The organism is Pleomorphomonas oryzae DSM 16300 (assembly GCF_000422965.1).
GTDB lineage: Bacteria > Pseudomonadota > Alphaproteobacteria > Rhizobiales > Pleomorphomonadaceae > Pleomorphomonas > Pleomorphomonas oryzae.
In genome coordinates this window covers 172,180-393,362 of the sequence record NZ_AUHB01000003.1, presented here as the reverse complement: position 1 = coordinate 393,362, position 221,183 = coordinate 172,180, and the positions used below count along the sequence as shown (strand labels likewise).

The window sequence follows — 221,183 nt, the reverse complement described above, 5'->3', positions numbered from 1 at the left end:
TGGGCCGTATAGACCGGCGTCGCCGCACCGTTGGAGGTTGTAATACCCCACGTGGAGTCGAACAGACCCTCTCCGCCGATCTTTACCGCACCAGCAGCCATGCCAGCGGCATCGGCGGTCGGAGCGGTGCCCGTGGCGGCAGCGGTCGTGCTGGCGTCGTAGAGCTTGATCTGGTCGACGTCGACCTTGATCGTCTCGATGGAGATCGCATCGCCGACACGCGAGAAGGAGGCGACGACCGACTTGTCCTTGTTATAGTTGGCAGCAGACGAGTCCACCGACAGCCAGTTCTCGCTGTTGAACACCGACGACGAAGCGATGGAGTTCATCTGGCCGAGACGGGCCTTGATGTCCTGCTGGATCTGGCCGCGGTTGACGCCCGGGGTCTTGGCGCTGACGAGCAGCTTGCCGATTTCGGTCAGCTGATTGACGGTGGCGTCAAGGGCGGTGTACTGCACGTCCACCGTAGCGGCGCCGAGGCCAAGGCTGTCCTGCACAGCAGACAGCGACTTGTTGTCGGAACGCATGGTGGTGGCAATCGACCAATAAGCGGCACCGTCGGAAGCTGACGAGATGCGCAGACCGGTGGAAATGCGGTGCTGCGTCGTGTCGAGCGACTTGTTGGTGGACGCGAGGGTCTGGAGGGCGGTCATTGCCGCGGCGTTGGTCAGAAGGCTGGCCATTTTCGTATGTCCCTTTTGGATTAGTGAGATGGGACATTCCGGGTTTTCACCGGGATGACAGGAGCGGCATCATGCCCTTGGATCCTCTTGGTTCGCTGAGCGATCCAACCTGCCATGGCCTCACCTTGCTCGATGAGGCTTGCGTGAAGCTGACGCGCGGCGAAATGGCTTTTCTGGGCTTTTTCAGAGGAAACGCCACGTGCCGAAATGCAAAAAAGCCCGCTCCGGCGCTGGAGCGGGCTCTTGAGTGCAAGAAACTGTCGCCGCTAGAAAAATGACCGAACCAGTCCACCAATCAGCATGTTCCAGCCATCGATCAGCACGAAGAACAGCACCTTGAAGGGCAGCGACAATACGGTTGGAGGCAGCATCATCATGCCCATGGACATGGTGAGCGTCGCCACGATCATGTCGATCACCAGAAAGGGCAGGGCGATCAGGAAGCCGATCTCGAAGCCGCGTCGAAGTTCGGAGATCATGAAGGCGGGAATCAGCACTCTGAGCGGCGTCGCACCACTGTCCGCCTTGACGCCGAGATGCTCGACAGCAAGATCTTCGAACAGCTTCAGGTCCTTGTCGCGGACACGCTGCGCCATGAAATCGCGGAAGGGATCGGAGATCTTCTCAAAGGCGACTTCTTCGGAAATCTCGTTCTTGGTCAGTGGCAGCACGCCATCGGTCCAGGCCCGGTCGAAGGTCGGTGCCATGACATAGAAGGTCATGAACAGCGCCAGGCTGATCAGGATGAGGTTGGCCGGTGTCGTCTGCAAACCGATGCCGGAACGAAGGAAGGATAATGCGACGACGATGCGGGTGAAGCTCGTCACCATGATCAGCAGGCCCGGCGCCACCGACAGCACGGTCAAGAGGGCAACAAGCTGGACGATACGGCCCGAGGCCGATCCTTCGCCGGCCGGGATCAGGGAACTGAGGTCAGGTATGCCGGTACCGAGTCCGGGAATCTGAGCAAATGCCGGCGCGCTCATGACGACGAGCAGAGGAGCGGCCAGCAGAGGGGCGGCGAGCAGAAGTTTCTTCACTGGACCACCAGGCTTTCGATGATGAGGTCCTTCACATCGCCGCCCGAACGGATGGCAACGCGATCCTTGAGGTCCTCGCGGAGATGCTGGAGCTGGGTGGCGCCCTCAAGCTGCCCGACTTTCAGCGTCTTGAGAAAAGCCAGGAGATCCTCGGAGATTTTCGCCGCGATGACCTCCGAGTTGGGCATCTCGTCTTCAAAGACGATCGCTGCGTCGAGGCGTAACCAGACGTTGGCGGGATCAGAAAGATTTGTGACGATTGGCTTCAGCCGGTACAGGCGTGAGGTACGGGAATCGGCCTCCCCCGTTGCCGTCGCGTTCTGCTGTTTGCTGGCATCGGCGACCTGTGCATAACGCACGAGGTGGATGCCGAGGCCCAGACCAGCCGCTACGGCCAGAATTGTCAGAAAGAGCGCCGGCTTCAACACTGTGCCGCGCTCGGGCGGCGGTAGCCGGCGCACTTCTGTCTCAGCTTCGGCGGGAGCCGCTTCGCGGGCGGCAGTGAGCGAGAGCTTGGCCATACTGCCTCTCAGAACGGAGCCACGCGGTCGTAGATCTGATGCAGCACACCTGGCTGCTGCACCTCGGTCAATCGGCCACGGCCGCCATAGGAAATGCGCGCCTCGGCGATCTTTTCGTAGGGAACGACGTTGTTGCCGGAGATGTCGCGCTGGCGGACGATGCCCTGGATGTTGACGACCCGCATCTCGAAGTTGACGCGCATTTCCTGCGAGCCTGAGATGATCAGGTTGCCGTTGGGCAGGACGCTGGTGACGACGGCTGCCAAGGTGACCTTGATCGCCTCGGAACGCTCGACGGCACCTTCGCCCTTTGATTTCGAGGTTGAGTTGGCACTGCCATTGAGGCTGGCGTCGGAACCACTGCCATCGACCGAAAAGCCGAAGCCGGCGCCGAAGCCGGCACTGGAAACGCGGGAACGCTCCGACGAATTGTCGAGGGCAGCCTTGTCATTCATCTGGATCAGAACAGTGAGAACGTCGCCGACCTGATGGGCGCGAGAGTCCCGGAACAACCCCTCTCCACCGCGAACGTAGGTGGAGTTGGGATCGCGGAACATGGCCTGTTCGGGCGCCAGCGCGTTGAGCGGCAGTGCAGCGCCGACCCGAGACATCGTCGGTTCCGTATTGAGATCATTGGAGGTATTGCAACCGGCCAGCGTCAGACCGGCAATAAGAAGCAGGGCGCGCTTCAAGGGGTGTCTCCTTTGGCGGACAGTTCGGTCATGCCGGCAAGCGCGCTGGCGAGCTGTGAGGCGCGGGCGGGTTCCATTTCGTTGAGAATGGCGCTGGAGGCGCGCGCGTTGAGCCGGGCAAGCACGGCCGCCGCCATATCGTCGTCGAGGGCAGTCAGCTGGCCAGCCGCGGCTTCCGGCTTCATCTTTGAATAGATGGCGACGATATCGTCGCGGGCAGCGGCCAGAAAATCCTCGCGCTTCTTGAGCCAAGCCTCATACTCGGCTCTCTTGGCCTCGAGGGCGGCGATCCGCTCGGCAACGCGTTTGTCGAGCGCTTCCAGGGTCGATTTCTGCCAGGCGAACCGGGCATCGGCGGCGACATCGCGGATATTGACGCAATATTGGCGCGCCTCTTCGGTCAGCGCCCGCATTTCGAGACCGGAATGACTGGTGGCGTCGGTTTCAACCGGCGATACCGTCTTTGTCTCTGTCGCTTGCGCCATGCCAGGGAAGAGCTGAACCGTCATGGCAGCTGCGAACAGGCGAAACAGAATGCGCCGTCGGATCGACGTCATGTCGATATCCCCTCAGTCCTTGATTTCACGTCAGGAAGGTCGCACCGCAGTCTTGCGCGGGGCTGGCCCCGTTGCAGGCGGCATCACTGCACAACCAGATCCGCCTGAAGCGCGCCGGCCGTCTTCATCGCCTGGACGATGGCTATGACGCCGGTCGGCTTGAGACCGATTTGATTGAGGCCCCGGACCAGCGTTTGCAGATCGGTGCCGCCGATGATGGCAAGCTTGCCGCCGCTCTCGCTGGCGTCGACCATGGTACGCGGCAACACCACCGTCTCACCGTTATCGGAGAACGGCTCCGGCTGCGATGCCACCGGCGTCTCGGTAACGCGGATGCTGAGGTTGCCGTGGGTAATGGCCACTGTCGAAATGCGCACGTCGGCACCCATCACCACCGTACCCGAACGCTCGTCAATGACGACGCGGGCCGGTGTATCGGGTCTTACCGGCAGTCCTTCGATTTCGGCGATAAAGCGCGCCGCCGACATGCCGCGAGGCTTGACGAGAGCGACGGTGCGATAATCGCGTTCTTCGGCGACGGCGGCGCCGTAACGGCGGCGGCTGTAGGCATTGATGGCGTCGGTGATCCGAATGGCCGTGCGAAAATCGGGATTGCGCAATTTGAAGGTCAATGCGCCAAGACCGTCGAGACTGGTCTGAAGTTCGTGCTCGACCAGCGCGCCGTTCGGGATACGGCCGGCAGTCGGCGTGCCCTTTTGCACGCTTTCGGCCATGCCGGCGGCGCTATAGCCGGTGACGGCGATCGGCCCCTGTGCCACGGCATAGACCTCGCCGTCGGCGCCGGCGAGCTGCGTGATCACCAGCGTGCCGCCTTGCAACGAACTGGCGTCGCCGAGCGAGGCGACGTTGACGTCGATGCGCGATCCGGCGCCGGAAAAGGCTGGCAGTTCGGCAGTCACGATCACCGCCGCGACGTTGCGGGTGCGGAGTGCGCTGTCGCGGACGTTGACGCCGAGCCGTTCCAGCATCGACTGCAAGGATTGCTCGGAGAAGGCGGCGTTGCGCAATGTGTCGCCGGTACCTTGCAGACCGACGACGAGACCGTAGCCGACGAGCTGGTTTTCGCGAACGCCTTCGACCGCGGCGATGTCCTTGATGCGGACGTCACCAGGCGCCAAGGCGTGTACGAGTGAATCCGGCGTACTGGGAGCTCTCGGCTCCGGTCCGCTTCGCGGCACGATCGGCGCGATGACGGGCGGCGGCGGCAACGACGGATTGGGCGCCATGTCGGCGGCCAGCACCGTCGGAGCGTCTTTGCCGGCCAAGGGCAGGGGGGTATCGGCGACGCTGACCACCTCGCCGGTCTGCGGATCGAGGGTGATCGGCATCCGGGGAGCGTCCTGGGCGGAGGCCGACTGGAGAGCGATAAAGCCGACGGCGAGGCCGGCGAAAAGAATGCGCATCAGCTCTTTCCTACGACGATGCTGCCATCGGCCTGGACAACGCCGACGATGACAGTGCCGGATTCGGTATTGCGCACGCGGATCACCTCGCCAGCGCTGCCGGACTGCATCGGCTCGGCATAGGTGATGATCGTGAGCCCACCTTCCATGAAGACGAGGCGCACCGGTACGCCGCGCCGCACCAGCTGCGGATTTTCGATGGCGTTGATGGTAATCGGCTGACCTGGCAGCAGTGTACGCCGCGCTACCTTGCCGACCAGCATTTCGCGGCCGGCGACGACCGCTTCGAGGGAAGCCCTCGTCAAGCGGAAGCGGCGCTCGGTCAGCATCTCCTCGGTGATCGGATCGCCGGGATAGATGGTGATGCCGGGCACCGGTAGCGTCGACACCATCTGGGCGCTGGCCGGTCGGAGAGCGACGAAGCCGGCAACGAGGAATGCAAAAGCGGCGAGCAGTAGCAGGCGTTTCATGGAAAGGCCTTTCCGGCGTCAGCGCAACCCGTTCGAGATGGTGCCGGCCATCGAATCGGCCGCCGAGATAACCTTGGAGTTCATCTCGTAGGCGCGCTGGGCGGAGATCAGTTCGGTAATCTCGGAGACGGGATCGACATTGGAGGCCTCGAGATACTTCTGGCGGATCTTGCCAAAGCCTGGATCGGTGGGAACGCCGGCGACCGGCGTTCCTGAGGCGAGAGTTTCTCGATAAAGATTGCCGCCGATCGGTTCGAGGCCGACGTCATTGGTGAAGTTGGCGAGCGACAGCTGACCAAGCGACTGCGGCTTTGCCTGTCCCGGAACGGTGGCGAAGATTTCGCCGGATTCGTTGACCGTGAGATCGGTGGCGTCGGTGGGAACCATGATCGTCGGCTGCACGGTGTAGCCATCGAGCGTGACCAGCTTGCCATCTGCGCTTTTGTTGAAAGCGCCGGCGCGCGTATAGAGGGTTTCGCCGTTTGGCCCATCGATCTGGAACCAGCCGCGGCCATCGATCGCCATGTCGTAGGTATTGCCGGTCGGCGTCATGCCACCTTGCAGGTGCAGGTTGCGGATGGCGGCGGCGCGAACGCCCAGCCCCTGCCGCACACCCTCGGGGATCACCGCCTGGCCGCCCTGATTGGGCACGCCCTGCAAGCGCTGGGTCTGATAGAGCAGGTCGGTGAATTCGGCCCGTGACCGCTTGAAGGCGGTCGTATTGATGTTGGCGATATTGTTGGCAATGACTTCGACATTGAGCTGCTGGGCAGTCATGCCGGTGGCGGCGATGGCGAGCGCTTTCATCTTTGGTTCCTCAGATGGCCATGCGGCCGATTTCCTGATAGGCGGATACGACCTTGTCGCGAACGGCGAGGGCGGTCTGCAGCGACTTCTCGGCGGTCATCACCGCTTCGACGACCTGCTGCATGCTCATTTTCCCTTCCATACCGGCGATCGAAGCCGCCTCGCCGGCGCGGAGATCGGACACGGCCGAGCCCGAGACCTGGGCGAGTACGTCCGTAAAGCTGGCCGGAGCGGCCGCGGCGGACGTGGTGGCGTCGACCGGCGCGGCGGTGGCGCGCGCGGTGGGAGTGACGGTCGGCGGCGACAGCCGGTCAAGGTTGAAATCGAGCGAGGAAATAGGGTTCAGCATCATGAATTCCTCAAGAGATCGATGTTCATCGTCAGCATCGAGCGGGCCTGAGTGATCGCCTCGACGTTGGCCGAATAGGACCGATTGGCCTGGCGGAGGTCGCTGAGCTCGATGAGCACGTTGACGTTCGGCATCTTGACGTTGCCGTTGGCGTCGGCCGCGGGATTGCCGGGGTCGTGGCGCACTTCGAACGGACTGCGGTCGGCGCCGATATCTTTGACGACGACCTCCGGTGTTCCCATGGCGCGGTCCATTTCCTCGGCAAAGGTCACTGTCTTGCGGCGGTAAGGATCGGATCCCGGGGTGCGGCCGGTCGATTGGGCGTTGGCAAGGTTTTCCGAGACGACACGCATACGCGTCGACTGGGCCTGCATGCCGGAACCGGAAATCTTCAGAGCGGCGGTCAGCTGGTCCATCTGGTCAGCCCTTTACGGCGGAGGTCAGCATGCGGCTGAAGGCGGAGACGATGCTGCGGTTGAGGGAGAAGCTGGTGTGAATGTCGCCGGCCTTGATCATCTCCTGTTCGAGACTGACCGAGTTGCCGGAATGGCTGATTTCCCAGCCCTTCTCGCGGCGCACATCCGCCGCAGCGGCATCGAGGCCGGACGGCGCCATATGGCCGGGGTTGGTCGCCGCCAGCTCAAGGCGGGTCTGGGAAAGAACGTCGCTGAACGGTTCGACGTCGACGGCGCCGTATTTCGGCGTATCGGCGTTGGCAACGTTCTGCGCAACGGTCGCCTGACGGACGGATAGCCAGTCGGCTTGCCGGGAGGCGAGAGAGAAGAGATGGATGGGCTGCAAGGCGATCCCTCCGAGTTGTCGGGAGGGATCATGCCGATGAAAACTTGCCCGAGGCTGGCTTCGTGAGCTCAGCCTTGCTGATCAGCGGATGGGAATGAGACGAGCGTCGGCCATGGCGTCGACAAGGCGGCGCGTGTTCTCTTCCGGATCGCCGGATGAGCCGGAAACCGCGAAATAATGAACCTCGACGCCGGCATTGAGCGGTCCGAGGATCAGGCTGAAGAATACCGTTACGCCCTGGTTCTGGAATTCCATGTCGAGCGTCACCGTGGTCGGCCCCGACCAATCGGTGTCGACGGCGGCGCGCCAGCCATAACGGAGCGTATCGGGTTTGAAGTAGAGCTCGACCGAAGACGAGACGAGGTCGTCGAGATTGCCGTGCTTCTCGAGTTGGATGTAGACGACCAGATTGACGATGTCGATCAGGCGCAATTCGGCTGCGACGTCCTTGACGCCTTCGGCGATTGCCTTTTCCCGAGCGAGGGAGCGATGATCGTTTCGTGTATCCGTCATGAGTGGCCGTTGACGATGGCAGGCAGGTGGCTGTCGGACGACCGAACCTGCAGCAGATAAATGATCTCCGCCACAGCCCGGTAGAACTCGACCGGGATCATCTGGTCGAGTTCGACCTTACCGTACATGGCTCTGGTTAGCAATTTATCCTCGACCACCGGGATTCCGTTCTGCTCGGCGATCTCTCGAATTTTGAGAGCAACGAGGTCCTGTCCCTTGGCGAGAACGACCGGCGCGCCGCCCTCCTCATAGACGTAGCGAAGCGCGATCGCATAGTGGGTGGGATTGGCCAGCACCAGCGTTGCGCGTGGCACGTTGGCCATCATGCGGTGGCGAATGCGATCGCGGGCCAGCGAGCGCATCCGCGCTTTGACCAGCGGATCACCCTCGGTATTCTTGAACTCGTCCTTCACTTCCTGCTTGGTCATGCGCAAGTTGCGCCGCCACTGGATGCGAGCCCAGATCAGGTCGGCCGCCACCAGCAACACCGTGGCGATGCAGACGGCGGAGAGCAAGTGGATGGCGATGCCGACGGTGGAGTCGACGAGGGTGCCGGGGTCGGAGAACATGGCGTTCACCATCCGATGCTGTTCGGTTTTGAGGATGATCGAAACCACGAGGGCCGTTGCGCCGAATTTGAACAGCGCCTTGCCGAATTCGACGAAGCTTTGCAGGCCGAAGAGACGTTTCCAGCCTTTGGCGATCGACAGGCGACCGAGTTCGGGCTTGATGCGGTCGAACACCACCTGCGGCACATTTTGAACGAAGGAGCCGGCCAGGCCAGCAACCATGAAGATAATAATGGCTGGCACCAGAAAGCGGCCCATTTCGAGACCGACGGCGTTGAGCAGCAGAACGGCATCCTGTCCCTGTTCAAGGCGGACGTCTCCGGGGTTGTCGAGGAAGCCGCGAAGGGTTGCCGCCAACCGCGCGGAGCCGCTGCCGATCACCCAGATCATGACGATCAGCATGGCACCCAGCGAGAACAGCACGGGCAGCTCGCGCGATGTTGCGATGTTGCCCTTTTCGATAGCGTCCTGAGTTTTCTTTGGGGTGGCTTCCTCGGTTTTACTGTCTTGATCCGGCTCGTCGCTCATGACGCACCTCAGCGCACGTAGGTATCGTCATCCTGATCGGAATTGAGCTCGATCTCGCCGCGCCCGGCCATATCGAGCGCAAGGTCGGCGATGACCCGACGCGCTTCGAGCACGTCGCGCTGCGGCGACGGTTCGCTGGTGGCAAGTTCGTTTTCGACGATGCGGCGGGCACGCGTGGCCAGCGACGCCAGAATGGCATCGCGGAAATCGAGGTCGGTTCCCTTGAGGGCGAGCACCACCCGTTCGGTCGGGATCTGGTCGAAGATGGCCTGCCGGGCACGCGGCGCCAGGTTGATGATATCGTCGAAGGTAAAGAGCAAGCCCTTCAACATCTCCGCCGATTCCGGCTTCACCTTCTTGATGCCCTCGAGCGCATCCTCCATGTCCTGCCGCTCCATCTTGTTCAGGATGTCGGCCATGCGGGCATGCGTATCGGCGCCCATGTTGCGCGAGAAGTTCAGCATGAAGTCCTCGTGCAGCGTGCGCTCGGCGATCGCCACGGTGTCCTCGACGATCGGCTTGAGGTTCAGCATGCGGCGCATCAGTTCATGGCGCAGTGGCGGCTGCAGATGGCTCATGGTACGCGCGGCGAAGCTCGGGCGCACCTTGGACAGGATGAGAGCCGCGGTCTGCGGATGCTCTTTCTGGAGATAGTTGGCGAAGATCGCCTCGGAGACCGAGGATATCCGGTCCCAAATCGAGCGGTTGGCGTAGCCGAGAACGTCCGACATGATGTCGGAGACCTGATCGGGCGGTAGGATCCCGGTCAGCATCTTCTCCACGTCGCTGACCGTTCCCAGCAGGTTGCCGCCTGTAAAGCGGGTGGCAAACTCTTCAACGATCTCGGAGATCTGCTTGGCCGTTACGGCGCCGAGATCGGCAATCGAACGGGTAACCTGCTTGATCTCGCCGGTGTCGAAATGGGAGAGCAGCCGGCCTGACATCGGCTGGCCGAGCGCCAGCAGCAGGACCGCCGCCTTATCGGGACCTTGGAGGGCGCGATTGCCCTGTTTCTTTTTCGCCGTAGCCGAGGCTGCCATGATCTCCCGTCCGCTGTTCAGGCGTTGGAGGCGTTGCCGCCGACGATTTCGGTGAGCGAGATGCCGAAGCGTGAAGTGTCGTCTTCAACCACCACCACCTCGCCGCGGGCGACGGTGCGGCCGTTGACCACGACGTCGACCGGTTCGCCGACGCGATGGTCGAGCGGAATGGCCGAGCCGCGCCGCAGCTTCATCAAGTTGGCAACCGGCATGATCGCCGAACCGAGAACCACCTGAATGGTGACGGGAATGCGCATCACCGCTTCGAGATTGCGCACGGTGCCGAAGCTATCTTCCAGGCTCGGGCCAACTTCTTCCGGGGGCTCATCGCCGGCGTCGAGGGTCGCGGTCGTTTCGACGGCGACCGCTTCCAGAACGTCGCCCGCCGGCGTCGGCGCGGACGAGCCATCCATTTCGGCCATGATCTCATCAATGTCGCGCTGGGTCTTGGTACTGCGGGCCATGATCCTATCCTTTTACTGGAACTTGCTTGCGGGACGGGCTGCGGTCAGCGGCCGGCGGCACGTGCGCCGCTCCTCAGCGGATCGGAGGGGGCGAGGGCGGCCGCCTTCTCCAGATCGTCGAGCACGCTTCGAGCCTTCTCGATTTCGACGATAAGGTTCTGCAGCGTCGTCAGACCCTGCATGTTGATTTCGCGGATGGCGTTGCCGACCGTCATCAGGGCGACCCCGGTCTCGTCGAGCGAGGTCGAATAGCTCGCCTGGTCGGACTTGAGCTGCCGGAGTTCGCGCCGGAAGACGAGCAGCCCGATGATGGTACCGATCAGTGCGACCAGCAGGATGCTTTCAACGAGAAAGGATGTCATTGAGGAACTCCTGATCGGCATCGACGTGTTCGTCGATCTTGATGGTGTAGACACCGTTGCTTTGGCCAAGCTGGCACCAGAACAGCGGCTCGCCGCGGCAGGTCAGTTTGACGCGGCTGCGCGGCGTTGCCTGCAGCTCGATGACCTGTCCGACCTCGAAATTCGACACGTCCGAAAGATCGATCAGTCGCTCTTCCAGGATGGCGTCGACGCGCATCTCGGTGCGCTGCACCTCGCTCTGGATCTGGCGCGCCCAGCGCGGATCGCGCGGTGCCGCCTCGCCGGCCATGGTATTGGCCAGGGTTTCGCGAACGGGGTTGAGGGCCGACTGCGGCAGAATGACGAACATTTCGCCGCCGCGGTTGAGCGCCTGCAGCAGGAACTTGGCGACCAGTGCCTGGCTGTTGCGACGGCCGATGATGGCGAAGTCCATGCGCGTCTCGATGCGCTCGAACTTGAAGACGGTATCGTGCTGGGTGCCGAAAGCGAGCGGCAGCACCTTGGCCATACGCTCAAAGATCGCCTGGGCGATATTGACCTCGATGTTGGAAAACGGACGTTCGACGTCAATCGGCGGTTCGCTGCCGTCGGCACCGAACAGCACTTCGACCATCGAGAAAACGAAGTCCCGGTCGAAACCAACGAGAATGCGCGAGTCCCAGGCCGGCACGTGAAAGACGCCGGCAATGGCGTTGGCTTCGTATTCGTCCAGCACGTCATCGATACGCGATGGCGCGATATTGGAGAGTGAGAAGTAGGCCGGCGAGGCCGACATCTGGCGGAGGCTATCGGCACAGTGCGTCGCCAGACGGTCGAAGGCGACGTGCAGCATGGGGATGCGGTCGACGGAAATGCCGCTCGCATCGAGAAGCTTGTCGGAAACGGGGCGGGTGGCGGTATGCAGGCTGGCCATCAGGCGGCACTCCGCTGGGCGTTTTCACCGGGCTTGGCGGCGGCCTGTACGGGCGAGGAGATGACTTCGTCCTCGACGTCGTCGATGGTTGGCCGCTGATGAGCGGGGATGGTCTTGCGCCCATATTCGAGGGCGATCTGCGGCACGGCGCCGTTCATGGAAGCAATCAGCGTCTGCTTGATCAGAATGTAGGGGGCGAGCTGACGTTCGCGCACTGTTCTGATCTTGCCGGAGATGGGCGCGACCACGCCGTAGGACAGGAAGATGCCGCCGAAGGTGCCGACCAGCGCCGCGCCGATCAGTGCGCCGAGGATTTGCGGCGACTGGTCGATCGCGCCCATCGCCTTGATGACGCCGAGCACGGCGGCAACGATGCCGAGCGCCGGCAGCGCCTCGGCGATCGCCCCCAAGGCGAGGTAGGGCATCAGTCGCTCATGAGCGATGGTCTGAATCTCTTCGTCCATCAATTGCTCGACCTCGTGCGGTCGGGCATTGCCGACGATGATCAGGCGGAAGTAATCGCAGATGAAGGCGCGCATTTCCGGATCTTTGGCGACATAGGGAACCTTCTGAAAGATCTCGGAATTGTCGGGATCCTCGATGTGTTTTTCGACGTCGCTACGCCCCTTGGAGCGCAGTTCCCGCATCAGCGCGTAGAGCACTTCGAGCACACCGAGATAGTGCTGTCGTTTGGGCACGTTGCCTAGCACCGCTTCCACGATGCTGCGGCCGGTGTCTCGCACCGTGCGCATCGTATTGCCGACAATGAAGATCCCGAGGGCGGTGCCGCCGATGATTACAAACTCCCAGGGCTGCCACAGCACGGTGAGATGTCCACCGAGCGCTGCGTAGCCGCCGAGCAAGGAGCCGATCGCGATTATGAAGCCGATCAAACTACCCAAGGCCCTGCTCCTTCTCGTGAATGCCTGACGTCGGGTCTAGGGGGTGAGGCTTGTGCGAGGCTTGGGGCGCGTGCCGCCAGCCACGAGCAAGCTTCGGGCGGCAATCATCGAGCTAAGACAAGGAGAAAGCTCATGCTGTCGACGCCGCTCAGCTATCAGATGATCACGCGCGACATGTCGGCGACGCTGAAGCGCACGGCCGCTCAGCCGGACGTCAAGCGGGCATCCGAATATTACAAAGAGAACATCGGCAAGGTCACAAGCGTCGACGAATTTCTCGGCGATCAGCGGCTCTATGCCTACGCGATGAAGGCTTACGGTCTTGAAGACATGACCTATGCCAAGGCGTTCATGCGCAAGGTACTGGACAGCGACCTCAGCAATGCGGCGAGCTTTGCCAACAAGCTGGTCGACAAGCGCTATCAGGACTTTGCCAAGGCATTCTCGTTTCTGAAGCCTTCGGTGCAGAGCAAGGACGCGCTGACCGATATCGAGAAGAAATACGCGGAAAAGGCTACCGAAGACGGCGACTCGAAGTCGTTCATCAAGCTCGGTACGCTGGCCTACGAAAAGTCGCTGTCGAAGGTGAAGACCGTCGACGACTTTCTCGCCGACGATACGCTGGTCGCCTATGCCACCAGAGCTTTCGGTGTCGATCCGCCAGGCACCGCGGCCAACGAGAAGATCTTCCTCAAGCGCATTCTGACCTCAGATCCTGCCGACTCCAAGAGCTTCGCCGCCCAACAGACCAAAGCGGCCTGGAAGGATTTCGCCACCGCCTTCAACTTCTCGAAAGATGGCAACGTGCGCGTCCAGACGAGTGCTCAGACGACGAGCACCGTTTCGAGCTATCTCCGGCAAACGATCGAGGGACAGGCGGGCAACGAAAATGAGGGCGTGCGTCTGGCGCTCTATTTCGAGCGCAAGGCGCCGACCATCACCTCCGCCTACAGCATTCTCGCCGACCCTGCCTTGCTGAAGGTGGTGCAGACGACGTTCGGTCTGTCGTCGGAGAGCGGCCAGGCGGATATCGACGTTCAGGCCAACTACATCAAAAGCAAACTCGATCTCAAAAGCCTGTCCGATTCGGACAAACTCAAGAAGTTCCTCACCCGCTTCACTGCCATGTGGGAATCTGCCAACCCCAGCAGCACGGCGACGACGTCCGTCGCCACCCTGATTACCGGCAAGAGCAGCGCGGTGATGAGCGCCAATACATTGATGAGCCTGCAAGGGCTGAAGCTTGGAGGCCGTTGAACCGTGCAGAGTTCTCTCTATGTGTCGCTGTCCGCGCAGGTGGCGCTGGCCAACCGTCTGGACACGCTAGCCACCAACGTCGCCAATCTGTCCACGGCCGGCTATCGTGCCGAAGAGGTGAAATTCGACACCTTTCTGTCGCGGGCCGATAGCGATCCCGTCGCCTTTTCGTCGACTGGCGAGAGTTTCATCTCCCGCGACAAAGGCGGGCTGCGCCAGACCGGCAACGACCTTGATGTCGCCGTGGATGGCGAAGGTTGGCTGGCCGTGCAGACACCGACCGGCAACGTCTATACCCGTGATGGCCGTTTGCAGGTCTCGGCGGACGGCGTTCTGCAAACGGTGGCGGGCAATCCCATTCTGGATCCAGGCGGCGCGTCGATCCTCGTCGATGCCGATGCTGGACGCCTCACTATCAGTCGAGACGGCATGATTTCCCAGAACGGCCGGGCGGTCGGTGCCATCGGCCTGTTTTCAATTCCCGATGAGGCCAAGCTGACGCGCGGCACCAATTCCGGTGTCATTCCCGATCGACCCGCTACAGCGGTGGTCGATTTCGTCGGCCAGGGTGTCGCGCAGGGTTATGTCGAGGACGCCAACGTCAATCCCATCCTGGAGATGACCCGTCTGATCGAGGTAACGCGCGCCTTTGAACAGGTTACCGCCGCGTCCTCCAAGTCGGAGCAAACGATGCAGGATACCATCAAGAGGCTCGGGCAGGTCACGTGACAAAATCTTCAAGTCTGGAAGACCTCGCCGACTGCGTTGCCACCGCCGCTCACGAACTCGGATATGTCCGCATTGGCGGCCGGGTGTCTGAAGTGGCGCCCGACGCCTTCCGCTTGCGTGGCCTGTCGCGGCACGTCCGTTTGGGCGATCGCGTGGAGATTGCTGCCGCCGACGGGCAAGGGCTCGCCGAGGTGCTGCGCATCGACGGCGACGGCGTCACCGTTAAACCTTTCGCGCCGCGCCTCGACGTCGGTCTCGGCGCGGCCGTCTATCATGCCGGACCGGTGGCGCTTGCGCCGCATCCATCATGGAAGGGGCGCGTCATTGACGCCATGGCAGCGCCGGTCGATGGGCTGGGGCCATTGATGCCGGGGACCACGCCCGTACCGGTCGACGGCCGCCCGCCCAACGCGCTCCGCCGTGCCCGCGTCAAGAAGCCGATCCGCACCGGCGTGCGGGCCTTCGATCTGTTCACGCCGATCTGCGCCGGCCAACGTATCGGCATCTTTGCCGGCTCCGGCGTCGGCAAGTCGACGACGTTATCGATGATCGCCCGCTCGCGCGCCTTCGACACGGTGGTGATTGCGCTGGTCGGCGAACGCGGTCGCGAAGTGCGGGAGTTCCTCGACGACTCCCTTGGCGACAACCGTGCCCGTTCGGTGACGGTGGTGGCGACCGGCGACGAGAGCCCGATGATGCGGCGCCTGGCGCCGCGTACCGCCATGGCCGTGGCCGAATATTTCCGCGACCGCGGCGAGGAAGTGCTGCTGATCGTCGATTCAGTGACCCGCTACGCCCACGCTGCCCGCGACGTGGCGCTGGCCGCCGGCGAGCCAGCGGTGGCGCGCGGTTATGCGCCGAGCGTCTTCACCACTCTGCCTGAACTCCTCGAACGGGCCGGTCCCGGCGAGGAAGGCGGTGGCTCGATCACCGGCATATTCGCCGTCCTCGTCGACGGTGACGATCATAACGATCCCGTCGCCGACAATATCCGCGGCACGCTCGACGGCCATATCGTGCTCGACAGGGCGATTGCCGACCAGGGGCGCTATCCGGCCGTCAATGTGCTGGCCTCGATTTCCCGCCTCGCTCAGCACGTCTGGAGCCGCGAGGAACGCGACCTCGTCTTGCGGCTCAGGAGCCTGATCGCCCGCTTTGAGGACACACGCGATCTGCGCCTGATGGGCGGCTATCAGGCCGGACAGGATCCCGAGCTCGATCAGGCGGTGTCACTGGTGCCGCGCATCTATGACGGGCTTCGTCAGAACCCGGCGGATCCGCTCAGCCAGGATGCTTTTCGCGAACTCGCCGAGAAGATGCAGCCGCCGGCGACGACCGGCTGACGGGTCAGGCCATATCCATAGCGAAAAGGCGGCCTCCGCGAAGGAGAGCCGCCTTTTTAATGGTCGCCTGCTGGCGGACGGTGTTCACTGCTTCATGGCATCACGCGAGAAATAGCTGATCTGGTCGACCAGAACCTCCTGGACAATGTCGCTCTTGAGGCGAACGTTGACCTTCTGGCGGATGCCGTCGGCAAAAGCCTTGAGATCGTAGCGCTGGATATGATCGAGATCGACGCTGTCGTCACCGTAGATCGTCCGGAAGGCCTCGTCGGTGACGAACAGTTGCGGCGGCACCGGCGCTTCCTTGAGGCGGGTGCTGTCGGCAGTGAACACCAGGTTCAAGACGCTATAGCCCATCAGCTTGCCATTGCGGATCATCGGCACGTTGATCGGTTCGGTCTTGACGTATTGCAGGCCTTCCCAGGTCGGTTCGTCGGTTGGTTTTGCCAGGCTGCCGTTCACAAGCCACCAGGCGGCGCCATAGGCCGATAGAAGCGTGACGACGCAGACCCAAAGGCCGGTGAGGAGAATGCGGCTCATTGCGGCAGCGTCCACAGGCGCTGCGGCGGCGCATAGGTACCGTCGGACTCGGCATCGCGAATGGCAGCGGTCAGGATTGCCGAGATTTCACGCGTCGCGTCGAGATGGGTCTTGAGCAGCAGCCGGTTGCGTTCGAGTTGGTCCCGGAAGCTTTCGAGCCGGTCGCGAAGGTCGTTGCCGATACTCGTGGGGTCGACGAGGCGCATGGCGCGCGTCAGCTCCAGGAGGCCGTGGCTCTTGCGGTAGTTGAGGTCTTCGAAGGCCGGTGTCTCACCGGCCCGAAGCGATTGGGTTTCCTGGTCGACCACTTGCTCGAGACGGGCGAGGGCTTTGAGGAGCGCCATGACCTCGATCGGCGTGCTGCCGTCCGGATTGTTCCAGAGGTCGAAGGTGACGGGCAGGGCCGTCGGGGCGGCAACTTCAGTTGAGGGGGCGACTGCGAGGAGCGGTTCGTCCATCAGAAAACTCCGAAATAAGGTCGGACGTCAGATACGTGGGACGGTTGAGAGAAGCGCTGCAAGGCGCAGCGGGGAGGGGGACGGACTGGTCGTGCCGGCGTCCAGGTTGGGAATGTGGCCAGCCATCAGATGATCGGCGATACCGATGCCGCCTGCCTTGGCCATCTGCTTGCCAAGCTGGTCGGATAGCATGGACTTCCAGATGTCGCCGGCAGTGCCGGAACCGTAGACGTCTTCGGCGCCCTCCGGCAGCATCGAGCCGATGAAGGTGCTGAGCACCATCGCCTCGAAGCCTTCCAGTGCCTTGGATCGGTGATCGCCGGATGTTGCGGCTGTGGCATCCATGCGGTTCGCCGTCGCGGTTTCGGTCTGCAGACGCAGGCGGGCACGATGAAGATCGAAGGGTGCGGATGGCGCCGGGTCGTTGACGGGTGCGGTGTCGGCCAGAGCCGTCAGAGCGTTGCCAGCCTCGGAAACGGCGGGCATCAGCTCGGCAAAGGCGGTGCCGGCGGTGTCGGCCAGTCGGTCGAGTTTGGCAGTTGCCACCTTGAGCCGCTCGGGATCGGCGGCTCGGGCGACGTCGAGAATGATATCAGACGGGGGAGAGATGGCCATCAGCGTCCTCCGGAAACGTTGCGAAACAGATTAGCCGGCCGAGCTTAAGCGAGGCTGGCGTGATGGTGCCGAGCAAGCGCGCCTTCGATGAGGCCTTCGAGCTGGTGTTTCTCCTCCGCCACCGCCGCACCGGCTTCGAGCTTGTCGATCACCTTTTCCGCAAAGCGCGTGTGGCGCGCCTCGGTCATTACGGCGGCGATCTGTTGTGCCTTGAGCGGTTCGAGCAGGGTCTTGCGCTCTGTGAGGCGTTTGAGGCGGTTCGCCATGTGGCCGGCAAACAAGCCATGCAGGGGCGTGTCGTCGTTCAGCGTGGCGATCAAGGCAACGCATTTTTCGTCGATGTCGGCCTCCTCTCGCATCACACGGGCAAGGCGCAACTCCTCGACCTGTTTGAGCTGACGGCGGAGGTCGGCGATGCGACGCATGGCGTCGAGGCGCTTTTTGTCGGGCGTGGTCATTGGGAGGCCAGCCAATCGGAAAAGCCGAGCACGAACAGCTGCTGGAACTCGACGGCGGTAAAATAGAACAGCATCAATCCGCCAAACAGCACGAAGGGCATCGAGATGAAGTAGACCGGAATGGACGGCGTCATCTTGTTGACGAGGCCGAGGGTGAAGTTGATCACCAAGCCGTAGATCATGAAGGGACTGGCGAGACGCAACGCCAACCAGAAGGCTGCCGAGAGCGTATCGGTCACCTCGATGAGGCTGCCCTGGGGGTCGAAGGCACCGGCGACCGGCAGCACCTTGTAAGAGGACACGACCGCTTCCAGGACCTTGGCGTGCTGATCGGTCAGGAAGAACATCACCGTTGCCGTCAGCATGACCAGAGCCGTCATGGCGGGCAGGGCCTCCTGATCTTCCAGTGCTGTGTCGGGCATCGAGAAACCGACGGCCATCGCCATGGCGTGCGACAGCATCTGCAGTGCGAGGAAGAACAGGCGGCCAAGGAAGCCGATGAACAGACCGGTGAACGTCTCGGAGGCAATGAGGCGGAGCAATGTCACGGGCGCATCGTCGGTGATGGCGGCAGCAGCCTCATCCACGAGCATGGGAGCCACCGCGAGCGTCAAACCGAAGGCGAGGAACAGGCGAACCTGCATCGGTACACGCGCGCTGGAGACGCCGACCATCAGCATGAGGGCACCGCCGATACGGCAGAACAGCAGGCAAACGGCGAGAATGGTGGTCGAGCCGACGCCGGTCATGAAATGGTTCCGAGCGCTTCCACTTCGACACCGCGGGCGATCTCGACGTGGCTCAGCACCGGCAGTGATGGGAACAGCCGCTCGACGATCAGGCGCACGTAGGGGCGAGCTTCGGGAGCCGTGACCACCGCAAAGCTATGACCCTGCGACAGGCGATTACGGACGGTCTCCGATACCTCAGTGCCGAACTGTTCGACCAGGCGCGGATCAATATCGAATTCGATGACGTCGCCCTTGCCATCGCGCTTCAGTCCCTGATGGAAGGTCAGATCCCAGCGGTTGCCGAGGCGCAGCACCTTGAGCGTGCCGCCATCGGCGAGGTCGCCACAGATCTGCTGGGCGATACGCATGCGGACGTGCTCGGCGATCTGCTCGGCGCGGCGGACATGCGGGGCGATTTCTGCCACGGCTTCAAGAATGAGGTGGAGGTTGCGGATCGACACGCGCTCGGCAAGCAAGAGCTTGAGCACCGCCTGCAGGCCGGAGAAGGAGATTTGTGACGGGCAGATATCATCGACCAAGCGCCTGTATTCTGGGTCGAGCCGGTCGATCAGGACGCGCATGTCTTTATAGGAGAGGAGCTGCGGCAGGTTGTTGCGGAGCACTTCCGAGAGGTGGGTGAGCATCACCGACATGCTGTCGATCGGCGAATAGCCCTCACGCGTCACCTCATTCACATAGTCCTGCGACACCCACATCGCCTTCATGCCGAAGGCCGGCTCGCGGGTCTCATCGCCAGGAACGTCTGGCCCCGTGGTATTGCCAGTGATCACCATGACCTCGCCGAGCCTCAGTTCCTGGGCGGCGATGACCGTGCCGTGGATCTTGATGCGGTATTCCTTCTGCGGCATGGCGACGCTGTCGCCGAGCTTGATGTCGGGAACCACGAAGCCATACTGCTGGGCGAACTTGCGGCGCATCTTGCCGACGCGGTGCGCCAGTTCGCCGTGATTGTTCATCATGCGCGCGGCAATCTGCTTGCCGAGGCAGAGTTCGATCTCATTGGTGCGAAGCTGTTCCTTCACAGAGTCCTTGGTTTCGGACTTGGCCGCTTGCTCGACCCTGGTCTTCTCGGCGGCCTCGGCGGCGGCGCGTTCGGCGCGGCGCTTGGGGATCGCCCGGGCGACGAAGCCCATCAGGGCTGCCGGAATGAGGAACGGCAATAGCGGCAAGCCGGGCACCAGTGACAAGCCGGCCAGGAGACAGGCCGCTACCAGGAGGGCGCGCGGATAGCCGCCAAGCTGCCCCATCACCGCCTGCTCGGCCGAACCACGGGTACCGCCCTTGGAAACCAAGAGGCCGGCAGCCAGTGAGACGATCAGCGCCGGGATCTGGGTGACGAGGCCATCGCCGACCGCGAGCTTGACGAAGGCGTCGGCCGCGTCCGACAGCGACAGACCGTGGCGAGTGGTGCCGATGACGATACCGCCGAACACATTGACGGCGGTGATGATGATGCCGGCGATGGCATCGCCACGCACGAATTTGGAGGCGCCATCCATCGAGCCGAAGAAGGTGCTTTCCTCTTCGAGCTCGCGCCGCCGCAGCTGCGCCTCCTTGTCGGTGATCAGGCCGGCCGACAGGTCAGCGTCGATGGCCATCTGCTTGCCGGGGATGGCGTCGAGGGTGAAGCGGGCACCGACCTCGGCGATACGGGTGGCGCCCTTGGTGATCACCACGAAGTTGACGATGATCAGGATTGCGAAGATCACCAAGCCGATGACGAAGTCGCCGCTCATCACCAGGCGCGAGAAGCCCTGGATGATGTGACCGGCCGCGCCATCGCCAGCATGACCACCCGACAGGATCTGGCGCGTCGTCGCCACGTTGAGGGCGAGGCGCAACAGGGTGGCGATCAGCAGGACGGTGGGGAAGGAGGAGAAGTCGAGCGGCCGCTGGATCCACAGCGAGACCATCAGGATCAGCACCGACAGGGCGATCGACAGGGCAAGACCGGTGTCGATCAGGATCGGCGGGATCGGCAGGAACAGCACGGCCAGAATGGCGACGATGCCGATGGCGAAGCCGATGTCGCGCGAGCCTGTGGCGCTCTTGGCGCCGGCGGGGGGCGACAGGCTGAGGTTCGACATGCGGTGCGCTCCTGAATACGGTCGGGACAGAAATAATCCCGGTAACTGGAGCGGGGCTTTCGCCCCATCCTCCAAGCTAGTGGAGCGAATTTGACATTTGAGTCCCGCCCGACATAGAGAGCCCGCTCAAATGTCAAATTCAAAAGCTCCACTAGAACCAATGGATTGCTAGTGGTTCCTATGACCGAGACATTTGCTCCGAGGCTTGTATAAGGCGGATGCAAATGTCTCGGTCGAACCACTAGAAGCCGCTCTCGATGCGGCCGTAGACGATTTCCGTGAAGGCGTAGATCTGGGCGCCGATGAACGGACCGGTCGCCACGATGGTCAGCAGGATAGCGACGATCTTCGGAATGAAGGTCAGCGTGATTTCCTGCACCTGGGTCAACGCCTGCAGGAGCGCGATGACGATGCCGACCGTCATGGCGGCGAGGACGGCCGGTCCGGAGCCGATGATGATGGTCCAGATCGCGTCGCGGACCAGATCGAGAGCGTCGAACTCGTTCATCAGGTCACGACCACACCCGGGCCGAGCACCACCGACTTGCCGGAGTCCAAATCGGCGAGCGCGCCGCCATTGACGATGCGCACCGCGGTGACCTTGCCGGAAATGCTGCCATCTTCGGAAGTCAACGTCCGACCGATGACGCCGTTGGCCTGGGACAGGGCAAGCGATGACAGCATGCTGTCGAGTTTGGTGTTGCTCTGCATCGACTGTTCGACCTGCGAGAAGGTCGCGAACTGAGCGATGTATTCCGTGGAACTGCTCGGGGCCGTCGGGTCCTGGTTCTTCATCTCGGCCATGAACAGCTTCAGAAACGAATTATAGTCGAGAGAACTGCCGGAGCCGGACGATTTCGGCGTCGATGATGAACCTGAATTCTGGTTGGTTGCGGTGTTGACCTGCATGGCATTTCCTCTTGGTCAGGCGGCGATGAGCCCGCCCAGCACGCCGGCCTCGACCGGAAACAGCGAGCGGATGGTTTTGAGGGCATCGAACGGCCGTTCGGCGGCGAGCTGCGCCTCCACCGTCCGAAGGCCGGTGCGGATATCGGCGTTGATCAACGTTCCGTGGAGAGAGTGGATCAGTCCGGCGGCAATCGAGCGGGCGCTGCGATTGTCGGCGTCGTCGATCATCATCATCTGAACGGCGAAATAGAGCTGCCGGAGCGGCGTTGTCGTCTCTTCGGGCTGCATCACGTGAGCTTCCAGCAGGAAGCTGACGTCGTTGAGCAGCTCGATGGACACTTTGCGATCGACGCGGATGACCGCGCCGTTGATGTAGAGGCGCTCACGGGCGCGGAGACCGAGGTGCATCGAACGACTGCTCATACGAGACCCGCCCGGATAATGCCGTTGATTTCGATCAGCCCGTCGAAATTCTCGGACTCGTTGCGGCGGATCTGCTCGGCTTCCTTGATGATCCAGAGGCCGATGGAAATGAGGTCGGCGCGCAGTTTGTCCGGCAGGTCGTTGTCGGGGCTGGCGAGATCTTCGATGAGGTAGCTCCACAGACGGCGGAGATAGAGGATGGCGTCGGTCGCTTCCCGCGAGCGGCTGCCCTTGGCCTTGGCCCGCTGGAGAAGCTCGACGGCATGATCCATGGCCTCCGCCTCGTGCTGGCGTGCCAGATTGACGGCATCTTCGACGATCTCAGCATAGGAAAACTGATGCATGAAACACCCTGCGAGTTGAGATGAAACGGACCGTCCGTCGAACCGGGAGCGATCAGAGATAGTTGAGCAAGCTGAGCTTCTGCGCCCGGCTGGTCAGCGAAAAGGCCATGTCGAGCTGGGTCTCCAACGCAGAAATGCGCGTCTGGGTCTCGACCGGATCGACCTGCTCGAAGTCGTTGATATTGCGGTTCAAGATGTCCATCTGCGCGTCGATCCGGCCGTTGGCGTTGCTCAGCCGCTCCTGTGCCGTGCCGAGACGAGCCTTGACCACGGTCAGGTCGACAGTGGCTTCGCCCATGATCTGAGTGCTCTTGTCGATCAGGGTCTGGTAGGTCTTCTCCGACAGGCCCTTGTTGGCGAGCTCGCTCACCATCGTGTAGGCCATGGCGAGCTTGCGGAAGGCCGGATCGTTGGCATTGGCCGAGGTCTCGATCAGTTCGGATGTCGAGATCCGGCTCTTGACGTTCTGGTTGGACGCCGATGACCAGCCGGTCGTGGGATCCGACCAGTTCGTGGCGTTGAACATGGTGGTGAGATTGGTATCGATGAATGTGCTGAGGTCACTGGCCGAGAGATCGGCGGGGCTGGCCGCACCAACACTTGTGCAGTAGTTGGCGAGTTCGGTGTCGAAGGCCGTCTTGGTGGCCGACGTCGGCGTCGAATAATAATCGGTGACCGGCCGGACATCGGTGTTGATGCCGGCGAATAGGTATTCGCCGTTGATCGACGAGTTGAGCGAGGCGATCAACGACTGCAGGTTATTCTTGGCATCGTCGGAAATTACTTCGGCGCCGACGTTGCCGGAGCGGACCGCAATGAGCGAGGCCGAGAAATCCTGGGCGTTTTTCAGGACGCCGTCGAGCGCCGCCTGGCTGGTATCAAGGCGCGAGGCTACAAGGCCATTGGTGTCCTTGATCGCATCGAGGCGCTGATAATCCTGACGCAGCGAAATGGTGCGACCGGTCTTGTTCCCGAGTTCCAGACCGACGTCCGCCCAGCGGCCGGAGCTCAGCTCCTTGGTGTTCTTGGCGAGTTCGGTCTGCATTTTCAAGATCGATAGGCGGGATGCAGTGGATGCCGCCTGGGTCGAGATATAGGTGGTTTTCATGTCTCACTCCTCTCTCAGACGGCGTTGAGCAGGTCCTGAAGCATCTGGTCGACCGCCGTGATGAGTTTGGCGGACGCCGAATACGTGCGCTCGATCTCGAGCTGCTTGGACAGCTCGTCATCGAGGTTGACGCCGGTGGTGTTGGACAGCGCCTCTGAAGCGCGCTGCAGCATGGTCGACTGATAGGTCGAAGACGTGTCGACCTGCTGCCGGTTGAATTCGAGCCAGCTGGCCGACGACGTGGCGTAATCAGCGAGAGTATTGGTGGGGTCCGCACCGGAATCCGGATCGAAGACCCGCGCCTCGCCCAGCTTGGTCACGAGCGTATTCAGTCGTTCGGCGAAGCCGGCTTCATTGCCGGTGTTATAGTCGTAGGTGATGCCATCGCGGATGTGATCGAGGTTGCCGCCGGCTGTGGGGTCGATGGCCGAATTGACGGTGATGACGCCGGCAAGCCCGGTCTCGATCGTGGCCGAGGGCGGTATGGTGCCCGTCGGCCAGGTGAACAGTCCCGGCACGTCCGGCCCGGTACCGGCGGGATCACTTTCGGCGAAAGCTTCGATCAGGCCGCGAGCGACTTCGTCGAGCTGGCTCTGATAGGTAACGCATGCCTCATCGCGCAGCGTGGCGAGTCCGGCAAGGCGGCCGGAGGTGGTGGGCATCGATGACGAGCCGCCGACCACGGCAACGCCGTCGACGTAGACGGCATTGCCGACGGTCGACGCGTTGAACACGTTGGTCGCTTGAAAGCTGACTTCGCGCGGATGCGTCTCGAACAGCGCCACGCCGCCGTCGGTGTAGATGGCGACGTCGTTATTGTCGCGCGCCACGACGGAGATACCAATTTCCTCAGAGAGCTGAGAGATCAGGCCGTCACGGCTATCCATGCTGTCGGTGACGTCGGCGCCGGTGACCGTGCCGTGGACAATCGTCGTGTTGAGGGTATCGATCTTGGCTAGCAGATCGTTGATCCGCTGTACCGAGGCACCCATGTCCGCGTCGGCGAGCGCGCGGGTGGACTGAACCATCGTCGTTGCCTGATTCAGATTGGACGCCAAGGAGCTAGCCGAACTCTGCACCGCCTGGGCGAGGATGGTGTTGCTCGGGTTGGCGGCGTATTGCTGCAGCTTGTTGTTGAGGTCTCCCAGCTTGGCGGCCGGGCTCTGGTTGAGCTCGGGATCGCCAATCGTTTGAGACAGCTTGGTCATACCGTCCAGCAGCGCATCCTGCTTGGCCGACGCAGCGGTGGCCTTCAACATGGTCTTGTAAAGGGCGGCGTCGGTGGCACGTTGAATGGACACCACTTGGACGGTGCCGCCCGTGCCGGTGATCACCGTTGCCGACTTGCGGGAGTAGGAAGACTCCGCGCCGCCGGCGATGTTGCGCGACGTCGTCGCCGTCTGCACACCGGAGGTCTGCAGCGAGGATTTGGCGACGTTGAGGGCCATCGAGAGAGACATTGGAGTATTCCACTAGGGTTGGAAGTCAGCGCTTCAGATTGACGAGAACGTCGAGCAGGTCGGAGCCGGTTTGGAAGACCTTGGAATTGGCGGTGTAGCCGCGCTGCGCTTCGATCATCGCCGTCAGCTCATTGGCCATGTCGGCGTTGGACTGTTCCAGTGAGCTGGACTTGATAATGCCGAAACTCGACGAGCCGGCGAAACCAAGGTTGGGATCGCCCGAGTCCATTGAAACGGAATAGGCATTGCCGGCCACCGGCGTCAGATTGTCCGGGCTCGGCACATTGGCGAGCGGGATCTGGAAGGTGGCCTTGCGGGTACCGTCGCCGAAGATGGCGTACACAATGCCCTTGTCGCTGATCTCGACGCTGTCGACCGCCTGGGCGGCATTGCCATCGGTATCGCCCTTGGGAGAAAACTCGGTGGTTCCCAGCTGAGTCATGCTCGACAGATCGAGCGTCATGGTCTGCGACGAGCCGTTATTCGGCACGGAGAAGGAAGCAAGGGCCGGTGCCGTCAGCTTGCCGTTGGTCGGATCGAAGTTGAGGGTGCCCGTGCTGAGGACCGGGCCGACGGCCGGTGTTCCGGTGGCCGTATAGGGGAACCCGCCACCCGTGGCCCCTGCACGGTCGAACACGGCATACTCCCACTGATTGGAGCCGGTCTTGGTGAAGTAGACGTCGAGCATCACCGAGTTGCCGAGGTTGTCGTAGGTCGTCAGCGAGGTCTTGTTGGTATAGGCGGAAGCGGCGACGTTACTGCCGGCCGAGGTTGCCGCGGGGGTAACGGCCGCATTGGAATTGAGCGTTGCGGTGATATAGCCCTTGGTCGTCGGCGATGCCGTCATGCCCAGTGCCTTGACGTTCACTGGGGCAAGGCCGTTCAGGCTATTGGCCGAAGGGGTCGGCGCGCCGTTGGCCAGGTCGTAGCCCAACAACGTGAAGCCGCCCGTATTTTTCAGCGTACCGTCCGTCTGTTCGACGAACGAACCAGCGCGGGTCAGATAGGGCGTGCCGCCGGCATTCTGAACTACAAAGAAACCAGAGCCAGTCACCGCCAGGTCGAGGTTACTGGTGGTCGAAAGGTAGGAGCCGGCTTCGCCAATTGCATAGCGAGTCTGGGTGTTGACACCAGCCGGCTGGTAGTTGCCTGAACGACCGCTACCAATGACCATCGACGAGAATTCGGTCGAGGCGCGCTTGTAGCCGGGAGTATTGGCATTGGCGATGTTGTCGGAGGTGGTAGCCAACTTGCTACCCTGGGCGTTCATTCCCGAAACACCGCTGCGCAAGACGCCATAAAGACTCATCGCTGATCTCCTGAAGCACTGTCATTGCTTGCAGGAAACACCGCCACCCTTGCGCGAGGCTTGTCTTTTGATAGCTAAAATTGGAAGTAAAACTCGATCGAAACAAATATTATTTGGGCTTCTTCTGCCAGCATAGATGGCGTTAACACGGTATTCATGAGCTGTGCTGTGACTGACAGAAATACCTAGGGTCTTGAGGGCGCATTTACGATATTGCGGCCGAACACCTCGTTATCGACGAACTGGGGGTGCCGACTTTGAAAAGATGTGCCGAATTGGAACACAAGGGTTTCCCGCCGAAGGCTGGTCATCATTGCAACCTGGAATTGTTATTCCTGGCGCCAAGAAAAGCCATCCCGTCAGTGCTGATCGTAATTTGACAGCAGCGCTGAAATCGCTTGCCGCGCCCGCTTCGGCTCAACGATGAGTGGTGTGGCGTCGGTGAGCTGATCGATCGAGCCGACCACCGGCAGGCCACAAAGAAGCGGATCGACAATGTCTGCGGCCAAAGCAGCACTGATTTCTTCGGCGTTGATCGTCAGGAACGGGCGGCTGAAGTAGGGGCCTATCCTGGGCGTGACCGAAAGCGGGAAGCCGGCCGGCGCGTGCATTTCCGCCGCTGCGAGGCAGGCTTGTGCAAGGTGGGTCTGGCGTCGCTCCCACGTGTCGGCCGCCAGTACCGTGGCCAGCAGCGGCGATAGTGATTTGGCGACGGCGAGCCGAGCGAAGGCAGAACCGAACCATTTGGCATAGGGTGGGTAGCTGCCTTCCAGCAGGAAACCTATCCGCATGATATCGCGCGCAAGCCGCGAGGCGACGATGCGGGAGCCAAGATCGTCGCCGACATAACCCGCCCGACCGACAAAGGCTTGCTCGTCGGCAATGCGACGCCATTGGGCGGCGAGCTTGTAAAGAACAACGTCGCGCGGACAACGACTGAAAGTTTGTTTCAGGCGTCCAAGTTCTCCGAGCCCATGGTGGAAAATCTCGCCCATCGCCAGCTCGATCAGCCGTTGTTCGGGAAGCGATAGCCACGTCAGCGCATCAAGGGGCTGCTGCGGGGCGAGTGCCAGCCTCGTTCTCAGAATTCCAGCGGTCGTGAACACTTCAACGCCGTGATTGACACGCCCGAGTGCATCATCGGCGACAATCGGCGGGTGAGGGCGGGAACGATAACCAATGGGCTCGCCGAGGAAGGTCGCCGGCTTGACCACGTCGAACCCGTCGACAAGTGCCGCCGCGTGCGCCGCGAAGTCGGATCCCGTTACCACGATTTGGACACGTGGCCCCCAGTTGTGATCGCGCGACATCTCGTCGTCGAAGCCGAGGAGCTCGGAGCCATAACCGAAAATGCCTGCATCGTGCGCCAACTGCGGAAAGGTCTTGTCCAGCCAGGGACGAACGACGTCACGGTAGAACAGCCTCGAAAGCTCCACGCCTTGCATCACCGCCTCCGGCTTAGTGAACAATGTGCGTTTCGTTCACAACATTAGCGAACAGCTGGGTCAGCACCGCGCTGACATCGCCGGATGGCGCGACCTCCGCATAAAGACCGTCGGAGGCGCAAGTCTTCATATTTGTTGGAATTTTCGCTTGGAATGGGGCGATCCAGTCGTTGTACCAGCTGTTGCTAGGGATCTTTTGGTATGTTGTGTAGAGGCTGGCAAGCTTTACGGAATTGTTTTTGATGGAGGCGCACGGCGTGGTGTCGATGGGCTCCTGACACCGGCTGCCGGTCAGCTTTTCGTTGCAGTTGGTCGGCCGTTGGGCATCCTCGACACCGTCGCTGATCAGGAACAATGCTTTGATCGGGTCCGTCGCCGACAGCCCGCTGCCGCTTGTGCCCATAATCGTCTTGAGGCTGTTGAGCGCGGTCAGAAGGTCGGTCTGCGTGTCGCTGTTGTAATTCTGATAGGGGATGGTCATCAGATCGACATTGGCGGCAGCCGTGGCGACCGAGGAAAGCGATGATGACAAAGCGGCAACCTGGGTCAGCTTGGCCACCTGCGCATCGGCGCCCAGCGAGTAGACGGCCATCTTGTACTGGCCGGACACCAATTGGCTGGTTTCGGCCTGGGTGATCATCGATTGCACTGCCCGCGATACCACCTGGTAACGCAGCGTAATACCATGCTGTTTGGCAAGGGCATATGTATCGTAGGTCGCGCCGGTGATGTGGCAGGCGAGAGCGCAGCCGCCATTCACGGCCTCAAGGGCGGAGATGTCGGCCTCCGTGGCGCCAAGGCCCATGGACGGACTATTGTCGATCAGAACGTAGAAATTATAGTAGTAAACCGGCTTGTTTTGGGCGCTGGAGGTGGCGGAAACCGTAACACTGTTCACGCCGAACAAACGTACGAAATAGGTCGGCACATCCGAGGTCAGCGTAACACTGGAATTGAATGTGTTGCCGACATATTGCACCGAAATCTGCGACGACGTGATGTCCGAAAATTTAGAGCCAGCGAAGTTTGCCTGGGCGATCTTGAGGGCATCACTCTCGGCCACCTTGATCTCACCCGACGCACCGTTCTGAATGACCTGTTTCACGGCGCTGGAACTCATGGAAATCGAACCGACCGCGGCGGCGTCGGCCGACGCTTGCAACAGTTCCTTGGTGCGCGCCGCGATGGCGTAATCGACCGCCGCTCCGACGGCTATCATCAGCGGCAGGATCATGAGCGCGAAAATGACACTGACGGCGCCGGACTTGTTTGCCCCGAGTGGTCGCAGAACGCATCGCAACCATCTGCCCTTTAGGGCGACTTGCATCGCGTAAAACACCGATCACCCCCGTTTTCGGCGAGGCGCCTTCTGGCGGCTCTTGACGGCGGCGTCCCGGATTCCAGTCCGACAACACGCCTATCGGAACGATCAATGCATGTGGAGGTGAAATATTCGCTAAGGGTACATTCAGTCGTTTGCTTGGGGAGGCGCTGGCTAGACAATCAGAATGGCGCGGAAGTCGTTGACGTTGGTCAGAGTCGGTCCCGTCACGACGGCATCACCCAGTGCGCCGAAAAAGCCGTGACCGTCATTATTGTCGAGAGCAGTCTGCGGATTGAGGCCAAGCGCCCAAGCACGGGCCAGGCTGTCGGGTGTCAGGACGGCGCCGGCGATGTCCTCAAGGCCATCGACGCCATCGGTGTCACCGGCCAGAGCCCAGATGTTTTCGCTCCGATTCAAATGCAGACCGAGGGACAGCAGGAACTCGACGTTGCGGCCACCCCGCCCCTTACCCCGCACAGTAACTGTGGTCTCACCACCCGACAGCAAGACGCAAGGAGGTTTGAAGGGCTGGCTGCGCAAAGCGATCTGTCTGGTAATGCCGGCGAGCGCGGCGCCGACATCACGCGCCTCGCCTTCCAAGGCATCACCGAGGATATGGACGTGGAGTCCAGCCTGACGCGCCACGGCAGCGGCCGCTTCCAGCGAAGCCTGAGGCGCAGCGACGACATGTGTTTCGTTGCCCGAAAGACGAGGATCGTCCGGCTTGATGGTCTCGCCACCGCCATTTTCAAGCAATGCCTGGGCGGCAGGCGGCAGGGAAATGCGATAGCGGCGGGCGATGGCGAGCGCGTCGGTCGACGTCGTGGGATCGCCGACCGTGGGGCCGGAGGCGATGTCGACAGGATTATCGCCGGGTACATCGGAAATCAGCAGCGTTACGACCTTGGCCGGGTGGGCGAGGGCGGCGAGGCGGCCACCTTTTACGGCCGACAGGTGGCGGCGGACGCAGTTGATGTCGGAGATCGGTGCGCCGGAGGCGAGCAGCGCCCGGTTGATCGCTTGCTTGTCGTCAAGGCTGATGCCCTCCAGAGGCCGGGCAAGCAGTGCCGAACCTCCGCCCGAAATGAGGCAAAGAACGGTGTCGTCCGGCCCGGCACTTGCCGCCATATCACAGATGCGCTTCGCGGCCAGAATCCCGGCCGCGTCCGGCACGGGATGCGCTGCCTCGATGATCTCGACGCGTTCGGTCGGTACGGCATAGCCGTAACGCGTCACCGCCAGGCCTTCGATCGGGCCATCCCAATGACGCTCGACTGCCCGCGCCATGGCGGCCGAGGCCTTGCCGGCGCCGAGCACGATCAGCCTGCCCTTTGGGCGGGGCGGCAGAAAGGGGGGGACGCAACGATCCGGCTGAGCTGCCGCGACCGCTGCGTCGAACATGGAGCGGAGGAGGGCACGTGGGTCGGCGGACATGACCTCACCTCAGCCTAGCGAGCGGATGGCTGTCTTGTAGCTGTCGACGATACCGGCAAAGTCGGCATCGGCGGCGACCAGTTTTGACGGATGGCCATCCCAGGCGTTGGGACCGAAAATGTGGCCATCCAGCTTCTGAATGGTCTGGCCGATGGCAATGCCTTCGGTGACCACGCGCACCGGCCCAGAATGGAGGCTGAACAGGTGCGGTGCCACCAAGTAGGCAGCGGCCGCTACGTCGTGCAGACAACAACCATCCACCTGATTGCGCCGCTGGTAGAGCGCCTCGTAGCCGCGCGAGATGTCCCAGAGAAACCGTCCTGCACCGCCGCTTTCGGCCAGTTCGGCAGCGTCTTCATGGCTTGCCACGCAATGGCTGGTGACGTCGAGGCCAATGGCCGTCACCGGCCAAGCGGCCGTAAACACCCTGTCGGCCGCATGTGGGTCGTTATGGACGTTGGCCTCGGCGACCGGCGTGGCGTTGCCGCGCCTACCGCCCCAGGCGAAGGCGCCGCCCATGATGACGACATCCTTCACCAATGTCGCGATGCTGGGATCGCGCTGCAGGGCAAGGGCGAGATTGGTCAATGGCGCAACGGCGAGAAGGGTTACCTTGCCGGGATTGGCTCTGACGATGTCGACAATCCGGTCGGCGGCGTGACCCTCGGCTGGTTCGGCGGAGAAGCCGGTAACCAGATCGGCATCGCCCAGGCCATCGTTGCCATGGATGAAGGTTGGTGCCGGTCGACGGGCAATCGTCAGAGGTTGGGAGGCGCCGGCATAGACCGGCGCATCAATGCCGAAGCGGCGCGTGAGATAGAGGGCGTTGCGGGTGGTGATGTCGACCTCGGCATTGCCGAAAACCGTGGTGACGGCGGCAAGCTTCAGGCTCGGCTGAGCTTTCAGGAACAGGAGCGCCATGGCGTCGTCGATTCCCGGATCGGTATCGAAGATGACGAGGTTTTTCTCGATCTCAGCCATTACCATTCCTTTTAGCGCCACCTTTTCGAAAACCGCTGCTCGCGGCTTCGCTGTCTTGACTGGTCATGCTCAGATCGCTTTCTCAGCCGATGCCGAGCAGCCGACGATTGGTAGCGGCATCGATACCGCTCTGGGCGAAGTCATCGAAGGCATGTTCGGTGACGCGGATGATGTGACTGGCAATGAACGGCGCGCCCTCGGCAGCGCCATCCTCCGGGTGCTTCAATGCACATTCCCATTCGAGCACCGCCCAGCCGGGATAGTCATATTGCGCCATCTTGGAAAAGATCGCCGAGAAATCCACCTGACCGTCGCCGAGTGAGCGGAAGCGGCCGGGCCGGTCGACCCAGGACTGATAGCCGCCATAGACGCCGGAGCGGCCGGACGGATTGAGCTCGGCATCCTTGACGTGGAAGGCGCGGATGCGCTCGTGGTAGATGTCGAGGAAGGCAAGATAGTCGAGCGCCTGCAGCACGAAGTGCGAGGGGTCGTAGAGGATATTGGCGCGGGGATGGTTTCCCACCGCCTCAAGGAAGCGTTCGAAGGTGACGCCGTCGTGCAGGTCCTCACCGGGATGCAGCTCGAAGCAGGCATCGATACCCGCGTCCTCGAAGGCGTTGAGAATCGGTTTCCAGCGGCGAGCCAGCTCGGCGAAGGCTTCCTCGACGAGGCCGGTCGGCCGCTGCGGCCAGGGATAAACATAGGGCCAGGCAAGCGCGCCGGAGAAAGTCGCGTGGGCCGTAAGACCGAGCCGCCGCGACGCCTCGGCGGAGAGCTTCAGCTCGCGGACCGCCCACTCGGTGCGCGCGGTTGGATTGCCGCGCACGGCTTCCGGCGCGAAGCCGTCGAACAGTTCATTGTAGGCCGGGTGCACCGCGACGAGCTGCCCCTGAAGATGGGTCGAAAGCTCGGTGATCTCGACGCCGGCCTCGTTGAGCCGGCCTTTCAATTCGTCCGCGTAAGTCTGCGACGTTGCAGCTTTTTCCAGATCAAACAGACCCGCTGTGGTCGGGAGCTGCAGTCCGACATAACCGAGGTCGGCCGCCCAGCGCGCCAGTCCGTCGAGGTTGTCGAAGGGCGGCGTGGTGCCGACGAATTGCGCCAGGAAAATGCCCGGTCCCTTGATGGTCTTCATGGCGGTCCCCTTGTCTCCCAGACGGCGTCGATCCGCCTGATCGGCGGTCTGCGCATCAGCTTACATATCGTTTCAAGAGGAGGTAAGTCCCCAGAACGGGATCCACACCATTCCCTGGGGAGCAGCCCCTTTCCCATCGGCAGCGCCCTCTCGTCGGGAGAATCCCGAGAGATGGCATCCATGCTGCATGGGGCGAGGCAGGGGTGTCTCTCCGTGAGAGGGGTAGGCTAAACCCTCAATGAAATCAGTAACATCACTTATCTTGACGGCCTAAAGTCGTCCGGTTTTCCGGACGGTCGATAAGGGCTCGCATCCGGAAACCCGGAAAGCTCTCCTGATCCGCCGAGAAATTAAATCGATAAAACAATCGATTAGCCGGCGGTCCGAGTTGGCACGCCTGATGCCATTCCATTGGCATGCGACGGCCGCCTTCCGAGGAGGGAACGAGGACGGAGGGTCGGGGCATGGTCGGTCGATGACGTCAGGCCCTATGGCCTCCAACTGTCAGACCGAAGCCATCTCGGCGCCGGGAATACCGGACGGCCGGACAGTCCAGGAGAGAGGCCCGCCGCGGGATGATGCGTGCCGGGCAGGAGGAATGAACATGACGGACATCACTCGGAATGACGCGATTGCGACGGAGACAGGCGGCAGCCTCTACTCACGCATCGTCTCCTACAAGGTCGGCCCGGTGCCGCTCCCGCTCTATCTCGCCATCGCCGCCGTCGTCTTCGGTGCGTCGGTGGTCGGCAAGCTGCCGGCTGACATGATCGGTGGCTTTGCGGCCATCATGGTGCTGGGCTTCCTGCTCGGCGAGATCGGCGGTCGCATTCCTTATCTGAAGAGCATCGGCGGCTCGGCCATTCTCTGCTTGTTCGTACCCTCGGCCATGCTCGGCTATCAGGTCATGAACCCGGCGACGTCCGAGGCCATCAAGGCGGTGATGAAGACGTCGAACTTCCTCTATCTCTATATCGCCTGCCTGGTGACCGGTTCGATGCTCGGCATGAACCGCAAGGTGCTGATCCAGGGTTTCCTCAAGATGTTCGTGCCGCTCGCCGTCGGGACAGTCGCTGCTGTTTTAGCTGGCGGTCTCGTGGGCATGGCCTTCGGCTATGAGTTCAAGCACACCTTCTTCTTCATCGTCATGCCGATCGTCGCCGGCGGCATCGGCGAAGGCATTCTGCCGCTGTCGCTCGCCTATTCCGACATTCTCGGCACGGCGCAGCCGGCCCTGATCGCCTCGCTGATCCCGGCCGCCCTGATCGGCAATGTGGTCGCCATCGTCTCCTCGGGCGTCCTGAAGCGCATCGGCGAGAAGAAGACCAAATACTCCGGCAACGGCCTTCTGGTTCGTACCGGCGACGACAACGAGCTCCTGAAGGAAATGGCTGCCGAGAAGAAGATCGAGCTGCCGTTGATGGGGGCCGGCCTCTTGATGGCCTGCACCATGTTCATCCTCGGCGCATTCCTGTCGCCGTTCACCGGCATTCCCGGCCCGATCCTGATGATCATCAGCGCGGCTCTGCTCAAGGTGTCGAAGCTCATTCCCGAGCGGATGGAGACCGGCGCCCACCAGATGTACAAGTTCATGACCACCAACATGACCTTCCCGCTGCTGGTCGGTCTCGGCACTCTCTACGTTCCCTGGAACGATCTGATCGCCGCCTTCACGCCCGCCTATTTCGCCATCTGCGCCGCTACCGTGCTGGCCATGGTGTCGTCGGGCTGGTTCGTCGGCAAACTGCTTGGCATGTATGAGGTCGAGGCGGCCATCGTCACCTGCTGCCATTCCGGTCTCGGCGGCACGGGCGACGTTGCCATCCTCTCGGCGTCGAACCACATGGGCCTGATGCCCTTCGCCCAGATCTCTACCCGCATCGGTGGCGCGGGCATGGTGGTGCTGGCCGTGTTCCTGCTAAAGGCGCTCGGCTGATCTACATACCCCCTAGAACATGCGTCGGCCGTCTGGCTTTCCCGCCGGACGGCCTTGCGCTATCGATGGGTCAGTGAGAGCCGGCGGGAGGAGCCGTATTGGCCGAGGAAGCCCAGAGCACCGCGCCGAAACGCCGCCGGTTCCGTCTCGCGGCCATCATGCCGTTGGCGGGCGCCCTTTCCATAGCGGCTGTCGTTGCCTTCGTCGCCTATCGCGTTGCTTTCGAATTGTCGCTGTCCACCACCCGCGCCAGCGCCGGCCACCGGCTCGACCTCTACGCGGCGAGCTTTGAACGCGAGATCGGCAAATACGCGAGCTATCCCTATGTGATGGGGCTCGACGGTACCGTTCTCGCTCTGCTCAATAGCCCGGCGGATTCAATGCTGCGCTACCGTGCCGACAGTTATCTCGAGGCGCTGAACGACCGTATCGGCACGCTCGACGTGTTCCTGCTCGACAAGACCGGTCGTGTGATCGCCTCCAGCAACTGGAACAGGTGGGACAGTTTCGTCGGCCGCGATCTCTCTTACCGTCCCTACTACCAGGACGCCGGCGTCGGCCGGGTAAGCCGCTTCTACGGCATCGGCACCACCAATCGTCAGCCTGGTTATTTCCTGGCGACGGCGATCGCCCGCGGCCACGACACGCTGGGCATCGGCGTGGTGAAGGTCAGCCTCGATCAGCTCGAACGTTCTTGGGCTTCGGCGGAATCGCCGGCCATCCTGAGCGACGAGCACGGCGTTGTGGTGCTGTCCTCGGTGCCGGCCTGGAAATACGGAACGCTGGTGGCGCTCGACGAAAAGGCCCGGCGAGAGATTGCCGAGGCCCAGCAGTATAACGACCGTTCGCTCGCGCCGATCGGGCTTTCCACCTTACGCAATCTCGACGGGAGCACGCGCATCGTCCGCCTGCCGGGTGCCGGCGGGGCGGATGGCAGTTTTTCAACGCAGGGACTTTTTCTCGCCGAAAGCCGGGCTATGCCCGAAACGCCGTGGACGCTCACCGTGTTCACGGACCTCTCCGAAATGGACGATCTCTCGCGCCTTTGGGCGGCGCTTGCTGGCCTTGGGAGCTTGCTCTGTCTGGGTCTTCTGGCGGTTTACCGCCAGCGGCGCCAACATCTCCGGGAAATTCTGGCGGCACGCGCCGCGCTGCAGCGAGCCCACGATCATCTTGAAAGCGAAGTGGTCGACAGAACGGCGGCGCTATCGTCCACCAACGAACGGTTACGGCGCGAAGTGGAAGAGCGCGAGCGCGCTGAGCGCACCTTGCGCGATGCTCAGTCGGGACTCATACAGGCCGGCAAGCTCGCCAGCCTCGGTCAGCTTTCGGCCGGTATCGCCCACGAACTCAATCAGCCGCTCGCAGCGCTCGTCACTCTGTCCGGCAATGCCGTGAAGTTCTTGGAACGCGGCGAGCTCGATACCGTTCGTAGCAATCTTGAGCGTATCCGGCCGCTGGTTCAGCGCATGGGGCATCTGACCGGTGAGCTTAAGACGTTCGCCCGCAAATCATCTGGCGAGCCGCAGCGTGTTGGGCTGCGCAAGGTGATTGACGATGTATTGTTCCTGCTCGACCATCGTCTTGTACGCGGACCGGTGACGGTGACGATCAGCATCGGGGGCGGCGATATCGATCTCTGGTGCGATCCCAACCGCTTCGAGCAGGTCCTGCTGAACCTGATTGGTAATGCTATCGACGCCATGGAGGGGAGAAACGACCAGCGCATTGTCCTCTCTGCCAAGCGCGAGGGGGATTGTGCCCGTATCGATATTCGGGACAACGGACCGGGCCTGCCGCCGGAGCGGCTGGATCACATGTTCGAGCCGTTCTTCACCACCAAGGCACCGGGCGTCGGTCTCGGACTGGGCTTGACGATCTCCGCCGGTATCATCCGTGATTTCGGCGGCGAGCTCGTCGCCAGCAACGCCGAAGATGGTGGTGCCGTGTTCTCGATGACCGTTCCCACAGACGCCGGAGAGGCGACATGACGAAGGCCACCACTGACGATCTGCGGGTGATGATCGTCGAGGACGATCCCGATGTGCTGCTCGGCTGCGAGCAGGCGCTTCAGCTCGAGGGCATGCAGACGCTCGGCGTGGGCTCGGTGGAAGAGGCGCTGCGACGGATTGCCGAGGCAAAGCCGGGGGTCATCGTCTCCGACGTGCGCCTGCCCGGGCGGGATGGCGTTTCGTTGCTCAGGGAGATGCAGGCGGCCGATGCCGACCTGCCGGTCATTCTGATCACCGGCCATGGCGACGTTTCGCTGGCCGTCCAGGCGATGCGTTCGGGCGCCTATGACTTCATTGAAAAGCCATTTGCACCGGAGCATCTGGTCGAGGTGGTCCGCCGGGCGCGCGAGAAGCGGGCCCTGACGCTGGAGATCGTTCGCCTCCGCCACAAGTTGTCCGATGGCGGTCGTCTGGAGGGACGCATCATCGGTCGCTCGCCGGCCATCGTGAAGCTTCGCCGCGTCATCGCCGACATTGCCGGCACCAATGCCTCGGTGTTGATAAGCGGCGACACCGGCACCGGCAAGGAGTTGGTGGCTCGCTGCCTGCATGACGAAAGTCCCCGTCGTAAGGGTCATTTCGTGGCGATTAACTGCGGCGGTCTGCCGGAGCATCTCGTCGAAAGCGAATTGTTCGGCCACGAAGCCGGTGCCTTCACCGGCGCCACCAAGCGCCGCATCGGCAAGATCGAACATGCGAGCGGCGGCACGCTGTTCCTCGACGAGGTCGAGACGACGCCGGTCAGCGTGCAGATCAAGTTGCTGCGCGTCTTGCAGGAGCGAACGCTGGAGCGGCTCGGCTCCAACACGTCGGTTCCCGTCGACTGCCGGATCGTTGCGGCCGTCAAAGGCGACCTCGGCAAGATGGCAGCCGAGGGCCGCTTTCGGTCTGATCTCTACTATCGCCTTGCCGTGGCATCGCTGATGTTGCCTGCGTTGCGCGACAGGCGCGAGGATATTCCGTTGTTGTTCGCCCATTTCGCCGAGCAGGCGAGTGTCGTGCATGGCCGGCCGGCGCCGACGCTTGATGACACCCGCCTTCGCACGCTGATGGCCTACGACTGGCCGGGCAACGTGCGCGAGCTCAGGAACGTCGCCGATCGCTGCGTTCTTGGCATCGAGGCGGGTTTCCCGCCCTTCGCCGAGGCGGCGGCAGTCGAGCCGCTGTCGCTCACCGAGGCAGTCGTGGCCTTCGAGCGGGCGATGATCGTCGACGCGCTCAGCCGCAGCGGCGGCAGTCTCGGCCCTACGGCGCAGATGCTGCGGATTCCGAAGTCCACCCTCTACGACAAGATGACGCGTCTCGGTCTCGCCGAGGGACAGCGCGAGCCTTAGGGAACAGTTAGGTAAAGTCGGGCAGACGTGGCGTGCTTTCGAGCAGACGTTGCGTATATGGATGTTTTGGCGCCGAGAGGATATTCCGCGCCGATCCCTGCTCGACGATGCGGCCCTTCTCCAGGATGACGAGATCCTGGCAGAGGAGGGCCACGAACCCGATGTCGTGCGAGACGAGCACCAGCGTCGTTCTTTCCGACAAGGATTTCAGAAGATCGACAATGCGGATGCGCGTCGTCAGATCGAGCGCACTGACCACCTCGTCGGCCAGGACCAGCTCTGGCTGCGACACGATGGCGCGGGCGATGGCGATACGCTGGCGCTGGCCGCCGGAGAACTCATGCGGATAGCGGCCCGCCGCGCCGGAAGGAAGATCGACCGAAGCCAGCGCTTCTGCAACGGCGGCATCAATGTCCGTGTCGACGTTCAGCGATCGCAGGGGCTCGGCAATGATGTCGGCTACCTTCTGGCGCGGATCGAGCGAGGAATAGGGATCCTGAAACACGGCCTGGACCGATCGGCGGAACCCGCGCATGAACAGCCGGTCGCGCGGATCGAGCGGTTCACCCCGAAAGGCGATCCTGCCGGATGTTGGTCGGGCAAGGCCGAGCAACAGGCGCAGGATGGTGGTCTTGCCGGAGCCGCTTTCGCCGACGATGCCGAGATTGCGGCCCGCCTCAATCCGAAGATCGATATCGTGGAGCACTTTGCGGCTGCGGCCGTAGGCAAAGGAGACGGCGGCGAGATCGATGAGGCTCATAGTGCCGCTCCGATGGCATGATCGAAGGCGCGGGCCGCCTCGACGAGCCCTTGGGTATAGGGGTGGCGCGGCCGGCCGAACACCTCAGCAATCTGCCCTTCTTCCACCAGTTCGCCGGCCCGCAGCACCAGCACGCGGTCGACGGCAGCACCAACCACCGGCAGGTCGTGGCTGATGAACAACAGCCCCATGTTCTCCTCGCGCACCAGCGTTTCGAGAAGCTTCAGCACTTCCGCTTGCGTGGTGACATCCAGCGCCGTCGTTGGCTCGTCGGCGATGAGCAGGCTCGGCCGGCTGGCGAGAGCCATGGCGATGGCCGCCCGTTGACGCTGACCGCCGGACATCTCATGCGGATAGGCGCGAGCAAGGCGGGTGGGATCGGGCAGGGCAACGCGGGCCATCAGGGCCAATACTTCATTGGCTACGTCAGCTCGGGACACCGATCGTCCATCGCGGCGGGCGCGGCGGCGCAGCACTTCGGCGATCTGATCCCCGATGCGCATCAGCGGATCGAGCGCGGTCAGTGGCTCCTGGAAGATGGTGGCGACGGCGGTGCCCCTGAAACCGACGATATCGCGTTCGGCGGCACCAATCACTTGCTGGCCGGCGAGCAGAACGGAGCCGGATGCTGTCATTCCCTCTGGCAGGAGACCGATGGCGGCGAGTGCCGTCAGCGATTTGCCGGAACCGCTCTCGCCGATCAGCCCTACACGTTCGCCAGCCGCGAGGCTGAGGGACACGCCGGAGACCAGCGGCTGTCTGGCGTGATGGATGGTCAGGTTTTCGATGTTGAGAAGATCGGCCATCAACGCCTCCGCCGGGTCGGGTCCGCGACGTCACGGAGACCGTCGGCGAAGAGGTTGAGGCCGATGACCAGCGATACCAGAGCAATGCCCGGCGCAACGGCGCCGAAGGGTGCTGTGTAGACGGTGGCCTGTGCTTCCTGAAGAAGCCTCCCCCAGGAGGCGTTGGGTGGCGGGGCGCCCAGGCCGAGATAGGACAGCGATGCCTCCGCGATGACCGCGAGACCGAATTGCAGCGCGAGGTTGACGATCAGTGTCGGCCAGATGTTGGGCAGCACGTGGATGCGGACGATACCGAGCCAGCCGGTTCCCGATACACGGGCGGCGGTGATGTAGTCCATGGCGAGCACGCGCCGCGCCAGAATGCGGGTGAGGCGGGCGACAATGGACGAGGCGGCGATGCCGATGGCCAGAATGGCCGTGCCGAGGCTGGCACCATCGCTTGCCGCGACGATCAGCATGGCAAGCAGCAGTGTCGGAAAGGCAATGAGGATGTCGAGCGTCGCCGCCAGCACATCGTCGACGGTACGGGAGGCGAAAGCAGCCAACAGGCCGATGGTAACACCAATGGTCGCGGCGATCGCCACGGCTCCGATACCAACTGCCAGCGCAATCCGGGCGCCAACCATGATCTCGGTGAACAGGTCGCGGCCGAGCCGGTCAGTGCCGGCCCAGTGGGCCAGCGATGGCGGCGCCAGGCGGCCGCCGGTCATCGCCGTCGGATCGTAAGGCGCCCAGAAAAGGGTGATGAGGCCGACGATGACGTGAAGGCCGACGAGCGTTGCGCCAATGACGAAGGCAGGTGTCAGGCGTGGGGAAGATGGCGGGGAAAGGGCGGGCGTTGCGTCGGTCATGACCGGCCTCCGCTCGGCCCACGCAGGCGCGGATCGACGAGGCGCTGGATGAGGTCGGCAGCAAAGCCGACGAGGAGGACCATCAACGTCGAGATGAACAGCACGCCTTGCACGCTCGGATAGTCGCGCTGCTCGATGCCACTGAGAAGCATCGATCCGAGACCGGGCAGCGAGAAGACGCGCTCCACCACCACGGCACCGAGCAGTGTCGAGGCGAGTTCGATGCCGAGAATGGAGATCACCGGTACCGCGCCATTGCGGATGCCGTGGCGGACAAGCGCCTCGCCATAGCCGGCGCCGAGTGCCCGGGCGGTGCGGAGATAGTCGGAGCCGATGACGTCGAGCGTTGCCGAGCGGACGTAGCGGATCAGCGAGGCCGACATGACTAGGGCGATGGTGAGAATGGGCAGCACCAGTTGGTGCAGGGCGGCCAGCGGATCACGCCAGCCGGAGGGCGGGAAGCCACTCGACGGAAACAGGCGCAGTTTCACGGCAAAAGCGGTCACCAGCAGGATGCCGATCCAGAACACCGGCACGGCGACACCGAGCTGCGAGACGACGGAAATGAGGCCGCCATACCAACGGTCGCGCTTGACGGCGGCAAGAATGCCGAGCGGCAGGGCGAGCAGGATAGCACTGACGAAGGCGAGGGCGGTCAGCGGCAGCGTTACAGTCAGGCGACGGCCGATCTCCTCGAGGACGGATACGCCGGATACGAAAGATGTGCCGAGGTCCAGGCTGCCGAGCTGGCCGAGATAACGGACGAACTGCGCGGAGATCGGCAAGTCGGAGCCAACCTGCCGGCGGGCAGCCTCGATCTGCTGTGCGTCAGCGCCTACCGACACGAGCGCGTTGGCGGGATCGCCCGGCAACAGGCGCAACAGCAGGAAAAGAACAGCGGCGGCGATCAGCACCGAAACGAGGAGGATCGCCGTCCGGCGGACGACATAGGCGAGTATGGCGGCACCTTTGAAAAAGCGGCAAACGCCGCCCGAGCTTAGGTTGGGCGGCGTTGCGTGTCGAGCAGGCGAGCGAAACCGCGTGAGCGGATTCTGCCGGCGACCGAGGCAGAAATCACTCCGCCTTCTTGATGCCGTAGGCGAAGAACTGCGAGTTGAGGCCGTTGAGCGGGTAGCCGGAGACCGACTTCTTGGAGACTACGATCTGCGGATAGAGGTAGAGCCAATTGCTGGCAGCGTCCTCGGCGATCTGGATATTGGCTTCCTTCAGCTTCTCGGTCTGCTCGTCGACGGTCTTCGCCTCTTCGGAAGCCTTGATCAGGTCGGTGACCTTGGGATTGTTGTAGCCCCAATAGAAGTCGGGATTGCCGTAGAACACGATGTCGCGGTGGTTGACGTGCTCCTGCAAGGTCGCCTGAAAGTCATGCGCTTTGTAGACCTTGGTGTACCACTCGTTGGCCGTGATGACGTTGATGTTCACCTTGACGCCGACCTTGGCCAGCTCGCCTTGCAGGAACTGCGCGGCGAGCGGATGCGGGTCATAATTGGGTGTGTCGATAGTGAAGGTGAAACCGTTGGGATAGCCGGCTTCGGTCAGCAGCGCCTTGGCGCTTTCCGGATCATAGGCGTCGGTCTTGGTGAGATCGACATACCAGGGATCGGTCGGCGGCACGAAGGAGCCGATCAGCGTGCCATAATCTCCCCAGACAGCCTCGAGCAGCTTCTTGTCGTCGACGGCGCGGGCCAGCGCCTTGCGCACCTTGACGTTATCGAAGGGAGCGACACGGTCGTTGTAGGCCAGGATCAGCTTGGTGGTCGACTTGCCCTCGGCAACGGTAAAGTCCGGATTGTCCTTGAACTGCGCAAGGGAATCCGGGCTCTGCACCGAGGTGATGACGTCGACCGCGCCGGTCAGCAGCGCGTTATTGAGGGCAGTTGCCTCGGTGAAATACTTGAAGACGACTTCGCCGTTCTCGGGCTTCGGACCCCAGTATTTGTCGAAGCGCTTGACGGCAAGCTGCGCGCCACGCTGCCAGCCCTCGAGGGCGTAGGGACCGGTGCCGTCCTCGGTGGACTGCAGGTCCTTGGCCTTGTCGTTGATCACCCAGACGTAGGAGAGATTGTAGGGCAGCGAGATCGACCGCGACGACAGCTTGACGATGACGGTGGCGTCATCTGGTGTCTCGATGGAAGCGATCGGCTTCAGCGAGTTCTTGCGCGAGCTCTTGCTGTCCGGCGAGGTGACGCGCTCGATCGACCATTTGACGTCCGCCGACGTCAGCGGATCTCCGGAGTGGAAGGTGACGCCCGGCTGCAGCACGAAGGTGTAGGTGAGGCCATCGTCGGAGACCTTGAAGTCCTTGACGAGACTTGGCGAAACCGAGCCGTCGTCATTGAGGCGAAACATGGCCTCGTAGACGTTGCCATTGAAGGCCTCGTTGATACCCTGGCCAGCACCCGCCGTGTTGTCGAGATTCTGCGGCTCATAGAGCGAACCGATATTGATGGTGGCGTCAGTGCCGCCTTCGGCGGCCAGAACCGGCCCGAGGCCCATCACGAGCAGCGCCGCAGCCGTCGTGGCTTTCAGAACCGAAAGGGGCGCCCGGCTGGCGCGGATGGGCAATGCGGTCATGTTTCTCTCCTCGGATGACGGCCGACTGGGCGACCTGTTGCGGCCAGTCTAGCCGAGGCATGGGAAATGAGAATGTCGGCGCCGCCTCAAATGCTTGGCGGGCTGGAAACAGGTTTGCGCTGAACGCCTGATAACTAGATTATTTTACTGGTCTAGGCATCCATAGACAAGGTTCAACCCATTGTAGAAAATTACAAGAGCGGCTCGCCGTCGATGATGTCGATCGCCGCGTGATAACTGTTGCCAATCGTGCAAACCTTATGGGCTTCCTCGATCAGCGACCGTCGCTCGGCGTCATTGAAATCGCCCTCGATGGCGAAGCGGCAGGTCTGGCGAGCGATGCGGGAGGGGGGCTCGGCTGCCTTGGCGCCGATCACCTCCACCGAGACCGAGCCAAGCCGATCGTTGAGGCCGAGATTGCGCGCGGCGATGCGGACACTGAGCGCCAGGCAGCCGGCCAATGAGGCGTCGAGCAACTCCAGCGGGTTGAAGCCTTCCATCGACGGCGAGCCGGCCAGCGTCAGGCTGGCTCCCGAGCGGGCGACCACGCCGCCGTGACCGGTGCGATCGAGACTGGCGGTAGCCCCCATTGGGCGGACCCTGACCTGCGACATGACTATCTCTCCAGACATTGGCTTGGCAGGCAAGATAATCACATTGCGGGACTGTGGCGAGAAACGAATGCCTTCAAAAGGAAGCGGCGGCGTTCCCGTCGGTACGCCGCCGCCAGTCTGCCGGAGGGAGGAGCTCAGATATCGAACTGAGCCGGCAGGATCACCAGGTCGCGAACGATAACGTTGCGCGGCCGCGTCAGCATGAACATGACGGCGTCGGCGACTTCTTCGGGCTCGATCAGGCCACCGGCCGCCTTGAGGGCGGCAAGCCGCTCGGGCACCCAGTCCTTGAGGAGAGCCGTGATCACCGGGCCCGGCTGCACCGCGCCAACGCGCACGTCGTACTTGGCAACCTGACGGCGGACGGTGTGCGTGAATGCCTGCACGGCGTGCTTGGACGCGGTGTAGATCGGCTCGACCATCACCGGCACCACGCCGGCCACCGAGCTGGTCATCAGAATATCGCCGTGCTTGCGCTCGATCATGTAGGGCAGAACGGCATGCACGGTGCGGAAGGCGGCGTTGATGTTGAGGTTCAGCATGCGGTCCCAGGCGTCGGGATCGCCGGTGGCAGCGTCGCCGCCGATATAGGCGCCGGCGTTGGCGTGCAGGATATCGAGCTTGCCGGCCTTCTCCAGGATCTTCGGCAGCATGGTGGCGACGCTCTTGGGGTCGAGCAGGTCGATGCGAACCGGGAAGGCCTTGGGGCCGATCTCGGCGCAGGCCTTGGCGAGACCTTCGTCGTCGCGGTCGACGATGGCGACACGGGCGCCGGCGTCGGCCATGGCCTTGGCGCAAGCCAAGCCGATACCGGAGGCACCACCGGTGATGGCGGCAACCTGACCTTCAATACTCACAGCCATTTCAGTCTCCTTTCGTCCGTCTCCGACGGACATTCACTTTGTTTGTTGGGCGTTTCCTCTGGTGTTTTTTCATGCCGCCTGCAGCAGGCCGCCGAGACGCATCTGCTCGATCATCCAGCGCCGAGCCGTGGCGATCTCCACCACCGGCTCGTCGGATTTCTCGGTCCACATCTCCATCAGGAAGGGACCGCGATAGCCGAGGTCGGCGAGCGTGGCGAAACAGGACTTGAAGTCGACGCAGCCGTCACCGAACGGTACGTCGCGGAACTGGCCGGGAAAGTCGCCGGTGACCTTGCGCGTATCTTTCAGGTGAATGGCAACGATGCGATCGATGCCCGCCCTGAGCTCGGCGTCGACGTCGTTGCCCCAAGCCGTGAGATTGCCGAGGTCGGGGTAGACGCAGAAGTAGGGCGAGTGGATGATCTGGTCGTATTCGCGCCAGCGGGTGATCGAGTTGATGAAGGCGGTGTCCATGATCTCGACCGCCAGCATCACCTGCGCCTTGGCCGCTTCGCGTACCGACCATTGCAGCCCCTCGATAAACCGCTCCTTGGTGCCGACGTCGGCTTCCTCGTAGTAGACGTCGTAGCCAGCCACCTGGATGGTGCGGATGCCGAGATCGACGGAGAGATCGATGGCCCGGCGCATGATGTCGCGCGCCTTGACGCGCGTCGACGCTTCCCGGCTGCCGAACGGGAAGCGCCGATGGGCCGACAGGCAGACACTCGGCACGGAAACGCCGAATTCACTCACGTTGGCGCAGAAGGAGGCGCGCTCGGCCTTGGTCCAACTGAGGCGCGTCATGCGCTCGTCGGTCTCGTCGATCGACATTTCGACGAAGTCGAAGTCCAGTGCCTTGGCAAGCGCCAGCCGCGCCGGCCAGTCGAGGTCTTTCGGCAGTGCCTTCTCGTAGATGCCCAGCGGGTTGGGCAGCGCCTCTCGGGTCACGTCGTCCTCCAGATCTTGATGGCTCTTTCAGCGTCCGGCCGGCAGGGCGGACAGCGTTTCGGCCAGGCGGCGGAAGGCCGCGTATTTTTCGCGATAGGCAGAGAAGCTCTTGGCATCCGGCTCGATCAGCGCGCCGGACGGGCACATCGCCGCCATGGCCTCCTTGAAGCCCTTGTGGACGCCGGAACCGACGGCGGCGGCGATGGCCGCGCCGAGGCAGCCGGACTGCTCGACGTGCATGACCTCGACCGGCATCTCCGAGATGTCGGCGACCATCTGCATCCAGGGCTTGGAGCGGGTCGGACCGCCGGTCAGGCGCAAGGTCTTGTCGCGGCCGGACAGCTTGACGATCCGCTCGAGATGGACGTGCTGGGAGAAGCAGATCCCCTCGTAAACCGCCTGTAGCACCTGACCGAGGCCATGGGCATTGGCGAGGCCATGCAGGCCAGCCGACAGGTCGTCGCCGAGGTTGGAGGCGAAGAGATAGGGCAGGAACTGAATGCCGGTGCCCGCCTTCGGCAAGGCAGAGATCATCAGGTCGGCCTGACGGTAGCAGTCGGGCATGCCGCCGAGGAACGTGCGGACGAACCATTCGAGATTGCCGGCCGAAGTGGGGCTGCCCTCGTGGACGAAGTAGCGGTCCGGCATGCAGTAGCGGCCCCAGATATAGGGCCAGGCGTCACCAGTCGGCTTCAGGATGCGATCGGTTGTCCAGGTGACGATGGTCCAGGTGCCCATCACCACATTGACGAAGCTCGGATCGGCAAGACCGGCGCAGACGGCCGCCGACACCACGTCAAAGAAGCCACCGAATACCGGCGTGCCGACCTTGAGGCCGGTTTCCTCGGCGGCCTTGGCGCTCAGGCCGGCGACGCATTCCTCAGACCCGACGACCGGCGGCAGGCAGCCCTCCATCTCGTCGATGCCGAACATCTTGAAGAGGGCGGGGTCGTAGGCGCCTTTCTCGACGTTGTAGAGGTTGCTGCCGGAGATGTTGGTGACCTCGGCGGCAAAGACGCCGGTCAGCTTGTAACGGATGAAGTCATGGGCCATCAGCACATGGCGCGTCCGGCTGTAGTTGTCCGGCTCGTTGGCCTTCATCCAGGCGAGCAGCGATACCGGATGGCCGGTCCAGAGCTGCTGATAGCCATACGGATAGCTCGCCGCGTCGAGCCCCTTGGCCTTCCAGTCCTTGACGATGGACAGCGAACGATTGTCGGAGGAGATGATGCCGTTGCGGATCGGTTCGCCATCGGCATCGAGGGCATAGAGTCCCTTGCCGTGGGCGGAGAAGCTGACACCGGCGATTTCGTCGGCCGAAACGCCCGCTTCGGATACGACGCGGCGAATGGTGCCGGCGACGATCCGCCACATGGCGTTCATGTCGCGCTCGGACCAGCCGACGTGGGCGGCGACGCCGTTGTCGACCTCGGAAGCCACGGCCTTTTCGTGCCCTTCGGCGTCGTAGAGGCCGCTCTTGATGACGGTTCCGCCGATGTCGATTCCGAGAAAGTAGGTCACGGCTCTGGTCCTCTGGAAAAACGCGGGACTGGTTCGGCCTTGCGCCGACAAAGAGGGTCCGGTCGCCGGACACAGGGTCTGGCGGCTAGCGGGTGTTTGGTTGGGTGGTCCGGGTCTTATCCGAGGCGCCTCGCATGGATCGAGGCGCCTCGATGTTATTTCAGCGTGAATTCCGCTTGCGGAGATAACCGATGAGGACGGCGATCAGCAGAATGACACCCTTGACGACGCGCTGGCTGTAGGGCGACAGGCCGATCATGTTCAGGCTGTTGTTGAGCACGCCGAGCAGCAGGGCGCCGATCAAGGTGCCGACGATGTGCCCGCGTCCACCGGTGATCGCCGTGCCGCCCAGCACGACCGCTGCGATGGCATCGAGTTCCACGCCGATGGCCGAGTTGGGCTGTCCGGACAGGAGACGCGACGTCTGGATCATGCCGGCGATGGCGGCGGTGAAGCCGGAGACGGCGTAGACCATCAGCTTGATGCGAGCGGTGCGGATACCCGACAGGATGGCTGCGTCTTCGTTGCCGCCGACAGCGTAGACGTAGCGACCGATCGGCAGGCGGTTCAGCACGAAGTAGGCCGCCGCGAAGACGATCAGCATGATCAGCGTCGGGATCGGCAGGCCCAACACGTATTCACGGCCGATGAAACCGAATTCCCGATCGATCGGCAGCGGATAGCCATTGGTGTAGATGAGGCCGAGACCGCGCGGGATCTCCATCATCGCCAGCGTGACGATGATCGGGGGCAGGGCGAAGCGGGCAATGAAGAAGCCCGACACGGCACCAGTACATGCTCCACCGAGAATGGCCACCAGGGACGCCAGCCAGAAGGGGAAGCCCATGTTGGCGATCATGCCGGCCATCAACGTCGAGGCGAGCGCCACGATGGCGCCGACGGAAAGGTCGATGCCGCCCGTCAGGATGACGAAAGTCATGCCGACGGCGATGATGCCGGTGGTGGAGACCTGACGCGTGATGTTGAGCAGATTGTCGACCGTGAAGAAGTTCTCATTCATGAACGAGGTGAGAACCATCAGGACGATCAGCGCCACGAAGGAAACGAACTCCGGCCGGGCCACGGTAGCCTTGGCAAGGCCGACCAGTCCGGTGGGTTCCTCGTGCGACGTCGCGCCGCTGGCAGCAGCTTCACCCATTTTCACCTCCCGAGGCGTAAAGCATTATTTTTTCTGAGTTGATGTCGGCGCCGGTCAGCGTGGCGCGGATCGAGCCGTAGCGCATGACCAGAACACGGTCGCAGAGACCGATTACTTCCGGCAGGTCGGATGAAATCACAATGACGCCAAGGCCTTGTGCTGCCAGCTCCTGCAGCATGACGTAGATTTCCGCCTTGGCGCCTACGTCGATGCCACGGGTCGGTTCGTCGAAAATCAACAGCTTGCAATTGCTGGCCAGCCAACGGGCGATGATCACCTTCTGCTGGTTACCGCCCGACAGTTCCGACACCGTCTTGAGGTCGGAGGTGGTGCGGATGCGCATGCGCTGGATGAAGCGATCGCTGAGTGTTTTCTCTTCGCGCGGTAAGACCATGCCGAGCTTGTTGGTCAACCTGGCCACCGTGCTGATCACGATATTGGAGCGGATCGAGAACGGCAGGAACAGGCCGGTCCGCTTGCGGTCCTCGGGCAGATAGCCGATGCCGTGGGTCAGGGCCTCATGCGGTGAGCGCAGCTCGATCGGCTTGCCCTGGAACAGCACTTCCTTTTCGATCGAAGGATCGCGGCCGATCAATGCCAGGAAGCTCTCGGTCCGCTTGGCGCCGACCAGTCCCGCAACGCCTAGAATTTCGCCGCGGCGGACTTCGAACGAGATCTCATCCGAACCGGGGAAGCGCAGTTTGCGCACCTCCATAATCGGTGCGTCAGCTTCCTCGGCCACGCCGCGCTTCGGCGGGAAGGCCTGCGTCACTTCGCGGCCGACCATTTTGGAGATCAGCTCGTCCTGAGTGCAGTCGTTGACCTGGCCGGTGTAGACGTGGCAGCCGTCGCGCAGCACCGACACGGTGTCGGCAATCTCGAAGATCTCTTCGAGATGATGGGAAATGAAGAAGCATCCGACGCCCAGCGCCTTAAGGCGCTCGATCACTTCGAACAGCTTCTTGACCTCGCGCGGCGTCAACGTCGCCGTGGGCTCGTCGAGCACCAGAAAATTGCACTTGAAGATGGTTGCCTTGACGATTTCGACCGACTGCTGCTCGGCCACCGTCAAGTCTGCGACGGGACAGTCGAGCGGGAAATGCATGTCGAGCCGGTCGAGAGCCTCACGCGCCATGCGGCGCATGGCACGGCTATCGAGCGTGCCAAGCTTGGTGCGGATCTCCCGGCCGAGAAAGATGTTCTCATAGGCGTTGAGATCGGGAACCAGGCTGAATTCCTGGAAAATGATGTTGATACCGAGCTTCTCCGACTCGCGTGTCCGCGTCGGGTGAACTTCTTTCCCATCAATCAGCAGTTCGCCTTCATCGGCCTGGTAGACGCCGGAGAGGATTTTCATCAGCGTCGACTTGCCGGCGCCGTTTTCACCGACGAGCGCATGAACCTCGCCGCGTTTCAGCGAGAGGGAGACATCGTTGAGGGCGACGATGCCGGGGAACCTCTTGGTGATATGTTTCATTTCGAGCATGGCGGAACCCTCGGAGCGCGCCGTTTCAAACGGCAATGCTGATCGGACTGTCCGGAAAGCGAGTTTCGCCGCGGGGAGAGGCGTCGGCCTAACTCCCCGCGGCGGTCGATTACCAGGCGAAGGTCGCCGCGTTGGACTTGTCGACGAGCTGAACGTCGATCGGGATCACAGCCGGAACATGAGCGCCCATGTACTTGGCCAGAGCGATGGCAAGGCCGATGCGCATCTGGTCACGCGGGAACTGGGCGGCGGTGGCCTTGAAGGCCGAGCCGGCAGCGATCGCCTTGGTGGCTTCGGGAGCGCCGTCGACCGAGGTCAGGACGATGTCCTTGCCCGAGCCTTCGATGGCGGCGAGGGCGCCCATCGCACCACCGTCGTTGACCGAGAAGACACCCTTCAGGTTCGGGTGCGACTGGATCATGTTCTCGACGACGTCAACGGCGATGTCGCGCTCCTGGCGGCCGTTCTGAGTGTCGACCAGCTTGACGTCCGGCGCCTTGGCCAGGGCGTCCTTACAACCACGCACGCGCTCCAGGATCGGAACGACGGCGATACCGTCGAGGATGGCAACCTCACCCTTGCCACCAATGTCCTTGACCAGGGCATCGCAAGCGAGCACGCCGGCGTCGTAGTTCTTGGAACCGACGAAAGCGTCGACGCCAGCGGCCTGCGCGTCGACGGACACCACCGTCACGCCCTTGGCCTTGGCGGCTTCAACGGCGGCGCGCACACCCTCGGAGTCCGTCGGGTTCACGACCAGGATATTGACACCCTTGGAAACCATGTCCTCGATGTCGCTGAGCTGCTTGGAAACGTCATGACGAGCGTCAGCGACGTAAACTTCGGTATTCGTTCCGATCAGCTTGGCGAACGCCGTGACTTCCTCGTTCATAACGATGAAGTATGGGTTGTTCATTTCCTGAAAGGAAACACCGATCTTGGGAGCGTCCTTGGCGAAAGCTGCGCCTGCCGATAGGACAAGCGTCGCCGAAGCGGCGAGTAACGCCGATTTTGCATGGATATTCATAACGTCTCCTCCGTAATTATTGCCTTTCGGCGAATTCGTTCTAGCCGACCGGCGCTACACCCCCTAGACGGTTTTCCTGATTTCTCTTGTACTTTTTCCACCCATCCCTTGAGTTACCTATGGAATTGGCCCGCCGCTTAGTCTTTGGTCTGAGTGGCCATTGCGGGGCGGCTTGGTTGTCTTGACAGGGATGTCGCCGCCTCCCGATCATGTCGGGTAGTTCTGTCGCGACTGTCCAATGAACGAGGACCGACTGACCATGCCGGAGATGAAGCCATCGCTCGTGGTGAACGATAACAGCCTCGGAAATTCCTTCCGCTTCGAGCGCTGCGGATGGCCAAACGACAGCGACAAATGGCACTTTCATCCGGAGTACGAACTGCACCAAATCGTCAGGACTAGCGGCAAGCTGTTCATCGGCGACAACGTGCTGAACTTCCGACCCGGCAGCCTGTTTCTCATCGGCCCCTACACACCGCATAACTTCGTCAGCGACGCCCGTAGCGGAACAATGGTTCCCGAGCGCGATCTCATTCTCCAATTTCGCAAGGAGTGGATCGAAGCCAGTGCCAACGTACTCATGGAGCTGCGCCTTTTGCGTCCTGCCTTCGACGAGGCAGTGTTCGGCGTCGAGTACGGCGGTGAGACGCAGCGCGCAGTCTATGGCTTGATGAACACCATCGACAGTCAGGACCCGCTGGAACGACTCATCTCGTTCATGCGAATTATCGACCAGCTGAAGCAGTGCCGCCGCAAGACGGTGCTCGGAACGTCGCGTTATTTCATTGATATGCGCACCGCGTCGCTCCGGCGGTTCAACAAAGTGGTCGACTATATCCACGAGCACATTGAGGAAGACGTCTCGATGGAGGCGGCCGCCGATCTTGTTGGCATGAGTTACAAGATGTTCTCGCGATGGTTCATCGAATGTACCGGTATCGGTTTTCGCCGTTACGTCATCAAGACAAGGATCAACAAGTCCTGTGAATATCTGTTCTCTACGTCACGCTCCATCCAGGAGATCTGCTATCTGGTCGGATTCAATAACGTATCTAACTATAACAGATTGTTCCGGCAGGTGATTGGCGTCACGCCCAGTGAATTCCGCCGCAAGTCGCAGGAGGCCCAGGAATATGAATTCCCGCTGGAGGGTTTCGCCGCCGCTTGAAGCGGGTCGTCATGTCTCGGTGGCCGTCGGGAAATAGGACTTCATGTGCTCGTAGAGCCGTTTGAAGTTCTCAAAGGTGCGCTCGTAGACGGCGCTGGCGGCAGCATCCGGGGTCAATACTTTGGCGGGTTGAACGCTCAGCCAGTCGCTCATCTGCTCCCGGTCTATCATTCCGATGCCGTAGGCGGCGATCACCGCCGCGCCGTAGGCCGCCTTGCCGCTGTTGGGCAGCACCCGCACCGGCCGACCGGTGACGTTGGTGATGATCTCCACCCAGAGATCGGATTTCGAGACGTCGCCAACGACGGTGAGCTGCTCTTCCAGCCCCTGGAAGGCGGCACTGCCATAGTCGATGTTGTTCTTGAGCGCGTAGGCGACACTTTCCAGAATGGCCCGATAAAGGTGGGACTTGGTATGGTTGAGCGTGAGGCCAGTGATCGTGCCGCGCGCGTCGACGTCCCAGATCGGGCTGCGCTCACCCATGAAATAGGGCAATACCATCAGGCCATTGGAGCCCGGCTGGATGGTCGAGGCATGTTCGTCGAGAAGATCGAACGCAGAGATGCGCCGTTTGCCACCACTGGTCAGAGATTCCACCAAGCGTTCGTTATCGGCGAAATTGTCGCGGAACCACTGAACAACCGAGCCGGAGGTCGCAGAGCCGCCGTAGGAATAGGTCAGCGTTTCGCTGTCGACCACATAGGGCATCGAGACAAGGCCGGGAAAGCGATCGGCGCTGGCGTGGATGAACCCCCAGCAGGTTGACGAACTCAGCATGGCAGCATGCTGGCCCTCATGCACCACACCGGCCCGAAGCGTGGCGACCGCCGCGTCAACGCCGCCGGCGCACACCGGCAATCCCTCCGTCAGTCCCAGCATACGGGCGCCTGCCTTATGCAAACGCCCGACGATCTCCTGGGAGCCAACCAGCCGCTCCGGAAAGAAATAAGGAGGAATGTCGAGGATATCGGCCATTTCCTCCGACCAGGCCCGCTTGCCGAGGTCATAAACGCCGCCGATGTTGCAGGCCTGCGAATGATCGACGGCGATTTCGCCGGTCAGCCGGTAGATGATGTCGGCATTGGGCGGCAGGAAATAGTTGATGCGCGACCACACCTCCGGCTCATGGTTCTTGATCCAGAGGATCTTGGTGAACCCGAAATAGGAGTCCGCGCCGTTGCCTGTGATCGCGTAGAGATCCTCCTCGCTGATCATCTGGCGAACGCGCTCGCTTTCGGTCTTGGCGCGGCGGTCGAGCCAGAGCAGGCAAGGGCGGATCGGCTGCATGCCGACGTCGACCGGAATGCCAGTACCGCCGCCAATGGCCGATACCGCCATTCCCTTGACATTCTGGGCCGTGACACCCGAGCGTAGCAGGGTTTCCCGCACGGCCTCGGTAAAGGCATGCAACCACACCTCGGATGATTGCTCGGCCCACAGACTGTGCAGACTGACGAAACCGTATTCCGCTCGCCCTTGCCCAACAATGTGGCCGTCCCGGTCCACCAAAACGGCTTTCACCGATGAGGTACCCAGGTCCACACCCAATACGCAATCGGCCCCGGTCATTGGCACCAGGCCTCCTCTTCCGTCTCATCCCTTTGGCGACAGGATTCTAGCGCCCGTCTGCTCAGACCGGTCATAGTAGTCTATTCCCGCGTGCGGGAGCAATTAAGGAATTCAACCGCTTGGGCGGATGGAAATGATGGTTTTACATATCGGGGCTCGATTTGCCGGCCAATTCAATAGAATGCAAACCAACGTCGACATTTTGGATCAATGCTTTCTCGCTACTTTATTTTGTGCGCTTCATGAAATACACTAATTCGTAGTGTGGCTCTCCCGGCCAGCTCCCTAAGCTACCTTGATCGTTACGACGCTCGTCGACCATCGCCAAGCTGGAGACTCCAATGACCGTCAAGTCGCCCAACCCAATCGATGTCCACGTTGGTTCACGCGTTCGGATGCGCCGATTTCTCGTTGGTATGAGTCAAGGCAAGCTGGCGGAACAGTTGGGCGTTACTTTTCAGCAAGTGCAGAAATATGAAAAGGGAACGAGCCGTATCAGTGCGTCCCGTCTCCAGACGATCGCCAGGGTCTTCGAGGTGCCGATAGGTTTCTTTTTCGAGAACATCGCCAATCATTCCCATGTCGAGGATGATCTGTTTTTGGATGCTGCCGATGCCTCTGTGCTGACGCAGGACGGTGTGGCTCTCAACAAGGCTTTTGTCCGCATCAAGAGCGCCAAGGTCAGGCGCTCCATCATCGATTTGGTGAAAATGCTTGCCGATGACGACCGGACGTCCATGACCGACTTTTCCATCGACGCAGATCTTCGGGGGCTTCGATCCAACTGAGCTCGGATGGCTTGCAAGGGGGATGGCGTGGCCTTCGGACTGAAGACCTTTGGCGAAACGCGATTGATCGGACCCGGCGGTCAGGCCGCTGCGTTTCCGGATAAGGGACTTCTTGCCATCGCCTTTCTCGGATTTCGTCCATCCGGACGGGTTTCGCGAACCGAGCTAGCCTCTTTCCTGTGGGGAGAAGGCGATGACGGGGGCACCAAGGCGCTTGGCAATCTGCGGCAGCTGCTGTCGCGCATCAGGCAACGTCAGCGCGAGCTCGAGGTCAGTTTTCTCGACATCGAGTCAACCGACATTGCCCTGTGTCGGGACACCATCGGATTCGATTTCGAAGACCTGCAGCCGGCCCGTTCCGAGGACGCCATTGCGCGTTTAGACGCGTTTCTGAGGATCATGTCGGGACAGTTTCTAGCCGACATGGATTCGTCGTCAGAGACGGGGCAGCTCTGGCTCCTGGAAAGGCGCGATTTCTGGTTGGCCGAGTTTGCCTCCGCCTTGGACGACGCCGCGGCTCTTCTTTCACACCCGAACAGCGCGTCGATCAAGGACGCGGCCGCCCGGCTCATTGAGCTGGATCCCTATAGCGACGTTGCTCATCAGATCCTGATGCGGGTCTACGCCAAGGAGCGAAGGCTGTCGCAAGCGCGCCTCATCTACGATCGTTACAAGCAGCAGCTCTGGTCAGAGCTCAATACCCGGCCGTCCGAAGACATGCTTCGCTTTGCCCGTCTGCTCTTCAACGACGAGGGGCGGGTGACTAGTGTCGGTCAGGAACTCACGCCCGAGTTGGCCGGATCCGGCACTCCGGAGCCGGCCCTGTCCGCTCGCCCTCAGTTACCGCGCCTCTTGTTGCTGCCACCGAAGCGCGCCGAAGAGCCACATGGCTGGGCACCCATTTCCGGTTTGATCGAAGACATTACGATCGGTCTCAGTCGCATCAAGACGATGGCGATTGTCGCTCCCCACACTGCGCGGCGGATTGCCGGAATGGCCATTGATGAGGCCGATCGCTTGAAGCAGTTCGATGTTTCCTATGTTTTGGAAACGCGGCTTCATGAACGTAACAATGAAACAGCTCTCTATGCCACGCTCGTCCATGTTGCTAGCGACGAAGTTCTTTGGTCCGAAAGGTTTCGTGGCCACCCTGATGATTTTCCGGACACCTACAGCGAGCTCATCGCCCGGATCGTGTTGGAGACAGCCGGCTCGATAGTAAGAAAAGAGCTGTCGAAAATCCGCACAGTCTCGAACCCGACCGCTTATCAGAACTTTCTGCTTGGTCAGCATAGTCTCTCAGTGGCCGATCTTCCTGGTATCCGACGGGCCAGAAAATTCTTCCGCGCCGCTCTTCACGATGTCTCGGACTACGCCTCGGCAATGGCCGGGCTGGCGCGAACCGAGCACCTTGAATGGCTGCTGACGGCGCGAGGTGATGAAGAGTTGCTTCGTTTGGCGGAAACCCATGCCCGCGATGCGATCCGGATTGGCGCTGACGACGCCGGGGGGTATCATCAGCTCGGTGTTGCAAAGCTTTATCAGGGACATTTTTTCGAAAGCATGGAGGCCTTCCTCGAAGCGGAAAGCCGGGCTCCATCGCATGCCGATCTGATCGCCGATCACGCGGATACGCTTGTGCATGCGGCCGACCCGATCCTCGCCCTCGACAAGATCAAGCGGGCGATCGAACTCAACCCGCTATGCCCCGACCTTTACTGGTGGACAGCAGCGGGGGCGAATTATTGCCTCGAGGAATATGGCGAGGCTATCGCTTGCATCGGCCGCATGGCCGATCAGGCCAATGCCGGGAGGCTGGCAGCGGCGGCCTATGCCATGCTTGGCGATCAACGGAGCGCCAGAAGGGAAATGCGCCGGACACTTGCAATCTATCCCGATTTCACCGTCGATGATTGGCTGATGAAAGTGCCGATCCGTGAAAAGTGGAAACGGGACATGTTGCGAGACGGTATGCGGAAAGCGGGCTTCAAATGAAGAGCCGTGAGTGAGGAGAGAGAAAATGGCTAAGATGGCAGTTCTGGGTATGACCGATGAACCTGGATATTGGCTCGTCGATTTCGAGAACGGCACGGTGTCCCCGCTGCCGGAAGGTACGAAAGAGCCGTTCGATTTTTCGAAGACGGCTCGCGACAAGGGAGCGAAGCTGGTCGCCGGTGTCGATCTCGCCGTGGCGCTCGATAGCGGCGATGAAGTGATCGCCGGTAAGGGCGAGGCTTCCTACGGCCACCTGAGCGCCTATTCCGGTCGTTTCAGCAGTTAAAAAAGTCACGTTCGGTCCGGACAAGTGGTATCAAGCGAACACACCTATTCGGACCGCATGTGCCGTCCTGAAGATACCTTGGCGCGCGTCGCACCGGCGCTCGCTAAGTATGGGGTCACGCGTCTTGCCAAAGTGACCGGACTGGATGCTATCGGCATTCCGGTATGGAATGCGATACGCCCGAATGCCCGCACCCTCGCGGTTTTCCAGGGTAAGGGCCTAACTGATATGGATGCCAAAGCGTCGGCCGTGATGGAGGCGCTAGAGCGCGCCTGTGCCGAACGGCCAAGCCTTTTGGTTCGGACGGCATCGGCGGAGGATATTGCCGGCGGCGGGGAGCTTTGCGATCCTCTCGACGATCTCATTGCTATTGGCCGTCGGCCGTTGGATCGCACCTCGCGGCTGGAATGGGTCGAAGGGCATGACCTCGTCAGCGATAGGTCCGTCTGGGTTCCTTACGAGGCGGTTCTCCTCGATTTCACTCGTCCCTCGCATTTCTGGCAGTCGTCCGACGGGCTAGCCTCCGGCAATACCGACAAGGAGGCGACTTTCCACGGATTGCTGGAACGGATCGAGCGTGACGCCGATACGCTGTGGTCGCTCGAGCGCATTGAGCGCCAGGCGGCGACGTGCATCTCAAGCGCGGATCTGGGCGATCCTGTCGTTCTTTCCCTGGTCGGGCGAATTGAGCGAGCCGGCTTCAGGCTGCAGCTTTTCGACATGACCAGCGATCTCGGCATACCAACCGTCTCGGCGTTGCTCTCACCAGCCGATGCCTTGGCGCTTCGGTCCCTTCGCTACATCGACGTGACGATGGGAAGCGGCACCCATCCACTGGCATACCGTGCGGCGCTCAGAGCCATCACCGAAGCCGTGCAGTCGCGCTTGACGCTGATTACCGGGACACGCGACGATGTGGGAAACGACGTCTATGCGAGCCGGGTCTCCGAGCCTCTTTTGCGCAAGCTGCGCCTGCAGCCCCAGGCCATGATTTCCGCAGATTTGACGGAACCTGGGGAGAGCGTGGAAGCGATGCTGGCGCGAGTTCTCCAAAGGCTTCAAGACCACGGAATTGATCGGGTCGTCGCCGTTCGAATGAACCCCGGCGAAGATCGATTTTCGGTGATGAAGATGATCGTGCCCGGCCTCGAACATCCCGAAGGCCGGCGGCAGCGACGGTTCGGCGCCAGGGCCCTCTCACGTCTCATGGTGTTTCGATGAAGCTGATCTTCGTCGGTCCATCGCTCTATGGAGCCGAGGCGCAAGCCCCAGCCGGCCTAACATTGCGTCCGCCTGCGGCGAAGGGGGACGTTTTCGCGGCGGTAGAGCAGGGCGCAGACGTCATCGGCCTGATCGACGGCTACTTCGAAGCGACGGCCGCGGTCTGGCACAAGGAGATCCTTCACGCCCTGTCGAGCGGTGTACGGGTGTTTGGCGCTGCAAGTATTGGCGCGTTACGAGCCGCGGAATGCGCCGCATTCGGCATGATCGGTATTGGGGCGATTTATCAAGCCTACGCTGCTGGCCGCCTGGAGGACGATGCCGAAGTGGCGCTTCTGCACGCGCCGCAAGAACTTGGCTATGCTCCATTATCCGAGCCCTTGGTTAACGTGAGGGCCACTCTCGACCGTCTGCGCGAAACGGACGTCATAACCGAGAAACAACTTCAGGTACTTGTCGAAACGGCCGCGTCGATCTTCTACAAGGAGCGAACCTGGCGGAAGATAATTGAAGCAGCGGCGCTATCCCCCGAAGAACGCTCGCAGATCGGCGAGATGGTGTGGACATGCCACGTTGATCAGAAAATGCTCGATGCGGTTGCGCTTCTAAAGGTGGTGGACATGGAAAGTGGCTCTCGACCGAGGGAACGCCCGGACTGGGAGTTCTCGCATACGTCCTACTTTCGAGCGCTTGCTACCTAGCGGTAGTCTCCTGTATCGGGTTTGTAACGCCGCTGTCACGGCCGAGTTGGTTATGTCCCCTCTCAGTTACTTGTGCTTCGTAGGCTAGGAAGGGAATTGAGATGCTGGATAGAACCATCGACAAGGCCGTGGTGGCCGATTCGGAAGAGTTCGCCGCCCTCGCGCGATTGATCATTTATGCGCGTCAGACGTCCAAGACGCTGAACGCCGAGTTCACCTCCTATTGCCTCGACCTCGCGCTGGCCGCCGTGATCGACGAAATGGAAAAGGCTGGTCTCGACACGTCCATCATGGCCCCGAATGCTGAGGCGCTGATCGGCGAGCTTCACTGACGCTATTGCTTCGGCCCGGAGCTGAAGCCTTTCGTTTTGAGCGCCGGAAACCAAGGTTTCCGGCGCTCATGCATATGTGCGGAGCGATGTTCTACATCGCCGCCGTTGCCGAGGTATGGGTCAGCCGTTGACCACTGTCGGCATCGAAAAGGTGTCCCTGTCCTTCTTCAAAGACGACAGACATCGCGTCGCCGGCTGTAATCGAGATGCGGTGGCGGATCAGGGCGACCAGTTTTTCTCCGGCCATATCGATGACCACGTGCGTTTCCGACCCCGTCGGTTCGACGACCTCGACCCGGGCCTCAAGACCATTCCCGTCGGCTACCTGGATATGTTCCGGCCGAATGCCGAACTCCACCTGACGCCCCGCGAATTCCGCCGGATAGGGACCGATGGGGATGACCGCGCCGGAGGCGACCTTCAACCCCGCCTGACCGGCCTGGAGGGTGCCGGCGACGAAGTTCATGGCCGGCGAGCCGATAAAGCCGGCAACGAAGCGGTTGACCGGTCGGTCGTAGAGCTCAAGCGGCGTGCCGATTTGTTCGACGCGGCCGGCGTTGAGCACCACGATCCTGTCGGCCATGGTCATGGCCTCGATCTGGTCGTGGGTAACGTAGACGATGGTCGTTCCGAGCCTTTGATGCAGGCTCTTGATTTCGGCGCGCATGGCAACGCGCAACTTGGCGTCGAGGTTGCTGAGCGGTTCGTCGAACAGGAATACCTTCGGGTTGCGAACGATGGCTCGACCCATGGCGACACGCTGGCGCTGGCCGCCGGAAAGCTGGGCCGGCTTGCGGTCCAGCAGCGGTTCCAGGCCCAGAATGGCGGCGGCGGCATCGACCTTCTGGCGGATCGTCGCCTTGTCGACCTTGGCCAGTTCCAGTGCGAAGCTCATGTTCTGGGCGACGGTCATTTGCGGGTAGAGCGCGTAGTTCTGGAACACCATGGCGATGTCCCTGTCCTTGGGCTCCAGATGGTTCACCACCTTGTCGTCAATGGCGATGGTCCCGTCGGAGATATTCTCCAGACCGGCGATCATGCGCAGAAGCGTCGACTTGCCGCAGCCGGACGGGCCGACGAGCACGACGAACTCGCCATGATGGATGTCGATATCCACGCCATGGATGACGGGGACGGCGCCGTAGTTCTTGCGAACATTGCTGATCGTAACGCTGGCCACCTTGTGTCCTCCTCAACGGCGCCGACGAACGCGAATGGCGAGATGCGGTTTGCCAGGTAGTTCGACCGCGAACACGGCATCCGGACGTCGCGACCGCGTCTGCGCGCCATGACGGGTCGGATGGTTGGCGGGCGCGTCGACGAGCTTGGCCGGGCTGACCGTCATGTTCCACGTGTCGATGACGTCTACGTCGTAGTCACCCGGTTCGGTCGGCAGACCAGGCGCCCAGATCACCGGTTGATGTTCGCCGAGATAGATGTAGACCACGTCGCCATCGCCGGCGCCGGAAACGCGGCTCCAAGGCCAGTTGTCGGACGGCGCCAACGGCGTGAGGCCTTTCTTGACGTCCTGTTCCAGGAGGTCGCGCAGAAAGCCGATCCGCTTCCACGCCTCGCCACGCAGCACGCCGCCCTTGGCCCACCATAGGATGTCCTGCGGGTGCATGAAGGTCTCGCCGTGGCCGGCATAGCCGCCACGCAGCAGCGTGATCCAGTAGCGATGCACGAGTTCCTCGGCCGAGATGTTGCCCCACGAGAGCATGATGTTGCCCTCGTATTCCGGCTCGTCGTTGACTACAGGCTTGCCATAGGCATCGCGCCATTCCTGAGTGCGTTTGACGTCCCAGTTCTGGATGCAGACGTGGCTGACCCAGGGCTTGCGATGATCGTAGTTAGCTTTGACGTCGCCGTTGTGGATCGACTTGAGATGCCGGTAGGGATCGTTTTCCTCGATGATCTGGAAATAGCGGTCCCACTGCGCCATCGGCTTGGAATTGAGCAGGAAGTCATATTCGTTGGCCAGCGACCACCAGACATTCCGGTAGGCGGCGAGACGCGCTGCCAGATAGGCGACGAAGCGATAGTCCTGCGCCGCCGACATGTCGCAGTAACCCCAGCGGTCGTAGGGGTGGAAGATGATGATATCCGCTTCGATGCCCAGATCGCGGAGGGCGGCCACCTGGGTCTCAAGATGCCGGAAAGCGGCGGGGTTCGGTCGGTCGAAATCAAGTTCGCCCTCTTCATCCCGCTCGAAAATGTCGAACAGCGGCTCGTTGACGTTGAAGGGATAGTCCTTCGGGAACACGGCCATGCGGATCTTGTTGAAGCGAGCGCCCGACAGCGTCTTCAGCGTTTCAGCCTGCAATTCCAGCGGCTGGTGCGTCCAGGCATAGCTTGTGGTGCCAAAGGGCAGATAGGGCGTGCCGTCGGCGTAGGCGAAGTGGAACTGATTGGCGACGTGGACCGGGCCGTGACTTCCCGCAGCTGGCGCCTTGACGCTGAAGGCCCCGGTCTGTCCATCGAGACCGCCGTCGTTGGAAATCGTCGTGTAAGTCCACTCACCCTCATTGTCGGGCATGAAGCGGACCTTGTAGACACCGGCGCCATCATAGAAACCGGGCACGCGGACGACGCGACTGTTTTGCTTGAAGAACGCCTCGAAGCTGACGTCGAAATAAGGGTTGCCGGTTTCTGGGCCGGTAAAGCTGGCCTCAAAGAGATCCCACTTGGATACGCTCTGCTTGGACATAGTGTGATTATCCTGGTTGAGGCTTCAGCCCTTGACGGCGCCGGACGTCAGGCCGGACACGAAGTAGCGCTGGAAGATCAGGTAGACGATGATGGCGGGCAGCACGGTCATGACGATCGCGGCGTTCAGCTGGCCGTAATCGCGTGAGAACTGCCCCTGAAAGGCGGACAGGCCGAGCGGCAGCGTCCACATTTCCCGGTCCTGCAACAGGACCAGCGCCATGGCGAACTCGTTCCAGGTGGCGACGAAGTCGAGAATGAACAGTGCCGCCAGCACCGGCAAAGATACCGGTAGGAACACGCGCCGGAAGGTGGTGAAATGCGAGGCGCCATCGATGCGCGCCGCCTCGCTGAGTTCGTGCGGAATGTTCCGGAAGAAGCCGTACAGGATGAACACCTGATAGGGGATGCCAAAGGCGAGGTAGGGCAGAATGACCCCTGGATAGGTGTCGATCAGACCGAAGCCGTTCACCAGCGTGAAGATCGGTGCCAGCATCACCTGGAACGGGATCATGGTTCCGAACAGGATCAGCACCAGGATCAGCTTGCCAAAACGCATCGGTATCTTGGCCAGCGCATAGGCGGCCATGGCCGACAGGAAGAGACCCAGCGGCACCTTGACGGCGGTGATGATCACCGAGTTGACGACGGTGGTGCTGAAGCGGCCGCGCGCCCAGGCAGCGGTGAAGTTGGAGAATTGCGGATCGGTCGGCGGCGCGAAGGCGCTCGATGTCATCACCTGCGCCGTCGACTTCAGCGATGTGAAGACGATGAAGACGAAGGGCGCGATCCAGACAGCAGCAACGACGACCAGCGAGATCCATAGGCTGATCAGCACCCAGTCGCGTGGCGGTTTGCCGGCCTGCGCGGCGGCGGTTTCGACGGAAGCGGTCATTCCGCTGTCTCCTCGCGCTTCTGGCTCCAGCGCATGTAGGGGATGACGACGGCAAGCGTCACGGCGAGCAGCACGACGGAGATGGCGCTACCGCGTCCGAAATCGAAGATCTGCATCGATTGGGTGAAAGCCCAGAGCGCCAGCATCTGCGTGGACTGGGCGGGGCCGCCTCCGGTGAGGCCGTAGACGATGTCGAAGGCCTTCAACGAGGAAATGATCGCCAATACGAGAACGATGGTCAGAGTGGTCCGCAGGGCCGGCAGCGTGACGTAACGGAACACCGCCCAGCGGCCTGCGCCATCAATCCGCGCCGCTTCGACGAGCGACTTGTTGACGCCCTGCAAGCCGGCAAGGAACAGCACCATCGAAAAGCCGACCGATTGCCAGACATAGGCGCCAAAGGCTGAATAAAGGGCGATGTCGCGGTTACCGAGCCAGTCCGGCACCCAAGCCTGCAAGCCAAGCGAGGTCAGGATCTGACCGAACAGGCCGAAGAAGGGGTCATACATCCAACGCCACATGGTGGCGACGGCGATGGAAGCGATGATCACCGGCAGGTAATAGATCGCGCGCAGGCTATTGCGGCCGAAAATCGGTTGATTGAGGCCGAGCGCCAGTGCCAGGCCGATCATCGGCGGGATGGCAACGGACAGCGCCGTCCAGATCACCGTGTTCCGGAAGGCCACCCAAAATACCGGGTCCTTGGTGAATACGTCGACATAATTGGCGGTGCCGACGTAGGCCTTGACGGGGTCGAGACCGTTCCACTTGAAGAAGCTCAGCCAGATCACGTCGAGCATCGGAAAGACCGCGAAGACGACGTAGACGACAAGAGCTGGTCCCAGCAGCAATGCGGCCTGGACACGGGTATTGGACAGAATGGCGCGTTCGGCCATGGAACGCCTCCTTGCCTTTGGCGGCGACGGAAAATGTGGCCGGCCTTTCGATAGGTCGGCCACTTCGGATTTCGGGACTGGAGATCAGCCCTTGTTGGTGATGAAGGTCTGCATGGCGGCGGCCGCATCCGCAGGCGCCATGTTGCCGCTCACCACCTCATTGATCACCCGGAAATATTCGGTGGTGATGTCGAGCGGGAAGGCCTGGTCGCCGTTCAGAAAGACCTTGTCGTGGGTATTGAAGAGGTCGAGCCACTTCTTTGTCATCGGGCGCAATTCTCCGTAAGTGACGTTCTTGTTGATGGATGTCGTGCCGGAGACCCCGAGCAATTTCTGCTGAACGGGCGTGGAGAGAAGATAGTCCAGGAATTTCGCCGCGAGATCGGGGTTCTTGCTCTTCGAACTCACGTAGTAGTAGTTGGCAAAGCCATAGAGACGATTGGTGCGTGTCGGGAACGGGAACAGGTCGATATCGTCGATCTTGCCGGCTTCGGCGAGCTGCTGCACCAGCCAGTCGCCCTCCAGCATCATGGCCGCGCGATTGGCCAGGAACAGGTTGAATGCCTGTGAATCGTCGATGCCCATGAACGGCGACAGGATATAGTTCTTGCCCCACTTCTGAAGTTCGCCAAAGGACTGCACGACGCAAGCCTCATCGGTCCACTTCACGGTCATCGCCGTCAGCGCGTCATGCTTTTCGGCGCCACACTTGGCTTCCAGAATGACGTCCATCAGGCGCATGACGTGCCAGTTGACGGTGCCGCCGAAAGCGATCGCCGGGATGCCGGCTGCCTTCAGCTTCTCCGCATCGGCCACCAGCTCGTCGTAGTTGGCAGGGGTCGAGGTGATGCCGGCCTTCGCGAACAGGCTCTTGTTATAATAGAGCGCTTCGCCGGACAGGGACGAAGGCACTCCATGACGACCGCCCGGATACATGCGCGAGAATGAGCCGGCGGCGGGCACCACCTCGTCATCCCATTTGTAGTCCGCGTAATACTTGTCGAGCGGCAGGCTGAGGCCGGCTTTGACATATTCGCCGCCAAGCCCAAGACCAGCCCACATGAAATAGATGTCCGGCCCCTTGTCGGTACCGGCGGCGACACGGATGGCGGTCTTGTGATCGTCGGTGCCACGGGTGACGACTGTCACCTCGGCGCCGGGGTTGGCGGCTTCGAAGTCAGAGACCACTGCAGTGAAGGCTTTGTTCGCGGCCTCGGAACTGAAGTTCAGCGTCCAAAACGTGATGTTCTCGGCCGCCGACAGGCTCGTCGCTACCAGAAGCAGACCGGCGGCGATGGCTGCGCTGGTTACGGTGGCAAACTTGGTCATGGTTTTCCTCCCCGTAGTTTCAAAAGCGGCTTGGTCGCGGGCGGGAGAAGGCGGAGCCTCCTTGCCTTGACGCGATAAGGAAAATGCGGTCGGCCGGGGAAGTCGGTCGACCGCGTTGGGCTGTGGAGGAGAGCGTCAGCCCTTATTATGGATGAACGTCTGCATGGCGGTGGCGGCGTCAGCAGGCATCATATTGCCGCTGGCTACTTCATTGATGACGCGGAAATACTCCGTCGTGACGTCGAGCGGGAAAGCCTGGTCGCCGTTCATGTACACCTTGTCGTAGGTGTTGAAGATGTCGAGCCACTTCTTGTCCATCGGGCGCAGGTTGTCATAGACGACATGCTTGTTGATGGAAGAGGTACTGAATTTGCCGAGCACGCTTTGCTGAACTTCCGTCGAGTTGAAGTAGTCGAGGAACTTCGCAGCAAGATCGGGGTTTTTGCTCTTGGTGCTGATGTAATGGTATTCGGCGAAACCGTAGAGGCGGTTGGTTCCCGTCGGGAATGGGAACAGGTCGTAGCCATTGAGGTCCGTCGCCTCGGCGAGTTGCTGCACCAGCCAGTCGCCTTCCAACATCATCGCTGCACGGCCGGCCACGAACAGGTTGAACGATTGCGCCTGATCGATGCCCATGAACGGCGACAGAATGTAGTTCTTCGCCCATTTGTCGAGCTCGGCGAAGGAGTCCGTTGCGCAGGCTTCCTTGGTCCAATCGACCTTCATGTTCATCAGAGCGTCGTGCTTGTCGGCGCCGCACTTTGACTCGAGGATCACGTCCATCAGGCGCATGACATGCCAATTGACGGTGCCGCCAAAAGTGATGGCCGGGATGCCGGCCGCCTTCAGCTTCTCTGCATCTGCGACCAGTTCGTCATAGTTGGCGGGCGTGCCGGTAATGCCGGCTTTCTCGAACAAGGCCTTGTTATAATAGAGCGCTTCGCCCTTGAAGGTGAACGGCACGCCATGACGGCCGCCCGGATAGATGCGGGAGAAGGAGGCGGCGGCCGGAACCAGCTCATCGTCCCACTTGTATTCCGCGTAATATTTGTCGAGTGGCAGGCTGAGGCCAGCTTTGACGTATTCGCCACCGAGACCAAGCCCCGCCCACATGAAATAGATGTCCGGCCCCTTGTCGGTGCCGGCGGCAACGCGGATGGCGGTCTTGTGGTCGTCGGTGCCACGGGTAACGACTGTTATCTTAACCCCAGGATTGGCCGCTTCGAAGCCTGAGGTGATCTTGGTGAAAGCTTCGTTCGACGCCTCAGAGCTGAAGTTCAGTGTCCAAAGAGTCAAATCCTCGGCCGCGGACAGGCAGGTCCCGGCCAATAGCAGACCGCCGACGAGCGCGGCGCGCGAGGCAGCAGAAGTCAATGTCATGATTTTCCTCCCAGTCGTTTCTAGCGCGACTGAGCATGGAGTATGGCTGCCTTTACCCTCTGTCAAGGATCATTATGTCATTTTCGACGTAATTAGGCCGTCAATCTTCGGGCATTTACGACGAAAAACAGGCATAAATAATTGAATTTGGCCGGTTTCTGTCGATAGTTTAGATTCTCGGGCGCCGATTGCCCCTATTATGTCGTTGACGGCGGAAAGGCGCGACACTACCGTTTTGTCGCAGAGGACGTTAAAACGTCGACGGGTAGTATCTATTAAGTTCGTCGGAGACGAAATTGGCCAACATGATCACTAGCGAGCTTGAAGGCCTGCTTTATGGCCGCGAGCTGGACTCGCCGGTCGTAAAGGTGGTGAGAGCATTAAGTGGCCATGGGGCGGTGAGCACGTCGCAGATTGCCCGCAATACCGGTCTCGCCCGGTCGACCGTTTCCACCATCCTCGCCGACCTGAAGCGATCGAACCTTGTGGTCGAGATGGAGGCGCGTAACCCAGGCCCGGGGCGGCCGGCCATTGCCCATTCGCTCAACCCGGAAGCGGGCACCTGCGTTGGCGCTCTGCTGGATGTCGATGAAATCAGGGTCATCGTTGCCGACGTGGCGCATAACGTGGTGGCCGATCTGGCGATGCCGGTCGAGCGGGAATATTCGCCGACCAAGGCGGCGCGCGTCGTCAAGCACGCCGTGGATACGCTCTACAAGGAGCACAGCCTTGCCCATACCAGTCTGATCGGTATCGGCTTCGCGGTGTCTGCGCCGCTGGCGCCCGACGGACGCGTCATGCGCTCTTCCGCTTTGCCGGGCTGGCAGGGGACCGATTTTCGGGAAGCCTTTGAGCCGGCGCTGCAAAAGCCCATTTTTGCCGACAGCGAAAGCAATTGCGCCGCGCTGGCCGAGATGATGTGGGGCGCCGCGAGCGGCTGCAGCGACTTCGTTCTGTTGAAGCTGAACCAGGCCGTCAGTGGGGCCGTCGTCGTCGATGGCAGGGCGCTTGTCGGCGCATCCGGGTCGGCTGGCGAGATGGGGCACATCGTCATCGATCCACATGGGCCGCTCTGTCGGTGTGGCAATCGAGGATGTCTCGAACTGTATTGTGGGGCCGGTTTCGTCTCAAAAATGGCGGCCGACTGGCTTGGCCGTTCCATACCGGTGGACGAGATTGTGACGCGGGCCGTGCAGGGCGAGACGGGATTCCGTCGTCTTCTTGCTGACGCTGGCGAAGCAGCCGGCCGTGGCCTCAGCATGGTCGGCGCCATGATCAATCCGCCGCTGTTCATTATTTCCGGCGTCCTAGCGAGTGCTGGCGAACTGCTGCTCGCCCCGTTGCGCTCCAGCTATGAGAAGCATTCCTTCGTCAAGCGGGACGATGTCGACGAGGCCCACTATCCCGTTTTCAGGACCGGCAAGTTTCTCGACAACGATAATTGTCTCGGCGCGGCAGGCCTGGTTCTCCGCCATAGCAGCCGCTTGAAGTGAGATAGGCCGCGCAGTTTGCAACGGTCCAGCCGGCTTGCGGAATCTCGGCTGTTGTTCGACAGTCCGGAACCGTATCGTCGCCCCTCATTCTCGAATGCCATCCATGAACATTCTATCCATCCAGTCCCATGTCGCCTACGGCCACGTTGGCAATGCCTCGGCCACCTTTGCCATGCAGCGCCTCGGGCACGAAGTTTGGCCGATCCATACCGTGCAGTTCTCCAACCACACCGGCTACGGGTCGTGGAAGGGGCAGGTGTTTGACAGTTCGTTGATTGACGACTGTGTGGAGGGGATTTCCGAGCGCGGCGTGCTCGGCAGTTGCGATGGCGTTTTGTCCGGCTATGTCGGGGCACCAGCCATTGGGGATTCGATCCTCAAGGCTGTGCAGAGGGTTCGAGACGCTAATCCCAAGGCGGCTTATGCGTGCGATCCGGTGATTGGTGATGTCGGACGCGGCATTTTCGTGCGACCTGGCGTACCGGAGTTCTTCCGCGACCAGGCGGTGCCGGCCGCCGATCTCGTCACCCCCAACCATTTCGAACTCGACTTTCTGGTTGGCCATCCTTCGACTTCCATGGGAGAGGTGAGGGCGTCGATTGCCGGTCTGCACGCGCTTGGCCCCAAGGTCGTTCTCGTCACGTCGCTCATTGTCGACGGTACGCCGGATGATGCGCTCGATATCGTCGCATCCGATGGTCATTCACTCTGGCGTGCCCGATCTCGACGGCTGCCGCTGTCGATCAACGGGGCAGGCGATGCCATAGCGGCGCTGTTCTACGTCCATTGGCTGACGACGCACTCGGTGCCGGAAGCGCTGTCGCGTTCGGTTTCCTCGGTGTTCGGGCTCCTCAACCGAACCGTTGAGGCGGGTAGCCGGGAGATCATACTGATCGCCGCCCAGGATGAGATCGTCCGGCCATCGGTCATCATTCCGGCCGTTCAAGTCTGATAACGCCTGCTGTCAAGCGGTCATCTTGAGGCTGATGCGATCGGCCGAGAAGCGGGTCCGCGAGCATTGAACCGGCCGGCCTTCGAGATCGGTATTGATGGCGCGTGCCTCGAGCACGATGGCGCCGGGCGATAACTGCATCAGTTCGCGCTCGCGGGCGTCGGCGTGACGGGCCGATACTTCCGTGCTGTGCCGAAGATAGTCGGGCAGGCCGCAGGCGGCGAAGGCGCGAGTGATCGAGCCGGTGGCGGCGATATGCCGGGCGATGTCAGGAAAGCGCTCGACTGGAAAGAAATGCTGCGAACAGGAAACGGGGCGGCCATCGACGTAGCCGACTTCCTCCACTTCGGTCACAGGCTGTTCGGGTGCGATTTGCAGCAGGGTCGCCACTTCCAGAGAGGCGGGCAGCTCGCCTGAGCGCAGCAGGCGCGTTGAGACCGACGACGCCTGATCGCCCAGGCCAGCTGAGAAACGCGTGCGCTTCGAGATCGGCAGCGTCAGCTGACGACCGCCGACAATGACCGTGCCATGGCCCTGAATGCTTTCCACCAGCCCCTCTTCCGCCAGAAAGGCGAGGGCGGCTCGCACCGTATGCCGGTTGACCCCGAAGCGTTCGGCGAGATCGAAAGCCGGCGGTAATCTGCCGGTTTCCCGAAACTCGCCGTCGGCAATCGACACGCGAATACGGTCGGCGATCTGCCGCCAAAGAGAGACGCCGGAATGCCGCTCGACCGGTTTCTGTTGGGCCATGTCACCTCGCTGTCACGGAGTTCGGCTAAGACTCTCGTTATTGTGTAGTTGTCTAGATTAATAGACAAATTTGCAAGACGCAAGCCCGCCCTGCCAGAGCGCTATGTGGGCTGAACCGGAGCGAGCCGATGGATGCTGCCGCTGCCCTTGATCCCGAGACGGAACGTCGCCGTCAGCGCATGGGGCTTCTTGCCCGCGCCAGCGCTGCCGAGTTCGATGCTGCCTGGGCGGCCCTTGCCGTTCTGCCGGAGGTGACCGACTTGCGTGGTCCGGAAACCGGGCTCGTCATGTTGACCGGTCGCATCGGCGGCGACGGTGCCCGTTTCAACCTCGGCGAGGCAACGGTGAGCCGGTCCACGGTGCGGCTGGCATCCGGTCATATCGGCTTCGGTCAGTTGCTCGGCAGCGATCAGAACCGCGCCCGTCGCGCCGCCATCTTTGATGCTCTCGCCGGTACAGAGGAAGGCCGCCGGGTGGTCGACCGACTTTGTGCTGATGTTGAAGCGCGCCTTGTCCGCGAGGGGCAACGGCAAGAGGCCGAGACAGCGTCGACCCGCGTCGATTTCTTCACACTGGTGCGGGGAGAGGACTGATGCTCCACGACAATTCGTTCATGCAGGCCTCCCTGGACGGTGGGTTCGGCCAGCCGGTCTTCGAGGCGCAGGAATCTTTCCGCCGGCTGCTCGATGCCATGGCGCGGCCGGGCAGCATTCACCAGGTTACTGCCGACGTAATGGCTCCCGGTCTTGCCGGCCCAGCCCAGGCAGCGCTGGCGCTGACGCTTTGCGACGCCGACACGCCGGTCTGGTGCGCCGCCGCTTCGCCGGCGCATAGCGCTTGGCTCGCCTTTCACACAGGCGCTCCTTTGACGGCGGCTCCGGAGCAAGCGGCCTTCGCTTTCATCGGGGTGGGCGACGCCGTGCCGGACGATCTGTCGCTCGGCACCCAGGACTACCCCGACCGATCGGCAACGCTGGTCATCGAGGTGCAAAGCTTTGGCGAGGGCGAGCGCTTCCGCCTTATCGGCCCCGGCATCGACGGTGCCGGCGACCTTGCCGTCGACGGTTTGCCCAAAAGCTTCGTTGCTTTTCGCGCCGCCAACAGCGCGCTGTTTCCGCGCGGTGTCGATGTAGTGCTGACAGCCGGCCGCGACATCGTTGCCCTGCCGCGCTCCACCACCTTCGTCCATTGGGAAGGCTGAGCCATGTATGTCGCTGTCAAAGGTGGCGAGGCAGCCATCGAAAATGCCCACCGTCTCCTTGCCGATCGCCGCCGTGGTGATCGAGGCCTGCCGGCGATTACCGAGGCCCAGATCACCGAGCAGCTGTCGCTCGCCGTCGACCGGGTGATGGCCGAGGCCTCGCTCTATGATCCGGGCCTCGCGGCGCTCGCCATCCGGCAGGCGCGCGGCGATATGATCGAGGCGATCTTCATCCTGCGCGCCTATCGCACGACGCTACCGCGTTTCGGCACGAGCTTGCCGCTCGATAGCCGCGCCATGCGCATCGAGCGGCGCATTTCCGCCACTTACAAGGATCTGCCGGGCGGCCAGCTTCTCGGCCCCACCTTCGACTATACCCATCGCTTGCTGGATCCCACGCTGTTGGGCGATCCCGATATTCCCGATCCGGCTCATCGCGACGGCGGCCTGGGGGACCTCGCTCGCGTCTCGGACATTCTCGATGGCGAAAGTCTCATCGAGACGGAAGCCGACAACGGTGCTGAACCCGGCGACATCACGCGCACGCCACAGGAGTTTCCGCTATCCCGCGCCGAGCGTCTGCAGTCGCTTGCCCGTGGCGACGAGGGTTTCCTGCTGGCGCTCGCCTATTCCACCCAGCGCGGTTACGGCCGCAGTCATCCCTTCGTGGGCGAGATCCGCATCGGTCTTGCGACGGTGGAAATCGAAATTCCCGAACTCGGATTTTCGGTGGCAATCGGCGACGTGCGCGTGACCGAGTGCCAGATGGTCAACCAGTTCAAGGGATCGACCGAGCGGCCACCGCAGTTCACGCGCGGTTACGGCCTGGTGTTCGGCCAGAGCGAACGCAAGGCGATGGCCATGTCGCTGTGCGACCGGGCCCTTCGCGCCGCCGAATACGGCGAGGAGATAACCGCGCCGGCCCAGGACGAGGAATTCGTCATCTCCCATTGCGACAACGTCGAGGCGACCGGCTTCGTCGAGCATCTGAAGCTGCCGCACTATGTCGACTTCCAGGCTGAGCTCGGCCTCGTTCGCCGGCTGCGCGCCGCATGGCAGGAGCGCGGTGATTTGCCCGAGGCGGAGAGCGTTGAGCCCATCGGGGAGGCTGCACAATGAACGCCGTCACCTACAACTTCGCCTATCTCGATGAGCAGACGAAGCGAATGATCCGGCGCGCCATTTTGAAGGCGATTGCCATCCCCGGCTACCAGGTGCCATTCGCCGCTCGCGAAATGCCCATGCCCTATGGATGGGGAACCGGCGGCGTGCAGGTTACCGCCGCCGTGATTGGCCCCAAAGATGTGCTGAAAGTGATCGACCAAGGCACCGACGACACGACGAACGCCGTATCGATCCGCGCCTTCTTCCGGAAAGTGGCGGGCGTTGCTACCACGACGCACACGGCCGAGGCGACCGTCATTCAGACGCGTCATCGCATTCCCGAGCATCCACTCAAGGAAGGTCAGATCCTCGTCTATCAGGTGCCGATCCCCGAGCCGTTGCGTTTCCTCGAACCGCGCGAAACCGAGACGCGGGTGATGCACGGCCTCGAGGACTATGGCCTCATGCACGTCAAGCTTTACGAAGACATCGCCCATCACGGACGGATCGCTACGGCCTATGCCTATCCGGTGAAAATTGCCGGCCGCTATGTGATGGACCCGTCGCCCATCCCGAAGTTCGATAATCCGAAGATGACGATGAGCCCGGCATTGCAGCTGTTCGGCGCCGGTCGCGAGAAGCGCATCTACGCCGTGCCGCCTTACACGGACGTGAAAAGCCTCGACTTCGAAGACCATCCCTTCGAGGTGCAGACCTTCAGCGAACCCTGCGCCCTCTGCGGCGCCCGCAATGTCTATCTCGACGAGGTGGTGCTCGACGATCGCGGCGGGCGGATGTTCGTCTGTTCCGACACAGATAACTGCGAGAGCCGCCGCGATGAGACGGGAGCCCAATCATGACCGAAGCCCCCATTCTCGAGGTGCGCGATCTTGCCAAGCACTACGGTGCCCGCCTTGGCTGCACTGACATTTCCTTCGACCTCTGGCCGGGCGAAGTGCTGGCCGTGGTTGGCGAGAGCGGTTCGGGCAAGACCACGCTGCTCAACTGTCTGTCGACGCGGCTGACCGCCGACAGCGGCTCGGTCGTCTACGCCATGCGGGACGGCAGCCGGCGTGACCTGACGACCATGATGGAAGCCGAGCGTCGTTTCCTGATGCGCACCGACTGGGGGTTCGTGCATCAGAACCCAGCCGATGGCCTCAGGATGGGCGTTTCGGCCGGCGCCAATGTCGGCGAGCGGCTGATGGCCATCGGCGACCGGCACTACGGACGCATCCGCGACACGGCGCTTGACTGGCTTTCCCGCGTCGAAATCGCGGCCGATCGTATCGATGACGGCCCGCGCGCCTTCTCCGGCGGCATGCGTCAGCGCTTGCAGATCGCCCGCAATCTCGTCACCGCGCCGCGTCTCGTCTTCATGGACGAACCAACTGGCGGCCTCGACGTGTCTGTGCAGGCGCGTCTTCTCGATTTGATGCGCAGCCTTGTCCGCGACCTCGGCCTGTCGGTGATCATCGTGACGCATGATCTCGCCGTCGCCCGTCTGCTCAGCCACCGGATGATGGTGATGAAGGATGGCCGCGTCATCGAGGAAGGACTGACCGATCGTGTCCTCGATGATCCGCGCGAGCCTTACACCCAGCTTCTCGTTTCCTCCATTCCGCAAGCCTGATCGGAGACCGCCATGCTGCCGCTTCGCGTGCGCGACATCGCCAAGACATTCGTCATGCATCTGCGCGGCGGCCTCCGCTTGCCGGTGTTTTCCAATGTCTCCTTCGAGGTCGGCACCGGCGAATGCCTGGTGCTCGGCGGCCCATCGGGCGTTGGCAAAAGTTCTATTCTTAAAATGCTTTACGGTAACTACGGTGTCGACGCCGGCGAGATCCTGGTCGCCCATGCCGGCCGGCCGGTGGACCTTGCAAAAGCGTTGCCGCGCGAGGTTCTCGACGTGCGTCGCCTCACTCTCGGTTACGTCAGTCAGTTCCTGCGAGCCATTCCGCGTGTCCCGGCTCTGGAGGTGGTGGCCGATCCACTGATTGCCCGCGGCACAGACAAAGCCGAGGCGCTGGAGCGTGCCGAGGCGGCGCTGGCCCGGCTCAACCTGCCGAGCGAACTCTGGAGCTTGCCGCCGGCCACCTTTTCAGGCGGCGAACAACAGCGGGTCAACATCGCCCGCGGCTTCATTTCCGACCATCCCATCCTGCTGCTCGACGAACCGACCGCCTCGCTCGATGCTGCCAACCGCGCCGTCGTCGTCGACATGATCGAGGAAAAGAAGGCGGCCGGTACGACACTGGTCGGCATCTTCCACGACGAGGATGTACGCGACCGCGTGGCGAGCCGCATCGTTGATGTGTCTCGCTACTCGGAGCGAAAGGCTCGCCAATGACTCGCCTGTCGGAAACACCGCTCATCCATCCGACCGCCGGTGTCGAGGCGAGCCAGCTTGGGCGCTACACTGAGATCGCCGAGGGCTGCCGCATCAGCGAACTGGAACTTGGCGACTATTCCTATATCGAACGCGACGGCATGGTCTGGTGCGCCACGATCGGCAAGTTCGCCAATATCGCGGCGGCCGTTCGCATCAATGCGACGCGACATCCGATGCAGCGGGCGAGCCTCCACCACTTCACCTATCGGGCCGGCGACTATTGGGATGACGCCCAGCACGAGCAGGACTTCTTCGCCTGGCGGCGCGACAACCGCGTCCACATCGGCCACGATGTCTGGATCGGTCATGGCGCTACCGTTTTACCGGGCATTTCCATTGGCAACGGTGCAGTCGTTGGCGCCGGTGCGGTGGTGAGCCGGGATGTGCCTGCCTACACCATCGTGACCGGCGTACCGGCACGCCCCCTCAAACGGCGCTTTTCAGAAGATATCGCCGGTCGGCTGGAGGCGCTTGCCTGGTGGGATTGGAAGCATGAACAACTTCGGGCTGCGCTCGAAGATTTTCGTGAACTCGACGTCGAGTCTTTCTTGGAAAAATACAAACATTAGACGGTTTAATATTCGGTTGTACACGAAAGTGACATCCGCCAAGCGTAACCTTAAGTCCATACAAAATATAACCAGGCAGGGCGTCCGGAGAAATGTTCGAAATTCGCAATCTATCGCGTCACTTCGGGACCAAGGTCGCCGTCGATGAGGTCAGCGTTTCGATCCCCGAAGGACAGATGGTCGGTGTCATCGGTCGTTCCGGCGCCGGCAAGTCGACGTTGCTCCGGATGATCAATCGGCTCGCCGATCCGACGTCCGGGTCGATCCGCTACGGCGATATCGAGATCGCTTCGCTGAAGGGCGAAGCGTTGCGCCGGTGGCGGCGCGACTGTGCCATGATCTTCCAGCAGTTCAATCTGGTGCCGCGCCTCGACGTGCTGACCAACGTGCTGCTCGGCCGTCTCAATCACCGTTCGACAGCGCTTTCCATCATGAACCTTTTCAGCCGCGACGAGCGCATCATGGCCATCGCGGCGCTGGAGAGGCTTGGTATCGAGCAGACGGCGCTGCAACCCGCGGGCACGCTCAGCGGCGGTCAGCAGCAGCGCGTCGCCATCGCTCGCGCTCTGATGCAGGAGCCGCGCGTCATCCTTGCCGACGAACCGATCGCCTCGCTGGATCCTCTCAACGCCAAGGTGGTGATGGATGCGCTCGCCGATATCAACCGCCGTGACGGCATCACCGTGATTACCAACCTCCATACCCTCGATACGGCGCGTACCTATTGCCAGCGCGTCATCGGTATGGCCGAGGGGAGGGTAGTGTTCGACGGTCCGCCGTCCGACCTGACGGCGGAAACGGTCCGCCGCATCTATGGCGCCGAGGATGACTTCGACGAGCGGATGACGTCAACCTCGCTCGTTCCGCATTGGGTGCCGACGCCGGAGGCGATGGCCGGCCTCACCATGCAAGCCGCTGCCGCCATCTAGGGCAATTTCAGCAAAAGTGGGAACCTGTTCGCGTCCGAAATTGCGATGAAACAAAGAGCTAGAGTGTTTTCTGCGAACCAGAGGTCGTCGGAAACGCCCTGAGGCCAGCCAGTTCCGAGAACCAAGCTTCGAGCGCGTGAGACCGACTACCGGTTTCGCGGAGCGATCCTGCGCGCTCGTCTGCCCGCGCTATTGGCGCAGTACGACCTCCGACCGGCGGGGCCGGCGGAACCAGGAGTGAGACGGATGTTGAAGAAGATTCTGTTTGCCGCAACCGCCCTCGTCGCGCTCGCCGGCGCCGCCGCTGCCGAGGAGATCAAGGATTTCCGCATCGGCATTCTGGGCGGCGAGAACGAGGCGGATCGCCTGCGCAACTTCAAGTGTCTGCAGGATAAGCTGCCGGCCGTCCTTGGCGTCGAAAAGGTGTCGCTGTTCCCGGCCGCCGATTACGACGGCGTCATTCAGGGCTTGCTCGGCGGCACGCTCGACGAGGCCGAACTCGGCGCCTCCGGCTATGCCAAGATCGCCCTGGCCAATCCGGATGTCGTCGCGCCGGTGCTGACCACGGTCCAGACCGACGGATCGACCGGCTACTACTCGATCATGGTCGCCCGCAAGGACAGTGGCATCAAGACGCTCAAGGACCTCAAAGGCAAGAAGCTCGGCTTTGCCGATCCGGATTCCACCTCGGGTTATCTGGTGCCGACGGTCACCTTGCCCGACGCCATCGGCGCGCCGATCAAGGACTACTTTGCCTCGACCGGCTTCGGCGGCGGCCACGAAAACCTCGTGCTCGAAGTGTTGAAGGGCACCTTCGACGCCGGCACCACCTTTGGCTCGGGCGTCGGCGAATTCAAGGACGGCTACACCTCCGGCAATCTGCGCAAGATGGTCGAGAAGGGCATGCTCAACATGGATGACATTGTCGAGCTGTGGAAGTCGCCCCTCATTCCCAACGGTCCGATCGTCGTTCGCAATGCGCTGCCGAACGAAATCAAGACCAAGTTCGTCGCCTTCATGAAGGATCTGCCGAAGACCGACGCGGCCTGCTTCTCGGCCATCGAGGGCGGCGACTTCAAGGCTTTCACCGACGTGACGCCGGACTTCTATAAGACCATCGTCGCCGCCCGCAAGGCGGCCATCGGCGGCTGATCGCTGTTCGTTCCGGACCGGCCGGAATCCTCCGGCCGGCCCTATCCCAAACCGGATCAGCCATGCCGATGAGACTTTCCGACCGCGCCACACTCATGGAACGCCACTGGCAGGCCCAGGCGCGTATGCGGCGACTTTACTCCGTCCTCGGCATTGGCGGGCTGATCGTCACGGTCGCGCTGTCGCTGTGGTTCGCCAACGAGGCCAACGCTGGCAAGTTTTTCGACCGGTTGCCGCATTTTCTGGATTTCACCGGCGACCTGGTGCCGCGCGACTGGCTTGAAGTGGGGCGCGCCATGTTCGACCTGCCATCGCCCTATGACGATGGTAGCCTCAAGTACAACTATCCGGAAGGGCGGACCTATCTCACGTCGGCCTTCTACATTCCCGAATACATCGACCAGATGGCAATCACGCTCAACATCGCGCTGCTGTCGACGGTGATCGGAACCCTCTTCGGTAGCGTGCTGTCATTTTGCGCTGCCAGCAACATGATGTCGAACCGGCTGGTCCGCTGGCCAGCCCGTCGGTTCATGGAAATCCTGCGCGCCTTTCCCGACGTGGTGGTCGCCGGCTTCTTCCTGTCCTTTTTGACGGTCGGGCCGATACCAGCCATCGCGGCGGTATCGATCCACAGCATAGGCGCGCTCGGCAAGCTGTTCTTCGAGGTGGTGGAAAACGCCGACATGAAGCCCGACGAGGGCCTTAGAGCCGTCGGCGGGAACTGGATCGAGCGTGTCCGCTTCGCCATGCTGCCGCAGGTGCTTCCCAATTTTGCCAGCTACTTCCTTCTCCGCCTTGAGATCAACGTGCGTGCCTCGACCATTATCGGCGCCGTCGGCGGTGGTGGCATCGGTGAGCTTCTGCGCCTGTCGATCAGTCAGAACCACGGCGCCAAGACCATCGCCATCGTCATCCTGCTGTTTGGCACCATCGTCGCTGTCGACCAGTTCTCCGCCTGGCTGCGTCGAGGCTTGGTCGGCCGCGATGCCTTCCTGCCGGCGACCTGAGGAGGCCCACCAATGCTGACCCTCACTGCCGACCAATATGTCTCCATCGCCGCTCGCCATCCCCATGTGGTTCAACCGCGCTTTTGGACGGTATGGCGCATGCCGGCGCTGGCCGCCGCCACTGCGGTTTATCTCCTGTTCTGCTGGTGGGTGTTCGGCATCGGCCAAGTGCTCGCCAACACCAACTGGCAGATTGCCGGCTCCTACCTCATTCAATGGGTGACCTACGAATATCGGCCAACCATCTCGATCGACCGAGATGGTGCCATGGCCGTGACCTTTCCGCGCTTCGACCCGATCGGCCCCAACCCGAAACCGGACTGGATGACCGTCGAGCACACCACGATGGAGCGTCGCATTGCCGCGCCGACGCCGGCTGGCGCGACGACGGGCGGCTTCATGCCCGGCGGCAGTTTCATGGCGCCGGGGACTGCACCGGTTGCTCCCGCCACGGAACCTACTGTCCGTGTTGAAGAGGTGGTAAAGCGCGCCGAAGTACGCTTCTCGGCCGATGCCCGCCTCGTTGCCACCCCCGACCGGATCGTCGTTGAGAGGAAGGGCGAGATGCTGGTCGTGCCGCTCGGCACGGGTGACAACGTACGGCCGGCCGGGCCGTTGCCGGCTTGGGCGGAGCAAAAGCGGGCAGGGGATCGCATCATCGTCGCCTTCGGTCTTGCCGGCTGGGCGCAGATCGATGGCGGCTCGGTGGTCATTCATCGGCGCTTTCCCGGTTGGGCCAACTTCATTTTCGATACCAATTCGGCTTTCTTCGGCAAATCATCGAGCGAGGTTCTGCATCTGCTCATCTCTGGCGATCGTCTCGATCCCACCCGCAGCAACTTCGCTGTCGCGATCGACGATTTCCTGCACAATCCGTCTTGGCAGCATCTCGATGTGTGGACCAAGCTGCTTGAAACCGTCGTCATGGCCTTCATCGGCACGCTGTTCGCAGCGATCGTAGCGTTTCCGCTCAGTTTCATCGCCGCTCGCAATATCACGCCCAGTTGGCTGGCCAACCAGACGGCGAAGCGCTTCTTCGACTTCCAGCGATCCGTCGATATGCTGATCTGGGCCTTGTTTTTCACCCGCGCTTTCGGCCCCGGTCCGATCTCCGGCATGGCGGCCATCTTCTTCACCGACACCGGCTCGCTCGGCAAACTGTTCTCGGAAGCGCTGGAGAACATCGACGGCAAGCCACGCGATGGGCTGACGTCGGTGGGTGCCACGCCGATCGCCGTGCAGCGCTTCGGCGTCCTGCCGCAGGTGCTGCCGGTCTTCGTCAGTCAGACGCTCTACTTCTGGGAATCCAACACCCGCTCGGCCACCATCATCGGTGCCATGGGGGCTGGCGGTATCGGCCTCAAATTGTGGGAGGCGATGCGCACCCACACAAACTGGCCCAACATTTTCTACATGGTGATCCTGATCATCGGCACCGTGTTCATCTTCGACACCATTTCCAATGCACTGCGCAGCCGGCTGACCGGCGGGGCGCAGCTCTGATGAGAAGAAGACCTGATATGACCGACGCTTGCGATTTTGAGATTTGCAATGCCAACCTCGTCTTGGAGGATCGCGTCGTCACCGGTGGCGTGATTGTCCGCAATGGTCGGATCGCCGAGGTGACGGAGGGGCCGGCGCGGAGTGGCATCGATTTCGGCGGCGACTATCTCATTCCAGGTCTTGTCGAACTGCACACCGACCATCTGGAAGTGCATTACGCGCCGCGGCCTGGTGTGCGCTGGGACACGATTGCCGCCATCCAGGCACACGACGGCCAGGTAGCGACGGCTGGCATCACCACGGTGTTCGATTGCCTGCGCATGGGCTCCGACGAGGACGGTGGCTTTGCGCCGGGCGAGATGCGGGCACTCGCCGATGCGCTCCACGAGGGGCGCGATCAGGGGCGCTTTCGTGCCGACCATCTCATCCATTTGCGCTGCGAAGTGTCGGCTCCGGATATGCTCGCCGACTACGAAGCCTTCCATAACGACCCCCTGGTCCATCTCGCCTCGGTAATGGATCATTCGCCCGGCCAGCGTCAGTTCCAAAACCTCGATCAGTACACGCTCTACTATCAGAAAAAACGCGGCCTCTCCGATGAGGCCTTCGCCGCCTTTGTCGCCAAAAGGCAGGAAGCTTCCGCGCGCCATTCCGGTCCCAACCGGGAGGCTGTGGCCGCCGATTGCCGGGTGCGTGGCATCGCGCTGGCCAGCCACGACGATGCGACCATCGACCACGTCGCTGAATCGGCCAGCCATGGTATCCGCATCGCCGAGTTTCCGACCACCATGGAGGCCGCCCGCGCCTCGCATGTCGCAGGCATCTCCGTGCTGATGGGCGCGCCCAACATCGTGCGTGGCAAATCCCATTCGGGCAATATTGCCGCTGGCGATCTTGCCGAGGCCGGCGTGCTCGACGTTCTGTCGTCTGATTACGTGCCGATCAGTCTGATCCACGCGCCCTTCGTTCTCGCCGACAACGGGATCGATCTTTCGCGCGCCATTGCCATGGTCACGGCCACGCCGGCCCGAAGCGTCGGGCTTGCCGATCGCGGCCGCATAGCGGCCGAGCTGCGCGCAGACCTGGTCCGCGTCCATCGTCAGGAAGGTGTGCCGGTGGTGCGAGCGGTCTGGCGCGAGGGGCGGCGGGTGGCGTGATGGACGGACCCGATACCGCGCCGAGCGGGTGCATGATCGTCGTCGTCGGTCCATCTGGGGCCGGCAAGGACAGTCTGATGGAGCTGGCAGCCACCTGTCTTGCCCGGCGGTCCGATATCGTCTTCGTGCGGCGGATGGTAACGCGGGCTGGCGATGCCGGCGGCGAGGCGCACCAACCGATAAGCCACGATGAGTTCGAGGCAACGGCCGCCGCGGGCGGATTCGCCGTATCCTGGCGCGCGCACGGTCACGGTTATGGCATTCCCGCACCGACGATCGAGGCGATACGTGCCGGCCGCTGCCTTGTCGCCAACGGTAGTCGTACCGCGCTCGCCGATTTCGCCGCCATCTATCCCACGCTTGCGGTGATCCAGGTTACCGCCGACCGCGAGTGCCTCATTGCCAGGCTCACGGCGCGCGGGCGCGAAACGGCGGCTGAGATCCGCGCTCGTGTCGACCGCCCGAAACCATCGTTGCCGGTCGGACTAACTGTTTATACCGTCGACAACAGCGGTGATCTCTCGGAGGCTGGGCGACGCTTTGCCGAACTGGTCGAAGCGATCGCCGACCGTCACGCCCGAGGATGACCATGCAGCACCATGCTCGCTACGCGCTTTACTACGCTCCGTCGGTCGATCATCCGCTGACGCGCACCGCAGTACGCTGGCTCGGTCGCGACGCTTTTGGCGGCCGGGTGCCGGCGCGAACCTTGCCTCCGGCCTGGGAGCCGCTGGTCACCGATCCGCGCCGCTATGGCTTCCATGCGACGCTGAAACCACCGATGCGCCTCAAGCCGGACCTCCATTCGTGGGATCTGCAGGCCGCCGCCAGTGATTTCGCCCGGCGGCAGCCGCCGCTCGACATTGGGCGTCTCAAGGTGGCGCGCATCGGCAGCTTCTTCGCGCTGGTTCCCGAGGAGGCGCCCGCCGCGCTGGGAGTGCTCGCCGATGCCGTGGTATCTGAGTTCGACCGTTTTCGGGCACCGATGGGATCTGAGGAATTCGCTCGTCGCAACAAGCCCAACCTCGACGCTCTTGAGGTCGAGAACCTCAAGACGTGGGGCTATCCCTATGTCTTCGAGCGATTCCGCTTCCATATGTCACTGACCGGTCCGGTGCCGGAAGAGCTGCGAGCAGTGGTTGGCGATCACCTGACCGAGCTATTCGCCGACAGCCTGCGTCAGCCGGTCGTTATCGACGCGCTCACCTTATTCATGGAAGAAGTGCCGGAGGCTGAGTTCGTTGCACTGTCGCGCGCCGAGTTCGGCGGTTAGGTTTGATTGTCGACACCGGAGAGTGGTATCGACCGTCGGAAGAATCTCGACCCTGTTGAAAAGATCGACGGCTTCTCAAGATCGTTCGTGCCGCCTGATCGCCCGTGGTGTCGGTCCTCGCCTGATGTCATGGTCTCACGCGTTGATGCCGGCTGGAATTTTCAAGCTTGGCATAATCGGCCTCGTAAAGTGCGAAGGTGCTCTCATGGCTCGGTTTCCTCTCGTCGTGGCAAGGGTATACGACCCCCTGGAATCGATGATCGGAGCACGCCTGCTGGTGGATAGGCTCTGGCCTAGAGGAATATCAAAGGAGCGTCTTCGCCCCGACGATTGGCCCAAAGAGGTGACGCCCAGCACCGCTTTGCGCAAATGGTTCCACGCCGGCTCCGGCGGCTGGGCGGAATTCCGCGAGCGTTATGAGGCCGAGCTTGCTACCCATCCGACTGAGGTCGAACAATGTGTCGACTGGTGCCGCAAGGGACCGGTCACCTTGCTGACGGCCGCTCAGGATCCCGAACAAAGCCACGCAGCAGTCCTCCGCGACTGGATGGACGCGAGGCTCAAATCGTAAGTTCCAGCTTCCTATCCAGTGTTGGCTGGGGCGGTCGGTCTACTCGCTGACGGCACAAGCCCGCCCGTCGGCGTCGAAGCCATGAGACGTGTTTGCCCGCGGGGCAAGACCGATGGTCTCTCCACCAACGAACGCAGCATCCCCGATCGCCCGGACCGTCAGGCGACCGGTCCCTGGCACGTCCACGTAGAGATAGGTGTCGCTGCCGAGCCTTTCGCTGAACTGTACCCTACCGGTCCAATGGGCGCCGGAGGTGACAATGTCGATATGCTCGGGCCGGACGCCGAAGGTGGATACCTGGCGGTGGGTGGCATAATCGCCGGTGATGAAATTCATCTTCGGCGAGCCGATGAAACCGGCAACAAACAGCGTTTTGGGTTGGTTGTAGAGCTCGAGCGGGCTGCCGACCTGCTCGATACGCCCTTTGTTCAGCACGACGATCTGGTCGGCGAGCGTCATGGCCTCGACCTGGTCGTGGGTGACATAGACCATGGTGGCGCCCAGCCGCTTGTGCAGCTCGGCAAGCTCTACTCTCATCTGCGTCCTGAGTGCGGCATCGAGGTTGGAGAGCGGCTCGTCGAACAGGAATACCTTGGGCTCGCGTACGATGGCGCGGCCGATGGCAACCCGTTGGCGCTGTCCTCCAGACAGTTCGCCCGGTTTACGGTCGAGCAACGTGTCGAGCTGCAGCGTCGCCGCTGCCTCATGTACCTTGCGCGCGATCTCCGCCTTCGGCTTGCCTGCCATCTTGAGACCGAAGCCGATGTTCTGCGCCACGTTCATATGGGGATAGAGCGCGTAGGACTGGAAAACCATCGCGATACCGCGCTCGGTCGGCCGAGCGAAGGTGACGTCCTTGCCATCGATTTCCAGAGTTCCATCGCTAATATCTTCAAGACCGGCAGCGAGCCGCAGCAGGGTCGATTTGCCGCAGCCCGACGGGCCGACGAAGACGGTGAACGAACCGTGGGGGATGAAGAGCGAGACGTCCGGAATCACCTCCACGGCGCCGAAGGTCTTGTTCACATGTTTGAATTCGAGCGTTGCCACGGTCGGTTCCTTACGCGTCGAGATCGCGGTAGCGGAAGTAGGCGAAGTCGGCTGGCATGGCCTGGCCGCTCATGTCGTTGGCGGACATGCCGACGAACGCCCCGGTAAAGTTGGCGTGCTCGCCGGCCCCGCATTCGTCCGACAGGATCGAGGCATCGAGGATGCCTCCGACCTGCTTCCAATCGTCCGACCCGGTTGCGTAGAAGAAGATCAGCGTCGTCGTCCGCACCTCTACCTTGAGGCGCACCGGCTTGCCGGCCGGTACGGGGACCGGTTCGGCGAGCCCGATTGTGGTCTGTCCACCGCCCTGCGTGCCGTTGCAGGAGATGACCTGCAGGCAGGTACCGACCTGCTGATCGAAGGTCAGCGCCAGATAGTGGTAGGCGAAGCGGTTGTAGTAGGCCACGAGGCCGGCAAGCTGCATGTGGATCTGTGGGTCGGCATGGACCTCGGTTTCCGCATCATAGGCAAAAGCGGTCTGACGACGGGCGACCAGCGCCTGCTCGTACCACGAACCAATCGCTTCGCGCCCGAAGAGGCGCAGAAAGCCGGGCCGATCGGCAAGGGAGAAGAGACGCTCTCCGTAGGGGGTGCGCAGCCACTGGAAATCCTTCGGCAGACCGGCATCCGGCAAGAAGCGGGACTCTTCCGGTGCAGCAGGGAAGGGGTGGGCCGGCACGTCGGGCGCCTCGACCTTCAGCTTTGGCGTCAGCTTGCCGCCGGCAATCCGTGGCCAGCCGTCGGCGCCCCATTCGATCTTCTGGATCGCCGTTTCGCGGCCAAGCGGGCAGCGGCGCAATCCGGCGATCGGCCGGCCGGTGAGATGGACGAGATAGGTTTCGCCGGCGGGTGTGTCCACGAGGTCGGCGTGGCCGGCTCGCTGCAGCGGAGCCGTCGGATTGCCGCGTGCCGTGACGACATAGGTATCCGGATGGAGCTCATAGGGGCCTTCGAGGGTACGCGATCGCCCCATCGTTGCGACGTGGTTATATCCGGTACCCCCCTCGGCAACCATGATGTAATACCAGCCATCCCGGCGATAGAGATGCGGACCTTCGGTCAACCCTGCCGGGGTTCCCTTGAAGATGTTGGTGATCGGTCCCTTCAGTTTCCTTTCCGCGACGTCGTATTCCTGGCAGGCAATGCCGGCAAAACTGTTGTCTCCGGGAAAGCGCGGCGGGCGACCACGATAGTCCCACCACACATTGACGATCCACTTGCGACCGTCATCGTCGTGGAAGAGCGACGGATCGAAGCCAGACGAATTGAGGTAGATGGGGTCCGACCACGGCCCCTCGATCGAGGGCGCCGTGACGAGGTAATTGTGCACGTCCTTGACCGAGCCATCGCGACGCTTCATGTCGCTGAAAACAAGCCAGAACAGGCCGTCGGCGTAGGTCAGGCAGGGTGCCCAGACGCCGCAGCTGTCCATCTCGCCACGCATGTCGAGTTGGCTCGGCCGGTTCAGCGGCCGACAGACCAGATCCCAGTGTATGAGATCGCGCGAATGGTGGATCTGCACGCCGGGAAACCACTCGAAGGTTGAGGTGGCGATGTAGTAGTCGTCGCCGGCGCGGCAGATCGACGGATCGGGGTTGAAACCTTTGAGGATGGGATTGGTGATAACAGGACGGGACATTTCTCAACCCTTGACCGAGCCGCGCGTAAGGCCGGCCACGATGTATTTCTGAGTGAAGGTGAAGAAGACGAGCGCTGGCAGAATGGTCAGCGACACGAAGGCAAGGATGCGGTTCCATTCGACGATGAACTCACCGCGGAACTGCATGATGCCGAGCGGCCAGGTGAACAGCGATTGCTCGTTGAGCACCACCAGCGGCAGTAGGTAGTTGTTCCAACTCTGGACGAAGACGAAGGTGCCGACGGTGGCGAGAATCGGCGTCGACAATGGCAACGTGAAGCGGAAGAAGAAGCCCACATAGCCGCAGCCATCGACGTAGGCTGCTTCGAACAGCTCCTTGGGCAACTGCTGGAAGAAGCTCCTGAGCAGGATGACCGCGAAAGCCATGGAGAAGGCGGTCTGCGGCAGGATGATGCCGAGTGGATTGTCGAGCAGACCGAAGCGGTTGATCTGAAAGAACAGCGGCACGATGGCGGTCGCGAAGGGGAACATCATCCCCAGGAGCATGTAGGACTGCAGGTAACGCGAGCCGAAGAAGCGGATTTGCGCGAAGACATAGGCCGCCATGGAGGCGCACAACAGCGTCAGCACCACCGCCGACAGCGAGATCACCAGCGAGTTGCGCAGATAGGTCCAGAACACCGGACCGGTCAGAATGTCGATGAAGACATCGAAACTCCAGTGTGAGGGGAAGCCGAAGGGGGCTGCCCTGAGCTCACCCAGCGTCTTGAATCCACCGAGGAAGGTTGCAAGCAGCGGCAGGATGACGAGCGCGGCGATGAAGGTGAGGAAAGCTGCGCGCAAAAGCTGCGAGAGGAGGCTGCTGCGCTTCATAGCTGGCCTCCCTTGTCGATCGCCAGGCGCTTGTAGCTGAAGGCCGTGCCGACGCAGAGGATGAACAGCACCACGCCGACGGCGGCCCCGAAGCCGACGTTCATGCGGGCGAGGCCGAAGGTGTAGAGGAAGCTGACGATCGAATGGGTGGAGTTCGATGGCCCCCCATTGGTGAGCGGGATGATGATGTCGAACACCTGCAATGCGCCGGTGATGGCGAAGAGCACGCTGAGCTTGATGGCGTGCAGGATCATCGGCAGCTTGACGTACCAGATGGTCTTGAGCGGACTGGCGCCATCAATCTCCGCCGCCTCGATCAGGTCGGTCGGAACCGCCTGCAGCGCGGCGATGAATATCATCATGTGGTAGCCGAAATACTTCCACACGACGACGGTAATGATGGTCCAGAACGCCCATTGCTTGTCGGCGAGGATATAGAAGGGTTCGCTGCCGAGCTTGTCGGCCACCATTGCCGAGACGCCGTAGTCGCCGTCGAAGATGAAGCTCCAGATCAGGCCGGTGGCGATTTCGGCCAGAATATAGGGGGCAAAGAAGATAAGGCGAAAGGCGGTATTGGCCGACGTCTTGCGGTAGAGCAGCAGCGCCAAGACGAGAGCCAGCGGAATCTGCAGAAAAATCGAAGCCAGCAGCAGCTTGAACGAATTGAACAGCGACTGATGAAAGATCGAGTTCTTCAGGAGGATGCCGTAATTATCGAAGCCGACGAAGTTGGTGACATCGCCGTAGCCGTTCCATTTGTAGAAGCTGAGGTCGACCGCGGTGAAGATCGGCCAAATCACGAACAGACTGAAAAGAAGAACGGCCGGCGGCAGGAACAGCATCAGCGCAGTCAAACTACCGTCTGAACGCATGCGTGAAAAGCCGCTCGGTCGCCGCCGTGCGCCAGAAGGCGCCGCGGGATGGGTGGAGGTCATGGACAAGTCTTTTCGTAATCGGTCGGCGAGCGACATGAAGAGCGCCGGCAGGAACGGGCTCTAGACCGAACCCGGAGGCAGTCGCACCCGGAGGAACAACCTTGGCGGTTCCCCCGGATGCACTTGCCGGTGAGCGTGGATCAGTGCATCTGGTGCGCTTCCTCGACCATCTGCGCCGCCTCGTCCGGTGAGATGTCGCCAGTCGCAAGTTCGGCAGAGGCGTCATTCATCGCCGCTCCAACGTTGGCGCCGAGCTCCTGGTCGAGATAGAGCTGATGGTGTGGGGCAGCCGCGAGAAGGTTGGCAATGGCCTTGACGTTGGCGTTCCTGATGCCCGCGTCGGCGCCTTTCACGATCGGCAGCCAGAGATCCATGCCCGCGCTGACGGTCTGATTGTCGAGGTTCATCAGGCTGGCGAGGAACTTGGAAGCGGCCGGCGTGGCGTTCTTGGACACCAGCCAACCGTTGATGCCGCCAAATGTATCCGCCGGATCTCCCTTGCCGCCTGTGATCACCGGGAAGGGGATGAACCCAAGCTTGTCGTCGCTGATGCCCTGACCGGACGTGGAATTGCGCTTCTGCGCCCCGATCATGTAGTTGCCGGCCAGAATGAAGGCGCCGCGACCGTCGCCGAACAGGCCGCCGGCCTTGGAGTTGTCCGTGTCCATGAACCCGGGCTGGAAGGGCTGGAGATCGGCGAGCTTCTTGAACTCTTCGCCGGCCTTCACGAAGTCCGGTCCGGCAAGGCCATCGTTCTCACCGGCCTTGGCGGCCGCGATACCGTCGACGCCGGCGATGCGGGTGGCGAGATAGCCATAGTAGTGTTGAAGCGGCCATTTGGACTTGCCGCCGACGACGATGGGCGTAATCCCCGCGTCCTTGATGGTCTTCACCGCCGCAAGGAAATCGTCCCACGTCTTGATGGTCGTGGGATCGACGCCGGCCTTCTGGGTCAGCTCCTTGTTGTAGAACAGGACGACGACGCCAGCATACATCGGAAGGCCATAGAGCTTGTCATTGTAGGTGAGCGCCTTGATGCCGCCGGGGGCGAAGGTGTCGAGCGTCTTCTTGTCGACCTCGCCGGAGATGTCCTTGAGCACGCCGGCATCGGCCTGCTCATGAAAGACGCCGCCGGTCCAGGTGTAGAAGATGTCCGGTCGGGCCGAGGACTGCAGCAGCGTGGGCAATTTGGATTTGAATGACGTGTCGTCGAGATAGTCGAATTGAATCTTGATGTCGGGGTTGGCTTTTTCGAATTTTTCGATCGCCGAAGCGTAAAAATCACGCCCCTCTTTCACATTTGGCTCGATCGAAAGAACTTTGACAGTCTCAGCGAGGACAGGAGCCGAAGCGAACATCCCCACTGCAAGCACAGCAAGTACTGCATACCTTTTCATTTTTCTTCCTCCCTTTCGACGCGCGCCCCAGCCAAACGAAAATACGATCGTTTACGAAGCTTCCCTCTCGGCGCGAACCGGATAGGGCGGACGTTAATGGAGGCGGTTTGCAAATCGGGATTATGTTTTTTTATAATCCAGTCCAGACCGGCAATTTTTTCAGACGAGGTAGACCATTTGCTCAGTGCGGGGAGGGCGTACAGGAGCCACGTTGAACACAATGGCGGCTTAATCGGGAAGGGTCACAAGCACGATGGCGGCGGGAGTGAATTCGTTTCGCGTGGCATTGATGCTGAAGGCGAAGGGAGCCTACGGCCGAAGCGTGGTCGCCGGCGTCAGCGATTATGTTCAGTCGACACGGGTAATGTGGGATTTCCTGCTGTTCGAGGATTTCCGTGGGGCGATCAGCAGCATTGGCGACTGGTCGGGCGACGGCATCATCGCCGACTTCGACGATCCTGAGTTCGAACGCCTGTTCAGCCAGAGCCGGTTGCCGGTCGTGGCGGTCGGCGGATCCTACGAACGAACGGCCGACTATCCGAACAACGTTCCCTATGTCGCCACCGACAATTTCGCCCTTGTCTCGGCAGCCTACGACCATCTGGTCGAGATGGGGCTGCCCCACTTTGCCTTCTACAGCCAACCGCCGGCTCCAACCAATCGTTGGGCGCAGCAACGGGAGGCAGCTTTCTGTCGGATATGCCGCCGGGACGGCCTCGATCCACTGCTATTCGAAGGGCACTTCAACGATGGTCTCGACTGGGACAGCATTCTCGGTGAGCTCATCGATTGGCTCACTGGCCTACCGAAACCGGTTGGCGTGATCGCGGTGACCGACGCTCGGGCACGACAAGTCCTGCAGGCCTGCATCATGGCCGGAATCGCCGTACCCGAGGAGGTGGCGCTGGTTGGCATAGATGACGATCAGCTCCTGAGGATGCTGGCCCGCATACCGATCAGTTCCGTCCGTCAAGGCACGCGCGAAATGGGCCGGATCGCAGCGGAGATGCTGCATCGTCGACTGATCGGTGACCGACTGGAGCAGACACGCATTCTCGTGCCGCCAAAGGGCCTCAACGCGTTGGCTTCGTCTCGCCACCAGCCAACTTACGACCCCTACATCATGCGAGCGCGCCACTACATTCGCCAGTTCGCCGCCCAAGGGGCGAAGGTAGCGCAGGTGGCGGCCTATGTCGGCGTATCGCGAGCGACGCTCGACATGCATTTCCGCAAAGCCTTCGGCTGGACCGTGCACGACGACATGCTCGCCTTTCGGCTCGAGCGCGCCCAGCAAATGCTGGCCGATCGCCGGCTGTCATTGGCCGAGGTGGCCGCTCGCGGCGGCTTCACGTCGCTGCCTTACATGTATGCCGTGTTCCGGCGCGAACTCAACTGCACGCCAACCGAGTTCCAGGCAACGCTACCTGTCCCCACCTTCGCCGAGACGACAGGATCCGGGCTTTGAAAGCCATGCACTCGGAAGATCAAAGATAGAAAGTGGCGGAGCCGGAGGGATTCGAACCCTCGGTACGGGTTTAAGCCCGTACGCCGGTTTAGCAAACCAGTGCCTTCAGCCTCTCGGCCACAGCTCCGTTGCGAAGTTGTCTAGAGATTCTGCGGCACTGGGTCAAGCCCCGGCGGCATCCGTTCCGCACATGCTTTTCGCAAGCCGGTCTGTTTCGGGCAACAATTGCGACAGCTCCAAGACCTGAAGGCAAACGGCGGAAATCGCTAGGATTTCCGCCGAAAGCAATGGAGTTGCCTGGGATCGTTTACCAGCGCTGGTGGACGTGCGGAGCAACGAGACGGGCGTAGATTTCGCGCGTTGCTGCCATCACGTCGGCCGGGATGGCCGGAAGGTCCGAGGCGGCGGCATTGCCGCGTGCCTGTTCGGCGTTGCGGGCGCCCGGAATGACGACGCTGACGGCATCGGCCATCAGGATCCAGCGCAGCGCAAAGGCGGCCATGCTCTGGCCGACCGGCACCAGCTGGCGAATCTCCTCGACGGCCTGAAGGCCCACCTCGAAGGGCACGCCGCCGAACGTCTCACCGACGTCGAACGCCTCGCCATGACGGTTGAACAGACGGTGATCGTCGGCGGCGAATTTCGTCTGCGCAGTGATCTTGCCCGAGAGCAGGCCGGAGGCCAGCGGCACGCGAACAATGACGGCGACTCCGCGCCTCTTGGCTTCCTCGAAGAACAGCCTGTCAGGCCGCTGGCGGAAGATGTTGTAGATGATCTGGATCGAGACGACGCCGGGATATTCGATCGCCTTCAACGCCTCCTCGACCTTTTCGACGGAGACGCCGTAGTTGCGGATCTTGCCCTTGGCCTTGATCGCCTCAAGTCCCTGGAACAGGGCAGGGGTATAGAGCACTTCGGTCGGCGGGCAATGAAGCTGCACGAGGTCGAGCGTTTCGACGTCGAGGTTGGCAAGGCTGCGGTCGATAAAGGCTTCGATATTCTCCGGCGTATAGCCGGCGGCAACGTGCGGGTTGAGGCGCCGGCCGGCCTTGGTGGCAACATAAGGGCGCTTGCCCTTCCACTCCTTCAACACCGAGGCAATGATTTTCTCTGAACGGCCGTCGCCGTAGACATCGGCGGTGTCGATGAAGGTGACGCCCGCCTCGAGCGCCGCTTCGAGGGCAGCCCTGCCGTCGGCCTCGGTGACCTCGCCCCAGGCCCCACCGATCTGCCAGGCGCCGAAGCCAATGTCGGACACGTCGACCGGCAGGCGGCCGAATTTGCGATACTGCATGACTTTTCTCCCCGAATAATTGGCCTTTGGGCTTTGATTTCGAGGAGCGATTAATGCCGTTCGGGCTCTTTGGCGCAAATGGTTTCTGACGATGGCCGGCATCGCTTCCGGAGATCACCGGCCGAACCGTGCACACAAACAAAAGGGCCGGCTTTCGCCGGCCCAGTTCCGCTTGCTTGGGAGGAGCGGTCGTCTCAGACCTCGACGTACTGGATGCCGACGAGTTCGCAATAGGCCTTCCACTTGGCGCGGGTATCGCCGAGGTGCAGGACCTGATGGTGCGTGCCGCCGTTCTTCAGCCAGCCATTGAGGCATTCCCTCACGCCGGTGACCGGCTTGAAGAAGAAGTAAGGCATCTCGACGGTGGGCAGTTCCTCGGTGTCGAGGATTTCGCCCTGTGACACGACGAGGCGATACTTGTCAGCGCCGAGCGAGACGAGGCTGACCAGCGTGGCCGGGCCGGGTTCGCCCTGGAACAGGACGGTCGGCGGATTGTCGAGACCACCGATGCCGAGCGGACGATCGATCAGGCGCGGCTTCTTGTCCTTGCGGGCGATCTTCCAGTTGCCTTCGCCCATGTGGCTCTGCAGAGCCGCATCGAGCTCGAAGTCCATGGCGTACATTTCGGTGAACTGAGGATCGGCCTGTAGCGCGCGGGCGGCGACCATCAGCGAGGCGCAGTTGGTGTCGCCCTCGGCGGCGTAGCCGTAGCCATCGGCCATTAGGTTCGAGGCGGCCATCATGTGGGTCTGCTTGAAGCGACCGTCGAGGCCGATCTCGTTGAAATAGAGCGAGAAGGCGTCGTATTCACCGGCCTCGAGCACCTTGGTGAGGGCGACCTGGATCTTGGCGGCCTCCTCAAGCTGCGGCTGGGTCAGCTTCGGATCCATGTCGAAGTTGGCCTTGCAGTAGGCGATGACGGCCTGGATCTCCTGGGTGTTGACCTTGTCCATCTCGGCTGCCACCGGGCCCATGCCGATATGGTCGACCTGCGGGCCGATGACGCGCATGAAGGTGTGCGGGTCGGTCAGGATGTCGCCCATGCCCGGCATGCGGCCGAACACGGCGACCTTGGTCTTCTTCATGACGGCGACGGCATGGGCCGACGAGGCGAACACGTCGAAAGCCTTGACGAACTCGGCATCCTTCCAGTCGCCCGACCAGACAGAGAACTGCTTGCCGAGGTGGATCAGCGAGTTGGCCGTATCCTGAACGCCGTGGACGCCCTGGTTATAGGTGAGGTCGGCCATGTCCCACGACTTGGTGACGCGGGGTTCCGGCTGAATGTTGGCCAGGAACAGCGGCGTCGACACATCGCGGAAGGCATTGACGAGGCGCAGACCCGGACCGTAGGTCAGGTTGACGATCATGATGCCGTCGACTTCCTCGGCGGCGAAGATCTTGAGCACTTCCTCGATGTCTTCACGGCAACGAGCCGCCTTGGGGAACAGCACGTCGGCAACGCCGGTCAGGCGGGCCGAAACCTCACGGGCATAGCCTTCCTGCCGCTTGGTGATGCCCGGCAGCGTGTTGTCGTAGAGTTCCTGCATGATGCCGAGGAAACCGATCTTCGGCTTCCGCGTGATGTCCTTGAGCGACATTTCCTTGCCTCCTAGAAAATTGTTGTCCTTGCCTTATTCGCCTTCATGAATACGAGGCGACGATCAGGCCTTCTTCTGGCCGTACCAGGCCCCAGGGCCGTGCTTGCGCTGGTAGTGGTATTCCGAGACATATTCCTCGACCGGGCCGGCGTTGGGCGCGAGCATCACGGTGGTGGTGGCGATGCGGGCGATCTCTTCGAGGAAGACGGCGTTGAGCACCGAGTCCGGAGCGTTCTTGCCCCAGGTGAACGGGCCGTGCCCGGCAACCAGCACCATCGGCTTGGCAAGTGGATTTTCATTGCCCAGACGCCGGACAATGGCCTCGCCGGTATTGCCTTCGTAGTCCGACGCGACTTCCTCGGCGGTAAGCGGCGCCGTCATCGGCACTGGCCCGTGGCAATAGTCGGCGTGCGTGGTGCCGAAGCAAGGGATTTCCTTGCGGGCCTGCGCCCAGGCGACGGCGTAGGCCGAGTGCGTGTGGGTGACGCCGCCGATGGTCGGGAAGGCCCGGTAGAGCACCAGATGAGTCTTGGTGTCGGTGGAGGGGTTGAGGTCGCCCTCGAGTACCTTGCCGTCGGCAAGGTTGACAACCACCAGCTTGTCGGGGGTCAGCTTATCATAGGAGACGCCCGACGGCTTGATGACGATGTAGCCCTTTTCGCGATCGATACCCGAGACGTTACCCCAGGTGTGAACGACGATCTTGCGACGGTCGAGCTCGAGATTGGCCTCGCAGACCTGTTCGCGGAGTTCCTTGAGTTTCATAGGTTGCTGCCTCCAGCATGAGTCTTTCCACAGGCCGCGAGTCATGACACGGCCAGCAGGCTAGATAGCTCAACGATGAGCGTCGGTCTCGGTATAAGCGCCGAGTTGCGGGCGACGCTTACGTACTCCTCACTTGATGACTACGGATCCCAGCCAGCTTCACGGGGTGGCGGCGCACCCGATGGCGCTCCAACAACATGCCACGTGATTTCGCTTAAGCGTTAGCCGCGATGCGGACGAATTTCGCTTCTCATGCGAAATGTCCAGCCTCTTCCTCCTTGTCGGCGAGGGAAACCAAGCCGCTGTTATTGCTCATTTTGATTGCGAGGATTATAGTGCGCGCCATCTGCTTCCCAAAGGGCTAATCCAGCTTTTTACATGGACGATACTGCCACACCCCTTTCCGCTCCGGCCCAGGTCGAAAGCGTCATTCGCCGTTTGTCTCTCTTGCAGACTGAGGGTCAGACGTCGGCTGACCCCTTTGTGGCGCCGCTGTTCCCCGGCTTCCATTTTGACACCCGACTTGTCGCGGGCATTACGCCGATCGAGCGGGGTGGTCCTCTGGACTTTCGCATTGAACGCCCCGAGGGCATGCGCGGCTGGATCGTCAACCTAACCGTCAAAGGCAGCGGCGAGGTTTTCGATGGCGAGAACCGCTTCACGGTTGAGCCGGGTGATCTTGTGCTGTTCCCCCCGGGGGCGATCCACGATTACGGTCGGGCACCCGGAGCGTCGGAGTGGTGGCACCGGTGGATTTATTTCCAGCCACGCGCCTTCTGGAGCGGCTGGTTGTCTTGGCGTGGAGTGCACGGGGCGTTCTTCGTGCAGCGGGTCGAAGACAAGTCGCTGGTGGCGACGCTGGAGACATTGTTCGGTGAAGTGGCGAGTTGGTCGGCCAATACCGACCTTCTTTCCATGGAACTCGCCATGAATCTCTTGGAAAGGGTCATTCTGCTTTGCGCCAAGAATGACCGGGCCACGGCGCCGCCGGGCCACTTCGACCAGCGCCTGCTGATGGCTTGCAAGTTCGTCACTGACAATCTGCATCGCCCACTTTCCGTGGCGGAAATCGCGCAGGCGGTCTGCCTGTCGCCGTCGCGCCTTGCTCATCTGTTCACTCAGACGCTGGGACGATCGATCCTGAAATGGCGCGAAGAACAGGTGATCCAGTTCGCCTGCCATCTTCTCCTGGTCACGCCGAGCCCGGTAAAGCAGATTGCCGCTCAAGTCGGCTATGAGGACCCGCTCTATTTCAGCCGGGTGTTTCGCCGCTATACCGGATGCAGTCCGAAGGCGTTCCGAGCCGAGCACGGACGGATACAAGGGTTGCCCTAAGGTAAATTCGATCGGTCGCGAGGCCAGCTCCGCTGCCGTCGAGGCTGCGGAAATCCGCTGTCATACGCAAAGGCGCGCAAGCACCCGGAGCTTGCCGGGTTGTTTTATGCTGTTTATAAGAAGACGTCGCCTCGCTGCGTGAGCCCGAAGCGGCGCGATTGCACCAGCGCATTCATCCATGTCGGCAGCCGTTTCGGAGGGGGCGCCGGCCATGACCTTCGGGAGGCGGGAAGCCAACATGTTCAGCGTCGATGAGCTCAAAGCGAGATTCAAGGATATTTACGGCAGTGAGCCGTTTTTCATCAGGGCGCCGGGACGCGTCAATCTGATCGGCGAACACACCGACTATAACGACGGCTTCATCATGCCGGCAGCGCTTGAATATGAAACACGCGCTGCCGTAGCGCCGCGCGCGGACAGAATCCTCCGTGTCCATTCGGGCAAGATTGGCGAGACTCGTGAGTTCGATCTGGACGATCCTGCTCCCCAGCCGAAGCACGACTGGACCGATTACGTGTTCGGCGTGGCGGTCGCTCTGGCCAGTGCCGGCAAGAGACTCAAGGGCGCGGACATTCTGGTCGCTTCGTCGGTGCCGGTGGGGTCGGGCCTGTCGTCATCGGCGGCGCTTGAAGTGTCGATCGGCTATAGTCTGCTGACCGTCGCCGGATTGCCCATCGACAAGGTGGAACTGGCCAAGCTCTGCCAAAAGGCCGAAAATGAGTTCGTCGGCATGCGCTGCGGCATCATGGACCAGTTCATTTCCTGCAATGGCCAGCACGACCATGCGCTGATGATCGATTGCCGCAGCCTCGAGAAGCGGCCGGTCCCGATCGATCCGCGTGCCAGCATCGTCGTCGCCAATTCGATGGTCCATCACGAGCTGGCATCCGGCGAGTATAACAAGCGTCGCGCCTCCTGCGAGGAAGCCGTTCGCCTGCTTTCGCCGGTGCTCGGCCCCATCAAGGCGCTTCGCGACGTGACGCCGGCCGGCCTGGAAGCCAATAAGGCGCTGCTTTCGGACGTTACTTACCGCCGCGCCCGCCATATCGTCAGCGAAAACGAGCGAGTGGTCGAGGCGGCCGACGCGTTGGCAGCCGGCGACCTGGTCAGGTGCGGCGCACTGATGAATCAGTCGCATACGTCGATGCGCGACGATTATGAAATCTCCTGCGAGGAGGTCGACGTGCTGGTCGATATCGCTCAGAAACAGCCGGGCGTGTTCGGCTCGCGGATGACCGGCGGCGGCTTTGGCGGCTGCACGGTCAGTCTCGTCGAAGCCGGCGCAGCCGATGCCTTCATGGAAAACGTGAAGACGGCCTATGAAAAGTCCACGGGTCTCAAGTCCACTATCTTCGCCTGTTCGCCGCAGCAAGGCGTTGGTCCGCTCGCGGGGTGAGTGACAACGGCGGGCGGAAGCCGGCATTGCCGCTCCGCCCCATTTCCTGGGACGCTCTGGCGTTCCGACCGGTCGCCGACCGGCCCATCGGCCAGGATGGAACAATCATGAACGCATTCGCCGATCATCCCCACCGCCGGTTCAACCCACTCACGGGCGACTGGGTGCTGGTGTCGCCCCACCGGGCCAAGCGTCCCTGGCAGGGGCAGGTGGAAAAGCTGCCGCCGGTTGCCGGTGTCGCGCATGATCCCAAGTGCAATCTCTGCACCGGCAATCTGCGCATGAACGGCGAGCGCAACCCGGACTACAAGCACACCTTCGTCTTCACCAATGACTTCGCGGCGCTGACGCCCGACGCACCGGCGGATTATCTCGACGACGACGGGCTGATGATTGCCGAAGGCGAGTCCGGCATCTGCCGGGTGCTGTGCTTCTCGCCGCGCCACGACCAAACACTGTCGCGCATGTCGGTCGAGGAGATCACCTATATCGTCGATGCCTGGGTCGAGCAGTTCGTCGATCTCGGATCGAAGCCGGATATCGGCTCGGTGCTGATCTTCGAAAACCGCGGCGAAGTAATGGGTTGTTCGCAGCCGCATCCGCACGGACAGATCTGGTCGAGCCGGCACATGCCGAACGAGACCGCCAAGGAGACCGATCGCCAGCTCGCCTATTTCAAGGATAAGGGCAGGGCGATGCTCCTGGACTATGTCGAGAAAGAGCTAAAGCTGGGCGAGCGCATCATTCATGAGAACGACCATTTCGCTGTGCTGGTGCCCTATTGGGCGATCTGGCCGTTCGAGACCATGGTCCTGCCCAAGCGCCGTATCGGCGGTTTCGACGAGTTCACGACCGGCGAGCGCGCTTCGTTGGCCGATGCGTTGTCGAACATCGCCGTCCGCTATGACAACCTGTTCGAGACGTCATTCCCTTATTCGATGGGCTTCCACCAGAAGCCGACCGATGGTCAAATGCATGAGGAGTGGATGTTTCATGCCCACTTCTATCCGCCGCTCCTTCGCTCGGCGACGGTGAAGAAATTCATGGTGGGCTTCGAGATGCTCGGTTCGCCGCAACGCGATCTGACGCCGGAGACGGCCGCGCAGCGGCTGCGCGACCTGCCAACCGTGCATTATCTCGATCGATAATCGGCCTTTATCCTCGAGCGGTCAAAAGAAACCGCCGCCGGATCGCTCCGGCGGCGGTTTCGCTTTCCAAAAGGGATCGGCGCCGTCAGGCACTGCTCGGCTGGGCGGCCGAAGCATGGCGCATGTTGCGGGCGCTGCGCTCGGACATCCACATCAGGCCGCGCTGGAGAGCGATGAACCCGAACAGCAGGAGACCGATGACGATCTTCGTCCACCAGCTCGACAGTGTACCGTCGAACACGATGTAGGTCTGGATCAGACCCTGGATGCAGATACCCAGGAAGGTGCCGGCGACAAAGCCATAGCCGCCTGTGAGCAAGGTACCGCCGATCACCACGGCGGCGATAGCATCGAGCTCGACGCCAACGGCCGCCAGCGAGTAACCGGCCGAGGTGTAGAGCGAGAAGACGATGCCCGACAGGCCGGCGAGGAAGCCCGAGAGGGCGTAGATGCCGATCGTCGTCTTGGCCACCGGTACACCCATCAGCTGGGCGGAGGTGAGGTTGCCGCCGAGCGCGTAGACGTAGGTGCCGAAGCGGGTACGCTGGGCAAGCACGATACCGACGGCGAACACCACCAGCATGATGATGGCGATCAGCGTCAGCCGGCCGCCGCCGGGCATCAGGAAGTAGATGTCCTGCAGCGTCGAATAGAACGGATGGGTAATGGGGACCGACTCGGTCGTCAGCAGGTAGGAGATGCCACGGGCGAGAAACATGCCGGCCAGCGTTACGATGAAGGGCGGCATATCCAGGAAGAAGATGATGCCGCCCATCGCCGCACCGAAGGCCGTCGTCAATACCAGCACGATGGCAAAGGCGGCCAGGGGGTGGATCGACGTGTCCCTCAAAATGACCGACAGAAACACGCCGGTGAAGGCGATGACCGAGCCGACGGACAGGTCAATACCGCCCGACAGGATCACGAACGTCATGCCGACAGCGGTGATGCCCAGAAAGGCATTGTCGGTGAGCAAGTTGCCGGCGACCCGGGTCGACAGCATATTCGGGAACACCGAAATGCAGATGATGTAAGCCAGTACGAAGACCACGAAGGTGGCCATCAGCGGCAGGTACTTGGAATTTTTCATCGCGCCGCGTGCTCCCTGTTTTCGGTCTTGACCGCCACGGTATGCCGGTTGGTCCGGAAGCCGGCCATGGCCGCCTGGCTGGCTGGCGACTGGACGATCAGAATGATCAGAATGATCACCGCCTTGATGATGAGGTTGAACTCTGGCGGGAAGCCCGCAAGAAGAATACCGGTGTTGAGCGACTGGATGATCATGGCGCCCATCAGCGAACCGACGAGCGAGAAGCGTCCTCCGAGCAACGATGTGCCACCAATGACGACCGCCAGGATGGCGTCCATTTCCAGCCAGAGACCGGCATTGTTGGCATCGGCGCCCTTGATATCGGCGGCGGCGATGACGCCAGCGACGGCTGCGCAGAGCCCCGATACCGCATAGACGGCCAGCAGGATGACTCGAGAGTTGACGCCGGACAGGGTGGAAGCGCGCCGGTTGACGCCGATCGCCTCGATCAGAAGGCCGAGGGCCGAGCGACGAACCACCAAGATGGCCAGAATGGCAACGACCACCCAGATGATCACCGGCATGGGCAGGCTCAGGAATGAGCCGGAGCCGACGAAGATAAGCTCGGGCTTGTCGTTGAATGTCAGAATGACACCTTCGGTGATCAGCTGAGCTATGCCTCGACCAGCCACCATCAGGATCAGCGTGGCGATGATCGGCTGGATGTCGAGAAGCGCAACCAGGGCGCCATTCCAGAGACCGCAGGCAAGGCCCACGAACAGCGAACCGGCCAGCGTCGCCGGCAGCGAGTAACCGGACGTGATCAACGACGCCGCGACGGCACCTACGATGGCCATCACAGCGCCGACCGACAGGTCGATACCCTTGGTGGCGATCACCAGCGTCATGCCGATGGCCAAAAGCGTCACCGGCGCGCCGCGATTGAGTACGTCGATCAGCGAGCCATAGAGACGGTCGTTCTGAATCTCGATCGAGAAAAAGCCAGGCGAGATGATTGCGTTGAGCGCGAGGATCACCACAAGAACGATCAATTGAGGTGTCCGTTCACGGACGATGGTAGGAACGGCCATTACGCTGCCTCCCCAGTCGCGTCATGCGACGCGATGGCCTTCATGATGTGGTCGGTGGAAATTTCGTCGCCTGTCAACTCGCTGACCATCTTGCGGTCTCTCAAGACAATGATGCGAGAGGAGTATCCGACAAGCTCACCGAGTTCGGACGAAATCACCAAAAGGGCCATGCCGCGCTCGCACAGATCGATGATCAGACGGATGATTTCGGCGTGAGCGCCGACGTCGATGCCGCGGGTCGGCTCATCGAGGATCAGGAAGCGCGGATTGGTGGCGAGCCAGCGGGCCAGGAGCACCTTCTGCTGGTTGCCACCGGACAGGAACTTGATCGGCTTTTCGCGATCGGAAGTACGAATGTCGAGCGCGGCGATATAGCGATCGGCAAGCGCCTCCTGCTCGGAGCGGGAGAGGGGCCGCATCCAACCGCGCTGGGCCTGAAGGGCGAAGATGATATTCTCGCGCACCGACAGGTCGCCGACGATACCGTCGGTCTTGCGATCTTCGGGACAGAAGGCAAAGCCCTGGGCGATGGCCTTGCGGGGCGAGGACATGTTGACCGGCGTGCCGGCGACACTGATGGTGCCGCTGTCGGCGCGCTCGATGCCGAACACGAGTTGGGCGGTCTCGGTGCGGCCGGAGCCCAGCAGACCAGCGATGCCGACCACTTCGCCCTGGCGGATATCGAGATCGAGCGGATCGATGTTGCCACGCTTGCCAAGGCCGCGCAGCGATACCAGCGGTTCGGACTGCGCCGTGTTGGGATCGATCGTGCGCTTGATATCGGCCTCGAGCTGGCGGCCGAGCATCATGGAAACCAGCTTCAGGCGGTCGAGTCCGGCGACGGGCACAGTATCGATCAGCCGGCCATTGCGCAGCACGGTGATGCTGTCGGCGATCTCGTAGACCTGATCGAGGAAATGGCTGATGAAGATGATGCCCATGCCACGGGCCCGGAGCTGCCGGACCACGGCGAACAGCATCTCCACCTCGTGCGCGTCAAGGCTGGCGGTCGGTTCGTCGAGCACCAGCACCTTGCCTGAAATGTCCACGGCGCGGGCGATGGCGACGACCTGCTGGATGGCAACCGAGAAATTGGCAAGCGGCGCCGTAACGTCGATGTCGAGGCCATAAGTATCGAGGATCGCTTTCGACCGGCGGTTCATCTCGCGGACGTCAGTCAGACCGAAGCGCTTGGGTTGGCGCCCGAGGAACAGGTTCTCGGCTACCGTCAAGTTCGTCAGGAGGTTGACCTCCTGATACACCGTGCCGATGCCAAGCTTCTGGGCATCGACGACGTCACGCGGATGGATGGGCGTTCCTTCAAGCAGGACTTCGCCCTCGTCTCGACGGTATGCGCCAGTGATAATCTTGATAAGGGTCGATTTGCCTGCGCCGTTCTCGCCGAGAAGGGCGTGCACTTCACCGGCCTGCAGCGTGAAATCGACATTCTCGAGTGCCGACACTCCGAGAAAGGCCTTGCTGACTCCGCGCACGGATAGCAGCGGTTGAGCGTTCGCCATGATAGCTGGTCCAACTATTGCCGATCAAAGAAACGGGCCGCCCTCCGATGCGGCGGCCTCACCCCGAGGGACAAGCCCGCCGGCAGCCGGAAAGCGGCCCGGCAATGAAGGAAACGCCGCCCCTTCTGGGCAGGGCGGCGTTCCGGAGCGGTATCAGTAACCGAGGCCCTTCTTCTCGTCGTAGACCTTCTGCGGGTCATCAGCCGGCGTGTAGAGCTTGGACTCGGTCTGGATCCACTTGGCGGGCTCCTTCTTGTCCTTGAGATAGGCATCAAGGGCATCGAAGGCCGGGCCGGCCATGTTCGGGGTCAGTTCGACGGTGGCGTTGGCTTCACCGGCGATGAACGCCTGGAAGATATCCGGAACGGCGTCAACCGACACGACGAGGATATCCTTGCCCGGCTTCAGACCGGCTTCCTTGATCGCCTGGATGGCGCCAACGGCCATGTCGTCATTGTGGGCATAGAGGGCGCAGATGTTCTTGCCGCCGCCTTCAGCCTTGATGAAGCTCTCCATGACTTCCTTGCCCTTGGTGCGGGTGAAGTCGCCGGTCTGGCTGCGGATGATCTTCAGATTGGCATGGCTAGCGATGGCGTCGTCAAAGCCCTTCTTGCGGTTGATGGCCGGCGAGGAACCCGTCGTGCCCTGAAGCTCGACGATGTTGCACGGCTTGTCGCCAACGTTCTTGACGAGCCATTCACCGGCGACCTTGCCCTCATACACCGTGTCGGACGTGACGGCGGTGAGGTAGAGGTCCTTCGGGGCGTCAATCGTACGGTCGAGCAGGATGACCGGAATCTTGGCTTCCTTGGCTTCCTTCAGAACGGCATCCCAGCCGGTCGCAACCACCGGAGCGATGAAAATGGCATCGACGCCCTGAGCGATGAACGAGCGAACGGCCTTGATCTGGTTTTCCTGCTTCTGCTGGGCATCAGCGAACTTCAGGTCGATGCCGCGCTTCTGAGCTTCAAGCTTGGTGACGCTCGTCTCGGCAGCGCGCCAGCCCGACTCCGAGCCGATCTGCGAGAAGCCAACGGTCAGCGCGAAAGCGGATGAAATAGACAGAGCCGTCGCAAAGGCGGTCGCGGCGAGCAAATTAAGCGTGCGCATACTCTCCTCCAAATCTGTTCCAGGAGCGGGCCGGAAGACCGAATTCACTCCCTAGGCGCCGGCCTCCACACCGGCTAGACGCAAGTTAACTCAGTGAGCATTTCTGCAAAAGAGACAAATCAGTCTCCTTCATGGAATATTCTGCTGATCCGTGTGAATTCGAGACCTATACTAAGGTATTATATCCGGGTTACTAAACGGATTTTTGGTGGCTCTTCTGCCCAAAAGTCCGCCGCGCCAAGCTTCGGCTCATTGATGAACGGCTTCGTCCGGTTTTAAATCTTAGATCCTGAATCGATTTCTTTAGTATGACAATTGAACTCGCGATGGGCAAATTGCTTTGAAATTTCTGGCGCATTCGGCCCGGGGCGGCGGCAATCGTCAAGATTGATTTTCAATGACCGGGATTCCGGCAGCGGAAAAACCTAATATGCATTTCGCATATGATGCTGCATCTCGGAAACGTGTACTTTCGATGGATTTGGTTCCCGTCGCCGCAGCCTTACGCTCGGGAGCCAAGGCTTCCGTCCATGTCCCGCCGCAGATTGAACCCCATGGTCGGCAGGTCAGCCTGACGACACGGTGCAAGGCCCGAATACCTCGATGAAGCTTGCCTTGAGGGCGCCATCGGCATCTTCCATGGCGACCGGCAATCCCAGGTCTACCAGGCTGGTAACCCCGTGCCCGCGAATACCGCAAGGCACTATACCGGCGAAATGGCTCAGGTCGGGTTCAACGTTGAGACTGATGCCATGAAAAGTCACCCAGCGGCGAACGCGGATGCCGATAGCGGCAATCTTGTCCTCTGCGCCGTCTCCTTTGTCGGGTCGCCGCACCCAGACGCCGACGCGGTCTTCGCGACGCTCACCGCGAACATTGAAAGCGGCGAGTGCCCCGATGAGCCAACGCTCGAGCGCTGCAACAAAGGCTCTGATGTCTTTGCCTCGGCGTTCGAGGTCAAGCATCACGTAAGCGACCCGCTGACCTGGGCCATGATAGGTATATTGTCCGCCGCGTCCGGTCCGGTAGACCGGAAAGCGGTCGGGCTCGACTAGGTCGCTCTCGTCGGCGCTGGTTCCGGCCGTATAAAGGGGAGGGTGCTCGACCAGCCAGACCAACTCCGGTTGGCGCCCCTCGGCAATCGCAGCGACGCGTTCCTCCATGAAGGCAACGGCGGGCTCATATGCGGTGAGTCCCGGCTCGATACGCCACTCGACCGGCGGCGAACCGGGGATGGCGTACATCTCTGTCCTGATTTCGGATCGTTCGTTAACCATTCGGTAACCTAATGCCGTAAACACTCTACGGACGACGACGCGTGGCTTGCCGCTTCGTGTTCCGGGTGGCGCCGGTGTCGTCAAAGCGCGTCGCCAGCGACACGGAAGATAGGACTGATGGCCACTCTGGAGAAGATCAAAGTCGAGATCTCTGTCGTGCTTGGCGGGCAGACCATGCCGATCCATCAGCTGTTGCGGATGGGACGTGGCGCGGTGATCGAACTCGATCATTCGGCCGATGATGACGTCGACATTCTCGCCAACAATCTGCCGGTCGCGAAGGGGCAAGTGGTGCTGAAGGGCGATCGCGTCACGGTATCGATCACCGAAGTCCTGAATCGTCCGGCCTCCTACCGCCGCCTTGACGACGTCGTGAAGATCTGAGGTTTTTCTTGGATTCCAGCCGTTTTCTCAACGCTGGCAAAATTCTTCTTGCCTGCCTCTTGTGCCCCGGAGAATCTCTTGCTAGATACCCGGCGCCGGCCCGGAAGGGGTGGCATCTACCACGATGCGGTCGTGGCGGAATTGGTAGACGCGCAGCGTTGAGGTCGCTGTGTCGCAAGACGTGGAAGTTCGAGTCTTCTCGACCGCACCATTTCAAAAAACCAGGCTCGTAAGTGCCTGGTTTTTTTATTGTTTTTTTGATGTGAGGGTACGCGGCTTACGATGTGAGGGGATAGGATGTTCATCCCCCGTTCCGTTGAGCTTGGCATGGGCCGAGACGGCCAGCCGGGCGCGGTCGGCCGTCTTGGTGTAGTGGCTAGCCATGGTGCCGCCATGCCAGCCGAGGGCCGCCTCCAGTTCGGCGACCGTAGCGCCGGCATTGGCCATCCGGGTAGCGATGAGCTTGCGCAGGCCATGGGCTGACTTCTTCACGCCGGCCCCGTTGCAGGCCTCGCGGAACATGTTGCCGAAGCTTTCCTTGGTCAGCGGGTTGCCGCGCTCGCCGCAGATGATGGCGAGATCTCCGCATGGGCCGGCGTCGATCGCCGACTCGAGGTCTGGCAGCAGCGGGATCACCACCTCGGTTTGGTAGCGGGATTTCTCCGTCTTCAGGACGAAGGCACGCAGCTCGATGACGTCACCATTTTCCCGCACGACGCGCACCCGGCGAAGATGCTGCCGGCCGAGCTGCACCACGTCGCCGCGGCGCAGGCCCGTGTTGAGGATCGATTCCAGCCAGACGCGTTCGCGCGTGCCGAGCGGCCATTTCTTCTGAAACTTCGCCACGTCGGTCTCGCTCCACGCGGCAAAGCCCTCGCCCATCCGCTTGGGCGGGTTCTTCACGCCGGCGGTCGGGTCGCTGTCGACGATCTCGGCATCGAGTGCCCAGCGGAAAAGGCCGCGCATGGCATCGAGGAAGTTGCGCGCCTGGGACGGCGTATCCCTGCGGCGCTCACGGCCTTCGACGATCGCCTTGCGGGTGATCGCCTTATAGGGCTTGTCGCCGGCCGATTGCTTGACGTGCAGGAAGATGTTTTCTCGCTGGCGGCGCGTCGCCGGCGCCAGCGAACGCCAGGCCGAGCTATCGGAATAGCGCTCGATCAGCCAGGTTAGGGACGCCGATGACGGCTTGGCCGGCTCCGGCGCATCCAGCCCGGCGACGGCGGCGCGATAGGCCGCCATGAACGGATCGCTGCCGTACTCGCCCCGAATGCGGGTGCGCTGGCCATCGCCCTTGCGGACATACCAGATGACCTTTCCACGGGCGGTCTGGCGCTGAAGATATGGAAGGTGAGGGCGCGGCATGCCGTCCATCAAAGCACGATACCCTCATCCTCGGCAACTTCGCCACTTGGCTGACCTGACGGCAGCGGAAAGCCGCCCGGCGGCGGCTGCAGCATAATGAGAATATGGCCATCCGGCCGCACCTCGACCGCCGCGGCGCCGGCCTGCTTGGCGGCGCGAACGCAGCGGGCAACGTCGGACTGACGGAAGTTGGCGAGGCCGCGCGACATGGTCAGCCCCCCGGCATGCCGTTGTGCTCGACGCCGTCGAGCAGCCGGCCGGCGGCGCGCTTGCCGATGCGTTCACGCACAGTTGCCCCGCCAAAAAGGTTGATTTGTCGCGGATAGAAATCGACCTCGATGACGCTCTGGGGCCAGAACTCGGAATGTGGGCCAGCCGAAGCAATGGCATATTTTCCCGGAGTACCAGAGTGGGCGCCCTTGGCCTTTCCCCATTCGCCCCATTGCTTGAACAGGTATGGAATCCCATGCGCCGCGCTGAAATCGCGGGCGACGCGGTGCCATGCCGGGTGCGTTGGCCGCGCCCTCGGACCGCTCTCTCCGCCGGAGATAAGCCACTTCAGAAACTCCCAGCCCTCCCATGCGACGTAACCGAGTGCCGGTTCGTAGCTGGCAAAGGTGTTCCATCCGGCAGCGGCGACGGCCTCGATGTGAGTGCGCCTCTCGTTCGCCGATCGCTGGTTTTCGACGCTGGTGCCCATCCAGACGTTGGGAAGCGGATAGGTGATCGGCTGGGCATCATAGAGCGCGGCGGCCACCGGCCCGTTCGCACCAAGGCGGCTCATGCCTTCGTGCCGCGAGACATACCATTTCCCTGCCGGGATCGCCTCGGGCCACCGGAGCATCCAATCGCCCGCACGGGTGGACAGGTAGTCGCGCATCCGCTCCGGCCGCTTCGTGAGGATCTGAAAGGTATGCCGAGGTGCAAGCGCCATGACGGCGAAGATGCGGTCGATCACTTCGTCGGGCACGGCGTCGTGAAACAGGTCCGACATGGAGTTGACGAAGATCCGGCGTGGCCTCTTCTTCCGGAGAGGCAAGTCCATCAGGTGTTCGCGGATCAGGACAACGCCGGTCCAGCGTGGGGCGCGGGTACCGTCTGGCCAGTCGACCCAGCGGGCGAGGCCTTCGAAACCCGGCAGGCCACGAGCGGCCAAGCGCTCGGCATAACAGTGGCGACAGCCTTCCGAAACCCTGGTGCAGCCTGCGATCGGGTTCCACGTCATATCGGACCATTCGATAGAGGTGCGATCAGCCATGGGCGGACTCCTTCGTGGCGGCTTGTTCTAGTTCAAGCCGGTGCTTGGCCCGGCGGAACTCGTAATCGGCTTCGGTGATCTGGGTATAGCCGTCGGGCGCGGACCAGCTATCCGGCGTGGTGATGTATCCCTTGGCCCGATCAGCGGTGATGGCGGCGGCTGCGTCTGTCGCGTAGAGGACGATCTCGCTCGTCTCGGAGAACCAAAGGGCCTGTGCCCACCTGAAGTCCGCGCCTATATGTCGAGAGCCGCGCGACGTTTCGTCTTCGTATTCAAGGGTGTTGAGGAACCCCTCGGCCTGGGCAATTTCTCGCTCGTTGGGAAAGATGGCCGCCAAGGCTTCGTTTCGTTTCGTGAAGTCGGCTATGGCCTGTTTCTCATCCGTTGAGCGCCCTCGGCGCTTCAGCATGTGAGCACCGTTTTGGCGCCTTTTGTCGGAGAAGGCGGGGTGAACCGGACCATCGAAGCTGGCGCCAAACACAAAACCAGAGAAGCCGATCCAAATGCCCGCTGCGCCGATTTCATGGAGAAGCGCCGTCACGGCGTGGCCATAGGCGATACGGTCGGCCCGATAGGTGTTCCAGACCTCGCGCGGCCTGTCACCGGTGACTTCGAAATAGCCCATCTCATCCATCGTTGCTTTCCTCCGAAACGGCTATGAAAGCTTCCGTGGGGCTGGCGCCGTCCCGGAACCACCACCGCAGCGCGTCCTCGTTGGCCTCGACCCATTCCCGGGCATCGAGGGCGGCGGCTGCTCTGGTGGTGACCTCGGCAAAGTCCAGTCTCGCGGCGCGCACCACGGCGGCGCGCCAGCGGCGCCAGCGCCATGCTACCCAGGCAGCAGCGGCCATGCCGCCTAGATTATGGATCAGCATCGCGCTTGCTCCCTGCTGTTCGATGTCGCGGACAATGGTGGCCATGCGACGCAATCACGGGGCCGCAAAGCGTTTCTCAGCATTTCCATGGTCTCTTTTCCGTAGCCCCAGAGATCGCCCTCACAGACCCATTGCGGCCACGGTCCGAAGTGACCTGCGCCAATGCGTTCGCCAGTTCGAATGTAGTTTGCCAAGCCTTCGACGAGCCCGCGAAGGGTTCCGCCGTGTGAAAAGTGTTTCCATCTTCCCCGATAGGCCACGTAGATGCGCTTATCCGTGTCGTCGTCTCTAAACCAAAGCTTCCCGTCGATGGTTAGTTCAAACTTAGCGACGCGATTGTGGGTTGCGCTATAAAAGAATCGCCGACCGAAGATGGATACCTGTAGGATCAAGTAATTCGCATCCTGAAGTCGTTCGGACTTTGTCTTGTGGCTTATTCGGCCTTCGGCCAGTTCGAGCGCTGGCAATGTCCGATCGCTCATATCCTCACCTCCGTCACGCCAGGGATGAATTTCAGGGTTACGCCGCGCCAGTCGCGGTAGGCGCCTGGCGGGGGGTCGCCGCAGGGGAGGCAGGCCATGGCCGGCTGATCCTTGGCGGCGCGGCGGCCGCGCTTGGGCATGCCGAGGGTGGCGCGGGCGGCGGTGAGCTTGTCCTGGATGCCGGCGCGGCCACGGCCGGGCAGGAGCGGCATCAGGCTGGTGGCCGTGGTGGCCGGGTTGGGCGCCGCCTTCTGGACGATGGCGCGCTCAGCGGCCGTCCATGGCAGCGGCGCCAGCGTTTCCTCGATACCGGCTTCGGAGAGGCGGCGATTGACCGTTTCCACCGAGACGCCGCACATCGATGCGATGCGTCGCTTCTGCAGGCCGCGACGGTAGAGGCTCAACACCTCCTCGGATTCGACTTTCTTGGCCATCAAATCATCCCCAGGGCTTGCATGTAGAGCTCAAGGATGGCTTCGGCCTCCTGCCGCTCGTCGGGGTCCTGCTTGCGCAGCTTGATGACGGCGCGGATGGTCTTCTTGTCGAAGCCGCGCCCCTGCGCCTCGGCCATCACATCCTTGATGTCGTCGGCGAGGCTTGCCTTCTCTTCCTCAAGGTGTTCGACGCGCTCGATGAAACGGCGCAGTTCCTCGGCGTTGGCGCCCATCTCGCTGGCGGAAAAGGCCTCGGCCTGTTTCGCCCGGCGCGACTTCTTGCCTTCTGGCTTGGCTGGGTTGCCGAGATCGGGAAATTCGTAGTCCATGGCTAGCCTCTAGTGGCAGGCGATGAGGGTGCAGATGAAGCCGATCCAGAAGGCGATCAGCGTGCACAGCGACATCTCGACGCGGGCGGCATCGGCCGCCCACTGGCGGTCGAAGGTCGCAGCGAAGCCGGGGCAGACGGTGAGGGTGCGGGCCGGCGTCATGGCGTCGGTTCCTGCGTGGCAGTGGTCGATGCGCCATTGACCGGAACGGCTTCATCGCCTTCAACGAGGCGCAAGGCCCAGGATTTCAGGTGCAGGCCATGGTCGCGTTGCCATTTCCAGATGGTTTCGCGTACGACCTTCTGCAGGTCGGCCGTCGCATCATCGTCGATCTCATGGCATGGGTGCCGGTCGCCGTACTCGTCGCCGCCTTCGTCATTATTGTCCATTGCTTCGGACGCGCGCTCAAGGAACTCTTCGGCGTCGAAGTAATCGGCAAGATTGACTCTGATATTTGCGTACTTACCGATCAAGACGATCCTGGAGCCGTCATCGTTTTCCTTGAAAACCTCCGAGGCGATTGCCTCCTGAATGACCTGCTCGCGGCTATCACATGGGCCGATCGGCAGCAGTTCTTCGTCGCACCCGGCGTACCAGGCAGCAGATTCGGCCGGCAGTGGATGCTTGGTGACGTCGGCGGGTTCAAGGTGTTGGTGATTGGTCATGGCGTCGGCTCCGGCGTGGGCGCGGCCTTGGCGGCGGCGCGGTCTATGCGCTCAACGGCGGCAATGACCAGCGCGCCGGACTTGATCAAGTCCCGACGTCGCGTCGTCGGTTTCCACCAGCTTCGTGCCCAGTGCCAAAGAGATTTGATGATGTCGGTACGAAACCAAATGCGGTTGTCGCTTTCTGCGGATTTCAACGCGCTTTTCGCATCGTAGTGGGTTCGGTGCTTGTCGGAGAGCGACCCCGCCCACGCATAGCAAGCAGCTGCTCGTTCCAGCGATCCGTCTCGATTATGGTCATCGTGCTCAGCCGTCCATCCCTCCACCTCCACCTGCCGCCGGCGCTCAGCAATGATGTCGAGTTCGGCCTGGCTGAGGCCCAGCGTGGCGTCGAGGACGGCGGTGACGATGTCGGCGTGCGTCATGGCGATGCCGTGCGAGCCTTCGCTTTTGGCGAGGACCGCCGCGCCGGCCTTCAGCATGTGGTTGGGATAGGTGGTCATCGCCTTCTCCAGATGATGAGGCAGATGGGAAAGGGGACCCGGCGGCGCTGACAGAGGGGGCTGGGGTGTGCGCCGCCGGGGACCGCGCGGGATGCGCGGAGGTCAATCGGTGGAAATCAGGGCGTCTTCGGAGATCCAGTTTTCGACCTGGCGGCCGTCGGACGTGACGTAGCGCACCAGGTAGCTGTCGCAGGCGTTGACGTATTCGGAGCGGCCGATGACGCTGCCGCGCTCCATGCTGCGGTTGAGCATCACCTCGGCGCCAAGCTCGAAACGGAAGGCTTTCTTCGGGTCCATGTCGGTCTCCTTGGGACACAAGCGTCCGGAGCAACCGCGAGTCCGTCGCGGCTGGTCGGAAGGCTCGGAGGGGAAGAAAAGGCCCGGCGGTACGCAAAACCCGATCCGCCGGGCAAGTGGGCGCCGAGATCAGGGGGCGGCGCCGGGAGGAATGGCAAAGCGGCAGTCACGCGCCAGTTCGACGTGTGGGGTCACCTGGGTGGGCGTCGTCAGCACCAGGCAGCGGCCATGGCGGTTGTCGGTGTAGGCCTCGGCGACCGTCCAGACCATCGATCCGGATTTGACCGTCACCGGGTCGCCGTCAGCAAAAAAGTGGGCTCGATCGTCCATGGCTTGCCTCGTTGCCCTTGCGGGCGAAACTGTTGCCGGTCTCTCAACCGGCGTGGGCCAGATGCTTGCCTTTGGCGCCCCGCTGTTCGCATCTGTGGCATGACCGTTTCCGGGTTTTGCTACTCAATGCCTCTTCGCGGCTCGTTGCCCGTTCGGGCGAATGGTGCCGGGACCGAAGTTTGCCCCACCCGGCTTTGGGCTTGTCCGCCTTCGGTGCGGGCCTTGGGGGTGACGTGCCGACTCCCTTGGCGGAGCTTTTCCCTCGTCTGCCTGCTCGATCGACATGGATTGTGACCCTTCCGTCGTCGCCGTCGTCGTCTTGGCAGCACAGGCACATAGCTCGACATCGATGCCCTTGCGGGCGAAACTGTTGGCCGTCTCTCCGACCTGTCACGGCATACGCCTTCCGTCCTCGGCATCCCCCGAACTGTCCATAACGATGGTGTGTACACCATCCTCTGCGATCATCGTGGGGATCGCGTGCCCCTTGCGGGGGAAATCCTTGCCTTGAAGCTGTTCGCTTTGAGATCTACTGTCGCGCTGGTGAGGTTTGACGGAGGAGAACATCTTGAGCGAACTGCTGAACGAATTACTTTCCGATGCCGAACAATGGGCTTCACTTGCCGAGAAAGCTGAAAAACTTCCTGCACATGCCTTCGATCAAAGCATGGTGCACGATTACCTCGTCGCCTTGATGCAAGCGCACGTCCGCTTGCTTTCGCAGTTGGCGCAGGTGGTGGAAGACATCGACGCCTGACAGGCCTGGTCGGTGGCCTTGACCATGCGTTCCATGGCGCGCTGGTAGCCCGAACGGCTTCCGGCAATGATCCTGTGCAACCTGTCAGTCTGGCTGGCCATCGTGGCTGTCTCCATCCTACCCGCCTCTTCGTGCCGTGGCAGATTGGCGGATCGTTGGAGGGGATTATTAGCGTCACTTATAATCCGTGTCAACTGGAATATTCGGCAAACTAATACATGAAGCTGAAACGCCACAACCAGCGCGATTTGGTCGCGCTGTGCTGGTAAATTTTGTCAGGTGAATTCCCTAAATAATATGTCTAATGCTAATAAATAGTTGCATTACGATATGTTAGACAAATTCGAATTAGGAGAAGCAGATGGCTCGGGCATGCCTGATGCGGCAGGCGGCAAAGTTGGTGAGAGATTTTAAAGATGTGCCGGTGTCGCATGTGTTTGAAATTATTAATCGTTCGTTTCGAGAAGCGCTCGCGCAAGCTGAAACGCCTTTTCCACCACCTCAGGAGAATGCGCTTTCGACATGCGAACAATCTGACGAACAAGATCTATTTGGTCATCTTTGAGACCAGTCGGATCTAAAGAAATCAAATCAGCCGGACTACAATCAAGTATTACGCCCAGCTCCTCTAGTCGCTTCTGACTATATGCGATGGTTCCGGATTCCAATTGAGCGATCCAGCCTTGCGACATGCCAATAGCTGCCGCCAACTGTTCCTGAGTTTTGCCGCGACGCTCCCGCCACTGCTTTATATAGTGGCCTATCCCCTCATCATTGCGAGAACGGCTCTCTGACATGGCATCATCCGGTTGGTTAACGGCGTCGGGATAATAAGCGGCACTCATAAAACGAGCCATGCAGGCAAACTAATAAACCGCTTGCCCGAGAATATTAGTGAGGCTAATATCTCGGGCCATGAGCAAGCTAAAACTGACCTGCCGCGAGAACAGGGGCCTAGTCTCCAAAATCGCTAAGCACTGTGGCGTCACCCAAGGGGCCGTCAGCCAGTGGCTCATGACGCGCGTACCTGCAGAGCGGGTGCGACAAGTCGAAGAAGTCACGCGCGTTCCCTCGCACGAGATACGACCTGATCTCTATCCCCCGCCGGCGCCCTCCCAGGCTGGCGCGGCGCCGTCCGCCTCCTCCTCCCCGGACGGCACGGCCGCCGATGCTGGTGACATCGCATCGGCGGCCACCCCTTCAACCGACGAGGTGATGCCATGAACGTTGTCGTTCGTTGGCTGGTGCGCCTCGGCATTCTCGCCTGCGTGTCCGGCGTTGCCTGGTTATTTGGCTGGGCTGTCGCAAATCTTGCCGTCGCCGGCTGGATGGCCGCCATCATGGCGACGGCAGCCTTTCCCTACGTTCTGATGATCGACCACGACTGACGGCCAGAGGAGGCCTGCCATGGAACTGCTCATTCGCGCGCTTTGCCGGCCCATCCAATACCCAGCGTCCACGGCGCTGGTGCTGTCGCTGACGGTGATCGCCGTCAGCGGGCTCATGCTGGCAGCGGGGTGAGGGCGATGGGCCAGACCTCGACGATTACCGACAGCCAGGGCGCGGCGCTGCTGTGGCTTCGCAAGGTGGGCGGACGTGCATCCACCAACGGGCAAGGCTACGTGGCGACCGGAAAAGAGGTTTGCCCGGTTTTGCTTGCCGCTTTCAGTTATCTCGCCAAGCGCGGATTGGTCATGCTTGAGACGCAGACGGCGGGCGCCATTCCCGTTTACGCGGTGACCATCACCGCCGCCGGGCGAACTCATACCATTACCACGGCATCCGAGCGACGCCTCTATGACCTTCAGAAGAGGTCGTTCGGCCATGCGTGACGCCATCGCCACATCGCCTGAGATCATCGCCGAGGTCGGCCTGCTGTGGCTGCGCGCCAACGGCGGCGAAGCGTTGGTGCAGCGCTCGGGGCGGCTATACGCCGGCCAGGCGACCTGCCCGGTGGCGTTCGTCGCTTTCGAGGTCTTGGAGCGCGACGGGCTGGTGGCCTCGGCGCGGGCCGATGGCGTGCATGCGCAGCTGATCGTGGCGCTGACCGCCGCCGGCAAGCTGGCGACCGTCAGCGACGAGGCAACTGCGCGGTATCGCCGGCTGATGCATGGCCGCTTTGAGGATTGAGACATCGGCATTCCTTTCAGTGGTGAGTCTTGCCGATGGGGAATGCACGGACAACGGGATTTTTCGGGGCTTTGTCCCTTGACGAGGTGAAGCATGGACGACGGGCCGATCCGCGCCGCGGTGCGCAAGCAGATCGATGACATCGGCAGCCTCGACGCCACGGTGGATGCCATCGGCGGCATGGTCAACCGGTCGCAGCTCGACCGCTATGTGAGCCTCAACGCCGACGCGCGCATTCCGCTGACGGTGGCCATGGCGATCGACCTGGCGGCGGGGCGGCCGAACATCCTAGCCGCCGCCGCCCGCAAGCTGGGCTTCCGGCTGGCGCCGCTCGATGCCGCCGAGTCTGTGCCAGACGCGGTGATGCTGTCGGGCTCGGCCGTGGTGAAGGTGGCGACCCTGCACCAGCGGGTGCTGGAAATGGCGCCGGACGGATTCAACCCATTGGAAAAGCACGAGTTGCGCAAGGACGTGGCCGTCGCGGTGGGCGTGCTGCGCGACGTGGAAGCGGCGATCGGGGGTGAGAAATGATTTCCAATGAATGGACGGATCTGGCGCCGGCCTTGGGCGGCACGCAAAAGAGCGACCCCGTCAGCGTGACGATGGTGAAATATTACGGCGGTCGGGCGCGCTGCCGGTTGAACCTTTCGAATGCGATGGTTGCCTCGATCGGCGGCGTGTCCAGCAATGGCTGGGTGAAAGTGCGCCTCGGTTATGGCGAAAATGCCGGCGCGCTGCTGGTGATTGGCGATTCCGCCGGGCCGTTCAATCTCCGCGCTTTGAAAGCGAGGGGCCGCAAGGACGGCAAGTTCACCGGTCGTTTCATGCTGATGCTGCCAGCTGTCGAGGACTTTGTTGACGTCAAGATGGCTCCTCGGCCTGCCCAACATCGGCTGGAGCCGATCGGCCAGATGAAGGCGGTGATCATCGATCTGCCGCGCGCTTTCCTGGCATCACCTCCGGGCGGCGAAAAGCAGCGGAGGACGTGGAAGTGACCAAGCTCAACCTATCCGACGCCGAGCGGCAGCGCCGATCGGACCGCATGCGCCAGATGCGGGCGGACCCAGACATCGCCGCCAAGCGCAAGGCGGGCCATGAGGCCGGCGGCTGGAAGAACGAAGCCGCCAGCGAGCGCAACAAGGCGCTTTGGCAAGATGGCGCCTACCGCGAGCGGATGGAAGCGACGCTGAAGGCGCCAGAGACGCTGCGGAAAGCGGCGGACGCGCGGCGGGCCAAGATTGCCGCCAACCGCGCCGTCGGCAAGCCGGCGCTGCTCACCACGGAAGAAATCCGCGCGGCGATGCGGGCCGGCGGGCGCCAGACCATCGTCGGCAATGCCCAGCGGATGCACGGCGTCGATGTCGCGGTGCCCGATTGGGTGCCAAGCCGGCTCGTCTACGAGTTCGTCGAGACGGCGGCGCTCTACGGCGAGGAACATGCCGCCAGAGTCATCCGAGCCATGAAGCGGGCCGAGCGCGGCGAGGGGGAGGGCGTTCATGCTTGAGAACTTGGACGCCACTGAGATGGCGGAACGGATCGGCGCGACGTGGCGAAAGTTCGCCGTGAAAACAACGCGCGCTACACCAAAGGTCACCGGTTGGGTGCTTGGTGCATGGGGATGCCGCGACGAGGGGGGTGGATGGGGTCTCACCCATCTGCCGACCGGATTGCGCGTGCCATACCAAATCGACGACGAGTGCCAGGCGCTCAAGGCGATGTCGGAGCTGGTCGCGCTGACCAATGACTGGGTGCTATCGTCGACCGAAGTTGCAGACCGATTTGGCGGACGGATCTGCGAGATCATGCAGCAGCATGGCGCGAAAGTTCACCTCACTCCCGTTTTCTCGGCTGTTTCACCAAACCTGAATGGTGAGATGGAGTGTGTCGGACATGCTTGAGTCTCATCCCTTCGCCGACCTATTCCCGATGCTCGATGCGGCCGACGCCGACGCGCTGCGCGACGACATCGCCGAGCATGGCCTGCGCGACCAGATCACGCTGTTTGACGGCCAGATCCTCGATGGGCGCAACCGCTACCGGGCGCTGATGGAAATCGTCAAGCTCGGCCTGGTGTTCAAGGATAGCGTGCTGACCGAGGTGGATATCGCCAAGGACATTCCCTTCGCGGTCGACCTGGGCAGCGGTTCGTTCTTCCGCCGGTTCCGAGGCAGCGAGGCGGACGCGCTGGAATTCGTGCTGTCGAAAAATCTGCATCGGCGTCACCTCACGGAAAGCCAGCGGGCCATGGTGGCGGCCAATCTGGCCACGCTGGCGCCGGGCCGTCCTGACACGAATAATGAGCCAAATTCGGCTCATTTCCGGCTATCGGACGCGGCCAAGCGGCTGCACGTTTCCAAAACGTCGATCAAGGATGCGCGCGTGGTGAAGGATCGCGGCGTCAGCGATCTCACCGACGCGGTGCAGCGCGGCGACCTCAAGGTGTCCGTGGCGGCGCAGCTGGCCCGGCTGACGGCCGAGGAACAGCGCGAGGTGCTGGCGCAGCACGCCGATCGGCGGGCGCTGTCCGGCATCGCCAGGGATCTGCGGGCCATCCGGCAGAAGGAAAAGGCCGAGCGGCGGATCGAGCGCGAGCAGCAGCTGGGCGCCAAGCAATGCGCGCTGCCGGACAAGCGCTATGGCGTGATCATCGCCGATCCGGAATGGAAGTACCTGGCTTGGAGCGCTGAGACTGGCAGCGATCGCTCGCCGGATAATCACTACCCTTGCTCGGATCTCGACGACATCAAGGCGCGGCCGGTGGGCGACATCGCCGCAGACGATTGCGCGCTGTTCCTCTGGGTGACGACGCCATTCCTCGACGCTGGATTCGAGGTGATGAAGGCCTGGGGCTTCGACTACAAGTCGTCGATCGTGTGGGGAAAACTGCGCGAGGGCGACGGGCGGGGGACTGGATACTGGTTCCTTGGCGAGCATGAAACGGTGCTGTTCGGCACGCGCGGCAAAGTGCCGGCGCCGATCCCCGGCCAGCAATTCCCGAGCTTCTTTCTGGCGCCGGTGGGCGAGCATTCCGCCAAGCCAGACAAGGTGCACGAGATTGCCGAGGCCTATTTCCCAAACCTGCCCAAGATCGAGCTCAACGCCCGGCGCAAGCGCGTGGGTTGGGATGGTTGGGGGAATGAGGCGGATGGAGGCGAGGATGAGAAAGGGCAGAATTCAGCGGCGGCCGATCGTCTCAACGGCGACGGCAAAGGGGGCGATGCGGGAGAGTGTGCGCCGCATGTGGCCGCGCCCTGTGAGCATCTGGGTTTTCATGCCGGAGGCGGCATTCATGACGAGCCGGCGACGGCAAGAAATCTTCGCGTCGATGGTGGCGCGCGCGATGGACGGCGAGTGCGTGGCGACGGTGCAGCGCGACGAGACAATTCGCAGGAAGACCAACGTCTATATGCTGGATCAACAGCGCACGTCGGAGTTTCGGGCGAACATGATGTCGCCGGGGCCGCGAATAGCCCCTCTGGGATCGTCTCGCAGGGCCATGGTGCGCTCATTCCGCGAGCTGCGGCCGAGGACGCTCCGCTTGACGATGCGGGACTCATATCTGTTCTGACTGAGGCCTGTGCACGCGAACTCGGCGTGAGCCCGTCGCTCGGCACCGGCAACGGCCGCACCGCCTCGCCCGATGAACGCCGCCTGCGCCGCGCCGTCATCGTCGCCGCGCACGACCAGCACAACATGAGCATCAGCCGCATCGGCGCCGTGCTGGGGATCAAGAAACAGAGCGTGCATGAGCAGATTCAGGCGGCGAAGGACGAGGCGAAGGCCATAGCCGAGGCGGCGCTGCAGAGCATTGGCGAGGCGGCGGAATGACAGTTTATGTCGACGACGTCCGCCATTCCTACGGCCGCATGGTGATGTGTCACATGTGGGCCGATAGCCTCGACGAGCTGCTTTCCATGGCCGATCGGGTCGGCGTGCAGCGCAAGTGGATACAAGGGCATCCGACCCTGTCGATCGGCCAGGCGCGATCGGCGAGTTGGGTGCATTTCGATGTATCGCTGGGCGCCAAGGCGCAGGCAATCGCCGCCGGTGCCGTTCTCACCGACAAGTATGGCCCTGCCGAACATTGCGCGCGTCTGCAGGTCGCCAGCGGCGATCCTGAGAGGGTTGCTTGCGGCGAGCGCCAGCTAGCCACCATCGCAACCTGTCGGGGCAGGAGGGCGGCGGAATGAACGCGCCAACCCGTCCCGTTCTTCGCTGGCATGGCGGCAAGTGGCGCATGGCGCCATGGATCATCAGCCATTTCCCAGCGCACCGGATCTATGTCGAGCCATTCGGCGGCGCTGCGAGCGTGCTCATTCGCAAGCCGCGCTCCCATGGTGAAATTTACAATGATCTCGACGACAGGGTCGTTGGGCTTTTCCGTGTCTTGAGGAACGAAGTATCGGCGCGCCGGCTGAAGGATCTTCTGCGGCTGACGCCCTTTGCTAGGCAGGAATTCCTCGATGCCTACGAACCAGCGGATGATCCGATTGAGTCGGCTCGTCGGCTCGTCGTTCGTTCGTTCATGGGTTTTGGTTCGAACGCACATTCCGCTCCTGAAAAGGGGCGCAACATGACGGGATTCCGTGCGAATGCCAACCGGAACGGCACTACGCCAGCGCAGGATTGGGCAAACTATCCCACTGCCATGGATGCCCTCATAGCGCGTCTGGCCGGGGTGATCATCGAGCACAGGCCTGCCTTGGATGTCATGCATCAGCATGATGGACCATCGACTCTTCACTACGTCGACCCGCCCTATATCCATGCCACGCGGGCACAAGGTGACGCCTATGAATTTGGCCGGCGAATGTATGCCCATGAGATGGCCGACGCTGACCACGTAACGCTGCTTGAGGCCCTTCAAGGGTTGGAGGGCATGGTGGTGCTGTCCGGCTATGCGCACCCGCTCTATGACGACGCCCTGGCCGACTGGCGCCGCCTTGAACTCGAAACCTATGCCGACGGCGCGCGACCGAGGACGGAAGTGCTGTGGCTCAACCAGGCATGCCACAGCGCCCTCCATCATCAACGCGAGCAGCTCGAAATCTTCGCGGGGGCGGCGGAATGATCAATATCATCCACGGCGACATGCTGGACGTCCTTCGAAGCCTGCCAGACGCGAGCGTTGATTGCGTCGCCACCGATCCGCCCTATGGAGAGACATCGCTGGAGTGGGACCGCTGGCCGGCAGGATGGCCCGAGCGGCTGCTACGCGTCTTGAAACCCACCGGCAGCATGTGGGTGTTTGGCTCGCTGCGCATGTTCTTCGACCATCTTCCAGAGTTCGTCGGCTGGCAGATGTCTCACGAGGTGATCTGGGAAAAGCAGAACGGTACCGGGTTTTTCACCGACCGATTCCGCCGCGTGCACGAGATGGCCGTGCATTTCTATCCGAGCGCATCGCGCTGGGCGGACATTTACAAGGCGCCGCAAATGACGCTGGACGCTCGCGCGAGGGTAATCCGCAAGAAGGCTAAGCCGGCCCAATGGCAAGGCGAACGCGGAGCGACGGTCTATCGCTCCGAAGATGGCGGGCCGCGCTTGGTTCGTTCGGTGATCTTCGCCCCCAATGAGCACGGCCGCGCGCTTCATCCGACGCAGAAACCGTCAGTACTGGTGGCACCGTTGCTTCGCTATGCCTGCCCGGTTGGTGGGGTGGTGCTCGATCCGTTTGCCGGCAGTGGAACGACGGGCGTCGTCGCCCGCGAGTGCGGCATGCAGGCCATTCTCATCGAGAAAAACGCCGCATTCGTCGATGTCATCCGGCAACGGCTTGATGACGATGCGCCATTGCTGCGGAGGGCGGCGGAATGACCGATCACATCTGCAAGCCCGCCATGGACCTCACGTTTCTGCGCTCCGGCATCGTCGATGCGCTGGGATTGCGTGGGGATATCGGCCGCGACATGAGTAACGCCGATCTCATCGCCGCTGTGCGAAAGCTGCGGATCGCTTTCGATGCGACCTCACATGCCCTTCTGGAGCCGATCTTGCGCGACGGCAGGGCAGATGTTGCCGAGAAAGCCAAGGAGACCGCGAGATGAGCACCAAGACCGTCTCATGGGCCCTTGAGCAATGGCTGCCGCCGACGATGAAAATCGCCCTGGTGGCCATTGCTGACTGCGTGAACCACATCGCGCAGGATACTGGCGGGTTTCCTTCGCTAGAATACATCGCCGATACGGCTTGCCAGAGCAAAAGCTCTATCCGTCGTCATATCGCCGGACTGGTCGAAATGGGGCTGTTGACCAAGGAATATTGCTATGCAGACGATGGCCGGCAGACCTCGAATTTCTATCGCCTCAACCTCGATGTTATCGTCAGGAAAGGCGGCGACGCACAGGGGGAAGATGAGGGGGAGGGTGTCAATTTGACACCCCAGGGAGGGTGTCACAGCTATGACACCCAGGAGGGTTCCACAGCTGTGACACCCACGAGGGTTCCAACTGTGACACCCCTATTAAAGGGAAGAGGAACCGGAAGAAGGAACCAAGTAGAGAGAGATGCGCGCGCAAATGCTGATGAAGAACAGCCAACGATAGCCGGCGAGGCTGACGAGGCGTTCTCGGCCTTCTTCGAGGCTTGGCCGGATTCGGCTGGCGAGAGCCGACCCAAGGCCTGGGCGGCATGGCAGGGCCTGAGAGAAGGCGAGCGCAAGCAGGCTTTCGAGAAGATTGGCGACTTTATCGAGTTCTGGCTGAAGAAAAAGGGCCGCAAGCACCTTATCGCTCCGGATACCTACCTTCGCGAACGGCGGTTCATGAACGTGCCCAAGGCGGCGGCATCGGCTGCTCCGGTTGGTGTCGAGATCAAGCCTTATTCCAAGGAATGCTCGGCTCTGCTGTTCCGGTATTTCGGCAAGGACGATCCGCAAGAGCGGACGCGGCTGCTGACCGCCATCAAGGCCAATCGCTCCCATTGGGTGCGCCAAGTGGCCGCCCCAACCATTGCCGAAACGGACGCGCTGGTGTTCCAGCCGATCGACTGCGAGCGGGTTCGATTGTGGCGGCAGGCCTTCAACAAGCGTGGCCTCGTGCTGCCCATGCCGACGATGCTGGCAGGCCTGTTTGTGCCGGGCTTCGATCCACCGGAGTTGGCCGAAAAGCGGGGCTTCTCGCCCGATACGGCGGCACTTCTCAAGGGAATTACTGGCAAGGATTACAGCGTGGGAGATGGACAATGAAGGCGACAGCACTTCCGGAACATGCGTTCATTCCCGTCGATGCGGGCAACGTCTCCCCCTGTCAGTCCGACGTGTATGCCTTCGACTGGTATGTGATCCATACCAACCCACGGTGCGAGGGCAGGGCGGCGAATGGGCTGAGGGCACGGGGTTTGCAGGTCTACGCGCCGCAGGAGGTGGTGTGGAAGATGATTCGCAAGGGCAGGGGGAAGACGCGCATTCGGGCAAAGCGGCCGGCCTATCCTCGCTACCTGTTCGTGGGCATGCAGACGCTGTCGTGGGAAATTATCCACACGTGCGACGGCGTGGCCGGGATCGTCTGTATGGACCATGCTCCGGTCCGCATCAGGGCCAAGGAGATCGAAGCCCTGCAGATCGCCGAGGACATGGGTGTGTTCGACCATGCCGTTGAGCCGAAAGCGATAACGGTGGGCGGCAAGGTGATGCTGACCTATGGGCCGTTCGATGGCTACAGCGCTACGGTGAAGGCCATAGATGGACGAAACGATGATGCCAAGCGTTTGACCATCGAAGTGGACATCCTCGGCAAGGCGACACCGATGGAGATCCCGATTGACATGATAAGGCTGTTGGCATAAATCCTGCTTCCCAGGACGCGTGGGGTGATCCTGTAGGCCATCTCGATGGAGATGAGGCCCGGCCCCAATCCAGCCGACGGGGCTTCCGTCTTCGGCACAAAGGTTTTCTATGCGGCGCTCTCCGGCAACGGTGGGCGCCTTTTTCGTGGGGTAGCGCTTGCCGACGATGCCACCGCTGTTCCGTCCGTCCGGCTCGCGAACCAAGGCACAGCGAGACCGCGAGGCAGACCAGCGGCGCGGCTCGGCCCGCGAGCGCGGCTACACCACCAGGTGGGACAAGGCACGCAAGGGCTACCTGCTGTCCCATCCGCTGTGCGCCTACTGCGAGGCCGAAGGCCAAGTGACGCCGGCCACGCTTGTCGATCATCTCTACCCGCAACAGACCTACCCTGAAACCTTCTGGGAAACAGACTGGTGGGTGCCGTGTTGCAAGCCCTGCCATGATGGGCCGAAGCAGCGGGCCGAGCGCGAAGGCAAAGCCGCCATCGACGCCCTGGCCAAGCGCCTCGGCCGACCGCTACTGTGAAACACGTGTTTCACGCCTTGTCCGCCTAAACCGAACACATACGCGTACAAGTGAAACGAGCGGGCAGGGGGGGGGCGTAAAAAGTCTGGCACCTTCCAACTGCGGACCGGCGGGGTAGTCAAATGTGTTTGGGCGCGGGTTTTGGGAGAATTTTTTTATTGGCATGGAGGCGGGTGACTGATGGGACGGCGTGGACCCAAGCCAGAGCCGGCATCGGTTAAGCTCGCCAAGGGTAACTCGGCGCGGCGGCCGATCGGCACCGATCCGGTGACGGAAAACAGGACGGCCGGAACGATCGAACCGCCGGACTGGCTCGACGAGCAGGGCAAAACGGTCTGGGCGCGGCTGGCGCCGCGGCTCGTCGCCATGAAGTTGCTATCGGAAGTCGATGTCGGCGCATTTGCGCGCTACTGCAGCGACTACGCCATGTGGGTTGAGCTGCGCGGCAAGACGAAAACCGATGGCGCGATCTACACCATCGTCACGGCCAGCGGCACGGTGCGCCGGCCAGACCCAACCTTCGTGATGTGCGTGCGCCTCAATCGCGAGCTGATGTCGGCCGAGGATCGCTTCGGCCTCAACCCGGCGGAACGGCAGCGGATCTTCGCGGCGCGTGCCGTTGGTGGCGCCGGGGCCGGCGATGTCGATTTGTTCGGCCATCCGACGGGCCAAAAGGACGGCAAGAAGCCAGCCAGGAAAAGCGATGCGCCGCAGGCAACGCCGGCTCGGCCAACAACCGCAATCGGACTGCTCGGAAACCGACTGAACTGATGGACGCACAAGTTGGAACGGCCAAGTGGGCGCGATCACGGCGCCGGCCTCGCGGTGTTTTGATCAATGCGGTTTGGGATGCGGGCGAACGCGTCTGGCGGATCGGGGATTACTGGTTCGATGAAGCCGCCGCCGAGGCGGCCGTGCGGTTTTTCCCAGAGCATCTGTGCTTCACGGCTGGCGAATGGTCTGGCCAGCCTTTTGAACTCGAAGATTGGCAGGCCGACGACATCATCCGCCCGTTGTTCGGTTGGAAACGCCCGGACGGAACGCGACAGTATCGCCGTTGCTACGTGTGGATCGCTCGCAAGAACGGCAAAACGGAACTGGCGGCAGGTATCGCGTTGTTGATGCTGCTCGGCGACGGTGAGCCGGGCGGCCAGGTCTATGCGATCGCGACGGACGAACCGCAGGCGCGCATCGTTTTCGACAAAACGGTGACCATGGTCGGCAAGTCGCCGACGCTGTCGAACGACCTGACGTGCCTCAAGCCGTCGATCTACTGCCCGGCACTGAACGCGTCGTTCAAACCGCTGTCGGGCCGCCCGACGGGCAAGCACGGGTTCAACGCTTCGGGGCTCGTGGGCGACGAGATCCACGAGTGGCCGAACGGCGACTTGTACACGTTCGTTCATGACAGCGAGTCGGCGCGCCGGCAGCCGCTTGAGTTTCTGATTTCGACGGCCGGTCAGCGCGGCGGCTACGGCGAGGAAATCTGGGACGAGTGCGTGAAGATCCGCGACGGCGTGATCGACGACCCGGAAACGCTGGTGATCATCTACGCCGCCGATCCGGATGACGATTGGACGCTTGAGACAACCTGGCGCAAGGCCAACCCGAACCTTGGCGTTTCCACCAAACTGGACGCCATGGAGTCGGCGGCCCGCCGCGCCAGGCAGCTACCGCGCCTCGAAAACGACTTCAAACGCTACCGGCTGAACATCTGGACCGAGCAGGCGGTGCGCTGGCTGCCGATCGACGCGGTTGACGATGAGGGCAATCGCTTCGGCTGGGATCACTGTATCGGACCGACGTCATGGCGCGAGCTTGAAGAGAAGCTGATCGGCAAGCGCTGCTTCGGCGGCCTCGACCTGTCGGCGGTGATCGACCTGTCATCGCTAGTCTGGTGGTTCCCGGTGCAAGACGGCCTCGATGTTCCGGTGGTGGTGCCTCGCTTCTTTAAGCCGGAAATGCTGATCAAGGAACACGGACGGCGCGACAAACTGCCCTACGAACAGTGGGTGCGCGACGGCGCGCTGATCGCCACGCCGGGCAACGTCGTCGACTATGAGTATGTGCGCAGACAAATCCTGGCCGATGGCGAGAAATTCAAGATCGCTTTCGCCGGTAGCGGCGCCACGGCGGACAATGAAAAGTCGATTGCCATTGACCGGTGGAACGCCATCGAAACGGCAGTGCGACTGACTGACGAAGGACTTGCCGTGGCGCTGTTCGGCCAGGGCTACGCATCGATGTCGGCTCCCTCGAAAGAGCTTGAGCGGCTCGTGATGTCGAACGGCTTCCACCATGGCGGCCATCCGATGCTGCGGCGACATGCCCAGGTGGTAGCCATCGAAAGCGATCCGGCCGGCAACATCAAACCGGCCAAGAACAAGTCAGCCGAGCGCATCGACGGCATTGTGGCTGGCGTCATGGCAATCGGTATCGCGCTCGCGGCGCCGGCCGTCGAAACGAAGTCATTTTGGGAGAGCTGACGAATGGGCCTGTTGGGCAAGCTCCAGTTCTGGAAAAGCGAGCGCAAGGCCACGTCGGAAGATATCTGGCGCGAGCTATATGGCGGACGCCGTTCGAAATCGGGTCAGGCCGTCAACTGGGAAAATGCCCTCAAGGTTACGACTGTTTTGGCGTGTGCCCGCGTTCTTGGTAATGGCGTTGCCCAGATCCCGCTGAAAATCATGCGCGAGTCCGGGGGGCGGCGCGTCGAAGCGACGGACCACCAGCTTTACAAGCTGTTCCGGTTCAAGCCAAATTCCTGGCAAACGCCTTCAGAATTCAAGCGTATGATCGTGTGGCACATGGTGCTTGCCGGCAACGCGTTCGTCTGGATCGGCCGTGTCGGCAATGCTCGCCGCATTGTTGCTTTGGAGCCGATCGAGCCTAGCCGCGTGACTGTGCGGAGGTCAAGCACAGGCACACTCACTTACGAAGTCAGAGCCGACGATGGTTCATATGCCGTCATGTCATCGGCTGAAATCTGGCACCTTCGGGCACCGTCTTGGAATGGCTGGATGGGGCTCGACAGCGTGAAGCTGGCGCGAGAGGCAATTGGCCTGGCGCTTGCGACTGAAGAGGCGCACGCCGAGTTTCACGCGAACGGTGCAAAGGTCAGCGGTGTTTACAGCGTCGATGGCAAGATGGGTAAAGAACAGTACGAACTGATCACCCAGTTTCTTGAAAAACATGCGACTGGCGGAAAAGACGCCGGCAAGCCGCTTGTGCTCGATATGGGCGCAAAGTGGCAGCAGCAGCAAATGACTGGGGTCGATGCCCAGCACCTTGAGACCAGACGCTTTCAGATCGAGGAAAACTGCCGCGCCTTCGGTGTGATGCCGATCATGATTGGTCATGCCGACAAGACGCAGACCTATGCGTCGAGCGAACAGCAGTTTCAGGCCCATGTCGTTCATGCGCTGTCGCCGATCTATGTCTATGTCGAGGAATCGATCAATGCATTCCTGATCGGCGAGGCCGATTTTGACGCGGGCGTCTACGCCAAATTCTTCCCGAATGGACTGCTTCGCGGTGTGGCCAAGGATCGGTCCGAGTTCTACGCCAAGGCGCTTGGCTCCGGCGGCACAAAAGGGTGGATGACACAAAACGAAGTGCGCGACGCGGAAGACATGGACCCGTCCGACGAACCGGAAGCAAACAAACTTCCGCAGCCGACGACTAAACCGGTAACCGGTTCCGCCACCATCGCCGACCCGCAAACGTGAGGGCAATCATGGACCGCATGGAAGTCAAGTTTGCGTCGGACAGCGTCGACGTGGAAACCGGTTCATTCACCGGCTACGGCGCCGTGTTTGGCAATGTCGACAGCTACGGCGACGTGATTGTGCCCGGCGCTTTCAAACAGTCCCTCAAGGATTGGAAGCGTGAGAAGGCATTGCCGCCCATGCTCTCCCAACACGGCGGCTGGATGATGGGCGACATGGACGCCATTCCCGTCGGCGTCTGGACAGACATGCAAGAAGACGATGTCGGGTTGAAGGTTGCCGGCCGCATCATCAATCTCGATACCGAGCGCGGAAAGACCATTCGCGGCGCGATGAAAGAGGGCGCGCTGAATGGCCTCTCCATCGGCTACCGAGCGAAAAAGTTCACGCTCGGTACCAAGCCGGATGAGCCGCGCCGCAAGCTGGAAATGATCGACCTGATCGAAACCTCCGTTGTTACGTTTCCGGCCAACGGTCTCGCCCGCGTCGATCCCGGCTCGGTCAAATCGGCCCACGGCATCAAGACAATTCGAGACTTCGAGGACTTCCTGCGGGATGCAGGCGGCTTCTCGCACGCGGCCGCCAAGCGGATTGCCGCCGGCGGCTTCAAGGGACTGGACCCTCGGGACGAGGACGGGACCGACATCGTCGCGGCGCTGCGCCGCAACCTGAAAATCCTTGGAGCAAACTGACATGCCTGAGATGGATGAGATCAAGTCCCTGATCGAAACGCAGGGCAAGGCCTTCGAGGCCTTTAAGGCGACCCTTGAGGAAGCCAAGAAGCACGACGCGCTCACCGACGAGAAGCTGTCGAAGATCGAAAAGGATCTTGACGCTGCCGTCGAAGCGAAAAGCAAGATCGAAGCAGCGCTGACGGCCGAGCGCAAGGAACGCGAGGACCTGGAGCTGCGCCTTTCCCGCAAGGGCAGCGCATCGGACGACAAGTCGGCGATCGAGCTGAAGCAGCTCAACACCGTGCTGGCCGCCGAAGCTGCCAAGAAAGGCGTCAGCTTCGCCCCACTCAACGCCGCCGAGGGTGATGCCTATCGCAAGGGGTTCTCCACCTATCTGCGCAAGGGCGAAAAGGTGATCGGTGCCGATGAGTCCAAGGCCATGAGCGTCGGCGGCGATCCGGATGGCGGCTATTTCGTGACGCCGGACGTCGGCGGCCGGATCGTGACCAAGGTGTTCGAGTCCTCGCCGATCCGCCAGATCGCCGACGTGATGTCGATCGGGTCCGACAAACTGGAAGGCATGGAAGATCGCGACGAAGCCGACGCTGGCTGGGTGGCCGAAAAGGGCACGCGCGCCGATACTGGTACGCCGCAAGTCGGCAAGTGGTCGATCGAAGCGTTCGAGATGTATGCCCAGCCGAAGGCAACGCAGAAGCTGCTCGACGACGCCAGCGTCGATATCGAAAGTTGGTTGGCCGGCAAGTTGGCCGACAAGTTTGCGCGCACGGAGGCGTCGGCGTTCGTCGTTGGAAATGGCGCCGGCAAGCCGACTGGCTTCACAGCGTATGCGACTGCGGCCGACAGTGGTTCCGGCGTCGATTGGGGAAAGATCGGCTACGTCGTTTCCGGAAAGAATGGCGATTTCGCCGACGCCAACCCGGCCGACAAGTTGTTCGATCTGGTCGGATTGCTGCGTGACCAGTATCTCGGAAATGCGCGGTTCGTGACCCGCCGCGCCGTGATCACCAAGATTCGCAAGTTCAAGGATGGCCAGGGCCAGTACCTGTGGGCGCCCGGTCTCGCCGCCGGCCAGCCAGAGCAGATCCTGAGTTATCCGGTGACTCGCGCGGAAGACATGCCGGCACTCGCAACGGGAAGCTTCTCTTTGTCGTTCGGTGACTTCCGACAGGGTTATCAGATCGTCGACCGGCTGGGCGTTCGCACGCTGCGCGATCCCTACACGGCCAAGCCGTATGTCGTCTTCTACTCAATCAAGCGAGTGGGTGGCGGCGTGATCGACTTCGACGCCATCAAGCATCTTAAGTTCGCGGCCTGATCCCGACTGCTGCGCGTTTCGGCGCGCGGCGTGCGTCCGGCGCCCGGCTTGAGTTGGGCGCCTCACCATCCTCAATCATCAGGAGAGTGCAATGCACCTCATCAGCGACAATCTCGAAGTGCGCTATGTCGGCGCGGCCATTGCTGCCGGCGCGTCGATCGATGGCAATTCGAGCCGTATCGACATGGCCGATTATGAATCGGTGCTGTTCGTTTCGACGATCACCGATAGCGTCGCTACCGGCGTGGCCACTCTGAAGGTCGAAGAAAACGACGATGACAGCGACACCGGCATGGCCGCCGTCACCGATGCGTCGGCGACCAAGACGTGCGCCAGCAATGACGACATCAACGGCACGCTGCTTGCCGTCGAGTATCGCCTGCCGTCCAAGCGCTATGTGCAGGCGGTGCGGACGTCGTCGGCGGCCAACATCGCCTATGGCGAGGTGATCGCCATTCTGACGCCGCGACGCAAGCCAGCGGTGCAGGGGGCAACCGTTTCCGATCTCGCCGCCGTTTCCAACTGATCACATCAACCTGGCGCGCCGGACCATCCGGCGCGGCCTTTTCAGGGGTAAACGATCATGGCAGCGGGTTTTCGCCAGGGCGACCAGGCCCTGCTCATTGATGGCATCGCGGTGACCGCTTCGGCCGCCGAATTGAATACGCTCGATGGCGTGACGGCATCGGCCGCCGAGATCAACAAGCTGGACGGTGCGGGTGCTGTCGTGGCGTCCGGCACGCAGGCATCTGCCATTGCTGCGCCGACCGGCGGCACGACGACCGATGCGGAGGCACGCGCGGCAATCAACTCCATCCGCCTCGCACTCATTGCATTCGGTATCACGGCCTCCTCGTGACGGGAGCTTTCAGCATGATCCACGCGCAACGGCCTCAGCTGGAGGCGGGCCCGACGGCTGTGCCGGTCAGTCTACTCGAAGCCAAGGAACATTTGCGCGTGGATTTCGAGGACGACGATACGCTGATCACTTCGATGATCGCCGCCGTCGTCGGACACCTTGATGGATGGTCCGGCATACTTGGCAGGTGTCTGGTCAATCAGTCGTGGTCGCAAAGCTTTGATGGTTTTCCAGATTGTCGCCGCTTGCCGCTACCGTTCGTTGGCGCGTCATCGGTAATGGTCAGCTATTATCCTTATGGATCGGACGTGCTGCAGACGCTCAATGCGTCGCTCTGGTCGATAAGTCGCGATGCCCTCGGCGATGCGGTGATGCTCAACACCAATGGCACCTGGCCCGCAACCGCCGATCGTATCGACGCGGTAAAGGTGACGGCGACCTACGGTTATGGTCCTACGGTTACAACCATTCCTCCAGCTATCAAGGCGGCGATCCTGCTTATGATTGGCGATCTTTATGCCAACCGTGAGACAATGGTCACCGGAACGATCGCCACTGAAATTCCGATGTCGACCACTGTTCATGCGCTGCTCATGCCGCATCGGCGGGTGGCAACATGATCCCGGCCGGAAAGCTGCGCAATCGCTGCGTTTTTCAGGTGGAAACGCAGGTGCCGGATGGCGGCGGCGGGTATGAATTGGGCTGGGCGGCGGTTACCGGGGGCGCGGTGCGCGGGCGGTATCTGCCGGCGAGCCCACGCGAGGACGTGCGGGCTGGGCGACTTGAAGCGGCCGAGGCTGGGGTGCTGACGGTTCGTTCTTCGTCGGTGACGCGGGCGATCACCAGCGCAAACCGCGTGCTGATCGACGATATCGCCTATGCCATCAAAGGTGGCCCGACCGACTTCGACCAGCGGCGTGAGGCGCTGGACTTCAAGGTTGAGCGCGGAGTGGCATCATGACAAAGACAGTTGGTACTATCGACCTCATTCTAGAGGTTCGATGGTTCGTTCGCCCAGCGTTGAAAGTAGCGGCTGCCTTTTGCATGCTGCTCTATCTTGTGACGCCGGACAGGATGTTCCAGAGATCATATCCAGTGATCATGAAAGCTGTGGCCGCAGCACTCGCCAAGTATGGCACTCGCGTGAAACTGGCCCGTGATCATAAAGCCGCCTTCACGCATTAGCCTTCGATGTCTTCTTTGGCTGGCGGCGGCGCCCACATGGCGCCGATCAGCCGATCGCAGGCGGCATCGACAGTATGCATCACGGCTGCGAGGCCGATCAAAGTGAAGCCGCCGAAGATGCTGACGGCCGCGAGAATCTGGTGAATGGCGCTTTGCGCGAACACCAACGCCAGCATGCCGAATGCTATTCCGACGAGACCGACCGAAAACAAGATGACGCGCATGGCGGGCGTGTTCCTCACGTTGCCGCATCGTCGCGCCTCGCTGCCCGCCTGTCGATAGATAAAAACGCTAGAGAACAGGAAACCCATGGCCGTCGCCGTTTCCATGAAAGTGCGGGGCAAAGACCGTTTGCGCGCCAAGCTGCAGCGCCTGTTGCCGGAAGCCGTGTTTGAAGAGATGACGGCAGCGGCTATCGATAGCGGCAATGAAATGGTGATGACCGCGAAGAACTTCGTTCCGGTCGATACCGGCGGACTGCGCGACAGCATCGCGGCCACTGGACCCGGCGAGACGACGCCGCCCTATTCGCAGCCAGGCGGGTCGATGACGGTGCCGGAGGGTGCGGTGATGGTGACGGCCGGCGACACGCAAAACCGAATTGCTCACCTCGTCGAATACGGCACGGCGCCGCACATCAACCAGGGCCTCTACCCGGGTACGCAACACCCCGGCACGCATCCTCAGCCGTTCTTCTGGCCGGCCTATCGCATCGTGCGGCCTCGGCATCAGCGGCGGGCCAACAAGGCGTTGCGCGACGCCATCAAGAAGGTGGGAAGCACGGGCGATGGCTGATTATTCCTGGCCGCTGCAACAGTCCGTCTACGCGCGGATCACCGGGGCGTCGCCGGCCGTGGCCGGTGGCCGATGCTTCGACCACGTGCCGGATGATGCGGTCTTCCCCTACAATCGGATCGATGGCGCGCAGGCCATGCCGGACACCGGAACCAAAAATGGCGCCAACGGCGACGATGGTACCGTTAGCTATATCGATATCCATAGCTTCTCGCGCTATCGCGGGGGCAAGGAGCTGCTCGACATCTCCAGCCGGCTGCACGACCTGTTCGACGGCCAGGCCTTGACCGTCACCGGGCGGTCTTCGGCGCTCTGCTTCATCGACTCCACGCGAGGTCCGCTGCGGGAAGCGGACGGCCTGACACGCCACCTCATCACCACGCTGAAAATCATCCATCGAAGCTGACAGGAGACAAAGATGACCGCATCGCTTGGACGGGCAATCCTGCTGAAGCGGGATACCTCGGCGACATCGACACCGAGCTATACCACGGTCGGCGGCATCAAAAGCCGGACGATCACCGTCAATCGGGAAACCGTCGATGTTACCAACTCCGACTCCCTCAATCAGTGGCGCGAACTGCTGGCCGATGCGGGCATTCGCTCCATGTCGGTCAGTGGCTCTGGCGTATTTGCCAGTGACGCGGCTGCAAAGGCTGTCGTGGCTGAGGTGGTCAGCGGCACCGCGTTTCGGAAATGGCAGCTGGTGGTGCCGGGCCTCGGCACCTTCGAGGGCCTGTTTGCCGTGACGCAGTGCGAGTTCGCCGGTGAGCACAACGGTGAGGAAACTTACTCGATGTCGCTCGAAAGCGCCGCTGCCCTCACGTTCACGGCGGAGACCTGATCGTGGCGGTGAACGCGGAACGCGGCGAGGTGGAAGTGTCAGTCGGCGGGCGCCGGCTGACGCTTGCCGTCACCATGGATGGCCTGGCGCGGCTGTCGACGGCCATCGGCGCCAGAGGGCTGGACGATATCAACAACCGGCTGTCGCACAATGAGCCATTCGCCGTGCGAGAGGCCGTCGAAATCTTCGGCACTGACAAAGAGGTTGCCCGGAAAGCCGCGGCGGCGATGAAGCCGGTCGAGCTGTTCGACGCCTCCGCGGCTGTCGTGGCGGCGCTACTCATCGCCTTTGAGGTTCCCAAGAACCAGGGAAACGCGGAGGCCGCAGGGGAAAGCGGCTGACGGGGCTGCCCCTGCGGGAATGGCTGGGTTTCACGGTCACCAGCCTTGGCCATTCGCCCGCCGTGTTCTGGTCGATGACGGTGCGTGAGTTTTTTGCCGCCGTCGACCGCTGGAATGAAGAAAACTCCGACCCCAACGACACCGAACCGCTGCTGGGCGACGAACTGGCCCAGCTGATGGAGCGCTATCCCGATGGCTGACGATTTCCAGCGCCTTGCCGTTCTGATCGAAGCAAACACCAAGTCCTATGAACGGGCCATGGTGCGGCTTGAACAGAAGACCGACAAGGCGCTGAAGGGTGTCAAGACATCGCTGGACGGCACAGGCCGCAGCTTCGACGCCTTTTCGGCGAAGATCTCGTCGCAGGCAATGACGACCGGCAAAGCCATTGCAGCCGGTTTGGTGGGTGGGCTGGCTGGTGGATTGGCGATCGGATCGATTGCCGCCCTGCCGCAGCTGGTCAGCCAGGTCACCGGATCGCTCGACGACCTGCAGACTGAAGCGGAAAAGCTGAAGCTGCCGGTTGAAGAGCTGCAACGCTGGCAGTTCGCGGCGGCCGAGACGGACGTCACCAACGAGCAGTTGGAAGGTGCCTTTACCTCGCTGACGCGTAAGATCGGCGATGCGGCGAGGGATGTGGATGGGCCGGCCAACCAGGCCTTCAGCCGGCTGGGCATCAATGTGCTGACGGCCAGTGGCAGCGTCAAATCCATGACGCAGATCGTGATGGAACTATCAGCCGCTATCAGCGCCATGCCAACGCAGGAAGAGCGGTTCGCCGCCATGTTCGCATTGGCCAAGGAAAACGGCGCGGAATTGGTGCGTTTGCTGGAAGGTGGACCGGACGCCATCAAGGAAATGATGCGCCGGGCCGATGACCTCGGTATAGTGATCGATTCCGAATTGGTCCAACGCGGCGCGGATCTCAACCGGCAATTTGAAATCGTCACGGCAACGGTATCAACCAAGCTGAAGGTTGCCATTGTCGAGGCAGCCGCCGCCCTACAGGCATTTCTCAACATGTTCCCGTCGGGCGGGATATCGTTGGGCTTGGGTAGCGGTTCCTCTACGGCTGGCGGCAAGGTAGGCGCGGCGGCCGGTGCGCAGCTCGACGCGCGAGCCAAGGCAGCCAAGGCGCTGGCCGCTGCCTTGACGGCGACCAAGGGCGATCTGCCTGAAATTGGCGACTGGTCCAACGTGCGCGCGTCCGCCTCGGCGGATAATGCCGCGAGCCTTGCCAAGCTGGCGGCCGATCAGAAGGCCGCCGCCGATCGAAAGGCCTATGATGCTTTCGAGAACTATCGGAATGCGGCCGTCCAACAACAGGCGAACAAAGGAACGACGGCGCACGATGCCGAGGTGAAGGCAGCCAAAGCGGCGAGCCGATCCGGCAGCCGTTCGACGGCGCGTGACCCCTATGCCGATGAGGTGAAACACCTCGAGCAAAGCACGCAGGCCATGCAGGCCTATGGTGACATGCTAATTCGCTACAACGGCAACGCCGACCGTGCCCAGGTGGCCACGGATCTGCTGTCGGCCGCGTTCAAGAAGGGGTCGCAGATCACGCCGGAGATGCAAGGGGCGATCGATGCGCTGTCGCTGAAGTATGACGAGGCACGGCAACGGTCGGACGACCTCTACGACAGCAGCCAGCGGATGACCGACCTGTTCAATGAGATGAACGACACAGGCAAGGATCTGCTCGGCGGCTTCATTTCCGATCTGCGGGCTGGAAAATCGGAGACAGAGGCGCTTACCAACGCGCTCGATCGCCTGATCGACAAAGCGATGGATTCAGCTTTGGACGGCCTGTTCAACATGGGCGGCCAGAAGAACGGCGGCTTGTTCGGCACCTTGTTCAATGGTCTGTTTGGCGGCTTGTTGGGTGGATCATCGTCGACACCAGGCGGTATCGGACACCGCGACGGTGGCGGCAGCGTCTATGCCAGCCATCCCTACCAGATCAACGAACGTCGCAACGAGATCTTCGTGCCCGATACATCCGGCAAGATCCGGCGGCCCGGGGATGCCGGTTTTGGCGGGCCGAGCATCACCTATGCGCCGACGATCGACGCGCGCGGCGCTGACGCCAGCGCGGTGGCGCGGCTGGAGCGTGCCATGCAGGCCGACCGCAAGGCTTTTGCCAAGAACGTGCTGGGCGTGCAGAAGGTCGCCAGCATGCGCCGGACGGTGGTGTGATGGCGCGGTTGATTTCCTGGCCGATCGGCCTTGACTGGACGTCGCGCGAGCCGCTTTCCGGGCCGAGGGCCGTCGGTTCCGGCTCGTCGGAAAGCGTCGCTTCGTTCGTCCAGACGTTTTCGTCGCCCTTCGGGCTATGGCGCTGGCAGTTTTCCCTGCCGGCGCTGCGTGGCCAGCTGGCTAGGCGCTATCGCGGCATGGTGACGGCGCTGCACGGCGGCGCCAACGCGGTCCGCGTCGATTTCAAAGACCCGGACGGGCTTTCCTGGGACGATCTCGGCATCAAAATGGACGTCCAGCGCGAGCTGATCGGCGAACCATGGAGCAACGGGCAGCCCTGGCGCCTGGCCGGAGATCCGTTCGGTGGCCAGAACTGGCGCCCGGGCAAGCCATGGGAAACCGTCGCGGCGGCGGCAGCGCGCGGCGATAGCATTGTGACGCTGGGCACAGGAAGTTTCGGCCCGAAACTCGATGCGGGGGATCTGTTCGGCTTTGTTGGCGTCTTTGCCGTGCACGTGGTTACCGAGGTGCTAAGCGGTGGACGTTTCCGCGTCTGGCCGCCGCTGCGCCGCGCCATCACGACGGCCGATTACGCGACGTTGACGCCGGTGATGGCGATGCGCCTTGAGGGCGAAAGCGGCGCCAACCTGCCGCGCGGCGTCACCGTCATGGAAAACCTGGCGATCACCCTCGTTGAAGTGGAACACCGGCATGTCGCTCAGTTTTTCGCCGACTGAGGCAGTAGCGCTGGCAGCGCCACACGTGGCGCGAGCGTGGCTGGTGGAGTTCGATCTGCCGTCGGGCCTGTTGCGGCTGCATTCCGGCGCCGGGGTGGTGACGGTTGGCGGGCGGGAATGGAGCGGCGTCTCCGATCCGACGATTCCCGGGCGGATGGTGAGCGTCGGACAGGTGCAAGAACCGCGGTTCGGCGCGGCGGCGGCCATCACCTTTCAGCTGGGCGGCGTCACGGCTGACTTTCTCAAGTCGCTGCGTAAGGTCGCCGTCGAGGGACGGTCGGCCAAGGTCTATTTCGCGACGTTCGACGGCGAGACGCAACAAGTGATCGGCTCGCCGAGGCTGCTTTTCCCGCGCGGGCGGATGACGGCGCCGGCCAGACGCTGGGAGGGTATCGGCATTCGCACCGTCGAGATCACCGTGGAAAACGTGTTCTCGTCGCTCAACTATGCGCCCGGCGGACGCTGGAACCAGGCCGACCAGCGGCGGCGCTATCCCGGCGACAAGGGTCTTGATTTCATCGGCGTCGACGTGGTGGAGAATTGGCAATGACGCGGATCGAGCGATTGCGTGACTATGTTGGCCAGTTCGTCGGCAAGCCTGTGACATGGGGTACCGACGATTGCTCGGCCATGGTGGCGGCATGGGTGGCGCAGGAGACCGGCGTTGCGGTGCCGCTGCCGGTCTATGCCAGCCGAGGCGAGGCGGGCGCTTTGATCGCCGCAGCGGGGTCGCTGACGGCCATCTGGGATAGACTGGCCGCAGACGTCGGGCTGATGGAAACCGGGCTGCCGGAGATCGGCGACGTCGGAACCATCAAGACGGCACGTTTCGGCGAGGTGGGCGTGATCTTTCTGGCCAATGGCGTGGCCTACTGGCGGGAAGAGAAGGGCGTGACGCTGTTTCCCTATCGGTCGTTCATTCGGGCCTGGCGTATTCCGGAGCTTGGCGCATGACGCGGCTGGTGCATGCCTTTGTGCTGGCGCTTGGACTGCTGGTCGTCGGGGTATCACCGGCCGCAGCCGACCCCGGCACCATCGGTACGCTGTTCGTCGCCGGCATCAACGCCCTGTTCGGCGCCGGCACCATTGCCGGCACGGCGGTGATCGCCGGAAGCCTGACCGTGGCGCAGGCGATCGGCAGCGCCATTCTGCTGGCGGGGTCGCTGGCGCTATCGGCCTTCGCAACCTCTGGGCAGGATGGAAGCGGCTCGTCATCGTCGTCCTCTTCGATCGATCCGGGATCGGCCAAAGCAACATTTTCCGGTGAAGAGTCGGCGGCGCTGCGCGCCGTCGGGCGGGTGCGCATCGGGGGCGCCAAGGTGTTCGGCAATACGGTGGGGGACGATCGCTATCGGCTGATTGGCCACCTCGTTTCCGTCACGGCCGTCGAACAGTATTTCCTGGGTGGACGCGAGGTGGTGGTTGACGACGACGGATTCGTGGCCTCGGTGCCCTGGAGCTATGACGGCGGTAGCTATGCGCTTATTTCCGAGGACAACGGAAACCCCAACAAGGTCGCCTGGCCGGCGCTGATGTCGGCCTTTCCAGAACTATGGACCGCCGATCATCGGATGCGGGGCATTGCCCAGACGCTGATCCGCTACAAGAGCCCAGGCCTCAGTTCGTCCAAATACCTGTCGCTCTATTCCGGAGGCGCGCCAGATCTCGAAAAGGTGGTGCGTGGTGAGGCAATTTACGATCCTCGCACCGGCACGACGGCATGGACCGACAACGGCATTCTGGTGGCCTACCACCTGCATATGGCCCTCGACAGCCGGATGACGCTCGACGATTACGACGTCGATTTCATGAAATCCGAGGCCGATCGGGCCGACGTCATGGTCGCCACGCGGACCGGATTTGAACCGCGAGCCCGGGCCTGGGGCGTTTGGAGCGAGGAAACCAAGCGCTCGGAAACACTGCAAAGCCTGCTCGATTCCATTGGCGCCGAGCAGATCATGATCGGCGAAAAGATCGCTTTCCGGCTGATCGATGATGTACGCGAGGCAGAAGCGTCGATCGACGTCGTCCATGTGCTGTCGGTGTCGGACACGGCTGGGCCGCAGTCCGTCGAACGCCCCAACATCTGCGTCGTCAAATATTACTCGGAAGAACGAAATTTCGAGGTCACCGAAATCGACATGACCGGCATTGCCTGGGCGCGGATCGACGACGAGATCGCCGCAGCCGGCGTGCAGGAAATGACGGTGGAGCTGAAGTTCTGCCCGTCCGCTGCCCAGGCGCAGCGCATCGCGCGGCGGAAATTCGCCTTGGCCAGGGCCAACTCCGGAACCATTCGCACGAACTTCGCGGGACTGGCGGTGTGGGGCGCCCGGGTGGTCAGCCACCCCTCACCGGATGGAGATATCGTTGTATCGGAGATCGATGCGCCGAAGGTCGATGACGACTCGGGCGCGGTCGATATCTCCTACACCGAAGTGCCTGCCTTGACCGCATGGAACCCGGCGACGGATGAGGCACTGGCGCCCGATCTCATCCCGGAAATCGCCATCGACGCGGCGTTGACCACACCGTCGGCGCCGAGCGCGGTTGCCCTCGTGACGCTGATCGACGGCACGAGGGAAGTGCGCGCAACCTATGCGGTGGCAAGTTACACGCCGGAACTGGTAGCCCGCGCCCTCTTCGACCGCACGCGCACCAAGTGGCGGCTGATGGCCAAGGCGACGACGCTGGACGCCGATGACGGCGTTACGGTGCGGCTGACCTGGGCGCGCCAGGCCGGCGCCTATGCCGGCGCTGACAAGGCGTTTGCCAAGGTGCGCGTCTATGATGGGGACGACAGCTCCAACTGGTCGGCTGCCGGCAGTTTCGATGCCGCCGTTCCGCTCATTCCGGCGCTGCCGGTTCTGTCGTCGTCCGGCAGCGGCGCGACGCGCACAGTGAGGGTGCGGGCGCCCTATGACATCGCTTGCGTGGGGCTGGTGATCTGGCAGCTGCAGTCCGGCATCTCGACCAACTCCACCACGGCGGTTTTGCCGGGCGGCGTGATCGATCTCACCGTGCCAGCGGGCACCGTGGTCAATGCCGCCACGCTGGCGAGCCGCGACGGGCCGCAGTCCGAATGGGCCTCTCTGACCGCTTGAGGATCAAAATGACGCTGACGCTGACAAAGACGGCTCCCAACGTATTTGCCCCGACGACCTCAGGCGGCGCGCCGCGTGGCGCTTCCATGGATGAGGTGCGGACCTGGGGCACCGAGATAGAGGGTATTGTCGGCCAGCATCAGGATCTGCTCGACGACATCGCCAACCCGCCGATGCGTTACGATGCGGAAATCGCCGTGACGGCGACCGTCGCCCTGGCGAATGGCGATATCGGCGCGCTGATCAAGATCAATGCCGCGTCGGCGCCGACAGTGACGCTGCCGCCGACGACCTTGGCCGATGCGCTGCTGGTGACCACACTGATCAACCTCGGCAGCACCGCGGCGACGCTGCAGGGCGCCACGGTCAGCAGCACGCAACAGACGATCGCCGGTCTTGAGGACGGTTCGACGGCTGGCAGCTTCACGTTGCTGCCGGGCATGCGGGCGACACTGGTCGTCAATGCCAGCGGCAGCGGATACACCATCGTCGTCATCGGCCGCAAGACGGGAACCGCTGCCGGCGCCGGCGTGGTGGTGGCCAGCGATGGCTATCTGCCGGCCCTCGATGGGCGGCGCCTCATCAATTTGCCGGTGACGACACAAAGCCAGCGGACAGTTCTGAAGCTCGGCTCCGGATACATCAACGGTGGCGGCAAGGCCGGCGCGGTGATCATTGCCTCGGACGGCTGGGCCTATGCGGCCGGCGTCACGCCGATCAACGGCAACAACGTGGCGGCAAGGCCGATCTTCATGCCCTTGCGCCTTACCCCCGGCGAGGTGGCGCCGTCATTGCCATTCGTCAAGGCGGTTCGAACGGCCAATTCGATCTATCTTCTCGATAGTCTTGGCGTCGTCTACTGCTGCGGCGGCAATGCCTCAGGGCAATTGGGGCAAGGCGATACGACGAACCGGCCATCGCTGGTGCGGATGAGCTGGTTTGTCTCCAACGGCATCACCGTGGCCGATATCATTCCCCAGCGCATCGGTTATGCAACCGATGCAGCCGAGACCGTCTATTTCATGGGGTCGGCGAGCGGCATTGACCGGGGCGTGTGGGCCGTCGGCCGCAACGATGGCGGCCAGCTGGGCAATGGCTCGACGATCAACTCGACGCCGCGATCGACGCCGGTGCGGGTCGGCAGCCTGACGACAATCACCAAGGTCCGGGCATGTGGCGCATCAGTCGGCGCTGCCATGGCGCTGACGGCGTCCGGCGACCTTTACATGTGGGGATGTAACGACAGCGGCATCGCGGCCGATGGTACCACCACGGCAAAGGCATCCCCGATCCTCACGCTGACTGGTGTGATGGACTTCGATCTGGGGATGAGTATCTATTCGAGTGCCTGGTACCAATATGCGGTTGCGCTGATTTCGTCCGACAAGACCATGCGCGCCATCGGCTATGGGGCCAATGGCCAGTTCGGCACCGGCAGCACGACTAGCAGCTTGGCCTGGGTGCAGCCGGTTCTCGGCTTTACCAACGCGGCGAGCATCCATGCCCTCAATGGCGGCGTCTTCGCGACCACGGCCATCATCACCGCCGATTCCAAGCTGAAGCTATGCGGCGATAATGATTTCGGTCAGCAGGGCGTCGGTAACACCACGGACCAACTGACATTCCATGAGCCGAGCTTTGCCGGCCAGGGAAAGATCAGCAAGGTTCTCGGCGGTGGAGTGGAAAGTGCCGAGGGCATTTTTGCGCTGGATACCGATGGCGTTCTTTGGGCTGCCGGCTGCGGAACCTATGGCGCTTTGGGGTCTGCCCTTTCATCGGTGCCGGCCACTCAATCGACATTCACGCGAATGCCACTGCCGGCGACGGAAACGGTGGCCGACTTCGAGATCAGTCCGTCGGCGGCGGCAACCGCCGTCTACGGCGTGCTGGCGAAAAGCCAGACAGGGCAGCTCTATGCAACCGGCTACAACGATCTTGGGCAGCTCGGTCTCGGACATACGCAAACTATCGTCGATGGCTTCGAACTGGTGAGGCTCTGACATGCTGCCGGCCAATTATCCTCTGACGCTGCAACGCGGCGATAGCTACGCCATCGATTTCATCGTGAAGGACAATGCCGGCGCGCTGGTCGATCTGACCGGGTCGAACATCACCTTCGAACTGGTGAGCGGGCCGGTGACGATATCGCTCGACAGCGATGCCGATACGCTCACCGTCGACCTGGCGGCGGCGAAGATTTCCGTGCGACTGACGGCGACGCAGACAGACGGCCTGCCGCCGCCCTCGGCCCGCCAGGGTGCCCGCTACGAATTGCGGCGCATCATCACCGGCGGCGATGAACAGACGCTGCTCTATGGCACCGTAACCGTCAAGGACTGCATCGAATGACCGATCAAATCACCGTCGTCGAGGTGTCAGACGCCTCGGAGGGCGTGAAGACCGTCGAGATCAACACGCCCGGTCTGCAAGGGCCTGCCTCGGTATTCTATGCCGCAACCTTCACCGGTGCCGCGGCGCCGGCTGGGCTGACCTTGCGGCCGGTGGCCGAGGGCTCGGACGTATTCGAACTCACCCTTTCCCTGCCGGAGTAAATCATGACCGATGTCAAGGTGGTAATGCGCCAGGCGAAGAGCGACGGCGCGCTGATCGACCCGGCGACCGAGGCGGGGCAGAAACGCCATGAGCTGCACGCGGCGGCGCAGCCGGTGGTGGAGGTGGCAACATCGGTCGGCGCAATCGCCGATTTGCTCACCGCTGCCGGGTTCACCGGCGGCGTTCCCTCCTGGGTGACTGCCTGTCGGCTTTATGTCGGCTCGGCAGGGCGCATCGCCTATTCAACCGATGGAACGGCGCCAGCCTTTTCGGCTGGAAATGTCACCCATGGCGCGGCACTCGATGAGTATTACACCGGCCATCTCATCACCGGCAACGCGAACGTCGCCGCTCTGAAGCTCATAGCTGAGACGGCAGAGACCAAAGTCACCATCGAGCTGATCGGCTGAGGGGGGCGCCATGCTGAAACTTGGCCTCAGGTTGATCGACACGAACACCCCCAAAACGGGGGGGCCCTACGGAATCGTCGTGATCAGCGGCAAACCAGTCACCATCGGAAACAAGTACGTCGTCATCGGGAGATAATAATGGTCGGATCGCGATATGATGCAAAGGTCACAGCCGACCTGCTCGATATCCAGCAAGAGTTTGGTATCACCCCTAGCCTCCGTAGAGATGATATACGTTATCCGCTGATCTCCAGATCAAAGACAATCTGTCCTATTCCCCCGACTCTCAACGTTGCGGGCGGCTGGAAAGCGGCGTTTGGCACTTTGTCGCTTGATAACGACAACGTCCGAGAGGTCGGGCGGCCAACTGTTAAGCTGTCCGTCTCGCAAACGGTGGGGACGGCGTCTTATGCCGAGCTTTATCTTGCTATCCCCAACCAGCTCATCAACGGACCGTTTGAAATTTGGATCAAGATTCCCCGGTCGGCGATTTCAGTAAACGGTTCCACCGGGATCGTGTCGTCTCTCATCAATGGGCAGTTCGTGTATAGCAATCTGCCACAGGGTTCAGACCCTCCGAACGGTCTGCCGTCAGCGTACCGGAAGACCCCATTTTTCTACCCGAACAATGGGCAGTGGGATTGTTTCCGCTTCGATATCTCGCAGACCGTCGACCCCGTTTGGGCGGAAACAGGATCGCCATCGACTAGCTACAGATGTCAATATATCTGCCTCCAGATCAGTTGGCAGGCGAGTACTCCGAACGACGCTCGATACATCAACGTCGATCTTGTTGCCACCGGTGGAAAGGCGACGCCGCTCATCATCCTCGCAAATGACAACTATGTACCGACTGCCATCCTAAAAAAGCTGCCCGTCCTGCAACAAAATGGTCTCGTCGGGACCATCTTCGCCGACGGCAACACTATCACTGGTGAGACAGCCACTGAGTTGCTGACGCTCTATCATGCAGGCTGGTCAGTGGGTCACCAGGGGATGAACCATAAGACCTATACGCTAGGAGGAAACCCTGCGGCGCTTGACGCTGATTGCGCCACAGCAGAGGCAGCCATGGTGGCGGCCGGCTTGCCCCTGACGGGCATTTTCGCGTTTCCCGTCAACGCCGCCGGCCCCGATCAATATGACGTGCTGAGGGCGCGAGGTTACAGGTTTGCCCGTGCGGCAACAGAGCCGAAGATTGCCATCTCGTCCCTTGGTAGGCGGACACTGCTTGGCGTTGGCGCAAAGGATACAGGGCAGCAATCTGCCGCGACGATCGAAGGGTGGATCGATCAGACCATTTCAAATGGGACGGGTCTGGTGCTCCAGACGCACGAAATATCGGCGTCTCCTGCGAATAGCCTGGAAACTCAGGACACCGTCTACGCTGCGGTGGCATCCTACCTTGCGACTAAGCAGCAGGCTGGATTGCTTAGGGTCGTAACTGCTGATCAGGCATGTGATCAGCTTGCCGCCTGACCCCATTCAAATGAATGTACGTGCCAACCCGCCCTGATCGGCGGGCTTTTTTATGGAGATATCAATGTCGAATTTCGTGCTGGGCGTTCGCAGCCGCGACCGCCTTGTCGGCGTGCATCCTTCCCTTGTGATGGTGGTGGAGCGCGCCATTGAGCTAACCGAGCAGGATTTCACTGTGCTCGACGGCGTGCGGTCGCTTGCTCGGCAGAAGGTGCTTAAGGCGCAGGGCAAAAGCAAAACGATGCTCTCGAAGCACCTCCGTCAATCCGACGGCTTCGGCCACGCCGTCGACATCGCCCCGGTCGTCAACGGCTCCGTCGTCTGGTCGTTCGAGAAGATCCGGCCGATCGTGCTGGCAATGCGCCTCGCGTCGATCGAAAAGAAGGTGACGATCACCTGGGGCTCGATCTGGGATCGCAACCTTGCCCAGCTGCCGGATACGCTGCCCGGCATCGCTGATGCCGTGGAGGCCTACAAGGCCCGCCACCCCGGCCCAGACTTCCTCGACGGGCCGCATTACCAGCTCGCATGATCGACCATCCGTGGCGGCTGGTGGGGCTGGTTGCGCTCTGGCTGCTTTACCTGGCGGCGATCATCACCGCCTTTACCGTTCTTCCCACGATGCCCGCCGATTGGCGGGTTTTTTAGTGCCCGCATGCCGGGCGGAAAGGTGACCCATGAAACGCTTTCTTTCCCTGGGCTTTGCGCTGCTCGCCGTCGTGGCGCTCGCGGCCTGCCAGACGACCGTGACCAAGATCGACGATGCGATTGCCAAGAACCTGCCGACCGCCTGCGCGGCGCTCGATACGGCGCATGCAGCCTTCGTCGCCGTTTCGACCACCGGCAAGATCAAGGCATCCATCGTGACCAAGGAAGCGGCGGCCTATGCCGGTGTCGCCGCCATCTGTGCCGATCCATCGTCGGTGTCGACGTCGACGGCGCTGGTCAAGGTGGCCACGGCTTATGCGGCGGTCGTTAACGCGCTGAAGGCAGCGGATGGCAGCTGACCGCCGGCCAAAGTCGGCGCCGACCTCGCCCGCTTTCGAGCGGGTTTTTTCATGCTCGGAAGGGTGGAGACCTCATCATGAACTCAAATCTGTTTCACAACATCGCCAACGTGCTGACGGCGATCCTGGCCGTCCTCGTTGCCGTGCTGCTTTTCACTGGCTGCACGGGCGATTTCACCACGCAGTCGATCGTCGATTGTTCCGGTTCATCGATCGACGCCAAGTGGCTATCGATCGCCATCGCCGTCGTCAGCGCCCTCAAGCTCGGCGTCAACGTGCTGCGCGACGGGATGTCGGGCCTCACCAAGCCTCAGCCGCCGGTCGAGAAATGAGGACGCCCGGCGTCAAGCTGGAACCCGTTGAAGGCGGCCATTTCCTATTCCTGTGCCCCGGGTGCCGTGAGTCGCACATCGTCCGCGTAAGATCGGAGGGTAGTGGCCATGGTTGGACATGGAATGGTGATGTGGTCAAACCGACCTTCAGCCCGTCAATCCTTCTCACTGGCCTCGAAACAGTCAGAGATGAGAAGGGCCGATGGACCGGTGAATGGGTTAAGGACGCGGCTGGCCAGCCAGTCCCTCTCGTCTGCCATTCCTTCATTACCGATGGCCGCATTCAGTTCCTTGGCGACTGCACTCATGCACTGGCCGGCCAGACGGTCGACTTGCCGGATTGGAGTGACGACGAATGAAAGCCTTCTTCGCCCTCGTTGTCGAAAAGCTCCTGGCTGTCCTCGGCACTTTTCTGCGCGGCCTTATCGCCGATCGGCAAGCGAGGGCAGATGCAATGGATCTCGGCGCCTCGCGCGCCGCGACCGCCACCGACACGGTCATCGACGAGATGGAGGCGGAACAAGATGCGGTCGACAAGGCTGATCGCGGCGGCGCTGCTGGCGTGCTTGCCCGCCTGCGCCAACATGGCGACGGGACGTCCGGCGCTGACCGGTGAGGCGCCTCAGATCCGTGAAGGGCTGGCGCGCGCGTGTCCGCGGCCGACGGCAGAAAAGCAGAAGGCGGCAATCCTTGCCGAACTCGAAAGCCTTGACGCGGCCGGCATGATCGCCCGCGTCGACACGCTCGCCGCCGAGTGGGAACGGCTTGACGCCGGTGCCCATGCCTGCCGGGGGACATGATGGCCGATTCCGAAAAGCCGCCCGCCGTTCGCTCGCGTTCGCGCCGACGCCCGGCCCGCCAGGCACTGCCGAAGGACGACATATCGCGGTCGCTGGGTCGCATCGAAGCCGGGCTGCAATACCTTGCCGAGGAGATGCGCGACGAAAAGGAAGCGGCGGCTACGAGCCGGGCCGCCGTGCATCGCCGGCTCGACGAGCAGGCCGCCCTGATCTCGCGCCTAACCACGGATGTGGCGATTGCCGTCAATGTGAGCGCCCAGGCGCGGGAACATGCCAAGGGCATCGAAGCCAGGCTTGACGACGATGTGGCGCCGACGATCGAGGAATGGCGCAAGATCAAAAATATGGGTCTTGGCATGGCGGCCCTGATCGGCCTCGGCGGTGCAACAATCACCTCGGCCGTCTGGGTGGCCATCACCTATTTCGGCGATGCCATCGCGGCCTCCCTTCGGAACATGCTGCGCATTCCCTAGGGATCTTCGTGCTTACCGTCAGGCTTATGGCCGTCTGATCCATGCGGCATGAAAAGGCGAGGGAAGCACGCGAAAAACGCCTTAAAAAAACAAGGCGACCGTTATCCCCTCGCAATTGTGCATGTCGTTGTTTTCGCACTCACATGCAACAATTCTCGACCGCACCATTCAAAAAAGCCAGGCTCGTAAGTGCCTGGTTTTTTTGTGCCTCGTCGCTGGCTCGATAACGCTCCGTGCCTTGATCTGTTCGCAATCCGGCCAGCACCTCCGACACCTCGACGCTTCCATCGGACGATCTAGCCGATGGGACTCGTTGCCGATGCTATCCGCCAGATATTGGCGTCGATTTCGCAAGTGGGAGGGGGAAGGCGGTGGTAGCAAGATATGCGCACGACGGATCTCTACCCGGCTAGACTTTGATGGCTAACCGTTGCGGAGGCTTTAGCTGTCAATATTTACAAGGCCTCGTCGCGGATACCAGGTGGATTCGCGCGCAAACTAACCGACGATGTCTTGTTACAGATCAAGCAGAGGTATCGACCCTTGCTAAATACACCGAGCCAAAACGTAAATCATTAATTAATTCGTTACGTGCACACAAAGTATGCTTGTTGGAATTCAGTTTTTTTGTATCTATTAATTTACATGCGACGCGTTGCGGATCGATAATGCGTGGCGAGAGGTGAGCAAATGCGGCCTTTGAGGGTGGGAAGAGCAACCCGAGACGCGGCGGCCCTCATTTTTGTCGGTATCCTGTTTTTTATCGGCGCCGAATGGCTTGATCTCTATGAGCGATTGGCAGCCTTTCTCGGCAGACACGAGTTCATACAGGCTGACGAGCTGTTCATTGCGCTACTGATCGTGGGAATCCTCGGCTTCGTCTTCGGTTATCGCCGGCTACACGATCTGAAGGTTGAAGTGAATCACCGCAGACGCGCCGAACGTGACGTGTCGTGGATTGCCGCTCACGACCCCCTGACGCGCCTTCCCAATCGCATCGGCCTCAAGCAGCAGGTTGAACGACTGAAGGAAGATGGCAAGGCTGGAAAGCCTCACATGGCCATGGTGATCGACATCCAGGGCTTCAAGCGTATCAACGACGTTCATGGCAACGAAATAGGCGATGAGATATTGGCCGTGGTTGCCGATCGACTGCGGGATATTTTTATCGGTTGTTACCTGTTCCGTCTCGGAGGCGACCAGTTTTACGCGGCTCAGGAAACCCCTCTGACCAAAGATTGGGAGAAGCTGGCGCGTCGGGCCATCAAGCAAATAGCTGAGCCAATTGAGATCGTCAGCCGGTATTACGAGGTTTCCGCCTATGTCGGAATGGCCCGTTATCCGGACGACGCTGCCAATATTAAGTATCTGCTTCGCTGTGCGCTTTCGGCGGTCGCTGCCGCGAAAAGAGAACGATCCAAGGAACCGAAATGGTTCGATACGGCCATTGATGAGGCAACGGCCAAGCATGCCGAACTCGACAAGCAGTTGCGGGCGGCACTCAAATCAGGAGACGTGCGTCCTTATTACCAACCGATGATCGACCTGACTTCCGGCCGAATTATTGGCTTCGAGGCTTTGGCGCGCTGGCGGCGCTCCGATGGTAGCTTTGTCTCACCGACGGAGTTCATTCCGTTGGCGGAAGAAACTGGCATGATCGGTGAACTTTCGCAGATATTGTTCACCCAGGCTTGCCATGATGCCGCGAAATGGCCGCGCGGCATCAGGTTGTCGTTCAACGTATCGCCTGCCCAGTTCAGCAATAGAAATTTTGGCCGGCAGATGCTCGATACGCTGGCTGCGACAGGGCTTTCGCCAAGCCAGCTCGAAGTGGAAATCACCGAGTCAATGTTCGTCAACGATGTACAGCTCGTGGCCGTATTGCTCGACGAGCTCAGAGAGGCGGGCGTTCATATCGCCATTGATGACTTCGGGACTGGCTACTCCAGTCTATCCCAGCTGTCACGGTTGAGATTTGACAAGCTCAAGATCGACCGCAGTTTCGTGTCGTCGTTCCTGGACGATGCCCGCCAGGCCATGATTGTCCGAGCCATGATCGGCCTTGGGCGAGGATTGGGGATGAAAACCATCGCCGAGGGAATTGAAGAAGCGTCTCAAGCCGAGACCCTTCAATTGCTCGGCTGCCATCAAGGACAGGGTTTCCTGTTCAGTCGTGCCGTGCCCGCCGAGCAGGCGATCAGCATGCTGCAAACGACCTGGCCGGTACGGCCGGAAAACAAGACGGCGACAAGCTAGAGTCACCGCTTCTGGACGGAATGCCTGGGGGAACGCTTTGATCGTTTTGGCTGCCCCATCGTAGCGGCTGGAATTTCTTCCTTGCGCCTTCCGGTTTGTCGGACTTAACTCCCGCGCGACGATGCCAACCATCGCCGATTCAACCTGTTTGTCACTCCAAGATCCGCGGGAGACGCGCCATGGCCGAAAACGAGCCCAACGCGCCTAAAACGCTCAGCCGCGGCTTGCCGCCACTCAGGACCGACGACGGCGACCTGGACCCGCTTTTCCTAGAAGCGATCCACTCGGCGATCGAGACGGCTGATGCTGCGACCGTCGAAGCGCTCGCCGCCGATCTGCACGAAGCCGATGTCGGCGATATTATCGAAGCGCTGTCGGCCGATGAGCGGGCTCCCTTCATTCAGCTGCTTGGCGAGCATTTCGATTTCACGGCGCTGACCGAGGTCGACGAGACGGTTCGCGTTCAGCTTATCGAAGAAATGCCTCCCGAAGCGGTGGCGGAAGGCGTTCGCGACCTCGATTCCGATGACGCCGTCTATATTCTCGAAGGCCTCGACGATGAGGATCAGGAAGAGATCCTCGCCAAGCTACCGGCGGTCGACCGGATGGCGCTGCGCCGTAGCCTCGACTTTCCAGAGGAGACGGCGGGTCGGCGGATGCAGACCGATTTCATCGCCGTGCCGCCTTTCTGGACCGCAGGACAGACCATCGACTATCTGAGGGATCACAAGGATCTGCCGGACGAATTCTACGAAGTTTTCGTCATCGATCCCGGGTTCCGATTCCTGGGGGCCGTAGCACTCAATCGCCTCCTCAGGGCCTCGCGTCCGACGCGTATGGCCGACATCATGAACGACGAGCGACAACGGGTTCTCGCCACCGATGATCAGGAGGACGTGGCGCGCATGTTCGAGCGCTACAACCTCGTCTCAGCCGCCGTGGTTGATGACGCAGAGCGGTTGGTCGGCGTCATCACCGTTGACGACGTGGTGGACGTGATCCAGGCCGAGGCCGAAGAGGACATCCGCGCTCTGGCCGGTGTCGGTGACGAGGAGATCTCTGACTCGGTTTTCTACACGCTTCGCACCCGGTGGGTCTGGCTGCTGGTCAACATGCTGACCGCCTTCCTGGCGTCATCGGTGATCGGCATGTTCTCCGATTCGATCTCGAAGATGGTGGCGCTCGCCGTGCTAATGCCAATCGTCGCGTCGATGGGTGGCAACGCCGCGACACAGACCATGACCGTGACAGTGCGCGCTCTGGCCACCCGCGATCTCGATGCAAACAATGTTTGGCGGATTTTCGGTCGAGAATTAAGTGTTGGTTTACTCAACGGGGTCAGTTTTGCAGTGATCGTCGGAGCGACGGCTGCACTCTGGTTCGGGGACATGCTTCTTGGGGGCGTGATCGGCGCGGCGATGATCGTCAACCTGTTATCCGCGGCGATGGCTGGCATCCTGATACCCCTGGCATTCGAACGGTTCGATATCGATCCGGCGGTCGCTTCAGGGGTTTTCGTGACGATGGTGACCGACGTCGTGGGCTTTCTGGCGTTCCTCGGGCTCGCGTCATGGATTTTGCTTGGCTGAAAAAGACGTTTCGGACGAAGCGGCGGTGTGGCGTTCATTCACCCACCGGCACCGGCCGCTGGGTCCGTTTCGCCGCTCGTCTGGTAAATCCAATTGCCCTCGGGTCACTTGCTTTCGGCCTTTCTGCCTGCGCGCTGTTCGATTTCGGCCCGCCCGGCCCCGACGACTATCCGGTGAAGGGCATCGACGTTTCTTATTATCAGGACGACATCAACTGGCGCTCCGTGGTCGCCGACAATACGGCCTTCGCCTGGCTGAAGGCGACCGAAGGAGGCGACTGGTACGACCCGAAGTTCGACGCTAATTGGTATGGCGCCGCCATGGCGGGCCTGCCGCGCGGCGCCTATCACTTCTGGTATTTTTGCCGGCCGGCGACAGAGCAGGTGAATTGGTTCCTGCAGCACGTGCCTTACGATCCTTATGCGTTGCCGCCGGTGCTCGATATCGAATGGGTGAACTCCAAGAACTGTCCTGGTCATCCTTCGCGTGAGGCAATCATTCCTGAGGTCCGGACCTGGCTCGACGCCATCGAGCGCTACTATGGCAAACGGCCGATCATCTATACGTCGATCAGTTTTTATAATGACCGCCTTAGGGGAGCTTTCCCGGGCTATTTTGTTTGGATAGCGTCCTACAAGGGACATCCGATCGTCCGTGATCCAAGCCTGCGCTGGAATTTCTGGCAGCATACACATGCCGGGCGGGTAGCCGGCATCCGAGGGCGGGTTGACCGCAACGTGTTCAACGGCTCGGTTCGGGAATGGCAAGCCTTCCTGCAAGGACAGCTCCGCCCGGAGGGCTGAAGACTCTCACTAAGGCCAAGCCCGATTTCGCAAAAACGATGCTACAAAGCGCGGCGCCTCGCGTTCGCCGGAACGCGCTTGCTTTAGGGGAGATGCGAATGCGGGATCTTGTTGCTCTCTGTTTCATCACGGCGGTCGTCTTTGCCGGACCTCTCCGTGCGGAAGAAAACGATCCCACTGAGCCGACCGACGCCGATCGTAGCGTTATTTCTACCTGCATCGCTAAGGCAGGGGAGGATGGGGCGGACACGCTTCGTTGCATCGGGGCGGTATCCAAACCGTGCCTCGCCGAACCGGATAACGAAAACACGGTTATGATGGCCGCCTGTCTTCAGCGTGAGGCGACGATCTGGGATGAGCGTCTCAACGACGATTACCAAGCCTTGATGGCTGGTCTGGACGGTGATCCGAAAGACAAGCTCAAGGCTGGACAAAAAGCCTGGCTGACGGTGCGCAACACCACTTGCGATGTGGAAGGTTCGTTCTGGGAAGGCGGTACTGGCCTGGGCGGCGCGACGGCGGGCTGCATGCTGAGAGAAACAGCCACACGGGATCTGTCACTTGCTGCCCTGCGTGCTTATCTCGATCAGTGAGTGCGCCGTTCACCCTGTCCGTCCGGTCGGGTTGCCGTCCGCTCCCCTGATGGGATACGAATGGGTTCATCAGGATTTGCGACTCCCGAGGCCCGACCTTTTGTCGCGGCCGCCACCTACGAGAAGGTCCACATGATTTCCAAGGATCAGGAATACGTCCGCCTCGACGACGAGGAAGAGGAGAAGGACGAGAAGGCCAAGGATGCGGCCGCCGCCCCGCAGGTCGATAAGTATCTCTTCAAGTCGCGCACGGTTCTGATCACCGGCCAGGTGAGCCAGGAAATGGCGAAGGATGTGACCGCGCGCCTATTGGCTCTTGCCGAAGCGAGCGCCACCGACCCCATCACCGTCATCGTGTCATCGCCTGGCGGCCACGTTGAGTCCGGCGACATGATCCACGACATGATCGGGTTTGTCCCGGCGCCCGTGAACATCATCGGGACGGGCTGGGTGGCGAGTGCCGGCGCACTGATTTACGTGTCGGTGCCCAAGGAGCGTCGCTTCTGCACGCCGAATACTCGCTTCCTTCTGCATCAACCGTCCGGCGGCACCGGCGGCATGGCCACCGACATCGAGATCCAGGCGCGCGAGATCCTCAAGATGCGTGATCGCCTCAACCGGATTTTTGCCGAGGCGACGGGCCAGCCGGTCGAACGTATCGAAAAGGACACCGACCGCGACTATTGGATGAGTGCCGAGGAAGGCATCGCTTACGGTCTGGTCGGCCGGGTAGTACGAACCGCTTCGGACATTTGATGGCTAGGGGGGCGGCCGAATATGCCGCCCCTCCGTTATGCTTCGTTCGCGGTCCTGCCCTATAAGGATAATCCGTATCCAGCCGTTCGTTCGTGGTACGGGTATCGAAACCATGTTTCAATCAGTTCAGCGAATCGACTAGGTCGATCAACGCATTGACCGCTCCGCATTCCTCGGATCATGTCCATGCCGGAAAGCGATGGCCGCGGGGCGGCCGGGAGGACGAGATTGACCGGCTTTAGAGTGATTGCCCTTTCGATTGGTTTCGGCCTTTCCGCCGGAGCAGCACTGGCCCAGTCGGCCAGTCCTTATGACATGACCTATGCGCTTCGCGACGCAAAGCCGACGCCGCTCTACGCCGACATGAGCGAGAAGGCCGCAAAGAAAGGCACGCTTCCCGCGGATGCCAAGGGCATCGTGTTGCGCTGGTGTCGCGACGAGATTCCCTTTGGGTCATGGCAGTTCGGCAGCCGAAAGTCTCAGCTCGCTCTGCTCGATGCGCGGTGGTGCGAAATTTCCTACAAAGGTTCCGTCGGCAATGTGCCTGGCAAAGTTCTGACGCCGCAATAGTCTGAACTCGATACGCCAGGGAGAAGGAGGGCCGGCAAGGTGTTCTATGTGCTCTCCAAGCTTGGTTTCCTATTCCTGCGCCCATCCAATGCCTTCATTCTGGCGCTGTTGCTCGGTGCGGTATTGCGACTGTTTGGTTGGCGGCGCCGTGGTGCCGAGCTGATTGGCATAGCGCTCGGCGTTCTTGTCATCTGTGCCTGGACTGGCGCTCCGACCATATTGTTGCGTCCGCTCGAACAGCGCTTCTCGGCTCCGGCCGATCCTGATCATCTCAACCCTGCCGGCATCCTGGTGTTGGGGGGGGTGGTTGATACCAGCCTGTCGACCGAGCGCCATTCCGCTGAGCTGATTGACGGTGCCGAACGGCTGATCGTCGCCGCCGAACTCGCGCGGCGATATCCCCAGGCGCGTATTGTGCTGTCGGGTGGGCCCAACGATGTGTTTGCCAATGATGAAATCGCAGAGGCGGACGTCGCTCGCGATTTGCTGATCGAATTTGGCGTGCCGGCTGGCCGTATCACCACTGAGGGCCGCTCTCGCAATACGCATGAAAATGCCGTCTTCAGCTTTTCTGCCGTCGAACCGTCGCCGCGGGAACAATGGCTGCTCGTGACATCCGCCTTCCACATGCCACGAGCCATCGGCACTTTCCGGGCCGCCGGCTGGAATGGTGTGGTCGCCTGGCCGGTTGACTACCGCACGGGCGCCAACACCGACTGGTTCGGTGGTCAGACCGCAGCCGAGGGGTTGATCATGACCGACGTGGCTGCCCGCGAATGGATCGGCCTTATCGCCTACCGTTTCGCCGGCTATACGGACGCGTTGCTGCCGCAGCCTTGATGAGGCTGTTATGCCTCGTCGTCATCTCCCAGCCCGAAATCGTCGTCCAGCAGGTCGTCGTCATCGAGCTTGGGAGCTTCGTAGACAGGCAGAGGTTCGCCTTCAGCCCTGAGGCGAATCCGATAGAGACCGCGGATACTACGGTCAGGATCGGCCGGCTTTCCTTTCCGCAACAGAATGACTTTGCCGTCTTTGGCGAGGCGCACCGCCTCGTCCTTGATCGGCTTCATCAGACGCCGCCATCTCTTCTCATCCTTGCCGGCAATGGCGCGCGCGATGGCGTCCGGCCCGATCGGTTTGCCGGAAGGCGACTCGGCGGCCATCAGCAGCATAACGTCGCGAATCTGTCCGGCCTTAACGCGGTGCGGGTCAACGTCGATCACTCGTATCTCCTCATGGCCTTGACGGCGTTGGAGGTGAACTGGCGGCGGGCAAGCACCACCGCAATGAAGGTAGAGGTGGCAATCAGCGGCAACGGTCCCAGGAAACAACCGAGATAGCCGATCGACATGAAGAAGGCCCGAAGGCCCCGATTGAAGTTGGTGCCGGCCACGACGATGATCGATGCTGCCCGCGCCACGGCCTTGTCCATTTCCGTGGTCTCGGCTTCGGACGGTGGCGGCAGCGCGCCGAGCAGAATCGAACCGAAGTTGAACATGCGATAGGCCCAGCCGAACTTGAAGAAGGCATAGGCGTAAATGCCGAGCAAACCCATCACCTTGAATTCAAAGGCGGTGCGGTTGGTGGCAGTGAGGTCGGACAGGGCCGAGACGACGCCGACGGCATGATCGACCGAGTTCAGCAGAGTGAAACCACCGCCGATAGCCAGGAGCGACGTCGAGGCGAAGAAGGCCGTGCCATTCTGCAATCCGGCGACAATGGCGGTGTCGACCATGCGCAGATCGCGCGTCGCCGCCTGCCGCACCCAGCCATGCCGACCGATATTGATGAAATGGGTGAGCGAGTGCTCGGCCCAGGGACTCTTCTCGGTGAGCCAGGCCTGTCCGAACCACATGGCAAGGAACCAGACGAAGGCGGCGATATCGAAAGGCGTGAAGGCGGTCATCATGACGGATGTCCAGAGAGACAGGGCAGCTCGACGATATAGGCTCGCAAGACAACGCGAAAGCGACCAGGTGGCTATCAGCTCTCAGCCATATCGGCCTCTTCATATTCGGCCGATAGCGTCAGCCATTCCTCCTCGAAGGTGTCCAGGTTGCGAACGGCGTCGGCCCGTTCCTTGGAGAGCTTGGCACCCTTGGCGGGATCGTTCGTGAACAGGGCCGGATCGGCGAGAGCTCCGTCAATGCGGGCGATGAGTTTTCTCGCCTTGTCCATCTCCGCCTCGATGCCCTGAATACGCTTCCGGAGCGGCGCAAGCTGAGCGCGTCGCTCGGCGGCAAGACGGCGACGATCGGCATTGGTGACTCTCTGATCGTCGCTCTTGGTTGCACGATCGGCGTCGCCTGGACCGGACAGGATGAAACGTTTGTAGTCGTCCATATCGCCGTCGAAGGGTGTAATCGTCCCTTTGTCCACCAGCCAGAGACGATCCATGGTGGCCTCGACCAAATGGCGGTCGTGGCTGACCAGAATGACGGCACCTTCGAAATCATTGAGCGCCTGGATGAGGCTCTCGCGGCTGTCGATATCGAGATGGTTGGTCGGCTCGTCGAGGATCAGAAGGTTCGGCCCGTAAAAGGTGGCGAGCCCGAGCAGCAGGCGCGCTTTCTCGCCGCCGGAGAGTTCGCGAGCGGGCGTATCCATCTTGTTGGTATCAAGGCCCATCTGGGCAACGCGCGAGCGCACGCGGGCATCGGGCGCGTCCGGCATCAGACGACGAACATGGGCGACGGCTGTTTCATCCGGGTGCAGTTCATCGAGCTGATGCTGCGCGAAGAAGGCAATCTCCAGCTTGCCGGCCTTGACGATATTGCCGGAGAACGGCTCCAGTCGGTCAGCCAGCGCCTTGGCGAAAGTCGACTTGCCGTTGCCATTCTTGCCGAGGAGGGCGATGCGGTCATCGTCATCGATGCGGAGCGTCAGGCGCTTCAGAACCGGCTTTTCGGGATCGTAGCCGAGATCGACCTTGTCGTAGGTGACGATGGGCGGTGCCAGCTTGGCCTTCGGATTGGGGATGCTGATCTGCTGGACGTGGTCCTCCACCACCGCATCGATAATATCGAGCTTCTCCAGCATCTTGATACGTGACTGGGCCTGCGTCGCCTTGCTGGCCTTGTAGCGGAAGCGGTCAACAAAGGCCTGCAGGTGCTTGCGCCGCGCCTCGATTTTCTCGCGCGCCTTCTCCTGCAACAGCATTTTCTCCTGCCGCTGGCGAGCAAACGAGGTGTAGCCGCCTCTCCAGAGCGTCAGCTTGCCCTCGGACAGGTGACAAATGTGATCGACCGCGCTGTCGAGCAGGTCGCGATCATGGCTGATGAGCACGACCGTGTAGGGATAGCGCTGCACGTAGTTGGTGAGCCAGAGCGTGCCTTCGAGATCGAGATAGTTGGTCGGTTCGTCGAGGAGCAGGAGATCCGGCTCGGTGAAGAGCACGGCAGCGAGTGCCACGCGCATCCGCCAGCCGCCGGAGAAATCGGAACAGGGGCGACGCTGATCCCCGGCGTCGAAGCCGAGGCCGGAAAGGATCGTGGCAGCCCGCGCTTCGGCCGAGTGCGCCTCGATATCGGCGAGCCGCACCTGGATTTCGGCGATACGATGCGGGTCAGTGGCCGTCTCCGCCTCAACCATCAAGGCGGTGCGTTCCGTATCGGCAGCTAGGACGAAGTCGATCAGTGACGTTTCCGAGCCCGGCGCCTCCTGGGCGACCCGGCCCATGCGGGCGCCTCGCTTCAGATCGATCGCACCGCTTTCGGCCGCAAGCTCTCCGGCAATGAGATTGAACAGCGTCGTTTTGCCGGTGCCGTTGCGGCCAACAAGGCCAACCTTGGCGCCGTCGTGAATGGTGACGGAGGCACCCTCGATGAGGGTACGGCCGGCAATGCGATAGGTGAGATCGGAAATGATCAGCATGGTCGGGCGATTTCGCCCGAACCGCCGAGAAAGGCAAGACACAGCGGAGGAAATTTCGCGCACCGCAGCTAGGGGCAGGGCACCTGACGGCTTGGCAGGTCCATAGCCACGGGCGTCGAGCCGCCATGGTGTTAACCCTTACTTGTGGCAAGGGCTCGGCCTGCCCACGTCGGCTCCAGCAAAGAGAAGGTACTGGGGGAAGCGATGCGGAGATCGAAGTTGAAGCTTACAGCAGCCATTTTGGTTGCCGGCATCGTGGGCGTGGCCGCGCTCGGCTACCAGGCTCACCAAATAGCCGGCTCGGTGCCCTATCTCTTCCATCGCAATGCCGAGCTCAAGGCCGAGGGTTACTACATGGCCGAGTTCGAGTTCAGGATGCTCGGCATCGTCAAGAAGCTCTCCGATGGTGACTATCTTGACGCCTACTCGACCTTGCATCGGCTAAGGCGACAAATGGACAGCGGCGACGGCCTGGTCAAAATGCCCGCCGATACGTCGGCGAAAGCGCGCTACGAGTTTCTTCTATCCCGCCAAGATCCGATCACCGGTGCCTTCATGAGCCCGGACTATCCCGCGTTCACCTTTGTCGCGCCGACGCTCAATGTCGTCGAGGCGCTCGACGGGCTGGCCAAGGAAATAGGGGAGCCTTTGCGGCTCCGCTATCCTCTCCGTTTCCTGGACGCCATTGCAACGCCTGAAGCTCTTCGCGCCTATCTCGATGCCCATCTTTACACCGGCCGCTTCTGGGCGGAGCACCTTCCCGGACCGGGCGTCTATGGTCCCGGCATTTCGGAACTGGCCTACGTCGATCTGTTCGAGACGACAGGGACCTATCGCTTTACGCCGGCTTGGCACGCGGCATTCCGTGACTGGCTGGACGCAACGCAGGACCCGGAGTCTGGCATGTGGGGTGCCCGCATGGGCACGCCGAGCGCCTTTGAGACCAAACGCGACGCCAACTCGACCTATCACATCCTTCATTATCTGCTGACCGACGACGGCGCCGACCGCGACCCGGCGCATCCGTTACAACACGCCGATGCCCTGGCTCGGAGCCTGATGCAGGCCGTGACGGCACCCATGCCGGCTGGCGAGGATGAGCAACACGCCTGGAGCCTTGACCAGGCACAAGCAACGCAAATACTGACGCGTCGCCTATGGATGCATCTCGACGATGCGGAGAGGGCGGCCGTCCGCTCGGCGCTCGAAGTGGCGCTGACCGAGCGATATCGCCTGCTTGACGAAGTGAAGGGCGGATTTACCATCTATCTCGGCTCGCCTGCCGACGTCGACGGCACGACCACGGCACTCGGCCTCATCGAGGCAACAGGCAGCCTGCCGGGAACGACTGACCGCGCCCGCCTATGGGGCGAAATCGAAGCACCGGCCGTCGATACCGTCAGCACCGTTTCGCCGGCGGCGATCGAATTGCCCGACAATCCGGCGATCAACTCATTCCGCCTTTACGCCGGTTCGACGCTGACGGTCGCCGATCGGGACCAGCCTATTGCCGTCGTCTATCCGTCCGGCAAAGGGTTGGTGCGCGATGTGATCGATCTCAGGCAGAGCGTTGGCCGCTTCCTGGCCGGGGCTGGCGCCAGCTTCGGTAATTGGTCGACCGCAGACAGCATCCGCAACTCGGCCCTGCATCCCGACGTTACGGTGCCCACCGTTCCCGTGTTGAAGGTCGGCCGCCGACTTGGTGACGCCATCGGCGATATCGGCAAAGACGCGCCGGACCTCCTGCTAATCGGCTACGACGTCTTCCAGCGGCCAGTCTTCGCCCGCCACTGTCGCGTCGGGGGCTAAGGGACACAGGTTATTAGTTTCGCCTTGCCGTCCGTTATCGACCGGCTACTGTCGGTGCGGAGCCGACGGCCGACCCGTCGGCGTGTCGAAAAGCCTCTGCCATGAAAACCGTCTACTCTCCCCGTCACCGTCTTCATGTTGATAATCAGGAACTCAATGCCGGTGTCATCACGCCGGCTTTCGAACTTCCGGCGCGCGTCGATTACATTCTGAAGCGGATCGCCGCGGTCGGCCTTGGGGAAGTGATCGAGGCGCGCGCCGTCGACGCGGCGACAGCCGCAGCCAAGGTGCATGATGCCGGTTATCTTCAGTTCATGGCTGATTTCTGGAAGCTCTGGCTCGCCGAGGGTAGAACCGGGCCGACCATGCCCTATGTCTGGCCGGCGCGCGGCCAGCGCGACATTCGGCCCGAGCATGTCAACGGCCTGATGGGTTATTACTCCTTTGATGGTGGCGGCTCTTTCGTCGAGGGCACGTGGGAGGCGATTCAGTCGGCGGTGTGGTCGGCAGTCGGAGCTGCGGACCTGATCCATGGTGGCGAGAGGGCCGCCTACGCTCTTTGCCGGCCGCCGGGCCATCACGCGGGATCGTCGACCATGGGCGGCTATTGTTTCATCAACAATGCAGCCGTGGCCGCCCAGCGGTTCCTGGATCACGGGGCCCGCCGCGTGACCATCCTCGACGTCGATTACCACCATGGCAATGGCACGCAGGAAATCTTCTACCGGCGCAGTGATGTGCAGACGGTGGACCTGCATGCCGACACGCGCGTTGCCTATCCTTTCTTCTCCGGTCGAGCCGACGAGATTGGCGAAGGGGAGGGGAAGGGCTTTACGCTGAACCTGCCAATGCCTTTTGGCACCGCTTGGGAGACATGGGGCGCCGCGCTCGACGAGGCCTGTCGCGCCATTGAAACCTTCGGGCCGGATGCCATCGTCGTGTCGCTCGGCCTCGACACATTCGAAGGCGACCCGATTTCCAGGTTCAAGCTGAAGCGCGAGGACTATCCGAAGATCGGCGCCCGTATCTCCCGACTCGGCCGGCCAACGCTGTTCGTGCAAGAAGGCGGTTACGCCGTGGAAGATATCGGCCACAACGCTGTGGGCGTATTAACTGGCTTTGAGGGATGACGAATTACGTCAGTAGGCACTCCTGACAGGGACTGGCAGGGCGGCCGGCTATTGTGCCTACCGCTTTCAACAGGAAGATGAAAATGCTGGATCACATGGGCTTTCCGGCCGTCGACTTTGACAAGTCAAAGGCCTTCTACGACAAGGCGCTCGCGCCGCTCGGCATATCCGTGGTGATGTCCGTCTCAGCCGAGGAAACGGGCGGCGACGCGTTTGCTGGCTATGGCAGCGATGGCAAGCCGGATTTCTGGGTGTCGACCGGCCGTCCAGCCGGCGAGATCATGCATTTTCACGTGGCCTTCGTGGCCAAGGATCGGGCTACGGTTGACGCCTTCTATGCCGCCGCAATAGCTGCAGGCGGCCGTGACAACGGCGAGCCCGGACTCCGGCCGCATTATCATCCCAACTATTACGCTGCCTTCGTGCTGGACCCCGATGGCAACAACATCGAAGCGGTCTGCCACAAACCGGAATGAAAGGATGGACGGTCGCGGCAGATCTGCCGTGGCCCGTCCTGAGCCCTCATGTTCGATCATATCGATTGTCCGGTGACGGATATTCAACGATCCGTCGCCTTCTACGACGAACTGCTCGCCCCGCTCGGGATCACCCGACTGATCACTCGCATTTCGCCGGGAGCGGCATCAAATGCCGGCTATGGCCGCGACGGTCATGCCGGATTCTGGCTGTCGGATGCGAGCCGCAAGGGCCAACTCCATATCGGCTTTTCCGCGTCGACGCGCGAGGCCGTGGCTGCCTTCCATACGGCCGGCTTGGCAGCCGGTGGCACGGATAATGGCGGGCCGGGGCTTCGTCCCTACGCGACCAACTATTTTGCCGCCTATGTTATCGATCCCGATGGCCACAACATGGAGGCCGTGTGTCGGGCTGCCGGCTAATTCAGCAAATGGTGCCGAGCTGAGCGTAGCCACGCGCCGGCCGTTCGAAGTGGAGCGTCCGGCCACTCTTCTTTGCCAAACGGGCCATCTCGGCATGGAGGTCGGCGCGGGGCGTGACGTGGAACAAGGACAGCCAACCGTGCAACAGGGTGCGGGCGGGAGTCCCTAGTTCTTCGCAAAAACCGAAATCGACCACCGACAGACGGCCGCCATCCTTCACCAGGGCGAGACCGTGGGCGAGCGCCGTCGCCCAATCGGGGATCATCGACAGCGTATAGGAAAAATAGACACGGTCGAACTGGGCAACACCAAAGTTTGCCTCGGCATCAAAAACACAGGCGTCGCCCTCGGCGAGACAAATCTCAAGACCGGAATGCTCGACGTTGCGGCGAGCCGTCTTCAACATTTCGCCGGAGATGTCGAAACCATAAAGACGCGCACCCGGATGGCGGCGGCCGGCCGCAATGAGATTTCGGCCAGTACCGCAGCCCATCTCCAGCACGGTGCCGCCCGGCGGAACCTCAAGACCGGCGATCATGCGATCGCGGCCGAGAAGGTAGGGTTTGCGCGTCGCATCGTAGATATGCCGGGTCAGCCGGTACATGCGGTCCATGGCCGCCTTCTGGCTGCCGGATGTGGGGTGTGTCGAGGCGGGGGCGCTCACGCCGCCGCCCTCTCATAGAGGTGGAACCCGCCGTAGATCGACGAGCGGTCGCGCGCGACATAACCCGGCACCGTCGAAGGATCGTAGGACCAGCGCGAGCGGATGTCAGCCGGCAGGACAGTCTCGAGCGGGCTGTCGAGGCCGGCGGTGCGGAAGATGACGCGGGCACCGGGACGGGCCGTTCGGGTGATCTCGGTCCAAAGGGCGACCATCTGGGCAGGCGTCATCCAGTCCTGCGCGTCCAGCAATACGTAGCCGTCGAGGCTGTCGACCGGCAGCCCGGCGAGCTGATCGGTCATCGAAGCCTGAACGGCAGTGACGCGATCGGCATTGGCACTGATGGCTTCGTAGGCGTCGCGGGTGAGGTAGGGCGGCACGGCGCGGCGCTCTTCTCGGTCGTACCCGCGGCCGAAGGCCTGCCAAGCGAAATAGTTGTCTTCCATTGGGAAGTCGCAGGCGAGCCGTGACAGGCGCTGGCGTAGAAGACCGGCCAGATCGCCATCGGCGTCAGCAGAAAGATAGGCGAACTGGGCCGGTGGAATGCCGAGGCCGTAGAGCGACACCGGCATGCGGCACAACCAACGAATGAGTTTGGAATCGAAGACAGGCGCCAGGTTTTCCTCAAACAGACGCCGTTGTTCGTCGAGCCCCTTGGCGGTGAGCATCAGACGCGGGTTTTTGCCATAGGCGCGGGCGAGCAGGTGCATCATGCCGATGAACCGGCCGAGCAGACCGTAACGATAGATGTTGCGGGTGAAGATCGATATCTGCCGCCGACCGGTCAGGCCCCGCTTTTCCCAATAGGTGCGGGCATCTTGCGGCAGGTGATCGCGCAGAAAGCGGTCGTAGCGGGCGGTATTTTCGCGTTCATCGGCATGGCCGAAAAAGCGGAAGAAGCTCTCGTGGTTCGGCAGATGGCACGCCGCGGTCAGCTTCAGCTTAAGCAACGCGATGTGGGCCGGGTTGAGATCGACGGCGATGATCTCGGCGGGTGATGCCGTCAGATAGTTCATGACGTTGCAGCCACCAGAGGCGATGGTGATGATGCGCTTGCCCGGCCCCAGTTCCAATGCGGCCATGTCGACGGTCGGATCTTCCCAGATCTGCGGATAGACCAAGCCGGAGAAGGCGAGCGTAAACAGGCGTTCGAGAATGCCCTCCCGGCTAGCGAGCTTGTTGGCATGCACCGCGTCCGCCAGGAGGTTCTTGGTCTTCTGCTTGCTCATGGAAGCGTCCCCATCAGCCGGCAAACGGGATTAGCCCCGTGAGTCGCCTTACGGCCTGCCGTCTGAGCGAAGGCTTCTCCCACAATCGAATGACACTATTCCGACGAAGCCGGCAAAGTTGGAAGCTTCGACCTCCCAAAATGCCGGCAATGGAAAAATCGTCTAGGCCTGCCGACCCTATTTCCGCGCATGTGACGAACGCTTTGCCAGCCGGCGAAGCGTGTAAACGACCGTCTGAATTCTTGACAAATCCGCCCCGCCGTGCGCTTGTCGCGCCCACAGATCCGGCCGCCTTGGGGCGGGAATCCGGAGCCGTTCCCGACGGAATTAACGAGACAGGACGATCATCATGCACGCCTATCGCTCCCACACCTGCGGCCAACTTCGAGCCAGCGACGTTGGGCAGAATGTGCGGCTGTCCGGGTGGGTGCATCGTGTGCGCGACCATGGCGGCCTGCTGTTCATCGATCTCCGCGACCACTATGGCATGACGCAGGTGGTGGTCGATCCCGATAGCGGCTCGTTCAAGCTGGCAGAGACGCTGCGCGCCGAATGGGTGATCCGCGTCGACTGCCTTGTCCGCGCCCGCACGCCGGAAACGGTCAACGCCAACCTTCCCACCGGCGAGATCGAAGTGTTCGCCAACGAAATCGTTGTGCTGGCGCAGGCCAAGGATCTGCCGCTGCCGGTATTCGGCGAACCGGACTATCCCGAGGACGTGCGCCTCAAGTACCGCTTCCTGGACCTACGTCGCGAAACGCTGCATGGCAACATCGTCAAGCGCACGAAGGTCATCCGCTCGATGCGTCGCCGCATGGAAGACGCCGGTTTCACCGAATATTCGACGCCGATCCTGACGGCCTCGTCGCCGGAAGGCGCGCGCGACTTCCTGGTGCCGAGCCGCATCCATGCCGGCAAGTTCTACGCGCTGCCGCAGGCGCCGCAGCAATACAAGCAGCTGCTGATGGTGGCTGGTTTCGACCGCTATTTCCAGATTGCTCCCTGCTTCCGCGACGAGGACCCGCGCGCCGATCGCCTGCCGGGCGAGTTCTACCAGCTCGACCTCGAGATGAGCTTTGTCACGCAGGACGACGTCTTCAACACCATGGAGCCGGTGATCCGTGGCGTGTTCGAGGAGTTCGCCGAGGGCAAGCCGGTCACCCAGCAATTCCGCCGCATCAAGTATGACGACGCCATCCGTCTCTATGGCTCGGATAAGCCGGACCTGCGCAACCCGATCGAAATGCAGGCGGTGACCGAGCACTTCGCCGGTTCGGGCTTCAAGGTGTTCGCCCGCATGATCGAGGCCGATCCCAAGACCGAAGTCTGGGCGATCCCGGCCAAGACCGGCGGCAGCCGTGCCTTCTGCGACCGCATGAACTCCTGGGCGCAAGGGCAGGGCCAGCCCGGCCTCGGCTATATCTTCTGGCGCTCCGAGAATGGTGCGCTGGAAGGAGCCGGTCCGCTTGCCAAGAACATCGGGCCGGAGCGCACCGAAGCGATCCGCGTCCAGCTCGGCCTTGCCGAGGGTGATGCAGTGTTCTTCGTCGCCGGCGACCCCTCGAAGTTCTACAAGTTCGCTGGCGAAGCGCGTAACCGCGTCGGCTTCGATCTGAACCTCGTCGACACCGAACGTTTCGAACTGTGCTGGATCGTCGATTTCCCCTTCTACGAGTGGAACGACGACGAGAAGAAGCTCGACTTCGCCCACAACCCCTTCTCGATGCCGCAGGGCGGCCTTGATGCGCTCAACAATCAGGATCCGCTGACCATCAAGGCTTTCCAGTACGACATGGTCTGCAACGGCTACGAGATGGCTTCGGGTTCGATCCGTAACCAGTCGCCGGAAACAATGGTCAAGGCCTTTGAACTGGTCGGCACCTCCAAGGCCGAGGTCGAGGAGCGCTTCGGTGGCATGTACCGCGCCTTCCAGTATGGCGCGCCGCCGCATGGCGGCATGGCGGCTGGTGTCGATCGTGTGGTGATGCTGCTGTGCGGTGCGCAGAACCTTCGTGAGATCACGCTGTTCCCGATGAACCAGCGCGCGGAAGATCCGCTGATGGGCGCGCCGTCGGAAGCTTCGACCAAGCAGTTGCGCGAACTGCATCTCAAGCTGAACCTGCCGAACTGATCGGCAGGCCTCGTCGAAGAAAATCAAGGCCGGGGAGGATGCCTCCCCGGCCTTTTCATTTGGGCTTTTTGAACTGATGAACGAGGACGGCTACTCGTTGGCGGTCACACCGACATTCAACAGCCGGATGAGGTCGTTTGGCTTATCGGTGTTGACCTTTTGAAGTTCACTGAAGGGCACTGGCTTTTCCGGGGCTACCGTCAGGGTGATCGACTTCGGGTCCTTGATGAAGCTAGAGATCGGCTCCTCGAACTTTGCCTGCAATTTGGGATCCTCGAGGAAGCTCAGCATCAGCGGCAGGGCACCAGCGGTATTCTGCCGGAGTTTTTCTCCATCCTGGCCGTTCTTCTTTGCCTGTGCTTCAAAGGCCTTTTCGACGATACCGCCGTTGCCGTAAGTGAGCGAGGCGGAAACAAGCGTCGCATCGTTCATGCGGGCTTCGATCTCGTCGGGTTTCTCAACCAGCGACAGCGGCAGGCCGGCGAGGTGGAAGTCGCCTGAGATCACCCCCATGTCCGCCGCCTTGAGGGTGAGGTCCTCGAGCCAGACATCGCCCTTCTCTGCGTCGTAGGTCAGGGTCATTCCGCCGGACAGATCGAGGGTCTCGTAGCCCATGGTCGTAAGTTCAGAGACCATATTCTCGTCGGACAGCAGCGCCACCGGCATGGACAGCGAGGTGAAAGTGAAATCCCCGCGTTGGGGCAGGGTACCCAGATAATTGCCACTCGTCAGAGCAAGCGAGTCGAGCCCAACCGAACCGAGCGGGGATTCGATAGACAACGCGCTGAGCTCGACAAATCCGACGGATGTGCCGCCATTGACGATGGCATCATGCAGAGCCTTGCCGGAGGGCGACTTGCCCTCTGAGGCCTGCTTGCCGAGCTCCATCAGCGATGCAAGCGACCCGAAGCGAATGTCCTGAAGCGTCAGCAGCGAAAGGCTGAATTTCGACGAGGCATCCTTGGAGTTCGCCGTGATATCCCGCAGCGTGAAGGCACCGATGCCATTGCCATCGATACCGTTGCCGTCGAAGCGATTGACTGCAAAGTCGAAGGTGTCGCCCGCCTTGATCTCCAGTTTGTTGGCTTGGACGAATGCCACTCCCATGAGCTGTGTGTAGTTGGGCAGGACATTGGCGATAAACGAAATGGGATCGTCTTCGATCCGCTTGGGATCGCCGAGCGCATCAACTACGAGCTTCACCAACGGTTGGCCGGTTTGGCGCATGAACACGTTGTCAGCTTCGATGTTGCCAATGCTGGCGGTCGCGCCATCGAAGACGAGGACAACATTGTTGACGCCATATTGCGAGTAGATGGTCCGCTGCTTACCGTCGCCAACCCCGCCCACATATTTGGACGGATCGAGTGTTTCCAGCGCAGCTCCGAAATCCATGCCAATCATATAGGTGCTGTCGATGGTCATCGACTTGAGTGGCGAGGTCTCATCCTTCGGCTTTTGCTCCGCCGAGTTGATACCAGCTCGTTCAACACGCCCGTCATGCAGACCAGATAGGTAGGCCAGCGAATAGGTGGTGATGGAATCACCCTCGTTCATACCGCTGGTTTCGATCTGGACGTTGTTCATCTCCGCCCAGTCGGCCCTAAGCCTGGTCTGCCAGCCTGCATAGCTGAAGAGCTTTTCATAAAGCGGCCGATCGGCTGGCAATCCCTTGGGCAGAGGAGGGAACACAAGCCGCTCGACGAGCAGAGTTTCGGCGGTAATGGAATAGTCGACAATCGGCGGTTTCGTAGTCTCCGCGTCCGTCTTCGGCTCTTCGGAGGGGGGCGGAGTAGCGCTCTCCGCTTTATTGTTCCCGTGGCTTTCCTGCGCCTTGGCGACGGGCTTCTGCTTCATCGACGGTGGCGTTACCTTGCCGAGTTCCTTGTCGGCGCCGGCTGCCAAACTCGCCAAGCCCGGAAACCATTTATCGACGTCGAAACGAATGTCGAGACTGTAGTTGGTGCCGCGAATGGCGTGGGCCGCAAAGGCATCACCGGGTGCGGTTCGCGGATCCTCGACGGATAGCTGGTCAAAGTGGACAGCAATCAGGTTCTCGTCGAGATCGCCGATGCTGACGTCAGACAGTGTGACCGTCTGTGTCGCCGGATCGAAGCTGCTGGTGCCAATGTCAACCGTCAGCCCGAACGCCGCCGAAGTGAGCCACTGCCGAACCAGGGTTTCCCTTGGCGTTTCGGCGTGGGCGAACGAGGGGCAGGCAAATGCGGCAAACGCGGCGACCACGCCAAGCGAAGCGCTGGTCCTCATCGACGATCCTCCCGGATGTACAGTTTAAAGGCCGGCGGACCGGCTTCTCATATTCCAGACGTTACGGGCAACGCGACACCTAGTGCAGTGACACCGACACTTGATTCACGTTGGTGGCAAGTGACTGATCAAGTGTCGGTGTCGTAAACTGCACTAGAATCAGTATGTTGCTAGTGCACTTTTCGACGCATTCATTCGCTTCGTGTTGTCCATCGCGTGGACCGAATGAATGCGTCAGTGCACTAGTCATTCGGCCAGAAATTGGCCGGCCCGCGCGCGGGCCGGCTCGCCGATCAGTTCGTGTCGGTACCTTCGTCACCTTCGCCGTCTTCCGTTTCCGGCTGATTGGCGAGGACGTCTGCCTTCAGCAGATCCGGAAGCGTCTGCGGAGCGGTCTGCGAGGCCGACATAAGCTCCTTCAGCGCAATCGGCGTTGCCGGCTTGGCGCTGATCGTCAGGTTCTTGGGATCCTTCAGGAAGGTCGTCACGCCTTGGGCCAGCTTGTCCTGGAACGGCTGATTGCCGATCGCCGACAAGAGCAGCGGCAGCGCGCCGGTGATCTGGCTGACGAAAGCAGCCGGTTCCTGGCCCATCTGCTTGGCCTGCAGGGCGATGATGCGGCCGGCCAACGAGGCGTCCCCGTAGTAGACCGAGGCCTGCTTCAGAGTGATGTTGCCCAAGGTTTCCTGCGGCGGAGAGGGCTGCTTCAACTGCTTGATGACATCGGTTGTCAGCCCGCCGAAGGTGCCGGTCAGCGTCACGGTGCCGAGATCGGTTCCGTCGATGGTGATCTCGGAGACCTGAAGATCGCCGGTCGTCTCGTCAAGCGAACCGGAACCATAGAAGCCAAGCGTCAGCTTGTCGTAGCCCATGGCCTTCAACTGAGAGGCAAACTGGCCGCTCGTATCCACGGCCGCCGGATCGATATCGATGCCATCCACCGAAACGTCGATGGCATGCGGCACATCATCGGCGTAGTTGGACAGATCCAGACCGACACTATCGACGGCAACCGGAGCTTTTCCGGGCTGGCTCAGCGAAATACCCTTGGCCGAGACTGCATCGACGCGATTGCCTGTCTCCTTGCCGGTGAAAACGGGGGCAGTCAGCTCCAGGGCAGAAACGGAGACGCTGTCGCCCTTGTTGTTGCCGTTGACGTTTTCCGCGACGATCGAGTCGGCGCTCAGCGTATCGCCGTCGACGGTGGGATTGGCAATGGTGAGCACGTCAATTTTCGTCTCGCCGCCGTCAGACGACTTGATAGAGACGTTGTTATAGACGACTCCCTCGTTCGACTGGGTCGGCGTTCCCAAGGTAAAGGTCGCGCCCTTGTCGGTCGCCAACAGCTTGGTCAGAGCCGCCGTCACCTGTTCCGGCGTCGCCGCCGAAAAGGCCGGCCCGGCGAAGCCTGCGGTCAGCGCCACGACAGCCACGGTAAGCGACCAGCGACTGGAAATCGTCATTTCACACTCCCAATAAGTCTTTATCGGCAAACAGAGATAACCCACGCCTTTCGAGACGGGCATTGTGGCCAAATGACGGTCGACACACAAGCCATGCCTCCGACCAATTTTATCGATGACGCATTCATTTCGTCGATTCCAAAGAAAGACGAGGGCGCGGCGTTTGGGAAACCATTTGTTCATCCAGCCCAAACAAAGATGAATGGTCGGAAACACGGTATTTGTTCCCACAAGCCACGACGTGGGCCAGCGAGCAGCGGACTGAAGACGGAATGGATGTGACGTGAAACTCAGGTGGTTGAAATGGCTTCGGCTCCTTGCCCTGTCGGCGGTTGTCACGACCGTTCCGATCGCTGCCGCCGATTACGTTCTTTCCCAACACGCCATCTCGACCGGACAGGCTGAAGCTGATTCCATGGCGGCGCGCTATCTCACGCGTGCAGAGACGACCGTTGCCGAGGCACTCCGTGTGCTGGCCGACCTCAGAATCAGCGGCCACGTGACGTGCAGTCTTGTCGACCGCACCGCGTTCGGGATGGCCGCCTTCAACTCGGAATTCATCGTTCAGATCGGCCTTACCGACGAAGCCGGTACGCTGATTTGCGGGGAGCCGATGGGTGCGCTCGCCGCGCCCGCCCGTCTGCCGGTCGCCGAGAAGGGCGATCCGTCGGTCATGCTGTCCGTGTTGAGTGACGGAAAGGACAAGCGTCAGGCCGTTGTCACGCTGCGGGTCGACGACCGGTTGCGTCTTGTCGCCCGTCTTGCTTCGCGCGCGTTGGATATCGACGCCGGCGCCTCCTATTTCGAAGACTCCAGCGTCGCGTCGGTTTATCTCGATGATGGATCCGAATGGAGCAAGTTCGCCGGCAAGTGGACCGAAAGCGATCAGTCGGCCGCGCTGGTATCGGTGGCATCTTCCGAGCGTTATCCGGTCAAGGTACGGGTGGCTGTCGACCAGGCGGCCGCTCAGAAATCGATCGCCGGCCTCCGAACCATTACGATCATTCTGTCGACGCTGGCAGGCCTCGGCGTTTTCATCATCGTCATGTGGTCCATGTGGCGCCAGTCGGAGGGAGACAGCTTCTCGCGCGCCGTCGAGAACCACGAGTTTGTTCCCTACTATCAGCCGGTATTCGATCTGATGACCGGCGAAATCCGTGGTTGCGAGGTCTTGGTGCGCTGGCTGCGGCCCGATGGCACGATGGTGTCGCCGGGGCAGTTTCTGCCCTATGCCGAGGCGACCGGCGCCATTCGCGACATAACCCGCCAGCTCATGACGCAGACCGTGGCCGACGTTTCCGACATCTACGACAAGAACCCGGGCCTCAAGCTGGCCATCAATCTCACGGCCATGCATTTCAACGACCTTGAGATCATGGACGACATCAAGCGGATCTACGGCAACTCGAAAATCCGCTACGAGCAGCTCTGTTTCGAGGTCACCGAGCAACATCCGCTCAAGGACCTCGCGCTCTCCCGCGCCATCATCGGCCGCATCCAGGCGCTTGGAGCCTCGGTGGCGCTCGACGACGTCGGCACCGGTCACGGTGGTCTTGCCTATCTGCAAAAGCTTGGCGTCGACATCATCAAGATCGACAAGATGTTCATCGACCACATCGGCACCGACCATTCGTCGCAGACGATCGTCGATACCTTGGTCGAGCTTGGCCATCAGCTCGGCCTTGGCATTGTCGCCGAAGGCGTCGAGCGGCCGGACCAGGTCGAACACCTGAAATCGATCGGCGTCGTCCAGGCCCAAGGCTATATCTACTCGCCGCCCATTCCGGTTAAGGCGTTCCGCGAGTTTGCCTTGAAGTCGCTGGAGCGAAGCAAGTCGGGCCTGGGTACCAGAACCGACAAACCGGTCGAAGTTTCCGACAGCTTTGCTTCGCTGACCGTTTCGGTCGATGGAGATGACGACGGCGAGGCTGACGCCGCCTGATCTTACCTGAGCGGTTTCCGACGCCTAGAAAGATGACGAGGCTGCGTCGTTGCTGATCTCTTCGAAGAGATCAGCGTTGCGGCAGAACTTCGGCGGGTGTACGGCGCCACGGATCGCCGTGATGTCGAGCCAGACCTTGCAGGCTTCGAGCTCGGTGCACTCATGGCAGCGATCGGCGGCCAGCTTGCGCTCAATGCCTTGTAAGAATTGGTCGGAATCGAGCGTCGCTGCCATGCGGCGCATGAGTTCCGGTTCCCGATCACAGCCACAGCCTTCGCCGCCAGTCTTGGAGGACGATTTGTCGATCATTCAAACCTCCACATTCACGCTATCCGAGGCGTCCATGATTAGCCTTTAGGCTAGTCGTGGCGATGACATGGATCAAAACTACGTGGATGTGATTGCCTTTTCGCGATTCGGGCAAGTTGAAGTCCGGTAATTTCATTTCTCGCGAAAGAAAGATTGTTGTCGTCCTTCGTGTTGACACTCAATACCATCTTCATCTCCGCGAAAATACTATACGGAGATTGAACAAGGTTTAGGCATACGGCTGGCCAAAGCACCACGGCCGACTGCTATCCGGCCCGCGTCGTCTCCTGTACTGGAGGGCGCGGGCCGGCATGTCTTCAGGAGGTCAACGTTCTTCTGACGGCGTCGGCCCAGCCGGCGAGTTTCCGTTGCCGCGCATTCTCGTCCATCTGCGGCGTGAATCGGCGGTTACGTTTCCAGCTGGTGGAAAAGCCATGCATATCCGGCCAGACGCCTGCCTTATGGCCAGCAAGCCAGGCGGCACCGAGCGCCGTGGTCTCCAGCACCAACGGTCGATCGACCGGAGCATTCAGAAGATCCGCAAGACGCTGCATGGTCCAATCGCTTGCCACCATGCCGCCATCGACGCGCAGCACCGTTTCCGACGAACCGGTCCAATCGCGACGCATAGCTTCAAGAAGGTCGTGCGTCTGATAGCAAACGGCCTCCAGGGCCGCACGGGCAATCTCGGCCGGGCCGGTATTGCGCGTCATCCCGTAAAGGGCGCCGCGCGCCTCGGCATCCCACCAAGGCGCACCGAGGCCGGTGAAGGCCGGAACGAGATAGACATTCTGATTGGGATCGGCATGGTCGGCCAGCGCGCCGGCTTGGTCCGATCTTTCGAAGAAACGCAGGCCGTCGCGCAGCCACTGCACGGTAGCGCCGGCCATGAAGATCGACCCCTCCAGAGCATAGGTTACCTTGCCGTCGAGGCGGTAGGCGATGGTCGACAGCAGCCGATTGGACGAGCGAACAATCTCGGAGCCGGTGTTGAGCAGCGCAAAGCAGCCGGTCCCGTAGGTCGACTTCAGCATGCCCGGCGAAAAGCAGGACTGGCCGACAGTTGCCGCATGCTGGTCGCCGGCGATGCCGCGAATGGGAATGGCGACGCCGAAGAGATCCGGATCGGTCTCACCGAAGTCAGCCGCGCTGTCGCGCACGTCGGGCAATAGGGCACGCGGTACGCCGAACAGACGCAAAAGGTCATCGTCCCAATCGCCGGCGGCGATATTGTAGAGGAGGGTACGGGAGGCGTTGGTGGCATCGGTCGCGTGCACTCGACCGCCGGTAAGGCGCCAGAGCAGAAAGCTGTCGATGGTGCCGAAAGCAAGGCGGCCGGCTTCGGCGGCGGCCCGGGCGCCTTCGACGTTTTCGAGCAGCCAGGCGATCTTGGTTCCTGAGAAATAAGGGTCGAGCAGCAGGCCGGTCTTCTCGCGCACCATGTCCTCGGCACCATCGGCCCTGAGCGCGGCGCAACGGTCGGAGGTGCGACGATCCTGCCAGACAATGGCGCGGTGGATGGGGTGTCCGGTTTCGCGGTCCCAGATCAGCGTCGTTTCGCGCTGGTTGGTTATGCCGATGGCCGCGATATCCTGCGGCGATACGGCGGCGCGGGCGAGGGCATATTGCATGGTCTCCAGCGTGGTGTGCCAGATATCCTCCGGCTCATGCTCGACCCAGCCGGAATCCGGGAAATGCTGGGGAAACTCCTGTTTGCCCACGCCCTTGACGCGATACTCCTCGTCGAAAACGATGGCCCGCGTCGACGTGGTGCCCTGATCGATCGCGAGTATGAATGCAGCCATGGTCGGTCTCCTCCCGTCCCTTGGTTTTATTTGAGTTTTAGCGGCCTATGGAGGCGGCGCAAGCGTCGTTCCGCTACCTCTCGGTTCAGCGAAGGCTAGCGATAAAGCTGTCGATTTCCGCGACTGCTTCCTTTGGTACGCGGAGTCCCAGCTTGGTGCGCCGCCACAGGATGTCTTCGGCCTTCCTCACCCACTCCTCCCTTAGGAGATAGCGAACTTCTGCCTCGGTCAGGCCGGCACCGAAGTCGCGTCCGAGGTCGGCGGTTATGGCGGCACCGGCCAGGATCGCTTCGGTGCGCGTGCCGTAGGTGCGGACCAATCGCGCTATTAAGGCCGGATCAATGCCAGGACGGGTGGCGACGATGCGCGCCCGATAAGCTTCGAGGTCATCGGCCGGTACATCGCCGCCTGGCAATGTTGCGCCCTTGGTCCACGGCGCGCCACGCCGACCGATGGTCTCTTCGATCAGCTGCAGCGCGCTTTCGGCAAGACGGCGATAGGTGGTGATCTTGCCGCCGAATACGTTGAGCATCTGCGGCTCGTTCTTGTCGCCGGCAAGCTTCAGGACGTAGTCACGCGTTGCCTCCTGTGCCTTCGAGGCCCCGTCGTTGTAAAGGGGACGAACGCCGGAATAGGTCCAGACGACGTCGGCGGCCGTAACCGGGCGCTCGAAATATTCCGAAGCCACCGCTGCAAGGTAGGCCGTCTCCTCGTTGGAGATCCGGATTTCGGCGGGGTCGCCGGAGTAATCGCGATCCGTGGTGCCGATCAGTGTGAAGTCATGCTCGTAGGGAATGGCGAAGATGATGCGGCCATCGCCGTTCTGAAAAATATAGGCGCGGTCGTGGTCGTAAAGCTTGGGAACGACAATGTGGGAGCCCTGAACGAGGCGGACATGGCGTGCCTCAGGGGTTCCGGCCACGGAACGCAGTACGTCGTCGATCCACGGTCCGGCGGCATTGACCACAAGACGCGCGGTAACCGTGCGGACGGCTCCGGTTTCCATATCGGCCAGTGTTACGGTCCAATGGTCGCCAGTGCGCACGGTCTTCGTCACGCGCGTGCGGGTGAGAATGGTGGCGCCGCGAGCTGCTGCGTCGACGGCGTTGAGCGCCACGAGACGGGCATCCTGCACCCAGCAGTCGGAGTATTCAAATCCCTTGCGATATCCGGACTTCAGCGGCCTACCGGCAGCATCGCCGCGGAGGTCAAGCACCCGTGTGACGGGTAAGCGTCGGCGCCCCCCGATATGGTCATAGAGAAAAAGGCCGAGCCGCAGCAACCAGGCCGGCCTCAGCCCCGCATGGTGCGGCAGGACGAAACGCAGCGGCCAGATGATGTGCGGCGCCATGGCCCAGAGAATTTCCCGTTCCGTCAGAGCTTCGCGAACGAGACGAAACTCGTAATGCTCGAGGTAGCGGAGACCACCGTGGATGAGCTTGGTCGAAGCAGAGGACGTTCCGGAGGCGAGATCGCCCATCTCGGCGAGCAGCACTGAGTAACCCCGCCCGACCGCGTCGCGGGCGATGCCGCAGCCGTTGATGCCGCCTCCGATGACCAGAATGTCCACGTCCGCCATCGCAACCCTCCGGTTTCACAGCCGATCCGCCCGATCGGCTTTCAGGTGAAGGCGAGATTAGCAATAATACGAAATCAAATGAATATAAAACGAAAGCGACGGATGAGATTCCGTTTGGGTGGCCGATTGAGCGACATTGCCGTCAACGGACGCGGGGTAGGGCGTGCGCCTCCCGGCTGGCAAGATGCAGTCGAGTCCGAAACCCAGCGGGGCAATGGGATGCTCTTTCGGGGTCAGCCAGAGCTTCCTTCCAGGGATTCGGTCTGAGTTTGTTCGAATGGACCTATGCCCGGATAGGAACTGTCGTGGTCCGCTTGATGGCCTTCAGCGCCACGAAGGAGCGGAGCGAGGCAAACCCGCCTACGGCTGTGATCAGCCGCTCGATAAGGCTGGCCAGTTCTCCGAGATCCTTCACCATGATCTTCAGAAGATAGTCGGCATCGCCGGTTTGCGACCAGCATTCCACCACCTCGTCGGCGGCTTCGATGAAGCCTCGGAAAGCCTTGCCCGTTTCGTCATCGTGGTTGCGCAGGCCGACCAGCGTATGGGCGATGATGTTGATGCCGAGGCGCTCTGGATCCAGGATGGCGACGATGTCGCGAACATAGCCGTCCGTTCGCAGGCGTTGCAGACGCCGAGCACACTGAGTGGGGGAGAGGTGGACGATTTCAGACAGCTCCGCCTGGGTCATGTCTCCCTTCGCCTGGATGGCGGCGAGGAGACGTAGGTCGAAGACATCCAGCTCTTCCAAGGCACGCAACTCCGCAATCGCCGCGCAAGAAACATGCGCAAGCGGGCCACATCATGCTGAAAATCCTCGCCGTGAGCAATTGCCTTTCCGGAAATCGCAGAGAAATTTCCGCAGAACCCCATTAAGGTGAGCTTATTCACCGCCAGCCGGAAGCGCCTCAAATGTTTGACACCCTGCCCGAACAGCCTGCCGATGCTTTGCTTGCCCTCATCGGACTTTATCGCGCCGACCCACGCCCTCAGAAGCTTGACCTCGGTGTTGGCGTCTATCGTGACGATAGCGGCGTCACGCCGATCATGGCGGCGGTCAAGTCGGCAGAGAAGGTGCTCTTGGAAACGCGCACCACCAAGGCTTATCTCGGGCCGGAAGGCGATCCCGTCTACACCAATCTCCTGAAGCCGATCGTGTTCGGCAAAGACCCTGGCGCACGGGTCGCTGGCATTCAGACGCCCGGTGGCACCGGTGCCGTAAGGCTAGCCGCCGATCTGGTGGCTCTGGCCCGTCCTGACGCCAAAATTCTCTACGGCGCGCCGACCTGGCCAAACCATCTGCAGATTCTCACCGCCACCCGTCTCAAGGCGGTGCCGCATCCCTATTTCGACGTGAAGACCCAGAGAGTGAATGTCGCTTCGCTGGTGGCGGCCATCGAGGGCGCATCGGCCGGCGACATCGTGCTGCTGCATGGTTGCTGCCACAACCCGACCGGCGGCGAACTGGAGCCGGCGGACTGGCAGACTGTGTTGAAGGCGCTCCAGGAAACCGGCGTGGTGCCGCTCGTCGATTTCGCCTATCACGGTCTCGGCAAGGGCCTCGAGGGAGATGCCTACGGCGCGCGCTTGTTGATGAACAACCTCGACGAGGTCATGGTCGCCTATTCCTGCGACAAGAATTTCGGTCTCTACCGCGAGCGTGTCGGCGCGCTCTACGTCAAGGCGCGCGACGAAAAGTCGGCATCGGTGGTGATGTCCAACCTCGCGGCCTTCAGCCGGGTCTCCTGGTCAATGCCGCCGGATCACGGAGCGGCCATCGTCCGCACCATCCTGGAAGACGCCGAACTGACGCGCATCTGGCGGGAGGAGATCGACCGCATGGGCGCCCGTGTCCGTGGGGTACGCTCGGCGCTGGCTGCCGCCGGCTCGGGTCTCAAAGCCCATGAAACCCAGACCGGCATGTTCTCGACGCTGGCGCTCAGCCCCGAACAGGTGCTGGCGCTGCGCAAGGATCACGCCGTCTACATGGCCGGCTCGGGCCGCATCAATGTCGCCGGTCTGCATGTCCGCGACATTCCGGCCTTCGTGACGGCCTTGAAGGCTGTTGGATATCCGGTCGACTGACGAAACCGTCCTCTGGGAGGAAATCATGCTGCAAGTCCGTGACGCCGTCTCCGGCGGTCGCGCGATCGTTGACGCGCTCATCGCAAACGGTGTCGATACTGTATTCGGCCTGCCGGGGGCGCAGACCTATCCGCTGTTCGACGCGCTAGCATTATCGACGGAGCGCATCCGCACCTATGGTGCTCGCCACGAGCAGGCCTCGGGCTACATGGCCTTCGGCTATGCCCGCTCCACTGGTCGGCCCGGCGTGTTCTCGGTAGTGCCGGGACCGGGCGTGCTCAATGCCGGTGCCGCCCTGATCACAGCGCTCGGCTGCTGCGCGCCGGTGCTGATGATCACCGGCGGCGTTCCATCGACCTTTGAGGGCAGGGGACGCGGCCACCTGCATGAAATCCCCGACCAGCTTGGACTGCTGCGTCGCATGACCAAATGGTCGGCCCGTATCGAACGGGTGGAAGACGCACCTGCTCTGGTCAACGAAGCGTTCTGGCAGATGCTGACTGGCCGTCCAGGGCCGGTCGCGCTTGAAATGGCTTGGGACAGCATGGCAGCGACAGCGGTTGTCGAGCCGCTTGGCGCCGCCGTCATTCCCTCAGCAACGGAACCCGACGCGGCCGCGGTGGAAGCCGCAGCACGTCTCCTCGTCTCGGCCCGTCGGCCGATGATCATGACCGGTAGCGGCGCTCAGCATGCGGCGGAAGAGGTGAGGGCACTCGCTACTCTGCTTGATGCACCAGTGACGGCGCTGCGCGGTGGGCGAGGTATTGTTGCAGAAGGCGAGCCGCTCGGCCTGTCATCGGCCGTCGCTCACCGGCTTTACCCGAAAACGGATGTCGTGGTGGGGATCGGCACCCGGTTGGAACTGCCGACCATGCGCTGGGCCGGCATGATGACTTATCACGAGCGCCTGCCCGGCGGTCGCAAGCTCGTTCGCATCGATGTCGATCCCGAGGAGATGGTGCGCCTCAAAGCTGACGCGCCGGTGCTGGCCGACGCAAAGGCGGGCGTTCGTGCATTGATCGAGGCTATTGGGAGATTATCCGTCGATGGTCCCAACCGCGATGTCGGCGCCGTCCACATGGAGATTGCCGAAGCCAAGGCGGCGGTGGGGGCAGAGATCGCCAAGGTCCAGCCGGAAGTTGATTATCTCCATGCCATCCGGGCAGCGTTGCCCGACGATGGCTTCTTCCTGACCGAACTTTGTCAGGCTGGTTTCACCTCCTACTTCGCCTGGGAAGCCCGGCAGCCTCGCACCTATGTTAGCGAGGGCTATCAGGGCACGCTCGGTTACGGCTTTCCGACGGCGCTTGGCGTCAAGGTCGCCCATCCCGAACGCAAGGTGGTGGCGGTCTGCGGCGATGGCGGCTTCATGTTCGGCGTGCAGGAACTGGCGACCGCAGCGCAGGAGGGCATCGCCGTGGTCGTCGTGGTATTCGACAACGGCGCCTACGGCAATGTTCGCCGCGATCAGAGAACCCGTTTCGAAGGCCGCTTCATTGCCTCGGAACTCTGCAACCCCGATTTTCTGAAGCTGGCCGAGGCCTTCCGCATCAAGGCCTATTGGGTGACTTCTCCCGGCGAGTTAGCCGCCATATTACCGACGGCGTTTGCTGCGGAAGAGACGGTGCTCGTCCATGTCGCGGTGCCACCCGACAGTGAGGCATCGCCTTGGCCGTTCATTCATCCCGCGCCATAAATGTATCGACTTGCCGGCTGTTGATGGGCTGTTAACACCTCATCTGATTTATTGGCGGCTGCCTCGTTGTGGAGTGGGGCGGTCGCCTCAAAACAGAGCCAAATAATGCACGTCGTTAAAATTTTAACGACGACAAAAACGCTCCCTTCAGCTCCCGCACTTACACTGTCTTCGATGATCCGGATCATCCGCTATCCGGTTCGAAAGGATAGATCATGGATATCGGGAGCGTAAAACCGGTCCTTACCGGTGTGACCTCGCCGGTGCCGAAAACGCCGACCGAGCAGAACCAGTCGACGACAACCGATCTCAAGGCCGAGAAGGCTGTCAAAGTTGCCGAAAAGACCGACGGAAATGCCGTCGATACGGCAACCGACAAGGCGTCGGGGCAGGGCAGTGGGGCAGTATCGGCCAATGCATTGACCAAGGCCAATACCGTCAAGGCTAATTCGCTGGATCAAGCCTCCACCGGCTTCGAGGCGTTCGTTTCGGAGGAAAGCAAGGCGACGGATGAATCCTCCGAGTCGCCTGGCAATGCCGCCGTCAGCCAGGACAACCAGGAGTTCGCGATGCGCATGCAAGCGATGATCGAAGCCTGGGAAGGAACCGGCGGTACACCACGCAGCGCAGTGTTCGATAGAAAGCTCTGAACCGCACCCATGAAATGCGAAATCGGCGCCCTTGAGAGGCGCCGATTTCATTTTGTTTGTCCGAAGGAGAACCTCGGCAGGCTAGGCGCCGACCGAGGCTCGACTTGAAGAACTTACGGCTTCGTGGCGGGCGGCGTCGCCGGAGCGGCCGGAGTCGCAGGCGCCGTGGTCGACGGGGCGGGCGTCGCGGGAGCCGGAGTCGCAGGCGCCGGGGTCGACGGAGCAGGCGTCGCGGGAGCCGGGGTAGCCGGAGCGGCAGGCGCCGAGGTGGTCGCGGGCGGCGGAGTCGTCGTTCCCGTCTTCTTGCCCGAGAAGTAGACAATGGCGCCGATCACGACGATGACGGCAATGATGACCCAAATGATGGAAGATCTCTTCATAGGGTGTTCTCCTATCGCTCGATAAATTCTGAAAGCACCGAAGAACAAAAGTCCGCCAGCGCCGCTTACAACCAACGAAGATTGCGGCTTGTGGTTCCTCTCAGCCGACCGTGGCGCCAGCCGCTATTGTACGGGCGGCGCCGGCATCGCGGGTGTTCTCTGCCTGACCCGTTCACGGTGAGCCGAGTAGAGACCTGAGCCAGCAATCAGCGCAGACCCTATCAGTGTATAATAGCTCGGTAAATCTCCGAAGAACAGATAGGAGAGGATACCAGCCGATATCAACTGCACGTAGGTGATCGGCGCTAAGATCGACAAAGGCGCCAGCTTCAGGCCTGAGATGAATAGCATATGGGCCAGGGTGAAGCTCAACGAACCTCCGATGCCATAAACAAGTTCACGGCCGGTCGGAACATGAAATACCGGCAAGACTAGTAGCGTCGACACACTCAAGCCGATGATTCCCGTCCACATGAAGGTGACCTCGGTCGGCTCATGCTTCATGAGCCGCGTAAACAAGGCGCCCAATGCCCAGGCGGTTGCCGACCCAAGTGGCAGCAGCGCTGCGAGCTGGAAACCGTCGGTGCCAGGACGAACGATCAGCAATACGCCGGCAAATCCTACCGCTGCCGCCAGCCAGCGGCGGATGCCAACTGATTCGCCAAGTACGAAGATCGAAAGCACCATGACGATAATCGGAGAGATGAAGTGGATCGCCGTGTTCGAGGGAACGTCGAGATAGGCTAGGCCCAGGATGAAAAAGCTGGTCGAAGCCACGGCGGCAAGGCCCCGCCCGATTTGCAGCCGATAACTTGCCGGGCGGAAAGCCATGAGTCCTCTTGAGGATAGCGCCCAAGGGACCGCCACGAGAAAGAAGACGAAATAACGGAACCAGGTGGCCAGCTGGGCCGGTGCCGTTTGCTTCATCAGCTTGGCGCCGACGTCACCGCCGGCAAAGAACACCGTCGAACCGACGACCAGCAGTATGGCGAGCAACGCCCTTTCCGAGTTTCGGGGCGGCGCCAAAGGCGCCACATCGGACGCGTCGGGAAGGGTTGGCATATGCGGCTCCGGGAACGGCCGGTGGCTCTTCGTCGGACCGGCTAATCCCTCGCAAGAAGGAAGATAACAGAGCGTGACCAGGGCGGTCCGCCAAGTGGGTGGTTTGTGCAAGGAGTCGTTTACGGGCGCAAGCGAATTCCCGCCTGCGGCAGGTATTCAGAGCGACGAATGCGACTTTTTCTACATATCCACGTGTCGCCACGGATGGCTGGCTTTTCCACGCGTCGTAAAGATTGTCACCGATGACAATTCTAGAGGACGGGCAATGGCCAGTGAGGAAAATAAGGAAGCAGCCGCGCCGCGCCGCGCGGTCGCCGTTCCGTCACTGCGGAAGGCAGTATTGATTCTGGATCTGATCGGACGTCGCGGCAGGTTGCCGTTTTCAACGATCCAGAAGACTCTCGATCTTCCGAAGAGCACGACGCATCAGCTTCTTAAGGCGCTGACGGATATTGGCGCCCTGCAGATGCAAAACGACGGCGGCTTTATGCTCGGGCCGAAGATTTGCGAGCTCGGTATTCTCGGTACGCACCAGCGGAGCATCGATAGCCTTTCGCTCCGGCACCTCGAAATCCTGTCCAGTCGATCCGGCTTTCCCTGCGAAATCGCCACTTTCGAAGGACGAAATGCTGTGGTTCTGGCCAGCGCCACCCCCGATGGCGGCGCCCATAGCGTTGGTTACGACGGAAGGCGTTGGCCACTGAACAGAGTGGCGACAGGCAAAGCCCTATTGGCGTTTCTCGATGAGATGGATCGGAAGCGATTGTTCGCGGATCTGGATTGGACGAAGGCGACGCTACGCTCCATCGCCTCGCCGGATGCCATGCAGCGGGAACTTGATCTGGTCCGCGAGCGTGGCTGGGCGCTCGACGATCGCGAAGTCCTTGACGACACATCCTGCATCGCCGCGCCGGTATTCGACGGCCGTAACCGCATCGTGGCCGCGGTGGCAACCGTTGGACAGGCAGATCTGATCACGCCGGAGCGCTACGAGTCGTTGGCAGCTTTGGTTCGCAACACTGCAAAGGCCGTGTCACAGGAGGTGCGGGAGGCGTGACGTCAGTCGCGCTCGGCGATGCGGGCACGTACCCAGGCGTGGATTTCCGCGTCCACGAAGGCGATGCGGCTTTCGCCGAGGCGGACCGGCTTTGGAAAGGTGCCAGCGGCCATCATGCGCTTGATGGACGATACCGATAGTGTGGTCATCGCCGAGGCCTGCTTCATCGACAGGAGCGTCGGTGCGGCCGACATCGCCGATCGCGGTTTACGGCCGGTCGCCGGAACCACATCGATCTCAGGGGACGCAGGATTGAATGCGGCCTCTGTGGTCGCCTGAAGGGCATGCACAGGGTTGCTCGGGACGGAATTCGTCGGCTCGGGCTTGCGCAACAGGGATGTCAGCCTCTCGAGCTTGTCGAGCGCATTCTTCAATCCCGGATTGTCATCGAACGGAGTCGCTCCGCTGGCAATCTGCCCCATGATTTTGCCCCAGCCCCCAAGTTGCGAAACGGTGGCGAGCACCGTTTATGCCAGCTTTGCCAGTAGCATAAACCGGAAGTGGTTCACAGGAAGTTGCCAATCGGGCAGTCTTTCGTCGTCTTCCTTTGCCGCCTTTGATGCTAGCCGGCAAAATAAGGCGCGAGATTGGAGCGCACCCGCTCGAGCGGCGTTGCGCCGGCGAGATCCGGAATAAACGTCTTGCCGGTAATCGCCTCGAAGGCGTCGATATAAACCTTGGACGTCTCGGCAATCAGGCTTTCGGGAATCTGGGGGATGGGATCCTTATAGGGATCGCAACGCGCGCCCACCCAGGCACGGATAAAATCCTTATCAAAGCTCTTCGGACGCCGGCCCGCAGCGAAATCCTCCTCATAGGACGCGGCGATCCAGTAGCGGCTCGAGTCGGGAGTGTGGATCTCGTCGGCGAGTATGATGGCACCGTCACTATCGAGGCCGAACTCGTATTTGGTGTCAGCCAGGATGAGACCGTGCTCCGCAGCAATCTCTGCGCCGCGCGCATAGAGCTTCAACGCGTAATCCGAAACGGTGGCCCATTGCTCCGGCGTCAGCAGCTTCTTGGCAAGGATCTCCTCGCCACTTAGCGGCTCATCGTGACCGCCGTCGAAAGCCTTGCTGGTTGGCGTGAGGATCGGGGAGGGGAGTTTTTCATTGTCGTAGAGGCCGTCGGGCAGCGTCAGCCCGTACATTCTCCGCTCGCCAGTCCGGTATTTGGTCAGCACGGACGTGCTGGTGGTACCGGCAAGATAGCCACGTACGATGATCTCGACAGGCAAAATGTCGAGCCGCCGGCCGATAACCACGTTGGGGTCCGGATAGGCGATGACATGGTTGGGGCAGATATCCGCCGTCGCATCGAACCAGAAGCGTGCCGTCTGGGTCAGCACCTGTCCTTTGAAGGGAATCGCCGCCAGCACACGATCGAAGGCGCTGATGCGATCGGTTGCGATGATGACGCGACGGCCATCCGGCAGATCGTAGTTCTCGCGCACCTTGCCTTTATAATAGTTGGGCAGCTCGGGAATGAAGGCTTCGAAGAGAATGCGGTCGAGGGCCATCGGTGCCTCCTTGACGGACTGGGCCGGAACGGCCGCCTGCTGGCCGCTCAATAGAACATCGCGGGCAAAACTTTAAGCCGAACTTGCATGACTGAGCCGACCAGACATAGTTTGATTCGATTCATCTCTGAAGCTGTCCTGAGGAGTGAGAGCCGTGCATCGTATTCGCGTCGCCGTCGACATGGACGAAGTCATCGCCGACACTTATGGCGCCATGCTGAATTGGCTGGTCGACCGCCATGGCGCGCGCTGGAGCACCGAGGCTCTGCGAGGCCGGCAAATTTTCGACGTTCTTGAATCGGATGTTGCCGAGATGCTCCGGACCGCCATGCATGACGGTGCGTTCTTCGCCGACCTCCCGGTCATCGCGGGCAGCCAAGCGGCGCTGTCAACGATTGCAGCCCATTGCGAACTTTTCGTCACCTCGGCCGCCATGGAGTTTCCGAACTCATTGGGTCCGAAGTTCCTTTGGCTGCGACGCCATTTTCCGTTCGTCGATCCGCTCAACATCGTTTTCTGCGGCGACAAGAGCATCCTGGCCGCCGATTGCCTGATTGACGATAATGCTCGGCATTTCACGCGGTTCGCCGGGCAGGGTATCGTCTTCTCATCGCCTCACAACGTGGATGTCGCCGGTTATCCGCGCATCCGTCATTGGGACGAAGCGATTACGGTTCTCTCGGAAACGTTTCCCGGCGCGCTCTGAACCCGTGACAATCATGATTTCGTGGACGCGCCATAGAGACCGCCTTCGGCCTGCCAGGCGGAAATGGCTTTGTTGGGAACCAGAAGCTGGACGACGTTGAGCGTCAGATTGTCCCGGATCATCAAACCAGTGAACAGCTCGGCGGCGAGCGCCAAGGCTATACTGGCACGCCAAGGAAGTCGCGCTGCCAAGAAGAAACCGGCCAGCATGGCCAGGGTGTCGCAGAGGGAATTCAGGATGCTGTCGCCGGAATAGCCTTGCGCCAAGGCCTGTTCACGGTAACGCTCGATGACTAGAGGCGAGTTCTCGATGAGCTCCCAGGCAACCTCGATTCCGAGCGCCAGGGCTACAGCCAGGACCGGCGACCACCGTCCGCGAAAAACCAGGCGGCCGAGCGCGAAGAACAACATGCCGTGGATGACATGCGACGGCGTATACCAGTCGGTGAGTTGCTGTGAGTTCTCCGGACTGAGAACAGCTCCCACCCAGAGCCGTACCGTACCGCAGGCGCAGATTGGCGGCTGGCCCATGATGTAGAGCACGGCCGCCTGTACAATCAGAGCGAGGGTACAGACGACAATGAAGGTCCGGGTAGTATGAGCCATAGGTTTCTCCGCAATGCCATTCTTTCTTGCATATCTCAAAGAATCCGAATAATCTATTGAAATAACTGGTTTTTATTGTGAGATCGTCGTGACCTATGGAGATATCCTGTTTCGTCCCATGTCGATCGACGACGCCGCAGATTTCAACCGGCTGGTCGGTGTTGTGGCGCGCGAACGTCGATATCTGCGCTTTATCGACGCGCCTTCCATGGACGGAACGGTGAATTTCCTGCGCGACAGTCTCGCCGCCGGCAATCCACATCTGGCCGCCGTCGTCGATGGCGAGTTGGTCGGCTGGTGTGATGTCTGCCGCCATTCTTTCGAAATCGAGGCTCATGTCGGCAGGCTGGGCATAGGATTGGCGCAGGAGTTCCGTGGCAAGGGGCTTGGCAAGGCCTTGCTCGATATGACGCTTGCCGCTGCCGAGCGACTGAATTTCCAGCGGATCGAACTCACGGCTTTTTCCGACAATCGTCGGGCGATCGCGCTCTATGAAACGCGCGGCTTTGTTCATGAGGGCGTCATGCGAGCGGCTGCGCGTTTCGGCGATGAGTATCGTGACATTGTACTGATGGCTCGCCTTGCTTCGAGCCTTTCAGACAAGGGCACATCGGCGGTCGATTGAGCCAACAGCCGACATTTGCCTGCATAATTAGGTTCCATAATATCTATTATGCGAATCGCGGATATGGGCGTCTGAGGGCCGGAACGACGCGAAGTCTAGCTTATACCCTGCCGACGGCTCAGTGCTGCGGAGATACCCGGCGAAACCACTCGCTCTTCTGAAGCCGACGCAGGGCTTCGAGATCGACGTCGCCCATGAAGAGATCGGACGGTGCGCCACCCATGGCGACGATCCGGCCCAGCGGATCGACGATGACAGAATGGCCGTCGTTCTTGGGTGCCGGATAATTGGCGACCGCGATCGCCATCACGGTTTCAAAGGCCATGGCGCGGATGCCGCACAGCCGCACATCGCCGATTTCAGGATCGTCGTGGAGCCAGCTGCTATTGGGAACAAGGACCACTTCGGCGCCTTGCCGCGCGAGATCGTCCGCTACGTCGGAGTACTCGCGATCCATGCAGATCATCATCCCGACCGAAACCTCACCCGCCTTGGTCGGCAGACGAACCACGGCTGATCGATCGCCGGCGGCACAGGCCTCCTCCGGCGCGTCGAAGAAGCAGATGTGACGTTTGCGCTGGTGAAGAATGACCTCTCCGGACGCAGCGATCAAAAGTGCGCTGTTGAACGGCTTCGGCGTGGCGCGCTCCAGCAGCGTCGCCACCACTGCGACGCTGTGCCGACGGGCGGCGGAACGGAACCGGTCGACGAAGCGACCATCAAGCGGTTCGGCGGTATCGATCCAGGCAGCCCGCGCAGCGAGGTCGGCTGGATCGAAGCGCCGATAACCATTGGAGGCCATTTCAGGGAATACGATGATGTCGGCGCCGTCATCGGCCGCTCGGCCAATGACGGCCTCAAAATCGCTGTCGGCCATTACCTGCGCGAGCGCGATGCGCAATGGGGCGTCAGTCATGCCCTTTCCTCCATCACCGACCTATCCTCAGCCGGCAACGGCGGCGGCGTCAAGCCAGCATGAACGAGCGCATAGAGATCGAACCGAGGTCGATGCCTTCGTTGAAAAAGCTGAGCTCGTCGGCCTTGTCGGCAACGGCCAACGGGTACAAAACCGGGAAGAAATGCTCGAACGTCGGGTGCGACATCTGCGCGATGCGGCCGAGTTTGGGGGCATTGATGACGGATTTATAGTCGCCCTTCCCGATCGACTCGGCCATTCGCGCGTCGAATTCTTCAGCCCAGTCGTAGGCTGGTCCACCGCCCCAAGCAATGGCTCGGAGATTATGGACCAGATTGCCCGAGCCGATGATCATGACGCCGCGTTCGCGCAACGCCTTCAATTCTTCGGCCAGCGCGAAGTGTTCCTCCGGCGAACGGCTGAGGTCGATGGACAATTGGAACACGGGAATGTCGGCTTTCGGGAACATCTGGATCAGCACCGACCAGGCACCATGATCAAGCCCCCAGCGTTCGTCGGGCTCGATATGATGGTTCTTCACGAGATCAATGGTCGCCTCGGCATAGCCGGGCGCCCCCGGTGCCGGATAGCGCTGGGCGAACAGTTCGTCGGGGAAGCCGCCGAAATCATGAATGGTCGTGGGATGATCCTTGACGTGCACCAGCGTGACGCCCCGTGTCATCCAATGCGCCGAAACGACGAGGATCGCTTTGGGAACCGGCAGCCGGGCGCCGAGTTCGCGCCAGCCGCGGCTATAAGGCGTATCCTCGATGGCGTTCATCGGGCTGCCGTGACCGACAAACAGCGCCGGCATGCGCGGCGTCGTGGGAAGATCGGCAAAGTGACGACCAAGACCGGCCATGATTGAGCTATCCCTTCGGGGCGTCCATCTCCTTGTGGAGAGGCAACCTCTGCTCGGCCGCTTCTGGTACGGCCATGTTCGACCCAATGTAGAAAGCCCACTGTCTCGATACAAGCTAAGCCTCCGTGATCATATTGTTCGATATACTTGAACAATATGATCGACGAATAGCCCTGCCCAGACTTCCTCAGGCTTGATCACTCTCCCCAGCGATCCCAGCGCCGGTCCATGCGTCGATGGACGCGGTAATCGATCCGAGCATCCCGGCGAGCCGCCATCCGCGGCGGTAGTCCCGGCCCCACGCCGTAATACGGCTGACCAATGTAATAAGCGTTATGATAGACGACCGGGTCGTAGACGACCACCGGATAGGTGGCGACCGGCCCCAGGTAAGTGGCGATCAGCCACCCTCGATAGCCGGACCAACCGACGTCGCACCAACCCCGACCGGCGGTGCATCCATAGACGGCGACCACTTGTCGAGGTGGAACAGTGGCAATGACCGGATAGGCTACGGCTGGTCCGGTCCGCAAATTGAGAGTCGTGGAGGTAACCGAGGTCTGGGCCTCGGCCCCGGAGGCAAATAGAAAGCTGGCGATACCGGCTGCTACAGGGAAGAGTGCGCGATGCATGGTTTTGGGTCTCCGTTGCTCAACTCATCCGAAGGCGCCGCCAAGCAATTGGTCTATCGGCCCTCGCAGATGTCGCTGTTACGTCCTCACGACGTGCCGACTGACGCCGTTGAGAAAATTTCTTCGCGGAATGGATCTCCACCAGTTTCCGCGTCAGTAACGGATCCCCAAGACGTAACAGGACCGATACCGATCAACCGGAGTATCGATCATGCGGTCATCATTCAGGATTCTCATCGCCGGTGGGCTCGTAGCCTTCTCGGTCCTGGCGCTTGCCGCCGATCGTCTTGCCGATATTGCCTTTACACGCCTTGACGCCAATGGCGACGGGCAGCTTGACGCAGCCGAGCTGAAACAAGCCCGCGCCCAACGGTTCGAACGGCTCGACGTTGATGGTGACGGGGTCGTCACGGCGGCGGAACAGGCCGAAGCGAGCAACCGGATGATCCGCAAAGCCGAGACGCTCGAAGGCGCGATGGCCATCCGATTCGAAGCCCTCGACACCGATGGCGATGGCAAATTGATGCGAGAGGAGTTCGTGAACACTCAAGGCGCAGGGTTGGCAGCCCGCATGGACAAAGACGGCGATGGCAAGGTTTCGAAGGCCGAATTCCTGACCGGAATAGAGGCGGCGCGTGCGATTCGCTGACGGCGCTTTAGCCCGGAGGGTCAGGCTTGGAACAGTCCGACGACGCACTGATACGGGCGGTGGCTGCCGGAGACGAGCGAGCCTTTCGTCGGCTCGTCGACCGCCACGGTCCCAAACTCAGAGCGATCGCCGGGCAATTCCTAGGTGCCGGCGATGCCGACGATGCGGTGCAGGATGCCCTGATCCGGCTTTGGCGACATGCCGACCGCTTCGACCCAGACAAGGCGGCGCTCTCCACGTGGCTTTATCGCGTCGTCGTCAATCGCTGCATCGACATCCGCCGTCAGCGGTTTCGATGGCCATGGCGTCCTATCGATGAGGCCGAAGATCTGCCTTCGACCGAAATTGGCGCCGATCGAATGTTGGTCGGCGCCGAGACGCTTAGGGACGTCGCGGCCATCATCGCCTCCCTGCCGCCGCGCCAGCGCATGGCTTTGATGCTGGCCACCGTCGGCGATCACACAGCCGAGGATATTGCCGCCATTCTCGGCGTCTCGCGTGCTGCGGCTGAACAATTGATTGCTCGCGCCCGACGTAACGTCAGGGACGCCATGAGGAAAGCCAACCATGGATCGGATTGAGTTCGAAAATAAGCTGCTGGTCCGAGGCGGTGATCTCGAACGCTGGCCGGTTGCCGAGGCCGAAGCCGCAAGGCGTCTGCTCGCAGTCGATGCGGAAAGCCGAGCCTTGCTGGCGGAGATACTCACCTCCGACGAGACCGTTCGCACCCAAACGACGGCGCCACTCGACACGGCGTTGATCGGGCGCGTGATGGCGGCGACGCGGAGGCCCCCTGCCCGACGCGGACTGCTGAGCGGTTGGCGGCCGATGATTCCGACCGGTGCTTTGGCGATACTGCTCGTTGCTATCGTCGGGTTCAAATCCGGTTATGACGACGGTTTCGGAATAGCCCAAGACCTTGATCTCGCCGGCGTCATTGCGGGAGATCTGCAGGGCTTGGAGGATACGCCATGATTGCCCGTCGCCATCTTCTCTGGCTGGTGACCGGTCTGCTGGGTCTTTCACTGCTGGGAAATGTCTACGCGGTAAGCCGACTTGCCGGCGATCGTGCCGGCCAAGCGGACTTCGCCGAGCTCACGACACGGCGGTTCGAGCCGGAGTTCGGCCGCTTGGTGCGTCGAGAACTCCTCGGCCACGTCGGCGAACTGAGAGCCGCCGCCGCTGACCTCCGGGCGGCCCGAACCCGCATGTTCGATCTGGCCGCCGCCAACCCGCCTGACCCTGAAGCGCTGGCCCGGGCAACCGCTGACGTGCGCTCGGCGTTCACCAGAGTTCAGACGCTCTTTCATGGCAGCATCGTCGACGCGGCGCGTCAGGCCAACCGGCCGGCCTCTTAACCGGCTTCAGGCGCCACTGCTAAACCAGTTGGCGGCAGGATTGGCGGGTCACCAACGGGCAAGGCACCAGAACCTGCGGCGGGACCGGTCCTTCGGCCTCGCCGTTGATGCGGCTCAGAATGTCGACGGCGGTGCGACCGATCTCGAAATAGGGCAGCGCCACAGAGGTCAGCATCGGCTTCAGCGTCTGGGTAATCACCGTCATGTCGTCAAAACCCATCACCGAGAGATCGTCTGGAACCGACAGGCCGAGCGTGGCTGCCGCGGCATAGATCTGCACCGCGATCTGATCGTTGCCGCAGATAATGGAAGTCGGCCGATCGGGTCGTCGCAACAAACCGAGCGCTGCATCGTAGGCGACGAGATCTTCGCCGCCGTCCGGCCGGGTAATGAAGCCGGGAATTTCCAACGCCGGATCATAGAGAAGACCGCCCTCGGCAAAAGCGGTGCGATACCCGGCACCCCTCAGCACCGTGGCACGCAATACCGGGCTCAAAGATACGATCCCGATGCGCCGATGGCCGAGTTCGATCAGGTGACGGGCTTGCGTATAGCCGCCCCCTTCGTCGTCGGGAACAACAGACGAATGGCTGCGGCGGGCCGAATAGCAGTTGGCCAGTACAATGCCACGCTCGAAATCCGGAGCGCCGAGATCAACGGGGCGATGATACATCGTGGCATAGACCACGCCCGCCACCTTGTGGGCGCGGAACATCCGCCAATATTCTTGCTCCTGCTGCGGGTCGCCGTCCGTATTGGCGATCAACATGGTGCGGGATTGCTCTCTCAAACCCGCCTGAGTCCCGCGCACGATGTCGACCGAATAAGGCGTGGTAGCCACCGCGTCGGTCATCAGGCCGACGACCGACGAATGGGACATGCGCATCATACGGGCTGCGTGATCCGGCACGTAATGCATTCGCCTGACGATTTCAGCCACGGCTTCCCGTGTCTTCACATTGACGGCGGGATCGTCATTGACGACGCGGGACACAGTCTTGGGTGACACTCCCGCCTCGCGAGCAACATCCTTGAGCGTAACCAAGTTCCCCTCCCGACCGACATGACATCGCTGTCAGTTGTAATAGAAAACCAGGTTGTGACACCGATGTCAATGGCAGGCGCTACGACCGGTCGGCGGCCGTTCTTTTGAAATGTCGACCGTCGATCCGATGTGCCTGTCCGTAAGGACAAAAAAGAGCCGTCTTCAACCTGGTCCGAGACAAGCGGAAGACAGGCTGGTCGCAATCAGGCGGCCGGAGTATGAAGGCGAGAGGCTGGGGAGGCCTACCCTGCCCTTCCTTAGTGTCTCGGGAAATTCAGCCCCATCTCACGATAGCGCTCAGGGTCGTCAGCCCAGTTCTCGCGCACCTTGACATAGAGAAAGAGGTGGACCGGCCGCTCCAGAATTTCGGTCAGTTCCTTGCGAGCTGCCATCGAGATGGCTTTGACGGTTTCGCCGCCCTTGCCGAGGACGATCTTCTTCTGGCTGTCGCGTTCGACGAAGATGGTCTGTTCGATGCGGGCCGAGCCGTCCTTCTGATCCTTCCACTGATCGGTCTCGACCGTCGAGGAATAGGGCAACTCGTCATGAAGACGCAGGAACACCTTCTCGCGAGTGATCTCGGCAGCCAGCATGCGCATCGGCAAATCGGACAGTTGGTCCTCGGGATAGAGCCATGGCCCCTCCGGGACGCGCGACGCTAGGTGGCTGAGAAGATCGTCGGTCCCCGAGCCGTTGAGAGCCGACACCATAAAGGTCGCTTCAAAGCCGACGCGGGCATTGAGGTCAGCGGCCAAAGCCAGGAGACTCTCGCGCTTTACCGTGTCGATCTTGTTGAGGATCAACACCTTGGGATGGCGAAGCTCGCCCAGCTTTTCGACGACCTGTGTCACCTCCTCAACCAAGCCGCGCTTGGCATCGATCAGGAGACAAACCACGTCGGCATCGGCCGCCCCCGACCAGGCCGTATCGACCATGGCGCGGTCGAGCCGACGCTTGGGCGCGAAGATGCCTGGCGTATCGACGAAGACAACTTGCGAGGAACCGTGCATGGCAATGCCGCGCATGATGGCGCGGGTCGTCTGCACCTTGTGGCTGACGATCGACACCTTGGCGCCGACCAGACGGTTGAGCAGCGTCGATTTGCCCGCGTTGGGAGCGCCGATCAGTGCGACAAAGCCGGCCCGGGTGGGCATGTCGGCGGATGGGACGGATTCGTCAGTCATCGCGTCTCTCTCCGGAGGCGGAAGGGTGGCCAAGATTATGTCATTCCTTTGGGGCTGAACAGCGGATGTGTGGGCCAGTCTTCACGGCTGGATATGGGAAGGCTGGATCGCAGAGCGTCGTGGTTTTCAATCAGCCTGCCCGACTGGCCAAGGCCTCGGCGGCGGCTGCCTGCTCGGCGTCGCGCTTCGACTTGCCTTGCCCTTCGCCGGCGGTATCGCCGTCGATGGTCACCGCGACCCGAAACGTCGGCGCGTGATCGGGGCCGGAGCGCTCGACGATGGTGTAGACGGGAAGGCCCTGCCCGCGCCCCTGAGCCCATTCCTGGAGCAGCGTCTTGGAATCACGCAAGGGACCGGTCAGGCCCTCCATGCGGGGTTTCCAATTGCGCAGGACAAAGTCTTTCGCCGCGTCAAAGCCACCGTCGAGATAAATGGCGGCGATCACGGCTTCTGCCACGTCGCCGAGGATCGCCTCTTTGCGGCGACCGCCTGACTGACGCTCGCCAGTACCGAGCCGCAGCACCGAGCCGAGGTCCAGATCAAGGGCCACCTCGGCACAGGTTTCCCGCCGGACCAGTTGGTTGAGGCGTCGGGCAAGATCGCCCTCCTCTTCCCGCGGATAAGTGGTGAACAGCATTTCGGCCACCACCAGCGCCAACACGCGGTCACCGAGGAACTCATGACGCTGATAGCTTTCATGCGCCACCTGATCGCCGGGAACGGCGCTACGGTGGGTGAGTGCGCGCAAAAGGCCGGCGCGGTCCTTGAAATGATACTGGAGGCGCCCTTCGAGCGCCTCCAGGATTTGTGCCTGATGGTTGTTCATGGATCAGTTCAGCATGGAGAGCATGCGGTCGACGCGTACCGTCCACGGCCAGGTCCAGAACATCCAGGGCTTGGCGCTTTCGTCGATGGAGAAGAAGATGACCTGCGCCTTGCCGACAAGATGGTCGAACGGCACATAGCCGACGCCGGAGCCGTCGATGCGGCTGTCAGCGGAATTGTCACGGTTGTCGCCCATCATGAAATAATGCCCCGGCGGCACTTCGAACTCGCGCGTGTCATCGCCGGCCGTCGTACCCATGTCGAGCGTGTCGTAGGACACACCATTGGGCAGCGTTTCGCGCCAGATTTGCGCCTTGATGTCGTTGCCGAACGGCCCCTTCTCGACGAATTCACCGGTATGTTCGCGCTTGACCGGCTGCTCATTGATGTAGAGAACCCCGCCCTTCATCTGGACCTTGTCGCCCGGCAGGCCGATGACGCGTTTGATATAGTCCGTCGAATGATCGGCCGGCAGCTTGAAGACGACGATATCGCCAGCCTTGGGCGCGCTCGCCCAGATGCGCCCCTCGAAGGGAGCCAAGCCGAAGGGGAAGGAATACTTGCTATAGCCGTAGGAGTATTTCGAGACGAACAGGTAATCACCGATGAGCAGCGTGTGCATCATCGAACCCGAAGGGATCGAGAAGGGCTGGAACAGAAAGGTGCGCACCACGAGCGCAAGAAGTAATGCCTCGACGATCACCTTGACCGTCTCCCAGATACCGTCCTTGGATTCCGCGCTCTGTTTGGTCGCCGACATGTGGCCGCCCTTCAATCGGAGTCTGGTCCCGAACCCCTGTCGGCCGAACCGGCCGATCCGTGGCAGCCCGGACCTCGGCGCCTTTTATCGGAGCAGCACCGGCGACGCAACGAAAAGCCGAAAAGCGAGCCGAATTGTGGCAGGTCAGCCACCAGCCCCCGGCCAGTCCGGCGGCCAAGCCGAGATTATCACGAAGGCCTGCGCCAGCGGATAGTCGTCGGTAATGGTGACGTCGATACGCGGAACGAGACCCTTCGGCGTCAAGTGTGCTAGGCGGGCGGCCGCCGAGCCTTCGAGATGCATGGTCGGTTGCCCCGTCACAAGATTGACGACGCCCATTTCTCGCCAGTTGACGCCCATGCGAATGCCGGTCCCAAGTGCTTTGGAGCAAGCTTCCTTGGCCGCAAAACGTTTGGCATAGGAGGCGGCGCGGTTGGCTCGCCGATCGGAACGCTCTCGCTCGATGTCGGTGAAAACGCGTTTCACGAAGCGGTCGCCGAAACGCTCCAACGTCTTTTCGACTCGGCGAATATCGATGAGATCGGAACCGATACCGATAATCATGGCCTACCCATTGACCCGATCGACCTTGCCGACGTTGGGCAACACACGGAGCTCATTGAGAATTTGCGTCAGGTGTTTGATATCCCATACTTCGAGATCGACGACGATCTCATGGAAATCAGGCGTGCGGCGCGCCATCCCTATGTTGTCGATGTTGCCGTCGCTGTCCGAAATCGCCTTGGCGATGCGGGCGAGCGAGCCGGGCTCGTTAAAGGACTGGATCGAAATACGAGCGGGGAACCGGATTGGATCCTCGCTGTCGATATCCCAGCGAACGTCGAGCCAGCGATCAGGCTTGTCTTCGAAGGCGATGAGCGCCGGTGACTGGATCGGGTAAATGGTGATGCCAACATCCGGTTCGACAATGCCGACGATCCGGTCGCCTGGTACGGCCCCGCCATCGGGAGCAAAGCGCACCGGTAAATCGGCAGCAACGGTGCGGATGGGCAAACCATGGGCGCGGATCGAATCGGAATCGCCGTGGAACTTGATGCCGGCCTGGGCGGCGAAGGAAAACCAGCCGCCCTCCAATCGCTGAGCCGCCGTCTGCCGCGCTGCCCGCTCCTCGCGGTAGTCGGGGAAGCAGGCTTTGAGCACGTCGGCGGAGGGCACCTCGGCCCGCCCGACGGCGGCGAGCAAATCCGGCACGGTCGGCTGCGACAGACGCGGCAAGGCTTGCTCAAGCAGTGCGTCGGTGAGCTCGCGGCCTTCGCGCGTAAATACGGTCTCGAGAACCTGGCGGCCAAGGGAGGCAAACTGCTTGCGTGTCGCCTCGCGTGTCGCCCGTCGTATGGCAGCACGCGCTTTGCCGGTAACGGCGATCGTCTCCCAGGTCGGCGGTGGCACCTGAGCCTTGGATCGGATGATCTCCACTTCGTCGCCGTTCTTCAGCTCGGTAACCAGCGGCGTGATGCGGCCGTTGATCTTGCAGCCGACGCACGTGTTGCCGATGTTGGTATGGACAGCATAGGCAAAGTCGATCGGCGTGGCGCCGCGCGGCAAAGCGATCAGCAGGCCTTTCGGCGTGAAGCAGAAAACCTGGTCCTGGAAGAGTTCGAGCTTGGTGTTCTCGAGAAATTCCTCGGGGCTGGCACCCTCCGACAGTGCCTCGACCGTCTGACGTAGCCAGGCATAGGCGGCGGTGTCGTCGGCGAGCTGTGGCAGATGGCCGCTTTCGCTGATCTTGTCCTTATAGAGGGCATGCGCGGCGATACCGTATTCGTTGACCTGCTGCATGCCATGCGTACGGAACTGCAACTCGACACGCTGACGATGAGGCCCGACCACGGTGGTATGCAGCGACTTGTAGCCATTCGGCTTGGGGGTCGAGATATAGTCCTTGAACCGTCCAGGCACCGTGCGCCACAGCTGATGAACGACGCCGAGAGCGCGGTAGCAGGTATCGACGTCATCGACGAGCACACGGAATCCATAGATGTCGCTGAGCTGCTCGAAGCCGAGCTGCTTGTCGATCATCTTGCGAAAAATGGAATAAGGCTGCTTACGCCGTCCCTTGACGGTGGCGACGATGCCGCGTGCCTGCAGGTTTTCGCGCAGTTCTTTCTCGATGTCGGCGATAAGGTCCTTCTGAAGGGCCTCCATCTCATCGAGGCGGGCCTGAATGGCGCTGAAGGCGTCGGGATGCAGCGTCTTGAATGCGATGTCTTCAAGTTCATCGCGCATGTCCTGCATGCCCATACGCCCGGCGAGCGGCGCATAGATCTCCATCGTCTCTTCGGCGATGCGGCCACGCTTGCTCTCGGGGGCAAAATGCAGCGTCCGCATGTTGTGGAGACGGTCAGCGAGCTTGACCAGAAGAACGCGCAAATCCTCGGCGATGGCCAGCAGCAGCTTGCGAAGATTTTCCGCCTGGGCGGTGCGTTTGGACACGAGATCAAGCTTTTGAAGCTTGGTGAGCCCTTCGACCAGTTGACCAATCTCAACGCCGAACAGCTGGTCAATTTCCTGCCGCGTGGCGTCGGTGTCTTCGATGGTGTCATGCAGAAGCGCAATGACGATGGTAGCGTCGTCGACCTTGAGGTCGGTGAGGATGGCCGCCACCTCGAGCGGATGCGAGAAGTAGGGATCTCCTGAGTCGCGTTTCTGCGTGCCGTGCTTCTGCATGGCATAGACATAGGCGCGGTTAAGCAGACCCTCGTCGCAATTGGGGTTGTAGCGCTGCACCCTTTCGACGAGTTCGTACTGCCGCATCATCGGGGACGGTCACTCCTCTTTTGCCAGGCGCTCCGAATCCGCTTTCGCGTCGGCGCCTAAAATCAAGCTATAGCAACACCAATTTGGAAAGTAGTTCATTCATGACGGCATTGGCGGAAAAGCGAGATAAGGCTTTTCAATCCGTTGCCGACAATAAAAAACGGGCGAACCGAAACCGGTCCGCCCGCCAAAAGCGTCAGCCGTGATCGGCGATCAGATCTCTTCGACCTTCTCGGGCGGAACCATGCTCTCGAGGCCGCGCAGCAGGTCTTCCTCGGACATCTGGTCGAAGACGATCTCATCGTCATCACCGGTATCGCCCGGACCGCCAAGCAGACCAGCCACCGGCTCCTGCTCGGGCTCGTCAACCTCGACGTATTTCTGCAGCGAGTGGATCAGATCTTCCTTGAGGTCTTGGGGCGAAATCGATGACTCCGCCACTTCGCGCAAAGCAATGACCGGGTTCTTGTCGTTGTCGCGATCGACCGTCAGGGGCGAACCGGACGAGATCATGCGGGCGCGATGGCTGGCCAGCAGCACCAGTTCGAAGCGGTTGTCCACCTTATCGATGCAGTCCTCGACTGTGACGCGTGCCATAGTCCAACTCCAGCTTCAGAAACAGAATTCGCCTGCTCGAACGGCATCCCGTCCGGCAAGCGCTCAGAGAGTGCAATTTTCGCTTTCAGCGGCCTCATCTCACAGAGAGCGAAACAAAGCTGCCGAACTCACGGTGTAGATATGCGGAGGGTAGCCGAAAAGCAAGCGGAGATGCAAGCGAACATCCATTCCACTCGGGCAGGCGATCGTTTCACACGAGCTTCAAGATGCGGTGATTGCCTCATTGCTGCTGCAAAATCGTTGCGCTTATGCATGCACCATTGGTCGAATTAACCCCCTTTTCTGCTATTTTCCGTGGGAATCCAACAAATGAAAGCGTTTTAACTTGGTTGTCCGCGCGAAACTTGCTAACAGGCGGACTAATGTGCGAAATGTTAGCGGGCAGAAACGATGCGCGCTGATATGTATGATCAAAATTTCTTCGAAAGCGTGATCCAAAACTCACCCAAACGAAGCATTGTTAACGACCGCCGGTTGCGAGGTAAGCAAAGAACTGATGTTTGACGAACGCGAAAAAATAGCCCTCTTCATCGATGGTGCAAATCTTTACGCGACTGCCAAGGCTCTTGGGTTTGATATTGACTACCGTAGGTTGCTAAAGGAATTCAGCGCCAAGGGTTACCTTCTAAGAGCGCTGTATTACACTGCACTCGCTGAAGACCAGGAGTACTCCTCCATTCGCCCATTGATCGACTGGCTCGATTACAATGGCTACAAGGTGGTGACCAAGCCGACCAAGGAATTTTTCGATTCCACTGGCCGGCGAAAGGTCAAAGGGTCGATGGATATCGAACTGGCAGTCGATGCCATGGAACTATCCGAACACGTTGACCACGTCGTTCTGTTTTCAGGCGATGGCGACTTCCGTTCGCTGGTTGAGGCCATCCAGCGCAAGGGACGCAAGGTTTCGGTCGTCTCCACGCTGCAGACGCAGCCGGCGATGGTGGCCGATGAGTTGCGCCGTCAGGCCGATCATTTCATCGATCTGGCCAACATTGCCGCGCGCATCAGTCGCGATCCGAACGAGCGACCAGCCCGCCCCGCCGAGAGACCTGGGTCTCCAGACGAGGACTGAAGTACCGAGGCCGGTTGTCTGTACCTCTAGACGCACGCTTTACAGCTCATGCGGCGTGAGCTGGTCTGCAAGTCTGTCTGAAACAGCTTCTTGCCCGCCGGTCCGCGCTGGCCGGCATGAACAGACGAGCTGGCTCTCGAGCCCTATCGTACACTCTCCCGACGGCGAGTAGACGCTGGTGGTGCTTGTTCAACGGCTCAACTTATTCCCACTCAGCATTGTCTTGATTTGGTGGTCGTATCCGCTGGAACGGCTGTGCTTGCCGCAGCCGCTAACGCCATATACATCGGCCGACATCTCGAATGAGCGTGCTGGAGATTCACATGTCAAACCGTGGGACACTTGGCGAATACGTGGGACAGCCGGTCGAGCCAGACCGGGACTGCGGTCTGTGCCCTCGCCTCGTAGCCTTCCGGAACGTCCAGCGCGCCGCCCATCCCGATTGGTTCAATGCGCCGGTCCCGACCTTCGGAACATCGGACGCACGCTTGCTGATCGCCGGGCTTGCCCCCGGCCTCCGGGGCGCAAACCGTACCGGGAGGCCGTTTACTGGCGATTACGCTGGCGATCTTCTCTACGAGACCATGACCGACTTTGGCTTTGCGCGCGGCACCTATCGCGCCGATCCGAACGACGGTTTTGAACTCGTCGATGCAGCCATCAGCAACTCCGTTCGTTGCGTTCCTCCGGAAAACAAGCCAACCACGGAGGAGATCAACACCTGCCGGCGCTTCTTTGCTGCGACCATGGTCGGCTTTCCAAGGCTGTCGGCCATCCTGGCGCTTGGCAAGATCGCCCACGATCAGCTTTTGAAGACGCTGCGGATACCGTTGGCCCGGCACAAATTTGCCCACGGTGCCGTTCATGCGCTCGACTGCCTGCCCGGCGTTCGCCTCTACGACAGCTACCACTGCTCGCGCTACAACACGAACACCGGCGTGCTGACACCCGAGATGTTCCGCGCGGTCTTCGCCGCGGTACGGCGTGACCTCGACAATCGGTGAGCTTTCCAGCCGCCGTCTAGAGCATGTCCGGTGAACTCTGGTTCACCAACATGCTCTGGTTCCTTGGTATCGCATTGTTTTTGCGAAAAACCGGTTTCCACTTTTCCGCACAATGCTCTATCTGCTTAGGCCAGCTCGACATCCACCACACCGTCCACGGCCCGGAGCGCACCGGCGAGCTGCGGCGAAACGCGATAGCCACCTGGCAACTTGACCTCGACCTCGCCCCGCCCGCGGTCACCGAGCACGATCAGCGAGACATCGCCCTCCCCGCCAGGCTTCAGCACATCCCGGAGGGCTGCGAGCGGCTCGGCGCCACGCAGGAAAATCCTGAGGGCGTTCTGCAATTTACCGGCTGCCTGATCGAGCGGCTCCACAGAGTCGATGCGCACCGAGATGCCTTCCGGTTTGTCTTCGGCGTTGACCAGGAGAATGACCGACTGTCCTGGATCGAGCAGGCTGCGGAAGTGAGCCAGCCCTTCCGAGAAGATCACCGCCTCGTACTGGCCGGTCGGATCGGAGACGCCGATGATGCCCATCTTGTTGCCGGTGCGTGTCTTTCGCTCCTGCTTGGCAACGATAGTGCCGGCAAGCCGCCCGGCCGAGGCGCCGCGCTTCACCGAAGCGGAGAACTGAGCCCAGGTCTGCACCCTCAAGCGACCGAGCAGTGCTTCGTAGGCATCAAGCGGATGGGCGGATAGATAGAATCCGATCGCCGAATGCTCGCGCTGCAATTTCTCTTCCGGCAGCCAGTTCGGAACAGCCGCCAAGCGCACCGGCTCCGGTTCGCCTCCCCCACCGAACAGCTCGTTCTGGCCGCTTTGCTGTTGTTCGAGCCGATGGGCGGCGGCGGCCATCACGTTGTCGAGCCCCTGAAACATCCGGTTTCTGTTCGGTTCCAGGCAGTCGAAAGCGCCGGCGGCGGTCAACGCCTCCAAGATGCGCTTGTTCATCGCCTTGGGATTGATGCGGCTGGCGAAGTCGGAGACGGACCGGAACGGCTTATCGCCGCGCTGCTCGACGATATGCTCGACCGCTGCCTGGCCGACACCTTTGACAGCAGCGAGTGCGTAAAGGATATGTTTGCCGTCCACCTCAAACACCACGTCGGACCGGTTGACCGACGGCGGTTCGACGGTGATGCCCAGACGGATCGCTTCGCGCCGGAAGTCGTTGAGCTTATCGGTATTGGTCAGTTCGAGCGTCATCGACGCCGCCATGAACTCAACGGGATGATTGGCCTTGAGATAGGCCGTCTGGTAGGCAACCAGCGCGTAGGCGGCGGCGTGGCTCTTGTTGAAGCCGTAGTCGGCGAACTTGGCCAAGAGGTCGAAAATCGTATCGGCCAGCGCCTTGTCGATGCCGCGCTCGACGGCGCCATCGACAAAGCGAACCCGCTGCTTGTCCATCTCCGCCTTAATCTTCTTGCCCATGGCGCGACGCAGCAGGTCGGCTTCGCCGAGCGAATAGCCCGACAGGATCTGGGCGATCTGCATCACCTGTTCCTGATAGACGATGATGCCGTAAGTCTCCTTCAGCACAGGCTCGATGGAGTCATGCAGATAGTCGGGCTTCTCAAGGCCGAATTTACGCGCGCCGTAGACGGGGATGTTGGCCATCGGGCCGGGACGATAAAGCGCGACGAGAGCGATGATATCCTCGAAGCGGTCCGGCTTGATGTCGGAGATGGCCTTGCGCATGCCCATACTTTCCAGCTGGAACACGCCAACCGTTTCGCCATGCGCAAGCAGCTCATAGGTCTTGGGGTCATCGAGCGGCAACGCCGAAAGATCGATCTTCACGCCCTTGCGCTCGATCAGGTCGACGGCGCGCCTCAGCACGGTCAGCGTCTTGAGGCCAAGAAAGTCGAACTTGATAAGGCCGGTGCTTTCCACCCATTTCATGTTGTACTGGGTGACCGGCATATCCGAGCGCGGATCGCGATAAAGCGGCACCAGTTGATCGAGCGGTCGGTCACCGATGACGATACCGGCGGCATGTGTCGACGCGTGGCGGTAAAGGCCTTCCAGCTTGATCGAAATGTCGATCAGGCGATCGACGACCGGATCTTCGCGCGCCTCCTTGAGCCGTGGCTCATCCTCCAACGCTTGCTCGAGGGTTACCGGGTGGGCCGGGTTCTGCGGCACCAGTTTACAGAGCTTGTCCACCTGACTGTAGGACATCTGCAAGACGCGACCGACGTCGCGCAGCACCGCACGCGCTTGCAGCGAACCGAAGGTGATGATCTGCGCCACCTGGCCGCGACCGTATTTCCCTTGCACGTAGCGGATCACCTCTTCGCGGCGATCCTGACAGAAGTCGATGTCGAAGTCGGGCATCGACACGCGCTCGGGATTGAGGAAGCGCTCGAACAGCAGGGCGAACCTGAGGGGGTCGAGGTCGGTGACGGTGAGCGAGAAGGCGACCAGCGATCCCGCACCCGAGCCACGTCCCGGGCCGACCGGGATACCATGCGCCTTGGCCCATTTGATGAAGTCGGCCACGATCAGGAAGTAACCGGGGAACTTCATGCGAGTGATGATGTCGAGTTCGAACTCCAGACGCTTGTGGTAGTCCTCGAGCGTTAGGCCGGGTGCGAGCCCATGGCTCTCGATGCGCCGAGCGAGCCCTTCCCAGGCTTGGCGAGCCAGCTCGGCGGCCTCCGCCGCCTCGGCTGCCGCGACGTCATCCACATCGGCTCCGGCAAAACGCGGCAACAATGGCTTGCGCTTTGGCGCCCTGACGGTGCAGCGACGGGCGATCTCAATGGTATTTTCCAGCGCTTCCGGCACGTCCGCAAACAACGTCTGCATCTCGGCACGCGACTTGAAATAATGTTCCTCGGTGAGGCGGCGGCGGTCGTCTTCGGCCACCATGCGCCCTTCGGAAATGGCAATCAGCGCGTCGTGGGCCTCGTAGTCGGCGCGGGTCGGGAAATAGCATTCGTTGGTGGCGACGAGCGGTAAGTTACGCGCATAGGCGAGATCTACGAGATGCGGCTCGACCATGATCTCCTCAGGCGTGCCGTGCCGCTGCAATTCAACATACAGACGGTCGCCGAACAGCTCTTCAAGGAGCGAGAGACGGCTTTCGGCTTGAGGCATCAGTCCAGCTGCGATGGCCCTGTCGATCGGACCGCCGGGGCCGCCGGTCAGCGCGATGATGCCGCCGGTCAGCCCTTCGAAACGACCGATGGGCAGATTTGCGGGTGCCCCCGGTTCCGATTCGAGGAAGGATCGGGACATCAGCACCGTCAAATTGGCGAAGCCCTCATCCGTTGCCGCCAACAGGACGATGGAAGGCAACGCTTGGGGCAACCCACCGGGGCGGCGGCGATCGGTGCTATCGTCCCCAAAGTCGACGGCCATCTGGCAGCCGATGATCGGCTGCAATCCCTTTTCGATGGCTTTCTCGGAAAACTCTAGAGCGCAGAAAAGATTGCCCGTGTCGGTAATGGCGAGTGCCGGCTGGTTGTCGGCCAGAGCCAGCTTCAGCGCCTTCACGAGCGGAAGCGCTCCCTCGAGCAGCGAATAGGCGCTGTGAACGCGCAGGTGAATGAAGCCGACGTCGCCGATCATCGCCATGTTCCGGTTTGGAGGCCGACCCGCTATGCGACGGATCGACGCTGACAAGCTATCCCATCCCGCCGGACGATCGGAGTGTTTTCCTGGTAGGGCCGACCTCTTGTGGAAAACCCTCCCCGCCCTTTCAGATTCAGATCAGTATGTCGGCCGAACTCAGCACCAGAACCAGCATGGTACCGAACAGCACCAGGGCTCCGAGGGCGGCAACGTCACGGACGATGGCAGCCGAGGTAATCGCCGAAGCGAGCCGCTGGTGGGATGAGAGCGTGAAATCGCGAACCGTAGGCGTCTCTTCTGCGGAAAATCCGGGTAAAATCCGGCCTGGGCGCGCCAATGATCTCTGTTTGTTCTTTACTTGCACCTTTTCGTTGTAACGAACACCAATGACGCACTCAATTTCCCCAATGGAAAGCTTGGCATTTATGACAGCCATCCCCGCCTCCTCGTTCCGCATTAGGGCCTAATATGTTCTATCTTTGTTCGATCGTCAAGCATGCCCTTAACCTAGATCAAAATACAATAGTTCTTGTAACGTTCCCATCTGTGTGAGAAGGATTCGCGACAGGCGGAAAGGCGGGAATCGCCAGCGTTTGGACAGCGGGCCGGAGGGATTTGCATGCGCATCGCCACTTGGAACATCAACGGTGTTCGTGCCCGGATAGAGACCGCATCGGCTTGGCTGGAGAAAAGCCGCCCCGACATCGTCTGCCTTCAGGAAATCAAGTGCGTCGATGAAGCCTTTCCGGCGGAAGCCTTCGAGCGTCTTGGCTACAATGTCGCTTTGAACGGCCAAAAAGGGTTCAACGGCGTCGCAATCCTATCCTTGTTACCCTTTGATGAAGTCCGGCGTGGCCTGCCGGGAGACGACGCGGACATTCAGGCACGTTATATCGAAGCCGTGGTGTCGGTGCCGAGTGGAAGTCTGCGCGTGGCCTCCATCTACCTTCCGAACGGCAATCCGCCGGATACCGACAAGTACATCTACAAGCTCGCCTGGATGGACCGTCTCAGGCGATACGCCGCCGGTTTTTTGGCGCTTGAGGAAGCCACCCTGCTTTGCGGGGATTACAATATCATCCCCGAGCCGCGCGACTGTCATGATCCGGCCGTCTGGGCCGGCGACGCGCTGTTCCTGCCGCAAAGCCGAGCCGCCTTCCGGTCAATCATCAACCTCGGCTGGACGGATACATTGCGGGCCGTCGACGATCGGTCGGGCCGCTATACGTTCTGGGATTATCAGGCAGGAGCGCGACAAAGGAACTGGGGCATCCGGATCGACCATATCCTGGCATCCCCGCAGGCTGCCGACCGGGTTGCTGGCGTGGAGATCGAGGACGAAGTCCGGGATTGGGAGAAGCCATCCGACCATGTGCCGGTGGTGGCGGAAATCAGAGTCTGACGTCAATACCGCAGGTCAACGCTGCGACGGCGGATAAAAGCTCGGCCCGCCTGCCAGACAACGCCGATCGAACAAGGGCCGGCGCAGATCAATTATCGGGTGGTCGAGGCCTCGACGGCACGCTCCTGCGTGGCATAGGCCTGCGTGAAGGCGGCGTCATTGTCCACCAGCCACTGGTCGGCCAGCGCGATGGCCTTGCGACGCTCGTCCTCGCTGGCGAGCGAGAAGGCTTCTTCGTGCGCGGCGCGGATTTCGGCATCGTCGTGATGGGTGAGTTCAGCCCGCTTGAGGGCAATGGTCAGCCACATCAGGCCGTGCACCGGATTGGGTTCGATCTGATCGCCCTTGACCAGCATCTCGCCGAGCTTGGCCTGAGCATCGATCTGCCCCTTGCGGGCGGCAAGCAGAAACCAGCGGGCGGCCTGTCGGGGATCCTGGTCCACGCCAACGCCATCAAGATACATGGTGCCGAGCTTTAGCTGGGCCAGCGCATCACCAAAATAGGACGCCGCGTAAGTGAAGATCTCGCGAGCACGGTTGACGTTGGGAGAAATCGCCGAGTCGGCGATACCCGTCAGATAATAGGAGCCAACCTCGACGAAGGCGCTGGAGATGAATGGCGCATCCGGAGATGACGGTGAGTCCTCACCATGGGCGGAGATCAACTGACTGAAGAACTCGAAAGCCTTCATGTCGTCCTCTGCCACGCCATCGCCCTTGGCGTACATGCGGCCGAGTTTCCATTGAGCGGCAGGATGACCGCTTTGCGCGGCAGCCAGCAGCCCGGTCACCGCCTCGCGTTTGTCACCCGAATAATAAGCTCGGGTAGCCTCGCGCAGCGTGGACATGGTAGCGGCATCGCAGCACGCATCCTGATTTGTGGCGGCCTGCGGATCGAAGGCTAAGGCCTGCGAGCCGAACATCACCCCCAATGACAGGGCGACGGAGACCTTGCAGACAGTTCTGACACAGACACCCGACATGTTCACTCTCGGCGTTCCGCCCCGCCCGCTTCCGGTCGGCGATGCTCAGAGCACCGCACCATTCCGCGAACCTTCATGGGAAACATCTGGTGCATGGCACGGGCCACGGACAAGCTTTCCCACGCTTGTTTTACAGCAACAAAGTCAGGTTCGTTTATGGCTGAATAGGGGCAATTTATGCCTAATGATTTCTCCTTCCGCGAGTTTGACTGCGCTGTTGCGGAATCATCACAGCCATCAGCGGTCCAAGACAGGGCGCGGAGTGGTGCGGTCTACCAGGGAGCCTCCCTTCGGGAAGTCCGGACGTAAGCGCTTCACCTCATTTGTACCGACGGTTTGTCGCCACAGTACTTCCCCACCCCGGTCATCGATCCCTTTGGCCGTAATTTCAGCCCGGCCGATAGAATCGATCTTTCTCGCGCAGCGGAGGCCGAGGATGAAACAGATGCCGCAATCTCTGGATTTTTTTGAACCCGTAGCGCCAGGATTGGTACCCTAGCCCAACGATCTGGATACTAGAAATTCATGGTTATTTATAATGCGTTATAGCGATCTTCTAATGTTCTTAGTTAGATTCATTGTCAGCCTCCATTTTCACTTTCTTCCTTAGATTATTTACATAACTCACTGTTTTAATTCGATCTTATCGATTAGGCTTCTCACCCCGTCCGTCATTTGACGAAATGGTTGACGTCTTGCAGGTCTCTATCCAGAACTCTACGTAGAAGGCATCTGAGCCGGCCAAGTGTCCGGTAGCCGCCCCACGTTGCCGAGACCGCCATCGACGGTCGGATTCGAGGAGCTGTTCGTGCCGCTCTCCATCGCCTTCGACAATAGCTATTCGCGCCTGCCCAACCGCTTCTACGAGCGCGTGCGCCCTGAAGTGGCGCCGTCGCCGGGGCTGCTTGTACTGAACACAACGCTGGCTGCGGACCTCGGCCTCGACGCCGAAGCCCTTGCTTCACCCGATGGCGTCGCCGCCCTGGCCGGCTCGGAGATACCTGCCGGCGCCGACCCGATCGCACTTGCCTATGCAGGTCACCAGTTCGGTCATTTCGTACCGGCACTCGGCGATGGCCGCGCGATATTGCTCGGCGAGATCGTCGCCCCTGACGGACGGCGCCTCGACCTTCAACTAAAGGGCTCGGGCCGCACCGCCTTTTCACGGCGCGGCGACGGCAAGGCGGCGGTCGGCCCCGTCTTGCGCGAGTATCTCATCAGCGAGGCAATGGCAGCGTTCGGTATTCCGACGACACGATCGCTTGCGGCCGTGGCGACCGGCGAGACGGTTCTGCGTGAGCGCCCCCTTCCCGGCGCGGTCCTGACGCGCGTCGCGTCGAGCCACATCCGAGTCGGGACCTTCCAATATTTTGCGCACCGCTCCGACGAGGATGGCGTCCGCCGCTTGGCCGATTATGCGATCGATCGGCTCTATCCCGATATAGCGGGGGCCGACGCCCCTTACGCCATGCTGTACGAGCGCGTCGTCCAGCGGCAGGCACGGCTCATCGCCCTTTGGCTGTCCGTCGGTTTCATTCACGGCGTGATGAACACCGACAACATGGCAATCTCCGGCGAGACCATCGATTATGGCCCATGTGCCTTCATGGACGCCTATGACCCCGGCATGGTGCTCAGCTCCATCGATCGACAAGGTCGCTACGCCTATGGACGGCAGCCGCAGATCGCCCAATGGAATCTGGCCCGCCTTGGCGAGTGCCTGCTGCCTCTGCTTTCCGACGATCGCGACAAGGCGGTGCAGTTGGTCGTGGATCGGCTGAGCGGTTTTGCCAGCCAATTCGAGACGGCCTATTTCGGGCAATTTCTTGAGAAGCTCGGTATTGCAGAGGAACGACCGGGGGATCGGGATCTCGTGACCGGCCTGTTCTCTATCATGCAGATGGGACGGGCCGATTTTACACTCACCTTTCGCCGCCTCGCCGATCTCGTCGATCCGAAGGCCGATACAGAAGCCTTCCTATCGCTATTTGGTGGCAATGCCGGCGTTGAACCCTGGCTGAAGCTGTGGCGGGAACGGTTAGCTACGGGTAATCGCTCGCCGCGCGAGATCGCAGCGGCGATGCGGGCGATCAATCCGGCGATCATTCCGCGCAACCACCAGGTCGAGAAGGCGCTCGACGCCATCATCGAAGGGAGCGACGGGGCAGCCTATATTCGCTTGCTGCAGGCGGTGACGCGTCCCTTCGAGGATCGGCCGGAAGATGCCGACCTCGCCCAGCCGCCGCGCCTCGAAGAGCGCGTGGCGGCGACCTTCTGCGGCACCTAGCTTATGGCGCCGGGTTGGATGGATCGAAGCTGGCAATGAAGGATTCGTCCGAGAAGCCAATGATCAGCTTGCCGCCGTCAGCCTCGATAATCGGGCGACGGATCATGCTCGGCTTTTCCATCATCAAAGCGATGGCGCTCTCGTTGTTGAGACTGGCCTTCGTCGTTTCCGGCAGGCCGCGAAACGTCAAGCCGCCCTTGTTGACCACGTGTTCCCAGCCGCCGGCCCGCGACACCCAATTTGCCAGCTTGTCGCCGGCAATGCCCGACATCTTATAATCGTGAAAACTGTAGGCGATGTCGTGTTCGTCGAGCCAGGCGAAAGCCTTCTTCATGGTGTCGCAGTTCTTGATTCCAAAGACGGTAACAGGCATCGCTCAACCTCTTGATTGCACCCGGCTCGCCCTCTTAATGCCGGTCCGGACACTTCGGTTCATACGAAGAGACACGTATGCTGCATCTCTGCCGGTAGCCTATCCCATTATTCCGACATGGAAAACCGGACACGTGTAGTCATCACTACGATTTGTGGTCTGGACCCATTCTTAACTGCAGCATAACCTGCATGAGCGTTTGCTAATGTTCGCGAGTCGCGGCACGCGATGCCTTGCCGGCACCTGAGCGTCCGATCGTCAGCGTTGGCTCGCTTTTCGGGGGAGCAGCATGGGTTCGGCGACCGAGACCTTTTATGACGTGATCCGCAGGCAAGGGATCACGCGGCGAAGCTTTGTCAAATTCTGCAATCTGACGGCGGCGAGCCTCGGGCTTGGCCCGGTGGCGGCGACCCAGATTGCCCAAGCGCTTGAAACCAAGCCCCGCATTCCGGTCATCTGGATGCACGGGCTCGAGTGCACCTGCTGCTCGGAAAGCTTCATTCGCTCGGCGCATCCCTTAGTCAAGGACGTCGTCCTGTCCATGGTTTCGCTCGACTATGACGACACGCTCATGGCGGCAGCCGGCCATCAAGCCGACGCGATCCTTCAGGAGACCCGCGAGAAATACAAGGGCGGCTACATCCTGGCCGTCGAGGGCAATCCGCCGCTCAACGAAGACGGCATGTATTGCATCGACGGCGGGCGACCCTTCGTTGAAAAACTCAAGGAAATGGCCGATGGCGCCATGGCGGTGATCGCCTGGGGGGCCTGCGCCTCCTGGGGCTGCGTGCAGGCGGCCAAACCCAATCCGACGCAAGCGGTGCCGATTGACAAGGTGATCCGCGACAAGCCGATCATCAAGGTGCCGGGCTGTCCGCCGATCGCCGAGGTGATGACCGGCGTCATCAGCTACATCCTCACCTTCGGCAAAATGCCTGAGCTCGACCGTCAGGGGCGGCCGAAGATGTTCTATTCGCAGCGCATTCACGACAAATGCTACCGCCGGCCGCACTTCGATGCCGGTCAGTTTGCCGAGAGCTGGGACGACGAAGGCGCGCGCAAGGGCTATTGCCTCTACAAGATGGGCTGCAAGGGACCGACCACCTACAACGCCTGCTCCACGGTGCGGTGGAACGGCGGCGTCTCCTTCCCCATCCAATCAGGCCATGGCTGTATTGGTTGTTCGGAAGAAGGCTTCTGGGACAAGGGGTCGTTCTACGACCGGCTGACGACCATCCGTCAGTTCGGGATCGAGGCGACGGCCGACAAGATCGGCTTGACCGCCGCGGGTGTCGTTGTTGCCGGCGTGGCGGTGCATACGGCGGCAACCGCCGTCAAGCGCCTGACCAGCAAGCACGACCATCACCGCCGTAACGACCATCAGTGACAACCGGCGCGCGGGTGCGCTTGCGCCCCGCCGGCTATTCCAGCAACGGGACAATTCTCCATGGGTATCGAAACCCCCAATGGCTTCAAGCTCGACAATGCCGGCCGCCGCATCGTCGTCGACCCGGTCACCCGCATCGAGGGCCATATGCGCGTCGAAGTGAATGTCGACGCCGACAACGTCATCCGCAATGCCGTTTCGACCGGCACCATGTGGCGCGGTATCGAAGTCATTCTCAAAGGGCGCGACCCGCGTGATGCCTGGGCGTTCACCGAACGCATTTGCGGTGTCTGCACCGGCACGCACGCCCTGACCTCGGTGCGCGCCGTCGAGAACGCGCTCGGCATCAATATTCCTGAGAATGCCAACTCGATCCGCAATATCATGCAGCTGACGCTGCAGGTGCACGACCATCTCGTTCACTTCTACCACCTGCATGCGCTCGACTGGGTGGACGTCGTCTCGGCCCTGTCGGCCGACCCCAAGGCCACCAGCGCGCTGGCCCAATCGATTTCCGACTGGCCGCTCTCCTCGCCTGGCTATTTCCGTGATCTGCAGGGCCGGCTGAAGAAGTTCGTCGAAAGCGGACAGCTCGGTCCGTTCAAGAATGGCTACTGGGGTCACGCAGCCTACAAGCTGCCGCCGGAAGCCAACCTGATGGCGGTCGCCCATTATCTGGAAGCGCTCGATTTCCAGAAGGAGATCGTCAAGATCCACACCGTCTACGGCGGCAAGAACCCGCACCCCAACTGGCTGGTGGGCGGCGTCCCCTCGCCGATCAACGTTGACGGCGTCGGCGCCGTCGGCGCCATCAATATGGAACGCCTCAACCTCGTCTCGTCGATCATCGACCAGGCGATCACCTTCACCGAGCAGGTCTACATACCCGATCTCAGGGCGATCGGCTCCTTCTACAAGGATTGGCTGCACGGCGGCGGCCTGTCGTCCACTTCGGTCATGAGCTATGGCGACATTCCCGAGCATGCTAACGACTATTCGGAAGCCTCGCTGAAGTTGCCGCGCGGCGTCATCCTGAACGGCAAGCTCGATGAGATCCACCCGATCGACCTGACCAATCCCGACGAGGTACAGGAGTTCGTCACTCACTCCTGGTACAAATATCCGGACGAGACCAAGGGGCTGCATCCCTGGGACGGCGTCACCGAGCCGCACTTCGAACTCGGCCCCAATGCCCGTGGCACCAAGACCAACATCGAGGCGCTGGACGAGGCGGCCAAATACTCCTTCATCAAGTCGCCGCGCTGGAAGGGCCATGCCGTCGAGGTGGGGCCGCTCGCCCGCTACGTCATCGGCTACGCCCAGGGCAAGGCCGAGTTCAAGGAGCCAGTCGACAAGCTGCTGACCGATCTCGGTCTGCCGCTCACCGCGCTGTTCTCGACGCTCGGCCGCACGGCGGCGCGAGCGCTCGAATGTCAGTGGGCCGCGCATCAATTGCGTTACTTCCAGGACAAGCTCGTCGCCACCATCAAGGCCGGCGACCTTTCCACGGCCAACACCGACAAGTGGACGCCGGACACCTGGCCGAAGGAAGCCAAGGGCGTCGGCTTCACCGAGGCACCGCGTGGCGCGCTCGGTCACTGGATCAAGATCAAGGACGGCAAGATCGACAACTACCAGGCCGTCGTGCCGACAACCTGGAACGGCTCACCGCGTGATCCCCAGGGCAACATCGGCGCCTTCGAAGCGGCGCTGCTCGACACGCCCATGGCCGATCCGGAGAAGCCGCTCGAAATCCTGCGGACGCTGCATTCCTTCGATCCGTGTCTTGCCTGTTCCACTCACGTGATGAGCGAAGACGGCCAGGACATGGCCACCGTCACCGTCCGCTGAGGGCAAAGCCATGGCACATGACGCGAAGATGCTCACCGGCGTAATGGACGCCACCGATGACGTCATCGTCTCCGGTCCGTCCATCTACGTCTACGAGGCACCGGTGCGCCTCTGGCACTGGGGCAACGCTCTCTGCATTACCATCCTGGCGGTGACCGGCTATTTTATCGGCTCGCCGCCGCCGACCATGTCGGGCGAAGCGTCCGACAGCTTCCTGTTCGGCTACATCCGCTTTTCCCACTTCGCTGCCGGGCAGGTGCTGGCCGTCGCCTTCCTTGCCCGCATCCTCTGGGCCTTCTGGGGCAATAAATACTCGCGCCAGATCTTCTATCTGCCGGTCTGGGAGAAGACTTGGTGGAAGGGCGTCGTCCGCGAAGCGCGCTGGTACCTGTTCCTCGAGAAAGAACCCTACAAATACATCGGCCATAACCCGCTCGCCCATACGGCGATGTTCGCGATGTTCACGCTGTTCAATCTCGGCATGATCATCACCGGTTTTGCCTTGTATTCCGAGGGTGCCGGTCGCGACAGCTGGCAGGCCAAAGCGTTCGGTTGGGTGTTCGATATCTGGCCGAATTCACAGGATGTCCACACCCTGCACCACCTGGGCATGTGGGTGATCGTCATCTTCGCCATCGTCCACATTTACGCGGCGGTGCGTGAGGACATCATGAGCCGCCAGACCATGATATCCACAATGATCTCCGGCGAGCGGCAGTTCCGCGACGAGCGCGAGGGCTGAGCGGCATGACAGCTCTGGTATTGGGGATCGGCAACATTCTCTGGGCCGATGAGGGCTTCGGCGTCCGTGCCGTCGAGGCTTTCCATCGGCTCTATGCCATGGCCGATGGCGTCGATCTGCTCGATGGCGGCACGCAGGGGCTTTACCTCGTCAATCGGGTCGCCGAGGTAGAGCGTCTTCTGGTGTTCGACGCCATCGATTACGGTCTTAAGCCCGGTACGCTGAAGGTGGTGACCGGCGATGAAGTGCCGAAGTTCACCGGTGCCAAGAAGATGAGCCTGCATCAGACCGGGTTTCAGGAGGTTCTGTCTGCGGCTGACTTGATGGGCCATTACCCCAAGGACATCGCCCTCATTGGCTGCCAGCCGCTTGATCTCGAGGATTGGGGAGGTCCGCTGACAGCGCCGGTCGCGACCAGCATCGAGCCGGCGCTTGCGGCAGCCGTCGGCATTCTCGCGGCGTGGGGCGTTGCGCCGATGCGGCGAGCGGCTCCCCTGCCCCCTGAAAGCGGTCTGCTTGCCAACGATATCGATCGTGCCGCTTACGAACGGCCACGTGCCGGTCTGGCCTAAGGAAATAGATTATGTGCCTGGGTCTGCCAATGACCGTCATCGACGGCGACGATTTCTCCGCCCTTTGCGAGTGGCAGGGCGAGAAGCGGCGCGTATCGACGCTGCTGGTTGGTCGACAAACGGTAGGAACCCATTTGTTGGTTCACCTCGATAGCGCCGTGCGCGTCCTTGATACCGCAGAGGCTGAGGCGATCGGTCGGGCACTCGACGGACTAGCCGCTGCCGCCGAAGGGCGAGCCTTTGAGCATCTCTTCCCCGACCTGATCGACCGCGAGCCGGAGCTGCCGGCGCACCTGAGGAAGTAAGGCTGACGGCCTTCGACCCGACGAGGAACACATGTCCGCATTGATCGCCGCCCTCGCCAGTCGTCATGGGCTTCCCACCATCGACGCCGAAACGTTCAACACCTTCCTGGCACCGGCCGCCGGCGAGCCGGAGCACGCACTGCTGTTTTTCACAGGTGATCCCGACCAGCGGACCGACAGCGGCGATGTTGCCGTGGTTCTGCCGGAACTGCTGGCGGCCTTTCCAAGCCAGTTTCGCGCCGGCGTGGTTGCGCGTTCGGCTGAGGCGGCGCTGAAGGCCCGCTGCCAAGTCGAGATTTTTCCGTCCTTAGTCGTGCTGCGCAGAGAAACGGTGCTCGATGTGTTGCCGCGCATCCGTGATTGGAGCGAATATCTCGATCGTCTCGGAGCGACGCTGAGCCCCAATGCGCTGCCGTTTTCAGCGCCGGAACGCGTCGGGATTACCACAAGCAACCGGAGGGCCGACGCGTGACGATCGAATTCCCATCTTCGGGCCGTACGACCGGTACAGGCACCCTCGCCTTCCTCGCCACGACAGACGCTGAGGCGTTGATCGCCCGCTGTCCCGCCGTCGCGCGTCTTTTGCCGGAGATGGTCAGCGCCTTGGGGCGTCAGACCGCGACAGCGCCGGGTCTTCTGTTCGATCTCGCTCCTCTTAGCGACGACGAAAGGCTGCTGCTCAGCGAAATTCTCGGCGAAGGCGAAGTGGCTGCCACGGTGGCGCTTCCCGACGGTGTGGTGGCTGAAATTACCGAGAGTATCTTTGCCGGCCTATGGCGTGTCCGTTTTCTTGGCCCTGACAACAGGATCGTTGCCGACTATGCTGAGGTTTCGGCCGTGCCGCAGGCGATACGCCGCGCCGCGGCGATGACATTGCCGCATCTTGATCTCGACGCCCTGCCCAGCGGCGTGATGAACGCACCGGCCGTGCTGGCCGAGATCGCCAATCGGGCCGAGCGCTATCAGTTTGGTGAGCCCAACCATGTCATCTCGCTTACGCTTCTGCCCATGCTGCCGGAGGATCTCGACATCCTGGTCGATCGGCTCGGCAGCGGCCCGGTGAAAATCATCTCGCGCGGCTATGGCAGTTGCCGGGTTCAGGCGACGGCGATCCACAATGTCTGGTCGGTGCAGTTCCTTAACGCCATGGATGCCATTCTGCTCGACACCCTTGAAATCGGCGATGTACCTGCCGCGGCCCAGGCGGCTGTGGAGGACTTTCGCGACTCGGCCGTTCGTCTCCGCGAGATCGGCGAGGCCTACTTCCAATGAACGAGAGCGTGGCGGCTCGTTGGGAGTGCAGTGTTTGCTGGACGGTGTATGATCCGGCCGAAGGTGACGACGTGGCGCAAATAGCGCCCGGCACGCCCTTTCAAACGCTGCCGGACGATTGGCGTTGCCCTCACTGCGATGGGCCAAAGCTCAAGTTCATGAGGATCGACGATGACCGCTGACGCGTTCCTGTCCAGCCTCGATGACGAGAATCTCGTCGGCCGTCTTGCTGGCTTCTGGCGCGCTGCCGACAGCCGCATGGCCGGTCTTCCGGTTCATAATCCGGCGCTGGCCGTGATGGTGACACCGGTCCGGCGCTTCGGCCGTTTCCGTTTCGCTGCCGTGGTGACGCCCTGGTGCATGACTATCGTCGCCGTAGCCGACACCGGCATCAAACTGCCTCCCGACGGTGTTACGCTACGGCTCGAACTGCCGGCCGGAGATGTCGATTTCGTGGTGGCGTCGATGGATGACGGCAGCCGTTACGGCACAGCATCCCTGTTCTCGCCAATGGACGAATTCGACGACCAAGTGGCGGCTGAGGCCGTCGCCTTCGCGGCGCTTGACGAATTGTTGGGAGATGTCGAATCGTCGGAAATCGAATCCCTCTCCGTCAATCTGGACCGCCGACGTCTCCTTGGCTTCGGACGTGGAACGCCGGAGAACGGCCAATGAGTGGCTTCGATCCCGGCCGCATCACCGTCGAATTCTCCTTGATCAACGGGGCGGTGGCCGATGCGGCGATCCGTTCGGCGCGCCCGCTGTCGCTGGCCTCGCGCTTCGCCGGACGGCCCATCGAACAGGCGGTGGAGGCGGTCGGCCTCGTCAACGCCGTTTGTGGCGTGTCGCACGCTGCCGCGCTGACCTTTGCTGCCGCGGCGGCCGGCGCTCGCACCATAGGCCGGGAAGAGGTGGACCGCTGGCACGTTCGTCTGGCGGCCGAGCGCATCGCCGAGCATCTGCGCGAGCTGGTCCGTCTTGCGCCGGTCGCCGCCTTCCCGATCGTACGCGATGCCCTTGAAGCCGCGCGCAAGGCGGCCCGGACTGGTGTCGCCGGCGACGATATCAGGGCCATTGGAACGGCCTTCGGCCTTGTGCCGGACTGGTTGCCGGCGCTGCCGGAGCATCCCTCTCCGCCGGACGCTCTGACCGCCGCGGACGACACCTCCGTCGTGGCCGCGGTGGAGGCCGAGGCCGAGTTTGCCGCCCAGCCGTTTCTCCCTGGCCGACACCCCGAAACAGGACCGGCAGTCCGTCTTGGTTGGTCAGCCTCGGTGCCGGGCGCCACCGACGCCGCTCGCCTCGTCGAGGCTGAAGAGGCACTCGGTATTCTTCTGAACGGCGCGAGCAATGGACCAGATTTTACCGCCTGGCTTACTGCAAGTCGGACGCAGAACCATACGGGATACGCCTCAGTGGAAAGTCCACGCGGCAGGTTATATTATTTTGCCGTGGTGCAAGGAGATGGACGGCTCCGAGACGCCCGCGTTGTCGCTCCCACGGAATGGAACTTCCATCCCGATGGACCGTTTGCGCGTGCCCTCGCAGGGTTCCGGCCAGCCGGTGACGCTGTGGCGGCAATAGCCCGGTTGGCGGCGCAATTCTCTCCCTGCGTTGCGGTGGATGTCGTTCCGAATGGGGCGACCGATGCATGAGATGTCGCTTTGCGAGGCGGTCGTCGAGATTGCCGTCGAGGAAGCGAGAAAGAACGGCGCCGCGCGGATTCGAGCGGTGATCCTGGAGGTGGGCGTTCTCGGTCATGTCGATCCTGAGGCCTTGGTCTTCTGCTTTTCGGCCGTCAGCCACGGCACCCTTGCGGAGAATGCAAGGCTGATCATCGACCGCGTTCCCGGCAGTGGCTGGTGCCTCGACTGTGCTAAGACGGTGCCTATGACCGAACGCTTTGGTGCCTGCCCTGACTGCGGGCGCCGGCACGTGCAGATGAGCAGCGGTGACGAGCTCAGGCTGCGCGAACTGGAGGTGGAGTGATGTGTAACGAATGCGGCTGCGGCTCGGGTGGCACCGGCTACAAGATCAACGGCAAGACGCCGGCCGAGCTGCATGGTCATGCGCATGATCATCCGCATGACCATGATCACGAGCATAGTCACGATCATCATCACGACCACGATCACCCGCATGATCACGACCACCCACACGATCATTCCCATGATCATGAGCATCATCATCACGTGCACGCCGCGCCGCTTGCTGCCGTGCATCAGCCGAGCGTCGATAGCGAGCGGGTAATCCGCATCGAGCGCGATATTCTCGCCAAGAACAATGATGTCGCGCGACAGAATCGCGCCCGTCTTGCCGCCACCGGTACCTTGGCACTCAACCTGATGTCGTCACCGGGTTCCGGCAAGACGACGCTGCTGGTTCGCACCATCGAGGATCTCAAGGCGAAGTTTCCGATCGCCGTCATCGAGGGCGACCAGCAGACCGACAACGACGCCGAGCGCATCCGGGCAACCGGCGCCCGCGCTGTTCAGATCAATACCGGCAAAGGCTGCCACCTCGAAGCCGGCATGGTGGGTGCCGCGCTCGATGACATCAAGGCGGAACCCGGCGGCCTTCTGTTCATCGAGAATGTCGGCAACCTCGTTTGTCCGGCCGGCTTCGATCTCGGGGAAGCGCACAAGGTGGTGGTGCTCTCGGTCACCGAGGGTGAAGACAAGCCGCTCAAATATCCCGACATGTTCGCCGTCGCCGACTTGCTGCTTCTCAACAAGGCGGACCTGTTGCCGCATCTGAAGTTTGACGTTGGCCGATGCCTCGCAGCGGCGCTCACGGTCAACCCGCACCTGCAGACCCTGGTGGTTTCCGCCGAGACTGGCGAGGGCATGGCGGCCTTCTATGCCTGGATCGAGGCGCGTGCGACACTTTCCCGCGCCGCCGCCGTTCGAGCCTGACCGAACGATGACCGCCGCGCCCGCCCCCGACGCCTTCGCCCCCGTGGTGCGCCTTTTCCTCAAGGTGAACGGCGCCGTGCAGGGGGTGGGAATGCGGCCGTTCGTGCATCGTCTCGCCACGGAGTGCGGTCTTTCGGGCTATGTCCGCAATGGCGCCGATGGCGTCACCATCGAAGTGGAAGGGGCGCGCGTCGAGGAGTTCGTAACGCGCCTCCAGTCGGAAGCCCCGCCGCTTGCCCGCATCGACACGGTCCACCGCGAGGAACGGCCGGTCATCGGCAATAGCGACTTCCTCATCCGCGAGAGCCTCCAAGGCGAGACGATGACACGCATCGTGGCGGATGCTGCCACATGTGACGCCTGCCTCGGCGAGCTGTTCAACCCGGCGAGCCGTTATTTCGCCTATCCCTTCGTCAATTGCACCCATTGTGGCCCGCGCTACACCATCACCCGCCGCCTGCCCTATGATCGGCGACAAACATCGATGGCCTCCTTTCCAATGTGCCCCGATTGCGCGGCGGCCTACACCGATGTGCGGGACCGGCGTTTCCATGCCGAGCCGGCCGCCTGCCCCATCTGTGGACCGAAGCTAAGCCATCTCGTTTCCGAGATTGCCGCAGCAGTCCAGGCTGGCCGCATCGTGGCGCTGAAGGGTATCGGCGGATTCCATCTCGTCTGCGATGGCCGCAATGCCGATGCGGTCGCGGCGCTCCGGGCGCGGAAGGCTCGCGAATTCAAACCCTTCGCGCTGATGGTGGCGAATGCCGCCTCGATCTCCGCGGTCGCCGAAGCATCGCCGGAAGAGCTTAGGCTCTGTTCGTCGGTTGCCCGGCCGATCGTCCTGATGTCGGCCAAGCCTGGTGTGCTGGCACCTTCTGTCTCGCCCGGCCTTGTTCGCGTCGGCGTTATGCTTGCCTACGCACCCGTGCATCATTTGTTGTTCGCCACGCTTGCCGGCCATGATTTCGCTCACCACGATCCGCACGCAGTCAACAATTTCGTGCTGGTCGCGACGTCGGCCAACCCCGGCGGCGAGCCGCTGGTGGTAGACGACGCGGACGCGAACCGCCGCCTGGCCGGCATTGCCGATCTGATCGTTACCCACGATCGCGCCATCGTGGTGCGTGCCGACGATAGCGTGACGCAGGTGATCGCCGGCGCGCCGAGCTTTTTGCGCCGCGCACGCGGCTACGTTCCCGAGCCGATCGCCCTCGCCGAGGATGGACCTGCAACCCTCGCCCTCGGTGCCCACCTCAAATCCACGGTAACGCTGACGCGCGGCCGCGAGGCTTTCGTTTCCCAGCACGTCGGCGATCTCGACACCGCAGAGACGCTGAAATTCTACCGCGAGACGATTGCCCATCTCATCGACATCGTGGGCGTGAAGCCGGAACTGATCGCCTCAGACCTCCATCCTGACTATCGCTCCAGCCAGATGGCCGAGGAGTTCGGCCTGCCGATCGTTCGCGTGCAACACCATGCCGCGCATGTGGCGGCAGTGGCGGCGGAAGCGGGACATGACGGCCCGGCGCTGGGGCTGGCTCTCGACGGTCATGGCCTCGGCGATGATGGCGGGGCCTGGGGCGGCGAACTGCTCGTGGTTGAGGGTGCGCGGCATCGTCGCCTCGGTCATCTGTCGCCGCTACCGTTGCCGGGTGGCGATCGTGCAGCCCGTGAGCCGTGGCGCATGGGTGTCGGTGCGCTAGCCGCTGTCCGCCAAACCGGTCTTGCAACAACCCTCTTCCCTGATCGGCCGCTGGCCGGACCGATCGCTGACCGCATCGCCTCGGGCGCCGACCGGCTTTCCACCACCTCGCTTGGCCGACTGTTCGACGCGGCGGCGGCGCTTCTCGGCGTTCGTGCCGTTCAGGATTACGAGGGACAGGCGGCGATGGAGCTGGAGGCTCTGGTTGACGATCCGGTCGCACTTGCTGGCGGCTTCACGCTCAATGACGGCATTCTGTCCTTCATGCCGCTTCTTGCCCACTTTGCCCTCGCCCGTCCCGATGCACGAGCCGGTGCATCGCTGTTCCATGGCACGTTGATCGAAGGATTCGCCGCGCTCGCCCGCCATGGGGTCAACGCCACAGGCCTTCAGTCGATCGCACTCGGTGGCGGCTGCCTGATGAACCGCGTGCTTGCCGAAGGCCTTTCGGCCGCACTTACCCAATCCAACCTTACCCCCCTCCTCGCCCGGCGCCTGCCGGCCAACGACGGCGGCCTTTCCTTTGGACAGGCCATCCTCGCGCGCCGAGCCTTCTCGGAGATCTGACCCATGTGCCTTGCTGTCCCCGCCCTCGTTACCGAGCTCCTACCCGACAACATGGCCAAGATCAGCCTCGACGGCGTATCGATGACCGTTTCCGTCGCGCTGGTGAAGAATGTCGCCGTCGGCGACTATGTCATCGTTCATGTCGGCTACGCGCTATCCAAGGTCGACCCCGACGAAGCGCGGCGGACGCTCGATCTGCTCGATGAGGCGCGCGGTATGTCGCTCGCCGCCGGAGGGGCCCGATGAAATACGTCGACGAATATCGCGACGGCGACAAGGCGCGCGACCTCGCGGCAGTCATTGCCGCCGAAGTGCACCCCGACCGCTCCTACGCCTTCATGGAGTTCTGTGGTGGTCATACCCACGCGATCTCCCGCTATGGCATCGAGGATCTGCTGCCGAAGAACGTGCGCATGATCCACGGCCCCGGCTGCCCGGTCTGCGTGCTGCCGATCGGCCGCATCGACGACGCCATTCGCCTAGCGAAGCGTTCTGAGGTCACGCTCTGTACCTATGCCGACCTGATGCGCGTGCCGGCCTCCGGCGGCCTCAGCCTGATGAAGGCCAAGGCGGCAGGGTCCGATATCCGCATGGTCTACTCGTCGCTCGATGCCATCCGCATCGCCGAGACCAATCCCGATCGTCAGGTGGTGTTCTTCGCCATCGGCTTCGAGACGACGACACCGCCCACCGCAGTGGCGCTGAAGACCGCCGAAGCCAAAGGACTCAAGAATTTCTCGATCTACTGCAATCATGTGCTGACGCCGGTCGCCATGCGGGCCATCCTCGAAATGCCGCCGACACCGGACGAACCGCCGATTGCCATTGAAGGCTTCGTTGGTCCGTCCCATGTCTCGGCGATCATCGGCATGGATCCCTATCGGGTGTTCGCCCGCGACTACCACAAGCCAGTGGTGATCTCCGGCTTCGAGCCGCTCGACGTGATGTATTCCATCCTGATGCTGGTACGGCAGGTCAACGAGCAGCGGGCGGAAGTGGAGAACCAGTATATCCGCGCGGTGAAAACCGAGGGCAATCGCGTGGCCATCGACCTCTGCGACGAGGTGTTCGAATTGCGCGACAGCTTCGAGTGGCGCGGTCTGGGCGCCGTACCAAAGAGCGCGCTAAAGCTCCGCGATGCCTATGCCTTCTATGACGCAGAAAAGCGTTTCGCCGTCGAGACGCAGCCGGCCGAGGACAATCCTGCCTGCGAATGCGGCGCCATCTTGCGCGGCCAGAAGAAGCCGGCCGACTGCCGTCTGTTCGGTACCGTCTGCACGCCGGAGACGCCGACCGGCGCCTGCATGGTGTCATCAGAGGGCGCTTGCGCCGCCCACTGGACCTATGGCCGATTCCGCACGCGCCAGACCGACGCCGGCCTTCGGAGAAGTGCATGACCAAGACCTTTCGCCGCAAACTCGATCTGAAGGCAGGTCGAGTCGATATGAGCCATGGTGCCGGCGGTCGCGCCATGGCCGAATTGATTTCCTCCATCTTCAAGGATGCCTTCGGCAACGAGTTGCTCGAACAGGGTAACGATCAGGCGAGTTTCCCGACGCCGGTCGGCGGCCGCATGGTGATGACCACCGACGGCTATGTCGTGTCGCCAATCTTCTTCCCCGGTGGCGACATCGGTTCGCTTGCCGTCCACGGCACCGTCAACGACCTCGCCATGGCCGGGGCGAAACCGCTCTATCTCTCCGCCAGCTACATCATCGAGGAAGGTTTTCCGCTCGGCGATCTGAAGCGCATCGCCGATTCCATGGGCGCAGCGGCCAAGGCGGCCGGCGTGATGATCGTCACCGGCGACACCAAGGTAGTGGAGCGTGGCAAGGCGGACGGTGTGTTCATCTCGACGGCTGGCGTCGGCGTAGTGCCGGAGGGCCTTGCGCTGTCCGGCGATCAAGCCCGCCCGGGCGACAAGGTGATCGTTTCCGGCTCGATGGGCGACCACGGCGTCGCCATCATGTCGAGCCGTGAAAACCTCACGTTCGAAACGGAGATCTTGTCCGACAGCGCAGCGCTCAACGGCCTCGTCGAGGCGATGGTGGCAGCTGCCGGGCCTCATCTACGCTTGATGCGCGACCCGACGCGCGGCGGCCTTGCGGCCACGCTCAACGAACTCGCCCATCAATCGGCTGTCGGCTTCCGTATCATTGAAGACCGGATTCCGATCAAGCGACAGGTGGCCGCAGCCTGCGAACTCCTGGGGCTTGACCCGCTCAATGTCGCCAACGAGGGCAAGCTCGTCGCCGTGGTGGCCGCCGAGGCGGCGGAGGCGCTGGTGGAGGCCATGCGATCGCATCCGCTCGGAACGGACGCGGCGATCATTGGCGAGGCGGTCGAGGACGACCAGCATTTCGTGCAAATGACCACCGGCTTTGGTGGCGGGCGTATTGTCGATTGGCTGGCCGGCGAGCAGTTGCCGCGCATCTGCTGAGGCGTTGTCACGGTTCCCCAGACACCGTTCGGCCGAACGTCATGCGAGCAAATACTTATGCGCGCGAGGGATGCCGCGACTTCCCTGCAACAGCATCCCGGCGTTGGCTCAACTGAATTGATTGAATACCAACAAACAATTTCGGCAGAGCCATCGAGCCGGTATGCTTCGGCCAATCCTTGAGTCTTTCATGACAGCCGCTTCGTCCGACGCCGACACCGGTCGCGCCGGGATCGCGGTTCCCGCACCGATCGGAGCGGGTTCGCCGGCGCCCATCGCCGCCTCGACGAGCAGATGCGTAAGCGTCGTCGCACGTTGATCTCACGGAGCCGCCGGAAGCGGTCCGAAACCCATTCGGGGAACGAAAGTGATAATGCCGATCGCAGCGGCCCTTCTGAGTGTCGCCGGCTTGGCCGGCGTCGCCGTGGTGGCGACGATCCTCGCCGCCCAGCGTCGCGCCTGGGCGACACCGATCGTCTACGGCGCGAGCTTGATCCTCGCCGCCGTGCTGCTGATGTGTGGTCTCCTCGCCCTTTTGGGTGGCAGCGCTTTTCAAGGCGCCGTGCATCTGCCGGTCGGCCTGCCCTGGATCGGCGCATATTTCGCGCTCGACCCGCTCAGCGCCGCCTTCCTGGTCATTGTCGATTTTGGCGCTGTGGTCGCCTCGTTCTACGCCATAGGCTATGGCGCCCACGAGGAGGAGCCCGGCCGCGTGCTCCCCTTCTTTCCGGCCTTCCTCGCCGGCATGAATCTGGTGGTACTCTCGGCCGATGCCTTTGGTTTCCTGGTCGCCTGGGAGTTCATGTCGCTCAGTTCCTGGGCTCTGGTGATGGCCCATCATCACGACGCGGAGAACCGCCGCGCCGGCTACGTCTATCTGTTGATGGCCTCCTTCGGCACGCTGATGCTGCTGCTCGCCTTCGGTCTGTTGGCCGGTCCGGATGGTGATTATGCCTTCTCGGCCATTCGCACCGCCCATCACGTGCCCTGGCTCGCCGGCCTGGTTTTGGTGCTGATGCTGCTGGGTGCCGGTTCCAAGGCCGGCCTCGTGCCGCTACACGTCTGGCTGCCACTCGCGCATCCGGCAGCGCCCAGCCATGTGTCGGCGCTCATGTCGGGCGTCATGACCAAGGTGGCGGTCTACGGCTTCATTCGCGTCGTGTTCGACCTTGCAGGTGAACCTGCCTGGTGGTGGGCGGTGCTGGTTCTGATCCTTGGGTCCGGATCGGCAGTGCTCGGCGTGCTCCATGCCGTCCTGCAGCGCGATCTCAAACGTCTTCTCGCCTACTCGACAGTCGAGAATGTCGGCATCATTTTCATTGGCCTTGGTCTCGGTCTCGCCTTCAAGACCAATGACATGACGGGCGCGGCGGCGCTGGCGGTCGCCGCTTCGATCTTCCACGCCTTCAACCATTCGCTGTTCAAGAGCTTGCTGTTCTTCGGAGCCGGCAATGTGCTTACCGGCACGGGCGAACGCGACATCGAAAAACTGGGCGGTCTCGTCCACCGCATGCCGGAGACGGCCTATCTGTTTCTTGGCGGCTGCCTTGCCATCTCGGCGTTGCCGCCGCTCAACGGCTTCGTCTCGGAATGGCTGATCCTGCAGGCCATCCTCCTCAGCCCTGACGTGCCGCAGTGGGCGCTCCGTTTCCTGATACCGGCTTCGGGCGCCATGCTGGCGCTCGCTGCCGCCCTTGCCGCCGCCTGCTTCGTGCGGGCCTTCGGCATCACCTTCCTGAGCCGGCCACGCTCGCCGGCCGCCGAGACGGCGCATGAGGTCAGCCGTTGGCAGATCCGCGCAATGTACGCTCTTCTCATCATCTGCCTGATTGCCGGCGTCTTCCCCGGCCCGTTCCTCGATGCCCTGTCGCCGGTATCGCAGATGCTGGTGAGCGGTGCCATGCCGAAGCAGCCGATCCTGCCGCACCTGTCGATCATTCCGATTTCCGAGAGCCGCAGTTCCTATTCCGGCTTCCTGGTCTTCTTCTTCATCCTGATGGCGAGCTGGGCGGCGATCCGCGTCATTCATAATTTTGCCTCCCGCGCCGTGCGCCGCGCGCCGCCCTGGGACTGCGGCTTTCCCGATGCTTCACCGGTGACCCAGTACACAGCTGACAGTTTCGCTCAGCCAATTCGCCGGGTGTTCGGCCCGATCGCCTTCCGCGCCAAGGTCAGCCAGACCATGCCGCCGCCCGGCGACATGGCCCCGGCCCGCTTGACGCTGTCGCTTCGCGATCTGGTCTGGGAGTTCATCTACGAACCGCTCGAAAGCGTCGTGCTCTACGCGGCGGAGCGGCTCAATATCCTGCAATTCCTGACGATCCGCAGCTATCTCAGCCTCGTTTTCGCGGCGCTGGTTCTTCTCCTGGTTCTGGTGGCAACATGGGCCTGATCCTCGCCATTCTCATTCAGGGCGTGCAGATGGTGCTGGTGCTGGCGCTCGCCCCGGGCCTCGTCGGCTTCACACGCAAGGTGAAGGCGCGTCTTCTTCGCCGGCAAGGGCCGTCGGTCTTGCAGCCTTACCGAGACCTCCTGCGCCTCGTGCGCAAGGAAGCGGTGCTGGCCGACAATGCATCCTGGCTGTTCCGCAACGCACCCTACCTGATCTTTGCTACCACCTGGGTGGCGGCGGCACTGGTACCGACATTTGCCGCTGGACTGCACTTCTCCTGGGCGGCCGATCTCATCGCCATCACTGCGTTGCTCGGCTCGGCACGCTTCTTTCTGGCGCTCGCCGGCATGGATATCGGCACAGCGTTCGGCGGCATCGGCTCGAGCCGCGAGATGCTGTTCGCCACACTGGCCGAGCCGGCGATGATCATGATCGTGTTTACGGTGGCGCTGGTTGCCGGTTCGACGCAGCTTTCGACGGTGGCCGAGTTCATGGTCCATCACAGCACGCTGCGCGTCTCGCTCGGTCTCGCACTGATCGGACTGATCATCGTGGCGCTGACGGAAAACGCCCGCGTGCCCGTCGACAATCCGGCCACCCATCTCGAACTCACCATGGTGCATGAGGCAATGGTGCTGGAATATTCAGGACGGCACCTGGCAGTGATCGAACTCGCAGCGGCGCTGAAACTCCTGCTCTACATCTCACTGATTGCCTGCATTTTCGTCCCCTGGGGCATGGCTAGCCAGGACGACGGCGTCCTCGGCATGCTTGTCGGTGTCGTCACCTGGGTCGGCAAGCTCACCGTCGGCG

At 61.8% G+C, this 221,183-nt stretch carries 243 protein-coding genes and 2 tRNA genes (2 of these 245 only partly in view); 131 read left to right on the top strand and 114 right to left on the bottom strand.

What is annotated here, in order from left to right; genetic code table 11:
* A protein-coding gene (locus G522_RS0107255; RefSeq protein ID WP_026790465.1) for a flagellin N-terminal helical domain-containing protein crosses the window boundary here: on the bottom strand, positions 1–683 show its 5' portion. Its footprint begins 343 nt before the window's first position; only the first 683 of its 1,026 coding nucleotides appear in the window; the start codon lies at positions 681–683; its stop codon lies beyond the left edge, outside the window.
* Positions 684–754: 71 nt separating this feature from the next.
* On the opposite strand from G522_RS0107255, the gene G522_RS29960 reads away from it, so the two are divergent.
* Positions 755–961, top strand: coding sequence for a hypothetical protein (locus G522_RS29960; RefSeq protein WP_156886858.1), 207 nt, complete (start codon positions 755–757; stop codon positions 959–961).
* Here the strand turns inward: G522_RS29960 and fliP are convergent.
* The 17 genes from fliP to motA form a co-directional block, all read right to left on the bottom strand.
* The gene (fliP, locus tag G522_RS0107250; protein ID WP_051228427.1) at positions 950–1,669 is read right to left on the bottom strand and encodes a flagellar type III secretion system pore protein FliP; all 720 of its coding nucleotides are present in this window, start codon (positions 1,667–1,669) and stop codon (positions 950–952) included. The genes G522_RS29960 and fliP overlap by 12 nt on opposite strands.
* Positions 1,670–1,719: 50 nt before the next feature.
* On the bottom strand, positions 1,720–2,244 hold the full coding sequence (locus G522_RS0107245; protein ID WP_051228410.1) for a flagellar basal body-associated FliL family protein: 525 nt from the start codon (positions 2,242–2,244) through the stop codon (positions 1,720–1,722).
* 8 nt (positions 2,245–2,252) lie between these two features.
* The gene (locus G522_RS0107240; protein WP_026790462.1) at positions 2,253–2,936 is read right to left on the bottom strand and encodes a flagellar basal body L-ring protein FlgH; all 684 of its coding nucleotides are present in this window, start codon (positions 2,934–2,936) and stop codon (positions 2,253–2,255) included.
* Positions 2,933–3,493, bottom strand: coding sequence for a MotE family protein (locus tag G522_RS25995; RefSeq protein ID WP_051228409.1), 561 nt, complete (start codon positions 3,491–3,493; stop codon positions 2,933–2,935). The genes G522_RS0107240 and G522_RS25995 overlap by 4 nt, the downstream gene beginning before the upstream one ends.
* Before the next feature lie 83 nt (positions 3,494–3,576).
* On the bottom strand, positions 3,577–4,917 hold the full coding sequence (gene flgI / locus G522_RS25990) for a flagellar basal body P-ring protein FlgI (protein ID WP_245586607.1): 1,341 nt from the start codon (positions 4,915–4,917) through the stop codon (positions 3,577–3,579).
* Entirely contained in the window at positions 4,917–5,387 is a 471-nt protein-coding gene (flgA, locus tag G522_RS0107225; protein ID WP_026790461.1) for a flagellar basal body P-ring formation chaperone FlgA, read from the bottom strand. Before flgA ends, flgI begins: the two co-directional genes overlap by 1 nt.
* A gap of 18 nt (positions 5,388–5,405) precedes the next feature.
* A complete protein-coding gene (flgG, locus tag G522_RS0107220; protein ID WP_026790460.1) occupies positions 5,406–6,194 on the bottom strand; it encodes a flagellar basal-body rod protein FlgG in 789 nt (262 codons plus the stop codon).
* A gap of 10 nt (positions 6,195–6,204) precedes the next feature.
* Positions 6,205–6,543: a flagellar hook-basal body complex protein FliE gene (fliE, locus tag G522_RS0107215; protein WP_026790459.1), complete on the bottom strand. Its 339-nt coding sequence runs from the start codon at positions 6,541–6,543 to the stop codon at positions 6,205–6,207.
* Positions 6,543–6,959 carry a flagellar basal body rod protein FlgC gene (gene flgC / locus G522_RS0107210; protein ID WP_026790458.1) on the bottom strand — a complete coding sequence of 139 codons (417 nt, stop codon included), beginning with the start codon at positions 6,957–6,959 and terminating at the stop codon, positions 6,543–6,545. The genes fliE and flgC overlap by 1 nt, the downstream gene beginning before the upstream one ends.
* A 4-nt stretch (positions 6,960–6,963) precedes the next feature.
* On the bottom strand, positions 6,964–7,344 hold the full coding sequence (gene flgB / locus G522_RS0107205; protein ID WP_026790457.1) for a flagellar basal body rod protein FlgB: 381 nt from the start codon (positions 7,342–7,344) through the stop codon (positions 6,964–6,966).
* 81 nt (positions 7,345–7,425) lie between these two features.
* Complete coding sequence (locus tag G522_RS0107200) at positions 7,426–7,857, bottom strand: hypothetical protein (RefSeq protein ID WP_036838375.1); 432 nt, start codon at positions 7,855–7,857, stop codon at positions 7,426–7,428.
* A complete protein-coding gene (flhB, locus tag G522_RS0107195; protein WP_026790455.1) occupies positions 7,854–8,954 on the bottom strand; it encodes a flagellar biosynthesis protein FlhB in 1,101 nt (366 codons plus the stop codon). The genes G522_RS0107200 and flhB overlap by 4 nt, the downstream gene beginning before the upstream one ends.
* Before the next feature lie 8 nt (positions 8,955–8,962).
* Positions 8,963–9,994 (bottom strand): flagellar motor switch protein FliG, encoded by a 1,032-nt coding sequence (locus G522_RS0107190; RefSeq protein WP_026790454.1) that lies wholly within the window; start codon positions 9,992–9,994, stop codon positions 8,963–8,965.
* Positions 9,995–10,011: 17 nt separating this feature from the next.
* The gene (gene fliN / locus G522_RS30740; protein WP_425414049.1) at positions 10,012–10,458 is read right to left on the bottom strand and encodes a flagellar motor switch protein FliN; all 447 of its coding nucleotides are present in this window, start codon (positions 10,456–10,458) and stop codon (positions 10,012–10,014) included.
* A gap of 44 nt (positions 10,459–10,502) precedes the next feature.
* On the bottom strand, positions 10,503–10,820 hold the full coding sequence (locus G522_RS0107180; RefSeq protein ID WP_026790453.1) for a hypothetical protein: 318 nt from the start codon (positions 10,818–10,820) through the stop codon (positions 10,503–10,505).
* Positions 10,801–11,733: a flagellar motor switch protein FliM gene (locus G522_RS0107175; protein ID WP_036838373.1), complete on the bottom strand. Its 933-nt coding sequence runs from the start codon at positions 11,731–11,733 to the stop codon at positions 10,801–10,803. Before G522_RS0107175 ends, G522_RS0107180 begins: the two co-directional genes overlap by 20 nt.
* On the bottom strand, positions 11,733–12,635 hold the full coding sequence (gene motA, locus G522_RS25980) for a flagellar motor stator protein MotA (protein WP_036838370.1): 903 nt from the start codon (positions 12,633–12,635) through the stop codon (positions 11,733–11,735). Before motA ends, G522_RS0107175 begins: the two co-directional genes overlap by 1 nt.
* A gap of 132 nt (positions 12,636–12,767) precedes the next feature.
* Between motA and G522_RS0107165 the strand changes: the two genes are divergently transcribed.
* The 3 genes from G522_RS0107165 to fliI are packed head-to-tail and all read left to right on the top strand — an operon-like array spanning position 12,768 to position 15,964.
* Positions 12,768–13,892 carry a DUF1217 domain-containing protein gene (locus tag G522_RS0107165; protein WP_026790451.1) on the top strand — a complete coding sequence of 375 codons (1,125 nt, stop codon included), beginning with the start codon at positions 12,768–12,770 and terminating at the stop codon, positions 13,890–13,892.
* A gap of 3 nt (positions 13,893–13,895) precedes the next feature.
* Positions 13,896–14,621: a flagellar basal-body rod protein FlgF gene (flgF, locus tag G522_RS0107160; protein ID WP_026790450.1), complete on the top strand. Its 726-nt coding sequence runs from the start codon at positions 13,896–13,898 to the stop codon at positions 14,619–14,621.
* Positions 14,622–14,635: 14 nt separating this feature from the next.
* Positions 14,636–15,964, top strand: a complete 1,329-nt coding sequence (fliI, locus tag G522_RS0107155; RefSeq protein WP_084632988.1) for a flagellar protein export ATPase FliI — start codon at positions 14,636–14,638, stop codon at positions 15,962–15,964.
* Between the two features lie 84 nt (positions 15,965–16,048).
* On the opposite strand, the gene G522_RS0107150 is transcribed toward fliI, so the two are convergent.
* The 18 genes from G522_RS0107150 to G522_RS0107065 form a co-directional block, all read right to left on the bottom strand.
* A complete protein-coding gene (locus G522_RS0107150) occupies positions 16,049–16,504 on the bottom strand; it encodes a hypothetical protein (RefSeq protein WP_026790448.1) in 456 nt (151 codons plus the stop codon).
* Positions 16,501–16,962 (bottom strand): flagellar protein FlgN, encoded by a 462-nt coding sequence (locus G522_RS0107145; RefSeq protein ID WP_051228408.1) that lies wholly within the window; start codon positions 16,960–16,962, stop codon positions 16,501–16,503. The genes G522_RS0107150 and G522_RS0107145 overlap by 4 nt, the downstream gene beginning before the upstream one ends.
* Before the next feature lie 27 nt (positions 16,963–16,989).
* Positions 16,990–17,577 carry a rod-binding protein gene (locus tag G522_RS25975; protein WP_036838367.1) on the bottom strand — a complete coding sequence of 196 codons (588 nt, stop codon included), beginning with the start codon at positions 17,575–17,577 and terminating at the stop codon, positions 16,990–16,992.
* A gap of 44 nt (positions 17,578–17,621) precedes the next feature.
* Complete coding sequence (locus G522_RS0107135; RefSeq protein WP_026790446.1) at positions 17,622–18,035, bottom strand: hypothetical protein; 414 nt, start codon at positions 18,033–18,035, stop codon at positions 17,622–17,624.
* Positions 18,032–18,784: a flagellar biosynthetic protein FliR gene (locus G522_RS0107130; protein WP_026790445.1), complete on the bottom strand. Its 753-nt coding sequence runs from the start codon at positions 18,782–18,784 to the stop codon at positions 18,032–18,034. The genes G522_RS0107135 and G522_RS0107130 overlap by 4 nt, the downstream gene beginning before the upstream one ends.
* Positions 18,781–20,874 (bottom strand): flagellar biosynthesis protein FlhA, encoded by a 2,094-nt coding sequence (gene flhA / locus G522_RS0107125; RefSeq protein ID WP_026790444.1) that lies wholly within the window; start codon positions 20,872–20,874, stop codon positions 18,781–18,783. Before flhA ends, G522_RS0107130 begins: the two co-directional genes overlap by 4 nt.
* A gap of 241 nt (positions 20,875–21,115) precedes the next feature.
* Positions 21,116–21,382, bottom strand: coding sequence for a flagellar biosynthesis protein FliQ (fliQ, locus tag G522_RS0107120; protein WP_026790443.1), 267 nt, complete (start codon positions 21,380–21,382; stop codon positions 21,116–21,118).
* A complete protein-coding gene (flgD, locus tag G522_RS0107115; RefSeq protein ID WP_026790442.1) occupies positions 21,382–21,783 on the bottom strand; it encodes a flagellar hook assembly protein FlgD in 402 nt (133 codons plus the stop codon). The genes fliQ and flgD overlap by 1 nt, the downstream gene beginning before the upstream one ends.
* Before the next feature lie 15 nt (positions 21,784–21,798).
* Positions 21,799–22,206 (bottom strand): flagellar biosynthesis repressor FlbT, encoded by a 408-nt coding sequence (gene flbT / locus G522_RS25970; protein WP_036838365.1) that lies wholly within the window; start codon positions 22,204–22,206, stop codon positions 21,799–21,801.
* Positions 22,203–22,550 (bottom strand): flagellar biosynthesis regulator FlaF, encoded by a 348-nt coding sequence (gene flaF, locus G522_RS0107105; protein ID WP_026790441.1) that lies wholly within the window; start codon positions 22,548–22,550, stop codon positions 22,203–22,205. Before flaF ends, flbT begins: the two co-directional genes overlap by 4 nt.
* 52 nt (positions 22,551–22,602) lie before the next feature.
* Positions 22,603–23,658, bottom strand: a complete 1,056-nt coding sequence (locus G522_RS0107100; protein WP_026790440.1) for a flagellar hook-associated family protein — start codon at positions 23,656–23,658, stop codon at positions 22,603–22,605.
* Between the two features lie 14 nt (positions 23,659–23,672).
* The gene (gene flgK / locus G522_RS0107095; RefSeq protein WP_026790439.1) at positions 23,673–25,118 is read right to left on the bottom strand and encodes a flagellar hook-associated protein FlgK; all 1,446 of its coding nucleotides are present in this window, start codon (positions 25,116–25,118) and stop codon (positions 23,673–23,675) included.
* Between the two features lie 25 nt (positions 25,119–25,143).
* Entirely contained in the window at positions 25,144–26,427 is a 1,284-nt protein-coding gene (locus G522_RS0107090; protein WP_026790438.1) for a flagellar hook protein FlgE, read from the bottom strand.
* Positions 26,428–26,786: 359 nt separating this feature from the next.
* The gene (locus tag G522_RS0107085; RefSeq protein ID WP_026790437.1) at positions 26,787–27,872 is read right to left on the bottom strand and encodes a DUF4037 domain-containing protein; all 1,086 of its coding nucleotides are present in this window, start codon (positions 27,870–27,872) and stop codon (positions 26,787–26,789) included.
* A 13-nt stretch (positions 27,873–27,885) separates the two neighbouring features.
* Positions 27,886–29,211: a TadE/TadG family type IV pilus assembly protein gene (locus G522_RS0107080; RefSeq protein ID WP_156886857.1), complete on the bottom strand. Its 1,326-nt coding sequence runs from the start codon at positions 29,209–29,211 to the stop codon at positions 27,886–27,888.
* A 156-nt stretch (positions 29,212–29,367) separates the two neighbouring features.
* Complete coding sequence (locus G522_RS0107075; protein ID WP_026790435.1) at positions 29,368–30,630, bottom strand: glycerate kinase type-2 family protein; 1,263 nt, start codon at positions 30,628–30,630, stop codon at positions 29,368–29,370.
* A 9-nt stretch (positions 30,631–30,639) separates the two neighbouring features.
* On the bottom strand, positions 30,640–31,611 hold the full coding sequence (locus G522_RS25965) for a nucleoside hydrolase (protein WP_036838362.1): 972 nt from the start codon (positions 31,609–31,611) through the stop codon (positions 30,640–30,642).
* Positions 31,612–31,693: 82 nt separating this feature from the next.
* A complete protein-coding gene (locus G522_RS0107065; protein WP_026790434.1) occupies positions 31,694–32,746 on the bottom strand; it encodes a sugar phosphate isomerase/epimerase family protein in 1,053 nt (350 codons plus the stop codon).
* A 604-nt stretch (positions 32,747–33,350) separates the two neighbouring features.
* On the opposite strand from G522_RS0107065, the gene G522_RS0107060 reads away from it, so the two are divergent.
* From G522_RS0107060 to G522_RS0107050, 3 genes are all read left to right on the top strand, one after another.
* Positions 33,351–34,682, top strand: coding sequence for a 2-hydroxycarboxylate transporter family protein (locus G522_RS0107060; protein ID WP_051228406.1), 1,332 nt, complete (start codon positions 33,351–33,353; stop codon positions 34,680–34,682).
* A 98-nt stretch (positions 34,683–34,780) separates the two neighbouring features.
* Complete coding sequence (locus tag G522_RS0107055) at positions 34,781–36,673, top strand: sensor histidine kinase (RefSeq protein WP_026790432.1); 1,893 nt, start codon at positions 34,781–34,783, stop codon at positions 36,671–36,673.
* Positions 36,670–38,028 carry a sigma-54-dependent transcriptional regulator gene (locus G522_RS0107050; RefSeq protein ID WP_026790431.1) on the top strand — a complete coding sequence of 453 codons (1,359 nt, stop codon included), beginning with the start codon at positions 36,670–36,672 and terminating at the stop codon, positions 38,026–38,028. The genes G522_RS0107055 and G522_RS0107050 overlap by 4 nt, the downstream gene beginning before the upstream one ends.
* Before the next feature lie 7 nt (positions 38,029–38,035).
* Here the strand turns inward: G522_RS0107050 and G522_RS0107045 are convergent, their stop codons facing one another.
* From G522_RS0107045 to G522_RS0106990, 12 genes are all read right to left on the bottom strand, one after another.
* Positions 38,036–38,788 (bottom strand): ABC transporter ATP-binding protein, encoded by a 753-nt coding sequence (locus G522_RS0107045; protein ID WP_026790430.1) that lies wholly within the window; start codon positions 38,786–38,788, stop codon positions 38,036–38,038.
* Positions 38,785–39,594, bottom strand: coding sequence for an ATP-binding cassette domain-containing protein (locus G522_RS0107040; protein WP_026790429.1), 810 nt, complete (start codon positions 39,592–39,594; stop codon positions 38,785–38,787). The genes G522_RS0107045 and G522_RS0107040 overlap by 4 nt, the downstream gene beginning before the upstream one ends.
* Positions 39,594–40,445, bottom strand: a complete 852-nt coding sequence (locus G522_RS0107035; RefSeq protein ID WP_026790428.1) for an ABC transporter permease — start codon at positions 40,443–40,445, stop codon at positions 39,594–39,596. Before G522_RS0107035 ends, G522_RS0107040 begins: the two co-directional genes overlap by 1 nt.
* On the bottom strand, positions 40,442–41,404 hold the full coding sequence (locus G522_RS0107030; protein WP_051228405.1) for an ABC transporter permease: 963 nt from the start codon (positions 41,402–41,404) through the stop codon (positions 40,442–40,444). The genes G522_RS0107035 and G522_RS0107030 overlap by 4 nt, the downstream gene beginning before the upstream one ends.
* Before the next feature lie 115 nt (positions 41,405–41,519).
* Positions 41,520–43,037, bottom strand: coding sequence for an ABC transporter substrate-binding protein (locus G522_RS0107025; protein ID WP_026790426.1), 1,518 nt, complete (start codon positions 43,035–43,037; stop codon positions 41,520–41,522).
* A 191-nt stretch (positions 43,038–43,228) separates the two neighbouring features.
* Positions 43,229–43,651, bottom strand: a complete 423-nt coding sequence (locus G522_RS25960) for an OsmC family protein (RefSeq protein ID WP_036838359.1) — start codon at positions 43,649–43,651, stop codon at positions 43,229–43,231.
* 134 nt (positions 43,652–43,785) lie between these two features.
* Complete coding sequence (locus G522_RS0107015; RefSeq protein WP_026790425.1) at positions 43,786–44,514, bottom strand: SDR family oxidoreductase; 729 nt, start codon at positions 44,512–44,514, stop codon at positions 43,786–43,788.
* A 69-nt stretch (positions 44,515–44,583) separates the two neighbouring features.
* A complete protein-coding gene (locus G522_RS0107010; RefSeq protein ID WP_245586606.1) occupies positions 44,584–45,462 on the bottom strand; it encodes an L-ribulose-5-phosphate 3-epimerase in 879 nt (292 codons plus the stop codon).
* A gap of 27 nt (positions 45,463–45,489) precedes the next feature.
* The gene (locus G522_RS0107005) at positions 45,490–46,983 is read right to left on the bottom strand and encodes an FGGY-family carbohydrate kinase (RefSeq protein ID WP_026790423.1); all 1,494 of its coding nucleotides are present in this window, start codon (positions 46,981–46,983) and stop codon (positions 45,490–45,492) included.
* A gap of 160 nt (positions 46,984–47,143) precedes the next feature.
* Entirely contained in the window at positions 47,144–48,142 is a 999-nt protein-coding gene (locus tag G522_RS0107000) for an ABC transporter permease subunit (RefSeq protein WP_026790422.1), read from the bottom strand.
* Positions 48,135–49,628: a sugar ABC transporter ATP-binding protein gene (locus tag G522_RS0106995; protein WP_026790421.1), complete on the bottom strand. Its 1,494-nt coding sequence runs from the start codon at positions 49,626–49,628 to the stop codon at positions 48,135–48,137. The genes G522_RS0107000 and G522_RS0106995 overlap by 8 nt, the downstream gene beginning before the upstream one ends.
* Positions 49,629–49,737: 109 nt before the next feature.
* Positions 49,738–50,649: a substrate-binding domain-containing protein gene (locus G522_RS0106990; RefSeq protein ID WP_210162901.1), complete on the bottom strand. Its 912-nt coding sequence runs from the start codon at positions 50,647–50,649 to the stop codon at positions 49,738–49,740.
* 265 nt (positions 50,650–50,914) lie between these two features.
* Here G522_RS0106990 and G522_RS25955 point away from each other — a divergent pair, with 265 nt between their 5' ends.
* Positions 50,915–51,823, top strand: coding sequence for a helix-turn-helix domain-containing protein (locus G522_RS25955; RefSeq protein WP_169453490.1), 909 nt, complete (start codon positions 50,915–50,917; stop codon positions 51,821–51,823).
* Positions 51,824–51,832: 9 nt separating this feature from the next.
* On the opposite strand, the gene G522_RS0106980 is transcribed toward G522_RS25955, so the two are convergent.
* Complete coding sequence (locus G522_RS0106980) at positions 51,833–53,392, bottom strand: FGGY-family carbohydrate kinase (RefSeq protein ID WP_026790419.1); 1,560 nt, start codon at positions 53,390–53,392, stop codon at positions 51,833–51,835.
* A gap of 341 nt (positions 53,393–53,733) precedes the next feature.
* On the opposite strand from G522_RS0106980, the gene G522_RS25950 reads away from it, so the two are divergent.
* The 6 genes from G522_RS25950 to G522_RS25940 all read left to right on the top strand — a co-directional run bounded on the left by G522_RS25950 (position 53,734) and on the right by G522_RS25940 (position 58,715).
* Entirely contained in the window at positions 53,734–54,180 is a 447-nt protein-coding gene (locus G522_RS25950) for a helix-turn-helix domain-containing protein (RefSeq protein WP_051228403.1), read from the top strand.
* Between the two features lie 27 nt (positions 54,181–54,207).
* A complete protein-coding gene (locus G522_RS0106970) occupies positions 54,208–56,175 on the top strand; it encodes an AfsR/SARP family transcriptional regulator (RefSeq protein WP_026790418.1) in 1,968 nt (655 codons plus the stop codon).
* A 25-nt stretch (positions 56,176–56,200) separates the two neighbouring features.
* On the top strand, positions 56,201–56,461 hold the full coding sequence (locus G522_RS25945; protein ID WP_051228401.1) for a hypothetical protein: 261 nt from the start codon (positions 56,201–56,203) through the stop codon (positions 56,459–56,461).
* 57 nt (positions 56,462–56,518) lie between these two features.
* A complete protein-coding gene (locus G522_RS0106960) occupies positions 56,519–57,682 on the top strand; it encodes a YcaO-like family protein (protein WP_051228400.1) in 1,164 nt (387 codons plus the stop codon).
* Complete coding sequence (locus tag G522_RS0106955; RefSeq protein WP_026790416.1) at positions 57,679–58,383, top strand: TfuA-like protein; 705 nt, start codon at positions 57,679–57,681, stop codon at positions 58,381–58,383. The genes G522_RS0106960 and G522_RS0106955 overlap by 4 nt, the downstream gene beginning before the upstream one ends.
* A gap of 101 nt (positions 58,384–58,484) precedes the next feature.
* Positions 58,485–58,715: a hypothetical protein gene (locus tag G522_RS25940; RefSeq protein WP_036838354.1), complete on the top strand. Its 231-nt coding sequence runs from the start codon at positions 58,485–58,487 to the stop codon at positions 58,713–58,715.
* Between the two features lie 91 nt (positions 58,716–58,806).
* On the opposite strand, the gene G522_RS0106945 is transcribed toward G522_RS25940, so the two are convergent.
* From G522_RS0106945 to G522_RS0106920, 6 genes are all read right to left on the bottom strand, one after another.
* On the bottom strand, positions 58,807–59,895 hold the full coding sequence (locus tag G522_RS0106945) for an ABC transporter ATP-binding protein (protein ID WP_026790415.1): 1,089 nt from the start codon (positions 59,893–59,895) through the stop codon (positions 58,807–58,809).
* A gap of 12 nt (positions 59,896–59,907) precedes the next feature.
* Entirely contained in the window at positions 59,908–61,422 is a 1,515-nt protein-coding gene (locus G522_RS0106940) for a DUF5060 domain-containing protein (protein WP_026790414.1), read from the bottom strand.
* Positions 61,423–61,446: 24 nt separating this feature from the next.
* A complete protein-coding gene (locus tag G522_RS0106935; RefSeq protein ID WP_026790413.1) occupies positions 61,447–62,316 on the bottom strand; it encodes a carbohydrate ABC transporter permease in 870 nt (289 codons plus the stop codon).
* Positions 62,313–63,212 (bottom strand): carbohydrate ABC transporter permease, encoded by a 900-nt coding sequence (locus tag G522_RS0106930; RefSeq protein ID WP_026790412.1) that lies wholly within the window; start codon positions 63,210–63,212, stop codon positions 62,313–62,315. Before G522_RS0106930 ends, G522_RS0106935 begins: the two co-directional genes overlap by 4 nt.
* 84 nt (positions 63,213–63,296) lie before the next feature.
* Entirely contained in the window at positions 63,297–64,541 is a 1,245-nt protein-coding gene (locus G522_RS0106925) for an ABC transporter substrate-binding protein (protein ID WP_026790411.1), read from the bottom strand.
* 135 nt (positions 64,542–64,676) lie between these two features.
* Positions 64,677–65,924, bottom strand: coding sequence for an ABC transporter substrate-binding protein (locus G522_RS0106920; RefSeq protein WP_026790410.1), 1,248 nt, complete (start codon positions 65,922–65,924; stop codon positions 64,677–64,679).
* 302 nt (positions 65,925–66,226) lie between these two features.
* On the opposite strand from G522_RS0106920, the gene G522_RS0106915 reads away from it, so the two are divergent.
* Both G522_RS0106915 and pdxY read left to right on the top strand, forming a co-directional pair.
* Positions 66,227–67,414 carry an ROK family transcriptional regulator gene (locus tag G522_RS0106915; RefSeq protein WP_245586618.1) on the top strand — a complete coding sequence of 396 codons (1,188 nt, stop codon included), beginning with the start codon at positions 66,227–66,229 and terminating at the stop codon, positions 67,412–67,414.
* 103 nt (positions 67,415–67,517) lie between these two features.
* Positions 67,518–68,366, top strand: a complete 849-nt coding sequence (pdxY, locus tag G522_RS0106910) for a pyridoxal kinase PdxY (RefSeq protein ID WP_026790408.1) — start codon at positions 67,518–67,520, stop codon at positions 68,364–68,366.
* A gap of 12 nt (positions 68,367–68,378) precedes the next feature.
* Here the strand turns inward: pdxY and phnF are convergent, their stop codons facing one another.
* Positions 68,379–69,116, bottom strand: a complete 738-nt coding sequence (gene phnF, locus G522_RS0106905; RefSeq protein WP_026790407.1) for a phosphonate metabolism transcriptional regulator PhnF — start codon at positions 69,114–69,116, stop codon at positions 68,379–68,381.
* Positions 69,117–69,244: 128 nt separating this feature from the next.
* Between phnF and phnG the strand changes: the two genes are divergently transcribed.
* The 15 genes from phnG to G522_RS30475 all read left to right on the top strand — a co-directional run bounded on the left by phnG (position 69,245) and on the right by G522_RS30475 (position 81,977).
* The gene (phnG, locus tag G522_RS0106900) at positions 69,245–69,709 is read left to right on the top strand and encodes a phosphonate C-P lyase system protein PhnG (protein WP_026790406.1); all 465 of its coding nucleotides are present in this window, start codon (positions 69,245–69,247) and stop codon (positions 69,707–69,709) included.
* A complete protein-coding gene (gene phnH / locus G522_RS0106895; RefSeq protein ID WP_051228399.1) occupies positions 69,709–70,317 on the top strand; it encodes a phosphonate C-P lyase system protein PhnH in 609 nt (202 codons plus the stop codon). Before phnG ends, phnH begins: the two co-directional genes overlap by 1 nt.
* A 3-nt stretch (positions 70,318–70,320) precedes the next feature.
* Positions 70,321–71,436 carry a carbon-phosphorus lyase complex subunit gene (locus G522_RS0106890; protein ID WP_026790404.1) on the top strand — a complete coding sequence of 372 codons (1,116 nt, stop codon included), beginning with the start codon at positions 70,321–70,323 and terminating at the stop codon, positions 71,434–71,436.
* A complete protein-coding gene (locus G522_RS0106885; RefSeq protein WP_026790403.1) occupies positions 71,433–72,281 on the top strand; it encodes an alpha-D-ribose 1-methylphosphonate 5-phosphate C-P-lyase PhnJ in 849 nt (282 codons plus the stop codon). The genes G522_RS0106890 and G522_RS0106885 overlap by 4 nt, the downstream gene beginning before the upstream one ends.
* Complete coding sequence (gene phnK / locus G522_RS0106880; protein ID WP_026790402.1) at positions 72,278–73,054, top strand: phosphonate C-P lyase system protein PhnK; 777 nt, start codon at positions 72,278–72,280, stop codon at positions 73,052–73,054. The genes G522_RS0106885 and phnK overlap by 4 nt, the downstream gene beginning before the upstream one ends.
* A 12-nt stretch (positions 73,055–73,066) precedes the next feature.
* Positions 73,067–73,771 (top strand): phosphonate C-P lyase system protein PhnL, encoded by a 705-nt coding sequence (phnL, locus tag G522_RS0106875; protein ID WP_026790401.1) that lies wholly within the window; start codon positions 73,067–73,069, stop codon positions 73,769–73,771.
* Positions 73,768–74,382: a DapH/DapD/GlmU-related protein gene (locus tag G522_RS0106870; protein ID WP_026790400.1), complete on the top strand. Its 615-nt coding sequence runs from the start codon at positions 73,768–73,770 to the stop codon at positions 74,380–74,382. The genes phnL and G522_RS0106870 overlap by 4 nt, the downstream gene beginning before the upstream one ends.
* Before the next feature lie 92 nt (positions 74,383–74,474).
* Positions 74,475–75,311 (top strand): phosphonate ABC transporter ATP-binding protein, encoded by an 837-nt coding sequence (gene phnC / locus G522_RS0106865; RefSeq protein ID WP_026790399.1) that lies wholly within the window; start codon positions 74,475–74,477, stop codon positions 75,309–75,311.
* Between the two features lie 246 nt (positions 75,312–75,557).
* A complete protein-coding gene (gene phnD, locus G522_RS0106860; RefSeq protein ID WP_026790398.1) occupies positions 75,558–76,463 on the top strand; it encodes a phosphonate ABC transporter substrate-binding protein in 906 nt (301 codons plus the stop codon).
* 62 nt (positions 76,464–76,525) lie between these two features.
* Complete coding sequence (gene phnE, locus G522_RS0106855) at positions 76,526–77,473, top strand: phosphonate ABC transporter, permease protein PhnE (protein WP_026790397.1); 948 nt, start codon at positions 76,526–76,528, stop codon at positions 77,471–77,473.
* A 12-nt stretch (positions 77,474–77,485) separates the two neighbouring features.
* Positions 77,486–78,976, top strand: coding sequence for a phosphonate ABC transporter, permease protein PhnE (gene phnE / locus G522_RS0106850; protein WP_026790396.1), 1,491 nt, complete (start codon positions 77,486–77,488; stop codon positions 78,974–78,976).
* Between the two features lie 17 nt (positions 78,977–78,993).
* Positions 78,994–80,133: an alpha-D-ribose 1-methylphosphonate 5-triphosphate diphosphatase gene (locus tag G522_RS0106845; protein WP_026790395.1), complete on the top strand. Its 1,140-nt coding sequence runs from the start codon at positions 78,994–78,996 to the stop codon at positions 80,131–80,133.
* Positions 80,134–80,165: 32 nt separating this feature from the next.
* Positions 80,166–80,720: a phosphonate metabolism protein/1,5-bisphosphokinase (PRPP-forming) PhnN gene (gene phnN, locus G522_RS0106840; protein ID WP_245586605.1), complete on the top strand. Its 555-nt coding sequence runs from the start codon at positions 80,166–80,168 to the stop codon at positions 80,718–80,720.
* Between the two features lie 2 nt (positions 80,721–80,722).
* Positions 80,723–81,406: a DUF1045 domain-containing protein gene (locus G522_RS0106835; protein WP_036838349.1), complete on the top strand. Its 684-nt coding sequence runs from the start codon at positions 80,723–80,725 to the stop codon at positions 81,404–81,406.
* 124 nt (positions 81,407–81,530) lie between these two features.
* Positions 81,531–81,977: a DUF488 domain-containing protein gene (locus G522_RS30475; RefSeq protein ID WP_342663879.1), complete on the top strand. Its 447-nt coding sequence runs from the start codon at positions 81,531–81,533 to the stop codon at positions 81,975–81,977.
* 39 nt (positions 81,978–82,016) lie between these two features.
* Here the strand turns inward: G522_RS30475 and G522_RS0106825 are convergent, their stop codons facing one another.
* The 5 genes from G522_RS0106825 to G522_RS25935 form a co-directional block, all read right to left on the bottom strand.
* Positions 82,017–83,027 (bottom strand): ABC transporter ATP-binding protein, encoded by a 1,011-nt coding sequence (locus G522_RS0106825; RefSeq protein WP_026790391.1) that lies wholly within the window; start codon positions 83,025–83,027, stop codon positions 82,017–82,019.
* 10 nt (positions 83,028–83,037) lie between these two features.
* Positions 83,038–84,666 carry a glycoside hydrolase family 43 protein gene (locus G522_RS0106820; protein ID WP_026790390.1) on the bottom strand — a complete coding sequence of 543 codons (1,629 nt, stop codon included), beginning with the start codon at positions 84,664–84,666 and terminating at the stop codon, positions 83,038–83,040.
* 3 nt (positions 84,667–84,669) lie between these two features.
* The gene (locus G522_RS0106815; RefSeq protein ID WP_026790389.1) at positions 84,670–85,500 is read right to left on the bottom strand and encodes a carbohydrate ABC transporter permease; all 831 of its coding nucleotides are present in this window, start codon (positions 85,498–85,500) and stop codon (positions 84,670–84,672) included.
* A complete protein-coding gene (locus G522_RS0106810) occupies positions 85,497–86,471 on the bottom strand; it encodes a carbohydrate ABC transporter permease (RefSeq protein WP_051228398.1) in 975 nt (324 codons plus the stop codon). The genes G522_RS0106815 and G522_RS0106810 overlap by 4 nt, the downstream gene beginning before the upstream one ends.
* A gap of 104 nt (positions 86,472–86,575) precedes the next feature.
* Positions 86,576–87,832 (bottom strand): ABC transporter substrate-binding protein, encoded by a 1,257-nt coding sequence (locus tag G522_RS25935; protein WP_036838346.1) that lies wholly within the window; start codon positions 87,830–87,832, stop codon positions 86,576–86,578.
* A gap of 265 nt (positions 87,833–88,097) precedes the next feature.
* Between G522_RS25935 and G522_RS25930 the strand changes: the two genes are divergently transcribed.
* Positions 88,098–89,297 carry a DNA-binding transcriptional regulator gene (locus G522_RS25930; protein WP_210162897.1) on the top strand — a complete coding sequence of 400 codons (1,200 nt, stop codon included), beginning with the start codon at positions 88,098–88,100 and terminating at the stop codon, positions 89,295–89,297.
* Positions 89,298–89,330: 33 nt separating this feature from the next.
* Here G522_RS25930 and G522_RS0106795 read toward each other — a convergent pair.
* The 4 genes from G522_RS0106795 to araD all read right to left on the bottom strand — a co-directional run bounded on the left by G522_RS0106795 (position 89,331) and on the right by araD (position 92,957).
* Positions 89,331–89,424: transfer RNA gene (locus G522_RS0106795), tRNA-Ser, on the bottom strand.
* Between the two features lie 180 nt (positions 89,425–89,604).
* Complete coding sequence (locus G522_RS0106790; protein ID WP_026790387.1) at positions 89,605–90,591, bottom strand: aldo/keto reductase; 987 nt, start codon at positions 90,589–90,591, stop codon at positions 89,605–89,607.
* Between the two features lie 194 nt (positions 90,592–90,785).
* Positions 90,786–92,192, bottom strand: a complete 1,407-nt coding sequence (locus G522_RS0106785; RefSeq protein ID WP_026790386.1) for an L-fucose/L-arabinose isomerase family protein — start codon at positions 92,190–92,192, stop codon at positions 90,786–90,788.
* 63 nt (positions 92,193–92,255) lie between these two features.
* On the bottom strand, positions 92,256–92,957 hold the full coding sequence (gene araD, locus G522_RS0106780; protein WP_026790385.1) for an L-ribulose-5-phosphate 4-epimerase AraD: 702 nt from the start codon (positions 92,955–92,957) through the stop codon (positions 92,256–92,258).
* Positions 92,958–93,335: 378 nt separating this feature from the next.
* On the opposite strand from araD, the gene araC reads away from it, so the two are divergent.
* The 3 genes from araC (at position 93,336) to G522_RS0106760 (ending at position 96,836) form a co-directional block, all read left to right on the top strand.
* Complete coding sequence (araC, locus tag G522_RS25925; RefSeq protein WP_084632936.1) at positions 93,336–94,292, top strand: arabinose operon transcriptional regulator AraC; 957 nt, start codon at positions 93,336–93,338, stop codon at positions 94,290–94,292.
* A gap of 211 nt (positions 94,293–94,503) precedes the next feature.
* The gene (locus G522_RS0106765) at positions 94,504–95,688 is read left to right on the top strand and encodes a galactokinase (protein ID WP_245586603.1); all 1,185 of its coding nucleotides are present in this window, start codon (positions 94,504–94,506) and stop codon (positions 95,686–95,688) included.
* Between the two features lie 107 nt (positions 95,689–95,795).
* Positions 95,796–96,836 carry a UDP-glucose--hexose-1-phosphate uridylyltransferase gene (locus G522_RS0106760; protein ID WP_026790383.1) on the top strand — a complete coding sequence of 347 codons (1,041 nt, stop codon included), beginning with the start codon at positions 95,796–95,798 and terminating at the stop codon, positions 96,834–96,836.
* A gap of 85 nt (positions 96,837–96,921) precedes the next feature.
* Here G522_RS0106760 and yjfF read toward each other — a convergent pair whose 3' ends face one another.
* From yjfF to lipB, 5 genes are all read right to left on the bottom strand, one after another.
* Positions 96,922–97,926 (bottom strand): galactofuranose ABC transporter, permease protein YjfF, encoded by a 1,005-nt coding sequence (gene yjfF / locus G522_RS0106755; RefSeq protein ID WP_026790382.1) that lies wholly within the window; start codon positions 97,924–97,926, stop codon positions 96,922–96,924.
* Entirely contained in the window at positions 97,923–98,957 is a 1,035-nt protein-coding gene (locus tag G522_RS0106750) for an ABC transporter permease (RefSeq protein ID WP_026790381.1), read from the bottom strand. Before G522_RS0106750 ends, yjfF begins: the two co-directional genes overlap by 4 nt.
* Positions 98,957–100,480: a galactofuranose ABC transporter, ATP-binding protein YtfR gene (gene ytfR, locus G522_RS0106745; protein ID WP_026790380.1), complete on the bottom strand. Its 1,524-nt coding sequence runs from the start codon at positions 100,478–100,480 to the stop codon at positions 98,957–98,959. The genes G522_RS0106750 and ytfR overlap by 1 nt, the downstream gene beginning before the upstream one ends.
* Before the next feature lie 150 nt (positions 100,481–100,630).
* A complete protein-coding gene (gene ytfQ, locus G522_RS0106740) occupies positions 100,631–101,587 on the bottom strand; it encodes a galactofuranose ABC transporter, galactofuranose-binding protein YtfQ (protein ID WP_026790379.1) in 957 nt (318 codons plus the stop codon).
* Between the two features lie 566 nt (positions 101,588–102,153).
* Positions 102,154–102,831: a lipoyl(octanoyl) transferase LipB gene (lipB, locus tag G522_RS0106735; RefSeq protein WP_084632933.1), complete on the bottom strand. Its 678-nt coding sequence runs from the start codon at positions 102,829–102,831 to the stop codon at positions 102,154–102,156.
* 150 nt (positions 102,832–102,981) lie between these two features.
* Between lipB and G522_RS25920 the strand changes: the two genes are divergently transcribed.
* The gene (locus G522_RS25920) at positions 102,982–103,248 is read left to right on the top strand and encodes a FliM/FliN family flagellar motor switch protein (protein ID WP_051228395.1); all 267 of its coding nucleotides are present in this window, start codon (positions 102,982–102,984) and stop codon (positions 103,246–103,248) included.
* A 126-nt stretch (positions 103,249–103,374) separates the two neighbouring features.
* A tRNA-Leu gene (locus G522_RS0106725) sits at positions 103,375–103,459 on the top strand.
* 35 nt (positions 103,460–103,494) lie between these two features.
* Here the strand turns inward: G522_RS0106725 and G522_RS25915 are convergent.
* The 12 genes from G522_RS25915 to G522_RS0106665 all read right to left on the bottom strand — a co-directional run bounded on the left by G522_RS25915 (position 103,495) and on the right by G522_RS0106665 (position 109,786).
* A complete protein-coding gene (locus tag G522_RS25915) occupies positions 103,495–104,613 on the bottom strand; it encodes a tyrosine-type recombinase/integrase (RefSeq protein WP_084632982.1) in 1,119 nt (372 codons plus the stop codon).
* Between the two features lie 8 nt (positions 104,614–104,621).
* Positions 104,622–104,822 (bottom strand): hypothetical protein, encoded by a 201-nt coding sequence (locus G522_RS0106715; RefSeq protein WP_026790377.1) that lies wholly within the window; start codon positions 104,820–104,822, stop codon positions 104,622–104,624.
* A 2-nt stretch (positions 104,823–104,824) separates the two neighbouring features.
* Positions 104,825–105,871, bottom strand: a complete 1,047-nt coding sequence (locus G522_RS0106710) for a phage Gp37/Gp68 family protein (protein WP_026790376.1) — start codon at positions 105,869–105,871, stop codon at positions 104,825–104,827.
* Complete coding sequence (locus G522_RS0106705) at positions 105,864–106,505, bottom strand: hypothetical protein (RefSeq protein WP_026790375.1); 642 nt, start codon at positions 106,503–106,505, stop codon at positions 105,864–105,866. The genes G522_RS0106710 and G522_RS0106705 overlap by 8 nt, the downstream gene beginning before the upstream one ends.
* Positions 106,498–106,791 carry a hypothetical protein gene (locus tag G522_RS0106700; protein ID WP_026790374.1) on the bottom strand — a complete coding sequence of 98 codons (294 nt, stop codon included), beginning with the start codon at positions 106,789–106,791 and terminating at the stop codon, positions 106,498–106,500. Before G522_RS0106700 ends, G522_RS0106705 begins: the two co-directional genes overlap by 8 nt.
* A 433-nt stretch (positions 106,792–107,224) precedes the next feature.
* Positions 107,225–107,662 (bottom strand): hypothetical protein, encoded by a 438-nt coding sequence (locus G522_RS30260; RefSeq protein ID WP_026790373.1) that lies wholly within the window; start codon positions 107,660–107,662, stop codon positions 107,225–107,227.
* The gene (locus G522_RS25910; protein WP_051228423.1) at positions 107,662–107,895 is read right to left on the bottom strand and encodes a DUF2312 domain-containing protein; all 234 of its coding nucleotides are present in this window, start codon (positions 107,893–107,895) and stop codon (positions 107,662–107,664) included. Before G522_RS25910 ends, G522_RS30260 begins: the two co-directional genes overlap by 1 nt.
* A 105-nt stretch (positions 107,896–108,000) precedes the next feature.
* Entirely contained in the window at positions 108,001–108,153 is a 153-nt protein-coding gene (locus tag G522_RS29955) for a hypothetical protein (protein WP_156886854.1), read from the bottom strand.
* Positions 108,150–108,656, bottom strand: a complete 507-nt coding sequence (locus G522_RS0106680) for a hypothetical protein (protein WP_026790372.1) — start codon at positions 108,654–108,656, stop codon at positions 108,150–108,152. The genes G522_RS29955 and G522_RS0106680 overlap by 4 nt, the downstream gene beginning before the upstream one ends.
* Positions 108,653–109,159: a hypothetical protein gene (locus tag G522_RS25905; RefSeq protein ID WP_051228393.1), complete on the bottom strand. Its 507-nt coding sequence runs from the start codon at positions 109,157–109,159 to the stop codon at positions 108,653–108,655. The genes G522_RS0106680 and G522_RS25905 overlap by 4 nt, the downstream gene beginning before the upstream one ends.
* Positions 109,160–109,261: 102 nt before the next feature.
* Positions 109,262–109,456 carry a hypothetical protein gene (locus G522_RS0106670; protein WP_026790371.1) on the bottom strand — a complete coding sequence of 65 codons (195 nt, stop codon included), beginning with the start codon at positions 109,454–109,456 and terminating at the stop codon, positions 109,262–109,264.
* A 129-nt stretch (positions 109,457–109,585) separates the two neighbouring features.
* Positions 109,586–109,786 carry a hypothetical protein gene (locus tag G522_RS0106665; RefSeq protein WP_026790370.1) on the bottom strand — a complete coding sequence of 67 codons (201 nt, stop codon included), beginning with the start codon at positions 109,784–109,786 and terminating at the stop codon, positions 109,586–109,588.
* Positions 109,787–110,354: 568 nt separating this feature from the next.
* Between G522_RS0106665 and G522_RS0106655 the strand changes: the two genes are divergently transcribed.
* Complete coding sequence (locus G522_RS0106655) at positions 110,355–110,543, top strand: hypothetical protein (protein WP_026790369.1); 189 nt, start codon at positions 110,355–110,357, stop codon at positions 110,541–110,543.
* A 446-nt stretch (positions 110,544–110,989) separates the two neighbouring features.
* On the opposite strand, the gene G522_RS25900 is transcribed toward G522_RS0106655, so the two are convergent.
* Complete coding sequence (locus tag G522_RS25900; RefSeq protein ID WP_051228392.1) at positions 110,990–111,340, bottom strand: helix-turn-helix domain-containing protein; 351 nt, start codon at positions 111,338–111,340, stop codon at positions 110,990–110,992.
* A gap of 118 nt (positions 111,341–111,458) precedes the next feature.
* On the opposite strand from G522_RS25900, the gene G522_RS29485 reads away from it, so the two are divergent.
* The 26 genes from G522_RS29485 to G522_RS0106515 all read left to right on the top strand — a co-directional run bounded on the left by G522_RS29485 (position 111,459) and on the right by G522_RS0106515 (position 128,766).
* Positions 111,459–111,767, top strand: coding sequence for a transcriptional regulator (locus G522_RS29485; RefSeq protein ID WP_036838343.1), 309 nt, complete (start codon positions 111,459–111,461; stop codon positions 111,765–111,767).
* On the top strand, positions 111,764–111,931 hold the full coding sequence (locus tag G522_RS29950; RefSeq protein WP_156886853.1) for a hypothetical protein: 168 nt from the start codon (positions 111,764–111,766) through the stop codon (positions 111,929–111,931). Before G522_RS29485 ends, G522_RS29950 begins: the two co-directional genes overlap by 4 nt.
* A 138-nt stretch (positions 111,932–112,069) precedes the next feature.
* A complete protein-coding gene (locus tag G522_RS0106630) occupies positions 112,070–112,375 on the top strand; it encodes a hypothetical protein (protein ID WP_026790368.1) in 306 nt (101 codons plus the stop codon).
* Entirely contained in the window at positions 112,368–112,673 is a 306-nt protein-coding gene (locus G522_RS0106625) for a hypothetical protein (RefSeq protein ID WP_026790367.1), read from the top strand. Before G522_RS0106630 ends, G522_RS0106625 begins: the two co-directional genes overlap by 8 nt.
* Positions 112,674–112,766: 93 nt before the next feature.
* Positions 112,767–113,204 carry a hypothetical protein gene (locus G522_RS0106620; protein WP_026790366.1) on the top strand — a complete coding sequence of 146 codons (438 nt, stop codon included), beginning with the start codon at positions 112,767–112,769 and terminating at the stop codon, positions 113,202–113,204.
* Positions 113,201–113,668 (top strand): hypothetical protein, encoded by a 468-nt coding sequence (locus G522_RS0106615; RefSeq protein WP_026790365.1) that lies wholly within the window; start codon positions 113,201–113,203, stop codon positions 113,666–113,668. Before G522_RS0106620 ends, G522_RS0106615 begins: the two co-directional genes overlap by 4 nt.
* Entirely contained in the window at positions 113,665–114,177 is a 513-nt protein-coding gene (locus G522_RS0106610; protein WP_026790364.1) for a hypothetical protein, read from the top strand. The genes G522_RS0106615 and G522_RS0106610 overlap by 4 nt, the downstream gene beginning before the upstream one ends.
* Positions 114,170–114,571 (top strand): hypothetical protein, encoded by a 402-nt coding sequence (locus G522_RS0106605; protein WP_026790363.1) that lies wholly within the window; start codon positions 114,170–114,172, stop codon positions 114,569–114,571. Before G522_RS0106610 ends, G522_RS0106605 begins: the two co-directional genes overlap by 8 nt.
* 28 nt (positions 114,572–114,599) lie before the next feature.
* Positions 114,600–116,501 carry an MT-A70 family methyltransferase gene (locus G522_RS29480; protein ID WP_169453489.1) on the top strand — a complete coding sequence of 634 codons (1,902 nt, stop codon included), beginning with the start codon at positions 114,600–114,602 and terminating at the stop codon, positions 116,499–116,501.
* On the top strand, positions 116,498–116,863 hold the full coding sequence (locus G522_RS0106595; RefSeq protein ID WP_026790362.1) for a DUF4031 domain-containing protein: 366 nt from the start codon (positions 116,498–116,500) through the stop codon (positions 116,861–116,863). Before G522_RS29480 ends, G522_RS0106595 begins: the two co-directional genes overlap by 4 nt.
* Entirely contained in the window at positions 116,860–117,744 is an 885-nt protein-coding gene (locus G522_RS0106590; protein ID WP_026790361.1) for a DNA adenine methylase, read from the top strand. The genes G522_RS0106595 and G522_RS0106590 overlap by 4 nt, the downstream gene beginning before the upstream one ends.
* Positions 117,741–118,490 (top strand): DNA-methyltransferase, encoded by a 750-nt coding sequence (locus G522_RS0106585; protein WP_026790360.1) that lies wholly within the window; start codon positions 117,741–117,743, stop codon positions 118,488–118,490. Before G522_RS0106590 ends, G522_RS0106585 begins: the two co-directional genes overlap by 4 nt.
* Positions 118,487–118,720 (top strand): hypothetical protein, encoded by a 234-nt coding sequence (locus tag G522_RS0106580; RefSeq protein ID WP_026790359.1) that lies wholly within the window; start codon positions 118,487–118,489, stop codon positions 118,718–118,720. Before G522_RS0106585 ends, G522_RS0106580 begins: the two co-directional genes overlap by 4 nt.
* Positions 118,717–119,859, top strand: a complete 1,143-nt coding sequence (locus tag G522_RS30255) for a helix-turn-helix domain-containing protein (protein ID WP_026790358.1) — start codon at positions 118,717–118,719, stop codon at positions 119,857–119,859. The genes G522_RS0106580 and G522_RS30255 overlap by 4 nt, the downstream gene beginning before the upstream one ends.
* A complete protein-coding gene (gene nusG, locus G522_RS30250) occupies positions 119,856–120,458 on the top strand; it encodes a transcription termination/antitermination protein NusG (protein WP_026790357.1) in 603 nt (200 codons plus the stop codon). The genes G522_RS30255 and nusG overlap by 4 nt, the downstream gene beginning before the upstream one ends.
* A gap of 166 nt (positions 120,459–120,624) precedes the next feature.
* Positions 120,625–120,984: an HNH endonuclease gene (locus tag G522_RS0106565; RefSeq protein WP_245586615.1), complete on the top strand. Its 360-nt coding sequence runs from the start codon at positions 120,625–120,627 to the stop codon at positions 120,982–120,984.
* 180 nt (positions 120,985–121,164) lie between these two features.
* Positions 121,165–121,755 carry a phage terminase small subunit P27 family gene (locus G522_RS0106560; protein ID WP_026790355.1) on the top strand — a complete coding sequence of 197 codons (591 nt, stop codon included), beginning with the start codon at positions 121,165–121,167 and terminating at the stop codon, positions 121,753–121,755.
* On the top strand, positions 121,755–123,470 hold the full coding sequence (locus tag G522_RS0106555) for a terminase large subunit (RefSeq protein WP_084632916.1): 1,716 nt from the start codon (positions 121,755–121,757) through the stop codon (positions 123,468–123,470). The genes G522_RS0106560 and G522_RS0106555 overlap by 1 nt, the downstream gene beginning before the upstream one ends.
* A 3-nt stretch (positions 123,471–123,473) precedes the next feature.
* The gene (locus G522_RS0106550) at positions 123,474–124,712 is read left to right on the top strand and encodes a phage portal protein (RefSeq protein WP_026790353.1); all 1,239 of its coding nucleotides are present in this window, start codon (positions 123,474–123,476) and stop codon (positions 124,710–124,712) included.
* Positions 124,713–124,720: 8 nt separating this feature from the next.
* Positions 124,721–125,404, top strand: a complete 684-nt coding sequence (locus G522_RS0106545) for an HK97 family phage prohead protease (protein ID WP_026790352.1) — start codon at positions 124,721–124,723, stop codon at positions 125,402–125,404.
* Between the two features lies 1 nt (position 125,405).
* Positions 125,406–126,722, top strand: coding sequence for a phage major capsid protein (locus tag G522_RS0106540; protein ID WP_051228390.1), 1,317 nt, complete (start codon positions 125,406–125,408; stop codon positions 126,720–126,722).
* A 91-nt stretch (positions 126,723–126,813) separates the two neighbouring features.
* The gene (locus G522_RS0106535; protein ID WP_026790350.1) at positions 126,814–127,248 is read left to right on the top strand and encodes a hypothetical protein; all 435 of its coding nucleotides are present in this window, start codon (positions 126,814–126,816) and stop codon (positions 127,246–127,248) included.
* 57 nt (positions 127,249–127,305) lie between these two features.
* A complete protein-coding gene (locus tag G522_RS0106530; RefSeq protein WP_026790349.1) occupies positions 127,306–127,581 on the top strand; it encodes a hypothetical protein in 276 nt (91 codons plus the stop codon).
* Between the two features lie 14 nt (positions 127,582–127,595).
* Positions 127,596–128,201, top strand: a complete 606-nt coding sequence (locus G522_RS28885; protein WP_051228389.1) for a head-tail connector protein — start codon at positions 127,596–127,598, stop codon at positions 128,199–128,201.
* Positions 128,198–128,542 carry a head-tail adaptor protein gene (locus G522_RS0106520; protein ID WP_026790348.1) on the top strand — a complete coding sequence of 115 codons (345 nt, stop codon included), beginning with the start codon at positions 128,198–128,200 and terminating at the stop codon, positions 128,540–128,542. Before G522_RS28885 ends, G522_RS0106520 begins: the two co-directional genes overlap by 4 nt.
* Positions 128,539–128,766 carry a hypothetical protein gene (locus tag G522_RS0106515; protein ID WP_026790347.1) on the top strand — a complete coding sequence of 76 codons (228 nt, stop codon included), beginning with the start codon at positions 128,539–128,541 and terminating at the stop codon, positions 128,764–128,766. The genes G522_RS0106520 and G522_RS0106515 overlap by 4 nt, the downstream gene beginning before the upstream one ends.
* On the opposite strand, the gene G522_RS0106510 is transcribed toward G522_RS0106515, so the two are convergent.
* A complete protein-coding gene (locus G522_RS0106510) occupies positions 128,763–128,990 on the bottom strand; it encodes a hypothetical protein (RefSeq protein ID WP_156886851.1) in 228 nt (75 codons plus the stop codon). The genes G522_RS0106515 and G522_RS0106510 overlap by 4 nt on opposite strands.
* Before the next feature lie 85 nt (positions 128,991–129,075).
* On the opposite strand from G522_RS0106510, the gene G522_RS0106505 reads away from it, so the two are divergent.
* From G522_RS0106505 to G522_RS25850, 29 genes are all read left to right on the top strand, one after another.
* The gene (locus G522_RS0106505; RefSeq protein WP_051228388.1) at positions 129,076–129,561 is read left to right on the top strand and encodes an HK97 gp10 family phage protein; all 486 of its coding nucleotides are present in this window, start codon (positions 129,076–129,078) and stop codon (positions 129,559–129,561) included.
* Complete coding sequence (locus G522_RS0106500; protein ID WP_026790344.1) at positions 129,554–129,967, top strand: DUF3168 domain-containing protein; 414 nt, start codon at positions 129,554–129,556, stop codon at positions 129,965–129,967. The genes G522_RS0106505 and G522_RS0106500 overlap by 8 nt, the downstream gene beginning before the upstream one ends.
* 12 nt (positions 129,968–129,979) lie before the next feature.
* Positions 129,980–130,405: a phage major tail protein, TP901-1 family gene (locus G522_RS0106495; RefSeq protein ID WP_026790343.1), complete on the top strand. Its 426-nt coding sequence runs from the start codon at positions 129,980–129,982 to the stop codon at positions 130,403–130,405.
* 2 nt (positions 130,406–130,407) lie between these two features.
* The gene (locus G522_RS28880; RefSeq protein ID WP_051228387.1) at positions 130,408–130,746 is read left to right on the top strand and encodes a hypothetical protein; all 339 of its coding nucleotides are present in this window, start codon (positions 130,408–130,410) and stop codon (positions 130,744–130,746) included.
* A gap of 80 nt (positions 130,747–130,826) precedes the next feature.
* Entirely contained in the window at positions 130,827–130,946 is a 120-nt protein-coding gene (locus G522_RS30470; RefSeq protein WP_425414048.1) for a hypothetical protein, read from the top strand.
* On the top strand, positions 130,939–132,945 hold the full coding sequence (locus tag G522_RS0106480) for a hypothetical protein (RefSeq protein WP_026790342.1): 2,007 nt from the start codon (positions 130,939–130,941) through the stop codon (positions 132,943–132,945). The genes G522_RS30470 and G522_RS0106480 overlap by 8 nt, the downstream gene beginning before the upstream one ends.
* A complete protein-coding gene (locus tag G522_RS0106475; protein ID WP_026790341.1) occupies positions 132,945–133,682 on the top strand; it encodes a hypothetical protein in 738 nt (245 codons plus the stop codon). The genes G522_RS0106480 and G522_RS0106475 overlap by 1 nt, the downstream gene beginning before the upstream one ends.
* Positions 133,657–134,232 (top strand): hypothetical protein, encoded by a 576-nt coding sequence (locus G522_RS0106470; protein WP_026790340.1) that lies wholly within the window; start codon positions 133,657–133,659, stop codon positions 134,230–134,232. The genes G522_RS0106475 and G522_RS0106470 overlap by 26 nt, the downstream gene beginning before the upstream one ends.
* Positions 134,229–134,636 carry a DUF6950 family protein gene (locus G522_RS28875; protein WP_051228386.1) on the top strand — a complete coding sequence of 136 codons (408 nt, stop codon included), beginning with the start codon at positions 134,229–134,231 and terminating at the stop codon, positions 134,634–134,636. The genes G522_RS0106470 and G522_RS28875 overlap by 4 nt, the downstream gene beginning before the upstream one ends.
* A complete protein-coding gene (locus G522_RS0106460) occupies positions 134,633–136,786 on the top strand; it encodes a phage tail protein (protein ID WP_026790339.1) in 2,154 nt (717 codons plus the stop codon). Before G522_RS28875 ends, G522_RS0106460 begins: the two co-directional genes overlap by 4 nt.
* Before the next feature lie 8 nt (positions 136,787–136,794).
* Positions 136,795–138,786 carry an RCC1 domain-containing protein gene (locus tag G522_RS0106455; protein WP_026790338.1) on the top strand — a complete coding sequence of 664 codons (1,992 nt, stop codon included), beginning with the start codon at positions 136,795–136,797 and terminating at the stop codon, positions 138,784–138,786.
* Position 138,787: 1 nt separating this feature from the next.
* Complete coding sequence (locus tag G522_RS0106450; RefSeq protein WP_026790337.1) at positions 138,788–139,135, top strand: hypothetical protein; 348 nt, start codon at positions 138,788–138,790, stop codon at positions 139,133–139,135.
* Positions 139,132–139,338 carry a hypothetical protein gene (locus tag G522_RS0106445; RefSeq protein ID WP_026790336.1) on the top strand — a complete coding sequence of 69 codons (207 nt, stop codon included), beginning with the start codon at positions 139,132–139,134 and terminating at the stop codon, positions 139,336–139,338. The genes G522_RS0106450 and G522_RS0106445 overlap by 4 nt, the downstream gene beginning before the upstream one ends.
* Positions 139,339–139,341: 3 nt before the next feature.
* The gene (locus G522_RS0106440) at positions 139,342–139,749 is read left to right on the top strand and encodes a hypothetical protein (protein ID WP_026790335.1); all 408 of its coding nucleotides are present in this window, start codon (positions 139,342–139,344) and stop codon (positions 139,747–139,749) included.
* 138 nt (positions 139,750–139,887) lie between these two features.
* A complete protein-coding gene (locus G522_RS0106430) occupies positions 139,888–141,228 on the top strand; it encodes a polysaccharide deacetylase family protein (RefSeq protein ID WP_026790334.1) in 1,341 nt (446 codons plus the stop codon).
* Positions 141,229–141,292: 64 nt separating this feature from the next.
* Positions 141,293–141,760 carry a M15 family metallopeptidase gene (locus G522_RS0106425; protein ID WP_026790333.1) on the top strand — a complete coding sequence of 156 codons (468 nt, stop codon included), beginning with the start codon at positions 141,293–141,295 and terminating at the stop codon, positions 141,758–141,760.
* Between the two features lie 145 nt (positions 141,761–141,905).
* A complete protein-coding gene (locus G522_RS0106415; RefSeq protein WP_036838340.1) occupies positions 141,906–142,235 on the top strand; it encodes a hypothetical protein in 330 nt (109 codons plus the stop codon).
* A gap of 77 nt (positions 142,236–142,312) precedes the next feature.
* Positions 142,313–142,567, top strand: coding sequence for a hypothetical protein (locus G522_RS0106410; RefSeq protein WP_036838337.1), 255 nt, complete (start codon positions 142,313–142,315; stop codon positions 142,565–142,567).
* Complete coding sequence (locus tag G522_RS30465) at positions 142,564–142,926, top strand: ubiquitination-like system serine protease family protein (protein ID WP_026790330.1); 363 nt, start codon at positions 142,564–142,566, stop codon at positions 142,924–142,926. The genes G522_RS0106410 and G522_RS30465 overlap by 4 nt, the downstream gene beginning before the upstream one ends.
* Complete coding sequence (locus G522_RS0106400) at positions 142,923–143,183, top strand: hypothetical protein (RefSeq protein ID WP_026790329.1); 261 nt, start codon at positions 142,923–142,925, stop codon at positions 143,181–143,183. The genes G522_RS30465 and G522_RS0106400 overlap by 4 nt, the downstream gene beginning before the upstream one ends.
* Positions 143,092–143,367 (top strand): hypothetical protein, encoded by a 276-nt coding sequence (locus tag G522_RS0106395; protein ID WP_169453488.1) that lies wholly within the window; start codon positions 143,092–143,094, stop codon positions 143,365–143,367. The genes G522_RS0106400 and G522_RS0106395 overlap by 92 nt, the downstream gene beginning before the upstream one ends.
* The gene (locus G522_RS0106390; protein WP_051228385.1) at positions 143,364–143,840 is read left to right on the top strand and encodes a DUF1515 family protein; all 477 of its coding nucleotides are present in this window, start codon (positions 143,364–143,366) and stop codon (positions 143,838–143,840) included. The genes G522_RS0106395 and G522_RS0106390 overlap by 4 nt, the downstream gene beginning before the upstream one ends.
* A 690-nt stretch (positions 143,841–144,530) precedes the next feature.
* Positions 144,531–146,096: a putative bifunctional diguanylate cyclase/phosphodiesterase gene (locus G522_RS25870; RefSeq protein ID WP_051228384.1), complete on the top strand. Its 1,566-nt coding sequence runs from the start codon at positions 144,531–144,533 to the stop codon at positions 146,094–146,096.
* A gap of 179 nt (positions 146,097–146,275) precedes the next feature.
* The gene (mgtE, locus tag G522_RS25865; protein ID WP_036838334.1) at positions 146,276–147,685 is read left to right on the top strand and encodes a magnesium transporter; all 1,410 of its coding nucleotides are present in this window, start codon (positions 146,276–146,278) and stop codon (positions 147,683–147,685) included.
* Entirely contained in the window at positions 147,667–148,488 is an 822-nt protein-coding gene (locus G522_RS25860) for a GH25 family lysozyme (RefSeq protein ID WP_084632910.1), read from the top strand. The genes mgtE and G522_RS25860 overlap by 19 nt, the downstream gene beginning before the upstream one ends.
* 98 nt (positions 148,489–148,586) lie before the next feature.
* On the top strand, positions 148,587–149,081 hold the full coding sequence (locus G522_RS25855) for a lysozyme inhibitor LprI family protein (RefSeq protein ID WP_051228383.1): 495 nt from the start codon (positions 148,587–148,589) through the stop codon (positions 149,079–149,081).
* Positions 149,082–149,213: 132 nt separating this feature from the next.
* On the top strand, positions 149,214–149,837 hold the full coding sequence (locus G522_RS0106365; protein ID WP_026790326.1) for an ATP-dependent Clp protease proteolytic subunit: 624 nt from the start codon (positions 149,214–149,216) through the stop codon (positions 149,835–149,837).
* A gap of 186 nt (positions 149,838–150,023) precedes the next feature.
* Positions 150,024–150,407, top strand: coding sequence for a hypothetical protein (locus G522_RS0106360; protein WP_156886850.1), 384 nt, complete (start codon positions 150,024–150,026; stop codon positions 150,405–150,407).
* 39 nt (positions 150,408–150,446) lie between these two features.
* Positions 150,447–151,247, top strand: a complete 801-nt coding sequence (locus tag G522_RS25850; protein WP_036838331.1) for a YdcF family protein — start codon at positions 150,447–150,449, stop codon at positions 151,245–151,247.
* Between the two features lie 8 nt (positions 151,248–151,255).
* Here the strand turns inward: G522_RS25850 and G522_RS28870 are convergent, their stop codons facing one another.
* From G522_RS28870 to G522_RS0106335, 3 genes are all read right to left on the bottom strand, one after another.
* A complete protein-coding gene (locus G522_RS28870; RefSeq protein ID WP_051228382.1) occupies positions 151,256–151,630 on the bottom strand; it encodes a DUF3253 domain-containing protein in 375 nt (124 codons plus the stop codon).
* Entirely contained in the window at positions 151,627–152,316 is a 690-nt protein-coding gene (locus tag G522_RS0106340) for a DUF599 domain-containing protein (RefSeq protein ID WP_026790323.1), read from the bottom strand. Before G522_RS0106340 ends, G522_RS28870 begins: the two co-directional genes overlap by 4 nt.
* 74 nt (positions 152,317–152,390) lie before the next feature.
* The gene (locus tag G522_RS0106335) at positions 152,391–154,280 is read right to left on the bottom strand and encodes an ABC-F family ATP-binding cassette domain-containing protein (RefSeq protein WP_026790322.1); all 1,890 of its coding nucleotides are present in this window, start codon (positions 154,278–154,280) and stop codon (positions 152,391–152,393) included.
* Between the two features lie 219 nt (positions 154,281–154,499).
* Between G522_RS0106335 and G522_RS0106330 the strand changes: the two genes are divergently transcribed.
* From G522_RS0106330 to G522_RS0106315, 4 genes are all read left to right on the top strand, one after another.
* A complete protein-coding gene (locus tag G522_RS0106330; RefSeq protein ID WP_026790321.1) occupies positions 154,500–156,089 on the top strand; it encodes a hypothetical protein in 1,590 nt (529 codons plus the stop codon).
* Positions 156,090–156,190: 101 nt separating this feature from the next.
* Positions 156,191–157,219, top strand: a complete 1,029-nt coding sequence (locus tag G522_RS0106325; protein ID WP_026790320.1) for a histone deacetylase family protein — start codon at positions 156,191–156,193, stop codon at positions 157,217–157,219.
* 83 nt (positions 157,220–157,302) lie between these two features.
* Positions 157,303–157,695 carry a VOC family protein gene (locus G522_RS0106320; RefSeq protein WP_026790319.1) on the top strand — a complete coding sequence of 131 codons (393 nt, stop codon included), beginning with the start codon at positions 157,303–157,305 and terminating at the stop codon, positions 157,693–157,695.
* 48 nt (positions 157,696–157,743) lie between these two features.
* Positions 157,744–158,118 (top strand): VOC family protein, encoded by a 375-nt coding sequence (locus tag G522_RS0106315; protein WP_026790318.1) that lies wholly within the window; start codon positions 157,744–157,746, stop codon positions 158,116–158,118.
* A 1-nt stretch (position 158,119) separates the two neighbouring features.
* On the opposite strand, the gene G522_RS0106310 is transcribed toward G522_RS0106315, so the two are convergent.
* Positions 158,120–158,782 (bottom strand): class I SAM-dependent methyltransferase, encoded by a 663-nt coding sequence (locus G522_RS0106310; protein ID WP_026790317.1) that lies wholly within the window; start codon positions 158,780–158,782, stop codon positions 158,120–158,122.
* Positions 158,779–160,008, bottom strand: coding sequence for a BtaA family protein (locus tag G522_RS0106305; RefSeq protein WP_026790316.1), 1,230 nt, complete (start codon positions 160,006–160,008; stop codon positions 158,779–158,781). The genes G522_RS0106310 and G522_RS0106305 overlap by 4 nt, the downstream gene beginning before the upstream one ends.
* Positions 160,009–160,357: 349 nt before the next feature.
* Between G522_RS0106305 and aspS the strand changes: the two genes are divergently transcribed.
* On the top strand, positions 160,358–162,139 hold the full coding sequence (gene aspS, locus G522_RS0106300; RefSeq protein ID WP_026790315.1) for an aspartate--tRNA ligase: 1,782 nt from the start codon (positions 160,358–160,360) through the stop codon (positions 162,137–162,139).
* A 90-nt stretch (positions 162,140–162,229) separates the two neighbouring features.
* On the opposite strand, the gene G522_RS0106295 is transcribed toward aspS, so the two are convergent.
* Both G522_RS0106295 and G522_RS0106290 read right to left on the bottom strand, forming a co-directional pair.
* The gene (locus G522_RS0106295) at positions 162,230–164,407 is read right to left on the bottom strand and encodes a hypothetical protein (protein WP_026790314.1); all 2,178 of its coding nucleotides are present in this window, start codon (positions 164,405–164,407) and stop codon (positions 162,230–162,232) included.
* Positions 164,408–164,700: 293 nt separating this feature from the next.
* The gene (locus tag G522_RS0106290; RefSeq protein WP_026790313.1) at positions 164,701–165,870 is read right to left on the bottom strand and encodes a hypothetical protein; all 1,170 of its coding nucleotides are present in this window, start codon (positions 165,868–165,870) and stop codon (positions 164,701–164,703) included.
* A gap of 283 nt (positions 165,871–166,153) precedes the next feature.
* Between G522_RS0106290 and G522_RS25840 the strand changes: the two genes are divergently transcribed.
* The gene (locus G522_RS25840; protein WP_156886849.1) at positions 166,154–167,812 is read left to right on the top strand and encodes an EAL domain-containing protein; all 1,659 of its coding nucleotides are present in this window, start codon (positions 166,154–166,156) and stop codon (positions 167,810–167,812) included.
* 24 nt (positions 167,813–167,836) lie between these two features.
* On the opposite strand, the gene G522_RS25835 is transcribed toward G522_RS25840, so the two are convergent.
* The 4 genes from G522_RS25835 to G522_RS0106265 form a co-directional block, all read right to left on the bottom strand.
* Positions 167,837–168,121 (bottom strand): DUF6455 family protein, encoded by a 285-nt coding sequence (locus tag G522_RS25835; protein ID WP_036838328.1) that lies wholly within the window; start codon positions 168,119–168,121, stop codon positions 167,837–167,839.
* Positions 168,122–168,438: 317 nt separating this feature from the next.
* The gene (gene glpK / locus G522_RS0106275) at positions 168,439–169,926 is read right to left on the bottom strand and encodes a glycerol kinase GlpK (RefSeq protein WP_026790312.1); all 1,488 of its coding nucleotides are present in this window, start codon (positions 169,924–169,926) and stop codon (positions 168,439–168,441) included.
* Between the two features lie 85 nt (positions 169,927–170,011).
* A complete protein-coding gene (gene glpD, locus G522_RS0106270; RefSeq protein WP_026790311.1) occupies positions 170,012–171,505 on the bottom strand; it encodes a glycerol-3-phosphate dehydrogenase in 1,494 nt (497 codons plus the stop codon).
* Between the two features lie 283 nt (positions 171,506–171,788).
* The gene (locus tag G522_RS0106265; protein WP_208396116.1) at positions 171,789–172,256 is read right to left on the bottom strand and encodes an Lrp/AsnC family transcriptional regulator; all 468 of its coding nucleotides are present in this window, start codon (positions 172,254–172,256) and stop codon (positions 171,789–171,791) included.
* A 161-nt stretch (positions 172,257–172,417) separates the two neighbouring features.
* Between G522_RS0106265 and G522_RS0106260 the strand changes: the two genes are divergently transcribed.
* From G522_RS0106260 to G522_RS0106250, 3 genes are all read left to right on the top strand, one after another.
* The gene (locus tag G522_RS0106260; protein ID WP_026790309.1) at positions 172,418–173,590 is read left to right on the top strand and encodes an amino acid aminotransferase; all 1,173 of its coding nucleotides are present in this window, start codon (positions 172,418–172,420) and stop codon (positions 173,588–173,590) included.
* 25 nt (positions 173,591–173,615) lie between these two features.
* On the top strand, positions 173,616–175,286 hold the full coding sequence (locus tag G522_RS0106255; RefSeq protein ID WP_036838468.1) for a thiamine pyrophosphate-dependent enzyme: 1,671 nt from the start codon (positions 173,616–173,618) through the stop codon (positions 175,284–175,286).
* A gap of 215 nt (positions 175,287–175,501) precedes the next feature.
* Entirely contained in the window at positions 175,502–175,936 is a 435-nt protein-coding gene (locus G522_RS0106250; protein ID WP_026790307.1) for a hypothetical protein, read from the top strand.
* A gap of 113 nt (positions 175,937–176,049) precedes the next feature.
* Here G522_RS0106250 and G522_RS0106245 read toward each other — a convergent pair whose 3' ends face one another.
* Positions 176,050–176,316 carry a hypothetical protein gene (locus tag G522_RS0106245; RefSeq protein WP_026790306.1) on the bottom strand — a complete coding sequence of 89 codons (267 nt, stop codon included), beginning with the start codon at positions 176,314–176,316 and terminating at the stop codon, positions 176,050–176,052.
* Between the two features lie 123 nt (positions 176,317–176,439).
* Positions 176,440–177,378, bottom strand: coding sequence for a DMT family transporter (locus tag G522_RS25830; RefSeq protein ID WP_084632901.1), 939 nt, complete (start codon positions 177,376–177,378; stop codon positions 176,440–176,442).
* Between the two features lie 265 nt (positions 177,379–177,643).
* Here G522_RS25830 and G522_RS0106235 point away from each other — a divergent pair, with 265 nt between their 5' ends.
* Positions 177,644–178,435: an IclR family transcriptional regulator gene (locus G522_RS0106235; RefSeq protein WP_026790305.1), complete on the top strand. Its 792-nt coding sequence runs from the start codon at positions 177,644–177,646 to the stop codon at positions 178,433–178,435.
* Between the two features lie 2 nt (positions 178,436–178,437).
* Here G522_RS0106235 and G522_RS30460 read toward each other — a convergent pair whose 3' ends face one another.
* Positions 178,438–178,857, bottom strand: a complete 420-nt coding sequence (locus G522_RS30460; RefSeq protein ID WP_245586602.1) for a helix-turn-helix transcriptional regulator — start codon at positions 178,855–178,857, stop codon at positions 178,438–178,440.
* 140 nt (positions 178,858–178,997) lie between these two features.
* Positions 178,998–179,954, bottom strand: a complete 957-nt coding sequence (locus G522_RS0106225; RefSeq protein ID WP_026790303.1) for a phosphoribosylaminoimidazolesuccinocarboxamide synthase — start codon at positions 179,952–179,954, stop codon at positions 178,998–179,000.
* Positions 179,955–180,108: 154 nt separating this feature from the next.
* Here G522_RS0106225 and G522_RS0106220 point away from each other — a divergent pair, with 154 nt between their 5' ends.
* Positions 180,109–180,660, top strand: a complete 552-nt coding sequence (locus G522_RS0106220; RefSeq protein WP_210162896.1) for a 5' nucleotidase, NT5C type — start codon at positions 180,109–180,111, stop codon at positions 180,658–180,660.
* 11 nt (positions 180,661–180,671) lie between these two features.
* On the opposite strand, the gene G522_RS0106215 is transcribed toward G522_RS0106220, so the two are convergent.
* Entirely contained in the window at positions 180,672–181,265 is a 594-nt protein-coding gene (locus G522_RS0106215; RefSeq protein WP_026790301.1) for a DUF2585 family protein, read from the bottom strand.
* Positions 181,266–181,353: 88 nt separating this feature from the next.
* On the opposite strand from G522_RS0106215, the gene G522_RS25825 reads away from it, so the two are divergent.
* Positions 181,354–181,890, top strand: a complete 537-nt coding sequence (locus tag G522_RS25825) for a GNAT family N-acetyltransferase (RefSeq protein WP_156886848.1) — start codon at positions 181,354–181,356, stop codon at positions 181,888–181,890.
* A gap of 118 nt (positions 181,891–182,008) precedes the next feature.
* Here the strand turns inward: G522_RS25825 and G522_RS0106205 are convergent, their stop codons facing one another.
* From G522_RS0106205 to G522_RS28865, 3 genes are all read right to left on the bottom strand, one after another.
* The gene (locus G522_RS0106205) at positions 182,009–182,806 is read right to left on the bottom strand and encodes a carbon-nitrogen hydrolase family protein (RefSeq protein ID WP_026790300.1); all 798 of its coding nucleotides are present in this window, start codon (positions 182,804–182,806) and stop codon (positions 182,009–182,011) included.
* Between the two features lie 49 nt (positions 182,807–182,855).
* Positions 182,856–183,668 carry a 4,5-DOPA-extradiol-dioxygenase gene (gene ygiD, locus G522_RS0106200; protein WP_036838324.1) on the bottom strand — a complete coding sequence of 271 codons (813 nt, stop codon included), beginning with the start codon at positions 183,666–183,668 and terminating at the stop codon, positions 182,856–182,858.
* Between the two features lie 197 nt (positions 183,669–183,865).
* Positions 183,866–184,300 carry an SH3 domain-containing protein gene (locus G522_RS28865; RefSeq protein ID WP_051228377.1) on the bottom strand — a complete coding sequence of 145 codons (435 nt, stop codon included), beginning with the start codon at positions 184,298–184,300 and terminating at the stop codon, positions 183,866–183,868.
* A gap of 211 nt (positions 184,301–184,511) precedes the next feature.
* On the opposite strand from G522_RS28865, the gene G522_RS25815 reads away from it, so the two are divergent.
* From G522_RS25815 to G522_RS0106175, 4 genes are read left to right on the top strand one after another with little or no spacing between them, the layout of a single operon-like run.
* The gene (locus tag G522_RS25815) at positions 184,512–184,949 is read left to right on the top strand and encodes an EF-hand domain-containing protein (protein ID WP_051228376.1); all 438 of its coding nucleotides are present in this window, start codon (positions 184,512–184,514) and stop codon (positions 184,947–184,949) included.
* A 26-nt stretch (positions 184,950–184,975) separates the two neighbouring features.
* Positions 184,976–185,530: an RNA polymerase sigma factor gene (locus tag G522_RS0106185; RefSeq protein WP_026790298.1), complete on the top strand. Its 555-nt coding sequence runs from the start codon at positions 184,976–184,978 to the stop codon at positions 185,528–185,530.
* Positions 185,517–185,924, top strand: a complete 408-nt coding sequence (locus G522_RS28860) for a hypothetical protein (RefSeq protein WP_026790297.1) — start codon at positions 185,517–185,519, stop codon at positions 185,922–185,924. The genes G522_RS0106185 and G522_RS28860 overlap by 14 nt, the downstream gene beginning before the upstream one ends.
* Positions 185,921–186,307, top strand: coding sequence for a periplasmic heavy metal sensor (locus G522_RS0106175; RefSeq protein WP_026790296.1), 387 nt, complete (start codon positions 185,921–185,923; stop codon positions 186,305–186,307). Before G522_RS28860 ends, G522_RS0106175 begins: the two co-directional genes overlap by 4 nt.
* A 19-nt stretch (positions 186,308–186,326) precedes the next feature.
* Here G522_RS0106175 and G522_RS0106170 read toward each other — a convergent pair whose 3' ends face one another.
* From G522_RS0106170 to rpoZ, 7 genes are all read right to left on the bottom strand, one after another.
* Positions 186,327–187,352, bottom strand: a complete 1,026-nt coding sequence (locus G522_RS0106170) for a LacI family DNA-binding transcriptional regulator (RefSeq protein ID WP_026790295.1) — start codon at positions 187,350–187,352, stop codon at positions 186,327–186,329.
* A 257-nt stretch (positions 187,353–187,609) separates the two neighbouring features.
* Positions 187,610–188,536 carry a GTPase Era gene (gene era, locus G522_RS0106165; protein ID WP_026790294.1) on the bottom strand — a complete coding sequence of 309 codons (927 nt, stop codon included), beginning with the start codon at positions 188,534–188,536 and terminating at the stop codon, positions 187,610–187,612.
* Positions 188,537–188,666: 130 nt separating this feature from the next.
* A complete protein-coding gene (rnc, locus tag G522_RS0106160; RefSeq protein WP_026790293.1) occupies positions 188,667–189,362 on the bottom strand; it encodes a ribonuclease III in 696 nt (231 codons plus the stop codon).
* A gap of 3 nt (positions 189,363–189,365) precedes the next feature.
* Positions 189,366–190,121 carry a signal peptidase I gene (gene lepB, locus G522_RS0106155; RefSeq protein ID WP_026790292.1) on the bottom strand — a complete coding sequence of 252 codons (756 nt, stop codon included), beginning with the start codon at positions 190,119–190,121 and terminating at the stop codon, positions 189,366–189,368.
* Between the two features lie 144 nt (positions 190,122–190,265).
* Positions 190,266–190,685 (bottom strand): holo-ACP synthase, encoded by a 420-nt coding sequence (gene acpS / locus G522_RS0106150; protein ID WP_026790291.1) that lies wholly within the window; start codon positions 190,683–190,685, stop codon positions 190,266–190,268.
* Positions 190,686–190,688: 3 nt separating this feature from the next.
* On the bottom strand, positions 190,689–192,899 hold the full coding sequence (locus G522_RS0106145; RefSeq protein ID WP_026790290.1) for a RelA/SpoT family protein: 2,211 nt from the start codon (positions 192,897–192,899) through the stop codon (positions 190,689–190,691).
* 213 nt (positions 192,900–193,112) lie between these two features.
* Positions 193,113–193,496, bottom strand: a complete 384-nt coding sequence (gene rpoZ, locus G522_RS0106140; protein ID WP_026790289.1) for a DNA-directed RNA polymerase subunit omega — start codon at positions 193,494–193,496, stop codon at positions 193,113–193,115.
* A 517-nt stretch (positions 193,497–194,013) separates the two neighbouring features.
* Here rpoZ and G522_RS0106135 point away from each other — a divergent pair.
* Both G522_RS0106135 and G522_RS0106130 read left to right on the top strand, forming a co-directional pair.
* Positions 194,014–194,592: a LabA-like NYN domain-containing protein gene (locus G522_RS0106135; protein ID WP_026790288.1), complete on the top strand. Its 579-nt coding sequence runs from the start codon at positions 194,014–194,016 to the stop codon at positions 194,590–194,592.
* 323 nt (positions 194,593–194,915) lie between these two features.
* The gene (locus tag G522_RS0106130; protein WP_156886847.1) at positions 194,916–195,596 is read left to right on the top strand and encodes a uracil-DNA glycosylase; all 681 of its coding nucleotides are present in this window, start codon (positions 194,916–194,918) and stop codon (positions 195,594–195,596) included.
* A 125-nt stretch (positions 195,597–195,721) separates the two neighbouring features.
* Here the strand turns inward: G522_RS0106130 and dnaE are convergent, their stop codons facing one another.
* Positions 195,722–199,174 carry a DNA polymerase III subunit alpha gene (dnaE, locus tag G522_RS0106125; protein WP_051228375.1) on the bottom strand — a complete coding sequence of 1,151 codons (3,453 nt, stop codon included), beginning with the start codon at positions 199,172–199,174 and terminating at the stop codon, positions 195,722–195,724.
* 136 nt (positions 199,175–199,310) lie between these two features.
* Positions 199,311–199,613: a hypothetical protein gene (locus G522_RS0106120; protein ID WP_026790285.1), complete on the bottom strand. Its 303-nt coding sequence runs from the start codon at positions 199,611–199,613 to the stop codon at positions 199,311–199,313.
* A 183-nt stretch (positions 199,614–199,796) separates the two neighbouring features.
* Here G522_RS0106120 and xth point away from each other — a divergent pair, with 183 nt between their 5' ends.
* On the top strand, positions 199,797–200,579 hold the full coding sequence (gene xth, locus G522_RS0106115; protein ID WP_026790284.1) for an exodeoxyribonuclease III: 783 nt from the start codon (positions 199,797–199,799) through the stop codon (positions 200,577–200,579).
* 92 nt (positions 200,580–200,671) lie between these two features.
* On the opposite strand, the gene G522_RS25805 is transcribed toward xth, so the two are convergent.
* A complete protein-coding gene (locus G522_RS25805; protein WP_084632897.1) occupies positions 200,672–201,562 on the bottom strand; it encodes a tetratricopeptide repeat protein in 891 nt (296 codons plus the stop codon).
* Positions 201,563–202,370: 808 nt separating this feature from the next.
* Here G522_RS25805 and G522_RS0106105 point away from each other — a divergent pair.
* On the top strand, positions 202,371–203,849 hold the full coding sequence (locus G522_RS0106105) for a protein adenylyltransferase SelO (RefSeq protein WP_036838452.1): 1,479 nt from the start codon (positions 202,371–202,373) through the stop codon (positions 203,847–203,849).
* Position 203,850: 1 nt separating this feature from the next.
* Here the strand turns inward: G522_RS0106105 and G522_RS0106100 are convergent, their stop codons facing one another.
* Positions 203,851–204,222 (bottom strand): arsenate reductase, encoded by a 372-nt coding sequence (locus G522_RS0106100; RefSeq protein WP_026790282.1) that lies wholly within the window; start codon positions 204,220–204,222, stop codon positions 203,851–203,853.
* 289 nt (positions 204,223–204,511) lie between these two features.
* On the opposite strand from G522_RS0106100, the gene G522_RS0106095 reads away from it, so the two are divergent.
* From G522_RS0106095 to G522_RS0106010, 18 genes are all read left to right on the top strand, one after another.
* On the top strand, positions 204,512–205,609 hold the full coding sequence (locus G522_RS0106095; protein WP_026790281.1) for a hydrogenase small subunit: 1,098 nt from the start codon (positions 204,512–204,514) through the stop codon (positions 205,607–205,609).
* A gap of 60 nt (positions 205,610–205,669) precedes the next feature.
* Positions 205,670–207,460, top strand: a complete 1,791-nt coding sequence (locus G522_RS0106090; protein WP_026790280.1) for a nickel-dependent hydrogenase large subunit — start codon at positions 205,670–205,672, stop codon at positions 207,458–207,460.
* Positions 207,461–207,488: 28 nt separating this feature from the next.
* On the top strand, positions 207,489–208,202 hold the full coding sequence (cybH, locus tag G522_RS0106085) for a Ni/Fe-hydrogenase, b-type cytochrome subunit (RefSeq protein WP_245586613.1): 714 nt from the start codon (positions 207,489–207,491) through the stop codon (positions 208,200–208,202).
* 5 nt (positions 208,203–208,207) lie between these two features.
* A complete protein-coding gene (locus G522_RS0106080; protein ID WP_026790278.1) occupies positions 208,208–208,774 on the top strand; it encodes a HyaD/HybD family hydrogenase maturation endopeptidase in 567 nt (188 codons plus the stop codon).
* Positions 208,775–208,785: 11 nt separating this feature from the next.
* Entirely contained in the window at positions 208,786–209,079 is a 294-nt protein-coding gene (hypC, locus tag G522_RS0106075; protein WP_026790277.1) for a HypC/HybG/HupF family hydrogenase formation chaperone, read from the top strand.
* 31 nt (positions 209,080–209,110) lie between these two features.
* Entirely contained in the window at positions 209,111–209,551 is a 441-nt protein-coding gene (locus tag G522_RS0106070) for a thioredoxin domain-containing protein (RefSeq protein ID WP_026790276.1), read from the top strand.
* Positions 209,548–210,351 (top strand): hydrogenase expression/formation protein, encoded by an 804-nt coding sequence (locus G522_RS25800; protein WP_051228374.1) that lies wholly within the window; start codon positions 209,548–209,550, stop codon positions 210,349–210,351. Before G522_RS0106070 ends, G522_RS25800 begins: the two co-directional genes overlap by 4 nt.
* Positions 210,348–210,533: a rubredoxin gene (locus G522_RS0106060; protein WP_026790275.1), complete on the top strand. Its 186-nt coding sequence runs from the start codon at positions 210,348–210,350 to the stop codon at positions 210,531–210,533. The genes G522_RS25800 and G522_RS0106060 overlap by 4 nt, the downstream gene beginning before the upstream one ends.
* Positions 210,523–211,026 (top strand): [NiFe]-hydrogenase assembly chaperone HybE, encoded by a 504-nt coding sequence (gene hybE, locus G522_RS25795; protein WP_051228373.1) that lies wholly within the window; start codon positions 210,523–210,525, stop codon positions 211,024–211,026. The genes G522_RS0106060 and hybE overlap by 11 nt, the downstream gene beginning before the upstream one ends.
* On the top strand, positions 211,023–212,006 hold the full coding sequence (locus G522_RS28855; RefSeq protein WP_051228372.1) for a hypothetical protein: 984 nt from the start codon (positions 211,023–211,025) through the stop codon (positions 212,004–212,006). Before hybE ends, G522_RS28855 begins: the two co-directional genes overlap by 4 nt.
* Positions 211,999–212,340: a hydrogenase maturation nickel metallochaperone HypA gene (gene hypA, locus G522_RS0106045; protein ID WP_026790274.1), complete on the top strand. Its 342-nt coding sequence runs from the start codon at positions 211,999–212,001 to the stop codon at positions 212,338–212,340. The genes G522_RS28855 and hypA overlap by 8 nt, the downstream gene beginning before the upstream one ends.
* Complete coding sequence (gene hypB, locus G522_RS0106040; RefSeq protein ID WP_026790273.1) at positions 212,340–213,266, top strand: hydrogenase nickel incorporation protein HypB; 927 nt, start codon at positions 212,340–212,342, stop codon at positions 213,264–213,266. Before hypA ends, hypB begins: the two co-directional genes overlap by 1 nt.
* A gap of 7 nt (positions 213,267–213,273) precedes the next feature.
* Positions 213,274–215,538, top strand: coding sequence for a carbamoyltransferase HypF (gene hypF / locus G522_RS0106035; protein WP_026790272.1), 2,265 nt, complete (start codon positions 213,274–213,276; stop codon positions 215,536–215,538).
* Positions 215,539–215,541: 3 nt separating this feature from the next.
* Positions 215,542–215,784 (top strand): HypC/HybG/HupF family hydrogenase formation chaperone, encoded by a 243-nt coding sequence (locus G522_RS0106030; RefSeq protein WP_026790271.1) that lies wholly within the window; start codon positions 215,542–215,544, stop codon positions 215,782–215,784.
* Entirely contained in the window at positions 215,781–216,935 is a 1,155-nt protein-coding gene (hypD, locus tag G522_RS0106025) for a hydrogenase formation protein HypD (protein ID WP_026790270.1), read from the top strand. The genes G522_RS0106030 and hypD overlap by 4 nt, the downstream gene beginning before the upstream one ends.
* Complete coding sequence (gene hypE, locus G522_RS0106020; RefSeq protein WP_026790269.1) at positions 216,932–217,978, top strand: hydrogenase expression/formation protein HypE; 1,047 nt, start codon at positions 216,932–216,934, stop codon at positions 217,976–217,978. Before hypD ends, hypE begins: the two co-directional genes overlap by 4 nt.
* A gap of 373 nt (positions 217,979–218,351) precedes the next feature.
* Positions 218,352–220,370: a hydrogenase 4 subunit B gene (gene hyfB, locus G522_RS0106015; RefSeq protein WP_026790268.1), complete on the top strand. Its 2,019-nt coding sequence runs from the start codon at positions 218,352–218,354 to the stop codon at positions 220,368–220,370.
* Positions 220,361–221,183, top strand: the 5' portion of a protein-coding gene (locus G522_RS0106010; protein ID WP_026790267.1) for a respiratory chain complex I subunit 1 family protein. The gene runs 131 nt beyond the window's last position; only the first 823 of its 954 coding nucleotides appear in the window; its start codon is at positions 220,361–220,363; its stop codon lies off the right edge, out of view. Before hyfB ends, G522_RS0106010 begins: the two co-directional genes overlap by 10 nt.

Excerpts from the sequence above, each read along its gene's own strand:
- G522_RS0106445 (WP_026790336.1), top strand. The coding sequence starts at position 139,132 with ATGACCGATCAAATCACCGTCGTCGAGGTGTCAGACGCCTCGGAGGGC.
- G522_RS0107200 (WP_036838375.1), bottom strand. The coding sequence starts at position 7,857 with ATGACGGATACACGAAACGATCATCGCTCCCTCGCTCGGGAAAAGGCA.
- nusG (WP_026790357.1), top strand. The coding sequence starts at position 119,856 with ATGAAGGCGACAGCACTTCCGGAACATGCGTTCATTCCCGTCGATGCG.
- G522_RS0106440 (WP_026790335.1), top strand. The coding sequence starts at position 139,342 with ATGACCGATGTCAAGGTGGTAATGCGCCAGGCGAAGAGCGACGGCGCG.
- G522_RS25855 (WP_051228383.1), top strand. The coding sequence starts at position 148,587 with ATGCGGGATCTTGTTGCTCTCTGTTTCATCACGGCGGTCGTCTTTGCC.
- hypF (WP_026790272.1), top strand. The coding sequence starts at position 213,274 with ATGACCGCCGCGCCCGCCCCCGACGCCTTCGCCCCCGTGGTGCGCCTT.
- G522_RS0106540 (WP_051228390.1), top strand. The coding sequence starts at position 125,406 with ATGCCTGAGATGGATGAGATCAAGTCCCTGATCGAAACGCAGGGCAAG.
- fliQ (WP_026790443.1), bottom strand. The coding sequence starts at position 21,382 with ATGAACGAGTTCGACGCTCTCGATCTGGTCCGCGACGCGATCTGGACC.
- flgD (WP_026790442.1), bottom strand. The coding sequence starts at position 21,783 with ATGCAGGTCAACACCGCAACCAACCAGAATTCAGGTTCATCATCGACG.
- G522_RS30475 (WP_342663879.1), top strand. The coding sequence starts at position 81,531 with ATGTCATGGTCTCACGCGTTGATGCCGGCTGGAATTTTCAAGCTTGGC.
- rnc (WP_026790293.1), bottom strand. The coding sequence starts at position 189,362 with ATGAACAACCATCAGGCACAAATCCTGGAGGCGCTCGAAGGGCGCCTC.
- G522_RS0106595 (WP_026790362.1), top strand. The coding sequence starts at position 116,498 with ATGACAGTTTATGTCGACGACGTCCGCCATTCCTACGGCCGCATGGTG.
- G522_RS0106455 (WP_026790338.1), top strand. The coding sequence starts at position 136,795 with ATGACGCTGACGCTGACAAAGACGGCTCCCAACGTATTTGCCCCGACG.
- lipB (WP_084632933.1), bottom strand. The coding sequence starts at position 102,831 with ATGTACGCCATCCCCGGTTCGCCGCCGGTCGAGTGGCGTATCGAGCCG.
- G522_RS30460 (WP_245586602.1), bottom strand. The coding sequence starts at position 178,857 with ATGGGGCAGATTGCCAGCGGAGCGACTCCGTTCGATGACAATCCGGGA.
- phnK (WP_026790402.1), top strand. The coding sequence starts at position 72,278 with ATGACCGAAGCCCCCATTCTCGAGGTGCGCGATCTTGCCAAGCACTAC.
- G522_RS25945 (WP_051228401.1), top strand. The coding sequence starts at position 56,201 with ATGGCTAAGATGGCAGTTCTGGGTATGACCGATGAACCTGGATATTGG.
- G522_RS29955 (WP_156886854.1), bottom strand. The coding sequence starts at position 108,153 with ATGACGCCGGCCCGCACCCTCACCGTCTGCCCCGGCTTCGCTGCGACC.
- G522_RS0106565 (WP_245586615.1), top strand. The coding sequence starts at position 120,625 with ATGCCACCGCTGTTCCGTCCGTCCGGCTCGCGAACCAAGGCACAGCGA.
- G522_RS25860 (WP_084632910.1), top strand. The coding sequence starts at position 147,667 with ATGGATTTTGCTTGGCTGAAAAAGACGTTTCGGACGAAGCGGCGGTGT.
- G522_RS0107100 (WP_026790440.1), bottom strand. The coding sequence starts at position 23,658 with ATGAAAACCACCTATATCTCGACCCAGGCGGCATCCACTGCATCCCGC.
- phnE (WP_026790396.1), top strand. The coding sequence starts at position 77,486 with ATGCTGACCCTCACTGCCGACCAATATGTCTCCATCGCCGCTCGCCAT.
- G522_RS0107175 (WP_036838373.1), bottom strand. The coding sequence starts at position 11,733 with ATGGCCAGCCTGCATACCGCCACCCGCCCCGTTTCCGACAAGCTTCTC.
- G522_RS0106960 (WP_051228400.1), top strand. The coding sequence starts at position 56,519 with ATGTGCCGTCCTGAAGATACCTTGGCGCGCGTCGCACCGGCGCTCGCT.
- flgC (WP_026790458.1), bottom strand. The coding sequence starts at position 6,959 with ATGGACCAGCTGACCGCCGCTCTGAAGATTTCCGGTTCCGGCATGCAG.
- flgI (WP_245586607.1), bottom strand. The coding sequence starts at position 4,917 with ATGCGCATTCTTTTCGCCGGCCTCGCCGTCGGCTTTATCGCTCTCCAG.
- G522_RS0106100 (WP_026790282.1), bottom strand. The coding sequence starts at position 204,222 with ATGCCTGTTACCGTCTTTGGAATCAAGAACTGCGACACCATGAAGAAG.
- phnG (WP_026790406.1), top strand. The coding sequence starts at position 69,245 with ATGGATGCTGCCGCTGCCCTTGATCCCGAGACGGAACGTCGCCGTCAG.
- G522_RS0106515 (WP_026790347.1), top strand. The coding sequence starts at position 128,539 with ATGACAAAGACAGTTGGTACTATCGACCTCATTCTAGAGGTTCGATGG.
- G522_RS0106260 (WP_026790309.1), top strand. The coding sequence starts at position 172,418 with ATGTTTGACACCCTGCCCGAACAGCCTGCCGATGCTTTGCTTGCCCTC.
- G522_RS0106620 (WP_026790366.1), top strand. The coding sequence starts at position 112,767 with ATGGACGACGGGCCGATCCGCGCCGCGGTGCGCAAGCAGATCGATGAC.
- hypC (WP_026790277.1), top strand. The coding sequence starts at position 208,786 with ATGTGCCTGGGTCTGCCAATGACCGTCATCGACGGCGACGATTTCTCC.
- G522_RS0107090 (WP_026790438.1), bottom strand. The coding sequence starts at position 26,427 with ATGAGTCTTTATGGCGTCTTGCGCAGCGGTGTTTCGGGAATGAACGCC.
- G522_RS25835 (WP_036838328.1), bottom strand. The coding sequence starts at position 168,121 with ATGATCGACAAATCGTCCTCCAAGACTGGCGGCGAAGGCTGTGGCTGT.
- fliP (WP_051228427.1), bottom strand. The coding sequence starts at position 1,669 with ATGAGCGCGCCGGCATTTGCTCAGATTCCCGGACTCGGTACCGGCATA.
- G522_RS0106175 (WP_026790296.1), top strand. The coding sequence starts at position 185,921 with ATGATTGCCCGTCGCCATCTTCTCTGGCTGGTGACCGGTCTGCTGGGT.
- G522_RS25975 (WP_036838367.1), bottom strand. The coding sequence starts at position 17,577 with ATGGCCATCTCTCCCCCGTCTGATATCATTCTCGACGTCGCCCGAGCC.
- G522_RS0106470 (WP_026790340.1), top strand. The coding sequence starts at position 133,657 with ATGTCGCTCAGTTTTTCGCCGACTGAGGCAGTAGCGCTGGCAGCGCCA.
- G522_RS0106750 (WP_026790381.1), bottom strand. The coding sequence starts at position 98,957 with ATGGCCGTTCCTACCATCGTCCGTGAACGGACACCTCAATTGATCGTT.
- G522_RS30465 (WP_026790330.1), top strand. The coding sequence starts at position 142,564 with ATGAGGACGCCCGGCGTCAAGCTGGAACCCGTTGAAGGCGGCCATTTC.
- flhB (WP_026790455.1), bottom strand. The coding sequence starts at position 8,954 with ATGAGCGACGAGCCGGATCAAGACAGTAAAACCGAGGAAGCCACCCCA.
- G522_RS0106665 (WP_026790370.1), bottom strand. The coding sequence starts at position 109,786 with ATGGACGATCGAGCCCACTTTTTTGCTGACGGCGACCCGGTGACGGTC.
- pdxY (WP_026790408.1), top strand. The coding sequence starts at position 67,518 with ATGAACATTCTATCCATCCAGTCCCATGTCGCCTACGGCCACGTTGGC.
- ygiD (WP_036838324.1), bottom strand. The coding sequence starts at position 183,668 with ATGGCCGGTCTTGGTCGTCACTTTGCCGATCTTCCCACGACGCCGCGC.
- G522_RS0106030 (WP_026790271.1), top strand. The coding sequence starts at position 215,542 with ATGTGCCTTGCTGTCCCCGCCCTCGTTACCGAGCTCCTACCCGACAAC.
- G522_RS0106580 (WP_026790359.1), top strand. The coding sequence starts at position 118,487 with ATGACCGATCACATCTGCAAGCCCGCCATGGACCTCACGTTTCTGCGC.
- G522_RS0106890 (WP_026790404.1), top strand. The coding sequence starts at position 70,321 with ATGTATGTCGCTGTCAAAGGTGGCGAGGCAGCCATCGAAAATGCCCAC.
- G522_RS0106130 (WP_156886847.1), top strand. The coding sequence starts at position 194,916 with ATGTCAAACCGTGGGACACTTGGCGAATACGTGGGACAGCCGGTCGAG.
- G522_RS0106315 (WP_026790318.1), top strand. The coding sequence starts at position 157,744 with ATGTTCGATCATATCGATTGTCCGGTGACGGATATTCAACGATCCGTC.
- flgG (WP_026790460.1), bottom strand. The coding sequence starts at position 6,194 with ATGAAAGCGCTCGCCATCGCCGCCACCGGCATGACTGCCCAGCAGCTC.
- G522_RS25950 (WP_051228403.1), top strand. The coding sequence starts at position 53,734 with ATGACCGTCAAGTCGCCCAACCCAATCGATGTCCACGTTGGTTCACGC.
- G522_RS0106215 (WP_026790301.1), bottom strand. The coding sequence starts at position 181,265 with ATGGCTCATACTACCCGGACCTTCATTGTCGTCTGTACCCTCGCTCTG.
- G522_RS0106710 (WP_026790376.1), bottom strand. The coding sequence starts at position 105,871 with ATGGCTGATCGCACCTCTATCGAATGGTCCGATATGACGTGGAACCCG.
- G522_RS0106870 (WP_026790400.1), top strand. The coding sequence starts at position 73,768 with ATGACTCGCCTGTCGGAAACACCGCTCATCCATCCGACCGCCGGTGTC.
- flbT (WP_036838365.1), bottom strand. The coding sequence starts at position 22,206 with ATGAGCAGTCGTTCGATGCACCTCGGTCTCCGCGCCCGTGAGCGCCTC.
- G522_RS0107025 (WP_026790426.1), bottom strand. The coding sequence starts at position 43,037 with ATGACCGCATTGCCCATCCGCGCCAGCCGGGCGCCCCTTTCGGTTCTG.
- aspS (WP_026790315.1), top strand. The coding sequence starts at position 160,358 with ATGCACGCCTATCGCTCCCACACCTGCGGCCAACTTCGAGCCAGCGAC.
- G522_RS0107045 (WP_026790430.1), bottom strand. The coding sequence starts at position 38,788 with ATGAGCCTCATCGATCTCGCCGCCGTCTCCTTTGCCTACGGCCGCAGC.
- G522_RS25965 (WP_036838362.1), bottom strand. The coding sequence starts at position 31,611 with ATGGCTGAGATCGAGAAAAACCTCGTCATCTTCGATACCGATCCGGGA.
- G522_RS0106135 (WP_026790288.1), top strand. The coding sequence starts at position 194,014 with ATGTTTGACGAACGCGAAAAAATAGCCCTCTTCATCGATGGTGCAAAT.
- G522_RS0106070 (WP_026790276.1), top strand. The coding sequence starts at position 209,111 with ATGTCCGCATTGATCGCCGCCCTCGCCAGTCGTCATGGGCTTCCCACC.
- G522_RS0106120 (WP_026790285.1), bottom strand. The coding sequence starts at position 199,613 with ATGGCTGTCATAAATGCCAAGCTTTCCATTGGGGAAATTGAGTGCGTC.
- G522_RS0107085 (WP_026790437.1), bottom strand. The coding sequence starts at position 27,872 with ATGCAAGGCGTGGAGCTTTCGAGGCTGTTCTACCGTGACGTCGTTCGT.
- G522_RS0106335 (WP_026790322.1), bottom strand. The coding sequence starts at position 154,280 with ATGCTGATCATTTCCGATCTCACCTATCGCATTGCCGGCCGTACCCTC.
- G522_RS0106555 (WP_084632916.1), top strand. The coding sequence starts at position 121,755 with ATGGACGCACAAGTTGGAACGGCCAAGTGGGCGCGATCACGGCGCCGG.
- G522_RS0106090 (WP_026790280.1), top strand. The coding sequence starts at position 205,670 with ATGGGTATCGAAACCCCCAATGGCTTCAAGCTCGACAATGCCGGCCGC.
- G522_RS0106765 (WP_245586603.1), top strand. The coding sequence starts at position 94,504 with ATGACCTTCGGGAGGCGGGAAGCCAACATGTTCAGCGTCGATGAGCTC.
- hypE (WP_026790269.1), top strand. The coding sequence starts at position 216,932 with ATGACCAAGACCTTTCGCCGCAAACTCGATCTGAAGGCAGGTCGAGTC.
- flgK (WP_026790439.1), bottom strand. The coding sequence starts at position 25,118 with ATGTCTCTCTCGATGGCCCTCAACGTCGCCAAATCCTCGCTGCAGACC.
- G522_RS0106520 (WP_026790348.1), top strand. The coding sequence starts at position 128,198 with ATGATCCCGGCCGGAAAGCTGCGCAATCGCTGCGTTTTTCAGGTGGAA.
- G522_RS0106080 (WP_026790278.1), top strand. The coding sequence starts at position 208,208 with ATGACAGCTCTGGTATTGGGGATCGGCAACATTCTCTGGGCCGATGAG.
- G522_RS0106560 (WP_026790355.1), top strand. The coding sequence starts at position 121,165 with ATGGGACGGCGTGGACCCAAGCCAGAGCCGGCATCGGTTAAGCTCGCC.
- G522_RS0106245 (WP_026790306.1), bottom strand. The coding sequence starts at position 176,316 with ATGAAGAGATCTTCCATCATTTGGGTCATCATTGCCGTCATCGTCGTG.
- G522_RS0106320 (WP_026790319.1), top strand. The coding sequence starts at position 157,303 with ATGCTGGATCACATGGGCTTTCCGGCCGTCGACTTTGACAAGTCAAAG.
- G522_RS0106785 (WP_026790386.1), bottom strand. The coding sequence starts at position 92,192 with ATGTCGCTCAAGGACATCACGCGGAAGCCGAAGATCGGTTTCCTCGGC.
- hypA (WP_026790274.1), top strand. The coding sequence starts at position 211,999 with ATGCATGAGATGTCGCTTTGCGAGGCGGTCGTCGAGATTGCCGTCGAG.
- G522_RS0106820 (WP_026790390.1), bottom strand. The coding sequence starts at position 84,666 with ATGTCCCGTCCTGTTATCACCAATCCCATCCTCAAAGGTTTCAACCCC.
- G522_RS25815 (WP_051228376.1), top strand. The coding sequence starts at position 184,512 with ATGCGGTCATCATTCAGGATTCTCATCGCCGGTGGGCTCGTAGCCTTC.
- araC (WP_084632936.1), top strand. The coding sequence starts at position 93,336 with ATGGACGATACTGCCACACCCCTTTCCGCTCCGGCCCAGGTCGAAAGC.
- rpoZ (WP_026790289.1), bottom strand. The coding sequence starts at position 193,496 with ATGGCACGCGTCACAGTCGAGGACTGCATCGATAAGGTGGACAACCGC.
- G522_RS0106670 (WP_026790371.1), bottom strand. The coding sequence starts at position 109,456 with ATGGACCCGAAGAAAGCCTTCCGTTTCGAGCTTGGCGCCGAGGTGATG.
- flgA (WP_026790461.1), bottom strand. The coding sequence starts at position 5,387 with ATGAAACGCCTGCTACTGCTCGCCGCTTTTGCATTCCTCGTTGCCGGC.
- G522_RS0106760 (WP_026790383.1), top strand. The coding sequence starts at position 95,796 with ATGAACGCATTCGCCGATCATCCCCACCGCCGGTTCAACCCACTCACG.
- G522_RS25940 (WP_036838354.1), top strand. The coding sequence starts at position 58,485 with ATGCTGGATAGAACCATCGACAAGGCCGTGGTGGCCGATTCGGAAGAG.
- G522_RS0107130 (WP_026790445.1), bottom strand. The coding sequence starts at position 18,784 with ATGACCGGCGTCGGCTCGACCACCATTCTCGCCGTTTGCCTGCTGTTC.
- G522_RS0106935 (WP_026790413.1), bottom strand. The coding sequence starts at position 62,316 with ATGACCGCTTCCGTCGAAACCGCCGCCGCGCAGGCCGGCAAACCGCCA.
- G522_RS0106095 (WP_026790281.1), top strand. The coding sequence starts at position 204,512 with ATGGGTTCGGCGACCGAGACCTTTTATGACGTGATCCGCAGGCAAGGG.
- G522_RS30255 (WP_026790358.1), top strand. The coding sequence starts at position 118,717 with ATGAGCACCAAGACCGTCTCATGGGCCCTTGAGCAATGGCTGCCGCCG.
- G522_RS0106360 (WP_156886850.1), top strand. The coding sequence starts at position 150,024 with ATGCCGGAAAGCGATGGCCGCGGGGCGGCCGGGAGGACGAGATTGACC.
- phnL (WP_026790401.1), top strand. The coding sequence starts at position 73,067 with ATGCTGCCGCTTCGCGTGCGCGACATCGCCAAGACATTCGTCATGCAT.
- hypB (WP_026790273.1), top strand. The coding sequence starts at position 212,340 with ATGTGTAACGAATGCGGCTGCGGCTCGGGTGGCACCGGCTACAAGATC.
- G522_RS25955 (WP_169453490.1), top strand. The coding sequence starts at position 50,915 with ATGCCGGAGATGAAGCCATCGCTCGTGGTGAACGATAACAGCCTCGGA.
- phnH (WP_051228399.1), top strand. The coding sequence starts at position 69,709 with ATGCTCCACGACAATTCGTTCATGCAGGCCTCCCTGGACGGTGGGTTC.
- G522_RS0107015 (WP_026790425.1), bottom strand. The coding sequence starts at position 44,514 with ATGGCTGTGAGTATTGAAGGTCAGGTTGCCGCCATCACCGGTGGTGCC.
- G522_RS0107040 (WP_026790429.1), bottom strand. The coding sequence starts at position 39,594 with ATGGCCGATCTTCTCAACATCGAAAACCTGACCATCCATCACGCCAGA.
- G522_RS0106460 (WP_026790339.1), top strand. The coding sequence starts at position 134,633 with ATGACGCGGCTGGTGCATGCCTTTGTGCTGGCGCTTGGACTGCTGGTC.
- G522_RS0106060 (WP_026790275.1), top strand. The coding sequence starts at position 210,348 with ATGAACGAGAGCGTGGCGGCTCGTTGGGAGTGCAGTGTTTGCTGGACG.
- G522_RS0106475 (WP_026790341.1), top strand. The coding sequence starts at position 132,945 with ATGGCGCGGTTGATTTCCTGGCCGATCGGCCTTGACTGGACGTCGCGC.
- G522_RS25960 (WP_036838359.1), bottom strand. The coding sequence starts at position 43,651 with ATGTCGCAGGTCAGGGTCCGCCCAATGGGGGCTACCGCCAGTCTCGAT.
- G522_RS0106425 (WP_026790333.1), top strand. The coding sequence starts at position 141,293 with ATGTCGAATTTCGTGCTGGGCGTTCGCAGCCGCGACCGCCTTGTCGGC.
- phnC (WP_026790399.1), top strand. The coding sequence starts at position 74,475 with ATGTTCGAAATTCGCAATCTATCGCGTCACTTCGGGACCAAGGTCGCC.
- G522_RS29960 (WP_156886858.1), top strand. The coding sequence starts at position 755 with ATGCCCTTGGATCCTCTTGGTTCGCTGAGCGATCCAACCTGCCATGGC.
- G522_RS0106290 (WP_026790313.1), bottom strand. The coding sequence starts at position 165,870 with ATGACGATTTCCAGTCGCTGGTCGCTTACCGTGGCTGTCGTGGCGCTG.
- G522_RS25995 (WP_051228409.1), bottom strand. The coding sequence starts at position 3,493 with ATGACGTCGATCCGACGGCGCATTCTGTTTCGCCTGTTCGCAGCTGCC.
- G522_RS0106790 (WP_026790387.1), bottom strand. The coding sequence starts at position 90,591 with ATGCAGTATCGCAAATTCGGCCGCCTGCCGGTCGACGTGTCCGACATT.
- G522_RS0107150 (WP_026790448.1), bottom strand. The coding sequence starts at position 16,504 with ATGAGCCGCATTCTCCTCACCGGCCTTTGGGTCTGCGTCGTCACGCTT.
- G522_RS28860 (WP_026790297.1), top strand. The coding sequence starts at position 185,517 with ATGGATCGGATTGAGTTCGAAAATAAGCTGCTGGTCCGAGGCGGTGAT.
- G522_RS0106495 (WP_026790343.1), top strand. The coding sequence starts at position 129,980 with ATGACCGCATCGCTTGGACGGGCAATCCTGCTGAAGCGGGATACCTCG.
- G522_RS0106545 (WP_026790352.1), top strand. The coding sequence starts at position 124,721 with ATGGACCGCATGGAAGTCAAGTTTGCGTCGGACAGCGTCGACGTGGAA.
- phnN (WP_245586605.1), top strand. The coding sequence starts at position 80,166 with ATGATCGTCGTCGTCGGTCCATCTGGGGCCGGCAAGGACAGTCTGATG.
- G522_RS28855 (WP_051228372.1), top strand. The coding sequence starts at position 211,023 with ATGAGTGGCTTCGATCCCGGCCGCATCACCGTCGAATTCTCCTTGATC.
- G522_RS0106225 (WP_026790303.1), bottom strand. The coding sequence starts at position 179,954 with ATGGCCCTCGACCGCATTCTCTTCGAAGCCTTCATTCCCGAGCTGCCC.
- ytfQ (WP_026790379.1), bottom strand. The coding sequence starts at position 101,587 with ATGCGCACGCTTAATTTGCTCGCCGCGACCGCCTTTGCGACGGCTCTG.
- G522_RS28865 (WP_051228377.1), bottom strand. The coding sequence starts at position 184,300 with ATGCATCGCGCACTCTTCCCTGTAGCAGCCGGTATCGCCAGCTTTCTA.
- G522_RS0106955 (WP_026790416.1), top strand. The coding sequence starts at position 57,679 with ATGAAGCTGATCTTCGTCGGTCCATCGCTCTATGGAGCCGAGGCGCAA.
- G522_RS25830 (WP_084632901.1), bottom strand. The coding sequence starts at position 177,378 with ATGCCAACCCTTCCCGACGCGTCCGATGTGGCGCCTTTGGCGCCGCCC.
- G522_RS0106995 (WP_026790421.1), bottom strand. The coding sequence starts at position 49,628 with ATGCTCGAAATGAAACATATCACCAAGAGGTTCCCCGGCATCGTCGCC.
- G522_RS0106325 (WP_026790320.1), top strand. The coding sequence starts at position 156,191 with ATGAAAACCGTCTACTCTCCCCGTCACCGTCTTCATGTTGATAATCAG.
- G522_RS0106295 (WP_026790314.1), bottom strand. The coding sequence starts at position 164,407 with ATGAGGACCAGCGCTTCGCTTGGCGTGGTCGCCGCGTTTGCCGCATTT.
- G522_RS0106450 (WP_026790337.1), top strand. The coding sequence starts at position 138,788 with ATGCTGCCGGCCAATTATCCTCTGACGCTGCAACGCGGCGATAGCTAC.
- phnD (WP_026790398.1), top strand. The coding sequence starts at position 75,558 with ATGTTGAAGAAGATTCTGTTTGCCGCAACCGCCCTCGTCGCGCTCGCC.
- G522_RS25915 (WP_084632982.1), bottom strand. The coding sequence starts at position 104,613 with ATGCCGCGCCCTCACCTTCCATATCTTCAGCGCCAGACCGCCCGTGGA.
- G522_RS0106395 (WP_169453488.1), top strand. The coding sequence starts at position 143,092 with ATGCGGTCGACAAGGCTGATCGCGGCGGCGCTGCTGGCGTGCTTGCCC.
- G522_RS0106930 (WP_026790412.1), bottom strand. The coding sequence starts at position 63,212 with ATGGCCGAACGCGCCATTCTGTCCAATACCCGTGTCCAGGCCGCATTG.
- flhA (WP_026790444.1), bottom strand. The coding sequence starts at position 20,874 with ATGTCGAACCTCAGCCTGTCGCCCCCCGCCGGCGCCAAGAGCGCCACA.
- G522_RS0106410 (WP_036838337.1), top strand. The coding sequence starts at position 142,313 with ATGAACTCAAATCTGTTTCACAACATCGCCAACGTGCTGACGGCGATC.
- G522_RS0107060 (WP_051228406.1), top strand. The coding sequence starts at position 33,351 with ATGACGGACATCACTCGGAATGACGCGATTGCGACGGAGACAGGCGGC.
- G522_RS0106430 (WP_026790334.1), top strand. The coding sequence starts at position 139,888 with ATGGTCGGATCGCGATATGATGCAAAGGTCACAGCCGACCTGCTCGAT.
- G522_RS25920 (WP_051228395.1), top strand. The coding sequence starts at position 102,982 with ATGGCCACTCTGGAGAAGATCAAAGTCGAGATCTCTGTCGTGCTTGGC.
- G522_RS0107245 (WP_051228410.1), bottom strand. The coding sequence starts at position 2,244 with ATGGCCAAGCTCTCGCTCACTGCCGCCCGCGAAGCGGCTCCCGCCGAA.
- G522_RS0106340 (WP_026790323.1), bottom strand. The coding sequence starts at position 152,316 with ATGATGACCGCCTTCACGCCTTTCGATATCGCCGCCTTCGTCTGGTTC.
- G522_RS0106530 (WP_026790349.1), top strand. The coding sequence starts at position 127,306 with ATGGCAGCGGGTTTTCGCCAGGGCGACCAGGCCCTGCTCATTGATGGC.
- G522_RS25905 (WP_051228393.1), bottom strand. The coding sequence starts at position 109,159 with ATGACCACCTATCCCAACCACATGCTGAAGGCCGGCGCGGCGGTCCTC.
- G522_RS0107145 (WP_051228408.1), bottom strand. The coding sequence starts at position 16,962 with ATGGACGAACCGCTCCTCGCAGTCGCCCCCTCAACTGAAGTTGCCGCC.
- G522_RS0107065 (WP_026790434.1), bottom strand. The coding sequence starts at position 32,746 with ATGAAGACCATCAAGGGACCGGGCATTTTCCTGGCGCAATTCGTCGGC.
- G522_RS0106550 (WP_026790353.1), top strand. The coding sequence starts at position 123,474 with ATGGGCCTGTTGGGCAAGCTCCAGTTCTGGAAAAGCGAGCGCAAGGCC.
- G522_RS0106980 (WP_026790419.1), bottom strand. The coding sequence starts at position 53,392 with ATGACCGGGGCCGATTGCGTATTGGGTGTGGACCTGGGTACCTCATCG.
- dnaE (WP_051228375.1), bottom strand. The coding sequence starts at position 199,174 with ATGATCGGCGACGTCGGCTTCATTCACCTGCGCGTTCACAGCGCCTAT.
- phnF (WP_026790407.1), bottom strand. The coding sequence starts at position 69,116 with ATGGCCCAACAGAAACCGGTCGAGCGGCATTCCGGCGTCTCTCTTTGG.
- G522_RS28885 (WP_051228389.1), top strand. The coding sequence starts at position 127,596 with ATGATCCACGCGCAACGGCCTCAGCTGGAGGCGGGCCCGACGGCTGTG.
- yjfF (WP_026790382.1), bottom strand. The coding sequence starts at position 97,926 with ATGAAAAATTCCAAGTACCTGCCGCTGATGGCCACCTTCGTGGTCTTC.
- G522_RS0107000 (WP_026790422.1), bottom strand. The coding sequence starts at position 48,142 with ATGGGTGAAGCTGCTGCCAGCGGCGCGACGTCGCACGAGGAACCCACC.
- G522_RS0106605 (WP_026790363.1), top strand. The coding sequence starts at position 114,170 with ATGCTTGAGAACTTGGACGCCACTGAGATGGCGGAACGGATCGGCGCG.
- G522_RS0106940 (WP_026790414.1), bottom strand. The coding sequence starts at position 61,422 with ATGTCCAAGCAGAGCGTATCCAAGTGGGATCTCTTTGAGGCCAGCTTT.
- G522_RS25805 (WP_084632897.1), bottom strand. The coding sequence starts at position 201,562 with ATGTCGGGTGTCTGTGTCAGAACTGTCTGCAAGGTCTCCGTCGCCCTG.
- G522_RS25900 (WP_051228392.1), bottom strand. The coding sequence starts at position 111,340 with ATGTCAGAGAGCCGTTCTCGCAATGATGAGGGGATAGGCCACTATATA.
- fliE (WP_026790459.1), bottom strand. The coding sequence starts at position 6,543 with ATGCTGAACCCTATTTCCTCGCTCGATTTCAACCTTGACCGGCTGTCG.
- G522_RS0106415 (WP_036838340.1), top strand. The coding sequence starts at position 141,906 with ATGAAACGCTTTCTTTCCCTGGGCTTTGCGCTGCTCGCCGTCGTGGCG.
- G522_RS0106715 (WP_026790377.1), bottom strand. The coding sequence starts at position 104,822 with ATGTCGCGCGGCCTCGCCAACTTCCGTCAGTCCGACGTTGCCCGCTGC.
- G522_RS29485 (WP_036838343.1), top strand. The coding sequence starts at position 111,459 with ATGAGCAAGCTAAAACTGACCTGCCGCGAGAACAGGGGCCTAGTCTCC.
- G522_RS0106205 (WP_026790300.1), bottom strand. The coding sequence starts at position 182,806 with ATGACTGACGCCCCATTGCGCATCGCGCTCGCGCAGGTAATGGCCGAC.
- araD (WP_026790385.1), bottom strand. The coding sequence starts at position 92,957 with ATGAAACTCAAGGAACTCCGCGAACAGGTCTGCGAGGCCAATCTCGAG.
- G522_RS0106590 (WP_026790361.1), top strand. The coding sequence starts at position 116,860 with ATGAACGCGCCAACCCGTCCCGTTCTTCGCTGGCATGGCGGCAAGTGG.
- acpS (WP_026790291.1), bottom strand. The coding sequence starts at position 190,685 with ATGATTATCGGTATCGGTTCCGATCTCATCGATATTCGCCGAGTCGAA.
- glpD (WP_026790311.1), bottom strand. The coding sequence starts at position 171,505 with ATGGCGGACGTGGACATTCTGGTCATCGGAGGCGGCATCAACGGCTGC.
- G522_RS0106700 (WP_026790374.1), bottom strand. The coding sequence starts at position 106,791 with ATGGCCACCATTGTCCGCGACATCGAACAGCAGGGAGCAAGCGCGATG.
- G522_RS25910 (WP_051228423.1), bottom strand. The coding sequence starts at position 107,895 with ATGGGCGCCAACGCCGAGGAACTGCGCCGTTTCATCGAGCGCGTCGAA.
- G522_RS0107075 (WP_026790435.1), bottom strand. The coding sequence starts at position 30,630 with ATGTCCGCCGACCCACGTGCCCTCCTCCGCTCCATGTTCGACGCAGCG.
- cybH (WP_245586613.1), top strand. The coding sequence starts at position 207,489 with ATGCTCACCGGCGTAATGGACGCCACCGATGACGTCATCGTCTCCGGT.
- G522_RS0107035 (WP_026790428.1), bottom strand. The coding sequence starts at position 40,445 with ATGACCGACGCAACGCCCGCCCTTTCCCCGCCATCTTCCCCACGCCTG.
- mgtE (WP_036838334.1), top strand. The coding sequence starts at position 146,276 with ATGGCCGAAAACGAGCCCAACGCGCCTAAAACGCTCAGCCGCGGCTTG.
- G522_RS29480 (WP_169453489.1), top strand. The coding sequence starts at position 114,600 with ATGCTCGATGCGGCCGACGCCGACGCGCTGCGCGACGACATCGCCGAG.
- G522_RS0106705 (WP_026790375.1), bottom strand. The coding sequence starts at position 106,505 with ATGGATGAGATGGGCTATTTCGAAGTCACCGGTGACAGGCCGCGCGAG.
- fliN (WP_425414049.1), bottom strand. The coding sequence starts at position 10,458 with ATGGCCCGCAGTACCAAGACCCAGCGCGACATTGATGAGATCATGGCC.
- G522_RS30260 (WP_026790373.1), bottom strand. The coding sequence starts at position 107,662 with ATGGCCAAGAAAGTCGAATCCGAGGAGGTGTTGAGCCTCTACCGTCGC.
- G522_RS0106305 (WP_026790316.1), bottom strand. The coding sequence starts at position 160,008 with ATGAGCAAGCAGAAGACCAAGAACCTCCTGGCGGACGCGGTGCATGCC.
- G522_RS0106255 (WP_036838468.1), top strand. The coding sequence starts at position 173,616 with ATGCTGCAAGTCCGTGACGCCGTCTCCGGCGGTCGCGCGATCGTTGAC.
- G522_RS0106925 (WP_026790411.1), bottom strand. The coding sequence starts at position 64,541 with ATGACCAAGTTTGCCACCGTAACCAGCGCAGCCATCGCCGCCGGTCTG.
- G522_RS0106915 (WP_245586618.1), top strand. The coding sequence starts at position 66,227 with ATGATCACTAGCGAGCTTGAAGGCCTGCTTTATGGCCGCGAGCTGGAC.
- phnE (WP_026790397.1), top strand. The coding sequence starts at position 76,526 with ATGCCGATGAGACTTTCCGACCGCGCCACACTCATGGAACGCCACTGG.
- G522_RS0106815 (WP_026790389.1), bottom strand. The coding sequence starts at position 85,500 with ATGAAGCGCAGCAGCCTCCTCTCGCAGCTTTTGCGCGCAGCTTTCCTC.
- era (WP_026790294.1), bottom strand. The coding sequence starts at position 188,536 with ATGACTGACGAATCCGTCCCATCCGCCGACATGCCCACCCGGGCCGGC.
- G522_RS0106615 (WP_026790365.1), top strand. The coding sequence starts at position 113,201 with ATGATTTCCAATGAATGGACGGATCTGGCGCCGGCCTTGGGCGGCACG.
- G522_RS0107190 (WP_026790454.1), bottom strand. The coding sequence starts at position 9,994 with ATGGCAGCCTCGGCTACGGCGAAAAAGAAACAGGGCAATCGCGCCCTC.
- G522_RS0106810 (WP_051228398.1), bottom strand. The coding sequence starts at position 86,471 with ATGTCGCTCGCCGACCGATTACGAAAAGACTTGTCCATGACCTCCACC.
- hypD (WP_026790270.1), top strand. The coding sequence starts at position 215,781 with ATGAAATACGTCGACGAATATCGCGACGGCGACAAGGCGCGCGACCTC.
- G522_RS0106535 (WP_026790350.1), top strand. The coding sequence starts at position 126,814 with ATGCACCTCATCAGCGACAATCTCGAAGTGCGCTATGTCGGCGCGGCC.
- G522_RS0106235 (WP_026790305.1), top strand. The coding sequence starts at position 177,644 with ATGGCCAGTGAGGAAAATAAGGAAGCAGCCGCGCCGCGCCGCGCGGTC.
- G522_RS0106510 (WP_156886851.1), bottom strand. The coding sequence starts at position 128,990 with ATGCGCGTCATCTTGTTTTCGGTCGGTCTCGTCGGAATAGCATTCGGC.
- G522_RS0107180 (WP_026790453.1), bottom strand. The coding sequence starts at position 10,820 with ATGACATCCTTTCTCGTTGAAAGCATCCTGCTGGTCGCACTGATCGGT.
- G522_RS0106625 (WP_026790367.1), top strand. The coding sequence starts at position 112,368 with ATGCGTGACGCCATCGCCACATCGCCTGAGATCATCGCCGAGGTCGGC.
- lepB (WP_026790292.1), bottom strand. The coding sequence starts at position 190,121 with ATGTCGGCGACCAAACAGAGCGCGGAATCCAAGGACGGTATCTGGGAG.
- G522_RS0106835 (WP_036838349.1), top strand. The coding sequence starts at position 80,723 with ATGCAGCACCATGCTCGCTACGCGCTTTACTACGCTCCGTCGGTCGAT.
- G522_RS0106885 (WP_026790403.1), top strand. The coding sequence starts at position 71,433 with ATGAACGCCGTCACCTACAACTTCGCCTATCTCGATGAGCAGACGAAG.
- G522_RS0106480 (WP_026790342.1), top strand. The coding sequence starts at position 130,939 with ATGGCTGACGATTTCCAGCGCCTTGCCGTTCTGATCGAAGCAAACACC.
- xth (WP_026790284.1), top strand. The coding sequence starts at position 199,797 with ATGCGCATCGCCACTTGGAACATCAACGGTGTTCGTGCCCGGATAGAG.
- G522_RS0106390 (WP_051228385.1), top strand. The coding sequence starts at position 143,364 with ATGATGGCCGATTCCGAAAAGCCGCCCGCCGTTCGCTCGCGTTCGCGC.
- G522_RS25935 (WP_036838346.1), bottom strand. The coding sequence starts at position 87,832 with ATGAAAAGGTATGCAGTACTTGCTGTGCTTGCAGTGGGGATGTTCGCT.
- G522_RS25870 (WP_051228384.1), top strand. The coding sequence starts at position 144,531 with ATGCGGCCTTTGAGGGTGGGAAGAGCAACCCGAGACGCGGCGGCCCTC.
- G522_RS0106145 (WP_026790290.1), bottom strand. The coding sequence starts at position 192,899 with ATGATGCGGCAGTACGAACTCGTCGAAAGGGTGCAGCGCTACAACCCC.
- flaF (WP_026790441.1), bottom strand. The coding sequence starts at position 22,550 with ATGCATCAGTTTTCCTATGCTGAGATCGTCGAAGATGCCGTCAATCTG.
- G522_RS29950 (WP_156886853.1), top strand. The coding sequence starts at position 111,764 with ATGAACGTTGTCGTTCGTTGGCTGGTGCGCCTCGGCATTCTCGCCTGC.
- hybE (WP_051228373.1), top strand. The coding sequence starts at position 210,523 with ATGACCGCTGACGCGTTCCTGTCCAGCCTCGATGACGAGAATCTCGTC.
- glpK (WP_026790312.1), bottom strand. The coding sequence starts at position 169,926 with ATGGCTGCATTCATACTCGCGATCGATCAGGGCACCACGTCGACGCGG.
- G522_RS0106365 (WP_026790326.1), top strand. The coding sequence starts at position 149,214 with ATGATTTCCAAGGATCAGGAATACGTCCGCCTCGACGACGAGGAAGAG.
- G522_RS0107050 (WP_026790431.1), top strand. The coding sequence starts at position 36,670 with ATGACGAAGGCCACCACTGACGATCTGCGGGTGATGATCGTCGAGGAC.
- G522_RS0106505 (WP_051228388.1), top strand. The coding sequence starts at position 129,076 with ATGGCCGTCGCCGTTTCCATGAAAGTGCGGGGCAAAGACCGTTTGCGC.
- G522_RS28875 (WP_051228386.1), top strand. The coding sequence starts at position 134,229 with ATGACGCGGATCGAGCGATTGCGTGACTATGTTGGCCAGTTCGTCGGC.
- G522_RS0106500 (WP_026790344.1), top strand. The coding sequence starts at position 129,554 with ATGGCTGATTATTCCTGGCCGCTGCAACAGTCCGTCTACGCGCGGATC.
- G522_RS0106680 (WP_026790372.1), bottom strand. The coding sequence starts at position 108,656 with ATGACCAATCACCAACACCTTGAACCCGCCGACGTCACCAAGCATCCA.
- G522_RS0107165 (WP_026790451.1), top strand. The coding sequence starts at position 12,768 with ATGCTGTCGACGCCGCTCAGCTATCAGATGATCACGCGCGACATGTCG.
- G522_RS0106845 (WP_026790395.1), top strand. The coding sequence starts at position 78,994 with ATGACCGACGCTTGCGATTTTGAGATTTGCAATGCCAACCTCGTCTTG.
- G522_RS0106400 (WP_026790329.1), top strand. The coding sequence starts at position 142,923 with ATGAAAGCCTTCTTCGCCCTCGTTGTCGAAAAGCTCCTGGCTGTCCTC.
- G522_RS0106585 (WP_026790360.1), top strand. The coding sequence starts at position 117,741 with ATGATCAATATCATCCACGGCGACATGCTGGACGTCCTTCGAAGCCTG.
- G522_RS0107135 (WP_026790446.1), bottom strand. The coding sequence starts at position 18,035 with ATGACCACGCCCGACAAAAAGCGCCTCGACGCCATGCGTCGCATCGCC.
- hyfB (WP_026790268.1), top strand. The coding sequence starts at position 218,352 with ATGCCGATCGCAGCGGCCCTTCTGAGTGTCGCCGGCTTGGCCGGCGTC.
- G522_RS0106250 (WP_026790307.1), top strand. The coding sequence starts at position 175,502 with ATGGATATCGGGAGCGTAAAACCGGTCCTTACCGGTGTGACCTCGCCG.
- G522_RS0106630 (WP_026790368.1), top strand. The coding sequence starts at position 112,070 with ATGGGCCAGACCTCGACGATTACCGACAGCCAGGGCGCGGCGCTGCTG.